Source organism: Catellatospora methionotrophica, from assembly GCF_011297335.1.
In the GTDB taxonomy this organism is placed as follows: Bacteria; Actinomycetota; Actinomycetes; order Mycobacteriales; family Micromonosporaceae; genus Catellatospora; species Catellatospora methionotrophica.
This window is the reverse complement of the sequence record NZ_JAAOTJ010000008.1, coordinates 1-230,686: the sequence shown is the minus strand read 5'-3', so window position 1 is coordinate 230,686 and position 230,686 is coordinate 1. Positions and strand designations below refer to the sequence as shown.

The following is a 230,686-nucleotide window of genomic DNA, read 5'->3' as shown; positions in this document are numbered from 1 at the left end:
TTACCGGACCGCCTGTGGATAACTCACCGGACGTACAGCGGATCAGCCCTGGCCCAGCGCCTCTGCCCGCCCAAGCTCCCGCGCCTCCGCAGTGCCCAGCGAGAACAGGTCATGTTCCGCGTCCCGCACCAGCGTCGGCACGACCCCGTTGCTGTCCCGCGTGGACGTGAGCAGACCGCGTACGACCGCGACCGGCACCCGGTCGACCTTCCCCTTCACCAGCTCAGCAGCCGCCGCCAGCTCGTCCACGACGGCCATCTGCGTGATCTGCAGCTCGTTGCCGTACGGGTCCGTTTCCCCCCGGTGGTCCCGCAACGGCTCGATCCCCGCACACCCCAGGGCGACATCGGTCAGCCCGTTGCGCCACGGCCGCCCCATGGTGTCGCTGACGACGACGGCCACGTCAAGCCCGTACTGCTCCCGCAGGGCGTCTCGCAGTGCACGCGCGGACGCGTCCGGGTCCACCGGTAGCAGCACGAGCTGTGACCGGTCGACGTTCGAGTTGTCGATCCCGGCCGACGCCATCACGAACCCGTGGTGGGTCTGCACGATCCGGGTGTGCCCACGCGTCGCCACCGGCCGCGCGGTCTGCGAGCGCAGCACCTGCTCACGGGCTGCTTCCCGCTCCGGCCCCCCGACGGGCACCGATGCCAGTGCACCCTCCGACTTCGACACGATCTTGCTGGTCACGACCACGATGTCCCCGTCGGCCAGCCACGGAGCCGCCCCGACGATGAGTTTGGCCAGGTCGTCGCCTGGCTGCACGTCCGGGATGCCGCGTACCGCGTGCACGCTGTAGCCGTCGATCATGCGAGTCCTCCGAGTTGCAGCGCCGCGCGGACCATGGCGGCCGTGGTGTCGTCGTCGGTCATCCACAGTGGCACGGCGGCGACGCGTACGCCGGGAACGTCGGTCGCGGCGTCGGCGGTCTCGTCGACGAGCCAGCCGTCGAGCACGCCGCCGTCGGCGCGGGGGCCGTAGAGGCGGCCGACGCCCTGGGCGGAGCAGGGGACGTCGACGGCGGACAGGCATTTGTCGGCCATGCCGCGTACGGGGCTGCCGCCGATGATGGGGGAGACGCCGACGACGGGGGCGGAGCCGGTCACGAGGGCGTCGCGCAGGGCGCTGACGGCCAGCACGGGTGCGATGGACACGATCGGGTTGCTCGGGGCGAGCAGCACGATGTCGGCGGCCCGGAGCGCGTCGAGCACGCCTGCCGCGGGTTTGGCGGTGTCGGCGCCGACGAAGCGGAACTGTTTGGCGGGCAGGGCGGCGCGGTGGCGTACCCACCATTCCTGGAAGTGGATCGCCTGGTCGCCGGTGCCGTCCTCGGCCGTGACCACGACGTGGGTTTCGAGGCGGTCGTCGGTGGCGGGCAGCATCGTGATGCCGGGCTGCCAGCGGTCGCAGAGCGCGGCGACGACGGCGGACAGCGGGTAGCCGGCGTTGAGCATGCGGGTGCGGACGAGGTGGGTGGCGATGTCGCGGTCGCCGAGGCCGAACCAGGTGGGCTCGGCGCCGTACTTGGCGAGTTCCTCCTTGACGGTCCAGGTCTCGCCCTCGCGGCCCCAGCCGCGTTCGGGGTCGATGCCGCCGCCCAGGGTGTACATGACCGAGTCGAGGTCGGGGGTGATGCGCAGCCCGTGCATCCACACGTCGTCGCCCACGTTGACGACGGCGGTCACCTCGTCGCCGGTGGTGCGGGCGTGGGCCCGCACTCCGGCCAGGAAACGCGCGCCGCCGATGCCACCTGCCAGCACCACGATCCGCATGTCGACATCCTCCCGCACCGCGGCCGGGCGGCGGGGCCAGGGTCGTAGGCTGGCGACCATGTCCAGCGAGGTCGTTGCCCAGCCGGTGGTCGGTTCCGCGGAGATCGGCCGTGCGCTCAGGCGTGCTGCGGCCGGGAAGGCGCTGGATGCGGCGGAGGCGACTGCCCTGCTCAGCGCGTCGGGAGCGGCGTTCGACGAGCTTCTGGGACTGGCTTCGGGCGTACGCGATGCGGGGTTGCGCGACGCCGGGCGGCCGGGGGTGATCACGTTCTCGAAGAAGGTGTTCATTCCGCTGACGCGGCTGTGCCGTGACCGATGCCACTACTGCACGTTCGCGACGGTGCCGCACCGGCTGCCCGCGGCGTACCTGGACCGCGACGAGGTGCTGGCGATCGCCCGGCAGGGCGCGGCGCTGGGCTGCAAGGAGGCGCTGTTCACGCTGGGGGACCGGCCGGAGGAGCGGTGGCCTGCGGCGCAGCAGTGGCTGACCGAGCGGGGGTACGGGTCGACGATCGACTACCTGCGGTCAGTGGCGATCGCGGTGCTGGAGGAGACGGGGCTGCTGCCGCACCTGAACCCGGGTGTCCTGAGCTGGGCGGATCTGCAGCGGCTGCGGCCGGTGGCGCCGAGCATGGGCATGATGCTGGAGACGACCGCGACGCGGCTGTGGTCGGAGCCGGGCGGCCCGCACTACGGCTCGCCGGACAAGGAGCCTGCGGTGCGGCTGCGGGTGCTGGCCGACGCGGGCCGGGTCGGTGTGCCGTTCACCACGGGGGTCCTGATCGGCATCGGCGAGACGCACGCCGAGCGGGTCGACGCGATCTTCGAGATGCGCCGCAGCGCCCGCGAGTACGGGCACCTGCAGGAGATCATCGTGCAGAACTTCCGGGCCAAGCCGGACACGGCGATGCGCTCCACTCCCGACGCCTCGGTGCGCGACCTGGCGGCCACGGTCGCGGTGACGCGGTTGCTGATGGGGCCGGGTATGCGCATCCAGGCTCCGCCGAACCTGATCGACGCGTCGTTCGAGCTGCTGGTCAAGGCCGGGATCGACGACTGGGGCGGGGTTTCGCCGCTGACGCCGGACCACGTGAACCCGGAGCGGCCCTGGCCGCACCTGGACGAACTGGCGGAACTGACGAAGGCCGCCGGGTTCGAGCTGCGTGAGCGCCTGACGGTGTATCCGAACTACGTGCGCGGCGGGGACCGCTGGCTCGATCCGCGCCTGCAGCCGCATGTGCGGGCACTGGCCGACGAGTCCGGCATGGCCGTGGCAGACGCGCCGGTCGTGGGCCGCCCGTGGCAGGAGCCCGAGGTCGAGGGCGGGGTCGGTCGTGTCGACCTGCACCGCGAGATCGACGCCGAGGGGCGCACCGGCGACCGCAGGGGCGACTTCGACACGGTGTACGGCGACTGGGCGGCCGTCGGAGCGGCGGTCGGCGGGGCGGGGCCCGCGGTCAGCGTGGGGGCGCTCGCGGCGGGGCTGCGGATCGCGCGGGAGAACCCGGCGGCGCTGCTGGAGCCGGTGCACGAGGAGGCGGCGCTCGCGCTGCTGCACGCCGACGGTGCGGCGCTGGACGAGCTGTGCCGGATCGCGGACGACGTACGCCGGGACACCGTCGGGGACGACGTCACCTATGTGGTCAATCGGAACATCAACTTCTCGAACGTGTGTTACGTGGGCTGCCGGTTCTGCGCGTTCGCGCAGCGTGAACGGGATGCCGACGCGTACCGGCTGAGTGTCGAGCAGGTCGCCGACCGGGCCGAGGAGGCCTGGAACGACGGCGCGACCGAGATCTGCGTGCAGGGCGGCATCGACCCGCAGCTGCCCGTATCGGTGTACCCGGACCTGGTCCGCGCGGTGAAGGCGCGGGTGCCGGGTATGCACGTGCACGCGTTCTCGCCGATGGAGATCGTCACCGCCGCCGCCAAGGCGGGGGTGTCGGTCGAGGACTGGCTGACCCGGCTGCGCGACGCGGGGCTGGACACGATTCCGGGCACCGCCGCCGAGATCCTCGACGACGAGGTGCGCTGGGTGCTGACCAAGGGCAAGCTGCCCACCTCGGCCTGGGTGGAGACCGTCGAGACGGCACACCGGCTGGGCATCCGGTCCAGTTCCACGATGATGTACGGCCACGTCGACCACCCCCGGCACTGGCTGGGCCACTTCCGGGTGCTGGCGGGGCTGCAGGACCGCACCGGCGGCTTCACCGAGTTCGTGGCCCTGCCGTTCGTGCACACCAACGCCCCGATCTACCTGGCCGGGATCTCGCGGGCGGGGGCGACCTGGCGCGAGAACCGGGTGGTGCACGCGATGGCCCGGCTCCTGCTGCACGGGCGGATCCGCAACATCCAGTGCTCCTGGGTGAAACTCGGCGACGAGGGCACCGTGGCGATGCTGAACGGCGGATGCAACGACCTCGGGGGCACTCTTATGGAGGAGACGATTTCCCGAATGGCCGGTTCGGCGCACGGCTCGGCCCGTACGGTGGAACAGCTGCAAGCCATCGCCGCGGCCGCCGGTCGGCCCGCCCGCCAGCGCACGACGAGTTACGTGCGCTAGCAGCTCACTCCTGTCCGAAGGTCGTCAGCACCCTGCCGTCAAGTTCGACACGCCAGCAGAATTTCGCCACGACACGCCCGGCATGCCGTCACCGGTTTCGGGTCTGAATCGATAGGGCAGTGGCGGGACGGTGTAAACCGAACCGAACGGCCCTGCCGGGCGTGTACCAGAGTGAGCTTGACGGTGCACGTAGGACACGCGTGTAATTTTGCGTGGGGCTGGAGGTAGCGGCATCCACAAAACCGCCTATGTGGACAAACGCTCTCCAGGTGGGGGGTAGCGCCGGTCGCGAGCCGGCGCGCAATAAGGAGGCAGCGGAGATGGACGGTCGCCCCGTCGTGGCGGATCTGCTGGGCAACGCGCCCGAGTGGCAGGAGCACGCGCTGTGCTCCCAGACTGACCCGGAGGCGTTCTTCCCTGAGAAGGGTGGTTCTACCCGCGAGGCCAAGCGCATCTGCTCGCGCTGCGAGGTCAAGTCCGAGTGCCTGGAGTACGCGCTGTCGCATGACGAGCGCTTCGGCATCTGGGGCGGGCTGTCCGAGCGCGAGCGGCGCAAGCTCAAGCGCCGCGCGATCTGAGACTTTCGGCCGCTGCCGGGCCCGTGGGGGCGGGTCCGGCAGCGTTCCGGCATTTCGGCTTAAGCGAGATCGTCGGGGTTCAGGCCCAGCAGGTTGGCGACCTGCTCCACGATCACGTCACGTACCAGCTCGCCCAGGTCGTCACGATCTGAGGCGCGGAACTCCAGCGGTCGCCGGTAGACCACGATCCGAGGCGGCACCCCGTGCCGTCCCGGCCGTCCCGGCAGCAGCCGCGCCAGCGGCACCCGCCCGTCCTCCAGCACGTCGGAGTCGTAGACGTTGAGGTCCGGCGGCACGTCCTCGACCGCGAACTCCACCCCGGCCAGCTCGGTCGCGAAACGCGCCTCGAGCGACTCCACCGTGTCCAGCACCAGCTCGTCGAAGACCTCGGCCTTCGTCCTGGCCAGGGGCACGCTGGCCGGCACCAGCCGACCCCGCATGCCCCGCCCGTGGCGGTCGCGGCGGCGGCGGGCGGCGGTGGGGCGGCGTCGGGCGGGACTGGTCACCCGGCAAATGTATCCCCGCGCGCCAGCACCGGGACCCGGTACGGGGCCGTGATCCTTCCCTCGGCGTGTCGCGGCGCAACCGGCGTGCCGGTGCGCGGCGGGGCGCTAACGTCACACGCCGTGAGGTCTCCACGGCGTTGCTCGCGTAACGGCTGCCCCCGGCAGGCGGTCGCAACGCTGACCTATGTCTACGCGGAGTCGACCGCGGTGGTCGGCCCGCTCGCCGCGTACCAGGAGCCGCACACGTACGACCTGTGCGAACCGCACGCGCTGAGCCTCACCGCCCCGCGCGGCTGGGAGCTGGTCCGCCACGACGGCGAGTTCGAGCCGCCGCCGCCGACCACCGACGACCTCGTCGCCCTGGCCGAAGCGGTCCGCGAGGCAGCCCGCCCCGCTCCCCGCCAGCCGAGCCCTGAGCCGCCCGCCGGGCCGCCGACCCCCGGCCGCCGCGGCCACCTCCGCGTCATCCCGCCGGCCTGACGCGTCGAGCGCGGCCGTCGAGCGCGTGCCGCACCGCGAAGATCACTGTCTCGTGCCAATATCTGCGGTCTGACCACGTGTTCCGACACGAAACAGCGATCAAGGCCCGATCCCGTTAAGAAGGTGCCCTTCCTTCCCAGCGGTCGAGGGCGGCGACGGCGCGCAGGGCGGTGTTGATGCCGAGCCAGCGGAGGGGTTCGGGTTCCCAGCGCGGGGAGCGGTGGTTGACCCAGGGGAGGGCCGTCAGCGGGGACTCCGTCCCGGTGATCAGGTCGGCGAGGGTGCGTCCGGCGAGGTTGGTGGCGGCGACGCCGTCGCCCACGTAGCCGCCCGCCCAGGCCAGGCCCGTGGCGCGGTCGAGGCCGACGGACGGGTGCCAGTCCCGGGCGATGCCGAGCGGGCCACCCCAGGCGTGGGTGAGCCTCGTGTCGGCGAGGGCGGGGAAGAGGTCCACCAGCGTGTTCCGGAGGGCCAGGTGGACCGAGGGCACGCTGTCGAAGGTGGGGCGCACCGCGGAGCCGTAGTGGTAGGGCGCGCCCCGCCCGCCGAAGGCGAGCCGGTCGTCGGCGGTGCGCTGACCGTAGATGACCAGCCGCCGGTGGTCGGTGAACGTCTCCCGCCGAGCCAGGCCGACGGTGTCCCAGAAGGACGGCGGCAGCGGCTCCGTGGCGATCATCAGCGAGTAGACCGGCACCACGTCCCGCCGATGACCGGGCAGACCCGCCGTATAACCCTCAGTGGCCCGGACGACCACCTCAGCACGTACCGTCCCGTGCGCGGTGCGAACGGCGGCACCGTGCCTACCGGCTGCGCCACCGCCAGCGGCACCACGCATACCAGCACCGGCGCCCTGCGTACCGGCACCGGCGCCGTGCGTACCGGCACCGGCGCCGTGGCTACCGGTCATGGTGCGAGCAGTGCCCGGCATGATCTCCAGCACTCGGGTCTGTTCGTAGATAGGGACGCCCAGCCGCTCGACGGCGGAGGCTAGCCCGTGTACCAGCCGCAGTGGGTGCACCGCAGCGCAGTGCGGCGACCAGGTCGCCCCGCGCACCTCTGTCGCCCCGCAGCGCTCCAGCGCCTCGCGCCGGTCGAGCAGCCGCAGCTCGAACCCGTACGACGCGACCAGTCCCGCCTCCGCCCGCGCCCCGCGCCACTGCGCATCGGACCGGGCCAGCCCGAGTGTGCCGCCCTTGTCCCAGTGGCAGTCGATGCCCTCGGCGGCGACCACCCGGCCGACCTCGTCCACCGTGTCGATCATCGCCTGCTGGAACGCGACCGCCGCCGCCCGCCCGTGCAGCTTCGCGAGCTGCGGCAGCGGCGTCGGAAGCAGCCCGGAGCACCAGCCGCCGTTGCGCCCGGACGCCCCGAACCCGGCGTGCTCGGCCTCGACGATCGCGATCCGCAGGGCCGGGTCGGCCCGGCGCAGGTAGTACGCCGTCCACAGGCCGGTGTAGCCAGCGCCAACGATCGCCACGTCGACGTCGAGGTCGCCGGGCAGGGGCGGGCGGGGCGCGACGGCCCCGCCCGCGGTGTCGGACCACAGCGAGGTCACAGCAGTGACGAGGCCCGGGTCAGCACGTCGCGCAGGATCTGCTCGATCTCGTCGAACTGCTGCTGGGTCGCGGTCAGCGCCGGGGACAGCTGGATGACGGGGTCGCCCCGGTCGTCGGCGCGGCAGTACAACCCGGCCTCGAACAGCGCCCCGGACAGGAAGCCCCGGATCAGCCGCTCGGACTCCTCGGCGTTGAACGTCTCCCGGGTCGTCCGGTCCTTGACCAGCTCGATGCCGTAGAAGTACCCCTCGCCGCGGACGTCGCCGACGATCGGCAGGTCGTACAGCTTCTCCAGGGTGGCCCGGAACGCGGGCGCGTTGTCGCGTACGTGGCCGACCAGGTCCTCGCGCTCGAACAGGTCGAGGTTGGCCAGGCCGACCGCGCAGCTGACCGGGTGCCCGCCGAACGTGACGCCGTGGGCGAACATCTGCCCGTCGGCCAGGAACGGCCCGATCAGCCGGTCACTGGCGATCATCGCGCCGAGCGGCGAGTATCCCGAGGTCATGCCCTTGGCGGTGGTGATGATGTCGGGCTGGTAGCCGTAGTACTGGGCACCGAAGTACTCGCCGAGCCGCCCCCACGAGCAGATGACCTCGTCGGACACGAGCAGCACGCCGTAGCGGTCGCAGATGTCGCGTACCCGCTGGAAGTAGCCGGGCGGGGCGGGGAAGCAGCCGCCCGCGTTCTGCACAGGCTCCAGGAACACGGCGGCCACCGTCTCGGGGCCTTCGCGCTCGATGGCGCGGGCGATCTCCTCGGCGGCCCATACGCCGAAGGCCTCGTAGTCGTCGCCGTGTTCGGGGGCGCGGTAGAAGTTGGTGTTCGGCACCTTGATGCCGCCGGGCACCAGCGGCTCGAACTCGGCGCGGAACGCGGGGACGCCGGTGATGGACAGCGCGCCCATCGACGTGCCGTGGTAGGCGAGGTAGCGGCTGACGACCTTGTGCCGTAGCGGCTGGCCGACCTTCTTGAAGTAGGCGCGGGCCAGCTTCCAGGCGCTCTCCACGGCCTCGGAGCCGCCGGTGGTGAAGAAGACGCGGTTCAGGTCGCCGGGGGTGAGCGCCGCGATGCGGTCGGCGAGCTCGATGGCCTTCGGGTGGGCGTACGACCAGAGGGGGAAGTAGGCCAGTTCGTGCGCCTGCTTGGCGGCCGCTTCGGCCAGCTCGGCGCGGCCGTGGCCCGCGTTGACGGTGAACAGGCCGGCGAGGCCGTCGAGGTACCGCTTGCCGAAGCTGTCCCAGACGTAGGTGCCCTCGCCGCGCACGATCGTCGGCACGTCGCCGTCGCGGTAGGCGCCCATGCGGGTGAAGTGCATCCAGAGGTGGTCGGTTTCCTTGCCCATCGCGAGGCCTCACTCATCGGTACGTTGCGGCGTTGCCTACGGTTATCGCATACGTCGCCGAGATACAGCAACCCTCTCCGTAGTATTTTCGCATGACGGCTACGGATTTCGTAGTACGTCGGCAACCTGGGCGACATGGTCGGGCGGTTTGTGAACTGCCGCACCTCAGCGGGCAGGCAGTAGGGCGATTTGGGCACAATTGCTGGTCAGCCGATACCCCTCCAGGCTCTCAGCCTGCCCAGCGATAGGTGCCTCGATTGCGCGCTCGTCCTCTGTCGGCCCCGGCCCGCGCCCTGCTCGCGGCCACCACCGCGACCCCCTCACGGCGGCGCGTGCTGCGCGGCGCGCTCGGCGGCGGCGCGCTCGCCGCGACCGGCGGCATCCTGGCCGCGTGCAGCCCGAAGGGCCTGGAGCCGCAGACCGGCGCGTCCACCCGGGCGGCGTGCACCGCCGCGGACCTTTCCGCGAGCGAGCGCGCGGTGTCGTTCGGCAACTGGGTGCAGTACCTGGACGTGGACGACAGCGACGCGACCCGCCACCCGACGCTGGCCGCGTTCAAGGCCAGGACCGGCATCGACGTGTCCTACACCGAGGACATCAACGACAACAACGAGTACTACGGCAAGATCCGGGCGCAGCTCGCGGCCTGCCAGCCGGTCGACCGCGACATCGTGGTGTTCTCCGACTGGATGGTCAACAAGTTCCTGCGCAACGGCTTCGCGCAGGAACTCGACCCGGCGAAGACACCCAACTACCGCCGCAACCTGCTGCCCTCGCTGAAGGCCCGGCCGTACGACACCGAGCTGCGCTATGCCGTGCCGTGGCAGTCCGGGCTGACCGGGTTCGCGGTCAACACGCGGGTCGCCAAGGAGGTGCGCACCGTCGACGAGCTGCTCACCCGCCCCGACCTCAAGGGCCGGGTGACCGTGTCGATGGAGATGCCGGACACGATGGGCCTGCTCATCGCGTCGCTGGGCAGGGACCCGGCGGCGTTCACGCCCGAGGACTTCGACGCCGCGCTGGAAAAGCTGCGCCAGGCCGTCGAGTCCGGCCAGATCCGCCGCTTCACCGGCAACGAGTACGTCCAGGACCTGGCCAAGGGCGACGTCGCGGCCGCCATCGCCTGGTCCGGCGACGCCCTGCAACTCAACATCGAAGACAGCAAGATCAAGTTTGTATCGCCCGACGAAGGCCTGCTGATCTGGTCGGACGCGGCCGTCATCCCGGTCACCGCGACCCACGCGAGCAACGCGATGGCCCTGCTCGACCACTACTACGACCCGAAGATCGCCGCCGAGGTGGCCGCCTGGGTCAACTACGTCTGCCCCGTTGCGGGCGCGCAGGACGAGATGGTCAAGATCGACCCCGACCTGGCCGAGAACAAGCTGATCTTCCCTGACGAGGCCATGCTCGCCGGCGTGAAGGCGTTCGCCCCCCTCGGCGAGTCCGAAGAGCGCGACTACCACGCCAAGTTCTCCGCCGTCATGGGCGTCTGACCGCCCCGCCCACCCCGCTTCTCATAGACGCTGGCCTATTACATCGAGTATTTGTAGATCGAACTCGACGTAATGGGCCAGCGTCGATCGAAAGCGCGGCGCGGCATCGCCCCTCGAATAGACGTTGGCCTATCTGGATGAGTTCGATCACGAATTTTTCATCCAGATAGGCCAACGTCTATGAAAAACGGGTCAGGCGGCAGCGCCGGTGCCCCAGGAGTAGGTCTGTTTGCGGAGTTTGAGGTAGACGAAGACCTCGGCCCCGATCACGCCGTCGACGGCGCGCACCTCGTGCAGGATCTCCAGCAGGTGGTCGTCGTTGCGGCAGACGGCCTCCAGGAGCAGGTCATAGGACCCGGCGGTGATGACCACGTAGTCGACCTCCTCGATCGCGGAGATCCGGTCGGCGATGCCGTCGAGGTCACCCGTGGTCTTCACGCCGATCATCGCCTGGCGGCCCAGTCCCAGTTGGAGCGGGTCGGTGACGGCCACGATCTGCATCACGCCCGCGTCGATGAGTCGCTGCACGCGCTGTCGCACCGCCGCCTCGCTCAAGCCGACCGCGCGGCCGATGGTCGCGTACGGTCTGCGGCCGTCCTCCTGCAACTGCTCGATGATCTGCTTCGCGATGTCGTCGAGGAGCGCATGGTTGGCGTGGTTGAGTTGAGGGTGGCGGCGGATGACCCCGCGGGATGTGGCGGAGTCGGCGGGCGTCGGCAATGAGGCCTCCTGGGGCGTACGCAAAGGGGGAGTGCGTGTTGGTCCAGCCCGCGCATCGTATCGCTACGAGGCAGACGATTCCGGCACTTAGCGGCCACCCCCGTAACGGAAACGTCATCAAGTCGCGATATCGGATGCCGGAATCCGTAGTCGCACTCCAGATTCGCCACGGAATCCCTTGTCATGTGGCGCACGTCATGTCACGATCGTCGCGCCGCGGGTTGTTGAACATCTGACAAGTGGGAGGCGATATGACCGGCTTTTCGCCGAACGTGATAGGTGACCGGATCGCGGACGGCACGTCGGGTGAGCGCTTCGCCGTGGTCAACCCCGCCGACGGTAGCACCGTCGCGGAGTACGGGCTGGCTGGTCAGGAAGATGTGGAAGCGGCCGTGGCGGCCGCGCGGGCGGCTTTCCCCGGCTGGTCGGGCGCGACCCCGGGCGAGCGCTCCGCAGCGCTGCACCGCCTCGCCGCGTTGCTGGCCGAGCGGGCCCCGGAGTTCGTCGCCGCCGAGGTGGCGCAGACCGGCAAGCCGGTGCGCCTGGCGACCGAGTTCGACGTGCCGGGCACGATCGACAACACCGCGTTCTTCGCCGGTGCGGCCCGTGACCTGCAGGGCAAGGCGGCGGGGGAGTACTCCGCCGACCACACCAGCTACGTGCGGCGCGAGGCGATCGGCGTGGTCGGCTCGATCTCGCCGTGGAACTACCCGCTGCAGATGGCGGCCTGGAAGATCCTGCCCGCGGTCGCGGCGGGCAACACCATCGTGCTCAAGCCCGCCGAGCTGACCCCGCTGACCAGCGTGATGTTCGCGCGGGCCTGCCTGGACGCGGGCATCCCGGCAGGGGTCGTCAACGTGGTCACCGGGCGCGGCCCGGTCGCCGGGGCGGCGCTGGTCGCCCACCCGGACGTGGACATGGTCAGCTTCACCGGTTCGACCGCCGTCGGCCGGGGCATCGGCGCGGCGGCCGCGGGCGCGGTCAAGCGGGTGCACCTGGAACTGGGCGGCAAGGCCCCGTTCCTGGTCTTCGACGACGCGGACGTGGAGGCCGCGGCGCAGGGCGCGGTGGCCGGGTCGCTGATCAACTCTGGTCAGGACTGCACCGCCGCCACGCGTGCGTACGTGCAGCGCCCGCTCTACGAGCGGTTCGTGGCGCGTGTCGCCGAGCTGTTCGAGGGCGTACGCGCCGGGGACCCGCTGGACCCGGCGACCGACATCGGTCCGCTGATCAGCCTTGCCCAGCGCGACCGGGTGGCGGGCTTCGTCGACCGGGCCCGCGCGGCGGGTGCCAAGATCGTTGCCGGTGGCCGGGTGCCGGCGGGTCTGTCACACGGGGCCTACTACGCGCCCACCCTGATTGTCGACGCCGCCCAGGACAGCGAGGTCGTCCAGCACGAGGTGTTCGGCCCGGTGCTGGTCGTGCTGCCGTTCGACGCCGATGATGAAGGGGTGGTGCTGGCCAACGACACGCCGTACGGCCTGGCGGCGAGTGTGTGGACGCGGGACGTCCACCGGTCGCTGCGGGGCACGCGCGAGCTGCGCGCCGGATGTGTGTGGGTCAACGACCACATCCCGATCATCAGCGAGATGCCACACGGGGGTTACCGTCGCTCCGGCTTCGGAAAGGACATGTCCACGTACTCGTTCGACGAGTACACCCAGATCAAGCACGTCATGTACGACACCACCGCGGTCGCCGCGAAGCCCTGGCACCGCACCGTCTTCAGTCAGTAAGTGATATCTGCGCCTGTACACCCCTCTGGCAGTGAAGGAACGTTCGATGGCTCGTCGCATACCTCTCTCCCCGCAGGCTCAGGCGGTGCTGGCGGCCATGCCGTCGCGCCGGACGCTGCTGCGCGGGGCTCTCGCCGGTGGGGCGTTCGCGGTGACCGGCGGTGCGCTGGCCGCCTGTGGCACCAAGGGCACCGGCAACGGCACCGCCGGCCCGTCGGCCGGCCCGCTCTGCACCGTCGCCGACGTGTCGGCCGCCGAGCGCAAGGTCGCCTTCTCGAACTGGCTCGGTTACCTGGACGAGGATGAGAAGAACGCCGAGGTCCACCCGACGCTGGTCGCCTTCAAGGCGAAGACCGGCATCGACGTGTCCTACACCGCCGACATCAACGACAACAGCGAGTTCTACGGCAAGATCCGCACGCAGCTGGCCGCCTGCCAGCCGATCGACCGGGACCTTGTGGTCTTCACCGACTGGATGGCGACGACGTTCATCCGCAACGGCTTCGCGGCCAAGTTCAACCCGGACAAGGTCGCCACGTTCCTGAAGAACCTGTCGCCGGCGCTGCGCAGCCGCCAGTTCGACCCGAACATGGAGTACGCGGCGCCGTGGCAGTCGGGCCTGACCGGCATCGGCGTGAACACCGGGGTGGCCAAGGAGGTGCGCACCGTCGACGAGCTGCTGACCCGCCCCGACCTGAAGGGCAAGGTCACCTGTCTCACCGAGATGCGCGACACGATGGGCTTCATGCTCATGTCCGGCGGCAAGGACCCCGGCAACTTCACCACGGCCGACTTCGACACCGCGCTGGAGAAGCTGAAGGCCGCCGTGGCGTCGGGCCAGATCCGCCGCTTCACCGGCAACGACTACGTGCAGGAGCTGGCCAAGGGCGACATCGCCGCGTGCATCGCGTGGTCCGGCGACGTGATCCAGCTCGGCTTCGAGAACGACAAGATCAAGCTGATCACGCCGGACGAGGGCATGATGCTCTGGTCGGACAACGCGCTGATCCCGGTGACCTCGCCGCACGCCAGCAACGCCATGGCGGTGATCGACTACTACTACGACCCGAAGGTGGCCGCCGAGGTGGCCGCGTTCGTGAACTACGTCTGCCCGGTGGCCGGCGCGCAGGAGGAGATGACCAAGATCGATCCTGATCTCGCGCAGAACCCTCTCGTCTTCCCCGACGCCGCGATGCAGGCGAAGATCAAGATCTTCAAGCCGCTGACCGAGGCGGAGGAGAAGGAATACACGGCCAAGTTCCAGGCAGCGATCGGGGCGTGACAGGTTGAAGGTGACCGACCAGGACCTCTGCATCGAGAACGTCACCAAGACGTTCGGCGGGTTCACCGCCGTCGACGACCTCACCCTGACCATCCCGGACGGCTCGTTCTTCGCGCTGCTGGGGGCGTCGGGCTGCGGCAAGACCACCACGCTGCGCATGGTCGCCGGACTGGAGGAGCCGACCGCCGGGCGGATCACGCTCGGCGGGCTGGACATCACCCGGATGCGCCCCTACAAGCGGCCGGTCAACACGGTCTTCCAGAGCTACGCGCTGTTCCCGCACATGAGCGTCGCGGACAACGTGGCGTTCGGGCTGCGCCGCAAGGGCGAGAACAGGGCGGACACCCGCCGCAAGGTCGCCGAGATGCTCGACCTGGTCCAGCTCGGCCAGTACGGGTCGCGCCGCCCGGCGCAGCTGTCCGGCGGCCAGCAGCAGCGGGTGGCGCTGGCCCGTGCCCTGGTCAACCAGCCCGAGGTGCTGCTGCTCGACGAGCCGCTCGGCGCGCTCGACCTCAAGCTGCGCCGCCAGATGCAGATCGAGCTCAAGCGCATCCAGACCGAGGTCGGCATCACCTTCGTGCACGTCACGCACGACCAGGAGGAGGCCATGACGATGGCCGACACGGTCGCCGTGATGCAGGCCGGGCGGATCGAGCAGCTCGGCGCCCCGGCGGAGATGTACGAGTTCCCGGCCTCGGCGTTCGTGGCCAACTTCCTCGGGCAGTCCAATCTGATCAAGGCTGAGGTCACCGGGCAGGCCGACGGGCACGTCACGGTCGACGCGCACGGCAACCGGCTGGCGGTGCCGTCGGCCCGGTGCCGGGTCACGTCGGGCACGGCCCTGCTGGGCGTACGCCCGGAGAAGCTGCACCTGGCCGACGGCCTGGCCGCGGTGCCCTCGGGCCACGCTGCGGTGCAGGGCGTCGTCACCGACGCGTCCTTCACCGGCGTCTCCACGCAGTACCTGGTGCGCGCCCCGTGGGGCAGCGAGCTGACGGTGTTCGTGCCCAACTCCGGCATCGCCGCACCGGCGCTGCCCGGGGCGCAGGTGGCGGTGCACTGGTCACCCGCGCACTCGTTCCTCGTGGGGAGCTGACGTGGCCGCTCTGCTACCCACGGCGTCGACGGGAACACCGGTCGCCACCGACATCCCGGTCGAACCACCGGCCGGGATGCGGCGGCGGCGCTGGGTCCCGTACGCCCTGCTCGCCCCCGGCCTGGCGTGGCTGGCGGTGTTCTTCGTCTACCCGGTGTTCCAGCTGGCGATGGCGAGCCTCTGGGACCCGAGCGGCTCTGTCGAGACCGGGTACTCGTTCGCCTGGGCGTTCTCGAACTACAGCACCGCCTGGGAGCTGTTCAACGAGCAGTTCGTCCGGTCGCTGTGGTACGCGCTGCTCACCACCGTGATCTGCGTGCTGCTGGGCTACCCGCTGGCGTACGCGATCGCGGTCAAGGGCGGGCGCTGGAAGAACCTGATGCTGGTCGGCGTGATCGCCCCGTTCTTCACCAGCTACCTGGTGCGCACCTACTCGTGGAAGGCGATCCTGTCCGACAGCGGGCCGGTGGTCGAGTTCCTCAGGTGGACGCACCTGCTGGGCCCGGACGGGCGGCTGCTGGCGACCGAGTTCGCGGTGATCGCGGGCCTGGTCTACAACTTCCTGCCGTTCATGGTGCTGCCGCTGTACGCCAGCCTGGAGCGGCTGGACCTGCGGCTGCTGGAGGCGGCCCGGGACCTGTACCACGGGCCGGTGCGCAGCTTCCTGCGGGTGACGCTGCCGCTGTCCCTGCCGGGCGTGCTCGCGGGCACGCTGCTGACGTTCATCCCGGCCGCCGGTGACTACGTCAACGCACAGCTGCTGGGCGGGCCGAAGACCCAGATGATCGGCAGCGTGATCTATTCGCGGTTCCTGGTGGTCAACGACTACCCGATCGCCTCGGCGCTGTCGATGATGCTGATGCTGACGATCCTCGTGCTCGTGATGATCTATCTGAAGCTGTTCGGCACGGAGGAGGTGGTCTGATGCGCGGGTTCTGGCGCTGGATCGCCGAGAAGTGGGTGCTGCTGCTCGGCTTCGTGCTGCTGGCGTACCTGTTCGTGCCGATCGCCGTGGTCATGCTGCTGTCGTTCAACCAGCCCGCCAGCCGCAACACGACGTACGTGCTGGACCTGAGCACGTTCGACTTCACCTGGCACAACTGGACGGACATCTGCGGCGCGGCCGGGCTGTGCGACTCGCTGATGCGCAGCATCTATGTCGGGTTGTCGGCGACGCTCATCGCCACCATCCTGGGCACTTTGATCTCTTTTGCGCTGGTTCGCTACCGTTTCTGGGGGCGCGGATCGACCAATACGCTGATCTTCCTGCCCATGGCCACGCCCGAGATCGTCATGGGCACCTCGCTGTTGACCCTGTTCCTGGGCCTGCAGATCCCGATGGGCTTCTTGACGATCCTGATCGCGCATGTCATGTTCTGCATATCGTTTGTAGTGGTGACCGTGAAAGCGCGACTGGCCGGGCTTGACCCGAGGCTGCAGGAGGCGGCGATGGACCTCTACGCGACGCCGTGGCAGGCGTTCCGTCTGGTCATCCTGCCGCTCGTGCTGCCCGGCATCGTGGCCGCCGCTTTGCTGGCGTTCTCGCTGAGCTTCGACGACTTCATCATCACCAACTTCGTCACCGGCACCAGCGACTACACCACGTTCCCCATGTTCATCTGGGGCTCCAACCTGCGCGGCATCCCGCCGCAGGTCAACGCGATCGCCACCGCGATGTTCCTGATCTCGTTCGCGTTCGTCATCGCGGGCCAGCTGCGCACCCGTCGCCGCTCCGCCCGCCGCGCCGCGACGTCCTAGCAAGCCTGACGGCCGCCGACCGGCCCCACTGATTCGTGGGGAGCCGGCTCGGCGGCCGTTTGGTATTCCCAGACATTTCGTTTGTCTGGGCATTTATAGGGAAAAGGAGCCGCAAACCCGGCTCCCGGGTAGTAGAAGGAGGAGATCGGCTCATGCGGGCCAAAGGATCAAAACTGTGGGCGTCGGCGCTGTCAGATGCGTCGCCGACGCCGTACTGGACGGACCGGCCCTCCCGGCCGGCACCCGTTCCCCCGCTGACCAGCGCGACCACCGCGCAGCTGGCAGTCATCGGGGGCGGCTACAGCGGCCTGTGGACGGCGCTGCTGGCCAAGGAACGCGACCCGTCGACCGACGTGGTCGTGCTGGAGTCCGGGGTGTGCGGCCACGCCGCTTCCGGGCGCAACGGCGGATTCTGCTCCGCGAGCCTCACGCACGGGCTCGCCAACGGGGTGGACCGCTTCCCGGACGAGATCACCGAGCTGGAACGGCTCGGCCGGGAGAACCTCGACCAGATCGAGGACACGCTGGGCCGGTACGGCATCGACTGCGACTTCGAGCGCACCGGTGAGCTGGAGGTGGCCACCTCCGCGTACCAGCTGGACTGGCTGCGCGAGTCGGCGGAGCTGACCCGGTCGATGGGTTACCGCGCCGAGGTGTTCGACCGCGACCAGGTGCGGGCCGAGGTCGACTCGCCCACGTACCTGGGCGGCTGGTGGGACCGCGACCGGGTGGCCATGGTCGACCCGGCGAAACTGGCCTGGGGCCTGCGGCAGGCCTGCCTGACCCTGGGCGTGCGCATCTACGAGGGCACTCCGGTGCTCGGCGTGAGCAGCGGCCGTGGCGGCCTGCTGCTGCGTACCCCGCACGGTGAGGTGCGGGCGGCCCGGGTCGCGCTGGCCACCAGCGCCTTCGGGCCGCTGGTGCGCAAGCTCAAGCGCTACCTGATCCCGGTGTACGACTACGCCCTGATGACCGAGCCGCTCACCGACGAGCAGCTGGGTGCCCTGGGCTGGCGGCACCGGCAGGGGCTGGGCGATTCGGCGAACCAGTTCCACTACTACCGGCTCACCGCGGACAACCGGATCCTGTTCGGCGGCTACGACGCGATCTACCACTTCGGCAACCGGATCGCGCCGACCCTCGAACAGCGCCAGGACACCTTCACCCGGCTGGCCGAGCACTTCGCCACCACGTTCCCGCAGCTGGAAGGGGTCCGTTTCAGCCACAGCTGGGGCGGGGTGATCGACACCTGCACCCGCTTCTGCGCCTTCTTCGGCACCGCCTTCGGCGGTCGGCTGGCCTACGCGGCCGGCTACACCGGGCTGGGCGTGGGCGCGACGCGCTTCGGCGCGCAGGTGATGCTCGACCACCTCGAAGGCGCGTCCACGGAACGCACCAGGCTGGACTTCGTACGGTCCAAGCCCTGGCCGCTGCCGCCGGAACCGCTGCGTTCGCTCGGCATCCAGCTGACCCGCTGGTCACTGGCCCGCGCCGACGAGCACCAGGGACGCCGCAACCTGTGGCTGCGCACGCTCGACCACGCCGGCCTCGGTTTCGACTCCTGACGCTTCCGTCCCCGACCCGGGGATCCGGGAACACACTTGAAGCAAGTCGTCTCGTGGCATCCGTTGCCACGTGTTGAAGGGACTTTTATGCGCATCCTGCTGGTCGGCGCTGGTGGCGTCGGCAGTGCAGCAGCCGCCATCGCCGCTCGCCGTGACTTCTTCCAGCTCATGGTGGTGGCCGACTACTCCCTGGAACGCGCCGAACGGGCCGTCTCCGGGCTCGGCGACCGGTTCGTCGCGGCGAGGCTCGACGCCTCGCAGGCCGACGACGTCGCCCGGTTGTGCCGCGAGCACGGCATCACCCACGTGCTCAACGCGGTCGACCCGCGCTTCGTCATGCCGATCTTCGACGGGGCCTACCACGCCGGCGCGGACTACCTCGACATGGCCATGTCGCTGTCCCTGCCGCACCCGACCGACCCGTACACCAAGACCGGCGTCATGCTCGGCGAGCAGCAGTTCGGCAAGGCCGTGGCCTGGGAGGCCGCCGACCGGCTGGCCCTGGTCGGCATCGGCGTCGAACCCGGCCTGTCCGACATCTTCGCCCGGTACGCCGCCGACCACCTGTTCTCCGAGATCGACGAGATCGGCGTACGGGACGGGTCCAACATCACCGTCGAGGGCTTCGACTTCGCCCCGTCGTTCTCCATCTGGACCACCATCGAGGAGTGCCTCAACCCGCCGATCATCTGGGAACGCGAGCGCGGCTGGTTCACCACGGCCCCGTTCAGCGAACCCGAGGTGTTCGACTTCCCCGAGGGCATCGGGCCGGTCGAGTGCGTCAACGTGGAGCACGAAGAGGTGCTGCTGATCCCGCGCTGGGTCGACGCGAAGCGGGTCACCTTCAAGTACGGCCTCGGCACCGAGTTCATCGAGATCCTGAAGACCGTGCACAAGCTCGGCCTCGACTCCACCCGGCCGATCGCCATCGGCGGCGGCAAGTCGGCGGTCATGGTCTCGCCGCGCGACGTGCTCGCCGCGCAGCTGCCCGACCCCGCCACGCTGGGCTCCCGGATGAAGGGCAAGACCTGCGCGGGCACCTGGGTCAAGGGCAAGGGCCTCGACGGCCGCCCCAGGGAGATGTACCTCTACCACGTCGTCGACAACGAGTGGTCCATGCGCGAATACGGCCACCAGGCGGTGGTGTGGCAGACCGCGGTGAACCCCGTCGTCGCGCTGGAACTGCTGGCCCAGGGCGTGTGGAAGGGCGCCGGGGTGCTCGGCCCCGAGGCACTGGACCCGGTGCCGTTCCTGGACCTGCTGACGGCGTACGGATCGCCGTGGGGCATGCGCGACCAGCAGCCCTTTCGGGCGGTGACCCAGGCGGCCCGCGAGGAGATCGCCGCCTGAGCCGCCGTTCGGTGCTCCCTCGGGCATGTCCGCGCGGACGCGGGATGTGCCCGAGGGAGCACACGGCTGTCGCGGAACCCCGTTGCCTCGCGGTGGACGGGCCGCTACGGTCGTCAGCACGTCTCCCGGTGCGCAGGCAGCGGCTACTTCGGGATCTGCGGGTCGCGGGTTCGAGTCCCGTCCGGGCCTTCGGGGTCCGGTAGCTCAGCTGGATAGAGCAGCAGACTGTGCCGCCGCCGACTTCTGATCTCGGGAGACGTCCACAAGGCGCGCCCGGTGCGCCGGTGACGGATACACCATTGGCCGCTGGTGCGGCCTGTGCTCCCGGAGACGGGACTCCGTCGCCCCCTCGATCTCGGGCCGCGCCGCGGTGCGGCAAAATCCGTTGCCCCGCCGCACGGGCAGATCTAGGTTGGACTCACGTCTTCCGGTGCGCAGGCAGCGGATACTTCCAATCCATCGGCCGCGGGTTCGACTCCCGCTCGGAGCTTCGGCTCCGGTAGCTCAGCTGGCAGAGCAATGGCTCACGCCGCCGCCGACTTCGATCTCGGAAGACGAACCCGGCACGCCCGGTGCGCAGGTTACGGCTACTCCGCTGATAACGGGGAGGTCGCGGGTTCGAATCCCGCTCGCCGTCCGTCAGGACGGCGGTAGCTCAGCGGCCAGAGCGCCAGGTCCCGGCGACGGGACCACCACGCCGTCACCGACTCGATCTCGGGCGTGCCGCGTTCCTCCTCTCCCGCTCACGGGGCAGTGGAAAGGGCTCCGCGACGGACAGCGGCGCGCCGAGCGCCGCAGCGGTGTGGCAGGCGACGCCGAGTAGCACGTTTCCGTGCCGCCACGCGGCGACCGCCATGGTCGCCAGGTCAGGCACCGTCGTCGTCAGGGTCGAGGGCGGGGGCAGTGGCATGCGGCGCCGCAGGCCGCCGCCGCGCAGGCCGGTGCCGAGCGCCTTGCCGACGGCCTCCTTCAGCGTCCACAGCGGCAGAAAGTCGTCGGGGTGGGCGGCGACCCAGTCGGCCTCCGGTCCGGAGAACCAGCGCGCGGCCAGCTCGGGTGCGGGCAGGGGGCGGATCGGCTCGACGTCGACGCCCAGCGGGCCGAGTGCGGTGACGGCCACGACCGCCAGGTCCGGGGTATGCCCGACGGACAGGTGCAGGCCGGTCGTGCCGACCACGAAGGGCCTGCCGGACGGCTCGCGGCCGAGTGCGACCCGTGCGGGGTCCACGCCGAGCACCTCACCGACGGCGTGCCGCGCCAGGTCGACGGCGGCGACGGCCGGGGCCAGCCAGATCCCGATGCCCGACATGGGACCACGATGGCACGGGGACGGTCGCTGACAAACCCTTTGCCCGCCAGGGGAACGCGCGCCTACATTGATCTCCGCACCTCCCGGTGCGATGGCAGCGGTTACTTCTCTGGGTGAAGCCGGTTCGAAACCGGCAAGACCGCCGCCGGTCCGATCTCGGGAGGCGCGTCTCCCTTCCCGTACACCTGGGTGGGTTTCGCGCGCCCGAAAACCCTGGAGGAGGGGACCTCATGGCCAAGTTCAACCTCTCGACGATCATGAAGCGCCCGGCCGGGGTGACCGCCGAGGGCGCGCCCGGCTACGCCCGCGAGCCCAAGCTGGAACTGTTCCTGCTGGCCGTGGCCAACATGGTCGGCGAGCAGACCTTCTACGAGCGCGCCGACGCGCGCGACGACCGGTTCCGTGCGCTGGTGGCGAAGGTCGCCGTGGCGGATCCGGAGTGGTTCGCGCGCTTCGTGCCGTGGCTGCGCCTGGGCGCCAACCTGCGCAGCGCCTCGGTCGTGGCCGCGCTGGAGGGCGCGAAGGCACAGGTCGCAGCCGGTATCCCCGGTTCGCGCGCGATCGTCGGCGCGGCGCTGCAGCGGGCCGACGAGCCCGGCGAGGCCCTGGCGTACTGGCTGTCGGTGTACGGCCGGGCGCTGCCCAAGCCGGTCAAGCGCGGTGTCGCCGACGCGGCGGTGCGGCTCTACCACGAGCGCAGCCTGCTCAAGTACGACTCGGACAGCCACGCGCTGCGGTTCGCCGACGTGCTGGAGCTGACTCACCCGAGCCCGCGCGACGCGGCCCAGGGCGAGCTGTTCCAGCACGCGCTGGACCGTCGCCACCAGCGGGACAACCCGATCCCGGAGACGCTGTCCGTGCTGCGCGCCCGCGCCGAGCTGATGGCGCTGCCCGTCGAGCAGCGGGCCGGAGTGCTCGACGCGCAGGTGCTGGGTGCGGCCGGGATGACCTGGGAGGCGCTCGCGGGCTGGCGGCAGGGTCCGCTGGACGCGGCGGCGTGGTCGGCGGTGATCCCGTCTATGGGATACCTGGCGCTGCTGCGCAACCTGCGCAACTTCGACCAGGCCGGGGTGAGCGACGAGGTCGCGGCCGTGGTGGCGGCGAAGCTGTCCGACCCGGACGAGGTGGACCGGTCGCGGGTGCTGCCGATGCGCTTCCTGTCGGCGTACAACGCGGCCCCCAGCCTGCGCTGGGCGTACCCGCTGGAGAAGGCGCTGCAGTTCGCGCTGGGCAACGTGCCCCGGCTCGGCGGGCGCACGCTGGTCCTCGTCGACACCTCGGGGTCGATGAACAGCGTCTTCAGCCGGGACGGCTCGCTGCGCTGCTGGGACGCCGCGACCATGTTCGGCCTGGCGCTGGCGGCACGGGCGGCCGATCCGACGGTCGTGTCGTTCTCCAACGACACGAAGGTCTTCGACCTGCGTCCGGGTGAGTCGGTGCTCAAGGCCGTGCAGCGGTTCAAGAACGACGGCTGGTTCTTCGGCGGGGGCACGTCGACCGAGTACGCGGTCCGCAAGCACTACGCGGGCCACGACCGGGTCGTCATCCTCACCGACGAGCAGGCCCACTGGCACGGCAGCGCCGACGTGGCAGCGGCGGTGCCCGCCACGGTGCCCGTCTACACCTGGAACCTGGCGGGCTACCGCCTTGGCCACACGCCGTCGGTACCCAACCGCCATGCCTTCGGCGGCCTCACCGACGCGGCGTTCTCGATGATCGGCCTGATCGAGTCCGGCGAGTCGGCCGCCTGGCCGTTCTAAGGCCGCCGCGAGGCCGTCCTGACGATGGGAAGGGCACCTTCCACACCGCTCAAGCGGTGTGGAAGGTGCCCTTCCCATCGCTCGCCGACCGTGAAGATCGCTGTTTCCGGTCAAAACCTGTGGTCAGAACGCAGGTTTTGACCGGAAACAGCGATCTTCACGGTCGGCGAGCCGGGGCCGGAGCCGGAGCCGGAGGGCCGGAGCCGGGGCCGGAGCCGGAGCCGGGAGCCGGAGCCGGGCGGGTGGTCAGGTGGTGGTGGCGAAGGCCTGGTCGAGGATGGTGAGGCCGCGGTCCAGGTCGGTGTCGGAGATGACCAGGGGTGGGAGGAAGCGGAAGACGTTTCCCCAGGTGCCGCAGGTCAGGGTGAGGAGGCCGGCGGCGTGGCAGGCCTTGTTCACGGCTCCGGTGAGGATCGGGTCGGGGTCGAGGGTGCCGGGTTTGACCAGCTCGATGGCGATCATCGCGCCTCGGCCGCGTACCTCGGCGATCTGTGGGTATTTGTCGGCCAGGGTGGCGAGGCGGTCGGTCAGGGTCGCGCCGATGCGGCGGGCGGCGGCGTTGAGGTCCAGGTCGCGCATGGTCTGGATGGAGGCGAGGGCGGCGGCGCAGGCGAGCGGGTTGCCGCCGTACGTGCCACCGAGACCGCCGGCGTGCACCGCGTCCATGATCTCCGCACGGCCGGTGACGGCGGCCAGCGGGAGGCCGCCCGCGATGCCCTTCGCCGTCGTGATCAGATCGGGGACGACCTGCTCGTGCGTGGAGGCGAACCAGTCGCCGGTGCGGCAGAAGCCGGTCTGGATCTCGTCGGCGACGTACAGCGCGCCGTTCGCGGAGGCCCAGGACGCCAGCGCGGGCAGGAAACCGGGCGCGGGCACCACGAAGCCGCCCTCGCCCTGGATCGGCTCGATCACGATCGCGGCCACGTTCTGCGCCCCGACCTGCGTGGTGATCACGTCGATGGCGCGGGCGGCGGCCTGCTCGCCGGTGAGGCCGTCGCGCAGCGGGTACGACATCGGCGCGCGGTAGACCTCCGGCGCGAACGGGCCGAAGCCGTGCTTGTACGGCATGTTCTTCGCGGTCAGGGCCATGGTCAGGTTCGTCCGGCCGTGGTAGCCGTGCTCGAACACGATCACCGCGGACCGCCCGGTGGCGTACCGGGCGATCTTCACCGCGTTCTCGACCGCCTCGGCACCGGAGTTGAACAGCGCCGAGCGTTTCGCGAAGTCGCCGGGCGTCAGCGCGTTGAGCTGCTCGCACACCGCGACGTACGACTCGTACGGGGTGACCATGAAGCAGGTGTGGGTGAACCGCTCGACCTGCTCGCGTACCGCCGCGACCACGGCGGGGGCGCTGTTGCCGACGTTGGTGACGGCGATGCCGGCCGCGAAGTCGATCCACTCGCGCCCGTCGACGTCGGTCAGCGTGCCGCCGCCGGCGTGGTCCACGTAGGAGGACAGCACCGAGCCGACGCCGCGGGCCACCGCGTCCACGCGCCGGGCGTGGATCTCCGAGGAACTGCTCACGATCATTCTCCGATGTTGTGCATGACGTGCTTGACCCGGGTGTAGTCCTCCAGGCCGTACGCGGACAGGTCCTTGCCGTACCCCGACTGCTTGAAACCGCCGTGCGGCATCTCCGCGACCAGCGGGATGTGGGTGTTGATCCACACGCAGCCGAAGTCGAGCCGACGGCTCAACCGCATCGCCCGCCCGTGGTCGGCGGTCCACACGCTGGAGGCCAGCCCGTAGCGGCAGTCGTTGGCGTAGCGCAGCGCCTCGGCCTCGTCGGTGACCTTCTGCACGGTGATGACCGGGCCGAACACCTCGTCGGTGACGATCTCGTCAGCCTGGACCAGGTCGGCGACCACGGTCGGGGCGAAGAAGAATCCGCGCTCGCCGACGCGCTCGCCGCCCGCGGTGACCCGGGCGTGCGCGGGCAGCCGCTCGATGAAGCCGGTGACCTTGGCGAGCTGGTTGGCGTTGTTGAGCGGGCCGTAGAGCACGTCGGAGTCGTCCGGCGCGCCGGTCTTGAGGCTGCGGGCCTGCTCGGTGAGGGCCTCGACGAACGCGTCGTACGCGCCCTCGGTGACCAGCACCCGGGTGGCCGCGGTGCAGTCCTGGCCCGCGTTGAAGAACCCGGCGATCGCGATGCCCTCGGCGGCCGCCGCGATGTCGGCGTCGTCGAACACCATGACCGGGGCCTTGCCGCCCAGCTCCAGGTGGGTGCGCTTGAGCGCGGGCGCGGCCGACGCGGCGACCTCGGAGCCCGCGCGGGTGGAGCCGGTGATGGAGACCATCGCCGGGGTCGGATGCGCGACCAGGGCGCGGCCGGTGTCGCGGTCGCCGCAGACGACGTTGAGCACGCCCGGCGGCAGGAACTCGGCCGCGATCTCGGCCAGCAGCAGCGTCGACATCGGCGTGGTGTCCGACGGCTTGAGCACCACGGTGTTGCCCGCGGCGATGGCGGGCGCGAACTTCCACACCGCCATCATCAGCGGGTAGTTCCAGGGCGTGACCTGCGCGCAGACGCCGATCGGCTCGCGGCGCACGTAACTGGTCATGTTGGCCATGTACTCGCCGGCCGAGCGGCCCTCCAGCAGCCGGGCCGCCCCCGCGAAGAAGCGGATCTGGTCGATCGCGGGCGGCAGCTCCTCGCTCGCGGTCAGGTGCAGCGGCTTGCCGGTGTTGCGGCTCTCCAGGGCGACCAGCTCGTCGGCGCGCGCCTCGACGGCGTCAGCGATCTTGAGCAGGGCCTTCTGGCGCTCGCTGGGCGTGGTGTCGCGCCAGGTCTCGAACGCGGCCGCCGCAGCGGCCATCGCGTCCTCGACGTCCTGCTTCCCGGAGACCGGCGTCTGGGCGAGAATCTCCCCGGTGCACGGGTCGATGAGATCGGCGTAGCCGCCGTCCACGGGAGCAACGTGCTTGCCGTTGATAAAGTTCGACAATTTCTCTGTCATCGGTGGCATACGGCTATCTTCGCGACGAAATCCGTGTCGAGCAAGGGTCTTGAGCAACTGTTTCCGTGCGTTAGGGTGGGCATATGGCCGATCGGACCCCGTACTGGATCGCCGGTTCCCCGGAGACCAGTGATGATCTCGTTGATGTACACAACCCCTACGACGGGCGCGTGGTCGGTCAGACCGCCAACGCTACGCCTGAGCAGGTCGAAAACGCCGTAGCAGCCGCTGCTGCGGTAGCCGCCGACGCCGCCCGGCTCCCCGCCGCCGCCCGCGCCGCCGCGCTCGACCACGTGAGCCGGCGGCTGGCCGAACGGGGCGACGAGGTCGCCGCGCTCATCAGCGCCGAGAACGGCAAACCGCTCATGTGGGCCAAGGCCGAACTGGGCCGCGCCGTCTCCACGTTCCGCTGGGCCGCCGAGGAGGCGCGCCGGTTCTCGGGTGAGCTGATGCGCCTGGACACCGACCCGGCCGCCGCCGGGCGGATGGCCGTCGTACGCCGCTTCCCCAAGGGCCCGGTGCTGGGCATCAGCCCGTTCAACTTCCCGCTGAACCTGGTCGCGCACAAGGTCGCCCCGGCGATCGCGGTCGGCGCGCCGATCATCGTCAAGCCCGCCCCGGCGACGCCGCTGTCCGCGCTGCTGCTCGGCGAGCTGCTGGCCGAGACCGAGCTGCCCGCGGGCATGTTCTCCGTGGTGCCGATCCCCAACGAGCGGGCCGCCGCGCTGGTCGCCGACCCGCGGCTGCCGGTGGTGTCGTTCACCGGGTCCGGGCCGGTCGGCGCGTCGATCCAGGCCGCCGTGCCGCACAAGCACGTGACCCTGGAACTGGGCGGCAACGCCGCCGCCGTGGTCTGCGGCGACTACGGCGACCTGGACTGGGCGGCCCAGCGCATCGCGCTTTTCAGCAACTACCAGGCCGGGCAGAGCTGCATCGCGGTGCAGCGCGTGATCGTGCACCGCGACCAGGCGGCGGCGTTCGTGCCGAAGCTGGTCGCCGCGGTGCAGGCCCTCAAGAGCGGCGACCCGGCGGCGGCCGATACGCAGGTCGGCCCGATGATCAGCGTGGCGGCGGCGGAACGGGTCGAGAGCTGGGTGGCCGAGGCCGTCGCGGCCGGTGCCCGCGTGCTGGCGGGCGGGACGCGCGACGGCGCGACCTACGCGCCGACCGTGCTGTCCGACGTGCCCGCTGACGCGAAGGTCGCCTGCGACGAGGTGTTCGGGCCGGTGCTGGTGGTCTCCACGGTGGACTCCGACGAGGCCGCGTTCGCGGCGGTCAACGACTCGGCGTTCGGGCTGCAGGCGGGTGTGTTCACGGGCAACCTGCAGACGGCGTTCACCGCGCACGCGACGTTGCAGGTCGGGGGCGTGATCGTCGGCGACGTGCCGTCGTTCCGGGCCGACCAGATGCCGTACGGCGGCGTGAAGGGCTCCGGCACCGGCCGCGAGGGCCTGCGCAGCGCCATGGACGACTACACCGACCCTCGCGTCCTCGTCCTCACCGGATTGCAACTCTGACGATCGCGCCACACCCGACAGTGCTCCCGAACGCGCCCCGGCGGCCACGGCCCCGGGGCGCGGCCGTGCGTCCGGTGCGGCTCGTCGATCGTTCGACTTGCCAGGCACCTGTGCGAATCGTTGTTCACAGTACGCACGGGTGCCAGGCAAGTCGGACGATCTTGGTGGGGCGGGGCGCGGTGATACGCGCGCGCCCGAGCGGGGTACGTGACGTGCGGTGGTTAGGGTGAAGCAGATAGTTGAGGCTTAAGGAGATGTTGTGTCTGACCTGTCCCAGATCGTCAAGGCGTACGACGTTCGCGGCACCGTGCCCGAGCAGCTGAACGAGCCGGTGGCCGGGGCGCTGGGCCGGGCGTTCGCGCAGACGCTGCGGGCGCTGGGGGAGGACCGGGGCACCATCGTGGTCGCGCACGACATGCGCGACTCCGGGCCGTCGCTGGTCAAGGCGTTCACCGACGGCGTACGCGCCGAGGGCGTCAACGTGATCAACGCCGGTCTCGGCTCGACCGACCTGCTGTACTACGCCTCCGGCATCCTGGGCCTGCCCGGTGCCATGTTCACCGCCAGCCACAACCCGGCCCAGTACAACGGCATCAAGCTGTGCTTCGCGGGGGCCAAGCCGGTCGGCCAGGCCAGCGGGCTGGCCGCGATCCGCGAGCGCGCGCAGGAGCTGCTGGACACGCGCGCGGAGATGCCCGCCCCGTCCGGTGACATCGAGACCCGCGAGATGCTGGCCGACTACGCGGCGCACCTGCGCACGCTGGTGGACCTGAGCGGGATCCGGCCGCTGAAGGTCGTCGTCGACGCCGGTAACGGCATGGGCGGGTACACCGTCCCGGCGGTGCTCGGCGACGCCGTGCTGCCCGCGCTGCCGCTGGACATCGTGCCGCTGTACTTCGAGCTGGACGGCTCGTTCCCGAACCACGAGGCCAACCCGCTGGAGCCGGCGAACCTGGTGGACCTGCAGGCGGCGGTGCGGGAGCACGGGGCCGACCTGGGACTGGCCTTCGACGGCGACGCCGACCGCTGCTTCGTGGTCGACGCCGAGGGCGCTCCGGTTTCCCCGTCCGCGGTGACCGCGCTGGTCGCGACCCGTGAGCTGGCCAAGCACCCCGGTGCGACGATCATCCACAACCTGATCACGTCGGCGGCCGTCCCGGAGATCGTGCGCGAGCACGGCGGCATCCCGGTGCGTACCCGGGTCGGCCACTCCTTCATCAAGGCGGAGATGGCGACGACCGGCGCGGTCTTCGGCGGCGAGCACTCGGCGCACTACTACTTCCGCGACTTCTGGGGTGCCGACACCGGCATGCTGGCCGCGATGCACGTGCTGGCGGCGCTGGGCGAGCAGGACGGCCCGCTGTCGGTGCTGGGCGCGCAGTTCGAGCGGTACACCTCGTCCGGTGAGATCAACTCGGTGGTCGCGGACCAGGGCGCGAAGCTGTCGCAGGTGCGGGCGCACTTCGCGGGCGAGCAGCAGGACGAGCTGGACGGCCTGACCGTGGCCTTCGGCGACGGCAGCTGGGTGAACCTGCGCGCCTCCAACACCGAGCCGCTGCTGCGCCTCAACGTCGAGGCCCCGACGCCGGAGCGGATGTCGGAGCTGCGCGACGAGGTGCTGAAGCTGGTCCGTGGGTAGGCTGCTTCGCGGAACGTGGTGAGCGCGCGGCGCGCCCCGGTGGGGCGTGCCGCGGCACGCCGCGTTCGTCAGCTCAGCCGGCGATCTCTGAAGGAGCCCGACGTGTCGCTCGCCCCGCAACTGCTCGAAGTCCTCGCCTGCCCGGCCGAGGATCACGGGTCGCTGACCCACGACCCCGAGGCGCAGACGCTGACCTGCACCTCCTGCAGCCGGGTCTACCCGGTGCGGGACGGGCTGCCGGTGCTGCTGCTCGACGAGGTGCTCACCGCCCCGGCGGGTGAGTGATGGCGACCAGCCCGCTCGACGGCGCCGCGGGTGTGCGCGGCAACCGCTTCTTCGACGAGGCGCTGCTGGACAACGCACCGGCGCTGGCCGCGCGTGACCCCGGGGGCATGCTCCGGGCCATCGCGTCGGCCGGTGCGCAGGTGCGTGAGGCGACCACGCTGGCCGCCGAGACCGACCTGAGCCACCTCGCCGACGAGGGCCGCCCCCGGGCGGTCGTGGTGGTCGGTGCGGGCACCGCCGCGCGCACCGGTGACATCCTGGCGACCATCGCCGGGCCGCGCTGCCTGGTGCCGGTGCTGACCCACCGCAGCGTGGAGGTGCCGGGCTGGATCGGCGCGGCCGACGTGGTGATCGCGGTGTCGGCGTCGGGCCGCTCGCCGGAGGCGCTGGCGGTGGCCGAGATGGCGGGCCGCCGCGGCGCCCGCCTGGTCGGCATCGGCGCGCCGGGTTCGCCGCTGCAGTCGGTGGCCGAGCGCTACCGGGCCCCGTTCATCCCGGTGCCGCGCCGTGGCGCGGCGCGGGCGAACATGTGGGGTCTGACGGTGCCGGTGCTGATGGCGGCGCGTGCGCTGGGCCTGGTCAAGGTCAACGAGGCTGACCTGGCCGAGACGGCGGTGCGCCTGGACCAGGACGCCGACCGCTGCCGGCCGACCGCCGAGACGTTCGTCAACATCTCCAAGACGCTGGCCCTGAACATGGCCGGCTCGGTCCCGGTCATCTGGGGCGACTCACCGCTGGCAGCGGTCGCCGCGGTGCGCTACGGCGACATGCTGTCCGCGAACGCCCGTTACCCGGTCGTCACCGACGCGCTGGGTGAGGCCGGGCGTGGGCGGGTGGGTCTGCTGGACGGTGTGTTCGGGGCGCTGGCCGCCTCGGAGCGGGACATCTTCGCTGATCCCGATCTCGACGACGTGACGGGCGACCCCCCGCGTCTGCGGGTGGTGCTGCTGTGCGACGGTGGGCTCGCCGACGAGAACAGTGCGGCGCAGACGACGGACCGGCGAGCCGAGGTGGTGCAGGACATCGCGGCGAGGCGCGGGATCGAGGTGGACGTGCTCACCGCCGAAGGCGGATCGGCGCTGGAGCGGTTCGCCTCACTGGTCGCGGCGACTGACTTCGCCTCGGTCTATCTCGGCCTCGGGCATGGCCTGGATCCGATGGCGGTGCCGGCCGTCACGGAGCTGAAGGAGCAGTTGCGCAAGTGAGCGAGCGAAGCGGGCTCAACAACTACATGCATGGGGTACGGGCGTGAGCGCGGGCGGTGGCACCAAGGCCATCGTCGCGGCGCTGCTGGCGAACGTGGGCATCGCGATCACCAAGTTCATCGCGTGGGCCCTGTCCGGGTCGTCGTCGATGCTGGCGGAGGCGATCCACTCGGTCGCCGACTCGGGCAACCAGGTGCTGCTGCTGCTCGGTGGCCGCCGTGCCCAACGGAAGGCGACGCCGCTGCACCCGTTCGGCTTCGGCCGGGAGCGGTACATCTACGCGTTCATCGTGTCGATCGTCCTGTTCAGCGTGGGTGGCCTGTTCGCCCTGTATGAGGGGTATCACAAGTACCACGAGGCCACGACCAACGCGGACCGCGGCGCGATCACCAGCTGGCAATGGCTGCCGGTCACGGTGCTGCTCGTCGCGATCGTCCTGGAGTCGTTCTCCTTCCGCACCGCGATCGTCGAGTCGAACGCGGTGCGCGGCAGCGCCTCCTGGAAGGACTTCATCCGGCGGGCCAAGGCGCCGGAGCTGCCGGTGATCCTCCTGGAGGACCTCGGCGCGCTGGTGGGCCTGGTGCTGGCCCTGTTCGGCGTCTCCATGACGCTGATCACCGGCAATGGTGTCTGGGATGCCGCCGGCACTACCATGATCGGTCTCCTGCTCGTCGTCATCGCCGTGGTGCTGGCGGTCGAGACCAAGAGCCTGCTGCTCGGCGAGTCGGCCACCGACGAGCACGTCAAGGCGATCGCCGTGGCGATCGAGAACGGTCCCGAGGTGGAGCGCCTGATCCACATGCGCACCATGCACCTCGGTCCGGAGGAGCTGCTCGTCGCTGCCAAGATCGCGGTCCGGCACGACGAGACGGCCGACGACGTGGCCAGGGGCATCGACGCCACCGAGCGGCGGATCCGCGAGGCGGTCCCGATCGCTAAGCTGATCTACCTAGAGCCGGACATCTACCACCAGAAGGGCTGAGCGAGTGCGCCTTCTCCACAACCGCATCCGGCCCTACGCGTGGGGCTCGCACGAGGTCATCGCGCGGGTGCAGGGCCGGGCCGTGCCCAGTGACGGGCCCGAGGCCGAGCTGTGGGTCGGCGCACATCCCGACTGCTCCTCCCTGGTGGACGACGTTCCGCTGGTCGACGTGATCGCGTCGGCGCCGGGCGATCTGCTCGGCGCCGACGCGCTCGACCGCTTCGGCGTACGACTGCCGTACCTGCTCAAGCTGCTGGCGGCGGAGCGTTCGCTGTCCCTGCAGGCGCATCCCGACGCGCGGCAGGCGGCTGACGGCTACGCGGCCGAGGACGCGGCCGGGGTGCCGCGCGGGGCCGCGCACCGCAGCTACGTCGACAGCAATCACAAGCCCGAACTGCTGGTGGCGTACACCGAGTTCGAGGCGCTCTGCGGGTTCCGGCCGGTGGCCGAGTCGGCCGAGCTGGTCGACGCGCTCGGGATCACGGCGCTCAAGCCGGTGGTCGGCGCGCTGGCCGTGGGCGACCTGCGCGAGGGCGTACGCGCGCTGCTCAGCTGGCCCGCGTACACCCGCGCGGAGCTGGTCGAGCAGGCGGTGGCGGTGTCCGGGAACCTGCCGGACGGCCCGGCGGGCGGCGGTCCGCGCGGCCTGGTGCGGCTGCTGGCGCACGACTACCCGGGTGACGTCGGGGTGCTGGTCGCGCTGCTGCTCAACCACGTGGTACTGGCTCCCGGGCAGGGTATCTGGATGCCCGCGGGCAACCTGCACGGCTACCTGCGCGGGGCCGGGGTCGAGATCATGGCGGCCAGCGACAACGTGCTGCGCGGGGGGCTGACGCCCAAGCACGTGAACGTGCCCGAGCTGCTGCGCGTGCTGCGCTTCGAGCCGCTGCACCAGCCGGTGCGGGACCCGGAGCCGGTCGCGGCGGGCGTGGACACCTGGTCGGTGCCGGTGGACGACTTCCGGCTGCACCGCATCCGGCTGGACGGCGGCGAGGCGGCGCTGGACCCGGCGGGTCCGCGTACCGCGCTGTGCCTGGCGGGGGCGGTGACGGTCGGCGACGCCTCCGGGGCGGCGCGGCTGGGCGGCGGCGAGGCCGCGTTCGGCGCGGCGGACGGCGGCAAGATGATCTTCTCGGGCACCGGAGAGGTGTACCTCGGCTCGCTCTGAGCCGCTTGTCTCCACAACGGACGCTGGCCTGCCCGGTTGAAAATGAACCCCATTTCTCAGCCGGGCAGGCCTTTTCGCGTACCCGCTGACCGCCGCGACACGGTGGCGGGCATGACTCGCCGGTTCTGCTTGACACCGGAAGAGCGGAGTGTAGCCTTTTACTCACGCAGCGTTATCGGGATCATTCAGACCGAGCCACGCGCGGGGGAACCAAACCGGGGGGAGTGTGGCCCGGTCTTCGAGGCGGAGGGTCCGTCCGGGGGCCGGGCCACACGTATGACCCCACCGACCCTCCGGCGGAGCCGGTTCTCGGACCCTGGGACGCGGAGAAGTAGGCTGTACCTCGCACTGGTCAGCCGACCGATTGGGAGTTCATCTATGGCCCGCACCCTTGCCCCCGGCGACTTCAAGGTCGCCGATCTTTCCCTCGCGGCGTTCGGCCGCAAGGAGATCCAGCTCGCCGAGCACGAGATGCCCGGCCTGATGGCGGTACGCCGTGAGTTCGCCGCCGCCCAGCCGCTGGCGGGGGCACGCATCGCCGGCTCGCTGCACATGACCGTGCAGACCGCGGTGCTGATCGAGACGCTGGTCGACCTGGGCGCCGACGTGCGCTGGGCCAGCTGCAACATCTTCTCCACGCAGGACCACGCCGCCGCCGCGATCGCGGTCGGCCGCCAGGGCACCGTCGACGCGCCCGCGGGCGTGCCGGTCTTCGCCTGGAAGGGCGAGACGCTCGAGGAGTACTGGTGGTGCACCGAGCAGATCCTGCAGTGGCCGGGCGGCGAGGGCCCGAACATGATCCTCGACGACGGCGGTGACGCCACCCTGCTCGTACACAAGGGCGTGGAGTTCGAGGCGGCCGGCGCGGTGCCGTCGCCCGAGACCGCCGACTCCGAGGAGTACGCGATCATCCTCGGCGTGCTGCAGCGCTCGCTGGTCGCCGACGCCAAGCGCTGGACCACCATCGCGGCCGGCATCAAGGGCGTGACCGAGGAGACCACCACCGGCGTGCACCGCCTCTACGAGATGCAGCAGACCGGCTCGCTGCTCTTCCCGGCGATCAACGTCAACGACTCGGTCACCAAGAGCAAGTTCGACAACAAGTACGGTTGCCGCCACTCGCTGATCGACGGCATCAACCGGGCCACCGACGTGCTGATCGGCGGCAAGGTCGCGGTCGTGGCCGGGTACGGCGACGTGGGCAAGGGCTGCGCGGAGTCGCTGCGCGGCCAGGGCGCCCGGGTCATCGTCACCGAGATCGACCCGATCTGCGCGCTGCAGGCGGCGATGGACGGCTACCAGGTCGCCACCCTGGAGGACGTGGTCGCCACGGCGGACATCTTCATCACCGCCACCGGCTGCAAGGACGTCATCACCGGCGAGCAGATGAGCCGGATGAAGCACCAGGCCATCGTCGGCAACATCGGCCACTTCGACAACGAGATCGACATGGCCGGGCTGGCGAAGACCACGGGCGTCGAGCGGATCAACATCAAGCCGCAGGTGGACGAGTGGCGCTTCGCCGACGGCCACTCGATCATCGTGCTGTCCGAGGGCCGGCTGCTGAACCTGGGCAACGCCACGGGTCACCCGTCGTTCGTGATGAGCAACAGCTTCACCAACCAGGTCCTGGCGCAGATCGAGCTGTTCACCAAGCTCGACCAGTACCCGATCGGCGTCTACACGCTGTCCAAGGAACTCGACGAGAAGGTGGCCCGGCTGCACCTGGACGCCCTCGGCGTCCGGCTGACCGAGCTCACCAAGCCGCAGGCCGAATACCTGGGCATCCCGGTCGAGGGTCCGTACAAGTCGGACCACTACCGGTACTGATCCTGGGCTGCCGCGAGATCGCCGTTTCGTGCCGAGACCTGTGCTTCAACCGCAGGCTTCGACACGAAACGGCGATCTTTCGCGTTGACGCCCCGTCAGACGGGGGTGGCGGGCCGCAGTGACCGCGGGTCGACGGCCGGGGCGGCCTGTGCGATCTGACCGGGGATGAGCGGCGCGGGGCCGCCGGGGAAGGGCGCGCTGGGGAAGGTTCCCTGGGGGGCTGCTCCGGCGAGTGCCGGGGCGGGCATGGGCGGGAAGAGTTCCGGCCAGAGCAGGGCGTGGCTGGCCCGGTCGCGGGCCAGGCGCTGAGCCGCCCGGCGGTGCCGTTCGCCGATCACCGCGGCCAGGTAGGCCCAGCCGGGGGTGTCGGCCGGGGCAGCCGGGGTGACGCTGGCGGCGATGTCGCTGGCCAGCGCGTGCCCCAGCCGGGTGCGGTAGGGCTCGCGGAGCCCGCGGCTGCGGGCCAGGAAGTGCCGCGCCGCCAGCGCCAGCTCGTCGTCGAGGCCGGTCAGGTCGAGGGTCGATGCCCAGCGCGCCAGTGGCGCGGGGGTCGTCGGCACCCAGCCCCAGCCCTCGGGGCTGCGGTCGTGGATCACGATGGTGCCCGCGACGACGTCGGCCAGGCGCTTGCCGCGCGGCGAGCCGGTCAGCACGACCAGGCTCACCGCCCAGTTGACGATCAGGAGCATGCCCGGCCACTCCAGGGTCGCTCCGACCAGGGCGCGGGTGAACGACTGGCGCAGCGTGATCGGGCCGCCGTCGTCGCGTACCACGCGCAGGCCCATCGCGAGTTTGCCCAGGGAACGGCCCCGGGTGAGCACCAGCATCAGGGTCGGATAGCCCACCGTGGTCAGGACCAGGGCGATGATGTACGACGCCTGCGAGCTGGCCGCGTCGCCGAGGCGGGTGATGCCGAAGAACGCCAGCAGGAGCAGCACCAGCACGAAGAAGACCATGAGCTGCGCGACGATGTCGATCATCAGCGCGGGCACCCGCGACCCCGCACGGGCGAGCCGGACCTCCAGGTGCACGGCCTCGCCGCTGACCAGCCCCGCCGTGCTCTCCGCCGAATCCCGCCCCTGCCGCATCGGCACAGTGAATCACAGGCCCGCGCCACGCGACTGCCCCCGCTAGGCTGCCGTCGGACAACCGGGGGAGAGGACGATCGAGTGGACCTGGACGCGTACGTGGCCGAGCACCGCGGCGAGTGGCGGCGTCTGGAGGTGCTGAGCCGTCGGCGCAAGCCCACCGCGGCCGAGGCCGACGAGATGGTGCTGCTCTACCAGCGGGTGGCCACCCACCTGTCCGTGGTGCGCAGCCGCACCCCGGACCCGGCCCTGGTGGCCGAACTGTCCCGGCTGGTGCTGTCGGCCCGCGCGGCGATCACGGGGGCGCAGCCGGTGGACTGGGCGCGGCTGCCCCGGTTCTTCGTGCACGACCTGCCACTGGCCATCTACCAGGCACGCCGCTGGTGGATCAGCGCCGCCGTGTGCTTCCTGCTGGTGGCGGCGGCGGTCGCGACCTGGGTCATCAACGACCCCACGCTGCCGCAGGCCCTCGGGATGAGCGAAGCCGACATCGAGAGCCTGGTCGAGCACGACTTCGAGGCGTACTACAGCGAGTACTTCGCGCCCAACTTCGGGCTGCTGGTCTGGACCAACAACGCCTGGATCGCGGCGCAGAGCCTGGTCGCCGGGGTGCTGCTGCTGCCCGTCGCGTACGTCCTGTGGCAGAACGCGCTCAGCATCGGGGCGACCGCGGGCCTGATGATCGCCAACGGCCGGGCGGACGTCTTCTTCGGGCTGATCGCCCCGCACGGCCTGCTGGAGCTGACCGCGATCTTCGTGGCGGCCGGGATCGGCCTGCGGGTGGGCTGGTCCTGGGTGGTGCCGGGCCCGGTGCTGACCCGGGGGCAGTCGCTGGCCGCCGCCGCGCGGCAGGGCATCACCGGCGCGGTCGGGCTGGTCGGCGTGCTCGCCGTGGCCGGGCTGCTGGAGGCGTTCGTGACGCCGTCGATCCTGCCCGTGCTGGTGCGCGACGCGATCGGCGTGCTGGTGTGGACCGCCTTCCTGGTGTACGTGTTCGTGCTGGGCCGCCGCGCCGAGCGCGCCGAGGCACCCGATCAGAGCCTGCCGGTGGCCTTCAAGGCGAGGTAGGCGTCGGTGACCTGGCTGGCGAACGTGTCGGCCGGGAAGTCCAGCACGCCCACGCCGTAGCGGGCCAGCGCGCCGCTCAGCTTCTCCCGTTCGGCCAGCGCGCGGGTGCCCGCCGCGGCGGCGTAGACGTCGTTCGGGCCGTGCAGGGCGGTGGCGGCCAGCGCGGCCAGGGCCGGGTCGTGTACGGCGGCGATGAGCACCCGGTGCCGGGAGGCCAGCCGCGGCAGCACCGGCAGCAGGCCCTCGCCGAGCGCGCCGGGCTCCAGCGCGGTGAAGATCACCACCAGCGAGCGCTTGCGCTCCCGGCGCAGCACCTCGCTGGTGATCAGCTCGAAGTCGGTCTCCACCATCGCGGGCTGCAGCGGGGCCACCGCGTTGATCAGGCGCGGCAGGGTGGACCGGCCGTGCGACCCGGCCACCACGGAGCGCACCCGGTGGTCGGCCGCGATCAGGTCGACCTGGTCGCCGGCCTCCTGCGCGACCGCGGCCAGCAGCAGCGCGGCGTCCATCGCGGCGTCCAGGCGGGGCTCGTCGCCGACCCGGACCGCACTGGTGCGGCCGGTGTCCAGCACGCACACGATGCGCCGGGACCGCTCGGGCCGCCAGGTGCGCACGATCACGTCACGCCGCCGGGCGGTGGCCCGCCAGTCGATCGAGCGCACGTCGTCGCCGGGCACGTACTCGCGCAGCACGTCGAACTCGGTGCCCTGGCCACGGCCCCGGATCGCGGTCGCGCCCTCGACGGTGCGCAGCCGCGCCAGCTTCTCCGGCAGGTGCTTGCGCGACGTGAACCGGGGCAGCACCCGCAGGTTCCACGGCGGCCGGTGGTCGCTCTGCCGCACGGCCAGCCCGAGCGGGCCGTGGGTGCGTACGGTGACCTGCTCGGCGGTGCGGTCGCCGCGCCGGGTCGGGGTCAGCGTGGTGGTCAGCGTCGCGGCCTCGCCGGGGGCCAGAGCGACCCGGTGGGCGTACGGGCGTGCCCCGGCCGAGGGCACCCAGGCGTCGCGTACCAGCAGCTTGACGTCGGCGTCCGCGTGGTTCGCCACGGTCAGCGCGACCTCGACGTCCTCGCCGAGCCGCACCACGGCACCCGTCGTCGCGCGCCGGACGGCGATCCGGCGCGGGTCGGCAGTCAGCGCCCAGTCGGCGAGCACCGCCGCCGCGACCAGCGCCAGCAGCACTCCGGCGAGCGCCCACGGCGGGACGGCGGACAGCGCCGAGGCCACGCCGACGATCGGCGCGCACAGCGCGGCCAGCAGGGCGGCACGAGCGGTGGGCACGCCGCCCTACCGCGGGGTCGGCACGGAGGCGAGCACGGCGTCCAGGACCGACTCGGCGGTGACGCCTTCCAGCTCCGCCTCGGGCGTCAGCCGCAGCCGGTGCCGCAGCGTCGGCCGCGCCATGACCTTGACGTCGTCCGGGGTCACGTGGTCGCGCCCGCCCAGCCAGGCCCACGCCTTCGACGTGGCCAGCAGCGAGGTCGCGCCGCGCGGCGACGCGCCCAGCTCCACCGACGGGGTGGACCGGGTGGCCCGGCAGACGTCCACGATGTATCCCAGCACCGGCTCGGTCACGGTGACCCGGCCGACCGCCTCCCGCGCCGCGGCGAGCTCGACCGGCCCGGCGACCGCCTTGATGCCGACCGCGCCCAGGTCGCGCGGGTCGAACCCGCCGTGGTGCGCGCGCAGCACGCCCAGCTCCTCCTCGCGGGCGGGCAGCGGCACGGTCAGCTTCAGCAGGAAGCGGTCCACCTGCGCCTCGGGCAGCGGGTAGGTGCCCTCGTGCTCGATCGGGTTCTGCGTCGCGGCGACCAGGAACGGCTCGGGCAGCGGCCGGGTCACCCCGTCCGCGGACACCTGGCGCTCCTCCATGACCTCCAGCAGCGACGACTGGGTCTTCGGCGGCGTCCGGTTGATCTCGTCGGCGAGCAGCAGGTTGGTGAAGACCGGGCCGGGGCGGAACTGGAACTCGGCGCTGCGCGGGTCGTAGATCACCGAGCCGGTGACGTCGCCGGGCATCAGGTCGGGGGTGAACTGGATGCGCTTCATCTCCAGGTCCAGGGCCGCGCCGAGACTGCGTACGAGCAGGGTCTTGGCCACCCCGGGCGGGCCCTCCAGCAGCACGTGCCCGCGGCACAGCAGCGCGATGACCAGCCCGGCGACGACGCCGTCCTGGCCGACCACCGCCTTGGCCACCTCGGCGCGCAGCCGGCCGAGCGCCTCGCGGGCGGGTTCGGCGGTCTCGGTAGTCGACGGCTGGGTCACCGGTGCTCTCCTTCATCAACAGGTCGTGCGGTCACGCATTCGACCAGCTGCCGCAGCTCCACGGCGCCGGTGTGCAGTTGCTCGTCGGTCTGCGGCGGCGGCCCGTAGAGGATCGCGCCCAGCCGGTGCGGGTCGTCGCCGGTGCGCGCCTGCAGCGCCGGCAGCAGCGTCTCGGGGCCCGCGGTCGGGGGCAGGCCCAGCGCCGCGGCCAGGCGGCGACGGGCGGCGGCGCGCAGCGTCTCCAGCGCCGGGCCGCGTGCCCGGACCCGCCGGTAGAGCCGGCCGCGTCCGGCCGCGGTCTCCGCGCCGGGCACGTCGACCGGCAGCGCCTCCGGGACCGGCGGGCCCAGCCGGCGGCCCCGCGCGAGCACGATCGCCAGCGTCGCGACCAGCAGCGTCACGACCACCCAGAACAGCCAGTCCGGGAACGGGCTGGGCCCGTCGGCGGGAGCGGCCGCGGGTGAGTGCGACGGGCGGGCGGTGCGCTCGGGGATGTCGATCCGGGGCCTGGGTGGCGGCGTCTCGCGCTCGTGCAGATCGAGCCAGATCACGGTGCTCCTGGCGCTGAGCAGGTCCAGGGCGAGCTCGGCGTTGCCGTGCTCGGCGGCCCGCTCCGCCCGGAACGGGTCGGCGCTGCCGACCAGCACGAACTCCACGCCGTCCTCGACCACCCGGACGAGGCCGCCGTCGTAGCAGCTCTCCAGCGGAACGTCGGCGTACTCCAGCAGCCCGTACCGGGTCCGTACGACGGCGGCGGGCCCGGCGTCGGTCAGCCGGCAGCCCGCGCCACGGGCGGCGACGCGTGTAGCCCAGCGCCGTTCGGTCGCGCCCAGCGCGTCCGTCGCCTGCCGGACCTGGTCGTCGTCGGGCTCCACCAGCACCACACGGGTGCGGTCGGGCAGCAGGTACAGGCGGCGGAGCTGATCGCGGTACGGGAACTGCGGGGTGGGGACGAACAGCGTCGCGTCACCACCGGCCGCCCTCGCCGCCGTCAGTGCCTCGTCGCTGCCGGTGACGTAGCGGATCGTCACGCCCCGGGCGCGCAGTCGCGCGGCCAGCCCGGCCGCCCCGTCGGGGCCGTCTCCGGTGGGGGACAGGTAGGCCGGGTCCGAGGCCGACGGCTCCTCGACCAGATGCGCGGTCACCGAGACCACGATCAGGGCCAGCACCGGCAGCATCGGCAGCACCAGCCGCCAACGGCGGCGGCGTTGCGCCGTGGCCGTCATCGCCCACCTCGCACCAGCTCGTGCACGGTGGCCAGATGGCCCCGCATCAGTTCGTCGTCCCCGGCGGTCGCCGGGCGCTGGGCATACCAGATGCCGGAGAAGATCCTGGTCGCGCCGTCCAGGGCGGGGCCCAGCTCGGGCCGGGTTCCACCGGCGGCGCGGGCGAGTTCGGTCACCGTCCAGCCGGGCACGTGCTCGACCACACCCCGGTCGACGAGCTCGCGCACCATCGCGCGCAGCCGCTCCCGGACCGCCTCGGCCCAGCGGCCCTCGGCGGCGTAGCGGTCGGCCTGGGAGAGGTAGACCTCCGGGGCCAGCGGCGGCAGCTCGTCGACCTCGGGCTGGTCCTCGTCCACGGCGGACCGGTCGGCCTTCTCGATACGCAGGTCCGGTTCGCGCCCACGCTTCCGGGAGCCCAGCCGCCAGCGGCCGGGCAGCCAGGCCGGGAACGTGTGCCAGAGCACCCCGACGATGGCCGCCAGCAGCAGCGACAGGGGGGCGGCCAGCCCGAACGGGATGACGTCGTCGAAGATCGCGACCGTCTCGTTCCACCATCGCATCAGCGGGCCGCCAGCATCTCGGGGTCGGGTTCACGGTGCCGGGCGGCTCCGGTGAGCCACAGGTCCAGGCCCTCCAGCCGCACCCGCGACTCGATCAGCAGCGCGGCGTCGAGGGCGGCCAGGCTGGCGTACGCCAGCGCGTTGGCGGCGACGACCATCCCCACCATCAGCCACTCCGCCGCGACGTCCGGCAGCGGCAGCAGTTCCAGCCCGGCGAGCAGGCCCAGGTAGAAGGCGAAGCGGATGAGCAGCCAGGAGAAGTAGCCGACGACCCGCACGGCGGCACCGCGCATGCCGCCACGGAAGGCCAGCCCGGTCGCCCGCCTCAGCGCCCCCAGCGGACCGCGCCGCTCGATCGTCACCGCGACCGCGGCCAGCCCGAACAGCGGATACCCGAGCAGCCACACCGGGCCGAGGAACGCCCCGAGCGCCGCGGGCACCGCCGCGACCACGCCCACCAGCGCGGTGGCCACACCGGCGCGCATCCGGGCGCGGGGTGGGGCCTTGCCGGTCACGGCCTCGACGGCCGCCCCGCCCGCCGCGGGCCCGAGCCAGACGATGATCAGGGCTTCGAGGCCCGCACCGGCCGCCAGCAGCAGCCAGTAGCCGCCCGACAGGCCGGCCGGGCCGTCGCTGAGGCGGATGTCGAGGCTGAGCCGCCACGGCACGAGCACCGCCTGCTCCAGCAGCGCGAGCACCGCGGCGGCCGCCAGCAGCACGACGGCACGGCGGCGTACCAGCTCCGAAGCGGTGTCCAGCAGCTCGCCCAGGGTGAGCGGGCGCAGTGGCAGCGCTTCGTCACGCGGCAGCCGGCGCGCGGCCGATGACGCGGCGCGTTCCAATCGTCGCTCCGAGGGGTGTCGGTGGTGGGGCGGCCCACGACGCGGCGGACCAGCGGTGTTCCGGGGGTGGCGGAGACCGCCGTCATCCTGGCACGGCGTGGCCACATACGTGGTCCCCACCCTGGCCGATCGGACGAGATCGGTGAAGCGGGTTCGTGTCTCGGCGGGTGGGATGGGATATTGGACGACATGAGCGAGCCGATGACACCGAGGTTTACCGCATGAGGGCGCGTGTCCTGGTGGTGGACGACGATCCCGCGCTCGCCGAGATGCTCGGCATCGTGCTGCGTAGTGAGGGTTTCGTGCCCGCCTTCGTGGCCGACGGGGAGCGGGCGCTGGCCGCCTTCCGCGAGGCGCGTCCCGACGTGGTGCTGCTGGACCTGATGCTGCCCGGGATGAGCGGGCTGGACGTGTGCCGCGCGATCCGGGCCGAGTCCGGCGTGCCGATCGTGATGCTGACCGCCAAGAGCGACACCGTCGACGTGGTGCTGGGCCTGGAGTCCGGCGCCGACGACTACGTGGTCAAGCCGTTCAAGCCCAAGGAGCTGGTGGCCCGGGTGCGGGCACGGCTGCGCCGCGGCGAGGACGTGACCCCGGAGCTGCTGACCATCGGGCCGCCGGACAACCAGATCATCATCGACGTGCCCGCGCACACGGTGACCCGCAACGGGGCCGAGGTGAAGCTGACCCCGCTGGAGTTCGACCTGCTGGTCGCGCTGGCCCGCAAGCCGCGCCAGGTGTTCACCCGCGAGGTGCTTCTGGAGCAGGTCTGGGGCTACCGCCACTCGGCGGACACCCGGCTGGTGAACGTGCACGTGCAACGTCTGCGCGCCAAGATCGAACCGGACCCCGAGCGTCCGGAGATCATCTTGACCGTGCGCGGCGTGGGCTACAAGGCCGGCACCAGCTAACCTGGACCGACCGTGACCACCCCCACCCCCACCCCTGTTGAGCTGCCCAAACCCCGCGAGGCGGGGCACGACGGGCAGCCCGTGAGCGTGCCCGGCCTCCCCGCGCGGGCGGGCGCCGCGCTCAAGCAACTGGTGAAGCGGACCGCCCGGGTGCCCGCCCTGCGCCCCACGGCGCGGCGGCTGGCCCCCGGGGTGCGCCAGGCACGCCGGATGTGGCGGCGCTCGCTGCAGCTGCGCATGGTCACCATCACCCTGCTCTGCTCCAGCGTGCTGGTCGGCGGCTTCGGCTACCTGATCGCCGAGACCAGCACGGAGAGCTTGCTCACGGGTGCTGAGCAGGACGCGCGAAAGCAGGTCATCAGCGGAGTGAAGATCGCCGAGCAGCAGCTGAGCGCGATCCCGAACCCGGAGAGCCCGGACACCCCCGCACAGGTGATCAGGCTGCTCAGCTCGCTGACCGGAGGCCAGGACGGCGTCGTCGTCACGATGCGCTTCACCCAGGTGACCGCCGCATCGGCACTGAGCAGCACAGGGTCAGCCTGGCCGCAGGGCCTCGATCTGCGACCCGCGATCTCCCGTGAACTCGAGAGCGCCGTCATCGGCCGGGAGCGGTCGTTCCAGTACGTCAGTGCCGATCTGGGAGACGGCACGCACACCTACCTCGTCTGGGGTTCGAACGTGCCCACCCCGCGCTGGCGCGGCGGTTCGGTCGAGCTCTACTACCTCTTCCCCGTCGACACCGAGGTCGAGGTGGCCAAGGACATCACGTCGACGGTCAGCTTCGTCGGTGTCGCGCTGGTGCTGCTGCTCGGCATGGTCACCGCGCTGGTCACGCGGGCCACGGTCAGCCCTGTCCGGGTCGCTGCCCGGACGGCGCAGCGCCTGTCCGCCGGACTGCTCGATCAGCGCATGGTCGTCAACGGCGAGGACGAGATGGCGCTGCTCGCCGACGCCTTCAACCAGATGGCGGCCAACCTCCAGCGCCAGATCGTGCGGCTGGAGGAGATGTCCCGGCTGCAGCGCCGCTTCACCTCGGACGTGTCGCACGAGTTGCGTACCCCGCTGACCACGGTGCGGATGGCGGCCGACCTGCTCTACTCCCAGCGCGAGGACTTCGATCCCGCGTCGGCGCGCAGCGCGGAACTGCTGCAGGCCGAGCTGGACCGATTCGAGGAACTGCTCACCGACCTGCTGGAGATCAGCCGCTTCGACGCCGGCTTCGCCATGCTCGACTCCGAGCCGACCGACCTGGTGACAGTGGTGCGCCGGGTGACCGAGCGGCTGGAGTCGGTGGCCGACCGGGTCGGCATCAATCTGGAACTGGTCTCACCCGATCCGCCGGTCATCGCGGAGATCGATCCGCGCCGCGTCGAGCGGATCCTGCGCAACCTGGTGGGCAACGCCGTCGACCACGGCGAAGGCCGACCGGTCACGGTCACCCTGGGTATCGACCCGCGGGCCATCGCGATCACCGTGCGCGACCACGGCGTGGGCCTGAAGCCGGGCGAGGAGAAGCTGGTGTTCAACCGGTTCTGGCGGGCTGACCCCTCCCGCGCCCGGCAGACCGGTGGCACCGGACTCGGCCTGTCGATCAGCCTGGAGGACGCCCGGCTGCACGGCGGCTGGCTGGAGGCCTGGGGGGCACCCGGGAAGGGCGCACAGTTCCGGCTCACGCTGCCGGTGCGGGCCGGGGGCAGGCTGACCGGTTCGCCGCTGCCGCTGATTCCGGCCGAGGTGGCCGTCGCACGCCAGCGCCAGGGCTCCGCGGAGGTGGCGGCATGAGGCGGGCCGCGAGCGCGCTGCTCGCCGGGGCGGCCGCGCTGGCCCTGGCCGGTTGCGGCATCGGGGTGCGCGACGACGTGGTGCGCGACGGGCCGGGCCCGTCCGCCGGTCCCGGGCTGACCTCGTCCAGCAGCGTCAAGCCACCGCCGTGGCGCAAGGACGAGACCGATCCGGCCGAGGTGGTCAAAGACTTCCTGCAGGCGGCCGCGGGTGATCACGGCACTGCCCATGAGTCGATCATGGCCGCGGCGGGGCAGTACATCGCCGCCGACCAGCAGGCCGAGTGGAACCCCGGTGCCAACGTGGTGCTGGTCGACGTCGGACAGATGACGGTGTCGGGGGACACCGTCGAGGTGGACATGCGGCGCCTCGGCGTCCTGACGCCCGATGGCCAGGTACTGCCGTACGAGGGCAAGGAGCGGGAGCCGAAGCCCGACGAGTTCAGGTTCGCCCAGCTGCCCGGCGGAGGGCTGGTGCTGACGAATCCCCGGCAGGAACTGCTGCTGGACGTGGACAAGCTGGAGACCTACTACCAGCGGCTGCCCATCTACTTCTGGAACACCGACAACACCTCACTGGTGCCGGACCTGCGCTATCTGCCCAAGGCGGTGCCGGACGAGCAGGTTGACAACCGGTTGTTCGACTGGCTGCTGAAGGGCCCGTCCGCTTGGCTCTCCGGCGCGGTGCTGGGCCTGCCGGACGGCACCCGCCGGTTGGGCAGCATCGTGAAGGACGCCAGCCAGGTCACGGTCAACCTGGGCGCCATCGCCGACGCGGCGGTGCGCGACCGTCTGGCGGCCCAACTGCACTGGACGCTGTGGCCCGGTGATGACCGCAAGCTCCAGTTGCAATTGGAAGGGCGCGACGTCGCGACGGACTACCGCTTCCCCGACAAGAACCTCGCCGCGTCGCTGACCAGTGGGCGTGATCCGAACCGGTACGCGGTGGTGAACGGAGTCCTCACCCGGCTGGCCCGGCAGGGGGAGACGCATCCACCGTTACAGGATGCGCTGTCCTCGACCATCAACAACGACGTCGTCTCCGCGGCCGTGGCCAAGGACGAGACCGCGTTCGCCCTCGTACGTGCCACCGGCAACGGCAAACAGCAGCTGTACATCGGTCCGCGCAGCGACCTGCGGGACAAGTCGACCGCCAACGACACCGTGGCCAAGCCGACGATCCACAGCACCGGGCTGATCGCCACGTCGATCTCCCGGCCGATCTGGCTGGACCGGGCGGGCACCGCCGCCCTGGTGCTGGCCGACCGGCAGCTCTGGGCGGTGCCCGTGCACGGCACGGCCGCGATCCCGGTCGACGACTCGCTGGCCACCGCGCACGGAAAGATCACCGGAGTGAGCGTCGCGCCGGACGGGCGCCGGATGGCACTGGTCATCAACGGCCAGCTCTACGTCGCCCCGCTGCTGCGAGCCAGTGCCAAGCTCAACGCCTTCAAGGTCGGCAAGCCGCGCAAGGTGCCGAGCAGCCTGGCCGGTCGGCTGCGCGAGGTGGCCTTCCTGCGCGAGGACATGGTGGTGGTCAGCACGGTCGGCGATGTGGCCGAGCTGGCGCACGTGACCATCGACGGCGCGATCGAGCGCACCTTCCCGACCGGACGCAAAGCCGTCATCAAGAACCTCACGGCGTACGTCGGCAACGCCGGGCGCACCGAGACCAGCGGTGACGTCCTGCTTGACGTCGACGGCCGCGCGAACGAGGTGTTCACCGGAACCCTGTCGCCGGTGCGCAAGGAGTTCCTGTTGATCCCATCGCCGCTGACTCCGTCGCCCACACCGGACCCATCCTCGTCCTCGTCGCCGCAACCGCCGGTGGAACCGACCGTCACGGCCGCCTCCTTCGAGGGCTGAGCCGTGCCGGTAGGGGCGCTCTGGCAGGCACTGGCCGATCTCGTGCTGCCCGCGCCGTGTGCCGGTTGCGGGCGGTCCGAGCAGGCGCTGCGCCACGAGGTCTGTGCGACCTGCGCGCGTGCCGTCGAGGCGCTGCGCGCGAGTCCGACCCGCCCCGATCCGGCCCCGGACGGCCTGCCCGCGTGCGTGGCGCTGGGGGCGTACGACGGTGCGCTGCGCGAGCTGATCCTGGCGTTCAAGGAGCGCGGGCGGCACCGGCTGGCCCGGCCCCTCGGGGCGCTGCTGGCCGAGGCGGTCGCCGCGACGGCGGGACCGGGGCGGCCGGTGCTGCTGCTCTACGTGCCCGACACTGCCGCGGCGGCCAGGGCCCGGCAGGGCGACCACATGCGGCAGTTGGCCCGCGGCGCGGCCGACCGGCTGCGCGAGGCCGGGCGGCAGGCCGCCGTCGCTGCCCCGCTGCGCGCGCTGCCGAAGGCGGATTCGGCGCACCTGACGTCGGCACAGCGGGCCGTGGCCGCCGCCGGTGCCTTCGTGGTCCGGCGCGGGGCCGTGGAGCAGACTCGCCGCGCCGCGCCCGGGTCCGTGACGGTGTTGCTGGACGACATCGTGACCACCGGGTCGACCCTGGCGGCGGCGTCTTGCCTGCTGGCGGAGGCGGGGATACATGTCGATGCGTGTGTGACGCTGGCCGCGACACGCCGATACCCTGCGCAGCGCGCAATATGGCCGTAATCTTCGGATAATGGCTGGATCGATGCTGGGTGACGGCTCCGTGACGCGCGGTACCGAAAGGGCGAATCTCGTCAAAACAGTCTTGGTACAAGGGATGACGAGTGGCTGACAAGGGGCTAGCGTCAGAAGCCAACCACCTGATGGAAGTCACCGTGCAAGAGGTGACGAGAGCGTCGGAAGGGGCATAGAGAGAAGTGCGCCCCGGACACCAGTTGCCGGGGTGTTCCGCACTCGGACAGACCGTGGGAGGTCAGGCGTGGACATCGAGGTCAAGGGTCGTAACGTTGAAGTTCCGGATCACTTCCGGGTTCATGTGGCCGACAAGCTGCAGAAAGTCGAACGTTATGACCAGAAGATCATTGAATTCGACGTCGAGCTAATCCACGAGCGCAACCCGCGCCAAGCCGATTCCTGCCAGCACATCGAGATCACCTGCGTCACCCGCGGCCCGGTCATCCGCGCCACCGGTGCCGCCAGCGACTTCTACTCCGCACTCGACGAGGCCGTAGATCGGCTCGACCGTCGGCTGCGCAAGGCCGCCGACCGCCGCCGGGTGCACCGCGGCCGTCGCGCCCCGGTCTCCGTCGCCGAGGCCACCGCGAACCTGGCCCTGTTCGAACCCCCCACGGGCGGCACGGCCACCGCCACGCTCGCGCGCTCCGCCAATGGCGCGGGCGGACCGATGGACGCCCTGGAGGACCAGGACCAGCCGTGGCACATCGTGCGGGAGAAGGAGTTCTCCGGCGAGCCGATGACGGTCGACGACGCGCTGTACCAGATGGAACTGGTCGGGCACGACTTCTACCTGTTCCACGACAAGGACAGCGGACGGCCGTGCGTCGTCTACCGCCGCAAGGCGTACGACTACGGCCTGCTGACGCTGGCCTGGTGACTCGATAGGCAGGCTTCGGCCTGCCCCGTCCTCGGACGGGGCAGGCCGATTCTCATGTCAGCGGTGTTTCTCGGCGATCCGTACGAACTGGATGTCGTCCGTGCGGGTGCCGTCGTTCGCGGGCAGCCGTGCCTTCAACGTGCCTTCGAGCTCGAATCCGGCCCGCCCCAGCACCCGCCGCGACGCCTCGTTGTACGGGAACGTCCCCGCGACCACGCGCACGACGCCCGCCTGCTCCATCGCCCAGTCGCTGAGCAGCCGCGCGGCGCGGGTGGCCATGCCCTGGCCACGGAACTCCGGGCGCAGCGCATACCCGAGGACGGCCTGCTGCAGGAAGCGCTCCTGGTAGTACAGGCCGATCTCACCGGCGAACGCGCCGCTTCCGGCGTCCAGGATGACGCAGGTGGCGCGGATGCCCTCGAGCCAGTCCGACTCGGCGCGAGCGCAGCGCTCGCGCACCCCGTCCAGGGTGGTCGGGCCGCCCACGTTGCTGCGGGCCACCTCGGGCAGCTCGGCCAGCGTGAAGTAGTCCTCGGCGTCGGCCGGGGTGATCCGGCGCAGCCGCACCTGCCCGTCGGTCAGCTCGCCGCCGGGGAAGTCGGGCAGGCCGGGCGGCACCGGGCCGGGCGGGTCGCTCGGCAGCCGGACGAACACGGCGTAGTCGCCCGGCGAGCCGTCGCGGCGGGTCGCCGCGCCACGGCGTACCCCCTCGCGGGTGAAGCCCGCCGCCAGTGCGACCCGCTGGCTGGCCGCGTTCGACGGCACCGTCAGCAACTCCATGCGGGTCACGCCCAGCGTGCCGAACGCCCAGTCGGTGATGGTGCGGGCTACCGCGGTGGCGACGCCCCGGCGGCGGGCCCACGGCGCGACCCAGTAGCCGACCTCGGCCTGGCGGCGGTCCTCCTGCAGGTGGTCCAGCCCGGCCCCGCCCAGCACCTCGTCGGTAACCGGATCGACCACCGCCCAGGTCGCCTCGCCCTGCTGCCAGGTCGCCGGCGAACCCTCGGCGATCCACCACCGGGCATCGGCCATCGTGTAAGGCGCGGGCATCTGCGCCATGAAGTGTGCCGTCACCGGGTCGTCGCAGGCCGCCTGCAGCTGCTCGGCATCACGGATGCGCCACGGCCGCAGGCGCACCGTGCCGCCGTCGAGCGTCATCGGCTCGCGGGGGCCGGTCATGCCGTGGCCCCGGCGGTCAGGTCCGCGCGGACCAGGGCGGCGACCCAGGCGTCGCGGCGCTCGCCGCGGTACGCGCAGCCGCTGCGCTGGATGCCCTCGTAGGTGAAGCCCGCCCGCTCGGCGACCCGGCGCGAGCCGTCGTTGCCGACGAACGCCTTCCACTCGACCCGCTCCAGGCCGAGTTCGCGGATGCCCCACTCGGCGACGGCGCGCAGCGCGGCGCTCATGTAGCCGTGTCCGCGGGCGTGCGGCGCGGTGAGGAAGCCGACGTCGGCGACCTGCGGGTCGGCGGAGACGCGCAGGTCGATCTGGCCGACGTAGGCGTCGTCGGCGTCGGCGAGCACGAACGCGGCACCCTGGCGGCGTTCCCACCAGCCGGGGGCGTAGCCGGTCACGAAGTCGACGGCCTTCTCGTGGTCGTATGCGAGCGGCACGGTCGTCCAGCGCAGGGTCTCCGGGTCGAGGCAGGCGGCCAGGACACCGGGCGCGTCGCCGAGCTGGGCGGGTCGCAGGGTGAGCTTCGCGCCCCGGTCGGTGGCGGTGTGCAGGACCGGTTGGGGGCTGTCGTACAGGTCGGTCATGGCCCCCACCCTGGCACATGATCGCGCGGGCGGGCACGCCGATTAGGCCGCGCGCGGAATGCGCCGTACGGCCGAGCTTGCGGCCTGGAGGTTTGTGACTTCGTGACCGATTCTGCCGGATCACTTCCCCGGGGGTGACGATTCGCGCTCCGATGCGCCTACGATGGGTCGGCAGACTGTCTAGGGAGCGTTGAACACCCGTGTCGATTTTCGAGAAGATCCTCCGTGCCGGTGAGGGGCGGATGCTCCGTCGGCTCAAGGCCATCGCCGACGCCGTCAACTCCATCGAGGAGAACTACGTCGACCTCAGCGATGCCGAGCTGCGGGCGCTGACTGACCAGTACCGCGAGCGTCTCGCCGACGGGGAGACCCTGGACGACCTGCTCCCCGAGGCGTTCGCCACGGTGCGCGAGGCCGCCAAGCGGGTGCTGCACAAGCGGCACTACGACGTGCAGCTGATGGGCGGCGCGGCCCTGCACTTCGGCAACATCGCCGAGATGAAGACCGGTGAGGGCAAGACCCTCGTGTCCACCCTGCCGGCCTACCTCAACGCTCTGGCCGGCAAGGGCGTGCACGTCATCACCGTCAACGACTATCTGGCCCAGCGTGACGCCGAGTGGATGGGGCGGGTGCACCGCTTCCTCGGCCTGACCGTCGGCGTGGTGCTGCCCAACCGGCCCTCCGACGAGCACCGCGCGGCCTACGAGTGCGACATCACGTACGGCACGAACAACGAGTTCGGCTTCGACTACCTGCGCGACAACATGGCCTGGTCCGCCGCGGACATGGTGCAGCGCGGCCACGGCTTCGCGATCGTCGACGAGGTCGACTCGATCCTCATCGACGAGGCCCGTACGCCGCTGATCATCTCCGGTCCGGCCGAGCAGTCGCAGCGGTGGTACGGCGAGTTCTCAGCGGTGGTGGCCCGGCTGGAGCGCGGCAAGGACGGCGCGGGCGACTACGAGGTCGACGAGGGCAAGCGCACCATCGCGGTCACCGAGCGCGGCGTGTCCCGGGTCGAGGACCGCCTGGGCATCGACAACCTCTACGAGTCGGTGAACACCCCGCTGGTCGGCTACCTGAACAACGCCATCAAGGCCAAGGAGCTGTTCAAGCGGGACAAGGACTACATCGTCTCCGACGGCGAGGTCCTGATCGTCGACGAGTTCACCGGCCGCATCCTGCACGGCCGCCGCTACAACGAGGGCATGCACCAGGCGATCGAGGCCAAGGAAGGCGTCGAGATCAAGCAGGAGAACCAGACCCTGGCCACGGTCACCCTGCAGAACTACTTCCGCCTGTACGAGAAGCTGTCCGGCATGACCGGCACCGCGCAGACCGAGGCGGGCGAGTTCAACAAGGTCTACAACGTCGGCGTGGTGAGCATCCCGACGCACCGCCCGATGGTCCGCATGGACAAGTCGGACGTCATCTACAAGACCGAGAAGGCGAAGTTCCAGGCGGTCGTCGAGGACATCGCTGAGCGCCACGCCACCGGCCAGCCGGTGCTGGTCGGCACGGTCTCCGTGGAGAACTCCGAGATCCTGTCGCAGCTGCTGCGCCGCAAGGGCATCCCGCACGCGGTCCTCAACGCGAAGTACCACGCCCGCGAGGCGGAGATCATCGCGCAGGCGGGCCGCAAGGGCGGCGTCACGGTGGCCACCAACATGGCCGGCCGCGGCACCGACATCCTGCTCGGCGGCAATCCCGAGTTCCTGGCCGCGGCGGAGCTGCGCCAGCGCGGGATCACCGAGGAGGAGCACGGCGACGACTATCACAAGGCGCTCGACGAGGCCATGCCCACCTGGGAGGAGGCCTGCGCGGCCGAGGCCGAGGAGGTCCAGGCCGCCGGTGGTCTGTACGTGCTGGGCACCGAGCGCCACGAGTCCCGCCGGATCGACAACCAGCTGCGCGGACGCGCGGGCCGCCAGGGTGACCCGGGCGAGTCGCGGTTCTACCTGTCGCTGCAGGACGACCTGATGCGGCGCTTCCGCTCCGGCGCGGTCGAGGCGGTCATGGACCGCTTCAACATCCCGGACGACGTGCCGATCGAGTCGAAGATGGTGACCCGGCAGATCCGCAGCGCGCAGACGCAGATCGAGGCGCAGAACGCCGAGATCCGCAAGAACGTGCTCAAGTACGACGAGGTCATGAACAAGCAGCGCCAGGTGGTCTACGCCGAGCGCAAGCGCGTGCTGGACGGCGAGGACCTGCACGACCAGGTCGACAGCATGATCGACGACGTGGTCGCGGCGTACGTCAGCGGCGGCACCGTCGGCACCGGCAAGGAGTACGCCGAGGACTGGGACCTGGACCAGCTGTGGACCAACCTCAAGCAGCTCTACCCGGTCACCATCACGATCGAGGAGCTGGAGGAGGAGGCGGGCGCCGAGCGTTCCACCTTCGACCACGAGTTCCTCGTGCAGCGCATGACGCAGGACGCGCACGACGCGTACAACCGGCGCGAGGAGCAGCTCGGCACGGAGGCGATGCGCGAGCTGGAGCGCCAGGTGCTGCTGGCCGTCATCGACCGCAAGTGGCGCGAGCACCTCTACGAGATGGACTACCTCCAGGAGGGTGTCGGCCTGCGCGCTTACGCCCAGCGCGACCCGCTGGTCGAGTACCAGCGCGAGGGCTTCGACATGTTCGCCCAGATGATGGAGGGCATCAAGGAGGAGGCCGTCGGCTTCCTGTTCAACCTGGAGGTCCAGGTCGAGCAGGCTCCCGCCGAGCCGTCGAGCCCCGGTGTGCCGCTGCCCGACGGCGAGTCGCACGTCGAGGTCCGGGCCAAGGGCCTGGGTCAGCGCCAGCAGCCGCAGCGGGTGCAGTACACCTCGCCGACGATCGACGGCGCGGCCGGTGCGGGCGCTCCGCAGGTGCAGCAGGCTCCGGCGCTGGGCATCGGCAACGCCAACGGCGACGGCGCCCGCAAGCCGTCCCCGCGCAGCGGTGGCCGCGGCGCGGTGGCCGCTCCGGCCTCCCGCAACAGCCCCTGCCCCTGTGGCTCGGGCAAGAAGTACAAGCGCTGCCACGGCGCCGCATGACGCTCTGAGACGATCTCAGCGAAGAAGGACCGGCCGATCGGCCGGTCCTTCTTTCGTCGTGGTGCCCAGCATGGCCGGTGCGGTGTGGGCGCGGCCGTCCCCCCGGGGTCAGAGCAGGACTGTGAGGGCGGTGCAGCGCCAGCTCGCGGTGTCGCGTTCCAGGCGGTAGGCCACGGACCAGGTGGCACGGCCGTCGCTGAGCACGGCGGCGACCTCGGCGACGCCGGGACGGGGCTCGCAGGTGCGCAGCTGACGGCGGCGCACGGGGCGGCGCGGGGTGCCCGCGGGCGCGGACTGGCGGAGCACGGCCAGCCGCCGCAGCCCGCGCGCCAGCTCGTCGAGCACGTCGTTGGCCTGCGGGACGCGCACCAGCGGGCGCAGCTGTCCGGGGGAGCGGAAGCCGTTGAACAGCTCCAGGCACAGGTTCAGGAAGCGCAGGGCGGCGGTGTGGCACTCGGGGGAGGCTCCGGCGACGGCCCCGGGCGGGATGAGCTCGCGGGGTTCGGGGCGGGCCGGTTGGTAGGCGACGGGGCGCAGCTCGTCGTCGAACGGCGGGTCGAGCGGGGGCGCGCGATGGATGCGGACGGATCCGGCAGCAACGGCGAGCACCGTCATCGGGACCACCACCTTCGATCTTGAGTTTGCTTGAGTTTGCCTCCGTTTGACATTTGTAGCTTGCTCATGAGGGATCGGTCAATGCCAATCTCACCGATCTTGGTGCGACCCGGGTCCGGGCCAGGGCGTCAGTCCTCGCCGCCGGACAGCGGATTGTCCTTCACGTACTGCTGGGCCTCGTCGTAGAGCTGGGCGATGAACTCCTCCAGCCGGGCCCGCTCCACCCGCCACTGTCCCCGGCCGCCCAGCCGGATGGCAGGCAGCTCGCCCCGCCGGACCAGCGCGTAGATCTGGGCCGTGGAGGTGCTGAGCTCCTCGGCGACCTGCTCCAGGGTGAGGAAGCGGGGCAACGGCTGAGTCATGTCGGCGGATCTCCTGAAGAGGGGCTGATTCGTGCGGTTGCTTCAGTTTGCCATCGGATGGTGTGGCGTGGGGAGTCCGGTGTCGCCGTGCGAGACTGTGCGCAGGCTAACGGGGACGGAGGGATCCGACGTGGCGAACGATCTCGTGAGGGTGTACCTGCCCGCGACGGTGCCGCTGGTCGCGGCGCTGCGCGACGGCGACGAGCTGCCGGGTCTGGCCGCGCACGCGGTGACCCCGGCCCTGCGCGAGTGGTATGCCGAGGGCGACGAGGAGGAGCTGGAGTACGTCGCCTTCATGCGCGCCGCCCAGGACGCGCTGCGCCTGCTGCGCGACGATCCGGCGGCTCCCCGGCGGCGGGTGGTGGTCTCCGCCGACGTGCCCGCCAGCCAGGTGAGCGTCGAGAACCGTGACCTGGGCACGAGCGCGGTCCGGCTGAACAGCGCCGTGCGCCGCGCCGCGATCGCGGCGTTCCACGTGGACGAGGCCGACGCGGAGCCGGTGGTGGCCGATGCCGCCGAGGTCGTCGAGCGGGCCGCGGGCGGCGACCCGGACGCGCAGTTCACCGTGGACTCGGCCGAGGACCTGGACCTGCTCTGGTACGCACCGGAGGAGCTCGACGAACTCCTCCGGTGAACCGGAGTCAGTCCCGGACGGCCTTGGGCAGCGTCCGGCCGTACGCGATGGTCGTGGTGATCGCGCCGACGAACAGCACGACCAGTCCGGTGTTCAGGCGCGACGCCGCGATGAAGGACAGGATCTCGGTGTCGGCGGAGATGTCCTTCTCGGCCAGCGACAGCAGCTGGGCGACGCCGAGCCGGGTGCAGAACTCGGCGATGATCAGCAGCAGCCCGGCGGACGCGCCCGCGGCCAGGAAGATCGGCCACTTCGGGGTGTCCCCGCTGCGCGCGGCGGCACGCCGGATGCGCCAGTACGCGGCGAGCCCGGCGACCAGCCCGGCGATGACCGCGGTGGTGCCCGCCAGCAGCCCGTTCGCGGAGTAGCGCTCGGCCGCGGTGTCGCCGCTGCCGAACGCGTCGAGCAGCGACGTCGAGAACAGCGCCACCACGTTGAGGAAGACCAGCACCGCCAGCGCGGCGGACAGGCCCGCGGCGAGGATGCGGGCCGGGCGGATCGCCCCGAGCGCCCCGCCCAGCGCCCCGGCCACCCCGACGGCCACGGCGACCACGCCGACCGCGCGCGCCGACATGCCGTACGCCAGCAGGATGGCCCCGCTGGCCAGCGTGCCCGTCAGCAGCCCGGCGGCGGTGCCCACGGCCCAGCGGCCGGGGCCCTGCTCGGCCCACGGCTTGCGGCGGCCCAGCGCGAGCGTCGACCACAGCCCGACCGCCGCCCCCGCGAGCAGGTTGGCCTGGATCACCAGCGGCAGCAGCACCGCCGCCAGCACCAGCTTGTAGTCGCCGTCGTCTCCGGCGAACGCGGTGCGGTAGAACAGCAGCGCCACCACGAGCCAGCCCAGGGCCAGGAAGGCCAGCCAGCCGGTCGTGGACGGCGTACGCGGCTCCTCGGGCGCGGCGGGCGGCAGCGCCGCGGCCTTGCGCTGCTGAGGTTGGGCGGACGTGGCGATCGCGGGCTCGGTCATCGTGGTCTCCTGTTGGGCGACAGTGGGCCTGCCGACGGCGCCGAGCAGGGTTGCATGCTCCGGCGACCTAGCCTAGCCAGGCCTGAGGGGTGGGTAGGCTGGAGCGGTAGGGCAGGCCCGGTGACCTGGGCTGGATCACGGCCGACCCGATCGCCGTCGGGCCGGTCATGGTCGAACGGATCACATGTCTGCCGCCGGGCCGGGTCCTGGCGGTACTTTGCGTGCAAGTATGCAAAGAACGCCGACGAACCTTCCGACCGGAGGAGCCATCGATGGACGCCGTATCCGTGGTGCCCGAGCCGCACAACGAGCCGGTGCACACCTACGCACCGGGCAGCGCTGAGCGATCGCGGCTGCACAAACGCCTCGGCGAGCTCGCCTCGGAGCAGCTCGAACTGACGATGACCATCGATGGACAGCAGCGTAGGGGTGGCGGCGACGCGATCCGCGTCGTCCAGCCGCACAAGCACTCGCATGTGCTGGGAGTCACCCACAATGCGACCAACGCCGATGCGGTGGCGGCGGTGACGGCCGCCAAGAAAGCCGCCCCTCTTTGGCGTGATATGTCCTTCGACGACCGCGCCGCGATCTTCCTGAAGGCCGCCGACCTGCTCTCCGGCCCGTGGCGCGACACCCTCAACGGCGCGACCATGCTCGGCCAGTCGAAGACCGTGCAGCAGGCGGAGATCGACTCGGCCTGCGAGCTGATCGACTTCCTGCGCTTCAACGTCTCCTTCGGCCGCAAGCTGCTGGCCGAGCAGCCGGTCTCCTCGGCCGGGGTGTGGAACCGGTTCGACCACCGCCCGCTGGAGGGCTTCGTCTACGCGGTCACCCCGTTCAACTTCACCGCCATCGCGGGCAACCTGCCGGCGACCCCGGCGCTGATGGGCAACACCGTGCTCTGGAAGCCGGCGCACACCCAGCAGTTCTCCGCGCACTTCCTGATGCGGCTGTTCGAGGAGGCGGGCCTGCCCCCGGGCGTCATCAACATGGTCACCGGCGACGGCCTGGCCGTCTCCGAGGTCGCGCTGGCCGACCCGGACCTGGCGGGCATCCACTTCACCGGCTCCACCCGCGTCTTCCAGCACCTGTGGAAGCAGATCGGCGACAACATCGCCGGGTACCGCTCCTACCCGCGCATCGTCGGCGAGACCGGCGGCAAGGACTTCATCGTCGCGCACCCGTCGGCCGACCCGGCCGCGCTGGTCACCGCGATGGTCCGGGGCGCGTTCGAGTACCAGGGCCAGAAGTGCTCCGCCGCGTCGCGGGCGTACATCCCCCGGTCGCTGTGGGAGTCGGGCGTCCGCGACCAGCTCGTCGCCGACACCGAGTCGCTGACCTACGGCGACGTCACCGACTTCCGCAACTTCGGCGGCGCCGTGATCGACGACCGGGCCTTCGCCCGGCACGCGGCCGCCCTGGAGAAGGCCAAGGCGTCGGAGTCGTGCCAGATCATCGCCGGTGGCGAGGTGGACGACAGCGTCGGCTACTTCGTGCAGCCGACCGTGATCGTCTGCACCGACCCGGCCAACGAGGTCTTCACCACCGAGTACTTCGGGCCGATCCTGGCCGTGCACGTCTACGACGACGGCGACCTGGCCGCGGTCGTCAAGCAGATGGAGAACGTCGCCCCGTACGCGCTGACCGGCGCGATCTTCGCGCAGGACCGGCGGGCGCTGGAGTGGATGTCGCACGAGCTGCGCTTCGCGGCGGGCAACTTCTACCTCAACGACAAGCCGACCGGCGCGGTCGTCGGCCAGCAGCCCTTCGGCGGCGGCCGGGCCTCGGGCACCAACGACAAGGCGGGCTCCTGGCACAACCTGGTCCGCTGGATGTCCCCGCGGACCATCAAGGAGACTTTCGTCCCGCCGACGGACCACCGCTACCCGCACATGGACACCGACCACCCGCGTCCGTGATCCGCTGACGGTTAGGGGTGGTATCGCTTCGTGCGATACCACCCCTTCTTTCGTATATGTCTGAGTTACCGTGACACCGTGCACAGCTTCGGGGAGCAGGGCGGCCGCCTCACCTACGGCAACTACCTGCGCGTGCCCGAGCTGCTGGCCCAGCAGGTGCCCCAGTCCACCCCCGAGGCCCACGACGAGCTGCTGTTCATCACCATCCACCAGGCGTACGAGCTGTGGTTCAAGCTGCTGCTGCACGAGCTGGCCGACGCCCGTGACCGGATGCTGGTCGGGGAGAGCTACCTGCCCCGGGTCCGCCTGGAGCGCTGCCACGCGGTCGAGGTGCTGCTGGTGCAGCAGGTCGACGTCATCGACACGATGACCCCGCAGGACTTCCTCGCCTTCCGCACCCTGCTCGCGCCCGCCTCCGGGTTCCAGTCCGCCCAGTTCCGCGAGATCGAGTTCATCTCCGGGCTCAAGGACCCCGGCTTCGTCGACCGGCTGCGCGGCCTGGCCCCCGCCGAGGATGAGCGGCTGCGTCGGCGGCTGGCCGAGCCGACCCTGTGGGACGGCTACCTGGCGCTGCTGGCCGCGCACGGGTTCGCGACAGCGTCCGAGGACGAGGTGCTGGCCTCCCTCGTGGCCATCGCGCGTGATCGCGAGCGGCACGGTGCGCTCTGGGACCTGGCCGAGGCGCTGATCTCGCACGACCAGGCCTGGTCGCTGTGGCGGGCCCGGCACGTGCTGATGGCCGAACGCCAGATCGGCGCCAAACCCGGCACCGGCGGCTCCGCAGGCAGCCCCTACCTCCGCTCCCGCCTGGACACCCGGTTCTACCCCGCGCTCTGGTCACTCCGCGCGGCTCTCTGATCCCGCCGCGGCCGCCTTCGCGCTCCGGCGCGCTCCTCTTCCGGCCCGCGCCGCGCCCGCTCCACACTGGGCCCGTGCCCGCCCGTCTCCGCGACTGCTCGGCTACGCACCGTGGCCGCTCCGCCACCCCGCGCCTGCCCTGTCGGCTGGCGCGCCGCGACCGGTGTCGCAGGGCTCGTGTCCGATGTCGGCGCATGATCGCCGTTTCGTGTCGATAGCTCGGGTGACACTCAGTGATCTGACACGAAATCGTGATCTTCGAGGGGAGGGTGTGGACGGACCTGTGGATATGTCGGTTTTGGGGTGATCTTTGGGCGGTGAGTGGGAGGGTGGGGAGGGGGGCGAATGGGGCGACACGCCGGGGAGAGAGATATCGGGCGGTTTGTGTTATCCCGTCAGGCGTGACCTTCGAGGCAGGAAACGGACATATTCCTGTCTGATCAGACAGTCGGCAAGGGACTGTCCGGCGCGGAATGTGCACTGTGGATGGGCCGATATCCTGGACAGAAGGCTGTGAAAGTGGCAGCGTTGAGTCATGGCAGAGGTAGGAATCAACGCTACTGCGGCGGCCGTGCTCGGCCTGCTGCACGACGGCCCCATGACCGGTGGCCAGCTGATGGCGGCGGCCGAACGCCGGCTCAGCCCGTACTGGTCGATGACCCGGTCCCAGGTCTACCGTGAACTGCCGGTCCTCGCCGAGCTCGGCTACGTCAAGCTCGGCAAGCCCGGCCCGCGGGCGAGCCAGCCCTACGCGATCACCGCGTCCGGCAAGCGTGCCTTCGCCCGCTGGCTGAACGAGGAGCCCGGCCGCGAGCTGGTGCGCAACCCGTATGCACTGCGTGTCGCGTTCGGATCCACGCACGCGACCAACCAGTTCGACTCGCTGCTCAACAGCGCCAACTCGCACCACACCGAGGCGCTCGCGGAAGCCCGCGAGCAGGCCAAGGAGGCCAAGAAGGAAGGCGACGACTTCACTGCCGCAGGGCTGGAGTTCGCCGTCGCCTACCACAAGGCCGCGCTGAACTGGCTGAAGACCGCCATCGCCAAGTAGCGCCTCAGCGCTGGTCGAGGGGGCGCGCCTCCTCCAGCGCGGAACGCAACGCGGCAGCGGCGGCAGGCGCCGCACCCAGCGCGTCCAGTGCGAAAAGGCCCGCTCCTACCACCGGTGGCTGTGCGAGCACGGTCAACCGGGCCTTCGACGAGTGGGCCTTCACCCCCGCGGCAACGGCGTCCTGCAGCAACGGATGCCGGGCGCGAAGCACGCCACCGCCCAGGACCACGGCATACGGTTCCTCCCTCAGCCCGAGCCGGTCCGCGGCAACCGTGACCAATGACGTGATCTCGGTCGCCTGGCGCGCCACCACGCGCCGGGCGACCGCGTCACCCTGTCCGGCGGCGGCGAACAGCACCTCGCTCAGCCCGATCATGCGGTCCTGGCCGAGGCTGCCCAGGTGCAGGCCGGTGATCACATCGTTGACGGTGGCCTGCCCGAAGTGCGCGGCCACCGCCCCGGCCAGCGCCGTGGCGGGCCCGCGCCCGTCCTCGGCGCGCGCCGCGTGCCACATCACCAGCGAGGCCAGGTGCAGCCCGCCACCCCAGTCGCCGGAGATCGGGCCCAGCGCCGGGAACCGGGCGGTGCGCCCGTCGGCGCTGCGCCCGACGCAGTTGATCCCGGCCCCGCAGACCACCGCGATCGCGTCCGGGCTGTCCGTGCCCGCCCGCATCAGCGCGAACGTGTCGTTGTCCAGCCGGTATGACCGCGCCCAGCCGGTCGGCGCGACCGCCTTGGCCGCCGCCTCGACCTCCTCGGGCAGGTCGAGACCGGACAGGTAGACCTCGGCGCGGGCGATCGGCACGGACGGGGGCATCTCGGCTGCCCGCAGCGCCGCGCCGATCAGCCGGTCCAGCAGCGCCACCGCCGTGTCCAGCCCGATCACCTGCGGGCACGACCCCGGCCCGCGTACGTATCCGTGCACGCGCCCGTCCGAGTCGGCGAGCACCACGTCGGTTTTGGAGTTGCCGCCGTCGACGGCGAGGAACAGCTCGGCGGGGCTCATCCGCGCGCCCCGTCCCGGCCCGGCACCCCGGCGCTCATCGCGCCCAGGCCAGGTGTGCGGCGTTGGCGGCGAGCAGGCGCTGGGTCAGGCCCTCGGCGTACTCGTGCTGGCCGACCAGCGGGTGCGCGAGCAGCGCGGCGTAGACGCGGTCGCGGCCGCCGTGCACCGCGGCGCGTACGGCCAGCTCCTCGTACGCGGCGACGGCGGAGATCAGGCCGGACAGTTCGGGGCCGACCGGTGGGGCCGCCACGGCTGTCGCGCCGTCGCGGTCCACCCGGGCGCTGACCTCGATCACCGACTCGTCGGGCAGGAACGGCAGGTGGCCGCCGTTGCGCAGGTTCACCGCGTGGACCGCGCCGTCGCCGCTGAGCAGCGACGTGATCAGGCCGACGGCCGCCTCGGAGTAGAACGCCCCGCCGCGCTTGGACAGCAGGTCCGGTTTGGTGGTCAGGGCCGGGTCGGCGTACATCCGCAGCAGTTCGGTCTCCATCTCGGCGACCTTCTGCCCGCGGGTGGGGGCGTCGCGCTCCTCGCGGACGACCTCGTCGTGGGCGTAGAAGTAGCGCAGGTAGTACGACGGCACGTTGCCGAGCAGGCGGAGCAGCGACGGCGGCAGCTGCACGGGCCGGGCCAGCTCGTCCAGGTGCCCGGCCAGCAGCTCTGGCAGACGGTCGACGCCGTCGACGTAGGCGGCGCGCTCCCAGGTGAGGTGGTTCAGGCCGACGTGGTCGAGGGTGACCGCGCCCGGCTCGACGCCGAGCAGCTTGGCGAAGCGCCGCTGGAAGCCGATGGCCACATTGCACAGGCCGACCGCCTTGTGTCCGGCATCGAGCAGGGCCCGGGTGACGATGCCGACCGGGTTGGTGAAGTCGACGATCCACGCGCCCGGGGCGGCCAGCCGCGCCGCCCGCTCGGCCACGTCGAGCACGACCGGCACCGTGCGCAGCGCCTTGGCCAGGCCGCCCGCACCGGTGGTCTCCTGCCCGACGCAGCCGCATTCGAGGGGGAAGGTCTCGTCACTGATCCGGGCGGTCTGCCCGCCGACGCGCAGCTGCACGACGACCACGGCGGCGTCGGTCAGCCCGGCGTCCAGGTCGGTGGTCCAGGTCAGCGTGCCGGGGTGGCCATGGTGGGCCATCAGCCGGCGGGCGTACGGCCCGATGACGTCCAGCCGCGAACCGGCCGGGTCGATCAGGCACAGCTCGGTGACGTCGAGGCTGCCGGCCAGCCGGGCGAACCCGTCGACCAGCTCGGGGGTGTAGGTGGAGCCTCCACCCACGACTGCGATCTTCATACTGCTCTCTCTGTCCTGCGGAGGGTGGTTCAGGCGGCGCGTGGCGTGGTGGTCGGGATCGGTCGGGCGTTCAGGGACTCGACCAGGGATTCGCGTACCGAGCGCAGGCCCGCGTCCATGGCGCCGAGCAGGACCGCGTCGTCGGTGAGCGCGGTGACCTCGACCGGGGTCCGCAGCGGGGTGTTGCGGTGGAACGCGTCGGTCACCAGGTCTCGCAGCCGCGCGCCACCGGCCTGGGCGACCTCGCCGGCCAGCACCACCAGCGGCGGGTCGAGCAGTGAGGCGACCACGGCCAGCACGACGGCGATCCGGTCGGCCAGTGCGGCGAGGAAGGCGTCCGCCTCGGCGGAGTCCGTGCGGGCGACGGCGTCGGCGACCATCTCCTCCGGGGTGGCCCCGGTGAAGCCGTGCGCCGCGCCGAGCGCCGCCACCGCCGGGCCGCCCGCCAGGCTCTGCAGGTCGCGGGGCTGACCGGGGGCGGCCAGGCCGAGCGGCACGTAGCCGATCTCACCGGCCCCGCCGGTGGCCCCGCGCAGCAGCGACGCGCCCAGGTCGATCGCGCAGCCCAGGCCCGCGCCCAGCCAGAGCAGGGCGAAGCTGCCGCTGCCCGCGGCCGCGCCACGGTGGCGTTCGGCGATCGCGGCCAGGTTCACGTCGTTGTCGGCCTCGACGGTCAGGTCCAGTTCGGCGGCCAGCGCGGGGACCACGCCGGGCCGTCCCCAGCCGGTGACGTCGATGTGCCGGATGGCCCCGGTCCCGGGGTCGTACGAGCCGGGCACGCCCAGGTGCAGGTGCGTGACGCGCTCGCGACCGGCGCGGGCGCACAGGTCGGCGGCGATGGCGCGCACCGTGCCCACCGGATCGCCGTCGGCCGGGTCGCTGGGGTACGCCGCGCGGGCGAGCACCGCCCCGCTGAGATCGCACAGGGCCGCCTCGAACGGGGCGTGTAACGTCTCGCTCACGTCCCGTACCGAGATCGCCAGCACCGTCGCGGCGGCCGGGTTGACCGCGTACACCTCGGCGTTGGGGCCGGGACCCCCGCTGGTGTGGCCCACGACCACGGCCAGGCCCGCCTCGGTCAGCGTGCGCAGCACGTCGGACGTGGTCGGCTTGGACAGGCCGGTCAACTCCCGCAGCTCGCCGCGGGTGAGCGTGCCCCGATCGATGAGCAGCGCCATCGTGGCGCTCTCGTTCATCGCCCGGAGCAGCTTGGACGAACCGGCGAGCCGTGCCACGGGCCCTCCTCGCATAATAGGAAAGTAGATTTACTATTGCGGTGACGTGCGCCCCTGTCAAGTCGCGGGTGCGCCCCGGAAAACCGTGCGGCGGGTGGCACTAGTCTTGTCTGCGTGACAGCCGACTACGCCGATCAGCTCAAGACCCTTGACGCGACCATGCGCAACATCGAGTCCGTGCTCGACATCTCCCGCCTGCGCCGGGACAAGGAGCGGCTGGAGGAGGCGGCCTCGGCCCCGGACCTGTGGGACGACCAGGCCAAGGCGCAGGAGGTCACCTCCCAGCTGGCGTACGCCACCGGCGAGATCAACCGGCTGACGAAACTGCGCGGGCGCATCGACGACGTCGCCGTGCTGATGGAGCTGGCCGAGGCCGAGGACGACGCGGCCTCGATGGCCGAGGCGGGCGCGGAGCTGGTCTCCCTGGCCAAGGCGGTCGAGGAGTTGGAGGTGCGCACCCTGCTCTCCGGTGAGTACGACTCCCGTGAGGCGCTGGTCGCCATCCGGGCGGGCGCGGGCGGCGTGGACGCCGCCGACTTCGCCGAGATGCTGCTGCGCATGTACCTGCGCTGGGCCGAGCGCCACGGTTACCAGACCGAGGTCTACGACACCTCCTACGCGGAGGAGGCCGGGCTGAAGTCGGCCACGTTCGCCGTGAAGGCGCCGTACGCGTACGGCACGCTGTCGGTCGAGTCGGGCACCCACCGCCTGGTGCGCATCAGCCCGTTCGACAACCAGGGCCGCCGCCAGACCAGCTTCGCCGGGGTCGAGGTGCTGCCCGTGGTGGAGCAGACCGACCACATCGACATCCCCGAGAACGAGATGAAGGTCGACGTCTACCGCTCCAGCGGTCCGGGCGGCCAGAGCGTCAACACCACCGACTCGGCGGTGCGCATCACGCACATCCCGACCGGCATCGTGGTGACCTGCCAGAACGAGAAGTCCCAACTGCAGAACAAGGCCTCGGCGATGCGCGTTCTGCAGGCCCGGCTGCTGGAGCGCAAGCGTCAGGAGGAGCGGGCCAAGATGGAGGGCCTGAAGACCGACGCGGCCGGTTCCTGGGGCGACCAGATGCGGTCGTACGTGCTGCACCCGTACCAGATGGTCAAGGATCTGCGCACCGAGTTCGAGACGGGCAACCCGTCGGCGGTCTTCGACGGCGAGATCGACAGCTTCGTCGAGGCCGGCATCCGCTGGCGCAAGCAGAACGAACTGGAAGCCGCCGCCTGATCGGCTGAGTGAACCTCCCTCCGCCCGGCTGTTCTCGCAGCCGGGCGGAGTTTCTTTCATGTATGGACATCGCTGCGCTATCGCCCGGCCGGGTGAAGTGACTACTGTCGGTGACAGTTGATCACGAGAAGATCACGGATTTTTCTGTGAATATTCACGGCAATACCGGCATCTCAACCCCTGCGGGCTTGGCGAAACGGCGACACCGCGTAGACTCTCCGCCGTGATTCGACTTGAGCACGTGACCAAGACCTACCCGAAGGCGTCCCGGCCCTCACTGGACGACGTGTCGGTCTCGATCGAGAAGGGCGACTTCGTCTTCTTCATCGGTCCGTCCGGCTCCGGTAAGTCAAGCATCGTCAAACTCATGCTGCACGAGATCAAGCCCAACAAGGGCAAGGTCATCGTGAACGGCAAGGAGATCAGCTCGATGCGCGGCTGGAAGATCCCCAGCTTCCGCCGCTCGATCGGCTGCGTCTTCCAGGACTTCCGGCTGCTGCCGAACAAGACGGCCTACGAGAACGTCGCGTTCGCCCTGGAGGTCATCGGCAAGTCGAAGGCGGTCGCCCGCCGCGTGGTGCCTGAGGTGCTGGAGCTGGTCGGCCTCGGCGGCAAGGAGCACCGCTACCCGCACGAGCTCTCCGGTGGTGAGCAGCAGCGTGTCGCCGTGGCCCGCGCGTTCGTGAACCGGCCGCTGATCCTGCTGGCCGACGAGCCCACCGGTAACCTCGACCCGGACACCTCGATCGAGATCATGCGTCTGCTGGACCGGATCAACCGGACCGGCACGACCGTGGTCATGGTCACCCACGACTCGAACATCGTCAACCAGATGCGCCGTCGCGTCATCGAGATCGAGGGCGGTCGGATCGTCCGCGACCAGGCCCGTGGTGTGTACGGCTGAGCCGTCGCCTCACTGAGCCCCTGTCCCTGACGTCCTGATCGTCTCCCCCGGAGGATTTCCCCCGATGCGTGCGAAGTATGTCCTGGCCGAAATGCTGGTCGGGCTGTGGCGCAACGTCACGATGACCATCGCCATGATCATCACGATGATCGTGTCACTCTCCATGCTCGGCGCCAGCCTGCTGATGTACATGCAGGTCGACGAGATGAAGGGTCACTACTACGAGCAGGTCGAGGTCTCCATCTACCTGGAGAAGTCGATCGGCGACGCGGAGCGGTCGGCGATCAAGTCCCAGCTCGACGCGGACCCGCTGGTCAAGAACGTCATCTGGGAAACCAAGGAGATGGCGTACGAGAACTTCAAGGAGCAGTTCCGCGACGCCCCCGACCTGGTCAACGCCATCGGCGCGGACGAGCTGCCGGAGTCCTTCCGGGTCGCGCTGGAGAACCCGCAGGAGTTCGACAAGATCAACGCCGCCTACGCCGGTCTGCCGGGTGTGGACACGGTCGTGGACCAGCAGAAGCTGCTCCAGAAGATCTTCGACATCCTCGGCTCCATCCAGAACCTCTCCCTGGTCGTCGCCGGTGCCATGGGTATCGCCGCGCTGCTGCTGGTCGCCAACACCATCCAGGTCGCCGCGTACAGCAAGCGCCGCGAGGTCGCGGTCATGAAGCTGGTCGGGGCGTCGAACTGGTTCATCCAGGCGCCCTTCGTGCTGGAGGCGGTCTTCGCCGCGGTGCTGGGCTCCATCCTGGCCTGGGTGATGCTCGTCGTCGGCAAGATCGTGCTGATCGACGGCAAACTGGCCGCGCTGACCGACCTTCTGTTGCCGGTGAGCTGGGGCAACATCAACCTGATGCTGCCGATCCTGGCCGGCATCGGCGCGGTGGTCAGCGCCGTCACCGCCTGGGTCACCCTGCGCTTCTACATCCGCGTCTAGTCGCGGCATCGCACGACGACGGCCCGTCCCCGCCGGGGGCGGGCCGTCACCTTTTCTACGCCACTCCTGTTGAATGTCGGTTTTGCCAGGTTATAGGGCATATGTCGGCAGTAGGGTGACCGGGACAGGCGAGGAGGTCCCGTGCGCTGGCGACTCGTACAGGTGGTGTTCGCCCTGCTGACCGCGGTCGCGGTAGGCATCCCGGCACACGCCGCCCCCGATGACGATCTCAAGCAGGACAAGAAGCGCGCCGACGCCGAACTGGCCAGGACCGGCGCGCTGCTGGAGGCGCTGTCCGCCAAGGCGCGCACCGCCGCGAACGAGCTCGCCGAGGCCAATGCGGCTATGCCCGCGGCCCAGGAGCGGATCGCCAAGACCCGGGCCGCCGCCGTGGTGGCCGAGACCAAGGCGGCCACCGCCCAGCGGCGCGCCGACCAGGCCACCGCCGCCTGGGCCGTGACCGACCAGTCGTACCAGGCCTCGGTCCGGCAGGTGCAGGAAGGCCGGGACCGGTTCGCCCGGTTCGCCGTGGCCACCCTGCACGGCTCCAACCTCACCGAGTTCAACGTGCTCATGGCCGCGACCCGGCCGCAGGAGTTCCTGGACCGCGGCAACTACATCGACCAGATCGCCCGCATCCGGCGCGACGCGATCGACGGCTTCGTCGCCGCCCGCCGGTCCGCCAAGCAGATCACCAGCGAGGCCGAGCTCAAGCGCCGTGAGGCCGCCGACGCCGCCCGCATCGCCCGCGCGGCCCAGCTGTCGGCCGAGAAGGCACGCCAGGACGCCGAGCAGGCCCGCCGCGACCTCGACGCGCTGGCCGGCCGCCAGGAGAAGGCGGTGGAGGCGGCCAAGGCCGAGAAGGCCGAGGTGCAGCGGCACTACGAGGAGGTCAAGGAGCAGAGCGAGCGCATCGCCGACGAGCTGCGTACCTGGGAGGGCCAGTACGGCAAGCTCGTGCCGATCCTGCGGCCCGGGGCGAAGTTCCTCATGCCGACGAAGGGCTGGAAGTCCAGCGACTTCGGCAACCGCTACGACCCGTACTACGGCGTCTGGCAGCTGCACGCCGGGGTCGACATCGCCGCGGGCGGCGGCCAGCCCATCTTCGCGGCGGCGGGCGGCACGGTCAGCAGCGCGGGCTGGCTCGGCGGCTACGGCAACTACACCTGCCTCACCCACGGCAAGTCCAACGGCAAGACCATCTCGACCTGCTACGCCCACCAGTCCAAGATCCTGGTCAAGGTCGGCGACAAGATCCGCGGCGGCCAGCTCATCGGCAAGGTCGGCACCACCGGCGCCTCCACCGGCTACCACCTCCACTTCGAGGTCCGCCAAAACGGCACCCCCACCCAACCCCTAACCTGGCTCCCCGGCTGCCTCTGCTAACCCCCCCCCACCCCCACCGGCCTGCCCTCTTCCCGCAACTCTTAAAAAGTCGCGGCCTCCGGCACTGCCGGAGGCCGCGACTTTTTAAGAGTTGCGCCAGGGTGGGGCTGCCGCGCGGCGGCCGGGTGGGGCTGCCGCGCGGCGGCTCGGTGGCTGCCGCGTGGGGTGGGCGGGTGGGTGGTGGGTTATTGCGTTGCGGTGGCGGCGGCGTTTTGGATGATTTTGGCGACCTGGTCGGGGTGGGAGATCATCACGACGTGGGAGGCGCCGTCGACGGCGACGGTCTCCTTGGATCCGGCTCGCTGCGCCATGAAGGCGTGCGCCTGCGGCGGGATGTTCTTGTCGGCGGTCCCGTAGATGAACCAGGACGGGATGTTCTTCCAGGCGGCGTTCGCCGACGGGTCGTTCAGCGCCGCCTCGGTGATCGGGCGCTGGCCCACCGCCATCAGCGCCGCCTGCGCGGCGGGCACGTCGGCGGCGAACTGGTCATGGAACTTGGCCTGGTCGATGAACAGGTCGTTGCCGCCGCCCGGCAGCGCCACCGGCTTGGCCAGCGCGGGCCCGAGCGTGCTGCCGGGGAACTTCGCCGACAGCGCCGCCGCCGACTCGCCGGCCTCCGGCGCGAACGCCGAGACGTACACCAGCGCCTTGACGTTCGGGTTGCCCTCGGCCGCGTTCGAGATCACGCTGCCGCCGTAGGAGTGCCCGACCAGCACGATCGGACCGGTGATGCTCTTGAGCGCGGCGGCGACCTCGGCCGCGTCGCCCTTCACGCTGCGCAGTTCGTTCGGCACGGCCACCACCGGATAGCCCTGCGCCTGCAGCATCGGGATGACGCCGTTCCAGCTCGACGAGTCAGCGAACGCGCCGTGTACCAGTACGATCGTGGGTTTTGTCTGTTTCTGCGCCGCTACGGCCGGTGTGGCCACGACCGCGAGCGCCGTGGCGGCGGACAGGGCGAGTACGCCCAGGAACCTGCTGCGACCCGACATGGTCGACTCCTCCCATTCCGGTTGACGGTCCGGGGGTCGACCACGAACCAACCTACGCCAGCCCGGTGCCGCCTAGGCGGACTTCGGTGAGACCGCCCGCTCGATCACCGGCGACGCAGTCGCTATGGTTGCCGGGTGTTCAAGGCCCTCGTCTGCTTCATGCTGCTCTTCATCGCCATCGGGGCGATCGGGATGTGGCTCGCCACCAAGCGCCGCCAATCATGATCTACAGCACCCCCGTGCCGGCCCGTGGACGCCGGTAGCCTCAGCCTGCTGCTGACCGCCGCCACCGCCGCCGGGTGGGTGGACGCCGTCGTCGGCGGAGGTGGCCTGCTCCTGCTCCCGGCGTTGCTCATCGGCCTGCCGCAGGTGCCGCTGGCGACCGCCCTGGGCACCAACAAGATGACCGCCATCGCCGGGACCACCAGCGCCGCGATCACGTTCGCCCGGCGTACCCGCATCGACTGGCGGGTGGCCGGTCCCGCCGGGGCCATCGCCGTGGTCGTCTCCGGCATCGGCGCGTGGCTGGCCATCGCGCTGACCCCGAACAAGGACGTCTACCGGCCGGTGGTGCTGGGCATCCTGGTCGCCGTCGCGCTGTTCATCACGTTCCGCCCGAACACCGGCATCTACGCCCACCCCGAGCGCCGCACCCGCGAACGGGCCGCGCTCGCCGTCGCGCTCGCGGGCGGCCTCATCGCCCTGTACGACGGCATGATCGGCCCCGGCACCGGCACCTTCCTGGTGCTCACCTTCACCACCGTCATCGGCGCGGACTTCCTGCACGGCTCCGCCATGGCGAAGATCGTCAACGCGGGCACCAACCTGGGTGCGCTCGTCGTGTTCGCCTGGGGCGGGCACGTGTGGTGGCAGCTCGGCGCGGCCATGGCCGTGTGCAACATCATCGGCGCGCAGATCGGCGCACGGATGGCCATCAAGCGCGGCTCCGGCTTCGTCCGGATCGTGCTACTCGTGGTCGTGCTGGCCCTGATCGCCCGGCTGTCCTACGACCAGTGGCTGGCCTGAGCGCCACCGCTCCGCCAGCGCGTGCGCGGCGACCCGCTCGATGACCAGGCTCACCGCGGGCCAGTGCTCCCGGCCCGGCCTGGTGATCGAGAACATGCGCCGCCGCACCGGCACCCCCGGCATCGGCACGAACCGCACCCCCGGATGCGCGGGCAGGTGACCGGGCACCAGTGCCACCCCCAGATCCGCCGACACCAGGTCCAGCACCAGATCCATGCTGTCCGCCCGATGTTCGATCATCGGCTGGTACGCCGCCAGCGCGCACACCCGCACCGCCAGCTCGTCATCGGCGGGCCCGCGCGAGTTGACCACCCACGACTGCCCCGCCAGCGCGTGCAACCGCCCCGGCTCGTCGACCACGTCCAGTAGCGTCCGCCCCGACGGCACCGCCAGCACCATCGGCGTCTCGCACAGCTGCCGCACCGCGTAGCCGTCCCAGCCGCGCGGCACCAGGTCGTAGTCGTACACGAACCCCAGGTCGACCCGGTCCTCCTCCAGCAGGCGCAGCACCTCCGGCGGCTCCTGCTCCTGCAGCAGCAGCTGCAGCCCCGGATGCGACACCGCCAGCTGCCGCACCACCGGGATTAGATCCCCCGACAGCACCGACGCGTACGCCGCCACGTGCACCGCCCCGCCCGGCTCCCCGCCCCCGGCCAGCGCCGCACGGGCCGCGTCGACCGCCGCCAGGATCGGCCGCGCGTGCGTCACCAGCCGCCGCCCTGCCGGAGTCAGCCGAACCGTCCGCCCCGTGCGCTCGACCAGCGGCGCGCCGACCTCCCGGGTCAGCGTCGCCAGCTGCTGCGAGACGGCAGACGTGCCGTACCCGGTGGCCTCGGCGACCGCGCGCAGCGTGCCCCGGTCGGACAGCTCGACGAGTACGCGCAGCAGCCTGGTGTCCACGCCTCCCATCATCCGCGATCCGCGGACGGTCAGTCCGCAGACCCGTGGTGGACGGGGTGATCTTCATCCGGTGACATGGAGTGGTGACCGCAGTCGACATCGCCACCAGCACCTCCCGCCGCCAGAGCACCGCACCCGCGATCGGGCTGATCATGGGCTCGATGCTCTCCGTGCAGGTCGGCGCAGCCGCCTCCACCCGGCTGTTCGACGACATCGGCCCGGCGGGCACCGCGTGGCTGCGCGGCTGCTGGGCGGCGCTGGCCTTCGTGCTCATCGCCCGACCGTCACCGCGCTGGCTGCGCGCCCAGTCCCGGCACGACCTGCTCGGCGCGGTCGGGCTCGGCGTCGTCAGCGCCGCGATGAGCATCGCCTTCTTCGAGTCCATCGCCCGTATCCCGCTGGCCACCGCCGTCGCCCTGGAGTTCCTGGGCCCGCTGTCGCTGGCCGTGCTGCGCCGTACCGGCCGCTGGGGCCTGCTCTGGCCCGCCCTCGCCCTGGCCGGGGTGCTCGCGCTGACCCGGCCGTGGCGCGGTGACATCGACCTCACCGGTGTCGTGCTGGCGCTGGTCGCCGCCGCGGGCTGGGCCGGGTACATCCTGCTCACCCAGCGGGTCGGCGACAGCTTCAGCGGCGTCAAAGGGCTGGCCATCGCGATGCCCGTCTCCGCCGTCGCCGCCGCCCTGATCGGCGCACCCCAGGCCGTGCCGAACCTGACCTGGGGCATCGTCGCCCAGGCCGCCTGGCTGGCGATGCTGCTCCCGGTACTCCCGTTCGCCCTGGAACTGCTGGCGCTGCGCCGCCTCACCGTCGCCGCCTTCGGCACCCTGATGTGCCTCGAACCCGCTTTCGCCCTGGCCGTCGGCGCGACCGTCCTCCACCAGACCCCGCACCCGCTCCAGGTCGCCGGAGTCGCCTTCGTCATAGCCGCCGGCCTCGGCGCCCAGCGCTCCGGCCGACGCTGAGGGTTCACCCCTGTCGGCAAGGGTGGCGGGTGCCACCGTCGCTGGCGAGTCCTAGGACGCTAGGGTGAGATGGGCAGTGGCAGGCGGTGGGTGGGGTGGTCCACACTGGATCTCTGCCGAGCCGTCGGACGAGGGAGTGACCATCAACAGCGTGCCGAGCGTGAGCGGGACACTGCCCGGGGCCCGCGCCGCGATCCTCGCCCGGCTGTGGGGCGCGCTGGTCCGCGAGCCGCTGCCGGGTGTCGTCGACCGGCAGGTGTACGGCGGTGACGTCCGGGTCACCCTGGCCGGTGGCCGCCGCGTGATCGGTTCGGCCGCGCTGGCGGAGCTGTTCGCCGTGCCGCCCGAGGGCCTGCGCATCGTCACCGACGTGGGCGCGTTCGACGACCCGGTGGAGCTGCTGCGCGCGCTGGACCTGCCCGGCGACTCCGCGCGGCTGACCGCCGAGGTCGCCGACAGTGTCGCGGGGCTGGCCCTGGCGCGGGCCAACCAGCCGTACCGGCCCGGCGGCGAGCCGACGCTGACCGTGCTGGCCGGGCGCGCCGACGGGCTGGCGCGGCTGGAGCAGTCCGTGGTGGACGGCCACCCGCTGCACCCGTGCTGCCGTACCAGGATCGGCATGTCGCAGGCCGAGGTGCTGCGGTTCGCGCCCGAGCACCGGCCCACGGTGGAGCTGGAGGTGTTCACCGTTCCGGCCAAGCGCTGGCTGACCACCGGCGCGGGGCTCGCGCCGCGGCTGCCCGTACACCCGTGGCAGCGCGAGCACGTGCTCTCGGCGTACCCCTTCCTCAAGCCCGACGGCGCACGGATCGCGACCATGCCGCTGATGTCGCTGCGCACCCTGGCCGCGGTCGCCGACCCGACGCGGCACTACAAGACCGCGGTCGGCGTGCAGATGACCAGCGCGGTGCGCATCGTGTCCCCTGCCGCGGTGCGCAACGGGCCGGTCGTGTCGAAGCTGCTGGCCGTCGTCGCCGCCGACCTGGGCCTGCGGGTGTGGCCGGAACTGGCCGCCGGTGCGGTGCTGGACACCGACGGGACGCCGCTGCGCAGCCTGGCCGTGGTCGTCCGGCGGTCTCCCAAACCCGGCCCGAACGAGGTGATCGTGCCGGTCGCGGCGCTGGCCGCGCCGTCCCCGGCGGACGGCAGGCCGCTGATCCGCGAGGCGGTGCTGCTCGGCTACGGCGGCCACCCCGCCGGGTTCCTGGCCGACCTCGCCGCGCTGATCGTGCCGGTGCTGCTGACGCTGCTGCACCGGGGCGTGGCGCTGGAGGCGCACGGGCAGAACCTGCTGGTCACGCTCACCCACGGGCGGCCGACCGGGTTGCACTACCGCGATGTCGGCGGGGTGCGGCTCAGCCCGGAGCGGCTGCGCCGCCACGGCGTCGACGCCCCGGCCCTGCACGGTGACCTGGCCAGCGACGACCCGGCACAGTTGCGTGCGAAGGCGCTGGGCTCGGGCCTGGCCGTGGCGCTCGGCGAGCCGATCGCGGTGCTGTCGCGCGAGTACGGCATCGAGCCGCAGCAGCTGTGGCGGCTGGTCCGGGACCGGGTCGAGCAGGCGTACGACGGTCTGCCGCCGTCGGCCGCCGCCGATGCGCGGTCGGTGCTCGGCGATCCGCTGCCGCTGAAGGCGACGACCGCGATGCGGCTGGCCGACGACCCGCTCGACGACGTCTGGGCGCAGCTGCCCAACCCGCTGGCCGCGTGATGCGCCCGCTCACCGACCCGATCGCCGCCGAGCTGGCGGACCTGGCCCCGCAGCTGCTCGACGGCTACTTCGACGCGCTGCCACGGGCCCGGGTCACCGTCGCGACCCGGCTGGCCGAGGCGCTGTGGCGCGAGGACATCGACGACGCCCGGACCCGCTTCCGGGGCGAGCTACACGGCTTCGACCGGGTGCTGCTGCCGCCGGTCGACGTGGACCCGACCAGCCTGGTGACGCACGAGGGGCTGCGGGCCGAGCTGGACAGCGCGGTCAACGGCCTGGCTCTGGCGTACGCCCGGCGGGCCGTCATCGATCCCGGGCACCGTGCCGCCGCCGCGGTCGCCGCAGCACCCGACCTGCTCGCGCTGCTCGACCGCACCGCCCCCGACGAGCGCACCGCGCGGCTGGAGCAGCTCGCGGTCGAGGGGCACAACCTGCACCCCTGCGGGCGTACGCGGCTCGGCTGGCACACCGGCGACCTGATCGCGCACGACCTGGAGAGCGAGTCGACCGCGATCGGCTTCGTGTCCGTGCTGCCGGAGCTGGCGCTGGGCGACGACCTGTCGCAGCGGCTGGGTGTCACGGCCCCCGGCGGGCGGCGGCTGCTGCCGGTGCACATCTGGCAGCTGCGGCACCTGACCCGGCGGCACCCGGAGCTGTTCGCCGACGGCACGCTGCGCGTCCTCGACGACGTGCTCCCGGCCCGGCCGACCGCCGCGCTGCGGACCGTGCTGCCGCAGGGCTCGACGTACCTGAAGCTGTCGCTGGACATCCAGGTCACCTCGACGCGGCGCAGCATCTCCATCGCGTCGACCCGCAACGGGCCGGCGCTCAGCGAGGTGCTGTCGTCGCTGCTGGAGCTGGTGCCGGGCGGTGACCGGGTGCTGCTGATGGCCGAACCGGCGGGCGTCGCCGGGCTGCTGGAGGACGGCCGCCAGCTCAGCACCATCGTGCGCGACGGGCTCGGCGGGCGGCTGGCCCCCGGCGAGCACCCGGTCCCGGCGAGCTCGCTGGCCGCGACCGACCCGGTCAGCGGCCGTACGCTGCTGGCCGGGCTGGTGGACCGCTACGCGTCGGCCCGCGCCCTGACCGTGCCGCGCACGGCGGCGGCGGGTTTCCTGCGGGAGTACGCCGCGCTGCTGCTCCCGCCGGTGCTGGCGCTGGCCGCCCGGCACGGCATCGGGCTGGAGGCGCACCTGCAGAACTGCGTGCCGACCTTCGTCGACGGGGTGCCGCACCGGCTGGCCCTGCGGGACCTGGCGGGCCTGCGCGTACACCATCCCCGCCTGGCGGCGTCCGGCGCGAGGCTGCAGCTGTGGCCCGGTTCGGTGATCGGCACCGAGGACGAGGCGGTGCTGCTGTCGAAGGTGGCGTACACCGCGTTCCAGGCGCACCTGGGCGAGCTGGTGCTGCGGCTGGGCCACTCGCACAGCCTGCCCGCCGACGCCGCGTGGCGGATCGTGCGGGAGTTCGTCGACGGGAGCCTGCGCGGCCACCCCGACCACGCCTTCTATACGGCCGCGACGGTGCCCCACAAGGCGCTGACCCGGATGCGCCTGGCCGGTGCGGGCGACCTCTACGTCCCGGTGCAGAATCCGCTTTATGGCCTCTGAGCAGCACATCCCTGATCGGGTCGCGACGGCCCTGCGGGGACTCGACGGGCCGGTGTGCGCCTACGTGTACGACCCTGGCGTGCTGGCCGCGCGGGTCGCCGAGCTGCGGCGGGCGCTGCCGGGGGCGGCGATCTGCTACGCGGTGAAGGCCAACGGGCATCCGGCGATCGTCGGCGCGGCGGCGCAGGCATGCGACGGCCTGGAGGTCGCCTCGGGCGGTGAGCTGGCCCTGGCCGAGGCCGCCGGGGCGCGGCGGATCGTGTTCGGCGGCCCGGCCAAGACCGAGGCGGAGCTGGCGTACGCGGTGCGGCTGGGTGCGACCGTCAACGTGGAGAGCACCCTCGAACTGCGGCGGCTCAGCCTGGCCGCCGAGCGCGCGGGCGCGACCGTGACGATCACGCTGCGGGTCAACCGGGCCGACGCCGGGCTGCCCGGCACCCATGCGATGACCGGCACCGCCACCCCGTTCGGCGTCGACGAGGCGCAGCTGCCCGAGGCGGTGGCGCTGGCCCGGTCGCTGCCGGGGCTGGACCTGGCCGGGTGGCACCTGCACGCGGTCTCCAACAACCTGGACGCGGCCGCGCACTCGGCCTTCCTCGCCGAGGCCCTGCGCTGGTCGGCGGACACGTCGCGGCGGCTCGGCGTGCCGCTGCGCACCGTCAACGCGGGCGGCGGGTTCGGCGTGGACTACGCCGGGGACGCGGTGTTCGCGCTGGACGAGCTGCGGGCGCGCGTGCCGGACGGGGTCGAGCTGGTCGTCGAGCCCGGCCGGTGGCTGGCCGCCGACACGGGCTGGTACGCCGCCGAGGTGCTGGACCTCAAGCGCACGCACGGGCGCTGGTTCGCGGTGCTGCGCGGCGGCACGCACCACTTCCGGCTGCCCGCGGCGTGGGGATACGACCACCCGTTCACGGTGCTGCCGGTGGACCGGTGGGATCACCCGTGGCCCCGGCCCGAGGTCGCCGGGGTGGCCGTGGACGCGGTCGGCGAGCTGTGCACGCCGCGCGACGTGCTCTGCCGGGGGCAGCGCGTGGACCGGCTGCGGGTCGGCGACGTGCTGGTGTTCGGGCGTACGGGGGCGTACGGCTGGGACATCTCCCACCACACCTTCCTGCGCCACCCGGAACCGGACTTCCTCGTGCTCTGAACGCGCAGCGTGATCTCCTGCTCTACCCAGCGAATCGGATGATCACGAGATGGTCCGCCCTGTTCGACCTGGCTTGACAACGTCCTAGACTGTGCCGGTCCCACCACGAGATGTGGTGCGTAACACCCCCCTTTCACCCCCTCGACACCCCTCGAAAGCGGAGGCCCCGATGCCGAACGGCCGTAACTCCACGGTCCGATCGCACCGGCGCGGTGGTGGCCGTCGCCGCAGCATCGCACCGTGGATCGTCATCCCGACGGCGCTGGTGCTGATCGGCTCCGGCGCGACCATCGGCTACGTGTACGTCATCAAGGACGCGTGCAGCGGCACCACCCAGGCCACCGTGGTGGCCGCGCCGGGCACCGCGAGCCTGCTGCGCTCGCTGGCCGGCAAGTGGGCCGAGACCAACCCGTCCGTCGACGGCGTCTGCGCCTCGGTGCTGATCGGCGAGCAGGACACCGCGGCGACCGTACGCGCGCTGGCCCACGAGTGGGACACGGCCGTCTCCGGCCCCGCCCCCGACGTGTGGGTCCCGCCGTCCAGCGCCTGGGTCAAGGCCGCCGCCGCCACCAGCGAGACCGCCGACCGGATCCTGCCCGACCTGCTGCCCAGCGTGGCGCGTACGCCCGTCGTCATCGCCATGCCGAAGGCCGCCGCCGAGAAGCTCGGCTGGCCCGACGCGAAGCTGGACTGGAAGGACCTGCTCGACAAGCTGGCCCAGGACCCCACGGTCAAGGTCGGCATGAGCAACCCGGAGACCTCCACCGCCGGTCTGCTGTCCCTGTCGGCGATCATCGACGCCGACGACAACACCGAGGTCGACGCGACCGAACTCGGCCGCGTCTTCGCCCTCGAACAGCGCATGGCGCTGTACCGCAACACCACCGAGGAGCTGTTCGCCGACTTCGTCAGCGGCGGCGGCAAGACGGTCAACGCCTTCCCGGCGCTGGAGCAGGACGTGGTCAAGCACAACGCCGACCACCCCGAGCTGCCCCTGGTCGCCGTCTACCCGCAGAACGCCACCACCGAGGCCGACAACCCGTACCTGGTGCTCAAGAACGCCGGCTGGACCAACCCGCAGCGCACCGCCGCGGCCGAGGCGTTCCTGGGCTACCTGCGCGGCGACGCCGCCCGCAGCGAGGTGCAGAAGCTGGGCTACCGCGACTCCAACCGCCAGCCCGGCCCGCAGCTGTCCCCCGCCAACGGCGTGGTCAGCAAGCTCACCGCGCTGCCCGGCGGGGTGCTGCTCACCGAGTCGATCACGAAGACGACGGAGACGTGGACGGCCCTGGCCCGCCCCACCAACATGCTGCTGGTGCTCGACGTGTCGGGCTCCATGGGCGGCGTGGTGCGGGGCACCGGCGGCCAGACCAAGCTCGACCTCACCAAGGCGGGCGCGCAGGAAGCCATCAACATGTTCGGCGACGACGCGCAGGTCGGCCTGTGGAGCTTCTCCTCCAAGCAGTCCGGCAACAAGGCGTACCGCGAGGTCGTCCCGCTGGGCAAGCTCACCGACGAGGTCTCCGGCAAGCCGCGGCGTGACCAGCTCACGTCCAAGCTCAAGGGCCTGGAGCCGGGCGGCAACACCGGTATGTACGACACGGTGTGGGCGGCGTACCAGACCATGCAGAAGAACTACGTGGCCGGTGCGACGAACATGATCGTGCTGCTGTCCGACGGCGCCGACGACGACCAGCTGCAGGGCCTCAAGCTCGACCAGCTCGTCGAGAAGATCAAGGGTGCGGACAGCCAGCGGCCGGTCAAGGTCGTCACGATCGCGCTGGGCAAGCCGTCCAACAGCGGCGCCCTGGCCAAGATCTCGGCGGCTACGGGTGTGAGCACGTACAGCTCCGAGCGGTCGTACGACATCGGCAACGTTCTGCGGGCTGCCATCTTCGACTTCCAGTGAGCCGGTGGCCGTCCCGGCCCCTTTTTTGAATAGACGCTGGCCTATTACATCGAGTTTGATCTCGCCTGAGTCGATGTAATAGGCCAGCGTCTATGAGAAGCGGTGGTGCGGGCGGGGCGGGCGGTCAGATGAGGCCGTGGAGGGCGGCGCGGACGGGGGCGGCTTTGGCGGCGGCTTCGGCCACCTCGGCAGCGGGGTCGGAGTCGATGGTGATGCCGCCGCCCGCCCAGACGTGTACGTCGTGGCCGTCGGCGACGACGGTGCGGATGGTCAGGCCGAGGTCGATGCCGTCGGGGCCGATCCAGCCCAGTGCGCCCATGCTCGCGCCGCGGCCGACGGGTTCGAGGGCGGCGATCTCGCGCAGGGCGGCGTACTTGGGTGCGCCGGTGACCGAGCCGCCGGGGCAGATCGCGCGGAGCAGTTCGGCCAGGCCGGTGCCGGGGCGCAGGCGGGCGGTCACCTCCGACTCGGCCTGCCACAGGTCGGCCCAGCGGCGTACGGCGAACAGCTCGGGCACCCGCACCGTGCCGGTGACCGCGACGTGGGACAGGTCGTTGCGCTGCAGGTCGACGATCATGATGTGCTCGGCGCGCTCCTTGGGCGAGGCGAGCAGGTCTTCACGGCCCACGGCGGTGGCGGGGGCGGTGCCTTTGATGGGACGGGTCGCCGCGTGGCCGCCGCGCACCTCCAGCAGGGTCTCCGGGGAGGCGCAGCCGATGGCCCAGCCGTCGCCGCGCAGGATCCCGGCGTAGCGGGCGCCGGGCAGCCGGGCCACCCGGCGCAGGGCGGGCAGCGGGTCGCCGTGGTACGCCGCAGCGACGTGGCCGACCATGTTGACCTGGTAAACGTCGCCGCGGGCGATGGCCTCACGGACCGACTGCACCGCCTCGGCATGGCGCGAAGGGGTCCAGGAGGGCCGCCACGGGCCGAGCCGCCACGCGCCGGCCGTTCGGGCGAGCACGCCACCCAACGGCCCCTGGGGGCGTACGGTTGCCGTGTGTTCGTATACCACGACGACCACGTCAGGCACGGCCGGCGCGGGGCTGGGCGCCCCGGGGCAGCCGTCGATCATGGCGGCGCCGCCCGCGGCGGAGACGAACAGCGCCGCCCCGCAGACCTCGTGGGCCAGCCCCGCCAGGGACGGCCCGGAGAGGTCGGCGACCGGCAGACCGTGCCGGGCCAGGAAGTTCTCGATCAGCGTGGCCGGATCGCCCGGGTCGCCCACACGCCACTCCAGCCGGGAGCGTTCCCACGCCTGGTCACGACATGTCTCCGGTATGCCAGGAATATCCCTGGCCATCCCGTGGGTAGGGGCTAGGCTAACTGGCTTCATTCCGCTCGTCCGAAAGGTTGATATCTAGAAAGGCCCAGCGTTACCTGCTCGTAAAAGGCTCGTTCGGCTTGGTAGCGTGCGTCACTGTTGTGATCGACAGCACACCGGCGACGGACGGTCTCAGATCGAGCTTCCAACGCCACCACCCCTAACCGAATCGCGGAGAACCCCGATGTTGTGCCAGCACCAACCGGTCTGCCCCTCAGCCGACGCGATCGACCACGACGCCGCCAAGGTCGTCGCATCCTTCCCTGAGCAGGGCTGGAGCCTGCTCTGCAACGGCGTCATCGTCTTCGAGGACACCGGCGAACTGCTCCCCGACGGGTCGAGCATCGCCCCGCACCGCGGTCCCGCGGTGCACGCCATGGCCTGACCCACCAGAGGCCTTCACCCCAGGGGCGCGACGCAGCGCCCCGAAGATCGATCTCATTGTCACACCCGCCGAGCCGGCCCGAAGTCCGCGTCGTAGGACGCCTCCCCGGGCCGGCGGCAGCAGACCTCAGGCGAACGCCTCCGGCGGCGGGCACGAGCAGACCAGGTTCCGGTCTCCGAACGCGCCGTCGATGCGCCGGACCGGCGGCCAGTACTTTCCAGCGCGCTCGGTCGCGCTCCCCAGCCCCGGATACGCGGCAACCGACCGCGGGTAGGCGTGCTCCCAGGAGTCCCCGGTCACCATCGACGCCGTGTGCGGCGCGTTGACCAGCGGGTTGTCATCGGCCGGCCACTCACCCGCGCCCACCTTGTCGATCTCCCGGCGAATCGCGATCATCGCGGTCACGAACCGGTCGAGCTCGCCCAGGTCCTCGCTCTCGGTCGGCTCCACCATCAGGGTGCCGGCGACCGGGAACGACATCGTCGGAGCGTGGAAGCCGTAGTCGATCAGCCGCTTGGCCACGTCGTCCACGGTCACGCCGGTGGCCTTGGTGATCGGCCGCAGGTCGAGGATGCACTCGTGGGCGACCAGGCCCTTGTTGCCGCTGTACAGCACCGGGTAGTGCGCACGCAGCCGGGCCGCGACGTAGTTGGCCGCCAGCACCGCGGTGCCGGTCGCGGCCGCCAGACCGTCCGGGCCCATCAAACGCAGGTACGCCCACGGGATGGGCAGGATGCCGGCGCTGCCGTGCGGGGCCGCGCTGATCGCCGACACGTCGGCGGTGCCCGGCAGGAACGGGGCCAGGTGCGAGCGCACCGCCACCGGGCCGACGCCGGGGCCGCCGCCGCCGTGCGGGATGCAGAACGTCTTGTGCAGGTTCAGGTGCGACACGTCCGCGCCGAACTTGCCCGGCTTGGCGAAGCCGACCAGCGCGTTGAGGTTCGCGCCGTCGACGTACACCTGGCCGCCCGCCTCGTGCACCTTGGCGCACAGCGAGGCGATGCCGGTCTCGTACACGCCGTGGGTCGACGGGTAGGTCACCATGATCGCGGCGAGCGCGTCGCGGTGCTTCTCGATCGCCCGGTCCAGGTCGACCAGGTCCACGTTGCCGGAGTCGTCGCAGGCCACCACGACCACGCGCATCCCGGCCATGACGGCGCTGGCCGCGTTGGTGCCGTGCGCGCTGGACGGGATCAGGCACACGTCGCGGTGGGCCTCGCCGTTGGCCCGGTGGAAGGCCCGGATCGCCAGCAGCCCGGCCAGCTCGCCCTGCGAACCGGCGTTCGGCTGCACGCTGACCGCGTCGTAGCCGGTGAGCTCGGCCAGCCAGGCCTCCAGCTGCGCGATCATGTCGCGGTAGCCGGCCGTCTGGTGCTCCGGGGCGAAGGGGTGCAGCTGCCCGAACTCGGGCCAGGTGACCGCCTCCATCTCGGTGGTGGCGTTGAGCTTCATGGTGCACGAGCCCAGCGGGATCATGCCCCGGTCCAGCGCGTAGTCGAGGTCCGACAGGCGGCGCAGGTAGCGCAGCATGGCCGTCTCGCTGTGGTGGCTGGAGAACACCTCGTGGGTCAGGAACGCGGTGTCGCGGGCCAGCGCGGCCGGGATCGCGCTCGCCTCACGCGGCTCGGCCAGCTCCACCCCGAACGCGGCGCAGACCGCGCTCAGGTGCGCGACCGTGGTGGTCTCGTCGCACGCGACGCTGACCCGGTCGGCGTCGACCAGGCGCAGGTTGACGCCCTCGCGCTCGGCGGCGTCGACCACGGCCCGCGCGCGGCCCGGCACGACCGCGGTGACGGTGTCGAAGAACGCGGTGTGCGCGACCTCGACGCCGCCGGTGAGCAGGCTGACCGCGAGGCGATTGGCGCTGTCGTGGGCGTGCCGGGCGATCTGCCGCAGCCCGTCGGGGCCGTGGTAGACGGCGTACATGCTGGCCATGACGGCGAGCAGGACCTGCGCGGTGCAGATGTTGCTGGTCGCCTTCTCGCGGCGGATGTGCTGCTCGCGGGTCTGCAGGGCGAGCCGGTAGGCGCGGGTGCCGTCGGCGTCCTTGGACACCCCGACCAGGCGGCCGGGCAGCGAGCGCTCCAGTCCGGCGCGTACGGCCAGGTAGCCGGCGTGCGGGCCGCCGAAGCCCATCGGCACGCCGAAGCGCTGGGCGCTGCCGCAGGCGATGTCCGCGCCGATGCTGCCCGGCGCGCGGACCAGCGTCAGCGCCAGCAGGTCGGCGGCCACCGAGACCAGGGCCTGGCGGGCGTGCGCGGTCTCGATCAGGGCGGCGTGGTCGCGCAGCGCGCCGGACGCGCCCGGGTACTGCAGCTGCAGGCCGAAGAACTGCTCGGGCAGCTCCTCGGTGTCCAGGTCGAGCACCCGCACCTCGATGCCCAGCGGCTCCGCCCGGGTGGCGATCACGGCGATGGTCTGCGGCAGCGTGTCCGCGTCGACGACGAACACGTTGCTCTTGCTCTTCGACGAGCGGCGGGCCAGCGTCATCGCCTCGGCGGCGGCGGTGCCCTCGTCGAGCATGGAGGCGTTGGCGGTGGCCAGGCCGGTGAGGTCGGTGACCACGGTCTGGAAGTTGAGCAGGGCCTCCAGGCGGCCCTGGCTGATCTCCGGCTGGTACGGCGTGTAGGCCGTGTACCAGGCCGGGCTCTCCAGCACGTTGCGCTTGATCACGCCGGGGGTGTGCGTGCCGTAGTAGCCCAGGCCGATCATGGAGGTGGCCACGGTGTTGCGAGCCGCGAAGGCGCGCAGCTCGGCGATGGTCTCGGCCTCGGTGGCGGCGGCGGGCAGGTCCAGCGCGCCGTGCCAGCGGATCACCTCGGGGATGGCCGCGTCCATCAGCTCCTCGACCGAGGAGTAGCCGATGGCGTCGAGCATGCGCTCGGTCTGCTCGGAACCGGGACCGATGTGACGGTCTACGAAGGCGCTCATTGTGAGACTCCGGGGTCGAGGACTATGGAAGTCCTCCCCCTCTGTCACGGACGACGCCCATAGGCCTCGCCAGGGCGGACGCGCCGCTCCAGAGTCGCCATGCCCGTAGTGGTCCGGGTGCCTGAGAGGTTCCGGGGAGGAATTGCCCCTTCGGCGCCGCTTTACGCGGACTCTCCCACACGGGTGTGCCGGCACCCCCCACGCTACCAGCACGTGTGTTTCGGCACCGTAACCCACGCCACTCACCCACCGTCCCATCAATCCCCCCAGCCCACCCCCACCCCCGTCCCCGCAACTCTTAAAAAGTCGCGGTCACCGGGGCACCCCTTGGGCGCGACTCTTTAAGAGTTGCGGTGGGGGTGGGGGTGGGGGTTAGAGGACGCCGGGGCGGCGGGGGGCCAGGGCGACGATGGACGAGGCGATCAGGCCGACCACTACGGCGATCATCGCGCCGAGGTAGGCGTCGGCCTGGTCGGTGAGGGCGCGGGAGAGGCCGGGGCCGCCGATGACGTACGCCATCGCGACCGGCAGCGGGCCGACCGCCCCGGACAGCGCGATCAGCAGCCGCGACCGCCCCGCGTGCCGGGCGACCAGGGCACAGGCCAGCGCCACCAGCAGCGCGATCACCGGCATCGAGAACGAGGCCCGGGGGATCGGCTGCAGCCCGCTGATGTCGAGCACGCCCAGCCGCATCGGGTCGTAGTACTCGCCCATCGCGTCGCGATTGCGGCCGAACCCGGTGGTGTCCAGGTAGGACACGATCGCCAGCAGCCACACCAGGCCGGTGCAGACCCACAGGTCGGCGGCCAGCGGGCTGCGGCCCACCGCCAGCAGGGCGACGAACAGGCCCGCGACCACCCCGGCGGCCACCGCGATGGCGGCGGTCAGCTCCGGGTCGAGGGTCGCGCTGAGCCTGGCGTACTGCGCCGACTGCAGGGTCAGCGGGAACGCGACCGCGGCCGCCCCCAGCGTCGCGGCCAGGGCGGTCACGACGCGCACCGCCGCGCCGATGCGGCGGCGGTCGCGCAGGGCCAGCCCGGCGGCGAAGGTGGCGCCACCGGCGACGGCGACGATGGTGAACCACACCACCCAGGTGAGCTGCAGGTTCCAGTCGTTGTCGGTGCCCGCGACGAACTCCCGGTCCAGCCGCAGCACATCGAGTCCATAAACGACGCCGAACTGGGCGGCCCCGACCAGCGCCGCCATACCGAACGCCGCTGCCAGCAGCCGTCCCCAGAAACGCATCACGCGGGGACCATACGTCCGTTGGCGGTTTCAGTCCACCGGCAGCCGGTAGCCTCGTTTGACCACCGTCTGGACGAATGCGGGATCGCCCAGACCGGCCCGCAGCCGGGCCACGGCCATCTCGACGGCGTGCTCGTCGGCCCCGCGCGGCAGCGCGGGCAGCAGCGAGGCACGCGAGCGCACCTTGCCCGGCATCGCGGCCAGCGCGCGCAGCACCGCCATCGGGGCCGGGGCCAGCGGGCGCAGCTCACCGTCGACCATCGCGGCGTGGCCGCGCAGGGTCAGCTGGTGCTCGGCGACCTGCAGGGTCACCGCCCGGCGGGGTAGCTCGTCGGCGATCGCGCGGACCATGGCGCCGAGCCGGGCCCGCGCCGGGGCGATGACCGGGATGCCGTGCCGGATCAGCGGGGCGGCGGTGACCGGCCCGACGCAGGCGGCGATCACGTCGCCGCGCAGCGCCTCCAGCACCGCGTCCCCACCCGGCCCGGCGGCCGCCAGCAGCGCGCCGACGGCCGGGGCCGAGGTGAAGGTGATGGCGTCGACGAGGCGGTTCGACACGAGGTCGACGAGCCGGTGCAGGGGAGCGGAGTCCAGCGGCGGCGCCCAGCGGTAGACCGGCACCTCGATGACCTCGGCCCCGGCGGCCCGCAGCGCGGCGCAGAACTCCGGTTGCTGGTCGCCGTGCAGCTGCACGGCGACCGTCTGCCCGCCGACACCCCGCCGGAGCAGGTGCGCCAGGCACTCGTCGCAGCTCTCCGAGTCCGGCGACCACTGGTCGTGCAGGCCCGCCGCGCGCACCGCGCCACGGGCCTTCGGGCCACGGGCCACGATGTACGCCTCGGCCAGCACCGTACGCAGCGGGTCGGCCAGGCCCCAGCCCTCGGCGGCCTCCAGCCACCCGCGCATGCCGATGCCGGTGTTGGCGACGACGATGTCCGGCGGCGTGTCCAGGCAGCGCCGGGTCGCCTCACGCAGCTGGGAGTCGTCGTGCAGCGGCACGATGCGCAGCGCGGGGGCGATGACGACCCGCGCGCCGCGCCGCTCCAGCAGCGCGGCGAGCTCGTCGCGCCGCCGGTCGGCGGTGACCCCGACGGTGAAACCCGCGAGTTCGGTCATGACCGGACCTTCCCGGCGAGCCCGTCACGGCCGGGCTCGCCGCCGCCCTCGCTGCGCTCGGTCATCGTTTATCCACAGCCACTTCGACCGTGTCGCCGATGCGCCGGATGGCGTACGTCGGCACGGCCACCCCCGCCACGTCCAGGCACTCGCCGGTACGCAGGTCGTAGACCTGCTTGTGCAGCGGGGACGCCACGGTCGGCGCGCTGCCCCGGGTGCCGACGATGCCCCGCGACATCACCTGCGCACCCGCGATCGGGTCGCGGTTGCCGATGGCGAACAGCTCGCCGGAGAAGGTACGGAAGACCGCGAGCTGGACGCCGTCGACGAGTGCGGCCACGCCGCGCTCTGCCTCCAGCCGGGCGTACGAGCAGATCGCCGTCCAGGTGACGGTCATGGTCGCCGTGGTCATCGGGCACCTCCCAGGGTTACCGGCACCGGACCCCGGACTGGGATCTTCTGCCCGCGCTCGACCTCGAAGCTGATGTCGGGGTCGGGCGTGCCCGGTGCGTTGACGAACGAGACGAAGCGCGACAGGCGCTCCGGGTCCTGCAGCGTGGCGTGCCACTCGTCGGCGTACGACCCGACGTGGCGGGCCATCTGCGCGTCGAGTTCCGCGCAGAGCCCCAGCGCGTCGTCGACGATGACGGCGCGCAGGTGGTCCAGGCCGCCCTCCATCGCCTCCAGCCAGGCAGCGGTGCGCTGCAGCCGGTCGGCGGTGCGGACGTAGTACATGAGGAAACGGTCGATGGTGCGGATCAGCTCCTCGGTGCTGGCGTCGGTGAGGAACAGGTCCGCGTGCCGGGGCCGGAACCCGCCGTTGCCGGCGACGTAGAGGTTCCAGCCCCTCTCCGTGGCGATGATGCCGAAGTCCTTGCTGCGTGCCTCGGCGCACTCGCGGGCGCAGCCGCTGACCGCCGACTTGAGCTTGTGCGGGGCGCGCAGGCCCCGGTAGCGCAGCTCCAGCTCGATGGCCAGGCCGACGGAGTCCTGCACGCCGTACCGGCACCAGGTCTCGCCGACGCAGCTCTTCACGGTGCGCAGCGCTTTGCCGTACGCGTGCCCGGACTCGAAGCCCGCGTCGACGAGCCGGTGCCAGATCTGCGGCAGCTGCTCCACCCGCGCCCCGAACAGGTCGATGCGCTGCCCACCCGTGATCTTCGTGTACAGCCCGAAGTCCCGGGCGACCTCGCCGATCACGATCAGCTTCTCCGGGGTGATCTCGCCACCGGGGATGCGCGGCACCACCGAGTACGTGCCGTCGCGCTGGATGTTGGCCAGGAAGTGGTCGTTGGTGTCCTGCAGCGCGGCTTCCTCGCCGTCGAGGATGTAGCCGTTGTTGACCGCGGCCAGGATCGAGGCGACCGTCGGCTTGCAGATGTCGCAGCCCCGGCCGGTGCCGTGCGCGCTCACCAGCTCCGTGAACGAGCGGATGTTGCGCACCCGGATGACGTCGAACAGCTCCTGCCGCGAGTACGTGAAGTGCTCGCACAGCGCCTTGGACTGGACCACCCCGCCCGCGGCCAGCAACTGCTTGAGCAGCGGGATGCACGAACCGCAGCCGGTGCCCGCCTTGGTGCACACCTTCAGGCCCGGCACGTCGGTGCAGCCGCCCGCGATGGCGTCGGTGACGTGGTCCTTGGTCACCGCATGGCAGGAGCACACCTGCGCGGTGCCCGGCAGCTCTGCCTTCGGAGACCCGTCCCCGGCCGGGGCGAGCAGCGCCAGCGGCGGCGCGGGCAGCGGCCCGCCGAGTGAGGCACGCAGCGTCGGGTACGCGCTCGCGTCGCCGACCAGGATGCCGCCGAGCAGGGTCTTCGCATCGTCGGTGAGCAGCAGCTTGGCGTACACGCCGGTTACCTGGTCGGTGACGACCACGTCGAGCCCGTCGGCGAACGGCGCACCGAAGCTGGCCACGTCGACGCCGAGCAGCTTGAGCTTGGTGGAGGTGTCGGGGCGGGCCATCGTCGCCTCGCCGCCGGTCAGCCGGTCCGCGACCACCTCGGCCATCGCGTAGCCGGGCGCGACCAGGCCGTAGCAGACGCCGTCGCCGGAGTCGACCGACAGCGCGGCGCACTCGCCGATCGCCCATACGGCCGGGTCGGCGGTCGCGCACGTGGCGTCGACCGTGAAACCGCCGCGCGGGCCGCGCACCAGCCCGGCGGGCTCGGCCAGTTCGTCGCGGGGCCGGATGCCCGCCGCGACGACGACCACGTCGACGTCGAGCGAGCCGCCGTCGTTGAAGAGCATCTGCTGTACGCCGTCCGCGTCACCGGTGAGGCCCGCGCAGCCGCGGCCGGTGTGCACGGTGACGCCCAGCGCCTCGATGTGCCGCTTGAGCACCGCGCCGCCGCCCTCGTCCACCTGCAGCGGCATCAGCCGGGGCGCGAACTCGACGACGTGCGTGGTGATGCCGAGCAGCTTGAGAGCGTTCGCGGCCTCCAGGCCGAGCAGCCCGCCGCCGAGCACCGCGCCGACCCGCCGCCCGCCCGCGGTCGCCCAGTCCTTGAGCGCCGCGAGGTCGTCGAGGGTGCGGTAGACGAACACGCCGGGCAGGTCAGCGCCCGCGATCGGCGGCACGAACGCCCGCGAGCCGGTGGCCAGCACCAGCGCGTCGTACGGCGTCTCGCCGGACGCGCTGTGCACGACCCTGCGGTCCCGGTCGATCCCGGTGACGGCCTCGTTCAGCCGCACCGCGACCCCGTCGGGCGCGCCGCCCAGGTGCAGCGCCCCGGCGTCGTAGTCGTCGAACCACGCGGACAGGCGCACCCGGTCGTAGGCGGGCCGGTCCTCCTCGGCCAGCACGGTCACCGACCAGCCGTCGGCTTCCCGCTCCGCGAACGCCTCCAGGAAGCGCTGCGCGACCATGCCGTATCCGGCGACCACAAGTCTCTTCGTCATGCCTTCACCTCGATGGGGGCGCGTAGGGGCGACGACGTCGTCGAATGAGCGGGAGCCGGCCGGGCCGTGCCCGGGGCCGGTCACGGCGCCAGGAGGGTGTGCTTCGAAGAGCCGCGGCGGGCCTGCCCGGTCCACCGGGGGTACGGCCGGAGCACGCCGTTCTCGGCGTCCACCCGCTCCCACGTGACGCCTGCGTGCTCGGCCACCCCACCGGCGGTGGCACGCCGCGGCTCCTCGAAGACGGCGCGCGGGCCGGCGGGAGAACCGCCTGACCGCTCGCCACCGGCGACGGAGCGACCGTCTCCGGTTCGGCCGAACCGGGAGGCCGGTTCGGCCATCACCGCCAGATCCGTCCCTGTCCCTGGCGGTGGCTCAGTCCCCGCGGCCGTACGCGCGGACCCGCGCACCGGTGATCCGGTGACGCGAGTGGCGGCTGGGGCCGAGGGGGTCATAGGAGAAATCGTGCAGGCTGGGAGTTTCGCTGGGACGTCCCCCATGTTTCCAACCTGCTAAGAGCAGCGCACGTTCAGCACGAAAGCGCTGTTGGTGACGTTCTGCGCGCCGAAGGGTCTGCCGGGGGAGGCGTTTTACGGGGTCAGCCGTCCAGTGACGGCGATGATCGTCCGAATGGTTGATTATCCCATCCGGGCGCTTACGGTTACGATGACGTCACAGTGCGTAAAAGGGTTCAGAACGGGCAATCTTCACTCACGCAACTGGCATGAAGAACGGGATGACTCGTGGTCACACCGGGCGTAATCTAATCGGCATGACTGCCAAAGTGACGCTGTCCTTCACGGACGAGACGATTGAGGAAGCGCGCCGGTACGCCGAGCGCGACGGGCTGTCGCTGTCGGCCTGGATGGACCAGGCCGCGCGGGAGAAGGCCCTCCGGGAGCTGTTCACGGCGCACGCCGACGTGGTGCGCCGGGCCGGCGTCGACCGGCTGGAGAAGAACGCGCTGGACGATGAGCGCGAAGTCGAATTGGTACGCCTGGAACTGTCAGGACGGGGGCGGCGTGCTGCGTAGAGGCGAGATCTGGCGTATCGACGGGGCCCGGGAAAGGCTCGGCCTGGTCATCAGCTCGGATGTGTACAACAGCACGGATGTGCCGATCGTCATCGTCGCGGAGGTCGTCGAGGAGGACGAGCTCCGCGACTCGCCGCTGGCGGTGCCGATGGGCGAGCTGATCATCATGCCCGACCGGGTGTCGTCACCCATGAAGAAGTGGTTCACCGACATGGTGGACGTCGTCGACACCGACACGATGCGCAAGGTCGGCCGGGCCTTGCGCATCATCCAGGACCTCTAGCATTCGGGCTCCTCCTTGGGGCACTGCGCCCGCATCGAGGTGTGCAGCGGGGTGAACAGCTCGGTCAGCTGTGCCTGCTGCTGCGGGGTCAGCCGGTCGATGAAGATCGCGCGCACCAGCTCGACGTGGTGCGGCGCGACCCGCTGGATCGTCTCCCACCCCTCGTCGGTGAGCACGGCGAACTGCCCCCGCCGGTCGGACGGGCAGCTCTGCCGGCGCACCAGCCCCGCCCGCTCCATCCGGGTGATCTGGTGTGACAGCCGGCTCTTCTCCAGCAGCATCGTCTGAGCCAGCTCCGACATGCGCATCCGCCGGTCGGGTGCCTCGGACAGGCTCACCAGCACGCCGTAGTCCGTGCCGGAGAGGTCGTGCTGGGTCATTCCCCGTTCGAGTTCGGCCAGCACCAGCTTGGCCGTGGTGATGAAACTGCGCCATGCCGCCTGCTCCGGCTCGGTCAGCCAGGGGACGGCCGTCGTCTGGGTTGCGGTGGTCGCCATGAATCACACCCTAGAGGGGTGGGGACAGCTGTCCCCACCCCTCATAGTCTTGGTCAGGCCGTCTTTACGACATCGTCGTAGTCGAGCCGGGGGTTGCGGTCGAACCAGGCGCCCTCGCCCGGCTTGCCGATGTTCACCACGGCCAGCACCCGGTGCTGCCCGTCGGTGAAGAACTCCTTCTCGATGCCGGTCGCGTCGAACCCGGTCATCGGGCCGGCAGCGAGCCCGGCCGCGCGCACGCCGAGGATGAAGTAGCCCACCTGCAGCGCGGCGTTGAACGACGCCGTGTTGGCGCGGGCGGCGTCGTCGCCGGTGAACCAGTCGCGGATGCCGGGGGCGTGCGGGAACAGGTCGGGCAGCCGGTCGTGGAAGTTCGTGTCCGCGGCGAGGATCGCCACCAGCGGAGCCTTGCCGGTCTTCGCCTTGTTGCCGTCGGCCATCTGCTCGACCAGGCGCTCGCGGGCCTGCTCGGAGCGCACCAGCACGACCCGCAGCGGCTGCATGTTGAGCGAGGTCGGCGCGTACTTGACCAGCTCGTAGATCGCGCGCACCTGCTCGTCGGTCACCGGCTCGTCGGTGAACGTGTTGGCGGTGCGGGCGCTACGGAACAGCAGCTCCTGCGCGTGGTTGTCGAGAACGAGCGACATTTTGTGTTTCCTCCGAAGTCGGTCTGGCCAGTGTCAGCCACCTGTCACCAACTTTGGTGAAACTTCAACTATTTCGCAAGCGCCGCCACTGTGTCCTACCCGACACTCCCACCCCCTGACCTGCGCCAACCCCACCCGCCCCGCGCCGCCCTCCACCCACCGCGCGCCGACCGGGCCCACCCCGCGCCGACCCCGGCCCGCCCCGCGCCGGCCCGCCCTGCGCCGGCCCGCCCTGCGCCGGCCTCGCCCACCCTGCGCCAACTCTTTAAGAGTTGCGACAGGAGAGGGCGGGGAGGGCTAGACGCCGGCGTGGGCGAGGCTGGGGGAGTGGGTGGCGAGGACGCGGCGGCGGAGGTAGCACCACCAGGTGACGGCGAGGCAGGTGGCGTACATCACGGCGAACCAGCCGAAGGCGGTGCCGATGCCGCCGGTCGCGTTGATGGAGTCGCTGATGGCGCGGGGGAGGTAGAAGCCGCCCAGCGCGCCGACCGCACCGGCGATGCCCAGCGTGGCCGCCGACTCCCGCTTGGCGGTAGCCAGGTCCGGCGAGGTGGCAGCGAAGATCGCCGGAATCATGCGGTACGTCGACCCGTTGCCCGCCCCGGCCGCGGTGAACAGCACCAGGAATGCGCACAGGAAGCCGGCCATGCTCCCGGCCTGGACCGCAACGATCACGCCGTACGAGCCGACGCCCATGATCATGAAGCTGGCCGCGGTGACCCGGGCCCCGCCGATCCGGTCCGACAGCCAGCCGCCGAACGGGCGGGCCAGCGAGCCGACCAGCGGCCCGGTGAAGGCCAGGGTGATCGTCGCCGCGCCCAGGTGCGCGGTCGGGGCCTGCGGGAACTGCAGCTTGAGCACCAGCGGGAAGGCGGCGGAGTAGCCCAGGAACGAGCCGAAGGTGCCGATGTAGAGGAACGACATGATCCAGGTGTGCGCCCGCTTGACCGTGGCGAACTGTGCCCTCAGCGGCGACTTCGCCACCTCCAGGTTGTTCATGAACAGGCGGGCGCAGAGCGCGGCGGCCAGCACCAGTGGCAGCCATATCAGCCCGCCGTACACCAGCCCGAAGGACAGCGCGATCGGCACCACCAGCTGCATCACGCTGATGCCGAGGTTGCCGCCCGCGGCGTTCAGGCCGAGCGCGGTGCCCTTCTCCTTCTCCGGGTAGAAGAAGGAGATGTTCGTCATCGAGGACGCGAAGTTGCCGCCGCCCAGGCCCGCGGTCGCCGCGACGAGCAGCACCGCCCAGTACGGCGGTTTGGCCGTGACCGCGAACACCATGCCGGTGATCGGGATCAGCAGCAGCAGTGCGCTGATCATGGTCCAGGTGCGGCCGCCGAAGCGGGTCACCGCGAAGGTGTACGGGATGCGCATCACCGCACCGATCAGGTTCGGCAGCGCGACCAGCCAGAACTTCTGGTCCACGGTGAACGGGAAGGCGGCGGCCGGCATCGCCACCACCACGACGCTCCAGAGCGTCCACACCGAGAAGCCCAGGTGCTCGGCGAAGATGGAGAAGACCAGGTTCCGCCGGGCGACGCGGCGGCCGGTGGAGGCCCAGAACTGCGGGTCCTCGGGGTCCCAGGTGCTGATCGCGGCGGGCTTCGTTGCCGGCGGCGCAGGCGCGTTGGCGGTCATGGCCAACAGATTACGAACGTGTGATTGCCGCGTTGTTCCGCCGCCCTTACCCGGGATGTGAACCCCGCCGCACCGTGCGGCCTTGATCGCTGTGAGCGGGAGCCGTGAAAACGGACATCGAACGGCATACCACAGGGCAGGTAGGCCGTTTTGACCTCGCCGCAGGGCACCGGGTATCGTTAGCGGCTGTTGTGCGAGAGGTGGCGTCGAGCCGGTAGTCCTGATGCTCAGGTAGGCTTGTCGTTCGCGCGCCGGTCCGTTTGCGACCGGCCGGCATCGCAGAATCCGTTGATCGTGGGCAGGTTCGCCTGCGGTCACACAGACCTACGACGAGACAAGGTAGACCTGTGCGTACGTACAGCCCGAAGCCGGGTGAGATCGAGCGTCAGTGGCACGTTATCGACGCTTCTGACGTCGTGCTGGGCCGGCTCGCCACCCACACCGCCAACCTTCTGCGCGGCAAGCACAAGCCGACTTTCGCGCCGCACGTCGACACCGGCGACTTTGTGGTCATCATCAACGCCGGCAAGGTTGCCCTGACGGGTAACAAGCGCGCGACCAAGATTGCTTACCGGCACTCCGGTTACCCGGGTGGTCTGAAGCAGATCGGTTACGACGAGCTGCTCACCAAGCGCCCCGAGAAGGCGATCGAGCTGGCCGTCAAGGGAATGATCCCCCACAACCGGTTGGGCCGTCAGATCATGTCCAAGCTGAAGGTCTACGCTGGCGCGGAGCACCCGCACGCGGCCCAGCAGCCGGTGCCGTTCGAGATCAAGCAGATCGCGCAGTGAGCGCGGACGAAGGAATCACCATGACCGACGACACTTCCGTGCCGACCCAGGCCGTGGTCGAGGCTGAGGCTGAGGCCTCGGTCGCCACCGCCGTCGCCGTCAAGCCGGCCACCCCGAAGTTCAAGGGCGACCGCCCGATCCAGACCGTTGGCCGCCGCAAGCAGGCCATCGTCCGGGTCCGCCTGATCCCGGGCACCGGCAAGATCACCTGCAACGGCCAGGACCTGGAGAAGTACTTCCCCAGCAAGGTCGCGCAGCAGTCGGTCCGGGACCCGCTGGTCATCGCGGAGAAGACCGAGGGCCTCGACATCATCGCCAACCTGCACGGCGGTGGCATCAGCGGCCAGGCCGGCGCGCTCCGTCTGGCCATCGCGCGGGCGCTGTGCGAGCTCGACATCGACGACCGCCCGGCGCTGAAGAAGGCCGGCTTCCTCACTCGTGACGCCCGCGTCACCGAGAGCAAGAAGTACGGTCTCAAGAAGGCCCGTAAGGCTCCGCAGTACTCCAAGCGTTGATCGCTGTCTACTGATCGGCCGGGCACGCTCCTGCTTCACGGCGGGATGGCGTGCCCGGCCTTTCGACTTTGGCCCCCACCCGCGGGCCGGGTCGGCTTGAACCCCTCCTTTCGCACCCCACAGAAAGGGCCACCGGATGGCACGCCTTTTCGGCACCGACGGCGTACGCGGCCTGGCCAACGCAGATCTCAGCCCCGAGCTCGCCCTGTCCCTGGCAGTGGCCGCGGCGCACACGCTGCCCGACCCCGCTCGGGAGCAGCAGCCCCTGGTCGTGGTCGGCCGTGATCCCCGCGCCAGCGGCGAGATGCTGGAGGCCGCCGTGGTGGCGGGCCTGGCCAGCGCGGGAGCCAACGTGGTGCGGGTCGGCGTGCTGCCGACGCCCGGTGTGGCCTACCTGACCGCCGAGGTGCGGGCCGACTTCGGCGTGATGATCTCCGCCAGTCACAACCCGATGCCGGACAACGGCATCAAGTTCTTCGCCGCCGGTGGGCACAAGCTCACCGACGAACAGGAGGACGCGATCGAGGCGGCGCTCGGCGCGACCTGGACGCGTCCCACCGGCGCGCTGGTCGGACGGGTCCACGACCTGCTCGACGGTGCCGAGCACTACACCACGCACCTGGTCGAGGCGACCGGTCACCCGCTCGCCGGGATCAAGGTCGTGGTCGACTGCGCCCACGGCGCCGCCAGCGACGTGGCCCCCGACGCGTTCCGGGGGGCGGGGGCCGAGGTCGTCGCCATCAACGCCGAGCCCGACGGGCTCAACATCAACGACGAGTGCGGCGCGACCCACCTGGAGCCGCTGAAGGCCGCCGTGGTCGAGCACGGCGCGCACCTGGGCATCGCTGTCGACGGCGACGCCGACCGGTGCCTGGCGGTCGACGCGTCCGGCACCGAGGTCGACGGCGACCAGATCATGGCGATCCTCGCGCTGGCCATGCGCGACGCGGGCGCGCTGGTGAACGACACCCTGGTCGCGACGGTCATGAGCAACCTCGGACTGCGCATCGCCATGCGCGAGGCGGGCATCACCCTGGTCGAGGCCAAGGTCGGTGACCGGTACGTGCTGGAGGAGCTGCGCGCGGGCGGGTTCAGCCTGGGCGGCGAGCAGAGCGGCCACGTCGTGTTCACCGAGCACGCGACCACGGGCGACGGCGTGCTGACCGGCCTGCGGCTGCTGGCCCGGGTCGCGCAGACCGGCAAGTCCCTGGCCGAGCTGGCCTCCGTGGTGAACCGGCTGCCGCAGGTGCTGATCAACGTACGGGTGGCCGACAAGGCCGTCGCCCGCGCTCCGGAGATCCTCGCCGCGGTGGCCGCGGCCGAGGCCCAGCTCAGCGGGACCGGCCGGGTGCTGCTGCGCCCGTCGGGCACCGAGCAGCTGGTCCGGGTGATGGTCGAGGCGTCCGGCGAGGACATCGCCCAGAAGATCGCCGAGGACATCGCCGCCGACGTACGGGCGGCCAGCCCGGCGGTGTGAAGCCCGCAGAACATGAATCAGGGCGTCTCCGCAGTAGCGGGGACGCCCTGATGCGTATGCCTGGTGTCAGCCGGCCACGAACACGCTGATGCAGGTCGCCGACGTGCCCGTGCCGTCACGCTTCTGGCGCTCGGTGCCGTCGACGGAGATGGAGCATCCGGTCAGGTTCGCGTCGCTGCCCGGCGAGCGGAACGCGATGATCGACAGGCCGAACGAGTCCGAGTCCAGCGTGAAGTTCTTGGTCCACGGCAGGGTGACGGTCTCGCTCTGCGTGTTGCCCGGCCCCTGCGAGTACGTGATCAGCGCCTGACCGGTGCCCTCGACCGCGTAGCGCACCGAGTGCGAGCCGGTGGCGTCGCCGGTCGCCACCCCGACGCTGGGGATCATGTCCGGCAGCTCGTCGATCGCCTCGCCGGCCTTGTAGAACAGGTAGTAGGCGCCGCCGCCGCAGACCACGCACAGCAGCAGCACGACGCCGAGGATGATGCCCACGATCAGGCCGGTCTTGCTCTTCTTCGGCGGCTGGACCGGCGTGCCGTAGGCCGGGGTGCCGTAGGCGGGCGTGCCGTAGGCCGGCGGCTGGTTCGGCTGCCATGCGGGCGGGGGCGGCTGGTTCGGGTCGTACGCGGGCGGCTGTGCCTGGTTCGGGTCGTACGGAGGGGGGTAGCTCATGCGTTCTTCTCCTGGCTGCGGATCGTCGGCGGGGTGGCGGCGCGTCGGGCCGACGGGCACCCGCTCCGCTCGCTCACCCGCGGATGGTAGGCCCCCCGCGCTCACCGGCGGCAGGCGGTGGCAGCAATCCGTCACTAATCGGGCAGGCCGAGGTCCGTCGGCCTTGCAAGCAAATCGTGTGCGTGATTGACCAGGTTCCGAACATGCAAGATGAGCGAAACTCCGCTAAGGTAACGGGCATGTGCGGGATCGTGGGATACGTGGGCGGCCAGCAGGCGCTCGGAGTGGTGTTGGACGGGCTCCGGCGACTGGAATACCGGGGTTACGACTCCGCCGGCGTCGCCGTGCTGGCGAACAGCCGGCTGCTGCTGGCCAAGAAGGCCGGCAAGCTGTCGAATCTGGAGAAGATGCTGGCCGAGGCCGCCGAGGCGGACCTGCGCGCGGGAACCACGGGCATCGGTCACACCCGCTGGGCCACCCACGGCGGTCCCACCGATCGCAACGCCCACCCGCACCTGTCGGCCGACGGCCGCATCGCGGTCATCCACAACGGCATTATCGAGAACTTCGCCAAGCTGCGGGCCGAGTTGCAGGCAGAAGGCATCGAGTTCGCCAGCGACACCGACACCGAGTGCGTCGCGCACCTGCTGGCCGCCGAGCTCGCCGGGATCGACGGCAGCCCGCACGCGCTCGCCGACGCGATGCGCCGGGTCTGCGGCCGCCTGGAGGGCGCGTTCACCCTGCTGGCCGTCGACGCCCAGGCGCCCGGTGCGGTGGTCGGCGCGCGGCGTAACTCCCCGCTCGTGGTCGGCCGCGGCAACGGCGAGAACTTCCTGGCCAGCGACGTCAGCGCGTTCATCGAGCACACGCGCGAGGCGGTCGAGCTGGGTCAGGACCAGATCGTGCTGATCACCGCCGACACCATCGAGATCACCGACTTCGCGGGCAACCCCGCCGAGGGCCTCGACTACCACGTGGACTGGGACGCGCGCGCTGCCGAGAAGGACGGGCACGCCTGGTTCATGCTCAAGGAGATCGCCGAGCAGCCGCAGGCCGTGGCCGACACCCTGCGCGGGCGCATCGGCGAGACCGGCGAGATCATGCTCGACGAGGTCCGCCTGACCGACCAGGACCTGCGCGACGTCGACAAGGTCTTCATCGTCTCCTGCGGCACCTCCTACCACGCGGGCCTGGTCGCCAAGTACGCCATCGAGCACTGGACGCGGATTCCGTGCGAGGTCGAGCTGGCCAGCGAGTTCCGCTACCGCGACCCGGTCCTCGACCGGTCCACGCTGGTCGTGGTCATCTCGCAGTCCGGCGAGACCATGGACACCCTGATGGCGCTGCGGCACGCCAAGGAGCAGAAGGCCCGCGTGCTGGCCATCTGCAACACCAACGGCTCGACCATCCCGCGCGAGTCCGACGCCGTGCTCTACACCCACGGCGGCCCCGAGATCGCCGTCGCCTCCACCAAGGCGTTCCTGACCCAGCTCGCCGCCTGCTTCCTGGTCGGCCTGCACCTGGCCCAGGTGCGCGGTGTGAAGTACGCCGACGAGGTCGCCGCGGTCGTCGCGCAGCTGCAGGAGATGCCCGCGAAGATCGAGAAGGTGCTGGCGGGCATGGACGCCGTCCGTGAGCTGGGCCGCGAACTGGCCGACAACAAGGCGTCCACGGTGCTGTTCATCGGCCGCCACGTCGGCTACCCGGTGGCCCTGGAAGGCGCGCTCAAGCTCAAGGAGCTGGCGTACATGCACGCCGAGGGCTTCGCCGCCGGTGAACTCAAGCACGGCCCGATCGCTTTGATCGGTGGTCCCTCCGACGACGAGGCGGGCAACCCCGTCGGCCACGGCACGCCCGTGATCTGCATCGTGCCGTCCCCGGCCGGGCGCGGCCTGCTGCACGACAAGATCGTGAGCAACATCCAGGAGGTGCGGGCCCGTGGCGCGCACACCATCGTCATCGCCGAGGAGGGCGACGACGCGGTCATCCCGTACGCCGACGTGCTCGTGCGGGTGCCGCGTACGCCGACGCTGCTGGCCCCGTTCGTGACCACCGTGCCGCTGCAGGTGCTCGCCGCGGCGATCGCCGACGCCCGTGGACACGACGTCGACCAGCCCCGCAACCTGGCCAAGTCGGTCACCGTCGAGTAACGCGCACGATCCGCCCGGCCCCGGCGGCCTGCCTGTCACGGCAGCCCGCCGGGGCCGGTTCGTGTCCCCGTCGCTGGTCACCCGCCGGGGTCGGTCCCCGGCCGCTGGTCACGGGCCGGTTTCGCCGGTCACGATCTCGGCGAGGCTCTGCAGGGCCGGGTTGCGCTCGGCGAAGTAGACGCCGTGCGCGTCGAGCGGATCGGTGCCCGGGGTCGCGGTGAAGACCCGCGCGCCGAACTGCTCCGAGGATGGGTCGACGCCGTGCCACAGATCGGCGTTGCCGCGCAGCACGGCGTCGGTGGCCGCACCGGCGAACACGTACGCGGGCCCGCCGAGGGCGTCCAGCGCCAGCTCGCCCTTCGAGGACGCGAACAGCACGATGTCGTTGTCGGCGGTGGACGCCCACACGTGTCCGGGCCGCCCCAGCTCGGCCGCGCTGGCCACGCCCATGCCGGGGCTGCCCAGGGCGACGATCTCGTCCGCGATCACGCCACCGTCCCGCTCGGCGACCCCGACCGCGAGGCTGCCGTAGGAGTGGCCGATCAGGCTCAGGTGCGCCCGATCGCCCTCGTGCGCGGCGACCAGCCCGGACTGGAACGCGCCCAGGTCGGCGCGGGCGTCCAGCGCGGCGCGTTGACTCGCCGCGTCGATGCCGTCGGGCGGGTCGTAACCGAGCCACATCACCGTCGCCGTCGTCTCGCCCGGAGCCGTGGCCGCGGCCCGCGCCTGCACGGCTGCCGCCCGGTCGACCTCACCGGCGAACCGGTCCAGCGACGTGCCCACCCCCGGCACGTACGTGGCGACGTTGTCGCTGGTGTCGGGGTCACCGAAGGCCACCACGACCCGTCCGTCACCGCTCGGGTCCAGCCGCAGCAGGTAGGCCCGCACCGGGCCGTGGTCGAGCCGCTCGGCCAGCCCGGTCAGCGCGGTCAGCCGCTGCCGCGCGCCCGGCTCCGGCGGATGCGCGGCAGCGGCCTCGCGCAGCCGGTCCAGCTCCCGGTCGAGCAGTTCCCGGTTGGCGCGGTCGCGCACCGCCGCCGGCAGCCCGTCGAGCCTGCCCAGCTCCTTCGGCTCGTTGGCCACCAGCCAGGCGCGCTCGGACGCGGTCAGCCCGGCCCACCAGCGGGCCACGTCCGCGGGCGTGCCCGCCTTGGGCAGCGTCACCGCGGTGCCCGACCACGCCTGCGCGGCAGCCTTGGCCAGCGCGAGCAGACGGCGGGAGACCTCCTCGTCGCTGGCCTGCGCCTCGCGCAACACGGCGTCGATCTCGGCGGAGACCCGCACCGCCAGCGCCACCTCGGACGCCCCGGGAGCCGGACCGAACGGCACGCCTCCCTGCGCCCCACCCCTCGACGCGGCGAGCCGGCTGCCGTATCCGCCCTGACCATCGATCCCGGCCGGTCCGAGGGGAACGGCGCGCTGGCCGCCGGACGTCCGCGACGGGCCGCCTCCGGGCGGGTCCGGCAGCAGCACACTGACCTGGCCGTCCGGGGACACCTGCACGGCGGTGCCGCGTACCGCGTCGAGGGCCAAAGCGAGCCGCCGCTGCAGCAGCCGGATCCGGTCGGCGTGCCGCCACAGCAGCTGGTCGGCCTCCAGCAGTGCCGGAGGTGCGGTCGCGAGCCGCCGGGCCAGGGCCATTCCGGCCTCGCGGGCCGCGCTCGCGGCGACACCGCCGTGCCAGGCCTGCTGCTGCCGGGCGAGCTGGCGCGCCAGGTCGTCGTGGTGGTCGTCGAGCTCCCGGCTCAGCCGTCGCCAGGCGGCGGCGCTGTCGGCCCAGCGGGCGGGATCGGCGGCCAGCAGCATCGCGTACGAGACGGTCACCGCCGCACCCCCGCCGCCGTGATCGCACGAGCCAGACCCGAGTCGCGGTCGGCATAACTCAGCCCGGCGACGCACAGCCGTTCCCCGAACGAGGCCAGGTCGTCGGAGAAGGCGGCCAGGTATGCGCCCACCTCGTGCGCCAGGCGAAGCTGGGCCCCGGTCACGGCCCAGCCGGACGGGCCGCGGGTGAGGTTGACGGCGCTGGGCACCTCGCCCGCGACCGCCTCGGCCAGCCGGGCCAGCCCGCCGCCCAGTCTGATCAGCTCGTCCGGCTCGACGCGCAACGGCTCGGGCACGGCTCCGGAAAGGTTCTCGGCATCCATGCCGCAGATGTTTCCGGCCCCACCCCGGCCCCGGCCAGCCCTGTGGATAACTCGGCGGCCGGTTGCCCACAGGTTGTCCACAGCCCTTGTCCACAGGTTCCGGCGCTGGTAGAAGCCCTGTGGACAACGGTGGTCAGCCGCCGTGCACCAGCCGCCCGGCCACCCAGGTCAGCTCGGCGCGCGCGGCCCCGATCTCGTCCGGCGGACCCGCGAACGGGTCCCGGTCGAGCACGCACAGGTCCGCGCGCAGGCCCGGCGCGATCCGCCCGGCGTCGTCGCAGTGGTTCACGTACGCCGACCCGGCCGTGTAGGCCGCCAGCGCCGTGTCCAGGTCGATCGCCTGGTCGGGGCCGAGCGGCGGCTCGTCGAACCGGTAGCCGACCCGGTTCACCGCCACGTGGATCGCGCGCATCGGATCGGGGTCGGACACCGGCCAGTCGCTGCCCGCGGCCAGCCTGCCCCCATGAGCCCGGACCGCGCCGAAGGGGTACTGCCAGCTCGCGCGCTCCGCCCCGAGGAACGGGATGGTCAGCTCGTCCATCGCCGGTTCGTGCGCGGCCCACAGCGCCTGCATGGTGACGGTCAGCCCGAGCTGGGCGAACCGTGGCACGTCGGCGGGGTGCACCACCTGCACGTGGGCGACGTGGTGGCGCAGCCGCGACCCGGCCACCGGCCGCACCGCGTCGAGCACCTCGCGAGTGGCGCGGTCGCCGATGGCGTGGAAGTGGACCTGGAAACCGGCCGTGTCCAGCGCCGACACCACCTCGGCGAGGTGCGCCGGGTCGACGCGCGAGATGCCCCGGCGGTCGGTGGCGCAGCCGCAGCCGTCGAGGTACGGCTCGATCATCGCGGCGGTGAAGTTCTCCGCCACCCCGTCCTGCATGATCTTCGCGGTCTCGGCGCGGAAGTTGGGCCCGCCCGCGGTCCGCGCCCGCTCCCGGCGCGCCCGCAGCTCGTCGAGCTGGTCGAGGCCGCGCGACGGCTCCCACCACAGCGCGCCGCGTACCCGCGCGGTGAGCAGCCCCGCCGCGTCGGCCGCCAGGTATGCCTCGAACGCGTCCGGCCAGCCGCCGTAGTCGCCGAGGATCGCGTCCTGCCAGGCGGTCACACCCAGCGCGTGCAGCCGCGACTGGGCCAGCAGCAGGGCGCGCCGGATCTCGGCCGCGTCCGGTCGCGGGGCGACCTCGCTGACCAGTTCCATCGCGCTCTCGTGCAGTACGCCGGTCGGCTCGCCGCCGGTGTCGCGCTCGATCCGGCCGCCCTCGGGATCGGGCGTGTGCCGGTCGATCCCGGCCAGCGCCAGCGCACGGGAGTTGCACCAGGCACTGTGCGCATCGCGTACCGCGAGGTAGACGGGCCGGTCGGTGACGACCCGGTCGAGCATGGCCCGGTCGGGCTGGTCACCGCCGAACGCGTCGTACGACCAGCCCGCGCCCATCACCCAGGCCAGCTCGGGATGCGCGTGGGCATACCGCGCCACCTCGCCCAGGTATCCGGCCGGGTCGTGCTGCTCGGTCAGCTCGCAGCGCAGCAGGTTCAGCCCGGCGAAGACCGGGTGCACGTGCGCGTCCTGGAAGCCGGGCAGCAGCAGCCGACCGGCCAGATCGACCACCTCGGTGCGCCCGGTGACCAGTCCGTTCACCGCGTCGTCGGAGCCGACCGCGACGATCACGCCACGGTCCACCGCCACGGCGGTCGCGCCCGGCGACCCGTACACGTTCCCGGAGCGAAGTACCAGATCCACACCTGAGACCTTAAGGTCAACACGTGATTGTCTCGGTGGGCAACGACGTCGTCCTGGTCGACCGCTTCGCCCAGGCGCTGCGGCGCACCCCGCACCTCGCCGAGCGGCTGTTCACCGAGGCCGAGCGCACCACCCGCACCGGCCACCCGCGCTCGCCGGAGTCGCTGGCCGCCCGGTTCGCGGCCAAGGAGGCCGTGGCCAAGGCGCTCGGCGCACCGGCCGGGATGCAGTGGCACGACTGCGAGATCGTCGTCGACGACGCGGGCCGTCCCTGGCTGACGGTGACCGGCACCGTCGCCGCGGTCGCCGCTGAACGCGGCGTGCAGCGCTGGCATCTGTCCCTGTCCCACGACGGCGGCATCGCCTCGGCCGTGGTCATCGCCGAGGCGGGCCTGTGAAACCGCCTCCGCTGTACGGGCCCGGCAGGCGACACTCAGGCGCAGACGAGCGGAACGGAGTCCCCGTATGAGGTCGGTCTACCGGGTGGCACAGGTGCGGTCCGCCGAGTCCGCGCTGATGGCGACGTTGCCCGCGGGCACGCTGATGCAGCGCGCGGCCGCGGGGCTCGCCCGCCGCTGCGCGGTCACCCTGCGTGGGCAGGGCGGGGTGTACGCCTCCCGCGTGGTGCTCCTGGTCGGCCCCGGCGACAACGGCGGCGACGCGCTGTTCGCCGGAGCGATGCTGGCGCGGCAGGGAGTCCAGGTCGGCGCACTGCTCGGCGATCCCGACCGGGCCCACGCGGAAGGGCTGGCCGCACTGCGCGGCGCGGGCGGCCGGGTGCTGGCCGACTGGCCGAAACGCATCGACCTGGTCGTCGACGGGCTGCTCGGCATCGGCGCCACCGGCGCGTTGCGCGGCACCGCCCTCACGCTGGCCGAGCAGCTCGCCGAACGCACCCCGCGCCCGGTCGTGATCGCCGTCGACGTGCCGTCCGGGGTCGGCGTCGACACCGGCGACGTGCCCGGCACCGCGATCCACGCCGACGTCACCGTCGCGTTCGGCTGCCTCAAACCCGCGCACGTGGTCGGCCCGGCCGCCGTGCTCGCCGGGCAGGTCGAACTCGTCGACATCGGCATCGTCCCGCACCTGGTCGGCGACCCCGCGCTGCGGGTGGCCGACACCGCCGACATCGCCGCCTGGTGGCCGCACCCGGGCCCGGTCTCGGACAAGTACACCCGCGGCGTCGTCGGTGTCGCGACCGGCTCGGCGGGCTACCCCGGCGCCGCGCTGCTGTCGCTGTCCGGTGCGCTCGCCGGACCCGCCGGGCTGGTCCGCTACGCCGGGTCGGCGCACGAGATCGTGGTGCCCGCGCACCCCAGCGTCATCGCCGCACCCCGGATGGCCGAGGCCGGCCGCGTCCAGGCCTGGGTCTGCGGCAGCGGCCTGGGCACCGACGATCGGGCCGCCGCCGAGGTACGCGGTGTGCTCGCCGCCCCGGTGCCCGCCCTGCTCGACGCCGACGCCATCACGCTGCTCGTCGACGGCTCCATGTCCAGCGAACTGCGCAGCCGGGACGCGCCGACGGTGCTCACCCCGCACGACCGGGAGTACGCCCGCCTCGCCGGTGCGGACCCCGGCGCGGACCGGGTCGCCGCCGCCCAGAAGCTGGCCTCGTGGACCCGCTCGGTGGTGCTGCTCAAGGGCGACCGCACCGTCGTGGCCGGACCCTCCGGCGAGGCCTGGGTCAACCCGACCGGCACCCCCGCCCTGGCCACCGGCGGCACCGGCGACGTCCTGTCCGGCCTGCTCGGCTCCCTGCTCGCGGCCGGTCTCCCCGCGATCCGCGCCGCCGTCGTCGCGGCCTACATCCACGGCCTCGCCGGCCGCATCGCCGCCACCTCCGGCCCGGTCACCGCCGTCGACGTCGCCGCAGCGCTCCGCCCCGCCATCGCCTCCCTGACCCGCACCCCCACCGGCACCGCCCCTGTCCGGCCCACCTGACCGATCGCAGGGGCGTTGTTCAGGCGTGGTCGGCGGGGGCTTCGGTGAGGTTCGTGATGCGGGTGGGCCAGTCGCCGTGGTGGGGGATGAGGTCGATGGTGCGGGAGTCGTCGTCGCGGCGGTCGATGCGGACTTCGAGGTAGGCGTCGGCGAGCTGCTCGACCATGCCCTCGCCCCACTCGACCAGGGTCACCGAGTCCTCGACCGAGGCGTCCAGGTCGAGGTCGTCGACCTGCGCGCGGGGGTCGCTGACGTTGCCGAGCCGGTACGCGTCGACGTGCACCATCGCGACCGTGCCGCCCGCCGCCGCGTTCGGGCGGTGTACCCGGGCGATGACGAACGTCGGGGAGGTGACGTCGCCGAGGACCCGCAGCCCGCGCCCGATGCCCTGGGCCAGCGCGGTCTTGCCCGCGCCGAGCGGGCCGGACAGCACGAGCAGGTCACCGGCGCGCAGCACGGCGGCCAGGCGCACACCGAAGTCGCGGGTGTCGTCGACGGTCGTGAGGATCACAGCAGCTCCAGCTCGTCCAGGAAGGTGACGAGGGCCTGGTTGACCTCGTCGGCGTGCTCCAGCATCACCACGTGTCCGCTGTCGGGGATGAGCACCAGTTTGGCGTGCGGCAGCAGCCGGCAGATCTCCTCGGAGTGGGCCACCGGGGTGATCAGGTCGGCGTCGCCGACGACGACCATGACGGGCACCTGGTTCAGGGCGCGCAGGGCCGGGTAGCGGGCGTGGCTGTTGATGGTGCGCAGGTAGCGGGCGACGGTCTCGGTGGTGGTGCGCGAGTTCATCTGCTCCACGTACGACACGAGGGCGGCGCTGGGCTTGTCGCCGCCGAAGCCGTACCGCCGGGTGAGCAGCCAGGCGAGGTCGGTGCTGGCCTGCCGGGCCTTGTCGATCATCGGGCCGGTGAACCGGGCCGCGCCGGTGAGCAGGGCGAGCAGCGGGCCGCTGGTGCGGTTGAGGATGTCGGGCAGGTTGCCGTAGCTGACGCCGTCGAGCTGGCCGCCGGACGTGGAGATGAGCACGGCCCCGGCGACGCGGTCGGCGAACATTTCGGGGTGCTGCTCGGCGCAGGCCATGATGGCCATGCCGCCCATCGAGTGGCCGACCAGCACGATCGGGCCGACCGGGGTGGTGGCCTTGATGACGTCGTAGAGGGCCTCGCCGAGCGCCGGCAGTTCGTACTCGCCCTCGGTCAGCGCGCTGGACAGGCCGTGGCCGGGCTGGTCGTAGAAGACCATCCGGTGCTCGCCGAGGGCGTCCAGGGCTTTGCGCTGGAAGTGGTAGGTGCCCTGGTCGAGGCAGAATCCGTGGACGAAGATGATGGTCGGCTCGGCCTTGCCGGGCTTGCCGAACTCGACGGCGATCCCGTCGACCGGTTCGACGATCTCCACGTGCAGCTGTACGCCGTCGTCGGTGGTGACGGTCAGCGTCTCGTCGTAGGGCAGTCGGCCGAAGGGCTCGTCGGCGAACGGGTCGGTGTCCTGGCGGCGGGTGCGCTTGACGACCAGGCGCTCGACCGCGACGCCCGCGGCGACACCGGCCGCCGCGACGCCGATGACCGCGCCGATCAGCCCGGCCCGGCGGCGCGTACCGGCCGCGGGTTTGTCCTTGGAGACGGCCTTCTCCTCGGTCACCGTGTCGCTCACGAGCTCACCCCGTCGCTGTGCCTGCCGTGTCCGGCCGGGTGCTGGTTCACGCGGCATCACCGCGGTAGACCCGCGGCACCCGGGTGCTGCCGAAACGGGTCACGATCTCGTAGTTGATGGTGCCGGCGGCCTGCGCCCAGTCGTCGGCGGTCGGTTCGCCGCCGTCACCGGGCCCGAACAGCACGACCTCGTCGCCCTCGGCGACCTCGGCGTCGCCGACGTCGATCACGAACTGGTCCATGCAGACCCGCCCGGCGACGGTGTACCGGGCGCCGTTGAGCTGCACCGGCCCGGCGCTGGAGGCGTGCCGGGGCACCCCGTCGCCGTAGCCGAGCGGCACCAGCGCGACGGTGGACTCCCGCTGCGTGACGTAGGTGTGCCCGTAGGAGACGCCCTGCCCGGCGGGCACGCGCTTGGACAGCAGGACCCGGGCGTGGGCGGTCATCGCCGGGCGCAGCGTGGCGCGCACGGCGGGGTCGTCCAGCGGCGACAGGCCGTACGTGGCGATGCCGGGGCGGACCAGGTCGAAGTGGGTGTCGGGCCGGGTGAGCGTGGCCGCGGAGTTGGCCAGGTGGCGCAGCTGGGGCTCGACACCGAGCCGCTTGGCGACGTCGAGCGCGTCGGTGAACCCGGCGAGCTGGCGGTCGACGGTCTCGTGTCCTGGGGCGTCGGCGCAGGCGAAGTGGCTCCACACGCCGATGACCTCGACGTATCCGTCGGCCTGCGCCTTGCCGGCGGACTCGGCGAGCTGCGGCCACTCCGGGGCGACCGCGCCGCCACGGGACAGCCCGGTGTCGATCTTGAGGTGGATCCGGGCGGCCCGCCCGGCTTCGCGCGCCCCGGCGATGACCGCCGCGAGCTGCGACAACCCGGCCACGCTGAGATCGACGTCACATCCGATCGCCCGGCCGACCGGCTGTCCGGGCAGCCACAGCCAGGCCAGCACCGGCGCGGTCAGGCCCGCGTCACGCAGCCCCAGCGCCTCGTCCAGGGTGCACACACCGAGCCAGGTCGCGCCGCCGGAAAGCGCGGCCCGCGCCGCCGGGACCATGCCGTGCCCGTAGCCGTCTGCCTTGACCACGGCCATCACCTGGGCGGGTGTGCTCGACCGCAGCGTGCGCACGTTGGCACGGATCGCGTCGAGGTCCACCACGACCTGGGACTGAGCGTCGGCCTGCCACATGAGTCCCAGCCTACCCAGCAGTACGCGGCGGATCCCCGAGGGCCGCGCCCGGTCTCACGTGATGCCGCCCGGACCGATCATGGAGCCGGGTCCGGGACGCGCCGCCCGGTCCCGCCACACGCTCATGATCATCAAGGCGGGCGGGGCGGCACAGTAAGGTGGGGAGCGTGTTGGTGCTGGTGTTGGATACCGCTACGCCTGCGGTGACGGCGGCGCTGGCCGAGATCCACCCGTCCGGGCACGCCGTGCTGGCGCAGCGGGCGACGGTGGACGGCCGCGCGCATGGCGAACTGCTCGCTCCGCAGATCGACGAGCTGCTGGCCGAGGCCGGGGTCAAACCCCGGGACCTCGCCGCGGTGGTCGCCGGGGTCGGGCCGGGCCCGTTCACCGGCCTGCGCGTCGGCCTGGTCACGGCCGCGTCGTTCACCATGGCCCTGAACATTCCGGCGTACGGCGTCGGCACGCTGGACGCGCTGGGTCTGCGCACCGCGGGCCGGGCCCTGGTGGCCACCGACGCCCGACGGCGCGAGGTCTACTGGGCGGTGTACGCCGACGGCAGCCCGCTGACCGGCCCCGCCGTGGACAAGCCCGCCGACGTCGCGCCGCGGCTGGCCGGGTTCGCGGTGATCACGGCCGTCGGCGAGGGCGCGGCGAAGTACGCCGACGTGCTCGGCCTGCCCGCCGGTGACCTGCGTTACCCGGACCCGTCGGCGATCGTCGAGCTGGCCGCCCAGCGGGTGCGCGACGGCGCGCCGAGCGAGCCGCTGACGCCGCTCTACCTGCGCCGCCCCGACGCGGTCGAGCCGTCCGCCCGCAAACCGGCGCTGTCCGCGAGCGAACGATGAAGATCGAGCGCCTGCGCTGGTGGCAGATCGAGGATCTGCTGCCGATGGAGGCCGACCTGTTCGGCGCCGAGGCGTGGACCGCGGCGATGTTCTGGAACGAGCTGGCCAACGGCCACCACTACCTGATCGCCACCGAGGACGACGGCACCGTGCTCGGCTACGCCGGGCTGGCCGTCGGCCAGGGCGAGGGCTGGGTCAACAACATCGCGGTGCGCCGCGACGCCCAGCGGCGCGGCATCGGCCGGGCACTGCTGGAGGCGCTGCTCGCCGAGGGCCGCCGTCACCAGGTCAAGCAGGTGCTGCTGGAGGTCGCCGCCGACAACGCGGCCGCGCAGCGGCTGTATGCCGCGTACGGCTTCGAGGTCGTCGGCATCCGCAAGGGTTACTACCAGCCCAGCAACACCGACGCGCTGGTGATGCGAAGGGAAGAGCCGTGAGCGGCCCGACCGCGGACCGGCGTGGCGGGCACATGTCAACGGGTGAGCGCAGCGAGGAGAGAGCGTGAGCACCAGCGAGCCCCTGGTCCTGGGGATCGAGAGCAGCTGCGACGAGACCGGCGTCGGCATCGTGCGGGGGCACACCCTGCTGGCCGACGCGCTGGCGTCCAGCGTCGACGAGCACGCCCGCTTCGGCGGCGTGGTGCCCGAGGTGGCCAGCCGCGCGCACCTGCAGGCGCTGGTGCCGACCCTGCACCGGGCACTGGACGAGGCCGGGGTGACCCTGGCCGACATCGACGCCATCGCCGTCACCGCCGGTCCCGGCCTGGCCGGTGCGCTGCTGGTCGGCGTCGCCGGGGCCAAGGGCCTGGCGCTGGCCACCGAGAAGCCGATCTACGGCGTGAACCACCTCGCGGCCCACGTCGCGGTGGACACGCTGGAGCACGGCCCGCTGCCGGCGCCCGCGATCGCGCTGCTGGTCTCGGGCGGGCACTCGTCGCTGCTGCGGGTCGACGACCTGACCCGTGGGGTGACCCCGCTCGGCGCGACCATCGACGACGCGGCCGGCGAGGCCTTCGACAAGGTCGCTCGGCTGCTGGGCATGCCGTTCCCCGGCGGCCCCCCGATCGACCGGGCGGCCCGCGACGGCGACCCGCTGGCGATCACCTTCCCGCGTGGCCTGACCGGGCCGAAGGACCTGGTCGAGCACCGCTTCGACTTCTCGTTCTCCGGGCTGAAGACCGCGGTCGCGCGCTGGGTCGAGGCGCGGGAGCGGGCGGGCGAGCCGGTGCCGGTCAACGACGTGGCGGCGAGCTTCCAGCACGCGGTCTGCGACGTGCTGGTCCGCAAGGCGATCGACGCCTGCCGGACCCAGGGCATCGACACCCTGGTCATCGGCGGCGGTGTGGCGGCGAACTCGCGGCTCAAGGCGATGGCGGCCGAGCGCGCGGCCGAGTACGGCATCACCGTGCGGGTGCCGCGGCCCAAGCTGTGCACCGACAACGGGGCCATGGTGGCCGCTCTCGGGTCGCATCTGGTCGCCGCCGGGATCACACCGTCCAAGCTGGACTTCGCGGCGGACTCCGCGATGCCGCTCACGCTCGTCGGGGTGTAACTTTGCCCGGTGCTGAGGGCGACGACGTGATCGTGCGTATGTGGGAGGTGCGCGCCTATCCGCGTACCTTCACGGATCTGCTGGCGTGGGTGTGCGACGAGGCGGTGCCACGGCTGGAGGTGGAGCCGCTGCACATCGCGAGTGAGGTGTTCTCCTCCACCGACCTGCGCGTCGTGGTGATCTCGCGCTGGCGCGGCGAGCCCCGCCCGCTGGCCGACCCACCCGACGGCCTCGCGGCCCGCTCGCCCCACGTCTGGGACTTCGCCCCCGTCGATCGCTGACCCCGGCGTCGCGGTTCGCCTGGTGATCGTCGTTTCGTGTCAAGATCTGCGGTCCCACCTCACCTTCTGACCTGAAACAGCGATCTTGCCCAGAGGCTGGCGTGCCATCGGCTGCGGCGTGGCGTCGTCGCGGCGGGGGCGGTGGGCAGCGACGATGAGAGCCACCCCCTGGTCAGGTGGGGTGCGTATGGTTTCTCGGCGGGGTGTGCTGGTCGGCGGCGCTGTGGTCGTGGCCGGGTTGTTCGGGCGGCCGGCCAGTGCCGAGGGGCCCGCGGTCGATCCGTTCACGCTGGGGATCGCCTCGGGTGATCCGACGCCGGACGGGTTCGTGATCTGGACCCGGCTGGCGGTGTCGCCGATGGCCGAGGACGGGCTCGGGGGCATGGCCGACCGGGCGTACGAGGTCTGGTGGCAGGTCGCCCACGACGAGCACTTCACCCGCCTCGCCGCGTCCGGCATGTCCTGGGCGGAGCCGTCCTGGGCGCACAGCGTGCACGTCGAGCCCCGGGGCCTGGAACCCGGCCGCGAGTACTTCTACCGCTTCGGCGTCGACCGCTGGACCTCACCCACCGGGCGCACCCGCACCGCGCCGTCGCGCGCCACCCTGCCGACGTCCCTGGAGCTGGCGTTCCTGTCCTGCGCGCAGTACGAGCACGGCTTCTTCACCGGCTACCGCCGGATCGCGGAGTCCGAACCGGAGCTGATCGTGCACCTGGGCGACTACGTGTACGAGTACGCGGCCGGGGTCTACAACGCGCCGAGCGGCAACGTACGCGACCACGCGGGCCCGGAGACGCAGACGCTGGCCGACTACCGGCAGCGCTTCGCGCAGTACAAGCTCGACCCGGATCTGCAGGCGGCGCACGCGGTCGCGCCGTGGGCGGTGGTGTTCGACGACCACGAGGTGGACAACAACTGGGCAGGCCCGGTGCCGGAGCGGCCGAACCCGCGTTTCGAGCGGCGGCGCACCGCGGCGATGCGGGCGTACTGGGAGAACATGCCGCTGCGCAACGCCCGGCAGCCGCGCGGCACGGTGCTGCCGCTGCACCGCCGGGTGCGCTGGGGACAGCTGGCCACCTTCCACCTGCTCGACACCCGGCAGTACCGCGACGACCAGGGCTGCGGCGACGGCTACCGGGACTGCCCGGCGGCGAGCGACCCGGCCCGTTCGATCCTCGGCGCGGCGCAGGAGAAGTGGCTGCTGGAGGGCCTCCGGCGTAGCGGCGCGACCTGGGACGTGCTCGCCCAGCAGGTGTTCTTCGCACAGCGCGACCGTGATCCCGGTCCGGTGCTGAGCACGAGCCAGGACGCCTGGGACGGGTACGCGGCCTCGCGGCGGCGCGTCGTGCAGGGCTGGCTCGACGCGAAGGTCCGCAACGCGGTGGTGCTCACCGGGGACGTACACGCGCACTGGGCGGCCGACGTGAAACTCGACTTCGCCGACCCGCACGCGCCGGTGGTCGGCTCGGAGCTGATCTGCACCTCGCTGACCACGGGCGGCGACGGCGCCGACTCGGACCCGGCGACGCACCCGTTCCTGGGCCACAACAAGCACCTGCGCTTCTACAACGGCCAGCGCGGCTACGTGCGGGCCACGGTCACGCCCGCCGAACTGTCCGCGGACTTCATGACCCTGCCGTACGTGCACCGCGCCGGAGCGCCCGCGCAGCGCAAGGCGGGCTTCGTGATCGCCGACGGGGTGCCCGGCCTGCAGCGCCGCTACCTGCGCCCGTTCGCCGGGCCGCAGAGCCTGTCGCCGCAGGACCAGGCGGACCATACGGTGTGGGCGGAGACGGAACGTCCGTGACGCGATATGGGGCCGAGCGGAGGTGCCGCGAGCGTCCCACCCTCCGGTAACCTCTGCGCGTGCTGGACATCCGGAGGGCGCGTCGGCGGGGCGCGATCCTGTTCGACCTCTACGAAACGCTGATCCCGGATCGGACACCGGCGCAGCGCGACGAGGTCAGCCGACGCATGGCCACGGCGCTGGGCGTGGACCCGGCCCGGTTCGCCACCCTGTTCCGGGGCACCATGCAGGCCCGGATGCGCGGCGAGTTCGGCACGCTCGGCGAGACGATCCGCACGCTGGCATACCGGCTGGGCGGCGAGCCGACGGACCCGGCCGTGCGCTTCGCGGAGGTGGCCCGGCTGCGGTTCACCCGCGAGCTGCTGTGGCCCTCGGCGGCGGTGCTGTCGGTGCTGGACACGCTGCGTGCGGCGGGCCACCCGCTGGGGCTGGTCACCAACTGCTCGACGGAGACGGTGACGCTGTGGCGGGAGCAGCCGCTCGCGCCGCGCTTCGACGTCGCGGGTTTCTCCTGCCTGCTCGGCGTGACCAAGCCCGACCCGGTGCTGTTCCTCAAGGTCTGCGGCGACCTGGGCGTGCCGCCGCAGGAGTGCGTCTACGTCGGCGACGGGCACGGAGGCGAGCTGGCCGCCGCCGCGGCGCTGGGCATGCGGGTGGTGCGCACCGTCGAGCACGCCGACAGCGATCCGGGCTGGCAAGGGGAGACCATCACCCGTCTGGGCGACCTGCCGGGGCTGCTGGCTGCCTGAATGCCGGGAAAACCGGTGGCGTTCGGCAGGGCCGCCTAGTAAGTTCGGCTCCGCTATGCGTTCCTTACCTCTGGCCGATCCCGGCACCCCCGACAGCAGGTCAGCCACCCGGTATCTGTGGTGGCTGGCCCGAAGCCAGTTCCGGACCATCGCGTTCGGCATGTTCTTCGGCATCACCTGGATGCTGGTGGGCGCGCTGATACCCATGGTCATCGGTAAGGCCATCGATGCCGGCATCACCACCAAGGACACCTCCGCCCTGGCCCGCTGGGCCGGGGCGTTCCTCGTGCTGGGGCTGATCCAGGCGGGCAGCGGCATCATGCGCCACCGCAACGCGGTCTTCAACTGGATGTCGGCGAACTTCCGCACCGTGCAGGCCGTGGTCCGGCACGCCAACCGGCTCGGCGCGACCCTGCCCCGGCGGATGGCCACCGGCGAGGTCGTCGCCATCGGCGCCGCCGACACCAGCCACATCGGCAACGCGCTCGACATCACCGCGCGCGGCTCCGCCGCGATCGTCAGCCTGATCACGGTCACCGTCATCCTGCTGACCGCGTCGGTCAAGCTCGGCCTGGTGGTGCTGCTCGGCGTGCCGGTGCAGATGGCGGTGGTGAGCCTGCTCATCAAACCGCTGCACCGCCGCCAGCAGGCGTATCGCGACCAGCAGGGCGCGCTGACCGGCCGGGCCGTCGACATCGTCGCCGGGCTGCGCGTGCTGCGCGGCATCGGCGGCGAGCAGGTCTTCGCCGAGCGCTACCGGGTCCAGTCGCAGCAGCTGCGCGAGGCCGGGGTGCGCGCGGCGCGCATCGACTCGCTGCTGGAGTCGATCCAGGTGCTGATGCCCGGACTGTTCCTGGCCCTGGTCACCTGGCTCGGCGCGCGCCTGGCGGTCGGCGGCGAGATCCAGCCCGGCGAGCTGGCCAGCTTCTACGGGTACGCCGCGTTCCTGGTGATGCCGCTGCGCACACTCGCGGAGATGCTGGAGAAGATGACGCGCGGCCACGTCTCGGCGGGCCGGGTGCTCAAGGTGCTGCGGCTCGCACCGGAGATCACCGCCCCGGCGTCGCCCCGGCCGCTGCCCGAGCACGGCGCGCTGGTGGACGTGAAGTCCGGCCTGTCGGTGCGGCCCGGCGTGCTGACCGTGCTGGTCGCGGACCGGCCCGAGGACGCCATCGAGATCGCCGACCGGCTCGGCCGGTACACCGAGGGCGAGGTGACCCTGGGCGGGGTGCCGCTGTCCGCCGCGACCCGCGACGAGGTGCGTGCCCGCATCCTGGTCGCCGACAACAACGCCCGGCTGTTCAGCGGGCCGCTGCGCGAGGAACTGGACCCCACCGGCGCGGCCGGCAACGAGCAGATCCTGGCGGCGCTGCGTACGGCCAGCGCCGAGGAGGTCCTGGACGCGCTGCCCGACGGGCTCGCCTCGTTCGTCGCCGAGCGCGGGCGGGAGTTCTCCGGCGGTCAGCAGCAGAGGTTGCGACTGGCCCGCGCCCTGCTCGCCGACGCGCCGATCCTGATCATGGTCGAGCCGACCAGCGCCGTCGACGCGCACACCGAGGCCCGGATCGCGCGCCGCGTCGGCCCCGCCCGCCAGGGCCGGACCACGCTGCTCGCGGCCACCAGCCCGCTCCTGCTGGACCAGGCCGACCACGTCGTGTTCGTCGACGACGGCAAGGTCATCGCCGAGGGCACCCACCGCGAGCTGCTGGCCGCCGAACCCCGCTACCGCGCCGTGGTGACCCGCAGCGTCGACGAGGAGACAGCATGAGCAGGGTGCAGTTGCCGGTCGCGGACGCGGCCGCGGTGCGCCGGTATGCCCGGCAGCTGGTACGACGGCACACCGGGGCGCTCGCCCGCGTCGTGGTGCTGCACGGCTTCGCCGCGCTGTCCGGCCTCGTCACGCCGTACCTGCTCGGGCGGCTGATCGGCGGCATCGGCAACGGGATGACGCTGTCGACCGTCGACGGCATCGCCCTCGCGCTGGTGACGTTCGTGCTGGTGCAGGCCGTGCTGACGCGGTTCGCCGCGTTCGCGTCGGCGACGCTGGGCGAACGGGTGCTGGCCGAGCTGCGCGAGGAGTTCGTCGACCGGGTGCTGGCCATCCCGCTGTCCACCGTCGAGCGGGCGGGCACCGGCGACCTCGTCACGCGTACCAGCCGGGATGTCGCACAGCTGTCGCACAGCATGCGCCGCGGCGTACCGGAGACGCTGATCGCCCTGGTCACGCTCGTCCTGACGGGCGCGGCACTGGTCTGGCTGTCGCCGCTGCTGGCGCTGCCGTGCCTGGTCGGCGCGCCCATCATCGTCGGCGGCGCGCGCTGGTACCTGCGCCGAGCGCCCAAGGCCTACCTGCGCGAGAACGCCGCCTCATCCGAGGTCATCGACGGGCTCACGGAGACCTTCGACGGCGCGCGCACCACCGAGGCGCTGCGCACCGGCGGCCGCCGCATCGCCCGCACCGACCACGACCTGCGCGAGCAGTACCACGCCGAGCGGGGCACACTGCGGCTGCGCACATTCTTCTGGCCGGTCGTCGACCTCGGCTTCACCCTGCCCGTGGCGGCGACGCTGCTGCTGGGCGGCTGGTTCTACATCAAGGGCTGGGTGCCGCTGGCGCTGGTCGTCACGGCCGTGTTCTACGTGCAGCAGCTCATCGAGCCGATCGACCGGCTCCTCGGCTGGGCCGACGAGCTGCAGGTCGGCGCGACGTCGCTGGCCCGGCTGCTCGGCGTGGCCGAGATCGCCGACGACCGCCAGGCCACCGGCGTACGCCCCGACTCCGAGCGGCTGACCGCGACCGACGTGCGGTACGCGTACACCGCGGGCCGCGACGTGCTGCACGGCGTCGACCTGTCCATCGCGCCCGGCGAGCGGCTGGCCATGGTCGGCCCGTCCGGAGCGGGCAAGTCGACGCTGGGCCGGCTGCTGGCCGGGATCGACGGGCCCCGGACGGGCTCCGTCGCCGTCGGCGGCGCGCCGCTGGTCGAACTGCCCCTGGAGGAGCTGCGCGGGCACGTCGCGCTCGTCACCCAGGAGCATCACGTCTTCGTCGGCACGCTGCGCGACAACCTGGCCCTGGCCCGGCCGGACGCGTCCGAGGAGCGGCTGCGTGAGGCGCTGGCCGCGGTCGACGCGCTGGACTGGGTGGACGAGCTGCCCGAGGGGCTGTCCACCGAGGTCGGTGGGGGAAGACACGAGGTGTCGCCCGCGCAGGCGCAGCAGCTCGCGCTGGCCCGGCTCGTGCTGGCCGACCCGCACACCCTCGTACTGGACGAGGCGACGTCGCTGATCGACCCGCGCGCGGCCCGGCACCTCGAACGCTCGCTGGCCGCCGTGCTGGACGGGCGAACCGTGATCGCGATCGCGCACCGGCTGTTCTCCGCGCACGATGCGGACCGGGTGGCCGTGGTCGAGGACGGCCGCATCGCCGAACTCGGCTCGCACGACGAACTGGTGGCCGCCGACGGCTCCTACGCCGCCCTCTGGCGCTCCTGGCAGAGCTGAGCCGGGGCCGTTGTCGCGCCTGTTTGCCATAGACGCTGGCCTATTACATCGAATATGATCTACGTTTTTTCGATGTAATAGGCCAGCGTCTATTCGAGGCGGGGGGTGCCAGCGGCTGGCGCGGCACGGGGCTCGGTGACCGGGGCGGTCAGCGACTCGTGGACGGCGGCGGGGCCGCCGAGGCGGGTGGCCAGGGCGGGGGAGAGGTAGAGGGACTCGACGGTGCGGGTGTGGCGGCCGTTGAGGGTGGCCTGGGAGGACGTGCCCGCGTCGAGGTGCAGGTGGAGCAGGCCCAGGTCGGTGGGGAGCGGGTCGCCGTAGGTGCGCTCGGCGGCGTCGCCGTCGCGGGACAGCCCGTCGTACGACAGCAGGAACGACGTCCCCCGGGTGACCGCCTCGCGCAGCCGCGCCACGAACGCCTCCCGCGGCATCCCGGCCATGTACCGGTGGTCGCGCGCCTGACTCACGCCCTGGTACGGCGGGTCGAGGTAAACCACGTCATCAGGGCATGCCCGGCTCAGCACGTCGGCGTAGTCGGCGGTGTACGCGCGGCAGCCGGTCAGCACGCGGGCGGTCGCGGTCAGCCGGAGCCGCATCGCGTCGGGGCGCGCGCCCAGCCGCCGCCGGTCGGGGCCCTGGTTGAAGCCGCCCTCGCGGTTGTAGCGCACCGCCGCCTTGACGCAGCGGGCGAGCAGGTAGAGCAGGCAGTGCGGCTCGTGGGTCTCGTTGAAACGGGTGCGCACCGCGTCGTAGTACGCCTTCGGGTCGGTCAGCTGCTCGTGCCACAGCCGCTCGTAGTCGGCGGCCAGCGCCAGCGGCTCGGCCAGCACCCGCTGCCACAGCCGCATCAGCGGCTCGTTCACGTCGCTGATCTCGGCGGTCTCGCCGATGCGCAGGTGCCGGGCGGCGATGGCGACGGCGGCCGACCCGGCGAACGGCTCCAGCAGCCGTGCGGTGTCGGGCGGGAGCAGCGGCACGATCGCGTGCGCGAGCCGGCGCTTGCTGCCCTGGTACGGGATCGCGTGGGGCGCGTCGGCGAGGCCGGGCAGGCGGCGGGGTGGGAGAGTGACCGGCACGACCATCCATTGTGCTGGATGGCTCGGGCTACCGGCCGGTATTCACCCGAGCGGGTCGGCCAGCAACTGCTCGAAGGCGAGTTCCGCCGCGCCCAGCAGCGCGGCGTCCCCGCCCAGCTTGGGTGTGCGCAGCCGGACGTGCTCGCGGGTGGCGGGCAGGCCGATGCTGTTCAGGCGGCTGCGCACCTGCGCCGCGGCGGCCAGGTACACGTCGCGCAGGGTGCCGCCGAAGATGACCAGCTCCGGGTTGAAGATGTTGACCAGGTTCGCCACGCCGAAGCCGAGCCAGTCGCCGACCTGGCGCACCGCCATCTGCGCGGTCGCGTCGCCACGGGCGGCGGCCTCGACCACGGCCAGCACGGCCGCGTTGCCCAGGGCGGTGTCGCGGCCCGCGGCGTGCAGCAGCGCGTGCTCGCCGATCTCGGTCTCCCAGCAGCCCCGGGAGCCGCAGCCGCAGGGGCGGCCGTGCGGGTTGACGACCATGTGGCCGACCTCGCCGCCGTAGCCGCCGTGCCCGGTGACCCGGCGACCGCCCGCGATGATGCCCGCGCCGACGCCGACGTCGCCGTACATGTAGATGATGTTGTCGCAGCCCACCGCGACACCGCGGGTGTGCTCGGCCAGCGCGCACAGGTCCGCCACGTTGCCGACGGCGACCTGCGGTAGCAGGTCGGGCAGCCGGTCCTGCAGCGCGTGCCCGAGCGGCTCGTCCAGCCAGCCCAGATGCGGCCCGAGGCGGACCAGGCCGTCCTCGCGGCGGACCAGCCCGCACACGGCGATACCGGCCCCGATGCAGCGGGCCTGCGGCTTGACGTTCTCGGCCATCTGCGCGACGAACTCGGCGACCGGGCGTACCGCCTCGATGGCCTCGCCGCGCGGGCGCGGCGCCTCCCGCTGATCGAGGATGACGCCGCCCAGCCCGACCCGCGCCACCCGGACCCGGTCCACCTCCACGCTCGCGGCGTAGGCGTAGACCAGTTCCGAGGACGGGCGCACCACCAGCGACGGGCGGCCGGCGCGGCCGGTCTCCCGCGGCGCCTCCTCGCTGACCAGGCCGACAGCGGCCAGGTCAGCGGTGAGGGCGCCGATGGTGGAGCGGTTGAGACCGAGTTCCGAGGTGAGCTCGGCGCGGGAGATGGAGCCGCGTACGTGCACGAACCGCAGCAACGCGCCGAGGTTCTGCCGCCGGATCTCCTCCTGGCTCGGTCCCGCTCGCATGATTCTCCCGTTGACAGGCGTACGTCGGTCAGCTGCTCGCGGCCGCACGGCGCCGCGAGAAGGCGTCGACGCTCGCCGCCAGCAGGAGCACGATGCCGGTGGCAACGTACTTGTACGCCGAGCTCCAGCCGACCAGGCCCATGCCGTTGATGATCATCGTGATCACCAGGCCGCCCAGCACGGCGTCGAGCACACGGCCCTTGCCGCCGAAGAGGCTGGTGCCGCCGATGACGGCCGCGGCGACCGCGTACAGCAGCACGTTCGAGCCGCCGGTGTTCGGGTCGACGGAGCGCGCCATGCTGGCCGCCAGGATGCCGCCGACCGCCGCCATCGCCGAGCAGATGACGAACGCGGAGATGCGGATGCGGTCCACCGCGATACCGGCGCGGCGGGCCGCCTCACGGTTGCCGCCGACGGCGTAGATGTGGCGGCCGAACGCGGTGCGGCGCAGTACGAACGTCCACAGCAGCAGGAGCACGCCGACGACGGGCACCACGATCGGCACGCCCTTGAGCGAGAACAGCGCGTTGCGGCTGCGCTCCTCGTTCAGCACCGCGACCGCGATGCCGACCAGCACCGCGAGGCCCACCACACGGAACGCGACGACCTGCCACAGCAGCACGGGCAGCCCACGGCGGCGGCGGTTGCGCTGCTGGATCAGCTGCGTGGCGGCGAAGCCGAGCACCATCAGCGCGGCCAGGGCCCAGCCGACCAGCGGCGGCATGTACTCGTTCTCCAGCGAGATGATGACGTCGTTGCGGACCGAGATGTTGGTGCCCTCGTCGAGCAGCCACAGCACCACGCCCTGGAAACCCAGGAACGCGGCCAGGGTGACCACGAAGGAGGGGATGCCGACCTTGGCCACCAGGAAGCCCAGCAGCAGGCCGATCACGACACCCGTGACGATCGCCGCGGCCACCCCGACGTACCAGGGGTAGCCGTGCGTGGTCAGCAGGATCGCGAGCACCGCGGCGCAGACGCCGGAGGCGAAGCCCGCGCTCAGGTCGATCTCCCCGAGCAGCAGTACGAAGACCAGGCCCATGCCGATGACGACGATCGGACCGGCCTGGGTGAGCAGGTTGGCGAAGTTCGCCGGGGTGAAGAAGGACGGCCGGGCCACCGAGAAGATGATCGACAGCACGATCAGGCCGAGCACCGCGGGCAGGGCGCCCATGTCGCCGCCGCGTACCCGCTGTCCGTAGTTGCGCAGGTAGCCCCAGAGGCCGCCGTCGTCCTTGGCGGGAACGGCGATCTTCTGCCCCGTCTTGAAGGGGTTCGTGGTGGTCGCGCTCACGCTGCGGCTCCTTCCTCGGCGAGACCCAGCGTGCCGCTGCGGCCAGAGGTGATCAGCTCGACCACCTGCGAGTGGGTGACGTCCGACGTCTTCACCTGGGCTGCCATCCGGCCCAGGTAGAGCATCGCGATCCGGTCGGAGACAGCGAACACGTCGTTCATGTTGTGGGAGATCAGTACAACGGCCAGACCGTTGTCAGCCAGGCGGCGGACCAGCTCCAGCACCTGCTGGGTCTGCGCCACGCCCAGGGCCGCGGTGGGCTCGTCGAGGATGACCAGCTTGCTGTTCCAGAGCACGGCCTTGGCGATGGCCACGGTCTGCCGCTGGCCGCCGGACAGGCTCGACACCTGCTGGCGCACCGATTTGACGGTACGCACGGACAGGCTGGCCAGCGTCTGCTGGGCGAGCTGCTCCATCGTCGGCTCGTCGAGGATCATGCCGCTCTTCTTCTCGCGGCCCAGGAACATGTTCTGGACGATGTCCAGGTTGTCGCAGAGAGCGAGGTCCTGGTAGACGATCTCGACGCCGTGGCTCGCGGCGTCGCGGGGGTTGTGCACGTGGACGGGCTTACCCTCCATCAGGTATTCGCCCGAGTCGCTGGGGTAGATCCCGCCGATGCACTTGACCAGCGTTGACTTGCCGGCGCCGTTGTCGCCGACGAGTGCGGTTACCTCGCCTGGGTGGACCTGGAAGGCGACGTCCCGCAGCACCTGCACCGGGCCGAAGCTCTTGTTGATCCCACGCAGTTCGAGTAGAGGGGTTCCCATCCGGGCGCTCCGTTCGAGGGGTTACTGCCTGTTCCACAGACGTGGTCCCCGGGGTGCCTTGCGACCCCCAGGGACCACATTCTGGTTGAGCACGCAGGTCAGCTGATGCCGGCCTCGGTGCACTTGGCCGCGAAGTCGGCGGTGCACAGCTCCGCCTTGGTGACGTAGCCGTCGGTGACGACGTCCTTCACGTTGTTGAAGTAGATCGCCTGCGGCTCCAGCAGGACCGAGGGAACGTCCTTGCCGGTCTCCGAGTCCTTGGTGGTCTGCGAGACGGTCTTGGTCTCACCCTTGGCCAGGGCGATCGCCAGCTCGGCGGTCGCGTCGGCCTCCTTCTTGACGGCCTTGTACACGGTCATGCACTGGTCGCCGAGGAGGATGTTCTGCAGGCCCTGCACGGTGGCGTCCTGGCCGGTGACCGGGACCTTGCCGTTGAGCTTGTTCTTCTTCAGCACGGAGATCGCCGCGTTGCCGAGGCCGTCGTTCGCCGCGAGCACGCCGTCGATCTTGCCGTTCGCCTGGGTCAGCATCTGCTCGAAGATCACGCCGCCCTGCGCGTTGTCCCAGCCCGGCACGGGCTGGTCGGCAGCCAGGGTGTACTCCTTGGCGTCGTACTTCGGCTTCAGCACCGACACGCCGCCCTCCTTGAAGAGGGTCGCGTTGTTGTCCGTCGGCGAGCCGTTCAGCTGCGCGATGGCCGGGGTCTTGGCGCCCTTCTCGGTGAGGCACTTGACCAGGCCCTCACCCTGCAGGCGACCGACCGCGACGTTGTCGAAGGACACGTAGTACTTCGCGTTGCCGCCCAGCGTGAGCCGGTCGTAGTCGATCGTCGGAATGCCCTGCGCCGCAGCCTTGTCCAGCACGGCCTTGCCGGTGCCGGAGTCGAGGTTGACGATGACCAGGACGGTGACGCCCTTGGTGATCATCTGGTCCGCGATGCTCTGGAACGCGGTCTTGTCGTCCTGGGCGTTCTGGATGTCGTACTTGACACCCGCCTTCTCGAACGCCTCCTTCAGGTACTTGCGGTCCGCGGTCTCCCAGCGGGCCGAGGACTTGCTGTCCGGCAGGATGACGCCGATGAACGGCGTCTTCGCGTCGCCGGGCTCGGTGTCTTCCGCACAGGCGGCCAAGCCGCTGACGGCCATCAGGCCGGTCATGGCTACAGCCAGGATCCCTTTGCGCATCGTTGCTCAAATCCTCTCGGATTCAGGGGTATGAGTATTCAGGTGGTGCGGGCGGCCCCGCCGGGTTCCGGTTCCAGGCGAGTCCAACAGCGTTCATCAGTGCGTGAGGCCGGTCACACGGGGTTTTGTTGTGTGCGACAACGTATGCGCAACAAATGCAAACGCGCAAGCCCAAGGTTTGTTGTTGGCAATAACAATTCAGCAACGTCCCCGTAACCCGCCCGCTCGCTGCCCTTTCCCGAAGCGCCGATCTTGCGCAAATCACGGGCACGACACACCCAATCCCGGCAATTGGACAACCGCCCCACAAGATCAACGTGATCCAGCCGACAGTCCCCAACCCGCCTCGCCGCTCCGAGCCCGACGCGGCCCGTCCCCCTGTCGCAACTCTTAAGGAGTTGCGCCTTCAGGCTGCCCTGGTAGCCGCTACTTGTAACGGAATGTGACGGAGACGGCGGGGTCGGCCGAAGGGCGGTCGGGTCGAGATCGCTGTTTCGGGTCAGGGAGATCGCTGTTTCGGGTCAAAAAGTCTGGCTCCACCGCAGGTTTCGGCACGAAACGGCGATCTTCGACAGGAGCGGCGATCTTCGACGAAGGCGAGCGCCGCGCTAAGCCGCGCACGGTGGGGCAGCGCTAGCCGCGCACGGCGAGGGCAGCGCTAGCCGCGCACGGCGAGGGCCGCGCTAGCCGCGCACGCGGGTGCGGTGATGGGGCGCGCGCGGGGAGGGGCTGGGAGTCGCGGCGGGGGTGGCGGGGTTAGGGGCGGGCTATGGGGGCGAGGGTGGCTGAGGTGAGGCGGACCAGGTCGGCGGGGGCGAGGCGGAGTTGGAGGCCGCGCTTGCCTGCGGAGACGTAGATCAGGTCGCCGTCGAGGGCCGACTGGTCGATCACCGTGGGGAGGCGTTTGCGCTGGCCGAGTGGGCTGATGCCGCCGCGGACGTATCCGGTGGTCTTCTCGGCCAGGTCGCGGTCGGCCATCGCCGCTTTCTTGCCGCCCGCCGCCGCGGCGAGGGCCTTCAGGTCGATCTCGCCGGTCACCGGCACCACGGCGACGGTCAGCGCGCCGTCGACCTCGGTGACCAGTGTCTTGAACACCCGTGCCGGGTCGGCCCCGATCGCGTCGGCGACCAGCGCGCCGTAGTTGGGGGAGTCGGGCGAGACCTCGTACGAGTGCAGCGTGTGCTTCACCTTCTGCTTCGTGAGCAGTGCTGTCGCGGGAGTCCCCTGGCTGGCCACGCCGCGATGCTACCGCCCCGCCGATCGACGGGGCGGGCCGCGCCGACAGCGGCGCGGGGCGCTCCGGTGATCACGGTGCCGGGGTAGGGACACGCCGTCGAACACGTCCATAAGTTCATGATCAACCCGGTGGCGGGACCGGGGTGGCGAGGATGGCGAGGGGGGCGGCGGCGGTGCGGGTGAGGAGGAGGGAGGCGGGGTGGGGGCCGGAGAGGCGCAGGTCGCGGCGGAGTTGTTCGACGTCGAGGGCGCTGCCGCGTTTGAGGATCTCGAGGCGGCCGACTTGTCGGTCGCGGAGGGTGGCGCGCAGGCGCTTGAGGGAGAACGGGAGTAGTTCGTCGACGGCGAAGCAGCGGCCGAACGGGGAGACGATGGGCGTGTCGGACCAGATGTAGGCGATGTGGGAGTCGGCGAGCCAGCCGCCGTGGGTCGCGGCGAACTCGGCGACCAGGTGGGCGCGGACGACCGCGCCGTCGGGATCGGTGACGTAGCGGCCGGGCGGGGCGACCGGGGCAGTCTGCTCACCGGTGCCGGTGAGTTCGTGCGGTACGCCGTCGCGGAACACCGTCGCCCGGCGCGGCGTGGTCGCCAGGGGGCCGCACCAGGCCGCAGCCTCGACCACGTCGCCGTCGACGGAGACCAGTTCCAGCTCGCAGCCGGGGGGCAGCAGCGCCTGGTCGATGCCGGGGGCGAGTTTGAGCACCGTGTGCGGCACGCGCTGGGGCAGGGAGACGACCCAGTCCCAGGGCGGCGAGTAGTCCTCGGGGCGGAACACGCGCCGGCCGCCGCTGCGGCGGGCCGGGTCGCAGAACACGGCGTCGACCTGGCTCAGGTCGAATTCCTGAGCGTCGCCGCAGGTCACGGTCGCGTCGGGGGCGTTGAGGGCGGCGCAGGCGGCGGTCAGCGGGTCGGCTTCGACGCCGTACGCCCGGATGCCTGTGGCGGCGACGGCGCGCAGGTCGGAGCCGAGGCCGCAGCCGAGGTCGGCCAGGGCCGTCGACCCTGCGGCGCGTAGCCGGGCCGCGCGGCGGGTCGCGACGATCTCGCGGGTGGCCTGCTCCAGCCCGGCGCGGGTGAGGAAGACGCGCCCGGCGTCCGCGCCGAACTTGGCGGCGGCCCGGCCGCGCAGCGCGATCTGGGTCAGGGCGGCGGCGGCCAGGTCGGGCGGCACGCCGCGAGCCCGCAGCGCCGAGGCGGCGGCGAGCTCGTCGCTCCCAGCCAACTCGCCTGCCAGGTCCAGCGCCGCGACCCCCTCGGGGGTACGCAGCCGCGCCAGCTGATCGAGATCCACGGCCCCATTCTGGCAGCGCCCCCGACCCTGCCCCGACCACGTCCCGCCCCCGCTCCGGTCCGTCGGCGCCGCCCGCAGCGGTGAGCTCTGTGCCCGGGCGCTCCGGGACGGGCAAGATCGCTGTTTGCGGTCAATTTCCGCGGTCAGGCCGCAGGTTCTGACCCGAAACAGTGATCTTCCGTGGGTGTGCGTGGTCGGCGGGCACTTGTGGCAGCCGCTGAGGGCGCTCGGAGGGTGGGGTCGGGTCGGTGATGTCACAGCGACACGCGCCCTCGTTGGGGGTCGGACACCTGGTGAATCGGATAATTCACCTAGTGGCGGCTGGCACTCTCCTTGACTGAGTGCTAGACGCGGCATAATGTTCGGAGTTAGCACCCTGCCATGCTGAGTGCTAACGCATGACCCGCCCGGCGACGCCGACACCCGCGACGACGGCTGCGTTCGGGCGAAGACTTGACCAGAAGACAACACCCGGGGCTCGTGCCGCGAGAACCCGGGGCTATACCCCAGGAGGGTATGCTCGTGACTACCGCGACGAAGGTTGCGATCAAGCCGCTCGAGGACCGGATCCTGGTCCAGGCGAACGAGGCTGAGACCACCACCGCGTCGGGCCTCGTGATCCCCGACACCGCCAAGGAGAAGCCGCAGGAGGGCACCGTCCTCGCTGTCGGCCCCGGCCGCGTCGACGACAAGGGCACCCGCATCCCGGTGGACGTCAAGGTGGGTGACAAGGTCATCTACTCGAAGTACGGCGGCACCGAGGTCAAGTACGCCGGCGAGGAGTACCTGCTGCTCTCCGCCCGCGACGTCCTCGCGGTCGTCGAGAAGTGATCCGTGCGATGCCCCGGCCCGCCCGCGAGGGTGAGCCGGGGCATCGTGACGTTTAAGGGAGACGATTGATGCCTAAGATCCTTAGCTTCTCCGACGACGCGCGGCACCTGCTGGAGCACGGTGTCAACGCACTCGCCGACACTGTCAAGGTCACGCTCGGCCCCAAGGGCCGCAACGTGGTGCTCGACAAGAAGTTCGGCGCACCGACGATCACCAACGACGGTGTCACCATCGCCAAAGAGATCGAGCTGACGAACCCGTACGAGAACCTGGGCGCGCAGCTGGTCAAGGAGGTGGCGACGAAGACCAACGACGTCGCCGGTGACGGCACCACCACGGCCACCGTGCTGGCCCAGGCGATGGTCCGCGAGGGCCTGCGCAACGTGACCGCGGGCACCAACCCTGCGGGCATCAAGCGCGGCATCGACGCGGCCGTCGCCAAGATCAGCGACGCGCTGCTGGCGAAGGCCAGCCCGGTCGCTGACAAGTCCGACATCGCGCAGGTCGCGACGATCTCGGCGCAGGACTCCACCATCGGTGAGCTGATCGCCGAGGCGATGGACAAGGTCGGCCGGGACGGTGTCATCACCGTCGAAGAGGGCTCGACCATGACCACCGAGCTCGACATCACCGAGGGTATGCAGTTCGACAAGGGCTTCATCTCGCCGCACTTCGTCACCGACCCCGAGTCGGGCGAGGCCGTGCTGGACGACCCGTACATCCTCATCACCACCAGCAAGATCTCCTCGATCGAGGAGCTGCTGCCGCTGCTGGAGAAGGTTCTCCAGACCAGCAAGCCGCTGCTGATCGTGGCCGAGGACGTCGACGGCCAGGCGCTGAGCACGCTGGTGGTGAACTCGATCCGCAAAACCGTCAAGGTCGCCGCGGTGAAGGCCCCCGGCTTCGGCGACCGCCGCAAGGCGATGCTGCAGGACCTCGCCGTGCTCACCGGCGGCGAGCTGATCGCCACCGAGCTGGGCTACAAGCTCGACGGCGTGACCCTGGAGCAGCTCGGCTCGGCGCGCCGCGCCGTCATCACCAAGGACACCACCACGATCGTTGACGGTGGCGGTTCGCAGCACGAGGTCGACTCGCGCGTCTCGCAGATCCGCAAGGAGATCGAGGCCTCGGACTCCGACTGGGACAAGGAGAAGCTGGGCGAGCGCCTGGCCAAGCTGTCCGGCGGCATCGCCGTCATCAAGGTCGGCGCTGCGACCGAGGTCGAGATGAAGGAGCGCAAGCACCGCATCGAGGACGCCATCGCGGCCACCCGCGCGGCGGTCGAAGAGGGCATCGTCCCCGGTGGCGGCGCTGCGCTCGCGCAGATCGTCAGCGTGCTCGACGACGACCTGGGCTTCACCGGCGAGGAGAAGGTCGGTGTCTCGATCGTGCGCAAGGCGCTCGTCGAGCCGCTGCGCTGGATCGCGCAGAACGCCGGTCACGACGGCTACGTCATCGTGCAGAAGGTCCAGGCCAGCGAGTGGGGCACCGGCCTCGACGCGGCCAAGGGCGAGTTCGTCGACCTGGTCAAGTCCGGCATCGTCGACCCGGTGAAGGTGACCCGCAACGCGGCCATCAACGCCGCGTCGATCGCCGGTCTGCTGCTCACCACCGAGTCGCTGATCGTCGAGAAGCCGGCCAAGGCAGAGCCCGCGGGCAACGGCGGGGGTCACGGCCACGGCCACGGCCACTCGCACGGTCCGGGCTTCTGAGCCTGAACAGCTGACGACAGCGGGTCCCGGCTCCGGCCGGGGCCCGCTGTCGCCTTTCCGTCCTTGGGGCTGCGTATCCGTCGAACTCGGGCCGGGACGTCTGCCGGGCGGGTGCATCGGTAAGGCATCGGTAAGGGGTTGGGTGATGGTCGTGGTGCGGGGGTGGGGGGAGACTGGCAGGCGTGGTGAGTCGTGGGCGGGCGATGGTGGCGGGCGTGGCCTCGGCGGCGGTGGCCGTGGGGCTGGGCGAACTGGTCGCGGTGTGGACGGGGCCGCGCAGCGCGCCGCTGATCGCGGTCGGCGGCGCGGTGATCGACCTGGTGCCGGAGCCGGTCAAGGCCGCGGCGATCAGCGTCTTCGGGGTGTACGACAAGGTTGCCCTGCTGGTCGGCACGACGCTGCTGCTCACGGTCTTCGCGGCGCTGGTGGGGCTGGCCGCGCGGCGTGACTTCCGCTGGGGACTGGCCGGGATCGGGTTGTTCGGGCTGATCGGGGCCGCTGCGGCGCTGAGCCGCCCGAATGCGGGCGCTCTGGCGTTCCTGCCCGCCGCGGTCGGCGCGGCTGCCGCGGTGGGGGTGCTGGGCGCGCTGCTGGACGTGGCCGCCCGTGTCGAGGAGCTGCCTGACAGCCCGGCCACCGCCACCTCCCGTGCGGCGGGGCGGCGGCGTTTCCTGCGGCTGAGCGTGGCCGGGTTCGGCGTGGCACTGGTCTCCGGTTACGTCGGGCGGGCGCTGGCCTCCCGTAAGGACGTGCAGCAGGCTCGCGAGGCGATCACGCTGCCGCGGCCCGCGAGCCCCGCGCCCGCGCTGCCGGGCACGGTCGACCCGCCGGTGGCGGGCCTGGCGGAGTACGTGACGCCGAACGGCGACTTCTACCGCATCGACACGGCGCTGGTCGTGCCGCAGGTCGATCCGGCGACCTGGCAGTTGCGCATCCACGGCCGGGTGGCCCGGCCCATCACGCTGAACTTCGAGCAGTTGCTGGCCCGTCCCATGATCGAGCGGTACGTGACGCTGGCCTGTGTCTCCAACGAGGTCGGCGGCGACCTCATCGGCAACGCCCGCTGGCTCGGCGTACCGCTGAAGGACCTGCTGGACGAGGCGGGGCCGCTGGACGGCGCGGACCAGGTGGTCAGCCGTTCGGTGGACGGCTGGACCTGCGGCACGCCCACCGCGGCGCTGCGCGACGGCCGCGACGCGATGCTGGCGGTGGCGATGAACGGCGAGCCGCTGCCGGTCGAGCACGGCTTCCCGGTACGCATGGTCGTGCCCGGCCTGTACGGCTACGTCAGCGCCACCAAGTGGGTCACCGAACTGGAGCTGAGCGCCTTCGCCGACTTCGACGCGTACTGGGTGCGCCGGGGCTGGTCGGCGCAGGGGCCGATCAAGACCGAGTCGCGGATCGACACGCCGCGCGAGGGCGGTGCGGTCACCGCGGGCGCGGTCACCGTGGCCGGGGTCGCGTGGGCCCAGCACCGTGGGGTTACCGCGGTGGAGGTACGCGTCGACGACGGCCCGTGGCAGCCCGCCGACCTGGCCGGAACCGTGTCACCGGACACCTGGCGGCAGTGGAGTTTCCGCTGGGACGCCGCGCCGGGCGAGCACACGCTCGCCGTGCGCGCGGCGGACACCACCGGTCAGGTGCAGACGGAGGATCGTGCCGATCCGGTTCCGGACGGGGCGACGGGCTGGCACACGATCAGCGTGCAGGCGCGCTGACGTCGTCGGACAGGCGAGCTTCGAGCCGCTGCACGTCGACGCGGTCACCGCGCCGGTCGGCGCATTCGCGCCAGCCCAGTTGCAACAACTGGTGTCTTTCGTTCTCCGTGAACCCGCCCCATACGCCGTATGGCTCGCGGGTGGTGAGCGCATGCGCGGCGCATTCGGATCGCACCGGACAGCGGCCGCACACCTGTTTCGCCGCGTTCTCGCGACGGCCCCTAGATGAGCCTCTTTCACCATCGGGGTGGAAGAACTGCAGGCTGTCACGGCCTTTGCACGCGCCGTGATGCTGCCAGTCCCAAACGTCGGCTATCGGACCGGGAAGTCTGCGGAAGTGAGCCATCTGACCTCCTAGGGGATGGGAGGCTTGAGTTCAAGCGAAGAGATTTAGGCAACGTCAGCACGTTACTCCGCGTACGTCCGCTTGTCGCCATCCAGTGGATGATCAGGTAGTGCTGGACCGAGATTTCGACGGAATCCCCGGAAAGTGCGTAATGATCTGGGTGTCTCGTGGTCTTCTTCGCAGGAGAGAGGGGGATCACCGTGCAGACCGTTCTCGTATGCGTCCGCACCGCCGCGGCGGCCGCGACCATCGCCTCGTGTGCCGAGCGACTGGGGGTGGCCGCGGGAGTGCGTACCGTGACCAGCGCCGCCGAAGCGATAGCGCAGCTCGCCGCGTTCCCGGCCGGGATCGTGCTGGCCGACACCGCGCTCACTCGGCCCGATACCGTGGGATTCACCCGAAAGGTGATGACCGCGGTGCCACACGCCCAGCTGGTGCTGTTCGGCCCGGAGGAGCCCGCCGCCGCGCAGGCCGCCATCCGGGCCGGTGCCAGAGGGCTCATCGGCGGCACCGATCCTGATCCGGTCAGCACCGCCGCCAAGGCGCTGCTGCTGGTCAGCAGGCCCGCCACCCGTACCGCCGACGCGATCCGCCCGGCCGTGACCGGGGTGATGGCAGGCGCGGCGCGGGGCGCACCGGCAGGCCGGGCGATGCCTCCCGCCGGACCGGGCATGTCGGTGCCGTACGCCAACCGCAGCCCCGGCTCCGTGCCGTCGGCGGTGGTGCCCGCCCAGCGTGGTGACCTGCCGGGGGAGGCGCAGCCCGGTGGCGTGGTGCGCCCGGCCCGATCGGTCACCCTGACCGAACGGGAGCTGCAGGTGCTGCGCGGCATGGCCGACGGGCAGAGCAACGCCGAGATCGGCCGCGACCTGTTCGTCTCCGAGGACACCGTGAAGACCCACGCCCGGCGGCTGTTCCGCAAGCTCGGCGCGCGTGACCGGGCCCACGCGGTCGCCGCGGGATTCCGCGCCGGACTGGTCTTCTGACCCCCTACCGCACTCCCACCCCAGACACGACGAGGCCGCGCCCGGCAATCCGGGCGCGGCCTCGTGCACGTCAGGCGGCCTACTCCTCGACCATGTCGTCCACGGCGTCGGCGTAGCCGCGGGCGTACTCCCAGGTCACGTAGTGGTCCGGGTCGGGATCGTAGGCGGGCTCGTGGACCCGGGGGCGGCCGGAGTCGAGCAGGTGGCGCAGGTTGCCCCGGAGCAGGTCCCAGTCGAAGTAGTGCGGCTCACGACAGTCCTCGCAGTCCACCACGAGGCCGCGGATGCCCTTGGGGGAGAGCAGCACCTGGTAGACCTCGAGCTCGGCGAGGTCGGCGAGCAGGTCGGCGCGCTCGGAGGTCGAGAGCTCGCCGTACGCGTCGCCCTCGGGGTCGTCCAGACCCGCCGTGGGGTCGGTCGGGTCCCCGTGGAAGGGATCAATGGGCTCGTCGTGCTGCACCCCTTCACGTTAGACCCCTGAGCGCGGCAGCGGGGGCATGAGTCCCCCCGCGCGTCAGCGACAGCGCTCCATGAGGTGGGCCACCCCACCCATGGGCGAATTCGGGACAGCTCACGCGCTGGGTACGATTCATTGGAGCCCGACCACACCACATCACGCTGGTGGGGAGTCGTCGGCGCGCGCTGTTCGGGCGGCGCCGGGACGAGCCAGACAGCGCAGCGCTCCGGACCCAGGGGGACAAAAAGATGGACGCCGCCCGCGAGATTCCACTAGGCCTCACCTTCGACGACGTCCTGCTGGTGCCCGGCGAGTCGGACCTGATCCCCAGCCAGGTGACCACCCAGACCCGGCTGACCCGGAACGTCACCCTGCAGATCCCGCTGGTCTCCAGCGCCATGGACACCGTGACCGAGGCCCGGATGGCGATCGCGATGGCCCGCCAGGGCGGCATCGGCGTGCTGCACCGCAACCTCTCGGTCGAGGACCAGGCGGCCCAGGTCGACCTGGTGAAGCGGTCCGAGTCCGGCATGATCACCAACCCGGTCACCTGCTCGCCCGACGACACGCTGCGCGACGTGGACGCCACGTGCGCGCGCTACCGCATCTCCGGCCTGCCGGTCACCGACGCCGACGGCACCCTGGTCGGCATCGTCACCAACCGCGACATGCGCTTCGTGACCGACATGTCGGCGAGGGTGCGCGAGGTGATGACCCCGATGCCGCTGGTCACCGCGCCGGTCGGGGCGTCCAAGGAGCAGGCGCTGGCGCTGCTGCGCTCGCACAAGGTGGAGAAGCTGCCGCTGATCGACGAGAGCGGCCGGCTGCGCGGGCTCATCACCGTCAAGGACTTCGTCAAGACCGAGCAGTTCCCGCTGGCCACCAAGGACGGCGCGGGCCGCCTGCGGGTCGCCGCCGCGGTGGGCGTCGGTGAGGACGGCTACAAGCGGGCCCGCGCGCTGATCGACGCGGGCGTCGACGTGGTCATGGTCGACACCGCGCACGGCCACAACCGGGCCGTGCTGGAGCTGGTCGCGCTGCTCAAGAAGGAGACCGAGGTCGACATCGTCGGCGGCAACGTGGCAACCTACGCCGGTGCCAAGGCGCTGGTCGAGGCGGGCGCGGACGCGGTCAAGGTCGGCGTCGGGCCGGGCGCGATCTGCACCACCCGGATCGTGGCGGGTGTGGGCGTACCGCAGATCACCGCGATCATGGAGGCCGCCCGGGCGTGCGCCCCCGCGGGCGTGCCGGTGATCGGTGACGGCGGCATCCAGTACTCCGGCGACATCGCCAAGGCCATCGTGGCCGGTGCCGAGACCGTCATGCTCGGGCAGGCGCTGGCCGGGTGCGAGGAGAGCCCCGGCGACCTGGTCTTCATGAACGGCAAGCAGTTCAAGGCGTATCGCGGCATGGGCTCGCTCGGCGCGATGCTGGCCCGAGGCCCGGCCGCGCAGTCCTACTCCAAGGACCGCTACTTCCAGGCAGACGTCACCCAGGCCGACAAGCTCATCCCCGAGGGCGTCGAGGGCCAGGTGCCCTACCGCGGCACCCTGGCCACGGTCGCCCACCAGCTCGTCGGCGGCCTGCGCCAGGCCCAGTTCTACTGCGGCGCGGCCGACATCGCGCAGATGCGCGAGCGCGGCCAGCTGGTGCGCATCACCGCGGCGGGGCTCAAGGAGTCCCACCCGCACGACATCCAGATGACCGTGGAAGCGCCGAACTACCACTCGCGGTAGCGTCTGCGATGCTGAAGAGAACCGCGGAGAGGATCCACTGTGCGTGACATCGTCGAGATCGGCATGGGCAAGACCGCCCAGCGCGGGTACCACCTGGATGACATCGCGATCGTGCCCACCCGGCGTACCCGCGATGTGGACGACGTCTCGACGAACTGGCAGCTCGACGCGTACAAGTTCGGCATCCCCTGCGTGGCGCACCCGTCCGACGCGATCATGAGCCCGGCCAGCGCCGTCGCGCTGGGCCGGCTCGGCGGGCTGGGCGTGCTCAACGTCGAGGGCCTGTGGACCCGCTACGAGGACCCGCGCAAGCAGCTCGAAGCGCTGGCCGAGGCCGGTGACGAGGAGAACCTGACCGCCCGGCTGCAGCAGCTGTACGCCGCCGAGCCGATCAAGCCCGAACTGATCGCCGAGCGGGTACGCGAGATGCGCGCCCTTGCGGGCGACGGCAACGTCACCGTGGCGGTGCGGGTGTCCCCGCAGCACACCCTCGCGCTGGCCCCGGTCATCCTCGACTCCGGCGTGGACCTGCTGGTCATCCAGGGCACCATCGTGTCGGCGGAGCACGTCTCCACGGTGGACGAGCCGCTGAACCTCAAGGAGTTCATCGCCGACCTGGACCTGCCGGTCATCGTCGGCGGCTGCACCAACTACCAGACGGCGCTGCACCTGATGCGCACCGGCGCGGCGGGCGTCATCGTCGGCATCGGCGCGGACCACCTGACCACCAGCGACGCCGTGCTCGGCATCCGGGTGCCGATGGCCAGCGCGATCGCCGACGCGGCCGCCGCCCGCCGGGACTACCTCGACGAGACCGGCGGCCGGTACGTGCACCTGATCGCCGACGGCGACGTGCACACCTCCGGCGACATCGCCAAGGCGCTGGGCTGCGGCGCGGACGCGGTCATGCTCGGCGCGCCGCTGTCGCTGGCCGAGGGCATGCCCGGCAACGGCCTGTGGTGGCACCCGTCGGCCAGCCACCCGAAGCTGCCGCGCGGCTCGATCGGGCTGACCGCCGAGCCGCTCGGCTCGCTGGAGCAGCTGCTGTACGGCCCGGCGACCGACCCCGACGGCCTGCTGAACCTGTTCGGCGGCCTCAAGCGGGCGATGGCCAAGTGCGGCTACCGCGACCTGAAGGAGTTCCAGAAGGTCGGCCTGCTGCTCGACAACTGAGCCCTCGTCGGTTCACCCGAAGCCCCGCCGCTGCCGTTCGTGCAGCCAGGCGGGGCTTCGTGCTGCTTGAGTGCCGAGTCGCCGTCGAGGGTCGGCGGTGCCCGTTAGGGTGGAGGCTCTACGGCGGGAGGTCGCATGGTCAGGCGTACGTGGGTCGCGGCGGCGGTGGTGACGGCCACGCTGCTGGCCGGCTGCTCGGGACCGACCCGTCCCCTGTTCACCGGTGCGCAGGACCGGTTCCCCGAACCGGTGGCCGCGCCGGTCAACCTCGCCGGGGCCGGGGATCCTTACTTTCCGGGCTACGGCAACGGCGGTTACGACGTCTCCGCGTACGACCTGAAGATCAAATATGATCCGGCGACCGACAAGCTCGCGGGCGTCGCGACGGTGACCGCCACCGCCACCACCGACCTGTCGAAGTTCCATCTGGACCTGCACGGCCTCGTCGTCGACAAGATCACCGTCGAGGGCGCGGCGGCCACCTCGACCCGGCAGGGCGACGAGCTGATCATCACGCCGGTCGCCCCGATCGCGTCCGGCAAGCAGTTCGTCACCGTGGTCAGCTACGGCGGCGTGCCCACGGCGATCACCGCGCCCGACCTCGGCGTCACCGGCTTCCTGACCACTCCCGACGGCGCGTTCACCATCGGCGAGCCCGAGTCGGCGACCACCTGGTTCCCGGTCAACGACCACCCCAAGGACAAGGCGCTGTACGCCATCGAGCTGACCGTGCCCGGTGACCTCGACGCCATCAGCAACGGCCTGCTCGACGGCAAGTCCACCGCGAACGGCTGGACCAGCTGGCGCTGGAAGGTCACCTCGCCGATGGCCCCCTACCTGGCCACCTTCGTGATCGGCGACTACCGCACCGTCGAAGGCGTGCACAAGGGCAAGCCGGTGCTGACCGCGGTCGCCAACACGCTGCCCAAGGGCGATGTCGACGAGGCCATGGCGCAGACCACCACGATCACCGACTTCCTGGAGCAGTACTTCGGGCCGTACCCGTTCGACGCGTACGGCGGCATCGTCATCGACGACGAGCGGGTGCGCTACGCCCTGGAGACGCAGACCCGGCCGGTCTACTCCGACGCCTTCTGGAGCCGTGGCCAGAACACCGTCGTGGTCGCGCACGAGCTGGCCCACCAGTGGTTCGGTGACAGCGTGTCGGTGGACCGCTGGGAGCACATCTGGCTCAACGAGGGCTTCGCGACGTACGCCCAGTGGATGTGGGGCGAGAAGATCGGCGTGTCGACGATCCAGGAGGAGTTCGACTCCCGCTACCGCAACCCCGGCGACCGGATCTGGGACATCGCCCCCGGCTCGCCCGGCGCGGACAACATCTTCTCCGGCAGCGTCTACGACCGCGGCGGCATGACCCTGCACGCGCTGCGCAAACTCGTCGGTGACGACAAGTTCTTCACCATCCTGAAGACCTGGGCCGCCGAGCAGCGCGACGGCAACGCCAACACCGCCGAGTTCATCGCCCTCGCCGAACGCATCAGCGCCCAGCCTCTCACCGACTTCTTCCAGAAGTGGCTCTACGAAACCGGCCGCCCGGCCCAGTGACCCTGCGCGCCGTGGGGCGCGGGCAAGATCGCTGTCTCTGGTCGAAACCTCAGGTCTGACCCCAGGTTTCGACCAGAGACAGCGATCTTTCGGTGTCAGAGGGCGGGTGGGACGGGCGCGGGTGGGATCCGGGGTGCGAGCCATGGGCGCCACCCGCGCCCGGGTCTCAACCGGGGGTATGGCGACGAGCGCCGCCCCAATCCTGGTAGTGGACGACGAGCCGCCCGCCGTGCACGCGCCGGTCGCAGGGGTGAGGGCGACCGCACGATGTGCAGCAGCCCGTCCCGTCGCGACGATGCACCCCGAGCAGGTAGTGCCCGTAGGCGGCCTGGGCCTCGGCATTCCTGAGGAACTCCGTTTCAGCCAGCGGGGTGTCCATGCGAGCACGGTATGGCGGGCCGGATGCGTCACGCGGCGTCCGTGGGGGCGTCGATCCGATGACATGTAGGGCGTCATTTCGGCGTCTTCGGCGTATCGTGTCGGCATGACCGCTCCTAACGCGACACTGCGTGCCGTGCGCATGGGCATGCTCATGAGCCAGGACGACTTCGCACGCGCGATCCGTGACGCGGGGCAGCGCGCCGGGGTGCCCAACGACGCCAACAAGCGGCTGGTCCAGCGCTGGGAGGCGGGGGTGATCGTCACGCCCCGGCCGACGTACGCCCGCGCACTGGAGGTGGTGACCGGGCTTCCGATCAGTGCCCTGGGCTTCTCCCTCGCCGTGCCGAACCCGCTCGTCGCCGACGGCGCCGCGGGCGACGTGGCGACGGGTGCCACGATCCCGGCGCAGGCCTTGCCAAACCTGCCGCGCGCATCGGCGGCGTCCGGGGCGAACCACTCCGGCATCTGGCTCAGCCGGTATGAGTACCACTCCAGTGGTCGCGACGGCACCTTCACCGGACTTCACCACGTGGTGGTGTTGCAGCACGGCGACCGGCTCACGGTGCGCAGCCTGCCGGGGTCGTCGGACTCCCCGTTGACCATGGACCTCACGGTGGACGGCAACGTGGTCACCGGAACCTGGGTGGAGCAGACGGCGGCCGACGGCTACTACTGCGGGGCCCGCTACCACGGCGCGATCCAGCTGCTCGTCGAGCCGACGGGGCGGCGGATGGCGGGCAGGTGGGTCGGTTTCGGTAAGGAGATGGACGTCAACACCGGTCCCTGGGAACTGGTCTTCCAGGAGGCCTCCACCAACAAGGCTGCCATGGACCGCCACAACCGCCCCCCAGCCACCTGACAGCCCCCGCCGCGCCGTGGAGATCGCCGTTTGAGGTCAGAAACTTGGGTCTAACCGCAGGTTCTGACCGCAAACGGCGATCTTGCGCAGGCGGGACAGGGACGGGGGAGCGGGCCGGTGGCGGGTGGGGCGGGGTGAGGGCTTTCCGGAAGTTAACTGGCCGGTAATAATCTCGGCATGCGGTTCGACGTGGTGGTGATCGGCTCCGGGTTCGGTGGGAGTGTGGCGGCGCTGCGGCTGGCCGAGAAGGGTTACTCGGTGGCCGTGCTGGAGGCGGGGCGCCGGTTCGCCGACGCCGACTTCCCGAAGACGAGCTGGCGGGTGCGGCGTTTCCTGTGGGCTCCGGCGCTGGGCTGCTACGGCATTCAGCGGATCACCCTGCTGCGGCCGGACAGGGGCCACGACGGCGCGGGCGTGCTGGTGCTGTCCGGGGCGGGTGTCGGCGGCGGCTCGCTGGTGTACGCGAACACCCTGTACCGCCCCCTGGACGCGTTCTACCGCGACCCGCAGTGGCGCGACATCGCCGACTGGAAGGCCGAGCTGGCCCCGCACTACGACACGGCGGAGCGGATGCTCGGCGTGACCGTCTACGACCGCACGACGCCCGCCGACGAGGCGATGCGCAAGGTCGCCGAGCGAATGGGCGTCGCCGACACGTTCCACCCCACCCCGGTCGGCGTCTTCCTCGGCATGCCCGGCCAGTCCGTGCCCGACCCGTACTTCGACGGCGAAGGCCCCGAGCGGGCGGGCTGCCTGCACTGCGGCGAGTGCATGACCGGCTGCCGCCACAACGCGAAGAACACCCTGGTCAAGAACTACCTGTGGCTGGCCGAGCGGGCCGGGGCGCAGATCCTGCCGATGTCGACGGTCACCGCGGTGAAGCCGGTCGAGGGCGGCGGCTACCGGGTCGAGCTGGCCCGGACCGGGGCGCGGTTCGGGCGGCGGCGCAGGGCGGCGGGCGGCGGGGTGATCGAGGCCGGGCAGGTGGTGTTCGCGGCGGGGGCGCTGGGCACGCAGCGGCTGCTGCACGCCATGAAGGCCTCCGGCGACCTGCCGCACCTGTCGGACCGGGTCGGGGCGCTGACCCGGACCAACTCCGAGTCGCTGGTCGGCGCTACCGTGCTGCCGGGGCAGGCCCGCAGGCAGGGGCTGCGGTACACCGAGGGCGTGGCGATCACGAGTTCGTTCCACCCGGACGAGCGGACCCACATCGAGCCGGTGCGCTACGGCAGGGGCTCGAACGCCATGGGGCTGCTGCAGTCGGCGCTGACCGACGGCGGGCCGGGGCGGGGGCGGCGCTGGGCGAAGGCGATGTTCCGGTGGCCGTTCGCGTACGTGCGGGCGATGTCGGTGCGGGACTGGTCCAACCGGACCATCATCGCGCTGGTCATGCAGTCGGCGGACAACTCGCTGACGGTGCGGCTGCGGCGTGGCGGGCTGCGTTCGACGCAGGGCCACGGTGCGCCGAATCCGACCTGGATCCCGGCGGGCAACGAGGCGGTACGGCTGCTGGCGGAGGAGATCGGCGGGCTGCCCGGCGGGGCGCTGCCGGAGGTGCTGGACATCCCGCTGACCGCGCACATCCTCGGCGGGGCGGTGATCGGCGCGGACGCCGAGCACGGGGTCGTCGACCCGTACCAGCGGGTGTTCGGGCATCCGGGGCTGCATGTCGCCGACGGCGCGGCGGTCGCGGCGAACCTGGGCGTGAACCCGTCGCTGACGATCACCGCGCAGGCCGAGCGGGCCTTCGCGGCGTGGCCGGTGAAGGGGCAGCGGGATCTCCGGCCGGCGCTCGGCGAGCCGTACCGCAAAATCACCGAGGCGTGACCACGGGGACCGCCCGCCCGCATAAGGTGATCGCCATGGGGAGGATCTTCGCCGCTCGTATGACGACGGTCGCGGTGCTGGCACTGGCGCTGACCGGGTGTGGCACCACCGAGCAGCCCGAACAGCCCGCGTTCCATGAGGCCGCGTCGCCGCGGCCGATGGCGTCGGCGGAGCCGTCGGTCGAGCCGTCGCCGTCCCCGTCGCAGGGGCCGTCGCCGAAGCCGACGAAGAACGCCACCGTGCTGGAGCGTGGCGAGGGCACCTTCACCACTGCCGGGGGCAGCTCGCCGGTGGTCGGCGACGCCGGCAGCCTGCGGCGATACCAGGTGCAGGTGGAGGAGGGCATCACGGCGTTCGACGCGGACGGGTTCGCGGCCGTGGTCGAGCAGGTGCTGTCCGACGAGCACAGCTGGATCGCGTCGGGAAAGTGGCGTTTCCAGCGGGTCGCTTCGGGAGCGTCGGCGCACTTCAAGATCATGCTGTCCACGCCGGGCACCACGGACCGGCTCTGCGCCAAGGCGGGGCTGCAGACCAACGGCATCTTCTCCTGCCGGTACGGCGACAACGTCGTGATCAACCTGCGGCGCTGGGCGAACGGCGCGGACGGGTTCACCGACATGGACGTGTACCGCAACATGGTCATCAACCATGAGGTCGGTCACTTCCTCGGGCACGGGCACGTCAACTGCCCCGGCAAGGGCAGGCTCGCCCCGGTGATGCAGCAGCAGACCAAGGAGCTGCAGGGCTGCAAGCCCAACCCGTACCCGTACCCGGACGGGGTCCACTACGTGGGGTGACCTGCGTCGCACCCTAAGATTGACGTCATGACGACGCCTCGCCCCGTCCTGGTGGTTGACTACGGTGCCCAGTACGCCCAGCTCATCGCACGACGGGTACGGGAGGCGCGGGTCTACTCCGAGATCGTGCCGCACTCGATGCCGGTCGAGGAGATGATGCGCAAGAACCCGGCCGCGATCATCCTGTCCGGCGGGCCGTCCAGCGTGTACGAGCAGGGCGCTCCGCAGGTCGACGCCACCCTGTTCGAGCAGGGCGTGCCGGTGTTCGGCATCTGCTACGGCTTCCAGGCGATGGCCGCCGCCCTGGGCGGCACGGTCAGCCACACCGGCCAGCGCGAGTTCGGCGGCACCGTGGTCGACGCGCAGCCCGACGCGGGCGTGCTGTTCACCGGGCTGCCCGCGCAGCAGGACGTGTGGATGAGCCACGGCGACTGCGTGAGCGCCGCCCCGGCCGGGTTCACCGTGACCGCCGCCTCGGCGGGCGCGCCGGTGGCCGCGTTCGAGGACGTCAGCCGCGGTTTCGCCGGGGTGCAGTTCCACCCCGAGGTCGCGCACACCCCGTACGGCCAGCGCCTGCTGGAGAAGTTCCTGCACGAGGTGGCCGGGATCGAGCCGGCCTGGACCATGGGCAACGTCATCGACGACCAGGTGGCCGCGATCCGCGCCCAGGTCGGCGATGCCGAGGTGATATGCGGCCTGTCCGGCGGCGTCGACTCGGCGGTGGCCGCGGCGCTCGTGCACAAGGCCGTCGGCGACCAGCTGACCTGTGTCTTCGTCGACCACGGCCTGCTGCGTGCGGGTGAGGCGGAGCAGGTGGAGCGCGACTACGTCGCCGCGACCGGCATCAAGCTCAAGGTCGTCGACGCGACCGAGCGCTTCCTGGGCGCGCTGGCCGGGGTCACCGACCCGGAGGCCAAGCGCAAGATCATCGGCCGGGAGTTCATCCGGGTCTTCGAGGCGGCGGCCCGTGAGATCGCCACCGCGGGCGACGTGCGCTTCCTGGTGCAGGGCACGCTCTACCCGGACGTGGTGGAGTCCGGCGGCGGCACCGGCACGGCCAACATCAAGAGCCACCACAACGTGGGCGGCCTGCCCGACGACCTCAAGTTCGACCTGGTCGAGCCGCTGCGCATGCTGTTCAAGGACGAGGTGCGGGCGCTGGGCGCGAGCCTGGGCCTGCCCGAGGAGATGGTCTGGCGGCACCCGTTCCCGGGTCCGGGCCTGGCCATCCGCATCATCGGCGAGGTCAACCAGCACAACCTGGACATCCTGCGGGCGGCCGACCTGATCGCCCGCCAGGAGCTGACCGCGTCGGGGCTGGACCGCGACGTGTGGCAGTTCCCGGTGGTGCTGCTGGCCGACGTGCGCTCGGTCGGCGTGCAGGGCGACGGCCGCACGTACGGCCACCCGGTGGTGCTGCGCCCGGTCTCCAGCGAGGACGCGATGACCGCCGACTGGTCGCGCCTGCCGTACGACCTCATCGCCCGGATCTCGACCCGGATCACCAACGAGGTGCGGGAGATCAACCGGGTGACGCTGGACGTGACGAGCAAGCCGCCGGGCACCATCGAATGGGAGTGAATCCCGCTATCGGCTGATCGAGGCCCCACCCTCACCGGGTGGGGCCTTTGATCACTTCTGGGGTAGGCCGAACGGCTGGTTCAAACCATTTCATTTCGGTGGAAACATGATCGTAAAATCGGACATCTTGTCGTGATCTTCTTGCCGGGGGAGAATGGTTACTCGTGACCACCGCGCTGGAGCCGTTGCGGCGGATCGCCGCCTACGCCGTCATCACCAACGAGGCCGACCAGGTGCTTCTGGTCCGCGCCTCCATGAGGTCCGGTACGCCGGGCGTATGGTCCCTGCCTGGCGGGGCAGTGGACCACGGCGAGCATCCCAATGACACCGTCGTCAGGGAGACCGCCGCAGAGACCGGGTTGAGCGTGGCCGTGACCGGCCTGCGCGACGTCCTGGCCGACATGCGGGCGCTGCCGCACCGCGGCGTCACCATCCACACCGACCGGGTGATCTACGCGGCCCGGGTCCGCGGCGGCGCGCTGCGCGAGCGCGTCGACCAGCCCACCGACCTGGTGCGCTGGCTCAGTCCCGACGAGGCGGCGAAGCTGCCGCTGCGGCCCTTCACGGCGGGCGCGCTGGGCATCACGGAGGCGGCGATCGACCTGCTGCCCGACGAGGTGCCCGACTTCCCGTCCTTCTTCGCCGCGCCGGGCCCGGACGGGCTGCACCGCGCGCAGCGCTTCGCGGCGTACGCCGTGGTCACCGACCGGCTGCAGCGGGTGCTGCTGACCCGGATCGCGGCCAACTATCCCGGCGCGGGCAAGTGGCACCTGCCCGGCGGCGGCACCGACTACGGCGAGCAGCCCGGCGTCGCCCTGATCCGCGAACTGGTCGAGGAGACCGGCCAGCGCGGGCGGCTCGGCGAACTGCTCGGGGTGGCCAGCCACCGTGACCCGGCCTCGCTGGGCCCGGAGGGCTACCCCATCGACTGGCACGGCGTGCGGGCCTTCTACCGGGTCCGCGTCGACCGGGCCACCCAGCCCAAGGTGTACGACGTCGGCGGCTCCACCGCCGAGGCCCGCTGGGTCACCAAGGACGAACTGGTCGGGCTCGGTCCCGAGGACGTCACCGAGGTCACCGCCGAAGCCCTGAAGGCGGCCCTGTTGACGGAGCCGCCTGCCTGACCGCCGGAGGGCGGCCGGGTCACGGCCGCCCGATAGCCTGTCGTGGTGAGCGGGCGGGGCGAGCGGTTCACGGTGCTCGTGCCCCCCGCCGCAGCGAGGAGCGGGCATGGAGAAGCGGCGGCGTATCGGGGCCTACGGCATAGCGCACGACGAGCAGGGCCGGCTGCTGCTGGTCCGCTCGTCGGCCCGGTCCAACTTCCCGGGCGTGTGGTTCCTGCCCGGCGGCGGCCTGGAGCACGGTGAGGACCCGGCGGCGGCCGTGGTCCGCGAGTTCCGTGAGGAGACCGGGCTGACCGCCCGGATCGCGGGCCTGCGCGAGGTCAGCTCCGATCTCGTCGAGTTCCCGTGGCGCGGGGTGCTGCTGCACCACGACCGGATCATCTACGACATGACGATCACCGGCGGCGAACTGACCGTCGAGGCCGACGGCACCTCCGACCTGCCCGCCTGGGTCGAGCCGTCGCGCCTGGACACGCTGGAGCTGATCCCGTTCGCGGCCCGCACGCTCGGCCTGGACGCCACCGGCCCGGCCAGCGGGCAGCGCCCCGCCCGGCCCGACGAGGCGGGGGAGATGGGCCCGGACGGCCGCGACCTGGGCGGCGCGCGCAAGGTCGCCCGCTTCGGGGCGTACGGCGTGGTCACCGACCCGGCCGGTCGGGTGCTGCTGTCGCTGATCGCGCCGAACTACCCCGGCGCGGGCCGGTGGCACCTGCCCGGCGGCGGCACCGACTTCGGCGAGACCCCGTCGATCGGCCTGGTCCGCGAGGTCTTCGAGGAGTCGGGCCAGGTCGGCGAGGTGACCGAGCTGATCCGGGTCAACTCGACCCACAACCCCGCCGCGATGGGCCCCGAGGGCGAGCCCTACGACTGGCACGTGGTCCGCGCCGTGTACCGGGTGGTGGTGCCGGAGCCCACAGTGCCGTCCGTCACCGAGGCGGTAGGCGGGTCGACCGCGCAGGCGCGCTGGTTCACCCGCGCTGAGCTGGCCGGAATTCCCCTGACGGAGTCGGCTAACCGAGAATTGCGACATATTTCCTGATTGCCGCTGTCGGGTAGACTCAGACGCTGACAAGACGAACAGCCCCCGGAGCGCTCATGCCCTCCGAAGGGCCGATTGCCCCCGTCAGCAGGGACGGCGCGCGAAGATCGCGTCGGGTATCGCCAAGGCACGCGGACGTGTGCGATGGTGTAGGCCGCAAAAGCCGGTCGGTCCGCTGAGGCGGCGGAAAGGAACCGAAACCGGTATGGAGGGACGACACGTGCCGAGAGCCTTATGGCGTCGGCGTCGCTTGACGGACAGCCCGCGACCTGCGGGCCGCCTGACCGGCCGCTTGCGTGCCGGTGGCTCCTTCGCCCGGCAGATGCTGCTGGTGCCGGTGGGCCGCCTGCGTAAGGCTGATCACTCCGTTGCGACGAGCACCGCGCTGCCTGGCCTTGACCCGGTCGAACTGCGCGCCATCGAGAAGGCCGCCACGGCCGAGCCGGTGGAGCAGACGACCCCGACCACGATCCCGCTGCTGCCGGGCGAGCGCACGCTCGACCGCCGCATCAAGTTCGCCCTCGTACAGGCCTGCACCCTGAGCAGCCTGCTGCTCGGCATGACCGCGATCTTCCTCGCGATCCTCGGCCGCCCCGACGGCCGTGCCCCCATGTACGGGGCACTGTGCCTGCTGGCCTGCATCACCTTCGACGGCCTCGACGGCGCCCTGGCCCGCAAGTTCGGCGTGGCCAGCCCGTTCGGCGTGCAGATGGACTCGCTGGGCGACATGACGTCGTTCGGCATCGCCGCTCCCGTCGTCGTGTTCGCCACGCTGCAGGGCACGGTGCCGACACCGGTGCTGATCGTGGCCTGCGCCATGGTCGCGTGCTGCGCGGCGGTCCGGCTGGCCCGGTTCAACGTCTCGCCGAAGGACGGCCGCTTCTTCTGCGGCGTGCCGACCACCATGGCGGCGACCGTGCTGGCGGTGACCGTGCTGCTGAAGACCACGATGGGCAGCGCGCTGCCGGCCGGTGCGATGGTGTTCGGGGTGGTGCTGCTGGCCATCGCGATGGTCTCCAGCTTCCCGTACGCCAAGCTCGCGAAGGTGGTCAAGCTGCCGCCGACGCTGTTCCTGCTGCCGCTGGTCGGCCTGGTCTGGAACACGCAGATCACCTTCGGCCTGCTGGTGCTGGTCTACCTGCTCAGCGGCCCGGTCATCTGGGCCCGCCAGCGCAAGACGGCCGCCCGCATCGCCTGACGTCTCAGATCCACACAGAGCGCCGCCCCGGTCCAGTGGACCGGGGCGGCGCTCTGTGTGCGGGTGCTTCCCGCCGGCCTTCGCCCGGCCGTGCTGCACCCGCTCGGCCGTGCCGGACCACGCTCGGCCGTGCCGCACCCCGCTCGCCATAGACGCTGGCCTATTACATCGAGTTTGATCTACGTACAGTCGATGTAATAGGCCAGCGTCTATGAAAAACGGACCGGGGCCGCGCCGCGTGGTGCGGCTGGCCCCGGTCCGGGGAGACAGGTGAGGTCAGCGCAGGCGGGCGATGACCGTGGAGCCGCCGGAGACGCGGTCGCCGGGGGCGACCAGGGCCTCGGCCTTGTCGGCGGGCAGGTAGACGTCGGTGCGGGAGCCGAAGCGGATCAGGCCGAACCGCTCGCCCTTGGCCAGCAGCGCGCCGATCGGGGCCCGCTGCACGATGCGGCGGGCGATCAGGCCGGTGCGCTGGGCGACCACGACCCGGTTGCGGTCCGGCGTCTCCAGTACGGTGTACGCCGCCACGTTGTGCTCGGCCTCGGGCTTCATCGCGTTGGCGTACCCGCCGTCCTCGACGAAGTAGTCGACGACCTTGCCGGCCACCGGGGCCCGGTTGACGTGCACGTCGAGCACGGACAGGAACACCGCGATGCGCAGGAACTCCTCGTCGGCGAAGCGCTCGTCGTAGATGTGCTCCACGCTGAGGACCCGGCCGTCGGCCGAGGCGACGACCGCGGTCGGGTCGGCGGGCACCTCGCGCTCGGGGTCGCGGAAGAACGCGGCCACCGGGGCGGCGAGCAGCGCGGGCAGCACCCACGCCTTCGACTTCGGGCGGGTGGCCTTGAGGAACGCGGCCGCGCCGAGCGCGATACCGGCCGCCGCGACGCCGTTGGAGTCGATGTTCATCGTGCCGTAGAGCGGCACGCTGGACGGGCGGAACGCGGGGCCGAGCTTGCCGGCCACGGCCGGGTCGACGTCGGTGAAGCGCAGGCGGTGTACGCGTACCGGCGGGGTGTTGCGCAGCACCAGGTCGGAGCCGACGCCCTGGCGGGCGGCGATGCGGTCGAGCTCGTCGGTGGCCCCGCCGGACAGGCCGGGCAGCGCGACCGCCGCGATGATCAGCAGGCCGCCCTCGGCGACGTACTTGCTCAGCTGCTCGACGGTGTTGCGGGCCTCCTCGCCGGAGCCGACCACCGGCTCGGCGACGATGACCAGCTCGGCGGCCTCGGCGGCGGCGAGGTCGTCGACGACCTTGACCCGCTCGGCGAGGAAGCTGCCCAGGGTGGCCAGGTGACCCGCGACGGTCGCGTCGGCCGCGACCACGGTGAGCTGGTCACCGGGCAGCAGCGCGTCCAGCGCCTCGGCCAGCACCAGCGAGTCCGCCGATGCGCCGACCAGCAGGGCCGTCTTGGGACCGGCGTGGCGGGCCAGCTCGGTGGTCAGGGTGCGGGCGGCGCGGTCGCCGATGCGGATCTGGCCGAGCGGGCCCAGCGCCGGGGTGCCGGGACGATCGGTCGGGTGGTGGCTCATCTGAGGTTGCTCCTCGTCGTCGTCGACCGGTGGTTCACCGGTCAGCATAGAGCGCCCCCCACCGCGGGCTCGCGCGGTGAGGGGCGCTCGGGGTGAGTCGACGCTCAGTCGACCCGCTCAGGCTCGGCTTCGACAATGGTTTCGGCCTTCTCCGGGGCGGGCTCGACCGGGGCCGGGTCGCCGGAGCGCCGGGGCGACAGCGCCCCGAGCACGGCCAGCACGCCCAGGATGATCAGTCCACCGGCGATGAACCAGCCCAGCGGGGGCAGGTCCACGTTGATCACGCGCCGGGCCAGGAAGGCACCCGCCACCAGCAGGAAGATGAGACCGAAGAACAACGAGACCGAGTCGGTGCGGTGGTTCTTCACCGGATTACCTCCGCGTGACCGAGGTTGACGTCGAGGATGAGGTGGAGCTTGCCGGGGCCCGCCTTGCCGTCGTCGCCGAGGCTGATCTGGGTGTCATTCCGGCCAGCCCCGCTGATGTTGCGGCCGAAGACGTCGGCGTCGGCGAGGTTGACCTCCGTGTCGACCGTGACGTCGACGTTCGGCGGCACGATGATCGTGAACTGGCCGCCGGTGATCTGCGCGGTCACCTGCACGTCCTGTCCGGTCAGGTCGAGGCCGGTCAGGTCGAGGGTGGCCTCGCCGAAGCGGTGCTCGTACCGGTCGTGCAGTTCCTCCAGCGAGGTCGGCAGCCAGGTCACGCTGCCGGCCTGGGTGCGCTCGCGGCTCCAGTCGCCGCTCGCGGCCGCCATCGGCAGCGCCAGGGCGAGTACGAGGCCGATGAGGATCCAGCCGCGGGCCCGGCCGAACCAGGCGCCGATGACCAGGCCGAGGCCCACGACGGCCAGCGCGGCGGCGACGTAGGTACTGCCGGGCACGGATACGCCCGTCATGTCGATCATCGCCACGCCGCCGAGCACGACCATGGTCAGCCCGAAGATCAGGCGGCCGAGCCGGGACGGCTCCCGCTTCGGCTTGGGGGCCTTGAGCGGGGGCGGCGGGGGCGGCGGCGGGGTCGCCGGGACGAACGGCCCGTGGGGGGCGAACGGCGGCCGGTAGCCGGTGGACTCGACCGGCGGGACAGGCATGGTCACCGTCGACGGTGCCGGTGCGGCGGCCGGGACCGACGAGTAGGCGGCCGGGACCGCGGAGTAGGCCGGAGTCGGCTGGCCGGGGTGCGGCGCGGCGTAGTCCGGGGGCAGGTAGGTCGCGCCGGGCCTGCTGCGCGGCAGGTGGCCGGTGCCGCCCGCGGTGTTGCGGCTCACCACCAGGGCGGCGATGACCAGCCCGATGGCGGCGATCACGGCGACCTCGAAGCTGTTGGTCACCGCCCCGATCAGGATCACCGTGAGTACGCCGATGACCAGCGTCAGCGTGGACGAGGTGCCCGAGTAGCCGCGGCCGAACAGCGCCTCGACCGGCGAGGAGCTGTCGCCCTCAGCCGGGGTGAGCAGCCACGCCGCCAGGTAGATGACGACGCCCACGCCGAACACGGACAGCACGCCGATCAGCACCCGCCACAGCAGCGGGTCGGTCTTGGTGGCGCGGCCCAGCGCGCCGCACACGCCGGCCAGGTAACGGCCGTGGCGCGGCCGGATCAGGCCGTACGGCGCCGCCCAGGAGACATAGGGGGAGGCGGGCTCGCCCTGGGGTGGGGGTGGAGCCTGCGCCGCGGGCGGGGCCTGCCCGGAGGGCGCCGCGCCGCCAGGCGTCGGGGTCTCATCGCTCATGCTGTCGATATTCCCGCTGAGCAGGCCTTACCTGCCTCAGGCGGCGACCCTGAGCGGACCCTGAGAATGTGCGGCGGCCCATCTCCGGGGCCTCACCCGTGGGCGACGGCCCCCACCTCGTGAAACCATCGACCCTGTGCAGCCCTCCGTGCCCGAGTTCCCCCGCCTGACCCGCTCCCGCTCCGACCGCCTGGTCGCCGGGGTGGCCGGGGGCATCGCCGCGAACGTACGGCTGTCACCGACGCTGATCCGGATCGCCTTCGTGCTGCTGCTGCCGATCAACGGGCTGGGCGCGCTGCTGTACGCCGCCTTCTGGGCCGTGCTGCCCGCCGGGCCGGGCGAGGTGCGGCCCCGCTCGCTGCTGCGGCTGGCCCCGTTCGTGCTGGCCGGGCTGGCGCTGATGACGGTCAGCACCTTGATCAACCGCAACGGCGGGATCGGGATGACCGTCGGCTGGCTGGTCGCCCTGGTCGCGGTCGGCGCGGGCATCATCTGGCACCAGAGCGACCCGGACCGCCGCCAGCGCTGGTCCGACGAGTCGCCGTCGGCGCCCTGGCTGGCCGCCATCTCCGACGGGGACCGCCGGATCTACCTGCTGCGCTTCCTGGCCGGTGGGGTGCTGGTCGCGGTCGGCATCCTCGGGCTGGTCTTCCTCTATTCCCCGGTCGCCAACGTCTCCTGGGCCGACATGTGGCGGGCGATCGCGTTCGCGCTGGTGGCGCTCGCCGGGGTGGGCCTGGTGGCGGCGCCGGTGCTGTGGCGGACGCTGACCGCGCTGCGCGCCGAGCGCGAGGGCCGCATCCGCGAGCAGGAGCGCGCCGAGCTCGCCGCGATGGTGCACGACCAGGTGCTGCACACGCTGGCGCTGATCCAGCGCAACGCCGCCGACCCGGTCGCGGTGCAGCGCATCGCCCGGGGCCAGGAACGCAGCCTGCGCACCTGGCTCTACCAGCCGACCGGTTCGCCGACCGAGCACTTCGCGGCGGCGCTCCAGCAGGCCGCCGCCGAGGTGGAGGACACCTACGGCATCGCGGTGGAGGCGGTGGTGGTCGGTGACCGCACGGTCGACGACAAGGTGGCGGCCATCGTCGCGGCGGCCCGCGAGGCCCTGGTCAACGCGGCCCGCCACGCCAAGGTCAAGACCGTGTCGTTGTACGCCGAGGCGGAGCCGACGATGCTGAGCGTGTTCGTCCGCGACCGTGGTGCCGGGTTCGACCTGAACACGGTCGAGGAGCGCCGGCACGGTGTCCGTGGTTCGATCATCGGGCGCATGTCGCGGCACGGCGGCCACGCGGAGATCCGCAGCGAGGTCGGCGAGGGCACCGAGGTGAGGCTGACCATGACGGTCACCTCGCCGAAGGAGCCGAAGGAGACGCCGGCGTGAGCGCGGTGACGGGTATGGGCAGCGAGGAGCGGGCATGAGCGAGCGCAGCGAGGGAATCATGTGGCACGGGGCGGCTCAGGCACGTGACGAGCGAAGCGAGGAGCGGGCATGAGCGAGCAGCGGTTGCGGGTGTTCCTGGTCGACGACCACGGGATGTTCCGGGCGGGCGTGCGGGCCGAACTGGGGGCGCACGTCGACGTGGTCGGCGAGGCGGCGACGGTGGCCCAGGCGATCTCGATGATCGGCTCGGTGGTCCCGGACGTGGTGCTGCTGGACGTGCACATGCCCGACGGCGGTGGCCGCGCGGTGCTCGACGCCGTACGCAAGACCCAGCCGCAGGTGCGTTTCCTGGCGCTGTCGGTCTCCGACGCCGCCGAGGACGTGATCGGCCTGATCCGGGCGGGCGCCCGCGGCTACGTCACGAAGACGATCTCCCCGGACGATCTGGTGGACGCGATCCGGCGGGTGGCCGACGGCGACGCCGTCTTCTCACCCCGGCTGGCCGGTTTCGTGCTGGACGCCTTCGCCGCGCGCCCGGACGCCCCGGTGGCCGACCCCGAACTGGATCAGCTGACCAACCGGGAGCGCGAGGTCCTGCGGCTGCTGGCCCGGGGGTACGCGTACAAGGAGATCGCCAAGGAGCTGTTCATCTCCATCAAGACGGTGGAGACCCACGTGTCCAATGTGCTGCGTAAGCTGCAGATGTCCAACAGGTATGAATTGTCGCGTTGGGCCGCAGATAGACGCCTCGTGTAACTCTCGGTATCGCCCATAGGCTGGGATGCCAGTTACCATCGTGTTTCGTTCCTCGATCAACTAGCCCGCTGACCAGCACTAAATCCGCAGGTCAAAAAGCTACGCCGAGATGTGAAAGATTTCTTGACGGGATATCGGCGTCGTCCCGTATCGGTAACGGGTTGGTATCAGGCCCTTCCGGCGCGTGCTCGCGAGGTGCGAAAGTGTGGCCACCTCACACCCCCTCGTGAGCGCCTGAGGAGGCACACGCATGCGTGGGAACACCCCATGGAAGGTGGCAGTCGGTCTGACCGCTGTCGCCCTGGCCGCGGCCGGCTGCACCAGCGAGCCCGCTCCGCCCGCCACCCCGACTGACGGTTCGTTCATCATGAGCTGGACCGAGCCGCAGAACAAGCTGATCCCGGCGGCGACGTCGGAGACCGGCGGCGGCGTGGTCATCGACGCCCTGTTCACGGGTCTGACGAACTACGCTGCGACGGACGCCAAGACCGAGATGGCCAACGCCGACTCGATCACCTCCGCTGACGGTGGCACCACCTGGACCGTCAAGCTCAAGTCGGGCTGGAAGTGGCACGACGGCACCCCGGTCACCGCGAAGAACTACGTGGACGCGTGGAACTACGCCGCCTACACGCCGAACGGCATGATCAACGGCACCTTCTTCGGTGACATCAAGGGTTACGGCGACGTCACCAGCGTCGACCCGGACGAGGATGGCCCGAAGGAGGCCCCGAAGCCGGCCAAGGACAAGATGGACGGCCTCAAGGTCGTCGACGACACCACGTTCGAGGTGACCCTGAGCGGCCCGTCGAACCTGTGGCCGATCAAGGTCGGTTACTCGGCGTTCATGCCGCTGCCGGACGTGTTCTTCACGAACCCCGACGCCTTCGGTGCGAACCCGATCGGCAACGGCCCGTTCAAGATGAACGGCTGGACCAAGAACACCGAGCTCAAGGTCACCCGTTTCGACGAGTACCAGGGCGCGGACAAGCCGAAGGTCAAGGACGTCACGTTCCGCGTCTACTCCGACGACGCCGCGTCCTACGAGGACGTCAAGAACGGCACGATCGACTTCCAGCAGCAGATCCCGCAGGCGAAGATCATCGGTGACCTGTACAAGGCGGACTTCCCGTCGGCGAACAGCAACAAGCCGGTGTCGTCGTCCTCCTTCCTCGCGATGCCGACCTGGCTGCCGGGTTACAACGACCCGAAGGTCCGCCAGGCGATCTCGATGGCGATCGACCGCAAGCTGATCGTCGAGAAGATCTTCAACAACACGCGCATCCCGATGAACGGCTGGGTCAACCCGAACATGGCCGGCTACAAGGACGGCTCGTGTGGCGAGTACTGCACCTTCGACGCCGCCAAGGCCAAGGCCCTGTTCGACTCGGCGACCACCAAGCCGGCCGAGCTCTCCATCGCCTACAACGGTGACGCCTCGCACAAGCCGTGGGTCGACGCCGTCTGCAACAGCATCCAGACCGCTCTGGGTGTGCCGTGTGTGGGCAAGCCGTTCCCGACCTTCGGTGAGTTCCGCACCCTGGTCACCACCCAGAAGATGACGGGCATGTCCCGCGCCGGCTGGCAGGCTGACTACCCGCACATCGAGAACTGGCTGAACCCGCTGCTCAAGACGGGTGCGTCGTCCAACGACGGCAAGTTCTCCGACGCCGCCTTCGACGCCAAGCTGAAGGAGGCCGACGGCACCGCCGACCTCCAGGCCGCGCAGAAGCTGTACCAGGACGCGGAGGCGATGCTGCCGGCGCTCATGCCGACCATCCCGCTGTGGCACGGTTCGCAGCAGACGGTGTGGTCCGCGAAGCTGCAGACCGTCACCATCAACACCTTCGGCGAGCTGGACCTGGCCACCGTCACGGTCAAGTGAGCTAGGCACCGGATATGAACCGGCGTGCCGGGCCCTCGCGGGCGCGGCACGCCGGTGGTCCGACCCCCATGCCACGGCGGTGACGTCGTGGCGTGCGGGGTCGGCCCTATCTCGGCGAGGCTCAGTGAGGAGTAGTCATGGGGCGATATGCCCTCCGCCGGTTGCTGCAGGCGATCCCTGTGTTCATCGGCACCACCTTTCTCATCTGGTTCCTGGTGTGGGGACTACCAGGTGACCCGTTCGCAGGCCGCTGTGGCGAGAAGGCCTGTCCGCCGGCTTACGTCAACTACATGACGGAGAAGTTCGGTCTCAACGACCCGCTTCCGTTGCAGTACCTGAACTACCTGAAGAACCTCGCCACCGGGAACTTCGGCCAGACGTTCAACGGGCTGGAGATCGGCGACCTGCTCGCGCAGGCGTTCCCGATCTCGATGAAGCTGGCAGTGGTCGCCGTCCTGGCGGAAGCCCTGATCGGCATCACCGCGGGTGTGCTCACCGGTCTTCGCCGGGGCAGCTTCCTCGACAACCTGGTGCTGGTCTCGACCCTGGTCCTCATCGCCGTCCCGATCTTCGTGATCGGCATCGTCGCCCGCTACGCGTTCGGCCTCGCCTCGGTGTCGCCGGAGGCGCCCTGGACCGAGCTGATCATCCCGGGACTCATCCTGGGCAGCGGATCGCTGGCGTACATCACGCGACTGACCCGAGTGAACATCGTCGAGAACCGCCGCGCGGACTACGTCCGGACCGCGGTCGCCAAGGGCCTCGCGCCCGGTCGCGTGACCGGCGTGCACCTGCTGCGCAACTCGATGATCCCCGTGGTCACCTGGCTGGGCCTCGACCTCGGCGCCCTGATGGGCGGCGCGATCGTCACCGAGGGCATCTTCAACATCCGCGGCATCGGCGGCCTGCTGTTCGGGGCCATCGCCCGGCGGGAGTCGGGCATCGTCGTCTCGATCGTGGCGATCCTGGTGCTCGTCTACCTCATCGTCAACCTGCTAGTCGACCTTCTGTACGGGGTCCTGGACCCGAGGATCCGCTATGAGTAGCCCGGAAGTGGCCACCGCCACGGCCGAGGCCGCCGTGCTGCCGACGACCCCGGCAGCCGCCGAGCCTCCGCGCAAGGACAAGCCCCGCAGTCTGTGGACTGACGCGTGGTACGAGCTGCGGCGCAAGCCCCTGTTCGTGATCTCCGCGATCATGATCACGATCTTCGTGCTGATGGCCGCGTTCCCCTCGCTGTTCAGTTCGGTGAGCCCGAACGCGGCGGACCTGAACAAGAGCCTGACGCCGCCCGACTTCGGGGCGTGGTTCCAGTTCGGCAAGGGCGGGCAGTTCGGATACGACCTGCAGGGCGCGGACATCTACTCCCGCACGATCTACGGCGCCCGCGCCTCGATCGTGGTCGGCCTGTCCGCGGTGCTCGGCAACATGCTGCTCGGCGGGTTCTTCGGCATCCTGAGCGGCTACCTGGGCGGCTGGACGGACTCGCTGCTGGCGCGGTTCGGCGACATCTTCCTGGGTCTGCCGTTCGTGCTCGGCGCGCTGGTCATCCTGTCGACCTTCGCCCCGGTGCAGAGCAGCCCGAGCGCCGTCCGCATCACCACCCTCGTGATCGTCACGTTCATCATGCTCGGCTGGCCGTCGTTCGCCCGCATCATGCGAGCGGCCGTGCTGTCGACCAAGCAGCTGGACTTCGTGCACGCCGCACAGGCGCTGGGCGCCCGGCCGGGCCGGATCATCTTCCGGCACGTGCTGCCCAACGCCGTCGCGCCGATGGTGGTGGTCGGCACGATCACGCTGGGCGCGTACATCGGCGCCGAGGCGACCCTGTCCTTCCTCGGTGTCGGCCTGCGTCAGCCGGTCGTCTCCTGGGGCATCATGATCGGCGACAGCCGGCAGTACATGGAGGCCGCGCCGTACATGATGGCCTTCCCTGCCGCTTTCCTCGCCATCGCGGTGCTCAGCTTCGTCATGCTCGGTGATGCCGTGCGCGACGCCCTCGACCCGAAGCTGCGTTAGGAGGCGACGTGAGCGACATCAAGGTGAAAACGGCGCCCGTGCTGGGCGTCGACGGCCGCTCCGCCGGCCATCTGCTCGAAGTGGACAACCTGCACGTCGAGTTCCGCACCCGGGACGGCATCGCCAAGGTCATCAACGGCGTGTCGTACCACGTGGACGCCGGTGAGACGCTGGCCGTGCTCGGCGAGTCCGGGTCCGGCAAGAGCGTCACGGCGCAGACCATCATGGGCATCCTCGACACCCCGCCGGGCTTCGTCACGGACGGCGCGATCCGCTTCCGTGGCAAGGACCTGCTCACCATGGGCAAGGACGAGCGACGGCTGGTCCGCGGCGAGGGCATCGCGATGGTGTTCCAGGACGCGCTCTCGGCCCTGAACCCGGTCTTCACGGTCGGGTTCCAGATCGCCGAGCTGTTCCGCAAGCGGCGGGGCATGAGCCGGGCCGACGGGTACAAGCGCGCCGCGGAGCTGCTGGACCTGGTCAAGATCCCGGCGGCGAGTGCTCGCCTGCGGGACTACCCGCACCAGTTCTCCGGCGGCATGCGCCAGCGCGTCATGATCGCCATGGCGCTGGCGCTGGACCCCGAGGTGCTGATCGCGGACGAGCCCACCACGGCGCTCGACGTGACGGTGCAGGCCCAGATCATGGACCTGCTGGCGGAGATCCGCCGCGACCGGAACATGGGCATGATCCTGATCACCCACGACCTCGGCGTGGTCGCCGACGTCGCGGACCGGATCGCGGTCATGTACGCGGGCCGGATCGTGGAGCAGGCCGACGTGCACGCGCTGTACGGCAAGCCCTGCCACCCGTACACGCTGGCCCTGCTGGACTCGCTGCCGCGCCTGGACCTCAAGGGCCAGGAGCTCAACACCATCAAGGGCCTGCCGCCCAACCTGCTGCGCATCCCCTCGGGCTGCGCGTTCCACCCGCGGTGCACGATGGCGCGCGACATCTGCTTGACCCAGCGCCCGGCGCTGGTCGAGCTCGGCGGCGTCCGGTCCAGCGCCTGTCACTTCGCAGAGGAGCTGTACGGCCGTGAGTGAAGTGATCCTCGAAGTACGTGACCTGGTCAAGCACTTCCCGATCCGCCAGGGCATCCTCTTCAAGCGCACCATCGGGCAGATCAAGGCGGTCGACGGCGTATCGCTCGACCTGCACAAGGGCGAGACCCTGGGCATCGTCGGCGAGTCGGGCTGCGGCAAGTCGACGCTGGCCAAGCTGCTGATGAACCTGGAGAAGCCCACCTCGGGCGAGGTGCGCTACCAGGGGCGGGACGTGCTGCGGCTCAACCCGGCCGATCAGCGCCGGCTGCGCCGCAACATCCAGCTCGTCATGCAGGACCCGTACACCTCGCTCAACCCGCGGATGACCGTGGGCGACATCGTCGGGGAGCCGTACGAGATCCACCCCGAGGTCGCGCCCAAGGGCGAGCGGCGGCGCAAGGTGCAGGAACTGCTCGACGTGGTCGGTCTCAACCCCGAGCACATCAACCGGTACCCGCACCAGTTCTCCGGCGGCCAGCGCCAGCGCATCGGCATCGCCCGCGCGCTGGCTCTCAAGCCCGAGGTCATCGTCTGCGACGAGCCCGTGTCGGCACTCGACGTGTCGATCCAGGCTCAGGTGATGAACCTGCTCGACCAGCTGCAGACCGATTTCAACCTGTCGTACATCTTCATCGCCCACGACCTGTCGGTGGTGCGCCACATCGCCGACCGCGTCGGCGTGATGTACCTCGGGAAGATGGTCGAGGTCGGTACCGACGACGACATCTACGTCCGGCCGACGCACCCGTACACGCAGGCTCTGCTGTCCGCGGTGCCGGTGCCGGACCCCACGGCGCGGCAGCGCAAGGCGGTCATCCGGCTGGAGGGCGACGTCCCGTCGCCGGCCAACCCGCCGTCGGGCTGCCGTTTCCGCACCCGGTGCTGGAAGGCACAGGAGATCTGCTCGGTGGAGGAGCCGCTGCTGCAGATCCGTCCCACCTCGGGACACCCGAGCGCATGCCACTTCGCGCAGGAGCGGGACGTGGTGCACGCGGCAGGGTAGGAGTGTCTCCCGGTGGCGAACGGTCAGGTGGGGTTGAGCCTCCGGCCGGACCGCCCGCCACCGGGTCAACATAGAGCAGGGCACCGTCCGCATAGCGGGCGGTGCCCTGTGCATGTGCCCCCTCCTGCCCCGCCCGCCCCCGCCGCCCGTCCGGCCAGCCCCCCCACCTGCCGCAACTCTTAAAGAGTCGCGGTCATCCGGGCTTGCTGAAGGCGCGACTCTTTAAGAGTTGCGGCACGGGTGGGGTGGGTGGGCTGGGTGGGTCAGAGGGGGCCGCGGCCGGCGCGGAGGATGAGCAGGGCGAGTTGGGTGCCGTCGGGGCCGAGTTCGGCGCGGAAGCGGTCCATGATCTCGCGCTCGCGGCTGAGCACCAGGCGGGTGCCGCCGGACGCGACACGGGTCTTGCCGACCTGCTGCGAGATCGCGGCACGCTCCTTCCACAGTGCGATCAGTGCGGCGTCGATCTGGTCTATGCGCTCACGCATGGACGTGATCTCCGTGGCCGCCTCGGGCGTCGTACTGCCGGTCTCGTGGGCGATGGCGCTCATGTGGGACTCCTCAGTGGGATTGTCGCTCACCAGTGGCCGGGACAAAGGCGAAAGCCCCGGGCTCTGGGAGCCCGGGGCTTTCGTGAGGTCTCTGTGCTCAGGCACGACCTACGACTGCCGGGTTCCCGGTGCCATAGGTAAAGTAGAACGCCTGGTTGATCACGTTGCCAAGTATGCCATGGATACCTCGCGGTGCAAGCACGTCGACCATCATGTGAGACCTCGATCTATCGGTGCGGTGGGTCAGCCGAGCTTGGTGATGCGGTTGGCCGGTCCCGGGGTGATCGGGCCGGTGGCCAGGTGCGCCACCAGGGCGTCGACGTCGAACCCGGGGGCGTAGACCCGGCCCGTGCCCGCGGTCAGCGCCGTGAAGTTGTCGCCGCCGTTGGCCAGGAAGTCGTTCGTCGTCACCTTGTACGAAGCCGCCGGGTCGATCGGCGTGCCGTTGAGCTTCAGGTCGGAGACCCGGCTGCCCAGCGGCAGGGTGCTGTCGTACGAGTAGGTGAAGCCCGCCGAGACCTGGAGGATCTTGGTGGTGTTCTGCCCGGCGTGGCCGGCGAACTGCTGCTCCAGCACCGCGTCGAGCTGCGCGCCGGTCAGCGACGCGGTCACCACCAGGTTGTTGAACGGCTGGACGGTGAACGCCTCGCCGTAGGTCACCTGGCCCGGCGCCTCGCCGCCGGGGGAGTTGGCGTACGTGATCGCGGCGCGGATGCCGCCCGGGTTCATCAGCGCGAGCTGTGCCCCGGCCGAGGCGGTCCAGGCCAGCTGGGCGTCGGCGATGACGTCGCCGAGCGGGCTCTCCCCGCTGGGCTGGGCGTCGCGCACGATGTCGGCGGTGACACTGCCGACGACCCGGTTGGCCAGCGGCGCCACGGCGGTGCGGTACTTGTCCGCGATCGCCTTGGCGGCCGGGTCGGCCAGCGCGGGGTTGCGCACGAACACGCCCGGTGCGGTGGTCTGCCAGGTGCCGTCGGCGTTGCGTACGCCGTTCTCGACGACGACGTTGTGCGCCTCGATCGAGGTGAAGGTGCGGCTGCGGCGGTCCATGTTCAGCGTGATGTCGGTGACCAGCTGGCCATTGGTGCCGGCGCTGGTGACCACGACGGGCTTGCCCGACTTGTTGGGCAGCGAGCACGAGTAGAAGCGGTGGGTGTGGCCGGAGACCACGACGCCGATCTCGTCGCGCAGCCCGGCCACGATCGGGGAGATCACGCCGGTGAAGCCGTCACAGGTGGAGATGTTGCCGGTGGCGCCCTGCTGGCCGCCCTCGTGCAGCAGCAGCACCTGCGCCTTGACGCCGAGCAGGCGGAGCAGGCTGCTCCACAGGTTCGCCGTCTCGACCTCGTCGCGGAAGTCGACCGTGGTGATGCCCGCCGGGTTGACGATGCCGGGGGTGCCCTCCAGCGTCATGCCGATGAAACCGACCGGCACGCCGTCGATGATCTTCACGTCGACCGGCGGCAGGATGGGCAGCTTGGTGCGCTTGTCGGTGACGTTCGCGGCGAGATACTGGAACGCCGCGCCGTCGAAGCCGTCGCCGGCGAAGCAGCCGTCGACCGGGTGGCAGCCGCCGTGCTGCATCCGCTTGAGCTCGGTGACGCCCTCGTCGAACTCGTGGTTGCCGACCGAGGTGACGTCCAGGCCCAGCTCGCTGAGCAGCTCGATGGTGGGCTCGTCGTGGAACGCCGCGCTGACCAGTGGCGTCGCGCCGATCATGTCGCCCGCGCCGACGGTGACGACGTCCTGTCCGGCCGCCTCGCCCTCGGCACGCAGCTTCTTGACCCAGTGCGCCAGGTATTCGACACCGCCCGCGGGGGTGCCCAGCACCGCCGCGCCGCTGCCGGTCGGCGCGTCGATCGCGCCGTGGAAGTCGTTGAACGCGAGCAGGTTGCCGTACGCCGCGTGGCCGGCCGGAGCCGCCGCGGCCATGTTGACCGACACCGGCGAGAGGGGTGTCCACGCCGGGGCCGAGGATGCGCTCGAACCGCTGCTCAACGGGATCGTCGCGACGACGGCCAGGGCCAGCGCCGGTAGCGCCAGGTGCCGCACCTTGCCTGCCCAGCCCCGAGAACGGGGGTGATTCATGGGGGGCCTCCAGAGTCGGCATCGCGCGGGGGTGCGCGATGATTTTATGAAGGCATCCTTGCGTATGCGTTTCCGCCGCGCCACCGCCCATCGGTGACACCTGCACGACCTTCTCGCTACGGTCCGGTTTCACGCTCACCGGTGGCGGGCTGGGTCGATGTCGGAGGGGGCGCATAGACTCTCCAGACGATGCAATCGCTCTTCGATCTCCCCGAGATGACGCCGTCCGAGACGACGCCCGGGGGCAGGCCCGCCACCGCGAAACCGCCCGCCGAGAAGGCCTCCGGCGGCTCCTGGGCGTCCCCGGGTGACCGTGCCCCCACCGAGTCCGGCCCGCGCGTGGCGGCGCTCCTGGAGGGCCTCAACGAGCCCCAGCGGGCGGCGGTGACCCACGAGGGCTCGCCCCTGCTGATCGTCGCGGGCGCGGGCTCCGGCAAGACCCGGGTGCTGACCCAGCGCATCGCCTACCTGCTGGCCGCCCGCGGGGTGCACCCCGGCGAGGTGCTGGCCATCACGTTCACCAACAAGGCCGCCGGTGAGCTGCGGGAACGGGTCGCCCATCAGGTCGGCAACCGGGCCCGGATGATGTGGGTTTCCACGTTCCACTCCGCCTGCCTGCGCATTCTGCGAGCCGAGCACGAGCACGCGGGCCTCAAGTCGACCTTCTCGATCTACGACGCGGACGATTCGCGCCGGCTGATGCAGCTGGTCTCGCGCGAGCTCGACCTGGATCCCAAACGATACCCGCCGCGCAGCCTGGCCGCGCAGGTGTCGAACCTGAAGAACGAGCTGGTCGACCCCGAGGCGTTCAGCCCGCACGGGCCCGCCGAGCGGGTGCTGGGCGAGGCGTACACGCTCTACCAGCAGCGCCTGCAGCAGGCACACGCGCTCGACTTCGACGACATCATCATGCGCACGGTGCATCTGCTGCAGGCCAAGCCCGAGGTGACGGAGAAGTACCGGCGCCGCTTCCGGCACGTCCTGGTCGACGAGTACCAGGACACCAACCACGCGCAGTACACGCTGGTCAAGGAGCTGGTCGGCGATACGGGCGAGCTGTGCGTGGTCGGTGACGCCGACCAGTCGATCTACGCGTTCCGCGGTGCGACGATCCGCAACATCCTGGAGTTCGAGCGCGACTACCCGCAGGCGCGCACCATCCTGCTGGAGCAGAACTACCGCTCCACGCAGACCATCCTGTCCGCCGCGAACGCGGTCATCGACCGCAACAGCGACCGCAAGCCCAAGCGGCTGTGGAGCGACCAGGGCGCGGGCGAGCAGATCGTCGGCTACGTCGCCGACAACGAGCACAACGAGGCCGACTGGGTGGCCCGTGAGATCGACCGGCTCACCGACGCCGAGTCCGCCCGGCCCGGCGACGTGGCGGTGTTCTACCGCACCAACGCCCAGTCCCGGGTGTTCGAGGACATCTTCATCCGGCTCGGCCTGCCCTACAAGGTCGTCGGCGGGGTGCGCTTCTACGAACGCAAGGAGGTCCGCGACGCGCTGGCCTACCTGCGGGCGGTGTCCAACGAGGACGACACCGTCAGCATGCGCCGGATCATCAACACGCCCAAGCGGGGTCTCGGCGACCGTGCCGAGGCCGTGGTGGAGGCGCTGGCCGCACGCGACCGCGTCTCGTTCGGGGCGGCGCTGCGGCGGGCCGCGGAGGCGCCGGGCATCTCGTCCCGGGCCGTCAACGCGATCGGCGAGTTCGTGACCATGATGGACTCCGCGCGCGAGCTGGCCCGCACCGCGCCGCCGGAGCAGGTGCTGGAGCTGCTGCTCACCGAGTCCGGGCTGCTCTCGGAGCTGGAGGAGAGCCTGGACCCGCAGGACGAGGGCCGGGTCGAGAACCTGCAGGAACTCGTCAGCGTGGCCAGGGAGTACGCCGAGCGCACCGCCGCGGCCGACGAGACGCCGACGCTGGCCGGTTTCCTGGAGCAGGTCGCACTGGTGGCCGACGCCGACCAGGTGCCCTCCGACGACCCGGAGCACCAGGGCGTGGTCACCCTGATGACCCTGCACACCGCCAAGGGCCTGGAGTTCCCGGTCGTCTTCCTCACCGGCCTGGAGGACGGGATCTTCCCGCACCTGCGCTCGCTGGGCGACGTCAAGGAGCTGGAGGAGGAGCGGCGGCTGGCCTACGTCGGCATCACCCGTGCCCGCCGGCGGCTCTACCTGTCGCGGGCGGTGACCCGCTCGGCGTGGGGGCAGCCGCAGTACAACCCGGCGTCGCGCTTCCTGGAGGAGCTGCCGCCGGAGCTGCTCGACTGGCAGCGCACCGAGGGGGCGTACACCTCCTGGGGTTCGCGCGGCGGCGGCATCGGCGGCCGCGAGCGGGCGCAGGAGCGGGGGAGCGGCACCTTCGTCGGCAACACCGCCCGGGCGGCGGCGCTGGCCAGCAAGATCGGCATCGACCCGAGCAAGCTGGCCACGGCGAGCGACCTGGCCGGGGCCCCGTCGCTGTCGGCCGGTGACCGGGTCAACCACCAGCGCTACGGCCTCGGCCGCGTGCTGGCCGTGCAGGGCGCGGGAGCGCGGGCCCAGGTCCAGGTCGACTTCGGCGACCAGGTGCTCTGGCTGGTCCTGCGCCATGCGCCGCTGGAGAAGATCTGACCGCCGCTTGATCGCTGTTTCGGGTCAGAAAGTGCGGTTCAACCCGACTTCTCGACCCGAAACGGCGATCATCCCCGTGAGCGAACTGCGCTCATCACCGCGAGCGGACGGCTGGTCAGCGCCGTGAGCGGATACAGACGTGGCCCGGATCCGAGGATCCGGGCCATCCGTCTTGAGGTGGGTCAGCAGCTGATCGGGACGCCGCGGGCCTTGAGCCACGCGCTGGGCTCGATCTGGTTCCACATGCCCTTGTGCACCTCGAAGTGCAGGTGGGGGCCGGTGGAGTCACCGGTGGAGCCTTCGTAGCCGAGCAGGTCGCCGGCCTTCACCTTCTGGCCGACCTTGACCGCGTCGCGGCTCATGTGGGCGTAGTGGGTGAAGTAGCCGTCGCCGTGGTCGACGACCACGGAGATGCCGTAGCCGCTGTAGGCCCAGCCACTGCTGAACACGGTGCCGGGACCGACCGCGCGGATCGGGGTGCCGGCGGGCTCGGCGAGGTCGACGCCGGCGTGCAGGACGCCCCAGCGCTGACCGAAGCAGGAGGTGACCTGCGCGCCCGGCATGGGGCTGCCCCAGGTGGGGCGGACCTTGACCGGCGCGGCGGCCTTCGGCGCGGCCTTGGGCACCGAGGTGCCGGCCTTCGCCTTGCTCTGCGCGGGCTGGGCCGCCTTCGGCGCGACGGCCTTGGCCTTCGGCGCCGCCTTGGGTACGGCGACCTGGGTCTTCGCCGTGGTGCGGGCCGAGCGGTCGGCGCGTTCGGCGGCCGCCTCCCGGCTGACCGTGGACGTCGCCGCCACGGGGGTGACCTCGGTGGGTCCGTTGTCGATGTTGGCTGCGACCAGGCCTACAGACGCGATGCCGGCCAGAGCCGCGACGGCCACGACATGACGCGAGCGGCCGCGGAGGCCGCTTCGGATCTTGTCACTGACGACGTCGTACTTGGCGCGGGCTGCCTTGAGGAGTTCGGTACTGCTGCCTTGCATGAGGTGGGAACCTCCGGGTCTACGTTGACACGGGCTCGAGCTATGTTGCCTGGTCAAAGCAGGTATGGCCAGCCCGGCTCCGCGCCGGAACGGACACCCGGGCAGGTAGCACGCCGGAGTTATGTCCCCTTTACGTACCTAGGCCTACCCTGAGTCCTGTCAGGGTCGGGTGACCTGTGCCACCCGAATCCGGTGACCGGGGCCACCCCTACGAGCTCCCGAATACGACAAAGCCGCCCTGGTCTGGTGAGACCGGGCGGCTTCGCGAAGGAAATCAGCTCACCGAGCCGTCGTAGGCCTGTTCGATCTCCAATTCGAGGTCGACGCCGTGCGTCTTGAACCACGCGATGGGGTTCACCGCGATGTCGTTGACGTGGATCTCGAGGTGGATGTGCGGGCCGGTGGAGTGGCCGGTGCTGCCGGAGATGGCGATGATGTCGCCCGCCTTGACCCGGGTGCCCTCTTTGAGCAGCAGGCGGCTGTTGTGGCCGTAGACGGTCTTGAGGTTGTTGCCGTGATCGATGACCACCTCGTAGCCGTAGCCGCCGTTGTAGCGCGACAGCACCACGACGCCCTCGTGCATCGCGGCGACGGGCGTGCCCTCGGGCACCGCGATGTCGACGCCCTTGTGTGCCTTGCCCCAGCGCTGACCGAACAGGGAGGTCAGGCGGTAGTCGTGGGCCGGCAGGACCCAGGCGTTCGGGGACTGCGCGATCGAGGTGGACAGCGAGCGGTCCTCGCCGCGGCCGGCCCGGTCGGCGGCCTCGAGGCGGGCGCTGCTGAGCTCGGAGGTCGCGGTGTCGCCGACGAGTGCGTCGGTCTTCGCGTCGTGGATGCCGGCTCCGGCACCGAAGGCGACGACTCCTGCGCCTACGAAAGCGGTCGTGACTACGGCGAGGTATCTGCTCCGGGGCGGGGCGGGAGCCCGTCGGCGGCCGCGGTAGCGGTCACCCTCCCGTAACAGTGTTGGCCTGTATTGCACGTACAGCCTCCGTCATCGGTGGCGCCGCGGCTTGCTGCGACGCTCTGTCACCCACTTTTGGATGGCACAGATTTCGTTGTTTCTGGTTGGCGCTGGCACAACTTAACCAACCCGTAGGGGTAGGCACAAGCTCCTGAACCGCATCTCTTCGCTATGAGTGCGACTGTCCGGCCCGAGTTGCCCGATAGCGCCGTTATTTGTCCATAAATGCGATACCTACGGAGCGTAGCGACGCGCGGGGCAGCGCGTATATATAGGTGTCGCAGACTGAGACCGCTGGACCGCTGGCGGTGACCACCCGCCGGTGGGTTACCGTTCGTTCAGGTCAGTACGGCGGAGAGGTGAGCACTGATGGGCACTCGTATTCGCGTGGTCGTCGCCAAGCCTGGGCTCGACGGGCACGACCGCGGCGCGAAGGTGGTGGCCAGAGCCCTGCGCGACGCGGGTATGGAGGTCATCTACACCGGCCTGCACCAGACCGCGGAGCAGATCGTGGAGACCGCGATCCAGGAGGACGCCGACGCGGTCGGCCTGTCCGTGCTGTCCGGCGCGCACATGACCCTGTTCCCCCGGGTGGTCGAACTGCTGCGCGAGCGCGGCGCGGGCGACATGGTGGTGTTCGGCGGCGGCATCATCCCCGACGCGGACATCCCGGAGCTGGAGCGGCTGGGAGTGGCCAAGGTGTTCACGCCGGGCGCGACCACGCACGCGATCGTGGACTGGGTGCGGGCCAATGTGGCCACCGCACAGCCTGCCTGACCTCATACCCCCGAATACCTTCGCACCCCCGCGCCGGACCGGCTCGGGGGTGCGTTCTTCTGTGTATACGCAAAAAGGGAGGAGCCGGACGCACCCCTCACACGTCCGGCTCCTCTATGCACGATGCCCCGCCGCCACCCCTCGACCGACAGGGCATCGGCCGTTTGTGTCTTCCTGCCTCAGCCGTTCCGGCCTCAGCTCTCTGACATCAGACTCAACGAGGCCCCGCGGCCGGGGTTACGGCCTCTCGCCGGGTCACCGAAAAGAGTGACGGGTTCCTGAGTGGTGTGCAGTTGGGCACACCGGGCGGTCGTGCCGATACGTTGCGCTGACCGACCGTTAGGCTGCGCGGAAGGCCCAGCCAGCGGAGGATGGGCAGTGGTCCCTACGCGTCGCAGCGGGCGTCCAGCCCGCGACGCCATGGGCTGGACACGAAGAGGTATCGGTGGACCTGTACGAGTACCAGGGGCGCGATGTCTTCGAAAAGCACGGTCTGCCCGTGCTCGCCGGTGGCGTCGCCGAGACCCCGGAGGAGGCCCGCGCGATCGCCGAGCGGCTGGGCGGCCGGGTCGTCGTCAAGGCGCAGGTTAAGGTCGGCGGCCGCGGCAAGGCCGGTGGCGTGAAGCTCGCCGCCGACGCGACCGAGGCGTACGACCGCGCGAACGACATCCTCGGCATGGACATCAAGGGCCACACGGTCCACAAGGTGATGCTGGCCGAGACCGCCGACATCGTCGAGGAGTACTACTTCTCCTACCTGCTGGACCGGGCGAACCGCACCTTCCTGTGCATCGCCAGCGTCGCCGGCGGCATGGAGATCGAGACCGTGGCCGAGACGGACCCGGAGAAGGTCGCGAAGATCGCGATCGACGCCAACCGTGGCGTCGACGAGGCGCTGGCCCGCGAGATCGTCACCGCCGGGCACTTCCCGGCCGAGGTCGCCGACCAGGTCGTGGACATCGCCATCAAGCTGTGGCAGACCTTCCGGGCCGAGGACGCGACCCTGGTCGAGGTCAACCCGCTCGCGAAGATCAGCTCCGGCAAGGTGCTGTGCCTGGACGCGAAGGTGACGCTGGACGAGAATGCCGGCTTCCGCCACGCCGACCACGAGGCGCTCGAGGACAAGGCCGCGGTCGACCCGCTGGAGCAGGCCGCCAAGGCCAAGGACCTCAACTACGTCAAGCTCGACGGCGAGGTCGGCATCATCGGCAACGGCGCGGGCCTGGTCATGTCCACCCTGGACGTGGTCGCGTACGCCGGTGAGCAGTTCGGCGGGGTCAAGCCCGCGAACTTCCTCGACATCGGCGGCGGCGCGTCCGCGGAGGTCATGGCGAACGGTCTGGAGATCGTGCTGTCGGACCCGGCCGTGAAGAGCGTGTTCGTCAACGTCTTCGGCGGCATCACCGCGTGCGACGCGGTCGCCAACGGCATCGTGCAGGCCCTGGCCATGCTGGAGGGTCGCGGCGAGACCGTGACCAAGCCCCTGGTCGTACGCCTCGACGGCAACAACGCCGAGGCCGGTCGCGCGATCCTCGACAGCGCGAACAACCCGCTCGTGCAGCGGGTGGACACCATGGACGGCGCCGCCGAGCGCGCCGCCGAGCTCGCTGCGGCTGGGAAGTGATCTGACAATGGCTATCTGGCTCACCAAGGACTCCAAGGTCATCGTTCAGGGCATGACCGGCTCAGAGGGCTCCAAGCACACCCGGCGCATGCTGGCCGCGGGCACCCAGATCGTGGGCGGCGTCAACCCGCGCAAGGCGGGCACCTCGGTCGACTTCGACGGCACTGAGGTGCCGGTGTTCGGCTCGGTCGCCGACGCGATGAAGGAGACCGGCGCTGACGTCACGGTCATCTTCGTGCCGCCGGCGTACACCAAGGACGCCGTCGTCGAGGCGATCGACGCGGGCATCGGCCTGGCCGTCGTGATCACCGAGGGCGTGCCGGTGCACGACACCGCCGCCTTCTGGGCCCACGCGGTGGAGACGGGCAACAAGACCCGGATCATCGGGCCGAACTGCCCCGGCGTCGCGTCCCCCGGCGCGAGCAACGCGGGCATCATCCCCGCCGACATCGCCGGCTCGGGCCGCATCGGCCTGGTGTCGAAGTCCGGCACACTGACCTACCAGCTCATGTACGAGCTGCGCGACATCGGCTTCTCGACCGCCGTGGGCATCGGCGGCGACCCGATCATCGGCACCACCCACATCGACGCGCTCGCGGCCTTCCAGGACGACCCGGAGACCGAGGCCATCGTGATGATCGGTGAGATCGGCGGCGACGCCGAGGAGCGCGCGGCCGAGTTCATCAAGGCCCACGTGACCAAGCCGGTCGTCGGCTACATCGCCGGCTTCACCGCCCCGCCCGGCAAGACCATGGGCCACGCGGGCGCGATCATCTCGGGCTCGTCCGGCACCGCCGACGCCAAGAAGGCGGCGCTGGAGGCGGCCGGGGTCAAGGTCGGCAAGACGCCGTCGGAGACCGCGCGGCTGATGCGCGAGGTCATGTCCGGCCGCTGAGTCGTACGCGTACGAAACGGTGGGCGTTTCTCCCGGCTCGGGAGGGACGCCCACCGTCGTCTGCGGTTCAGTAGCCGCGGTGGTTGGACATGCTGCCGCTGAACGCGCCCGCGGCGCAGGCCAGGATCACGCCGATCACCTGCAGCGCGGTGAACACGATGCCGAGCCAGAAGGCGACCTTGCCCAGCGTCTGGTCGCCGCCGCGCTCGCGCGCCTCCTTCATGGACAGCCAGCCGAACAGGATGCCCAGCGGCGCGCAGCAAGCCACGGCGGTGACGATGCCGATGATGCCGTAGATCAGCACCAGGTCCTTGCCGCCGCTCGGGCCGGGCACCGCGCCGTACGGCGGCGGTGGGGGCGGTGGCGGCGGTGGCGGGTTGAGCGGCGGCGGTGACGGTGGCGGCGTCACCGGTGGCGGCTCGTACGGCGGCAACGGGTCGTTCGTCATGGGTTTCCCCTATCCCGACTAGTTCAGTTGAACTTCATCCCGCCGCTGGCGTAGCGGATGCCGTAGATGACGTTCCAGATGATGCCGATGACGCCGAGGGCCATCGCGATGTAACCGAGTGTCGGCTTCTTGCCGACCTTCTTCGCCTCCTGAACCGACAGCCAGCCCAGGATCAGGCCGATGAGGCCGCAGCAGCAGATACCCAGCACGATGCCGAGCACGCCGTACAGCGTCACCTTGTCGCCGCCGCGCGCCGGCATGCCCGACGGCGATCCGTAGGGCGGCGGTCCCGGCGGCGGTGGCGGCACCGGTGGCGGTGGTGGCGGGGGCGGCACTGAGGGCGGTGGCGGGTTGTAGGTCACGGCAAGCCTCCTCGATGAACGACCTTGTTCGCAGCGTATCCCTCCTAAGTCGCATATCGGGTCGAAATGGCCACGGGGTAGGGTTCATAGTCAACCCGGCTCGTTTGTGGTTAGGTAGCGCCTGATGACGGAGCAAGGTGAGTCCCTCGGCGTGCAGCCTGAGCTGCGGCGCGCTGCGCCCGGCGAGGGTCCGGACGCGTATTCGCGGTCGTCGGTGGACGCCGCGCGGCCGGCCGCGCCGGAGCCCCGCGCAGCCGGCCCGGATCCGTCCGAACACGAAGCCGCCACGCCGGACACGGCCCGCGACACGCCGGACGCCGATGCCGAAACGGACACCGCCGTCGCCCCGGACAGGCGCCGCGGCCACGATGCCGACGGCGACACGCAGCGCGGTGCCGCCGATGCCGACCCGGACACGCGCGGCGGCCACGATGCCGACGGCGACCCGCGGCGCGGTGCTGACGAGGCCGACCCGGACTCGCGTGGCAGCGGCGAGGCTGGCGCGGACGCCGGTGGACTCGCGGATGACGCGGCGCTGGCCACCCGCGACACCGTCAAGATCGATCTGACGCAGCTGGCGGCGCGGGAGACCGTGAAGATCGACCTGGCGCAGCTGGCGGCACGGGAGACGGTCAAGATCGACGTGACCCGGCCCGTGCCGCGGGAGCCGCTGGACGACGATATCGCCACCATGGACACCGTGCTGCTGCCGCGCGGACGCCCGGCCGGCTCGCTGCGGCCGCGCGGCGCGCCGCTGCCGGTGGCGGCCCTGGTCAACACGAGCTGGGCGACGCTGCTGGTGCTCGGCCCGCTGATGCTGCTGACCGTGGCCGCGCGGGCCGCCGAGGGAGCCGTCGACTGGGGACTGTCGCTGCGCCTGGTGCTGGCCGGCTGGCTGCTCGGGCACGGCGTGCCCGTCACGGTGGGAGTCAACGGGCAGCTCGGCACGATGGAACTGGCCCCGCTGGCGCTCACCGCCTTCGCGCTGTGGCGGATCAACCGCGCCGGGGTGCACACGACCCGGGCGATGGGGGCGCAGGGCAGCGGCTCGATCCGGCACGCGGTGCTGGGCACGCTGGCCGTGGCACTGGTGTACGGCTGCTTCGGCGTGCTCGCCGCAGTGCTCGCCGACGGGCCGGGACTGTTCGTGACCCCGTGGCGGGCCGGGCTGCACCTGCTGGCGCTGGGCGCGGTCGGCGCGGCGGTCGGGGTGCTGCGCAGCGGCGGGGTGCTGCGCCGGCTGGCCCGGCACACGCCGGTGCTGCTGCGTGACGGTATCCGGGCCGGTGTGGTCGCGGTGCTGCTGGTGCTGGCGGTCGGCGCGGGCGCGGTGGGCCTCGCGGTGGCGATGAACGGCACGCGAGCCACCCACGACCTCGCCGGGTTCTCCACCGGGGTCCTCGGCCAGGCCGGGCTGGTCCTGCTGAGCCTGGTGTACGGGCCGAACTTCGCCATCTGGGCGGCGTCCTACCTGCTGGGTCCCGGATTCGCCGCGGGCACCCTGCCGATGACCGGCCTGCCGGTGTTCGCCGGGGTGCCGACCGGCCCGCTGCAGGGCCTGGGCTGGCTGCTCACGGTGCTGCCGCTGCTCGGCGGCGTGGCGGCGGCGGTGCTGATGGCACGGCGGCGGCTGCGTCCACGCCGGACCCGGCTCGGTGACGTGCTCACCCCTGAGCCGCGGTGGCTGCGCCTGAGCGGCTCGGCGCTGACCGCGGGAGTGGTGGCCGGTGTGCTGCTGGCCGTCGCGGCGTACGCGTCGGGCGGAGCGCTGCCGGTGACCGGACCGGTGCGTACCGGACCGGTGGTGTGGCAGGTCGCGGCGATGGCGGCGCTGGTGGTGTCGCTGGGCGGCCTGCTCGGGGTGGCCGGGTTCTGGGCGGTGCGGGGAGTGCGGAAAGAGACCGACGGGCGGCCCGCCGTGCGGACCGCCCGTCAGCTGGTGCAGTAACGGCTGATCACATGCCCGCGGCGCCGTTGGCGCTGAACACGAACACCTGCAGAACGCAGCAGACGCAGCTGAGTGCCCAGGCGACGCCGCCGATGATGAGGGCGAGCTTCGACCACTTCTTGGACTCGGCCGCGGCGGCCTGGGCGCCCGCGTAGTCGCCCGACTGCAGCAGCGGGTTGACCTTGTTGGCGTTGATGATGGCCGGGATGGCCAGCGGCCAGAACAGGAAGATCGAGACGATCGACATCGTCAGGTTGTTGTCGATCTGCGGCTGCGGCTGCTGGGAACCGTAGGTCATGCCAGACTCCAGGGGTGTTGGGGTGGTGGCTCGGAGTGAGCCGTTGCCAAACGTGCGGAGTCTAATAGCAAGTTGTGACGGATGTGACTGGTGGGACAGCTGATATCAGCTGTCCCACCAGTCGGCTTTAGTGCTCAGTTGAACTGCTGGTACTGGTCGTAGATACGGTCCTGCCAGCCGGTCGCGATACCGCAGATCGCGGCGATCATGGCGATGACGCCGAGCGCGATGGCGACCCAGCCGACCCACGACATGGACGCCGCGCCCTTCTTCACCTTGTTGAGGTGCATCGCGCCGAGGATGACCGCCGGAATCCCGCCGATGAACGGGGCGCCGTTGAGCCAGGGGCAGCAGCAGCACCCGGTGCCGATGATGCCGAAGGCCAGTCCGATCCAGCCGAGCAGATTGTTCTGCCCGCCCGCCCGCTGGTACACGGTGCCCTGCGCGGGACCCAGCGGCGGAGGAGGCGGCGGCGGACCGCCGATCGGCGGAGGCGGCGGCGGTGGCGGCAGCGCGGTGCCGCCCGAGGTGTAGACGGTGCCGCCGCCCGAGCCGTAGGGATCGGGCATGGGCGGTGGCGCGACCGGCGGGGGAGGCGGTGCCGCCGCCGGGTACGACTGCTCCGAGGGCTCGGGCCAGCCCGGCGGCGTGGGGGTGCTCGTCCCCGGCAGCGGGCCGGACGGTGGGGTCGGCAGCGGTGGCGGTGTCGCCGGTTCGCTGACCACGACCGGCGGGAACTCCGGCGCGGGTGGCGGGTTGAACGGGTTGTCCACACTGCTCGGCGGCTCCGGGCTGCTCGGCGGCGCGGGCCAGACGCCGCCCGCGGTGCCGGGGGCGGCCGGGGGCGCGACAGGCTCGGTCGGCGGCTCCGGCAGGCTGGATGCTTCCGGGAGGGTGGCCGGTTCCGGCAGGCTGGGGGGCTCGGGCGCGCTGGGCGGTTCCGGCAGGGCGGCCTTTTCCGCGACGGTGGGCGGCTCGTCGGCGGGGGACACCGGCTCGGGGTGCCAGCCGGTGCCCTCGGGAGGCGAGGGGACCGGTTCGCTGGGCGGCGGCGGCACATCCGGCGAGGGCGGCGCGGACGGCTGGTCCTCGCGCGACGGCGGCTTCGGCGGCCAGGACGGCGGCTCCTCCGGCGTCTCCGGTGGCGTAGGCGGTTGCGTCAAGATCGGCTCCTCGCGTTCGGCAGAGCGTGCTGGGTGAACGGCACCCGGCTGGCCGGGTGGGTCGGCACGTTCTGGAATGCAGTTCTTCGCCCAATATCTACTTTATTTGCGAGTTTGTCGGGCAAAACGCCGTAAGTACGCGTCGTACCCGGCGCGAGCAGCGCGTGGCCTGCCCGATAGGGTGCAGTGGTGACCGCTCGCCTCGTCGTCCTGGTCTCCGGTTCCGGTACCAACCTCCAAGCCCTGCTCGATGCCTGCGCCGACCCCGCATACGGGGCGACCGTCGTCGGCGTCGGCGCGGACCGCCACGGCATCGCGGGTCTGGCCCGTGCCGAGGCTGCGGGAGTGCCCACCTTCGTCGCCCGGGTCCCGGACTTCGCTACCCGGCAGGAGTGGGACGAAACGTTCACCGACCTGACCGCGGCGCAGCGTCCCGACCTGGTGATCGGCGCGGGCTTCCTCAAGCTGGTGGGTAAGACGTTCCTGGACCGGTTCGGCGGACGCTATGTCAACACCCACAACGCGCTGCTGCCCGCCTTCCCCGGCATGCACGGCCCCCGCGACGCCGTCGCGTACGGCGTGAAGCTCGCCGGAGCGACCCTGCACTTCGTCGACGGCGGGGTGGACACCGGGCCGATCATCGCGCAGGTCGCGGTGCCGGTGCTCGACGACGACACCGAGGACACCCTCTCCGAGCGCATCAAGGACGCCGAGCGCGGACAGCTCGTGGACTACGTCGGCCGGATGGCCCGCCACGGCTGGACCGTCGACGGCAGAAGAGTGATCGTCGGCTGAACGGCCGCCTCCCGCGCCGCCACGGCCGGGACGGCGGGACCGAGTACGACGAGCCGACCACGGGGCCGGCGGCTCAGGCCGGCCCTGAACGTAGCGAGGAGAGGCATGGGCGAGCCTGGCGCGTGCGCCAGCGACTCATGCCGCCCGAGCGGAGCGAGGAGAAGGCATGACCACGGATGAGCGCAAGCCCATTCGACGCGCGCTGATCAGCGTGTGGGACAAGACCGGGCTGGAGGCCCTCGCCGCGACGCTGCGGCGGCACGGGGTCGAGATCGTCTCGACCGGCAGCACGGCGCACCAGATCGAGGTCACCGGCTCGCCGGTCACCCGGGTCGAGGAGCTCACCGGCTTCCCGGAGACGCTGGACGGGCGCGTCAAGACCCTGCACCCGCGGGTACACGCGGGACTGCTGGCCGACGTGCGCCTGGACACGCACCGTGCGCAGCTCACCGAGCTGGACATCGAGCCGTTCGACCTGCTGGTGTCGAACCTCTACCCGTTCACCGAGACGGTGGCCTCGGGCGCGTCCATGGACGAGTGCATCGAGAAGATCGACATCGGCGGCCCGGCGATGGTGCGCGCGGCGGCCAAGAACCACGCCAACGTCGCGGTGGTCACCTCGCCCGCCGACTACCACCTGATCGCCGCTGCCCTGGAGTCGGGCGGCTTCTCGCTGGGCGAGCGCCGCGCGCTGGCGGCCCGCGCCTTCGCCGACATCGCCGACTACGACGTCGCGGTGGCCAACTGGTGCGCTCAGGAGCTGGCACCGGCCCCGGCCGAGGGCTTCGCGTGGCCGGAGTACACCGGACTCGGCCTGTGGCGCGGCAACGTGCTGCGCTACGGGGAGAACCCGCACCAGGCGGCGGCGCTGTACATCGACCCCGTCGCCGCGCCCGGCCTGGCTCGCGCGCAGCAGCTCGGCGGCAAGGAGATGTCGTACAACAACTACATCGACGCCGACGCCGCCTGGCGCACCGTGCACGACTTCGAGGGCGTGCACGCCGCCGCGGTGATCAAGCATGCCAACCCGTGCGGCATCGCGATCTCGTCGGTGTCCATCGCCGACGCCCATGCCAAGGCGCACGCGTGTGACCCGATGTCGGCATACGGCGGCATCATCGCGGTCAACAGCGAGGTGACTGCGGAGCTGGCCAAGCAGATCGCGGAGATCTTCACCGAGGTCGTGGTGGCCCCCGCGTACGCGCCGGAGGCCGTCGAGATCCTGACCGCGAAGAAGAACCTGCGTGTGCTGCTCGCCCCCGCGTTCCGGCCGAACAGGGTCGAGCTGCGGCAGGTGTCCGGCGGCATGCTGGTGCAGACCCGCGACGACTTCGGGGCCGAGGGCGACGACGCGGCGAACTGGCGGTTGGCCACCGGCGAGCTGGCCTCCGAGGAACTGCTGCGCGATCTGGAGTTCGCCTGGGGCGCGATCCGGGCCGTCAAGTCCAACGCGATCCTGCTGGCCAAGGACGGGGCCAGCGTGGGCATCGGCATGGGGCAGGTCAACCGGGTCGACTCGTGCCGCCTGGCGATCTCGCGGGCCGGTGACCGGGCCGCTGGTGCGGTGGCCGCCTCGGACGCGTACTTCCCGTTCGCCGACGGCCTGCAGCTCCTGCTGGACGCGGGCGTGACCGCCGTCGTCCAGCCCGGCGGCTCGATCCGCGACGAAGAGGTCATCGCCGCCGCCAAGGCGGCAGGTATCACCCTCTACCTGACGGGCTCCCGCCACTTCGCGCACTGACCACGACGAAGGAGGGGCACCTTCTTAACGGACGTCCGTTAAGAAGGTGCCCCTCCTTCGCTTTCGACCTCGCGCCACGGTCGAGGGCTACGCGACTACCTGCCGCAGCTCAGCGAAGTGGCAAGCGCTCGGGTGCGGCTCCACACCACGCCGGATCAGCAGCGGCTCCTCGACCGAGCAGCGCTCCTGCGCCTTCCAGCACCGGGTCCGGAACCGGCAGCCCGACGGCGGGTTGGCCGGGGACGGCACGTCGCCGACGAGCCGGATCACGTCGCGGTGGGTGCGGGCGTCCGGGTCCGGCACGGGCACCGCCGACAGCAGAGCCTGGGTGTACGGGTGCGTCGGCCGCTCGTAGATCTCCGCGTCGCTGCCGACCTCGACCATCTTGCCGAGGTACATGACGCCGACCCGGTCGGAGATGTGGCGCACCACGGACAGGTCGTGCGCGATGAAGATGTAGGACAGGTCCAGCTCGCCCTGCAGCTTCTCCAGCAGGTTGATGACCTGGGCCTGGATCGACACGTCCAGCGCGGACACCGGCTCGTCGCAGACGATGATCTCGGGCTTGAGGGCCAGCGCGCGGGCGATGCCGATGCGCTGGCGCTGTCCGCCGGAGAACTGGTGCGGGTAGCGGTTGATGTGCTCGGGGTTGAGGCCCACGAGCTCCAGCAGTTCCTGCACCCGGCGCTGGCGGTCGCCCTTCGGGGCCACCTCGGTGTGGATCTCGTACGGCTCGCCGATGATGTCGCCGACGGTCATCCGCGGGTTCAGCGAGGTGTACGGGTCCTGCATCACCATCTGGATGTTGCGCCGCATGCGGCGCAGCTCGGAGCCGGACACCTTGAAGATGTCCTTGCCCTTGAGCATGGCCCGGCCCGCGGTCGGCGTCTCCAGCCGCATCAGCAGCTTGGCCAGCGTCGACTTGCCGCAACCCGACTCGCCGACGATGCCCAGCGTCTCGCCGCGGTGCAGCTCGAAGCTGACCCCGTCGACGGCCTTGACCGCGCCGACCTTCTTCTTGAAGAGGATGCCCTGGGTGATCGGGAAGTGCTTGACCAGGTTCTCGACCCGCAGCAGCGGCTCGCCGGCGGGCCGGGAACCCGCGACGTTGTCAGCGGAGTGTGCCATCGAGCATCTCCTTCGCGAAGTGGCACGCGCTGGTCCGGCCGTGGCCGAGGTCCAGCGAGCGGGGTGTCTCGGTGGTGCAGACCGCCTTGGCGTACTTGCAGCGCGGGTGGAACGCGCAGCCCGTCGGCGGGCGCATCAGGTTCGGCGGCAGGCCCTTGATGGTCGCCAGCTCGGTGCCCTTGGAGTCCAGCCGTGGGATCGAGTCGAGCAGACCCTCGGTGTACGGGTGCGCCGGGTGCTTGTAGACGTTGCGCACGTCGGCGTGCTCGACGATGCGGCCCGCGTACATGACCGCGATGCGGTCCGCGACGTCGGCGACCACGCCCAGGTCGTGCGTGATCAGGATCAGGCCCATGTTCATGTCGCGGCGCAGGTCACCGAGCAGGTCCATGATCTGGGCCTGCACGGTCACGTCGAGCGCGGTGGTCGGCTCGTCCGCGATGAGGACCTTGGGCTCCATGGCCAGCGACATCGCGATCATGACGCGCTGGCGCATACCGCCGGAGAACTGGTGGGGGTAGTCCCTGACCCGGGCCTTGGCGGCCGGGATCTTGACCAGGTCCATCAGCTCGACGACCCGCTTGAGCCCTTCCTTGCGGGACATGCCGGCGCGGGTGCGCAGCGTCTCGGAGATCTGCCAGCCGACCGGGAAGACCGGGTTCAGGGCCGACAGCGCATCCTGGAAGATCATCGAGATCTCCTTGCCGCGCACCTGACGGCGCTTCTCCTCCGACATGGCGAGCAGGTTCTCGCCCTTGTAGAGGATCTGCCCGCTCGGGATCTTGGCCGGGGGCATGTCCAGGATGCCCATGATCGCCTGCGCGGTCACCGACTTGCCGGAACCCGACTCGCCCAGCACGGCCAGGGTCTCGCCTGGGTCCAGGTGGTACGAGACGCCGTTGATCACGCGGGCGACGCCGTCGCGGGTGTGGAACTCGACGTAGAGGTCCTTCACCTCGAGCAGGTGACGGCTCCCGCCGGTGGGTCCGGCCTTGCCGGAAGTGACGTGGATGTCAGTCATGTCGGGTCACCGCAGCTTCGGGTCGAAGGCTTCGCGGATCGCGTCGCCCAGGATGATGAAGGCGAGCACGGTCAGCGCCAGGAACGTCGACGGCACGATCAGCGGGATGGCGTTCTCCCGCATGTAGAGCCGCGCGGTCGCGATTTCGATGCCCCAGGACTGGGCCGGCGGCCGCAGGCCGATACCCAGGAAGGACAGCGTGGCCTCGGCGGCGATGAACGAGCCCAGCGCCATCGTGATGATCACGATGAACGGCGCCAGCGAGTTCGGCAGGATGTGCCGCCACATGATGCGGCCGCTGCCCGCGCCCAGCATCTTCGCGGCGTGTACGTAGTCCTGCTGCTTGGCGGTGATCACGGAGGAGCGGATGACGCGGGCCGCGGTGGTCCAGCCGAGCAGGCCGAGGATGGCGATCAGCGCGAGCAGGATGGCGGTCTGGCCGCCACCGGCGTTGGTGACCCGCTTCATGAACACGATGCCGGCCAGCAGCAGCGGCAGGCCCAGCACGATGTCGATGATCCGGGAGACGACCCCGTCCCACCAGCCGCCGAAGTAGCCGGACGTGATGCCCAGCGCCATGCCGAGGATCCCGGCCAGCAGCGCGGCACCCGTGCCGACCAGCAGCGAGTTCTTGGTGCCGTAGATGGCCTTGGCGAACACGTCGCAGCCCTGCACGTCGTACCCGAAGATGGCCGCTCCGGCCGGGGCGCCCATGCGGTTGCGCAGCGCGCACGTGGTCGGGTCGGCCGAGGTGAACAGCGACGGGAAGGCGGCGATCAGCAGGATCAGCCCGACGATCACCAGCGCGATCCAGAACAGCGGCCGTCGGCGCAGCTCGCGCCAGGCGTCCGCGCTGGCGCTGCGGGGCTTGGACACCTCAAGGGTGTGCGGCTGGCCGGGCGCGTTCGGATCGCCGGCCGGTCCGGGGGTGGCCGTGTGCAGCTCGGTCGCGGCCACGGACTCGAAGTCGGTCATGTCAGGAACCTCTTACTCGTACCGGATGCGCGGGTCGAGCACCGCGTAGAGCAGGTCGACGATCAGGTTGGCCACCAGGAAGACGATCACCAGCACGCTGACGATGCCGATGACCAGCGGGGTGTCCTCGGTCTTCAGACCGCGGGCCAGCTGGAAGCCGACGCCGGGGACGTTGAAGACGCTCTCGGTGACGATCGCGCCCGCCATCAGGCTGCCGAGCTCGACGCCGAGGAAGGTCACGATGGGGATCAGCGAGTTGCGCAGCACGTGGATGCCGATCACGCGGCGGCCGGGCATGCCCTTGGAGCGGGCGGTGCGCACGAAGTCGGCCCGCAGGTTCTCGCTGACCGAGGCGCGGGTCAGCCGCATCGCGGTGGCGACCGACAGCGAACCGAGCACGATGCCGGGCAGCACCAGCTCGTACCAGGTCGGGTCACCACTGGCGGTGGTGGGGAAGAGCTTCCACTGGATGGTGAAGAGGTACTGCGCCAGCGGTGCGAGCACGACCGACGGGATGCCGATCACGATCAGCGTCAGCACGAGGGTCGCGTTGTCGAAGATGCTGCCGCGCCGGATGCCGGCGATGACACCGGCGGTGACGCCGAAGATGATCGTGACCAGGATGGCGATGAGCGCCAGCTGCATGGTGACCGGCCAGGCGTCAAGCAGGATGTCCTTGATGGGACGTCCGGTCAGCGTGGTGCCGAAGTCGAGGTGCAGCAGATCGGTCAGGTAGTTCCAGTACCGGACCAGGAACGGCTGGTCCAGTCCGTACTTCACGGTCAGCTGGGCGCGCTGCAGGTCGGTGACCGGCTTCTCGCCAGCCAGTGCCTGGATGGGGTCGCCTCCGGTGAGGTACATCAGCGAGTACACGATGAGTGTGGTCGCGATGAACACCATGATCATCTGGAGGAAGCGCCGCACAAGGTAGCGGAACATCGTCGATTTCTTCTCTCACCAGGCAGCCCGATTGGCACGAAATATCCGTGTTCTTCGTACCATGGGGCCGCGGTCGACGTGGTGGTGGTGCGCCTGGTCCGGTCGGGGTTGCCGGGGCGAAGGGGTCTTGGCGCGGTGGTGGTGCCGGCCCGAAAGGACCGGCACCACCACCGTCAGTCGACCGTCAGACGTCAGCTGACAATCTGGATCTTGTTGAGGTCGACCCGGTTGAACAGGTCGATGTGCACGTCCTTGACCTTGGTCGAGGAACCGAACACGTTCTGGCCGAAGCGCAGCGGAAGAACCGGCATCTCCTGGGCGAGGATGTCCTCGGCCTGCTGGTACTTCTTGATCGCCTCTTCCTGGGTCGGCGCCGCCGAACCCTCCTTCAGCAGGTTGTCGAAGGTGGGGTTGCTGTAGCCGTAGTAGTTCGAGGAACCACCGGTGGAGTACAGCGGGCCGAGGTAGTTCTCCATGGACGGGTAGTCCATGACCCAGCCCATGCGGAACATGCCGATTTCCTTCTTCGCCTTGGCCTTGGTCAGCAGGTCGGCGAACTTGGCCTCGGGGGTGCCCACGCACTCGACGCCCAGGTTGGCCTTGAGCTGGTTGCAGGTCGCGTCGACCCACTCCTGGTGGCCGCCGTCGGCGTTGTACGTGATGTTGATCGACTTCGGGCCGTCGTTCGCGTCGTAGAGCTTCTTGGCCTCGGTCGCGTTGAACTCGCACGCCGCGCCACAGGTCTTGTCGCGGTAACCCGCGACGACCGGCGAGACGAAGGAGTAGGCGGCCTTCTGCGAACCCTGGAAGACCTTGTTCGCGATCTCCTCACGGTCGATCGCCATGGAGATCGCCTTGCGGACCTCGGCCTTCGCGAAACGCTTGTCGAAGGTCGGGAAGGCGAGCACCTGCAGGGTCGACGCCGGGCTGGTCTGGTACCGCTCACCCAGGTCGCCCTGGGCGGTGGACAGCGCGGCGGTCGGGATCTGCTTCACCACGTCCAGGTTGTTGGCCTGGAGGTCGGCGTACTCGGCGTCGCTGTTCTGGTAGATCTTGAACAGGGCGCCGCCGATGCTCGGCTTGGTGCCGGCGAAGCCGTCGTACTTCTCGACCTCGACCTGGGCGTCGTGCTGCCAGGTGCCCTTGATCTTGAACGGGCCGTTGCCGACGGGGGCGTCCTCGTAGGCCTTGGCGATCACCAGCGGCGAGGCCGTGGCGCTCTCGAACGCCGAGTTCGGCAGCGGGTAGTACGCGGTGTAGCCCAGCTGCGACTTGAACTCGCTGAACGGCGCGCTCAGGGTCACGGTGAAGGTCTTGTCGTCGACCTTCTTGAGCCCGGAGAGGGTGGTCGCCGTGGGGGTGGCCTTCGCGTCGGCGGGGTTGAGGTCCTTGTAACCCTCGACCTTGTCGAAGAAGTAGTTGTTGTCCTGGGCGTTCGGGCCGTAGGCCGCGTAGTTCCAGGCGTTGATGTAGCTGTCGGCGGTGACCGGCTCGCCGTTGTGGAACGTCCAGCCGTCCTTCAGCTTGATCGTCCAGGTCTTGTTGTCGGTGGTGCTGATCTCCTGCGCGGCCACCTCGTAAGGCTTGTTGGCCTCGTCGAAGTCGACCAGGGGGGCGAACAGCGCGGCCAGCACCTGGGAGCCACTGGTCTCCGAGGTGTTGGACGGGATCAGGTGCTTCGGTTCGGCGATGCCGATGGAAACCACACCATTGGGGTTGGCGCCACCCGAGTCGCTGCCACCGCTCTTGCCACAGGCCGACAGGCCGAGAGTGACAGCAAGCGGGAGAGCAGCCCAGGCTGCGAGCCTACGGACCTGCATTGAGCCTCCTCATCTCCTACGTCGCACCTCACAACGGCAGGCTGACCAGCCGTTGTCACGCAGTGCAACGTCCGGCAAAGGTAGGACGAAGCGCGGCCCGGCACCAAACCCATGGGTTGCAGATTCACAACAGTCTACGGGGCAAGTACTTGCGGACTCTGTCCCAACTCTGGTATTAGAGAGCCGCCTGCCATATGGGCGGAACTAAGTAATTATGCCCGATTCACAGGGTGACCCAGGCAATAGTCGCCGGTCACATAGTGGGACTGTCGAGTGCCCGATTTGGTCCCAAATGGCGTCCCGGATGCTGGAAGATCCTGCAACCAAGGCCACGCGGTGATCTATCCCACTGTTACCCACAGTTAGTTCCGCAGCTAAAGGGCCAAATGATCGACGCCGGTCATCGCGGGCGCTAGCCCCCAGTGCGCCATGATCCACGAATTTGCCTGGCAAACGGGCTTATCGCCGCGACGCATACGCCCCATCGGACGGCAAGTCGGACGATCATCGTGGGCTTCCTGAGGGCCGTACGCCGATGCGGCGGCGACGGATGTCCTGGTTTCGGGCGATCGAAGCGGTGATGGCAGGATCAACGGTATGACGGCGACAATCCTCAACGGCACCGAGACCGCGGCCGCGATCAAAGCGGATCTGCGGATCCGGGTGGCCGCGCTGAACGCCCGCGGGATCACCCCCGGCCTGGGGACCGTGCTGGTCGGCGACGACCCCGGCTCCCGCTGGTACGTCAACGGCAAGCACCGCGACTGCGCCGAGGTCGGCATCGCCTCGCTGCGCCGCGACCTGCCCGCCGATGCCAGCCAGGCCGATGTGGAGCGTGCCGTCGCCGAGCTCAACGCCGACCCCGCGTGCACCGGATACATCGTCCAGTTGCCGCTGCCCAAGGGCCTGAACGAGCAGCGGGTGCTGGAGCTGATCGACCCCGACAAGGACGCCGACGGGCTGCACCCGATCAACCTCGGCCGCCTGGTGCTGGGCGAGCCCGCGCCGCTGCCGTGCACCCCGCGCGGCATCGTCGAACTGCTGCGCCGCTACCAGGTGCCGATCGCGGGCGCCGAGGTCTGCGTCGTCGGGCGCGGCGTCACCGTGGGCCGCCCGCTGGGGCTGCTGCTGACCCGGCGTACCGAGAACGCCACGGTGACCCTCTGCCATACCGGCACCAAGGACCTGGCCGCGCACACCCGCCGGGCCGACATCGTCGTGGCCGCGGCCGGGGTGCCCGGCATCATCACCGCGGACCTGGTCCGGCCCGGCGCGGCCGTGCTCGACGTCGGCGTGTCGCGGGTGGAGGGCGCGGACGGGAAGAAGCACATCGTCGGGGACGTACACACGGACGTCTTCGACGTGGCCGGGTTCGTGTCGCCGAATCCGGGCGGCGTGGGGCCGATGACCCGGGCGATGCTGCTCACCAACGTGGTCGAGAAAGCCGAGTCGGCGCTCTAGCCCACATCCGCCGCACCCGACAGGCCGTCGATAGACGGTGCGGACTATGGTGCGGATCGTTACACCTTCGTCACAGGACTGTGCTGGTTACCGCCAGACATCCGCCAGCAGGGAGTATGTGCCAATGGGCAAGAAGGTCACCGTCGTCGGCGCCGGTTTCTACGGCTCGACCACCGCGCAGCGGCTCGCCGAGTACGACGTCTTCGAGACCGTCGTGCTGACCGACATCGTCGAGGGCAAGCCGGAAGGCCTGGCTCTGGACCTCAACCAGTCCCGCTCCATCGAGGGCTTCGAGACCAAGGTCGTCGGTGCCACCACGGGCCTCGACGGCTCGGGCTACGAGGCCATCGCCGGCTCCGACATCGTCGTGATCACGGCCGGCCTGCCGCGCAAGCCGGGCATGAGCCGCATGGACCTGCTGGGCGTCAACGCCAAGATCGTGCGTGGGGTGGCCGAGCAGATCGCCACGCACGCGCCCGACGCCGTCGTCATCGTGGTGTCCAACCCGCTGGACGAGATGACCGCGCTGGCCCAGCTCGCCACCAAGTTCCCGAAGAACCGGGTCATCGGCCAGGCCGGCATGCTGGACACGGCCCGCTTCACGCACTTCGTCGCCGAGGAGCTGAACGTCCCGGTCGGCTCGGTGAAGACGCTGACCCTGGGCTCGCACGGCGACACCATGGTGCCGGTGCCCTCGCGCTGCACCGTCAACGGCAAGCCGCTGTCCGAGCTGCTGTCCGCTGACAAGATCGACGAGCTGGTCACCCGCACCCGCAACGGTGGCGCCGAGGTCGTGGCGCTGCTGAAGACCGGCTCGGCGTACTACGCCCCGTCGGCCGCCGCCGCCCGCATGGCCAAGGCCGTGGCGGAGGACTCCGGCGAGGTCATGCCGGTCTGCGCGTGGGTCGACGGCGAGTACGGCATCTCCGGCGTCTACCTGGGCGTCGAGGCCGAGATCGGCGCCACCGGCGCGCGCAAGGTCGTCATCACCGACCTCACCGAGTCGGAGCTGGCCGGCCTCAACGAGGCCGCCGAGGCCGTCCGCGCCAAGCAGTCCGACGTAGCCGACCTCTGACCAGAACACAGGAAGGGCACCTTCTTGACGCTCCGCGTCATGGAAGGTGCCCTTCCTAACGTCTGGTGGCTGCTGAGCTGGGGTTGTGTGGGCCGGAGTGAGGGTCGAGGCGCGGTCCGCGAGGGCCGCGGGCTTGCGTGCGTGGGTGTCGGATGTGGGCGTTAAGGTGTCCGGCATGGCATTGGACCTGCTCGAACTGCTGCCCGCTGAGTGGCGCGACGTGATGAAGCCGCATCTGGACCTCGACGCCACGGCGAAGCTGTCCTCCTTCGTGGAGGCCGAATACGCCGCCGGCCCGGTCTTCCCGCCGCAGGATGACCTGTTCACGGCGTTCCGGCTCACCTCGCCCGCGCACACCCGGGTGCTCATCCTGGGGCAGGACCCCTACTTCAAGCCCGGCCAGGCACACGGCCTGAGCTTCAGCGTGCGCCCCGGCGTGACCGTGCCGCCGAGCCTGCGCAACGTGTACAAGGAGCTCAAGGACGACCTCGGTGTCAACCCGCCGAGCAACGGCGACCTGACCGGCTGGGCAGCCCAGGGCGTGCTGATGCTCAACGCCGTTCTCACGGTGCGCTCGGGCACCCCCAACAGCCACGCCAACCAGGGCTGGGAGGCGTTCACCGACGCCGCCATCAAGGCCGTCAACGACTCGCCGTACCGCGTGGTCTTCGTGCTGTGGGGGTCGTACGCCCGCAAGAAGGCCGCGCTGGTGCGCAACCCGCAGCACGTCGTGCTGGAGGCCGGGCACCCGAGCCCGATGAACCCGAAGGGTTTCCTGGGCAGCAAGCCGTTCTCGCAGATCAGGGCGGCACTGCAGGACGCCGGTCGCGGCGAGATCACCTGGGGCTGAGCCCGTTTCCGGCTACAAGATCGCCGTTTCGGGTCAGGAACCGCGCTGGGACCGCGGTTTCTGACCCGAAACGGCGATCTTCGTTTGGCGGCGGGGGACGGTGACAAGGGGCACGGCACCCTGGCGGTTGCGGCAGGTCGATCTGGCAGTACGCTCGTACTGCTAGACGAGACCGCCGCCCGGCCTTCCGCGCCGGACGCCGAAGGTTTTAAGGAGCGCCCTCGCGATGGCGAAGATCAAGGTAAACAACCCGGTCGTCGAGCTCGACGGCGACGAGATGACCCGGATCATCTGGAAGCAGATCCGGGAGCAGCTGATCCTGCCCTACCTCGACGTGGAGCTGGAGTACTACGACCTGGGCATGGAGCACCGCGACGCCACCGACGACCAGGTGACGATCGACTCCGCCAACGCGATCAAGCGGCACGGCGTCGGCGTCAAGTGCGCCACCATCACCCCCGACGAGGCCCGCGTCGAGGAATTCGGCCTCAAGAAGATGTGGAAGTCGCCGAACGGCACCATCCGCAACATCCTCGGCGGCGTCGTGTTCCGTGAGCCGATCATCATGAGCAACGTGCCGCGCCTGGTGCCGGGCTGGACCAAGCCGATCGTCATCGGCCGTCACGCCCACGGCGACCAGTACAAGGCCACCGACTTCGTGGTCCCCGGCCCCGGCAAGGTCACCATCACGTACCAGCCCGCCGACGGCTCGGCGCCGATGGAGCTGACCGTCGCCGACTTCGCCGACGGCGGCGTCGCGATGGGCATGTACAACTTCGACGAGTCGATCCGCGACTTCGCGCGCGCCTCGCTGCGCTACGGCCTGGCCCGCAACTACCCGGTCTACCTGTCGACCAAGAACACCATCCTCAAGGCGTACGACGGCCGGTTCAAGGACATCTTCGCCGAGGTCTTCGAGGCCGAGTTCAAGGCCGACTTCGAGGCCGCGGGCATCTCCTACGAGCACCGCCTCATCGACGACATGGTCGCCGCGGCCATGAAGTGGGAGGGCGGCTTCGTCTGGGCCTGCAAGAACTACGACGGTGACGTGCAGTCCGACACCGTGGCGCAGGGCTTCGGCTCGCTGGGCCTGATGACCTCCGTGCTGATGACGCCCGACGGCAGGACCGTCGAGGCCGAGGCCGCGCACGGCACGGTCACCCGGCACTACCGCCAGTGGCAGAAGGGCGAGAAGACGTCGACCAACCCGATCGCGTCGATCTTCGCCTGGACCCGGGGCCTCGCGCACCGCGGCAAGCTGGACGGCACCCCCGAGGTGACCGCGTTCGCCGACACGCTGGAGCAGGTCATCATCGAGACCGTCGAAGGCGGCGCGATGACCAAGGACCTCGCCCTGCTGATCTCGCGCGACGCGCCGTGGCAGACCACCGAGGAGTTCATGAACACCCTCGACACCAACCTGGCCCGCCGCCTCGCCGCCTGAGTCCTGCCGGGGTATGGCGCCGAGCCGTCTCCTGACTCACCTGCGATCGTTTGACCAGGTGAAACAGCAGAAGCATCCCGCCTGAAAGTCCCTTCCCGAACAGTGCCGACCCGCAGTCCGCGGGTCGGCACTGTTTATTGCGCCGACGGTATCCGCCTCTGCATCGCCCCTTGCTTGATCACTGTTTCGGGTCAAAAGGTGGAGCCGGACCCCACTTTCTGACCCGAAACGCCGATCAAGACGGTCCCGCAGCGGGCAGTGGCGGGCGGCGGCGGGGGGTCCGGGCAGGGGCGGGGTCAGGGAGTGTGGAGCCAGACGGGGCCGTCGGGGGTGTCGCGCAGTGCGATGGAGGCAGCGCCCAGGGCGTCGCGGACGCGGTCGGCTGCGGCCCAGTCACGCTGCTCGCGGGCCTGCTCGCGGAGGCCGATCAGTGCCTCCACCAGCGGGGTGAGCAGCGGGGTCGGGTCGGCACGGCCGGCCAGCGCGCCGAGTCGCACGATCATGCCCCGGAGCAGTCCGTGCGCGTGCTCACCGGAGTCGGAAGTGAGCGTGTCGGCGCCCCAGTCGGTGATCGCCTGCTCCAGTTCCAGCACGGCGGCGACGCAGCCGTCCACGTCCCGCTCGGCAAGCGCTGCGGAGAAGCGGGCCTCGGCCTCGTCGGCCGCCTCCCGCAGCGTGGCCGCGACGGCCACGCCGCCGCTGCCGCCAACGATGTCTGCGCCCCGCTCTCCACCGCCGACCGTGCCAGCGCCGCCGTCGGTTCCGGCTGCTCCGCGAGCGTGGGGTACGCCGCCCCTGCCCAACACGTCCCCGGTGTTAGGAAGGTGCCCTTCCTTCATCTCCTCGGCGAAGAAGGTGCCCTTCCTTTCTGCGGTGGGGAGGGCGAGGACGGTGCCGGTGGGGTAGACGGTGCTGCGGCCCTGGCGGCGCAGGGTGAGGGTGCCGTTGCCGAGCACGGTGGCGGTACGGGCGTCGAGGTCGCAGACCAGGGCGGTGTGCTCGTCGATACCGATGATCACGGTGTCGGCGGGGAGTTCCCGTTCGAGCTGGGCCAGACGGGGTTCGCCGAGGTAGCAGAAGCGGGTGTCATGGTGCCCGCCTTCGGCGTTGTCGTAGTGCGGGATGACCACGGCAGGAACCCCAGTGAGCTGCTCGAACAGGTTGAGGCCGGGTTCCCACCGTGGATCGGCGCCCGCCTTGTAGATCTCGTACACGGGGATGGTGTGCGAGCCGAGGGTGAGGGCGGCGGCGCTGGCGAAGACGAGCACGTCGGTCTGGACGAGCAGCGCCGGCAGTTCGGTGTCGCGCCACTGGCGCAGGGCGTACGTCGGCGAGCCCGGACCCGCGAAGATCCAGCTCGCGCCGCGCAGGGCGGCCAGCGCGCGCTCGCGGTCGAGGCCGGGCGCGGGGGCGCGCCGCCAGGAGACCACGTCGACGGTCCGCCCGACGCTCTGCGCGAAGTAGCCCGCCGCCCGCGCGCTGATCTCGTCCGCGTTGAGCTGGAACCCGTATGGCGTGTCCAGCAGGACCGCGCGGGCGTCGTCGGGCAGTGCGGCGAGGACCTGCCGGTGCGGCTTGATCATGGTGGGGGTGGTCTCGCCGGACCCCATGATCACGAGCAGCTTCGTCACGCCGTCTCCTTCCGTCGGCCGTCGCGGCCGGGGCGGCTCACCGCGCGACCAGGGTGAGCAGGTCGGCGGCGATCATGTCGGGGTGCTGGGCGTGCAAGTCGTGGTCGCCGCCGGGATACCAGCGCACGGTCGCGTCGGGCAGCGCCGCCGCGGCCCGGCGCACCGGGTCGGCGCGGTCGTCCTGCGGGCCGAGGGCGGGCAGCAGCAGCGCGGGCACGGCGACCAGCGGCAGGTCGGGGCCGGGCGGGCCGTCCCACATCGAGCGCAGGATCTCCAGGTGGTGCGGGATGGTGAGCCGCCGCTCGACGGTGTCGTCGGCGCGGATACGCATGTTGGCCAGGGTCGCCTCGCGGGCGGTGTCCGACCAGTCGGGGTGGCCCGAGGCCAGCCACTGCCGCATGGCGGCGGCCGGTCGGCCGTCGATGTCCTGCGGGCGTAGCGCGCGCTCGCAGGACTCCCAGTCGGGGAAGGCGGCGTGCAGGTCGATCCAGCCGCCGTCGACCAGGCCGATCGCGCCGGGCAGCTCCGGGTGTTTGGCGGCGAGCCGGACGACGACGTTGCCGCCCCACGACTGGCCGGCCACCACCGGCCTGTGCAGGCCCAGCGCAGTGATGACGGCGGCCAGGTCGGCGGCGGCGGTGCCGGTGTCGTACCCCGACTCCGGCGCGTCGGACTCACCGTGCCCGCGCAGGTCAACCGCCCAACTCGGGTGGCCCGCCGCGGCGAGCGCCCCGGCCACCTCGTCCCACAGCCGCGCGTTCGACGACAACCCATGGACCAGCAAAAACGGCGTCGAGCCGGATCGGCTCGCGGCGCGGTGGCGCAGGTGCAGGCGGACGCCGGGTTCGACCTCGACCTCGACTTCGCGGACCTCGGTGTCGTTCACATGTACGAACTTAGAGGGAAACCGCCCTCAGCGCAGCAGCAGCCTGCTCCGGCGCGACGTCGTTCACCCACGCGCCCATCGCCGACTCCGACCCGGCCAGGTACTTCAGTTTGCCCGGCGCGCGCCGGGAGCTGATCAGGCGCAGGTGCAGGTAGCCCAGGTCGCGGTCGGTGTGCACGGGGGCCTGGTGCCAGCCCGCGATGTACGGCATGGCCAGGTCGAACAGCCCGTCGAGCCGCCGGGTGATCTCCGACCACAGGGGCGCGCACGCGTCCAGTTCCGCCTCGGTGAGCGCGGCCAGGTCAGGGACCTGACGGTGCGGGGCGAGGTGGATCTCGTACGGCCAGCGGGCCGCGTACGGCACGAAGGCGGTCCACCGCTCGTTGGACGCCACGATGCGGGAGCCGTCCGCGCGCTCGCGGGCCAGCAGGTCGCCGTAGAGGTTGCCGCCGTGCTCGTCGCGGAACTTGCGGGCCGCCTCCAGGTAGCGGCGGGTGACCGGGGTGACGTACGGGTAGGCGTAGATCTGCCCGTGCGGGTGGTGCAGCGTGACACCGATCTCGACGCCCCGGTTCTCGAAGCAGAACACCTGCTCGACGCCCGGCTGGGCGGACAGTTCGGCGGTGCGGTCAGCCATCGCGCCCAGCACGGTGCGCACCCGCGACACCGGCAGTTCCTTGAACGACGCGTCGTGCTGCGGCGAGAAGACGACGACTTCGCAGCGCCCGGCGTCGCCGGAGAACGAGGGGAACCGGTTCTCGAAGACGACCACGTCGTAGTCGTCGGCGGGCACCTCGGTGAGGAACGCGCCCTTGGTCGGGCAGAGCGGGCACTCGGCGGTGGGCGGCAGGAAGGTGCGGGTCTGCCGGTGCGCGGCGACGGCCACCCAGTCCTCGGTGAGCGGGTCGAAGCGCAGCTGCGCGGGCGGGGGAGGCGGGGGCAGCTCGCGGCTGTCGACCATGGCGCGTACGGCGTCGTCGTGCTCGTCGAAGTAGATCAGTTCACGGCCGTCGGCCATGGTGGTGCTGGTGCGCTTCATCCGGTCATCTCCACAACGGTGAGCTCGCTGACGTCCACCGGCGGCTCGGCGTCGGTTATCAGCAGGTCGACGGCGTGCAGCGGGACGATCGACGCGATGCCGAGCGTCTCCCACTTGGTGTGGTCGGCGAGCACGACCAGGCGGCGGGTGGCCGCGATCAGGGCCCGGTTGGTGTCGGCTTCGAGCAGGTTCGGCGTGGTCAGCCCGGCCTCGACGCTGAGCCCGTGTACGCCGAGGAAGAGCTGGTCGACGTGCAGGTCGCGCAGTGACGCGACGGCGATCGGGCCGACCAGGGCGTCGGACGGGGTGCGGGTGCCGCCGGTGAGCACGACCGTCTGGTCGGGGCGGCCGGAGCGGTAGAAGACGTCGGCGACCGGGATGGAGTTGGTCACCACGGTCAGGCCGGGGATCTCGACCAGGCGCTGGGCCAGCCGCACGGTGGTGGTGCCCGCCGAGAGCGCGATGGCGCTGCCGGGGGCCACGTGGGCGGCGGCGGCCTCGGCGAGCTTGGCCTTCTCCGTACGCTGGCGTTCTGCTTTGGCGGCGAAGCCGGGTTCGTCGGCGACGCCGGACGGGGGCGCGGTGGCACCGCCGTGGACCTTGAGGACGAGGCCGCGCTCGGCGAGCACTTCGAGGTCGCGGCGGATGGTCATGTCGGAGACGCCGAGTTCGGCGACGAGGTCGGCCACCCGTACGCCGCCGGAGAGGCGCACCTGGGCGAGGATCGCCTGCTGGCGTTGCGGGGCGAGCATCCCATCTCCTCACCTGCGGGCCCGGTCGGGCCTTAAATCACCGAAATCCAACAAGGTTCAACACCATATCGTACGCGGACGCGCACGGGCAACGGTGGAACGTGGTGATCGGTGCAGGTGTGATGGGTGAACGTGTTCAGATGCCGTGACCGCGCCGGTGCAGCGCGGTCAGCACCGTCTCGACCTTGACCGCCCCGGTCAGCGCCGCCAGCGCGATCGCGGCCCGCGGCTCGCGCCAGTTGTGGCGCACCGTCTCGCGGGTCCAGCGCCAGGCCTGCCGCTTGTCCCCGGCCGCCGCCGACCAGCAGGCGAGCTGGCCGTAGACGCGGGCCGCACCGGGCCGGCAGCCGGAGATCTCCGGGTGGCGGGCCATCATCCAGCGCAGCGAAGAGATCTTGGTGGAGTACTCGTACGCGTAGAAGCTGCTGCGGCCCCAGAGCACCCGGACCAGCGGTTCGTCGACGTGCACGATCGGGTGCCGCCGGGCGGCCCGCAGCAGCAGGTCCCAGTCCTCGTTCTGGCTGCCCGGCGCGTCCTCGGAGACCGGGCCGATGACGCCGGACTCCAGCAGTGTCTCGCGGCGGGCCAGGAAACCCGACGAGTGCAGCATCGACATCCGGGAGCGGGCCAGGTGCTCGACGGTCACCGCGTCGGTGCCCGCGAGCCGGGGGTGGGCGACCCCCTCGAACTCCACCTCGACCGCACACGTCGCGAACTCCGCGTCCGGGGTGCGGAGCAGGGCGTCGACCTGGCGGCGCAGCTTGCTCGGGTGCCACAGGTCGTCGTCGTCGCAGAACGCCACCAGCTCGGTGTCCAGGGCGGTGATGCCCGTGTTGCGGGCTCCGGCCAGGCCGGGCTGCCGCTGGTTGGCCAGCACCAGCACCGGGCGGTGGTCGTCGGTGGCCAGTTCCAGGTCAGGCTCGGCCTGGTCGAAGACCACGATGAGGCGCAGCGGACCGGGGTAGTCCTGCGCGCGTACCGCGTCGAGGGTCTTGCGCAGCAGCTCCGGGCGGTTGCGGGTCGGGATGACCACACCCACGGCGGGCCAGTCGCGACCATCCGCCGGGACGGACTCCCCGGCCGCGACCGGCCGCTCTGCCTGCGTGCCGCCGACCGGCGTGCCGTCGGCCGGGGCAGGGACGGCCACCGGGCGGGCGCCACGGGTGCCGTCGAACCGGCCGGTGTTGACCTTGTCTTTCATCGGTGTGCTCCCACGATCTCGGCGGTACTGCTCAGCGGGTACCCGTACGCCCGCAGCAGCGGTGCGCAGACGGCCCCGACCAGGGCGCGCTGGCGGGGCGGCAGGTGCCGCCGCCAGGCGTCGTCGCGGCGCAACTCGATGCGCCCGACCGTGAACCGCATCGGGTTGCCCGCGGCGCTGTGGCCGACGGACAGCTCGACGGCGTCGTCGTCGACGAAGCCCAGGTCCATCACGGACGGGTCCAGCCCCATGAACGCGGCGATACGCAGCACGCTGTTGCGGGGCCGGGCCAGGAACTCCTCATACCGCACCCGGCGTACGGCGACGCCCCGGCGGCGCAGCAGCCCGAAGGCCGCGTTGTGCGCGTTCCACAGCAGCGCGCTGCGGGTCGGGGCGTAACGCGTCATCTCCTCCGTGCCGTCGGTCTCGGGCCGCGCCACGGTCTTGGTCCACGAGTACGCCACCCCGCGGGCGTCGCGCACCACGTGCAGCACCCGCAGGTCCACCGCCTCCGACCAGCGCAGGCAGTGCGCGAGAGCGCTGTGCTTGGACGAGTCGATGACGACGCTCGCGCCGGAGACCTCGGCGGCCGCGGCGTAGATGCGCCCGTAGTAGTCGGCGTACTCGGTGACCAGCGTGGTGAAGTCCCTGGCCAGGCGGCTCGACCCGGCCAGCCGGGGGATGTGCCGGGTGCGCTCGACCAGGTCGCGCAGCGCCAGGATGCGGTGCACGTCCACCCGGTGCCAGCCGCCGAACGCGACCACGCCGACGCGCTGCCAGAAGTCGCAGCCGCTGAACCGCTCACCGCAGCCGCAGCGCTCGTCGTCGCGCAGATCGCGCTGCCACAGATGGACGATCTCGCCCAGGGCGCACACGCCGGGCAGTTCGCCCAGCACGCGCTCGATCAGCGTCGTGCCGCTACGGCCGAGCCCACCGACGAAAAGAACCCTGGTCGTCATACATCCCCCACTGCGGCGTGCCGGTCCGCGACGCGCTCATGCGGTATAACGACCGAACAGTGTTGTTGGTCTGTATTGTCTGAATTCATGGCTTTTACGGGGACTGTTTATGGCCGAAAGGTCCACCTCGCCGGCACCTGGTTCGACGCCGTCACCGAGGAGGCCGTGGCCGACAGAGTGATCACCGCGCTGGAGCGCGGCGACGGGGGACGCATCCTCACCCCGAACGTCGACATCATGCGGCTGGCCTCCGGCCGCGGTGCGCGCGCGGCTGAGGTACGCGGCTTCCTGGAGGACGCGACGCTCGTCGTCGCCGACGGCATGCCGCTGGTCTGGGCCAGCAAACTGTCCCGCACCCCGCTACCCGAACGGGTGACCGGATCCGGTCTCATCTGGAGCCTGTCCGCCGCCCTCGGCCGCGCCGGGCGCTCGGTCTACCTGCTCGGCGGCACGCCCCCCGACGAGACCGGCACGGACGGCGCGGTCAAGGCCGCGTCCGTGCTCGCCGCCGGATGCCCCGGACTGCGCATCGCCGGGCAGGTCGCCCCGCCGTTCGGCTTCGACCTCGACCCCGACACCTGCGCGCAGGTGTACACCGACGTCATCGAGGCCAAACCCGACTTCGTCTTCGTCGGCCTGGGCTTCCCGAAGCAGGAGCGGGTCATCTCCGACCTGCGCGCCGAACTGCCGTTCACCTGGTTCATCGGCTGCGGGGCGGCCATCGGCTTCGTCGCGGGCGAACTGCACCGCGCCCCGATCTGGATGCAGCGCAGCGGCCTCGAATGGGCCCACCGCCTCGCCCAGGAACCCGGCCGCCTCGCCGGCCGCTACCTCGTCCACGACCTCCCCTACGCCGCCCGCCTCCTAGCCACCTCCGCCCTCCGCCGCCGCTGACCCCCACCTGACCGCTGTCCCCGCTACTCCGCACCGCCACGCCGCCGTGCCCACACCGCCACGCCCGCGCAGCCGTGCCCCGTACCGCCGCGCCGCCGTGGCCCCGCGCCGCCGTACCCCCGCGCCTGCGCGCCTGCGCGAAGGAAGGGCACCTTCCCATCGCCATGCGTAAAGGAAGGTGCCCTTCCTAACGGCACTCGGCAGGACTGCCCGCGAAGATCACTGTTTGTGGTCAGAATCTGTGGTTGGACCGCACTTTTTGACCGCAAACAGCGATCTTCGCGGGCGGCGGTCTTCGGCTCCCGGGTCATTCGCGCGAGCGAGGGCGGGTAGGGCCTTGTGGCCGAGCCGTTCCGGGGTGCGCCCGCCCGGCTCGGCTCCCTCGTTCGTCAACTACGGGCTGTGCCCAGACGATCTCCACCTCGCAGAACATGCTGAAGCGCCGACGGGCGCTGCGGGCGGAGTCGAACGTGCCCCAGGTCCGGCCGGTGCTCCAGCGCACCAGGGTCCAGTTCCTGCATTCCATGCCCGCAGCAAGGATGCCCAGGCAGGAGTCGTCCGGATCTTCGGGATCGTGCACCTCCACGCACCGCAGCAGGAAGGCGCGAGGCATATCGAGAGCGTCGATGTCTTCAAGCATGAGGCTAGATTGCATCATTCACTTTAAGAAGGCAAGAAGTTGATCGATGCGAAGTATGGACATTCGCCGTCGCCCTCGTAATGCTTGGCTCGTGGCGATTCCGGCGAAGGTCAACGCGAACGTACGCGGTCGGAAGGTGGGCTTGGCGCTGCGCGCGTTGCGCGAGCAGAAGGGTTACACCGCCGACTTCGTCGCCGAACAGCTCGGCTGCTCGCAGGGCAAAGTCAGCCGGATCGAGCTGGCGCAGTCCAACGTCGGTAAGGGCGACCTGTTCCTGCTGCTCGACCTCTACGGCGTGACCGAACTGGCGGAGCGGGAACGCATGTGGGAGCTGGCGAGGGAGGCTCGTCGGCCGGGTTGGTGGGAGCGCGTGGCCCCGGATGAGAGGTTGGCGACCTACGTGGCCTTCGAACACGAGGCTGCCGAGATCGCCGCCTGGAACGCCAACGTCGTACACGGACTGCTGCAGATCGAGCAATACGCGCGGGCGCTGTTCCTCGTCGCCCCGATAGATCGAAGTGCTGAGGAGCTGGAGCGAGTCATCCAGGTTCGGATGACGAGGCAGCGCCGGATCCAGGATGGTTCGCTGAAGCTGTGGTGGATTCTTCACGAGTCGGTCCTGGAGCGTCCCTATGGGGGTCCGGAGGTATTCGCTCAGCAGCTCAGCCATCTCGTTGCAATGCGCAACAAGGTCACGATCCAGGTGTTGCGCAAGGACACCGCTCGGCACTTCAACCTGGGGGCGTACACGATCATGCAATTTGCGGAAGCGCCGACTGTGACCTTCCTGGAGACCGTGGTGGGCGAACTGCCACTGGACGATCCCAGCCACATCCCTGCATACCAGGAAAACTACAATCGCTTGCGGGCGGAGGCGCTCAACCCGTCGGAATCCATCGAGTTCATTGAGCAGGTTCGGACGAGGTTGTAGGTCTACCCTGTGTGAATGAATCGCACTGGGGCGAGCTGGTTCAAGAGCAGTCGCAGCGACGCCGGAAACGGGAGCTGTGTCGAGATCGCGTTCATGGCGGATGCTGTCGGCGTACGTGACTCCAAGGATCAGCCGGGAGGCCCGGTCCTGCCGTTCTCGCCCGCATCGTGGCGTTCGTTCATCGCCGGTGTGAAGGCGGGCGAGTTCAACCGCTGAACCGGACTTCCAAGATCGCTGTTTCGGGTCAGAACCTGTGGTCTGAACCGAGGTTCTGACCGCAAACAGCGATCATGCCCCGGACCCGGCGCGCCGGGCCCGGGGCTGGTCAGCGGGTGAAGTGGGGGTCTAGGGCGGTTTCGCGGAAGGCGGTGAGGGGGGCGCGGTCGGGGCGGAGGGCGAACTCGCCGGCGGGGGTGCGGTTGTCGGGGTTGGACTCGAAGTAGAGGACGGCCTTGATCTGGGTGTTGCGGCGGAAGACGGTGGTCGCGTCGCGTAGCCAGGAGGCGCGCTGGGCGGCGGTCCAGGCGCGGGAGACGCCGTACTCGCCGATCATGATGGGGTGGGGGCGGGCGGCGGCCCAGCGGAGGAAGGGTTCGAGCAGGTCGCCCAGCGGGGTCAGCTCGGAACCGGCGTACACGTCGACGCAGGTCCAGTCGACGTGCTCGTCGCCGGGGTAGAAGTCCTGGGCGCGGCCGGAGGTGAAGCCCTCCTCGGTCGGGCACCATACCCAGGACACGTTGTCGGCGCCCTCGGCGGCGAACAGGGCGCGGGTGTGCCGCCAGGCGGCGACGTACTCCTCGGGCGAGCCGACCTCGGCCAGCAGGTTGGGCCGGTCCATCTCCCAGCGCAGCCGTAGCAGCACCGGCACGTCCAGGTCACGGGCCTGCTGGGCGTGCTCGCGGATCTCGTCGTCGTGGTCGCCGAGGACGACCTCGGCGCTCGGCCCGCCGGTCCAGCTGAACATCAGCGTCGCCCCGGACTGCAGGAACATCCGGTCGGAGCTGGTGCCGAACTCCTCGCGCAGGCGGCGGTACGTGTTGACGACGTCGAGCCGCCGCCCCAGGTCGGCTTCGAACGCGGCGACGCCGGTGACCCGCCCGGCCTGGGTGAGGCTGTCGGGGCGCACCCACGCGCCGAGCAGCGCGCCGGTCGCGGGGGCGGCGACCGGCCCGCCCGCCGCGGCGGGCGCGACGGGGGAGCCGGGTGGCGGGGACACCGCGATGCCACGGTCGGCCGGGGGCGGGGAGCCGCACGTGGCCATCGTGGCCACGGCGGCTACCCCGGTCAGGATCCGCAGCAGGCGGGACATGTCAGTCGCCGGTCCGGGTGCGGCGGGCGACGTACAGCACGTTCACGGCCCAGGTGCCGCCCCAGCCGGTGCGGGCGACGAAGTCGTCGACGAGCCTGGCCAGGGTGCGCAGGCCGCGGCGGCCGTACCAGCCCTGCGTGAACAGGGCGAAGCCGCGCTGCTCGACGATGGTGAAGCCGTGCCGGTCGAGCAGTTCGGCGACCTCGGTGTGGTCGAGTTCGGCGAACCAGGGCGAGCCGGTGTGCCGGGCGTGGCGCAGGTGGCGCAGCGAGTGCCGGTTGCCGTGGTTCTCGACGACGAGCAGGCCCGCGTCGTAGTTGGGCAGCACCTTCGCGGAGAACGCGATGGCCCGCTCGCGTACGTCGTTGTCGACGTTGAGCAGCAGCCGGAAGATGGTGACCAGGGCCGGGATCTCGGTCGGCGCGGGATCGGGCACCTCGCCCTCGGCGGCGACGTGGTGCAGCTCGGCGTACGCGCCGACCTCCTCGGCCTTGGCGAGCATCGCCGCCGACGTGTCGTAGCCGTGCGCCCCGCGGACCAGCCCGTGCAGGATCCGGATGGCCCGGCCGGTGCCGCAGGCGAAGTCGTGCTGCACGGGGCGGCGGTAGGGGAACGCCCGTTTCGCCAGCCGCCGCAGGTAGGCGCGTTGGCGTCGATTTATCGCCGAGGCGTAGCTGTCCGGGGCGTATACGACGTGCTCGTATTTCTCGACCGTCGCCTCGTCCTGGAAGATCTCGGTGTAGTCGGCGCGCATGCGGTTCGTGTTCCTTTTCTTCTTGAGCGGTGCTGTCCTTGCTTCCGCTCCGCTATCCCTGCGAAGCGGCCTTGACGGTGTTGCGGCGGCCGGGTCGGGCCGCCGCGAGCAGGGCCGGCAGGCCCAGCCGATCCTGGAAGCGGCGCAACCCGCCGATGTAGACCCCGGTGGCCAGCACCAGTGCGGCGCCCGTGCCCAGCGGCTGGCTCGGCACCACCAGGCGCACCAGCCAGGGCAGCACGCCGAAGCTCCCGGCGGCCAGCGCCATCGCGGTGCGGGTGCCGGAGCCGAACGGGTGCAGGTGCAGCGAGGTGGCCAGCTGGGCCAGCGGCAGCAGGTTGTTCACCGCGACGGCGGCGGCCAGGCCGATGGCGGCCCCGACCACGCCGAGCCGGGGGATCGCGACCAGGTCGATGGCGACCATGGTGACCAGCGCCAGCAGCACGTTCATCAGGTTCCAGGTGGTGCGCCCGGCCATCGACAGCACCATGTCGACCATCCCGCAGCCGGTGCTGATCAGCATCGCGGCGGCCAGCACCCGCACCGCGGTCGCGGCCGAGGTGTACGACGCCCCGAACAGCCCCAGGTACAGGTCGGCGTAGCAGGCGACGACCAGGTGCAGCGGCCAGCTGATCATCACGAGCCAGGCGGTGGCCGTCTGGTAGAGCCGCAGCGCGCCCGCGTGGTCGCCGACCGACAGGGTCTCGGCCAGCCGTGGCTGCACGACCTGCGCGATGGAGCCGTTGGCGAGCTGCCCGAGCACGACGAAGCGGCCCGCGACGGCGTACGCGGCGGCGGGGGCGAGACCGGCCAGCCCGGCGACCATGAGCACGTCGACCCGCTGCAGGGCGGTCTGCGCCGCGTTGGCCAGCGCGCGGGGCGCGGTGTAGCGCCAGAACGCGGCACCGACGGTGCGGCCCTCGATCCGGGCGGCCAGCCGGTCGCCACGGGTCAGCGTCGGCTCGTGGTGCCAGCGCCGCCACACCAGGAACCCGGCGATGGCGGCTCCCGGCACGTACGGCAGCACCCAGGCCAGCGCCCAGGTCGACGGCGGCGAGATGATGTCGGACAGGGCCAGCACGGCCAGCGAGCCCACGCACAGCAGCTGCGTGGCGGGGCGCATGATCTTCTCGAGCAGCACGGTGGGGCGCATCATGCGGTAACCGCGGGTCGCCGCGAGCAGCGCCTCGGACAGGGCCGCGACCGGCAGGAACAGGGCCAGCATGGTGAGCGGGGCGGCGTACTCGGGCACGAAGCGCCCGGCGGTCAGCCATACCGCGACACCCAGCAGCACGCCGAGCACCGCGACCGGGACCAGCCCGCTGCGCAGGCACGGCCCGATCAGCTCGGGCCGCCCCTGGGCCCGCAGCCGGGCCGGCCAGTAGACCAGCGCGGTGGTGGTGCCCAGCCGGGCGATGCCGCCGACCAGCACGAACGCGGCCGTGGCGGCGAAGAACGAGCCCGCCGCGTCCGGGCCGAGCCCGCGCGCGACCAGCCAGGTCACACCGACCCCGGCCACCGCCGCCAGGGCCGCCCCGGCGAGGTTCGCCACTCCGCCCCGGGCGAACCCGGACATCTCGGTAGCCGCACCGTCCGGCGGGGCGGCGGGTGCGGTGCGCTGCGGTGCCGTCTGGCGGGGTGTGTTGGCGCCCGGTGGTGCGCTGAGCCGACCGGTCATGCGCGCCAGCTCGGGGTGTGGCCCAGCCAGCCGGCCAGTTCGGCGTCGTGCGGGGCGTAGTGCGCGGTCAGCGCGGCGCGCAGCCGGGCGGGCATCGGCGCGCTGCGCGGCCGGGCGTTGTGCTGCTCGAACTGGGGGTAGCTGAGCTGGGGTAGGTCCAGGAACGACAGGACCTCGTCGTACACCGGGCGGGGCTGGGCGAAGAAGCGCTCGCTCTCCACCACCAGGATCCGGTCACGCCCCACGTGCTCGGCCAGCCGCCGCAGGTAGACGGCGTACTCGCCGCGCGCGCGGTAGCCGTGGTGCTGGTGGGAGAAGGAGTACGCGTGTTGGTCGGCGAGCAGGCGTTCACGCTGCCCGCGCAGCCGGGCCGGTTCCAGGTCCAGCGCCTGCTCGAAGTCGGTGACGGTCTCGAAGCCGCGCGCGACCTCGTGCGCGTGCTGCGAGTAGGCGCGCTCGACCGGGTCGCGGACCAGCACGATCAGCTTGACGCCGGGCAGGTCGCGGCCGATGCGCGCGCCCGCGTGCGGGTGGTAGAGGTAGTACGGGCTGGACTCGAACGTCTGCGGCGGCACGCCGAGTTCCCGCTCCAGGCGGGCGGCGGTGCGGCGCAGCGGGAAGTGCCCCTGATACCAGGCCCGGCCCCGGTGGTAGCTGGTGTCGAAGTAGTGCACTCCCTTGTGCAGCACCGCCTTGAGCACGGCGGGATGCGCGGCGAGCGCGCGGTACAGCGACGTGGTCCCGCAGCGCTGGCCACCGCAGATCAGGAACGACGGCAGCATGCGCGCACCCGAGGTCATCCAGCCGACCGAACGGGAGCCGAGGTGGACCACCCGCTTGACCGACTCGGGCACGTTCGACGTCTTCACTGGATCTCCATCGGCGGGTCGGTGCGGGGCGTGCGCCGGCTCCCGCGCGGCCGCGCCGGAGCCGGAACCGGATACATCTAGAGGGACCGGACCTTGCGGATCAGCACCGGCAGCAGCCAGGTGCCGGTGACGCCCAGGCGGGCCCCGGCCTCGGCCTGGCGGTCGCTGAGGTATCGCGTGGCGAGGTCCACCAGGTACAGCAGCGCGACGATCTCGGCGCTGCCGGGCGCGACGTCGAACGGCGCGAGCAGCGCCGGGGCCTGCCGCACCGTGGACTCGACGGCGGTCTGCGCGTCGACGCCGTCCTGGATCTGCCGCTGCAGGTCGTAGTGCACGGCGTCGAAGCCGAGCGGCACGCCGGGGGTGAACCGTTCCCAGTCCCAGATCAGCAGCGACCCGGCGACGTTGGCCATGTTCCACGGGGCCCAGTCGCCGTGCCACGCGCCGTAGCGCAGGTTCAGCTCGGCGGCGTGCTCGACCAGCGTGCGCGCGGCCTCGAACAGCTGCCCGACCTCGGTCGCGGCCCGGCCCGAGCCCTCCGGGGTGTCGGCGACGAGCTGGCACAGCCGGTTGCGCAGGTCGGCCCAGTACGGGCTGGTCGCGAGCCAGCCCATGGTCAGCCCGCACGCGCCCGCGACCTCGGCCATGGCGCGCTGGAGCCGGGTGGCCGACAGCGGCACCCGCGGCTCCCACACCGGTAGCGCGGACTGCACCAGCACCTGCATGCCGCGCCACTGCCCGGCGTGCAGGATGCTCGGCACCACGATGTCGGGCAGCCGCACGTGCGACAGCGCGGACAGGGCCGCTGTCTCGGCGCGGACCAGCCGCCGGGTCAGCGGCCCGACGCCGAACTTGGCGAAGCCGATGGTGGCCCCGCGCGGGTCGAGCAGCTGCAGGACCGGCTTGCGGTTCGCCCGAGCGGGTCCGATATGGATGCTGACCTGCAGCGGGGTGCCCAGTGCCGTGGACAGGAAGTGGTCGACGGTGTCGGTCGCGCCGTGCGGGGAGGTCAGCCGGACCCGGTCGCGGATCAGCGTGGACCACGCGCCCGAGCGCAGGGCCATGGCGACGGCGTCGCGCTTGAGCCGGCCGAGCCTGCCCTGCGGCTCGGAGAACCGGCGCACCGCCGCGGCGGCGACCCGGCGCGATCCGGCGGGCACCAGCAGCTTGCACCGCCGCGCGTCCGGGATCGCGAGGTACTCGACCACGCGGCGTCCCTCGGTCGCGGTCGAGCAACCCGGGTAGAGCAGGTCCAGCACCTCGCGCAGGTACTGCCCGCGCAGCTGGGCGTCACCGCCGGCGACCTGCTCGGCGGCCGTGCCGACCGCGGTCACGCGACGCCGCCGCGACGGCCGCCGCCGGTCGGGGCGGTCCGCTCGCTCGCCGCGCCCCGGAATACCCGCTCGCTGCTTCGCACGTCAGCTCCTCGCCTGGTGTCCGTTATGTCCCACGGACTCAACGGAGCTGGACGCGATCTGGAAGCGGGAGTTGCGCCACAGCACCGCATATCCGAGGAACGTGAAGGCCAGCGGAGTGACGAGCGAGTTGTACCAGAGCGCCGCGACGAAGGACCCCGCGATCGCGGCCGAGGCGGCCAGCCCGAGCGCGGAGCGGTCGCGCCGGAAGCGCCACAGGGCGTATCCGAAGAAGCCGAAGTAGGTCAGCGTGCCCGCAAGACCGTGCGCGTACAGCAGCTGCCACAGCTGGCCGTTGCCGCCAACGGTGAAGTTGCCGCAGCGCTCACACGCCGCCGACTCGCCGACCGCGATCGACTGCCGCCCGCCCTGGGTGCTGCGCGTCGAGCCGAAGCCGAGCACCGGCGAGTCGGCCACGCCCTCGACGGCCCGCTCGGTGAGGAACATGCGCACCCCGTTGGACTTGCCGTTGTCGAGGCGGCGCTCGATGACCCCGCCCAGCGGCGTGGTCGCCAGCGCGACGGCCAGCCCGGCCAGCACCACGCCGAGGGCGACCAGCGCGCGCAGCCGCCCGGCCAGCGCCTGGCGCACCGCGATGAACACCGCGGTCGCGCCCAGGCCGATCCACAGGCCACGGTTCAGGGAGTGCACCACCGGCACGATCGACACGGCGAGCAGTCCGACGGCCAGCAGCCGGGTGCGCGGCTTGCTCGGGTACGCGAACACGGCCGCCACGAACCACACTACGAGCAGGCAGAAGTTGTTGCCCCAGGTGTTGGTGTAGCCCCAGGGCGCGGCGGGGCGGGGCAGCGGGTCGCCGACCAGGTCCATGATCTGCGCGGCGTACGGGTGGACCAGCGACTTCACGAAGCCCTTGCTTCGCACCCCGTCGGGCAGCAGCAGCTCCACCGGCGAGGTGAACTCGAAGTGCCCGGCGAACGTACCCAGCAGGCCGCCCGCCACGGTCACCGCGAACATCCAGGCCAGCAGGTTCACCAGCCGCCGCTGCGGCAGGGCCGCCGCGGACAGGTTGCCCGCGTAGACCAGCAGCACCGTCAGCGCCAGGTGCTGGACGAGTTTGTAGATGGGCGCGGTGATGCGTTCGGCGAAGGTCGCGCTGATCGTGCCCGCCGGGTCCACGTCGAGCACCCCGAAGCCGACCACCGTGACCGTGCAGAACGCCAGCCAGATCCAGAACGCGGGCGGCAGGCGGACGGGCAGGCCCCGGGCGTGCCGCCGGTAGAGCTGCCAGGCCATCGGCACCGCCATCAGCGGGAAGATCAGTACGCCCAGCCCGAGTGCCCACCACAGCGGATAGAGCGCCAGCAGCGAGGTCAGCGGCCAGGCGGGCCCGAACAGCAGCCGGAGGCCGGCCGGTGCCCGCGTCGGCGTGACCACGCCGTCCGGGGCACCGGCCCGCAGCGTGAGGCTCATTGCCGGTGAGCCTCGTCCAGCTCGGTCAGGGCCGAGGCGTCCAGCGGTGCCAGCATGATGGTCTGCTCGTCGGCGTGCGGCTTGTGCCCGTTGGTGGCCGGGTCCAGCGGCTCGTCGTCGTCGGCGAGCAGCGGCCGCCCGGCCGGTTCGACGGGCGCGGCCTCGTTCTCGGCGCCGTTGCGGCGCGCCTTGTGCGGCAGCCGCGGCATCATCACACCGCCCAGCAGGGGAGTGCCGACCCGGCGCAGCTGCTCGGCGGCGTCGGCGACCTCGGGGCGGCTGGTGCGCCGGGTCTCCACCGCGAGGATCGCGGCGTCGGCGAGGCTGGCCAGGCTCTGCGCGTCGGCGCTGGCCGATGTCGAGGGGGCCTCGACCACCAGGTAGTCGGCGTGCGCGCGCAGCGTGGTGATGATGTCGCGAAGCGCGTGCGACTGCAGCATGCCTGCCGCGGTGGCGGTGCCGCCGGTGGTGATGACGTGCAGCGAGGGCGTACGCGCCGCGCGCTGGGTCGACTCGGCCAGGCTCACCCGGCCCGCCAGCACCTCGGACAGTCCCGGGGTCGGCGCGACGCCGACGAGCCGGGCCAGCGGGGCGGCCTCGGTCAGCGAGTCGGGCAGCTGCGCGCCGATCAGCACGACCTCCGCGCCGGTGCGCGACAGCGCCGCGGCGAGGTTCGCGGCGACCAGCGTCGCGGCCGGGCCGCGGCTGGCCCCGGTGACCACGACGACCTGCTCGCCGGGGCGGAACGCGGCGACGACCTCGTTGCGCAGCCGGTTGAAGGCCCGCCCGCCGGGGCTGAACGGGGTGAAGATCTCCGTGCAGCCGGTGCCCTTGCCGGGGACCGCGCCGAGCACCGCCACGCCGCTGCGGACCAGGTCGCGCCCGGCCCGTACGCGCTTGTCCAGGCGCTCGCGCAGGGCGGCGACGCCCAGGCCGCCGAGTAGCCCGAGCAGCGCGCCCGCGGCGTAGTTGACCGCCGCGGTCGGCTTGACCGGCCGGCTGGGCACGCGGGCCTCGCGGATCACGGTGCCCGCGCTGACCGTCTCGGTGGCGAGCTGGTTCACCTTGTTGTTGAGCTGGTTGATCTGGGTGACCGTGGTGTCGCGCTGGCTGTCCAGGGTGGCGTAGTTGGAGCTCTTCGGGCTCGCGTCGGAGAGCTTTCCGTTGATCTTCGCGAGGGCCTCGGTGAGGTCCTTGATCTTGTCGCGCAGGGCCGCGGCCTGGAGCTCCAGTTCGGCCTTGGCGTTGCCTTCGCGGTTGGCCAGGTAGGACTGCGCGAAAGCCTTCGCCCCGGCCTGCGCCTGCTCGGGCTCCGGGGCGGCGTACTTGATCTGCAGCACGGCGGTGTTCGGCGGCACCTCGACCGAGACCGCGCCCGCGAGCACGTCGACGTCGTCGCGGCCGAGCACCTTGGCCGCCCCGGCGACCACGGCGGTGGAGCGCATGAGCTGCGCCTCGGTGTCCAGGTTGATCTCGTCGCGGGTGCGGCCGCCGGACACGTTGGCGTCCAGTCCGGCCGGTCGCACCAGCACCGATGCCGTGGAGACGTACTCGCGCGGCAGCGATTCGTTGTACGCGGCGCCTCCGGCGGTGCCCGCCAGGGTCAGCAGTACGGCGATCCACCAGTGACGGGCGATCAAGCCCAGGTAGTCGCTCATGTCGTACGACGAGGGGGGTGGCCCGGCGTATGTCGCGTCCACGGCGTGTGGCCCTTCTCCGGCGTTGTTGCGTCCGGTGAGGTCAACGGTCCGGCGGTAACGACGTAACTAGGCATATCGCCCGATACAACCGCGAACTACTGTTGTTGCAGGTGGGAGGCCCTGTGGTTAGTAACCGTCAGTTAGCGCGTTCTTTGGCGAAAAGCTCGCAAACAAGACACAACGGTTATGATGCCCATAAGGGTACGCGGAAACGCACAGAATTCTGAGTGCCTGCTTTCGGGGGAAGGGGCGACCTGATGAACAGGACGCGTATCGGCATCGCGGTCACCGTCACCATGTCCACGCTGGCTTCGGCCGTGCTGCTGGGACTGGTCGCAGGTCGGCTGTCCGCGCCACCGACGCGGGTCACCGTGTCCGAGGACTCGTACACGATGAGCACCGAACCCGGGGCCACCGCGGGCAGCCGGCTCACCCTCACCGCGGGTGGGGTGGGCGGCGGCGCGGCGGTCAGCTATCTCAAGTTCGACGTCAAGCTGCCCGTCGGCCGCCAGCCGAAGAAGGTCTGGCTGTGGCTCGGCCGCCAGGGCGGCCCGCTGCCGGGGCTGGTCGAGCTGACCAGCGTGCCGGACACCCGCTGGCGGGAGGGCACCCTGACCGCCGCGACCGCACCCCGGCTGGGCAACGTGGTGTCCAGCGTCGCGCCGGGCCGGTTCGACCGCGCGGTCGCCTTCGACGTCACCAAGGTCGTCCGCCGGACCGGCCGGTACGCCTTCGCGATCACCGCGCCGAGCAGCAACCAGGTCGCCCAGTTCGTGGCGGGCGAGGCGAGCGGGCAGCACACCGAGACCGGGCCGCCGACCATCACCTTCGAGTGGAACGAGCCGGTCGGGCCGAGCCTGCCGCCACCGGTGGACCAGCCCACGACCGCGCCCAGCCCGCCCGGGACGCCGGGGCCGGAGCCTACCGTGACGCCCTGGCCGGGCACCTCGTTCGAACCGAGCGCGACGCCCACGCCGGCCACCCTGCCCGGACCGTCGTTCCCGGCCGACCCGGCGACCGACCCCAGCCCGGTCCCGACCGGCACCTACGCCACCGACCCGGTGTACGAACCCGGCCCCCAGCCGAGCGTGCCGTATCCGGGCGACACACCGGCCATGCCGGGCGATCCCGCCCCGTCGACCGCACCGGGCCCCGGTCCCGAGCCGGTCCCGAGCAACGATCCCGGCCAGCAGCCCAGCCCCGACCCGGCCACCGAACCGAGCCCCGATCCGGGCACGCAGCCCGGCGACCCCGGCACGGAACCCGGCCCCGGCACCCCGCCGAGCCCCAGCACCGAGCCCGGTCCTGCGCCCGGCCCCGGCCAGCCTGATCCCGGCACCGATCCGGGTCCGGACCCGACCCCCGGCGTACCGCCGGTCGTCGAGCCGAGCGACCCGCCCGTGACCGAGCCGAGCCCCGGCATTCCGCCGGTGGTCGAGCCCAGCGTTCCGCCCGTGACCGAACCGAGTCCCGGTGTCCCGCCGGTCGTCGACCCGAGCATTCCGCCCGTGACCGAGCCCAGCCCCGGTGTCCCGCCGGTCGTCGACCCGAGCGTGCCGCCCTCGACCGACCCGAGCGTGCCGCCTGTGGTGGACCCGAGCCAGGGCACGGACCCGAGCGTGCCGCCGACCACGGACCCGAGCGGGGCGCCCGCCTCACCGTCGCCGTCGGTCGATCCGAACCAGCCGGTGGAGTGCGTGATCGGGCAGGCTCTGGTGCCGACCTGCGGGGCGCTGTGGGGCGTCGCGCCCGGCGCGCACACCTCGCAGAACCGCATCCAGGCGCTGTACGAGTTCGAGCGGCGCACCAACCGCCAGCAGGTCGTGTACCACGCGTACCACCGGGGCACCTCGCTGTTCCCCACGCCGGACGAGCTGTCGCTGACCAGGGACCCGGCGCACAAACGGGTGCTGTTCCTCAACTGGAAGCCGCAGGGCGTCAGCTGGGCCGGGATCGCCCGCGGCGACGCGCGCACCGAGGCCTACCTGGACCGGCTGGCCGAGCACATCCGGGGTTCCCTGCGTGACCAGTTCTTCTTCACGATGAACCACGAGCCGGAGAACGACGTCGTCCCGCGACCGGGGTCGGGCATGACCGCGCAGGACTACGCCGCCGCCTACCGGCACGTGGTCACCGGGCTGCGCGAACGCGGGGTGACCAACCTGGTCTCGGTGATGTGCTACATGGCCTTCGTGCCGTGGAACGTCAAGAGCTGGTTCGAGGACCTGTACCCCGGCGACGACGTGGTGGACTGGGTCGCCTGGGACACCTACGCCTACAGCGACCCGGGCTACGGCTACGGCGACTTCGCGGAGATGATGAACCGCAAGTCGGGCAGCCGCAAGGACTGGCCGGGCTTCTACAACTGGGCCGCGACGTCGTTCCCGGACAAGCCGCTGATGCTCGGCGAGTGGGGCGTGTGGCACTCCCGGAACAACCCGCAGCACCAGTCGAAATTCTTCGACTCGGCCCGGTTGCAGCTGGAGCTGTTCCCGCGACTGAAGGCGCTGGTCTACTTCGAGTCGCCGAACGCCGAGGAGGGCCGCAGCTCGATGATCGACATGACGACGACCGGGCTGAACTCGTTCCAGCAGTTCAGCAAGCACCCGGCCTTCGACATCGTGACCGGCCCGGCCTACTGAACACCGAAACGCGACGGCCCGCCCGTGAGGGCGGGCCGTCGCGCTGTTCAGCTGCGGGGGTTGATCCAGCCCTCTTCGCCCAGGAACACCAGCACGGTGTCGACGGCGTCGTCGATGGAGCCCTCCGAGGTGTCGAGCACCAGCTCGGCGTCGGTCGGCACCTCGTACGGGTCGTCGATGCCGGTCATTCCGGTGATCTGACCGGCGCGGGCGCGGGCGTACAGGCCCTTGCGGTCGCGCTGCTCGCAGACCTCGATCGGGGTCGACACGTGGACCAGCACGAAGTCGGCCCCGGCGGCGGTGGCCATGGCGCGGGCGTTGGCGCGGGCGCTGGCGTACGGCGCGATCGGGCAGCAGATGGCCATGCCGCCGTGGCGGGCCGTCTCCGCGGCGACCCAGCCGATGCGGCGGATGTTGAGGTCGCGGTCGGCCTTGCTGAAGCCGAGCCCGGCGCTCAGCTCGCGGCGCACCACGTCGCCGTCGAGCACGGTCAGGCTGCGCTCGCCGGTCTCCAGCAGGGCGTCGGCGACCCCCCGGGCCACCGTCGACTTGCCGGAGCCGCTGAAGCCGGTGAAGAACAGCACCACGCCGCGCTGGCGGCGGGGCGGGCGGGCCTTGGACAGCTCGCGGGCCACCGCGGGCGGGGTGTGCCACTCGGGCAGCGGCAGGCCGTCGTCGAGCAGCCCGGCGATCTCCTCGTCGGTGAGCGCGATGCGCTCGAACCGCTCGGGGACCTCGTCGCGGTCGCGCCACTGGCCGTCGCGGCTGTCGTAGACGAGTTCACGGGGCACCAGCACGCGCGGCCCGCCACCGGACATGGTGTTGGCCGTGCCGAGCAGGTGCGTCGCGCCGTACGCGGCGGCGACCCGCGCCCGGACCAGGGTGTCGGTGACCTCGTCGCCGCGGTTGGTCAGCGGGATGGCCACGATCACGGGCTCGTTCATCCGGTCGCGCGCGGCGAGCACGCAGCGCACCAGCGACTCCGAGGTCAGCCCGTCGGGGCCGGGGTGGCCGACCGGCACCAGCACCACGAGCTGCGCGTTGAGCTGACGGGCGGCGTGGTTGAGCTGGGCGAGCTGCGGGCGGTGCAGCGGCCGGTCGGCGAAGTAGCCGAGCACCCGCTGCGCGGTGAGCTGCTCGCGGACGTGCTCGGTGGGCACCCGCAGCCGGTCGAACGGGGCACGCCCGCCGTCGCCGTACGCGGTGACCGGCCCGGCGACACCGCACCAGCCCTCGCGGGTCGGCCACACCTCGGCGACGTCGAGCCGCGCGATCGGCGCGCCCTCGGCGTCGGTCAGCACCAGCGGTGGGGCCTCGGCGACGTCGATGCCGTCCAGCATCCCGGCCGGCACCTCCAGCTTGACCTGCAGCGGCCAGGGGCGACCGTCGACGAGCCGGGAGGTGGCGGCCACCGACCGCAGGTCGTCACGGCCCAGGAAACCGCCGAGCGGCGCGTACGCCCCGGCCAGCAGCAACTCCAGGTCGGACAACTCGGTCGGGTTGGGGGTCCACGTGGGGGCACCACGCAAGGCCTCGTCGCCGATCACCCGTTCGCTCCGCTCGCTCACGTCTGCTCCTGCCTCCCCAGCGCCGGCACCGCATCGGCGACGCTCCGCTATTGCCCATCACGGACAGGTGACAAGTGTGGCAGCAGCGCGCACCGCGGTCGAGTGCATCACGCCCATGATGAGATCGTGCCGCGGTTTCGGCGAAGTAACGCCCACCGATATGTCCGGTAGGCGCAACTTCGCCGAAACATTCCGTCCGTTCAGCCTGTGTTGCGCATCCCGGCGGCGATGCCGTTGACGGTGGTGAGCAGCGCCCGCTCCAGCGTCGGGTCGGTGGTCGGCGCGCGGCGGCTGCCCGGCGCGGTGACCCCCGCCCGGCCGACCAGCCCGGCGTCGCGGTACTGCCGCAGCAGCGCCACCTGCAGGTGGTGCAGCGGCTCCAGGTAGGAGTCGCGGACCCCGAGCGTACGGTGCAGCACCGGCTGCGACTCCAGCAGCGCGGACTCGCCCGTGATCGCGAGCACCTCGGCCACGCTGCGCTCGTACTCGTCGGAGATCGTGTCGAAGATCGGCAGCAGCGGGTCCGGCACCAGCGCCTGCACGTAGCCGCGGGCGATGGTGAGGTCCGTCTTGGCCAGCATCATCTCCACGTTGGACAGGAACGTCCCGAAGAAGTGCCAGCGCTCGAACATCTCCCGCAGGTCGTCACCGAGGCCCGCCTCGCGGGCGGCGCGCAGGCCGGTGCCGACGCCGAACCAGCCCGGCACGATCTGCCGCGACTGGGTCCAGCCGAACACCCACGGGATGGCGCGCAGGCCGCCCAGGCCAGCGCCGGAGTCGGGCCGCTTGGCCGGGCGCGAGCCGATGTTCAGCGCGCCCAGCAGCTCGGTCGGCGTCGCCGCCCAGAAGTACTCCGGCAGCTGCGGGTTCTCCACCAGCTCGCGGTACTTCACGAAGGCCGCGTCGGAGACGACGGTCATCGAGCTGTCCCACTTGGCCAGCTCCTCCTCGGGCTGGCGCGGCGTGGTGTGCAGCAGCGTCGCCTGCAGCACCGCGGCCACGGTCAGCTCCAGGTTCTCCCTGGCCAGCGCGGGCAGCGTGTACTTGTCGGAGATGACCTCACCCTGCTCGGTCACCTTGATCGCGCCGTCGAGGGTGCCGTACGGCTGGGCCAGGATCGCCTCGTGGGTGGGGCCGCCGCCCCGGCCGACGGTGCCGCCCCGGCCGTGGAACAGCCGCAGCCGCACGCCGTGCTTGGCGGCCACGTCACGCAGCGAGCGCTGCGCCTTGTGGATGGCCCACTGGCTGGTGGTGATGCCCGCCTCCTTGTTGGAGTCGGAGTAGCCCAGCATGACCTCCTGCACGTCGCCGCGCGCCCGCACCAGCGCCCGGTACGGGGCCAGGCTCAGCAGCTCGTCCAGGATCTCGCCGCCCGCCCGCAGCTCGGCGATCGTCTCCAGCAGCGGCACGAAGCCGATCGAGGCCCGCGGGGCGTGCGGGTCGACGAGCCCGGCCTCGCGCGCCAGCACGGCCGCGGCCAGCACGTCGTCCACCCCGCGCGTCATCGAGACGATGTACGACTCGACGACGTCCTCGCCGAAGCGCTCCTGCGCGGTGCGGATGGTGCCGAACACGTCATAGGTCTTGCGGGCCGCGTCGGTCAGCGGGCTGTCGGCGCTCGACAGCGGCCGCCGCCCGGTCAGCTCCTTGGCCAGCAGCGCGATGCGCTCCGCCCGGCTCAGCGAGGCGTAGTTGGTGACCTCGCCGACCTGCGTGAACAGCTGTGCCAGCACCGCGTGGTGCGCGTCGGCGTGCTCGCGCACGTCCATCGTCGCCAGGTGCAGGCCGAACGCGCTGACCGTACGGATCACCGAGGCGAGCCGGCCGACCGCGGTGAGCTGCCCGGCGTTGCGGGCCAACGAGGCCCGCATCAGCTCCAGGTCGGCGACCAGGTCGCGGGTGCCCCGGTAGTCGCGGCCGGGCACGTGCTCGGTGCCCTTGGCCAGCCGAGTGCGGGTGTTGGCGAGCTTCGCCCGGATGCAGCGGGCCTTGAGCCGGTACGGCTCCTCGGCGTTGACGCGACGGAAGCGCTCGTCGACCTCGCCCAGCGCGTCGAGGTCCTTGGCCAGGCTCGCGGACAGGTCCAGCGACACCCCGCGCAGCCGGCGCGACACCGAGACCTCCAGGATCAGGTCCTCCAGCGCCGCCTCGACTGCGCGGATGCCGTGCTCGTGCTGCAGCAGCAGCACGTCGCGGGTGACCGTCGGGGTGACGTACGGGTTGCCGTCGCGGTCACCGCCGATCCAGGTGCCGAACGTCAGCGGGCGGGTCGTCGGCGCGGTCTCCACGCCCAGGCGCTTGAGGGTCTCGGCGAGATCGTCGAGCACCTGCGGGGCCGCGTCGTCGTAGAGGTCGCGCAGGTAGTAGACGGCGTTGCGGGCCTCGTCGGTCGGGTCCGGCCGGTCCAGCCGCAGCTCGTCGGTCTGCCACAGCAGGTCCAGCAGCTCCGACAGGCGGCGGTCGTTGAGCGCGGTCTCGCCGTACAGGGCGGCCGCGGCGAACTCGCCGTCGAGCTGGTCGGCGACGCCGCGCAGCTTGGTCAGGATCGAGCGGCGGGCCGCCTCGGTGGGGTGCGCGGTGAACACCGGCCGGATCGCCAGCCGCCGGGCGGCCGCCGCGATCTCGCTGGCGGGCACGTTGCGCTCGGCGATCAGCTTCGCGGTGGCGTCCAGCCAGCCGCCGTGCAGGGCGCGGCGGCGGCGCAGCTCGCGCGCCCGGTGCACCTGCTCGGTGATGTTGGCCAGGTGGAAGTAGGTGGAGAAGGCCCGTGCCAGCAGCGTCGCCGTGGACACGTCGAGGCCGCCGAGCTTGACCGCGGCGGTCTCGGCGTCGCTGCGTACCAGCGCGCGTACCTCCTCGACCAGGTCGAGCAGTCCGCGGCCCTCCTGGCGGGCCAGTGTCTGGCCGAGCAGTCCGCCGAGGCGTCGGATGTCCGCCCGCAGCGCGGCGTCGGCCCCGTCCGGGTCGCCGGAAGCACCGTCGACGTCGGGGTGATAGGTCAGCTCGCTCACCGCGCTGTTCCTTCCGTTGGTACGAAGGACGGCGCTGTCCTGCGGTGGATGCTACTGCCCTGCTGGCCGATGCGGCGCTGTGACGCAGGCCATCCCGGTCCCCGCGTTCCCCCGCCGTCCCCCTTCATGATCGCCCGACTTGCCGGGCACCTGTGCGTATCTTGCGCACACTTTCGCCCATGTGCCGGGCAAGTCGGGCGATCATCGGCGATGGGCGTGTCCGGAGGGTGGGAAGTGGGCGTCGATCAGGCGACGTGGATGCCCCAGCCGCCGGCGGAGTCGACGATCTGGCCGGTGATCCACTCGGCGTCGGGGGAGCAGAGCCAGCTGACGAGTTTCGCGGTGTCGGCGGGGGTGCCCCAGCGTTTGGTGGGGAAGCGGTCCCGCACCCAGGCGTGGGTCTCCGGGTCGGCCCAGCCGGTGTCGTTCGGGCCCGGGTTGACCGCGTTCACGGTGACGCCACGCCCGGCCAGCAGCACGGAGAAGTCCCGGGTCAGATACTCGATCGCGGCCTTGCTCGCCGCGTACGCCAGCTCTCCGGTCATCGGCCCGAGCCGCTGCCCCGAGGTGAACAGCACGACCCGGCCCGGCCGCGCGTCGTCATGCGCGGCGGCGTACGCCTGCACCAGCAGCATGTTGGCGCGCACGTTCACGGCCAGGTGCCGGTCGATCGCGGCCGCCTCCAGCTCGCCCAGCGCCGTCGGCGTCGAGTAGGCGTGGCAGGACACCAGCGTGTCGATCCCGCCGAACCGCTCGACCACGGCCGCGACCAGCCCCTCCGGCCCACCGGGCGCGGTCAGGTCGAACGGCTGCCAGTGCGCGCCCAGTTCGGCGGCCAGCGCGGCCGGATCACCCCCGCTCAGCCCCTGCTCGGCGTCGTACGACGGATGCCCGGTGATCATCACGCGATACCCGTCGGCCACCAGCCCGCGCGCCACCGCCGCCCCGATGTTGACACTCCGCCCCACCCCCGTGACCAGCGCAACCGGTCGATATACAAGATCACTGCTCACCGAACGAACGATAGATGCGCCCCAACCCCGAGGCAACGCCATTCACCCGCCTCCGCCCAGGAAGATCGCTGTTTCAGGTCGGAAACTAAGGCTGGACGCAAGGTTTTGACCCCAAACGGCGATCATGGCGGCGCGGCGGGTGTGCGTCAGGCGCGTAAAGCGGTCGGCGGGCGGGAGTAGGCTCGGGATGGAACCCCGTACCTGCCTGGTTGCGGGGGTTTTGGCGTGGCGTGGCCACGGCCCCGTGCCTACCGGGCGGGAAGGCGCTTACCCGTGAACCTCACCGGACTCCTCCAAGCGGCGTCGGCCGATCCCGCGCTGGCCCGGGTCACCGAACTGGCCCGCACCGAACCCCAACTCGATCTGACCGCCCCCGCCTCGGCGCGCCCGTTCCTGGTGGCCAGCGCCGCCCGGCAGCGCCCGGTGCTGGTGGTGACCGCGACCAGCCGCGAGGGCGAGGACCTGGCCGAGGCGCTGGGCGAATTCCTCGACCCGTCGACCGTGGCCGTCTACCCGGCCTGGGAGACGCTGCCGCACGAGCGGCTGTCGCCGCGCTCGGACACCGTCGGGCGGCGGCTGGCCGTGCTGCGCCAGCTCGCCCACCCCGAGGGCCGCCCGCTGCGGGTGGTCGTCGCGCCGGTGCGCAGCATGCTGCAACCCCAGCTCAAGGGCCTCGGCGACCTGGAACCGATCGACCTGCGCCAGGGCACGGTGGTGCTGCTGGACGAGCTGACGCACACACTGCACGACCTGGCGTACGCCCGGGTGGATCTTGTCACCAAGCGTGGCGAGTTCGCGGTGCGCGGCGGCATCCTGGACATCTTCCCGCCGACCGACGAGCACCCGTCGCGGGTCGAGTTCTGGGGCGACGAGGTCGAGGACATCCGCACCTTCGCCGTAGCCGACCAGCGCACCATCGCCAAGGTCGACCGGCTGTGGGCCCCGCCCTGCCGCGAGCTGCTGCTCACCCCGGACGTGCGGGAGCGGGCCGCGTTGCTCGCCGCCGAGCATCCGGCGCTGGAGGAGATGCTGACCAAGCTCGCCGAGGGCATCCCGGTCGAGGGCATGGAGTCGCTGGCCCCGGCCCTGCACCAGGGCCGCGACTCGATGCAGCTGCTGCTGGACTGCGTGCCGGACGACACGCTGGTGCTGCTGGCCGACCCGGAGCGCATCCGCACCCGCGCCCACGACCTGTTCCGCACCTCGGAGGAGTTCCTGGAGGCGAGCTGGGCCGCCGCCGCCGAGGTGACCGGGGTGAAGGCCCCGATCGACCTCGGCGCGGCGACGTTCAAGACCCTGGCCGAGGTACGCCGGCACGCCGCGCAGCTGGACATGCCGTGGTGGACGGTGGCCCCGTTCGGCCTGGTCGCCACCGAGAAGCCCGCCGACGAGCCGTGGCTCGACGTGCCCGAAGTGCACGTAGCCCCGGACACCGGAGCCGTGCTGACCTGGGCGGCGACCCAGCCGCCGGCGTACCACGGGGACACCGCGAAGGTGATCGCCGATGTGAAGGGCTGGCTGGCCGAGGGCTGGCGGGTCGCGCTGATCTTCGAGGGACACGGACCGGCGCAGCGCTCGGTCGAGGTGCTGCGCGACGCGGGCGTCGGCGCGGTGCTCGCCGACGAGATCGCCGAGCTGCCCGAGCCGGGCCAGGTCGTGGTGAGCTGTGGGCGGCTGCGGCTGGGCCTGCTCGACGAGGCCGCGAAGTTCGCCGTGCTGACCGGGGCGGAGATCTCCGGCGGGCGCGGCACGGCCAACCGCGAGCTGGGGCGGATGCCGTCCCGGCGGCGCAACACCATCGACCCCCTCGAACTGCGCGCGGGCGACTTCGTGGTGCACGAGGCGCACGGCATCGGCAAGTACGTCGAGCTGGTCCAGCGCAAGGTCAACGGCGCGGACCGGGAGTACCTGGTCATCGAGTACGCCGCCAGCAAGCGCGGCCAGCCCGGCGACCGGCTGTTCGTGCCGACCGACGCGCTAGACCAGCTGTCCCGCTACGTCGGCGGCGAGCAGCCGACCCTGCACAAGATGGGCGGCGCGGACTGGCAGAAGGCCAAGGCGCGCGCCCGCAAGGCGGTCCGTGAGATCGCCGCGCAGCTGATCCAGCTGTACGCCGCCCGGCAGGCCGCGCCCGGCCACGCGTTCGGCCCGGACACCCCCTGGCAGCGCGAGCTGGAGGACGCCTTCCCCTACCAGGAGACGCCCGACCAGCTGTCCGCGATCGAGGAGGTCAAGTACGACATGGAGAAGCCGGTTCCGATGGACCGGCTGATCGCGGGCGACGTCGGCTACGGCAAGACCGAGATCGCGGTGCGGGCGGCGTTCAAGGCGGTGCAGGACGGCAAGCAGGTCGCCGTGCTCGTGCCGACGACGCTGCTGGCCCAGCAGCACTACAACACGTTCTCCGAGCGGATGGCGCAGTTCCCGGTGGTGCTGCGGCAGCTGTCGCGGTTCGCGACCCCGAAGGAGGCCGAGGAGACGCTGAGCATGGCCGCCGAGGGCCGCGCCGACATCATCATCGGCACCCACCGGCTGATCCAGAAGAACACCCGCTTCAACAAGCTCGGCCTGGTCATCGTCGACGAGGAGCAGCGCTTCGGCGTCGAGCACAAGGAGCGCCTCAAGGAGATGCGCACCAACGTCGACATGCTGAGCATGTCCGCGACGCCGATCCCGCGCACCCTGGAGATGTCGATCACCGGCATCCGGGAGATGTCCCAGATCACCACGCCGCCGGAGGAGCGCCACCCGGTGCTCACCTACGTCGGGGCGTACGACGACAAGCAGGTCGCCGCCGCGATCCACCGCGAGCTGCTGCGCGACGGGCAGGTGTTCTACCTGCACAACCGGGTCGAGACGATCGACAAGGCGGTCCGGCGTATCCGCGAGCTGGTGCCCGAGGCACGGGTGGTTGCCGCGCACGGGCAGATGGGCGAGGACGCGCTGGAGAAGGTGATGGTCGGCTTCTGGGAGAAGGAGTACGACGTCCTGGTCGCCACCACGATCATCGAGTCCGGCATCGACATCCCGAACGCGAACACGCTCATCCTGGAGCGGGCCGACCTGCTCGGCCTGGCCCAGCTGCACCAGATCCGGGGCCGGGTGGGCCGTGGCCGCGAGCGCGCGTACGCGTACTTCCTCTACCCGCCGGAGAAGCCGCTCACCGAGCAGGCCCACGAGCGGCTGGCCACCATCGCCCAGCACACCGAGCTCGGCGCGGGCATGTACGTGGCGATGAAGGACCTGGAGATCCGCGGCGCGGGCAACCTGCTCGGCGGCGAGCAGTCCGGGCACATCGAGGGCGTCGGCTTCGACCTGTACGTGCGCATGGTCGGCGAGGCGGTGTCCCAGTTCAAGGGCGGCGGCGCGGCGGCCGAGGAGGCGCCCGAGGTCAAGATCGATCTGCCGATCGACGCGCACCTGCCGCACGACTACATCGACTCCGAGCGGCTGCGCCTGGAGATCTACCGCAAGCTGGCCTCTGCCCGCGACGAGGCGGCGCTGCAGGAGGTCGTCGCCGAGCTGACCGACCGCTACGGCGAGCCGCCCGCCCCGGTGGCGAACCTGGTCGCGGTCGCCAAACTGCGGATGACCGCCAGGGCGTACGGCCTGACGGAGATCTCGCTGCAGGGCAAGCACGTGCGGTTCGGCCCGCTGGAGCTGGCCGACTCCAAGCAGCTGCGGCTCAAGCGCTACCACCCCGACTCGGTCTACAAGACGGCGAATTCGCAGGTCAGCGTCCCGACGCCGATGACCCGGCGGGTCGGCGGCGAGCCGCTGCGCGACCAGGCCCTGCTCGACTGGTGCGCCCAGCTGCTCAAGGACGTGCTCGGGTCATGACCGTGCGCTGGACCGTGGTGGACACCCCGATCGGGCCGCTGAGCTGCGCTGTCGACGACATCGGGCTGTGCGCGCTGCAGTTCGGCGCGCTGGACGTCGCGCAGGAGGCGGATCCGCTGCTCGCCGACGTCGCCGGGCAGCTGACCGCGTACTTCGCGGGCGAGCTGGTCGCGTTCACCATGCCCGTCTCGGTGCGCCGGGGCAGCGACTTCGAACGGGCGGTCTGGGCCGAGCTGTCCCGCATCCCGTACGGCGAGACGCACACCTACGGCGAGGTGGCCCGCGCGGTCGGCGACCCCGACGCGGCCCGCGCCGTCGGCGTGGCCTGCAACCGCAACCCGGTCGCCGTGGTCGTCCCCTGCCACCGTGTGGTCGGCGCGAACGGCAAACTCGTCGGCTTCGGCGGCGGCCTCCCCCGCAAACGCCAACTCCTCGAACTAGAAGCCCGAGTCCGCATGCAACAAGACTGGCTCGCCTGACCCCCCCGCCCGCCCCTTCTGCCGCAACTCTTAAAGACTTGCGGCCTCCCGATTCCGGGAGGCCGCAAGTCTTTAAGAGTTGTCGAGGGGTGCCGGTCAGGTGCGCTGGCGGTGGGTGACGGTGGTGATGGTGGCCCAGCCGAGGGCGAGGACGGCGAAGCCGTACGCGAAGGCGGGGTAGTCGATCGGCGGGGCGCCGATGAAGAAGGCCTGGACCCAGGTCGCGCCCGCGGTGGCGGCGGTGGCGACGGCCGCGCCGAAGACGGCGGCGACCAGCGCGAGGGCGAGTCCGGTCGGGGCCTTCGCGGCGGTGACGCGCTCCGGGCCGACCTGCGCCGGGATCATGGACTTGCGTGCGCGGGATCCGGCGAAGGCGAGGAAGACCAGGTCGATGGCGACTGCCCCGGCGAGCAGCAGCAGCGGCGGGATGGACTTCGGGAAGCCCGTCCCGGCCAGCAGACCCCAGACGACCAGCCGGTACGCCAGATACGTGCCCGCGATGAGGGTGGCCGTGAAGCGCGCGCCGACGAAGGCACGGGCCGCGACCAGGGTCAGCAACGCCGCGCCGGTGATCCAGGCCGGGTAGACCCACGCGTCGACCGGCAGCGCGAAGCCCTGCACCGCGATGTCGTCGACGGGGCGGCCGATCTGGTCGGCGGCGAACTTCAGCAGGATCGGCTCGGCGGTGGGGGTCCCGGCCCGCCATGACTCCAGCGAGAGCACGCCGTACTCCTGGTGCTGGCTGGGGAACAGGACGTTCTCCAGGAAGAAGCCCCAGATGAAGGCGCTGACCACGGTGCGGGTGCGGCTCGGCGGGGTGGAGATCCAGTAGCCGCGGGCGACGCCGAGCAGCATGAACGCGGTGCCGATGTACAGCAGGGCGTGGCTGGCGCTCCAGGCGGTGATGTCCAGGCCGTTGATCCGGTGGTTCAGGATGTCGATGGGGATGGCGATGAGGAACGTGGCCGTGCCGCCCACCATCAGGCGCTTGGCGGCCCTGTCCACGCCCACGTTGTGATAGGCCTGGAACAGCACCAGGGCCACCACGATGACCGTGCCCGCGGTGTTCAGCAGGTGCGGCGGGGCGGCGTCGTCGCGCAGCCACTTGAAGTGCCACGACATGTCCCAGGTCGAGCCCAGCATCTTCAGCGCGAAGGCGAGCAGCCAGAGCCGGTAGACGGCGGCGACCACCGCGGGGCCCTGAGCAGCGTCGGGCCCGGTGCGGGCCAGGCCCACCCAGCCCGAGGTGGTACGAGGAAGCGTCTGCGTCGTCACGGGCGGAATTCTGCCGTGTCGAAGGGGGTCTACGCGCCCTCCGAACACCTGAATCCACCCTGAGATCTCCCGGAGTCGCCGTTCGTGAGAGAGTGGCGGCGTAAGCGCCTGTCACTGGAGGATTCCGTGCGCCGTCTGACCGCCGCGGCCGGCATCGCCGTCGCCCTGCTGGCCCTGACCGCCTGCCGGTCGAATCCGAGCGTCGCCGCGTACGTCGGCGACCAGTCGTTCACCGAGGACAAGGTCACCACGCTCACCGAGCAGGCCGCGAAGGTCCAGGAGACGGCGCAGCCCGGTGACGACGCCGCCATCCGCACGCACGTCGTCCAGCTGCTCATCTACAACACCCTGTGCAAGCGGATCGCGGCGGAGAAGGGTGTCAAGCTCCCTGCCGCCGAGGCCCGGCCGAGCGAGTACGAGACGCTCAGCCAGGAGACGCAGGCATGCGTCCAGGCGCTGCCGCTCGACCAGATGAAGCCGTCGGACGAGGACCTGCGCAAGGTCTACGACAACGGCGTGAAGGCGGGTGTGCTCGACGGCAAGCAGCCGTTCGAGCAGACCAAGGCCGAGCTGGCGGGCAACCCGCAGGTCGCCGGCGCGATCGCGGTGTACCGGGTGCTGACCGAGGCGGCCAAGGCCGCCGACGTGACCGTGAACCCGCGTTACCGCCCGCTGGACCTGCCGGTGCTGACCGCCGGAGAGCGCGGGCCGGTGCTCAGCGCCCCGTTCGGCATCCAGGACTCGGCCGTGTCCGACAGCGTCCAAGAACCGGCCGTCTCCAGCAGCTGACGTGACCCGCCGGATCGTTCTGCTCGTCACCTCGCCCCGCATGCCCGCGGGGCTGCTCACCGCCGCCGCCTGGGATCTGGTGCGGGCTCACCCCGTGCTGACCGGGGCGGACGGCGATCAGATCACCGCCCTGCGCGCCGCGGGCGCCACGGTCACCGTGGTGCCCGAGGCGACCGCGGCGACCCTGCTCGACGCCGCGCAGCCGGTCGTCGTGTGGCTGGCCGGGCCGGGTGGCGACGAGTTCCTGGCCCGCGAGCTCGGCCTGAAACTGGCCCGCGAACCCGGCCTGGCCGAACTGGAGCTGCTGTACGGCTCCTGGGACCCGCCGGGCGCGCGGCTGCTCGACGCGGTGGCGGTCACCGACCGGCTGCAGAGCAGCGACCCGTGGCGACGTGAGCAGACCCACCGCACCCTGGCGAAGTACCTGCTGGAGGAGGCGTACGAGGCCTACGACGCGATCGTCGCCGGAGACCATGCGGCGATGCGCGACGAGATGGGCGACGTGCTGCTGCAGGTGCTGTTCCACGCCCAGCTCGCCCAGGAACTGCCCGAGGACGAGCGCTGGAACGTCGACGACGTCGCCGGGGACTTCGTGGCGAAGATGATCCGCCGCAATCCGCACGTCTTCGCGGACACCCCGGCCGAGGACATCGACGAGATCATCGCCACCTGGGAACGGGTCAAGGCCGAGGAGAAGGGTGCCGCGCGCTCGCCGCTGGACGGCGTGACCTGGTCCCTGCCGTCGCTGACGCTCGCCGCCAAGCTGCTCGCCCGCGCCCGCCGCCACGGCCTGCCCGAGCCCGAACCCGCCGACACGCTGGGCGGCCGCCTGCTGACCCTGGTCGCGCAGGCGGGCGAGGACGCCGACGCCGAGGCCGCCCTGCGCGAGGAGCTGCGCCGCTACGCCGAGGCCGTAGCCGACCAGGCCTGACCGTCCACCGGGGCGGCGGGTACGTTGAGCCGATGGAGTTCGCACCGCTGGCGGAGCACATCGCCGACGCCCTGCTGGAGTCGTCGCCCGAGCTGGCCGCGTCGGCCGGTGACCACCGCTTCGACGACCGTCTGCCGGACCTGTCGCCCGACGGCACGACCGCCGACGTCGCCATGCTGCGCGACGCGGCCGGGGCGCTGTCGCAGGTCGACGCCGACCTGCTGGACGACGAGGAGCGGGTCGACCACGCCATCCTCAGTTCGCTGGTCGAGCGGCAGCTGTTCGAGCTGACCGAGGTGCGCTCGCACCAGTGGGACCCGCTGCGGCACAACCCGGGCGCGCTGCTGCACGCGCTGATGGCGCGGCCGTTCGCGCCGGTCGAGCAGCGCCTGCACGCGCTGGCGGGCCGGTTGCTGCAGGTGCCCGACGCGCTGGCCACGGCGCGTACGGTGCTGCGCGACGCGCCCCGCATCCACCTGGAGACCGCGGCGGGTCAGTTCGCCGGGACCGCCGCGCTGGTGCGCGAGGAGCTGCCCCGGCTGCTGGTGCAGGAGCCGGGCCTGGCCGATCAGATGCAGCTGGTCGCCGCGAACGCGGTGCTGGCGCTCGACGACTTCGCCGCCTGGTGCGCCGCTGAGACCGAGCGGGGCGACGGCCGCGATCCGCGGCTGGGCCGCCGCCTCTGGGAGGCCAAGCTCTGGCACACCCTGGACACCGAGCTCGGCGCGGCCGAGGTGCTCAAGCGGGCGCAGGACAACATCGAGCGGGTCACCGCCGAGCTGCGCGAGGTCGCCGTCGAGCTGGTCGGCGGCAAGGCCGACGACGAGACGGTGCGCCGGGCGCTGGACCTGATCGCCGCCGAGCATCCCGACGACGCGTCGATCGTGGGCCTGGCTCATCACGCGGTCGAGGAGACGACGGCGTTCGTCCGCGAGCACGATCTGGTCAGCCTGATCGACGACCCGCTGGTCATCGAGGAGATGCCGGAGTTCGCCCGTGGCGTGGCGGTGGCCTACTGCGACCCGCCGGGCGCGCTGGAGACCGCCGTCGTGCCGACGTTCTACTGCATCGCGCCGACCCCGGCGGGCTGGCCCGCGGACCGGGTCGCCTCGTTCTACCGCGAGTACAACGACCACGCCATCCGCAACCTGACCGTACACGAGGCCATGCCGGGGCACTTCCTGCAGCTGGCGCACGCCCGCCGCTACCGGGGCAGCACGCGGGTGCGCGCGCTGGGCCACTCCGGGCCGTTCGTGGAGGGCTGGGCCGTCTACGCCGAGCAGGCGATGGTCGAGCACGGCTACGGCGGCCTGCCGGTGCGCGCGACCCAGCTGAAGATGCAGCTGCGTACCAGCATCAACGCGGTCCTCGACCAGCTCGTGCACTGCGAGGAACTGAGTGAGGCCGACGGCATGGCGCTCATGCGCGACCGCGGCTTCCAGGAGGTGGGCGAGGCGGCCGGCAAGTGGCGGCGCGCGCTGCTGTCCTCGGCGCAGCTGTCGACGTACTTCGTGGGCTGGGCCGAGGTGGCCGAGATCGCCCGGCTGCGACCGTCCGGGGTCACCGTGCGCCAGTGGCACGACCGGATGCTGTCCTACGGTTCGCCCGCACCGCGCCACCTGCGCACACTGCTCGGACTGTGAGGGTTTGCGCGGCAGCGGGGCGATGGGGGAGGCTGTCGCCCATGCGAAATACGGCTCGTCCCGGCACGCCGCGTGCCCCGCGACCCTCCGTATTCCGCCACCTCGTGCTCGCTCCGCTGCTGGGTGCGCTGCTTGTGCTCACCGGCTGCCAGGCCATCACCGACGACGGCGTCGCGCCCGACCGCGCGCGGCTGCTGGCGGACATGGCGGCGCAGCTGCAACGGGCCTCGCAGCGGCCGTACCACGCGCAGTATCTGCTGGCCGACGGGGTTCGCGGCGAGATCTCGCAGCAGGCCGCACCGGCGCGCTCGGTCTACTCCTACCCCGGCGGGCGACTCATGGTCGACGCGGAGGGGCAGACCTCGTGCGTCACCGCGGTGCGCCCGGCACGCTGCCAGATCCGGCCGCTGCCCGGCCCCGGCCCGGCCGCGCTCACCGGATACCACGAGGTGACCAGGCACGGCCTGGTCACCGCACCGATCGTCACCGACCTGCTGCAGGCGGCCCAGTTGCAGTCGCAGGCCGAGGTGGAGGCGCACGACGTCACCCTGGCCGGACAGCAGGCGACCTGTCTGGACGTGTCGGGCCTGACCGACGCCGAGGCGGGCGGCTTCACCGTCTGCGTCACCGCCGCGGGCGTGCTGGCCAGTTTCACCGGCGTCGTCGGCGGCGTGGTCGTCGACCAGGCGCTGACCCGGATCTCGGCGTCGCCGCCGGCGGCGGTCTTCGCCCTGCCCGAGGGGGCGCGGGTGGTGGACCACCGGCCGAAGACCCCGGCGCCGTGACGGGTCGATAGGCTGGCTCGGTACGCACCGGCCGCTCCGGCCAGGGGATGTCATTGCCGACGACCACGCCAGTGAGCGCACATGAACGAGGGAGCACACGTGGCCACCATTGAAGGCTTCGTAGCCCGGGAGATCCTCGACTCCCGCGGCAATCCGACCGTCGAGGTCGAGGTCGGTCTCGACGACGGCACCATCGCCCGCGCCGCGGTGCCCTCCGGCGCCTCCACCGGCGCCTACGAGGCGCTGGAGCTGCGCGACGGCGACAAGAGCCGCTACCTGGGCAAGGGCGTCGAGAAGGCCGTCGCCAACATCGAAGACCAGATCATCGACCAGCTCATCGGGTACGAGGCCAGCGAGCAGCGCCTCATCGACCAGAAGATGCTGGAGCTGGACGGCACCCCCGACAAGTCGGTGCTGGGCGCGAACGCGATCCTGGGCGTCTCGCTCGCGATCGCGAAGGCGGCCGCCAAGAGCGCTGAGCTGAGCCTGTTCCGCTACCTGGGCGGCCCGAACGCGCACCTGCTGCCGGTGCCGATGATGAACATCATGAACGGCGGCGCGCACGCCGACTCCAACGTGGACATCCAGGAGTTCATGATCGCGCCGATCGGCGCGCCGAACTTCCGCGAGGCGCTGCGCTCCGGCGCGGAGGTCTACCACGCGCTCAAGAGCGTGCTGAAGAAGAAGGGCCTGTCCACGGGCCTGGGCGACGAGGGCGGCTTCGCGCCGAGCCTGCCGACCAACGCCGCGGCGCTGGACCTGATCGCCGAGGCCGTCCAGGCCGCCGGTTACTCCCTGGGCAGCGACATCGTGCTGGCCCTGGACGTGGCCGCGACCGAGTTCTTCGACAACGACGTGTACACCTTCGAGGGTGCCGCGAAGTCGCGCGAGGACATGATCGCGTACTACGCCAAGCTGGCCGAGTCGTACCCGATCGTGTCGATCGAGGACCCGCTGGCCGAGGACGACTGGGCGGGCTGGAGCGCGATGACCGCCCAGCTCGGCGGCAAGATCCAGATCGTCGGCGACGACCTGTTCGTCACCAACCCGACCCGCATCGCCCGCGGCATCGCCGAGAGCGCGGCCAACGCGGTGCTGGTCAAGGTGAACCAGATCGGCTCGCTGACCGAGACGTTCGACGCCGTCGAGCTGGCCCACCGCAGCGGTTTCCGGACCATGATGAGCCACCGCTCGGGCGAGACCGAGGACACCACGATCGCCGACCTCGCCGTCGCGATGGGCTGTGGCCAGATCAAGACCGGCGCGCCGGCCCGTTCGGACCGTGTCGCCAAGTACAACCAGCTGCTGCGCATCGAGGAGGAGCTGGCCGACGCGGCCCGCTACGCCGGCGCGGCCGCGTTCCCGCGGTTCACCGCGGGAAAGTGACACTGCCCCGGTTCACCGCGGGAAGGTAACCAGCAAGCCGGAAAACAGGCGACAGCGCGGGTTCGTGACGGTGTCACACCGCAGGGCCTAGCATGTGATCGAAGCTCCTTTCATGCCACACGTACGACGTGGAAGGAGCTTCGGTCATCGCGCAGGGGGGAGGGGTGATGCAGCGGCAGAAGCCTGGCGGACAGGGGCCGGTGCGACGCCCCCAGGGCGGCACCCGGGGCGGCGCGCGCGGCACCGCCTCGGTGCGCACCCGGGAGGGTGAGCGCTCGCAGAGCCGCCCCGCCGCCGCCCGCCGCGCCGCCGCCGCCGGAGCCGCCAAGCGCACCAGCGCCCCGAACCCGCACGGCCTCACCGGCCGGGCCACCGCGCTGCTGGTGATCCTCGCGGCGCTGGCGCTGGGCTACGCCTACCCGGTGCGCGTCTACCTCACCCAGCTTGCCGAGATCGACGCGATGCGGCAGTCGCAGCTGGAGCAGCAGGAGCGGATCGCCGGGCTGGAGCGCCAGGCCGAGAAGTGGAAGGACGACGAGTACATCAAGGCTCAGGTCCGCCGCCGCTTCTTCTGGGTCTCGCCCGGACAGACGCCGCTGATCCCGATCTGGGACCCGGACGGCCGGACCGACCAGGACCAGACCCCGAAACCACCGCCGGCCGCTGAACCCGACAGCTGGTACGGCAAGCTCTGGACCCGACTGGACCCGGAGCCGGAGAAGAAGAACTAGGAGTTCCGATGGATCGCGACCTCGTGCCCGCGCCGACGCGGCAGGAGGCGACCGAATCCGATCTCGCCGCGGTCCGTGCCCAGCTCGGCCGGCCCACGCGCGGCACCCGGGCGGTGGCGCACCGCTGCCCGTGCGGCAAGCCCGACGTGGTGGAGACGGTGCCCCGGCTGCCCGACGGCACTCCCTTCCCGACGCTGTTCTACCTGACCTGCCCGCGGGCGACCGCGGAGTGCAGCCGGCTGGAGTCGTCCGGGCTGATGAGGGAGATGAACGAGCGGCTGCGCACCGACCCGGAACTGCGCGCGGCGTACCTGAAGGCGCACGAGGACTTCCTGACGCGCCGGGAGGCGATCGGTCACGTGCCCGAGATCGAGAACGTCTCCGCGGGCGGCATGCCCGACCGGGTCAAGTGCCTGCACGTGCACCTGGGCCACGCGCTGGCCGCGGGTCCGGGGGTCAACCCGTTCGGCGACGAGGTCATCGCGCTGCTGGAGCCCTGGTGGACGGCGGGTCCCTGCGTTGAGTGAGCTGACCGTACGCAAGGCCCGCACCGCCGACGTGCGCGGCATCCGCCGCCTGATCGACACCTACAGCGGTGAGCGCCGCCTGCTCAGCAAGGCGACCGTCGCGATATACGAGGACGTGCCCGAGTTCCGGGTGGCCGTGGGCGACGACGGGGCGGTCGCGGGCTGCGGTGCGCTGCACGTGCTGTGGGAGGACCTGGCCGAGATCCGCACCGTCGCGGTGGACGCGGCCTGGCGTGGCCGCCGCGTCGGCCACCAGATCGTCGAGTCCCTCCTCGACGACGCCCGTGAGCTGGGCGTACGCCGCGTCTTCGTGCTCACCTTCGAGACCCGCTTCTTCGCCTCCTTCGGCTTCGCCGAGATCGACGGTGCGCCCGTCCCGCCACCCGTCTACGAGCAGCTCCTGCGCTCCTACGACGAGGGCGTGGCCGAGTTCCTAGGCCTGGAACGCGTAAAACCCAACACCTTGGGCAACACCCGCATGCTCCTCCACCTGTAGAAGGAAGGGCACCTTCCCATCGCTATCGGTAGAGGAAGGGCACCTTCTTAACGCCTGTAGGGTGACGGCGTGGGAGAAGCCGTCGCCGCGATCGACTGTGGCACCAACTCGATCCGCCTGCTGATCACCGAGGACGGCCGCGACGTCGAGCGCCTGATGCGCATCGTGCGCCTGGGCGCGGGGGTGGACCGCACGGGCCGCCTGGACCCGGCGGCGATCGAGCGCACCCGCGCCGTGCTGGCCGCCTACCGCGACCTCATCGCGTCGCACGGGGTGAGCCGTATTCGCATGGTCGCCACCAGCGCGACGCGCGACGCGGCGAACGCGGCCGACTTCCACGACATGGTGCGGGCCACGCTGGGGCAGCCCGCCGAGGTGATCACCGGCACCGAGGAGGCCGCGCTGTCCTTCGGCGGCGCGGTGACCGGGCTGGACGGCACCGGCCCCTACCTGGTGGTGGACATCGGCGGCGGCTCGACAGAGTTCGTCCGGGGCCACCGCACGGTGGACAGTGCGATCAGCATGGACATCGGCTGCGTACGCATGACCGAACGCCACCTGCCCGACGACCCGCCGACGGCCGCCCAGCTCGCCGCGACCGTGGCCGACGTCGACGCCGCGGTGGCCCGCGCCCTGGCCCACGTCGGCACCGGCCCGGCCACGCTGGTCGGGGTCGCGGGCACGGTGACCACGCTGGCGGGCATCGCGCTGGCCCTGGACCACTACGACCCCGCCCGGATCCATCACGCGGTGCTGTCGGCGGGGACGATCGAGGAGCTGGCTGCCGAGCTGTCCGCGATGGACCACGACACGCGGGCCGCGATCCCGGTGATGCATCCCGGCCGGGTCGACGTCATCATCGCGGGCGCGCTGATCCTGCGGGAGATCATGCGGCAGACCGGCTTCGTCGAGATCACCGTCTCGGAGCACGACATCCTCGACGGCATCGCCGCATCCATCCAGGACTGACCAGCAGGTTACGCGACGCGTGGTAGCGTGCTGCTTGCAGTACTTCGCATCGCACACTACTGTGCTGAGCGTGGATACCACCCAACTGCTCAAAGGGGTGCTCGACCTGGCCGTGCTCGCCGTGCTCCGCGAGGACGACGGCTACGGATACGACATCCTCCGCCGGTTGCGCACCGCCGGGCTGACCGAGATCGGCGACGCCTCGGTCTACGGCACGCTGCGCCGCCTGTTCGCGGCCGGCTACCTCACCACCTACGTGGTGCCCTCCGAGGAGGGCCCGCACCGCAAGTACTACGCGCTCAACCCGGCCGGCCGCACCCAGCTCAAGCAGGGCGGCGACGTGTGGAACGGGTTCGCCTCCACGATGAACACCCTGCTGAGGGAGTCGGCATGAACGTCGAGATCGCACAGTACGCGGCGCAGGTCGGCGCGGCCCTGTCCGACCTGCCCGAGCAGGCCCGCGACGACCTGCTCGAAGACCTGCCGGCGCACCTGGCCGAGGTGGCGGCGGAGGTCGAGGCCGAGGGCGGCGGCGCGACGCTGACCGAGCGGCTGGGGCCGCCCAGCGCGTACGCCGCGGAACTGCGTGCCACGCTGGGCCACACGGGGGGTCCCAGCCGGACGGCCGCGTGGGCGGGTCGGGCCGTGTCGCGGGCGCGGACGCGCTGGTCCGTGCTGGACCGGCGGCTCGGCCCGCTGATCGGCTACGAGCGCCTCGGCGAGTTCCTGGCGCTGTTGCGCCCGGCCTGGTGGGTGCTGCGCGGCTGGCTGGCCGCGATGCTGGTGGCACAGCTGTGGCCGGACAGCGGCGGCATCGGGCTGCTGCCGCGGTTCGAGGGCAGCACCGTGCTGGGGCTGCTGGCGCTCGCCGGGTTCGTGGTCGGCTCGATCTGGCTGGGCCGCCGTACGGCCGCCGCCCCGCCCGCCCGCCGCCGGACGCGGCTGGCGCTGGGCGTGGCGACCGCGGTGGTGGTGGTGTTCGGCGTCAGCCTGTGGGTCACGGCGGACGACCGGTTGACGGGCACCTACTGGCACGACGTGACCCAGGCGTCCTCGCCGAGCAGCCCGTACGAGCAGGTCGCCGACATCTTCGTACTGGGCCCGGACGGGCAGATCATCCCGGGTGCGCGGCTGGTCGACCAGGGCGGCAACCCGATCGTGCTCGGCTACTGCGCACAGCGGTTCGGCTGGGAGGGCCCGAGCGGGGGCGACCGGGGCTGGGAGTGGCGCGTGGTGTACCCGTCCTGTCCCGACGTCAGCGCACCGGCGCTGCCGTGGGTGCCGGCCTCCCCCGAAGCGCTTCCGTGGGGCACGTTGTCGCCGTCGGCGGGTCCGTCGCCATCGGCCGGTCCGTCGGCCTCGACGACCCCGGCGGCGTCGCCGTCCGCCACCCCGTGACGTCGTAGGCCGCTCGCGCGGAGTCGGGTCGCCCGTCAGACCACTGAACGGGCGACCCGGCGCGGTCTGAAGCGGTCGGCATTTCCGGCCGTCCGGATGGCATGCCCGCGGTACTTGTCAACGGGGTCGCGAAGATTCACAGCAAACGCTAAGGTGACGCGGTCTCGCGACAGCACGCGAGATTTTCCCGCCCCGGCCGCGACCCGATCCGGACGAGGGCACCCCTCGGAAGGAAATGCAATGAGCGAGCAGGAAGCCGCTGCGGGTTCGCAGTTCACCCCCACCCCCGCCGCACCGGAGGCCACCGAGCCGCCGAAGAAGTCGGGCGGAGCGATCAAGAAGATCCTCGGTGTGGTGGTCGTCATCATCGTCGTCATCGCGGTCAAGTTCGCCGTGGGCGCCGGGCTGGGCGAGCTGTGGGACAACATCACCGGCAGCGTGACCACGGCGAGCGTCGGCGACTGTGTCAACGAGTTCCAGGACGTGGACGACGCCAAGGTCGTCGACTGCGCCGACCCGGAGGCGAAGAACAAGGTCGTCGGCCTGGTCGAGGACAAGTTCACCAAGGCGGCGTTCAGCGCGCAGATGGCCGCGGGCAACCCCTGCAGCGCGTTCCCGACCGCCATCGCCGCCATCTGGTACGGCACCGGCACCGGCACCGGCGACGTCTGGTGCCTGGCTGCCAAGTGAGCTGAGCTCGCTCCGCTATAGCACCCTCGCGGCGGCGTGGTGAGTTACGACCATAAGTCGTAACTTTCGCCACGCCGCCGTCGTCTTCCCCGGTACCGTCCGGTGTGGTTGGCTACCCGGAACGCCACGACTGTGCGACCAGCCAATGACGACTGACCGTCAGGAGGACGACCGATGGGTGAAATGGTGGACTACCCCAGCAACGGGGGGACCAGTGAGGGCTACCTCGCGCTGCCCAAGAGCGGCAGTGGACCTGCGGTCATCGTGATCCAGGAGTGGTGGGGGCTCGTGCCGCACATCATCTCGCTGGCCGACCGATTCGCCGAGGCCGGGTTCGTGGCGCTCGCGCCCGACCTGTACCACGGCGCGCACACCACCGAGCCCGACGAGGCCGGCAAGCTGATGATGGGCCTGGCCATGGACCAGGCCGCCAAGGACATCGCGGGCGCGGCGTCATACCTGGCCGGACGCCCGGAGACCACCGGCGGCGTGGGTGCGGTGGGCTTCTGCATGGGCGGCAGCCTGGCGCTGTGGTCCGCCACGGTCAGCGACGAGATCACCGCCGCGGTCGGCTTCTACCCGGCGCTGCCGTGGGAGCGCATGGCCCCGCAGTGGTCGAACTACCAGGGCAAGACCGCGATGATCCACTGCAGCGAGGAGGACGGCACCTCAGCGGCCCCCGGCATCAAGATCGCCCGTGCTGCCATCGAGGAGGCCGGCGGCACCTGCATCGTGCACGACTACCCCGGCACCCACCACGCGTTCGTCAACGACGACCGCCCCGAGGTCTACAACGCCACGGCGGCGGCCAGCGCCTGGGCGCGCACCGTGGAACTGCTGCGCACCACGCTGTGACCTCTGCCGACGGCGCGTCCCGGCGGCCCGCCGGGACAGCCGGCCCGGCGGCGTCGAGCGCGGCCGAGCTGGCCGCGCTCGACGAGGAGATCTCCGGCTGCCGCCGGTGCCCCCGGCTGGTGGCCTGGCGGGAGGAGATCGCCGCGACCAAGCGGGCGGCGTTCCGCGACGAGGTGTACTGGGGACGTCCGGTCCCCGGCTTCGGCGCGCCCGACGCCCGCATCCTGATCCTCGGGCTCGCCCCGGCGGCGCACGGCGGCAACCGCACCGGGCGCATCTTCACCGGCGACCGCAGCGGCGACGTGCTGTTCGCCGCGCTGCACCGGGCGGGCCTGGCCAACCAGCCCACCAGCGTGTCCCGTGACGACGGGCTGCACCTGAGCGACGTGCGCATCGCGTCGGCGGTGCGCTGCGCGCCCCCGGACAACAAACCGACGCCGGTCGAGCGCGACACCTGTGCGCCGTGGCTGCATCGCGAGGTCACGCTGCTGCGGCCAACCCTGCGGGTGGTGATCGCGCTCGGCGCGTTCGCGTGGGCGGCGTGGTGGCCTACGCTGTCCACGGTGTACGGCGTCAAGCCGCCGGTGCCGCGTCCGAAGTTCGGGCACGGGGCAGTCTTCCTCCCGGAGGGCGGCCCCGGCAGTCCGCAACCTGGACCGGCGCTGCTCGGCTCGTACCACGTCAGCCAGCAGAACACCTTTACCGGGCGGCTCACACCCGCCATGCTGGACGACGTGCTGAGCCAGGCCCGGCACCTCGCCGGCCTCGGCTGAGCCGATCCGGTGCGGATCGGACCCGACCGGGCCGGGGACCTGACGCCGCTGGTGGAAGCGATATTCGGAGCGGGGATCCATGGGAGCGTTGCGTCGCTGGTGGCCGTTGCTGGCCGTGGCCGCGCTGCTGATGCTCGCGGCCGCGACGGCCTCGGTCTCGGTGCTGCCGATCGGCCGGGCCGCGCCGGAGCAGTCCGCGTCGGCCAACCCCACCCCGACCGCCTCGGCCTCGCCGTCCCCGCGGTCGCCGTCCCCGTCGCCGTCGGCGGCCCCCGAGGACACCGCCGACTCCGGCTGGCTGGGCGTGGTCGGCCTCGGCATGCTGCTGGCCATCGGGGCGGCCGTACTGATCGTGCTGCTCAAGGCCGCTGCCAAGTCGACCACGAAGTTCCGCCGCCGGGCCATCCGGGAGAAGCCGCCGACCCGCATCGCGCAGCTCACCGACGAGGAGGAGGTCGTCGCGGCGCTCGACGCCGGCCTGCTCGACCTCGACGACGACGCCGCTGATCCGCGTACCGCCGTCATCGCCTGCTGGGTGCGCCTGGAGCAGGCCGCCGCGGCGGCGGGCGTGCCGCGCCTGCCCGACGACACCGCCACCGACCTGGTCGTACGCATGCTCCACCGCCGCCGCCTCGACGCCGGGGTGCTCAACGGCTTCGCCGACGTGTACCGCCGCGCCCGCTACGCCACCCACCGTGTCGACGACGACATGCGCCTGCAGGCCAGGGCCTCCCTGAACCGCCTGCGCGACGAGCTGACCGCGGGAACCCGCAGCGGGGTGGCCTCATGAACGAGCGCAGCGAGCACGACGACTTCGTGGACGGCGACGTCGACGAGGGCGCGAGCCTGGGCGACCTGCTCGGCGGGTTCAGCCGTCCGGAGGGGCCGGTCGCGGCGCGCCCGCCCCGGCCGAAGGCGACCCGCTGGCTGAGCCTGCTCGGATTCACCATCGCCTGGACCGCGGCCGGCTGGATCACGCTCCAGGTGTTCAGCCTCAGCATGCCGTTGCCGCTGGTCTTCGCGGTGGCGCTGACCGTGGTCGGGGTGTGGCGGATGGCCCGCTCGCTGCGGGCCCCGCTGCCGCCGCGCAGGGCCGGACGGGCCGTCGCCGCCGACCAGTCCGAGGTCACCGACGGCCTGCGGCTTGCCGTGGCCCGCTGGGAGACCATCCTGGAGTGGAGCCACACCGACGCGGCCCGCTTCCAGCGGCGGGTGCAGCCGCGCCTGGCCGAGGTCGTCGACGAGCGGCTGCGCCAGCGCCACGGCGTCAACCGCGCGACCGAGCCCGAACGCGCGCGTAGGCTGCTCGGTGATCCGCTCTGGACGCTCCTCACGGTGCCGGCCAAGCGCCCGCCCAGCCCTCGCGAACTCGATGTGATCGTCAATGCCTTGGAGAAACTGTGAGCATGCAACCGATCCCCGCCGCTGAGGTCGGCCGTCTCGCCCAGCAGGTGCTCGACCGGGTCGGCACCGTGATGGTGGGCAAGCGGGACTCCCTGGAACTGGTGCTGGCGGGCATCCTCGCCGGTGGCCACGTGCTGCTGGAGGACCTGCCCGGACTGGGCAAGACGCTGACCGCGCGCACCTTCGCCCAGGTGCTGGGCCTGGACTTCCGCCGCCTGCAGTTCACCCCTGACCTGCTGCCCGCGGACGTGACCGGCTCGTTCCTGTACGACCAGCGCACCCACGACTTCACCTTCCGGGCCGGTCCGGTCTTCACGAACCTGCTGCTCGCCGACGAGATCAACCGCACGCCGCCGAAGACGCAGGCGGCGCTGCTGGAGGCGATGCAGGAGAAGCAGGTCTCCGTCGAGGGCGTGACCTACCGCCTGGAGGCCCCGTTCCACGTGCTGGCCACGGCCAACCCGATCGAGTACGAGGGCACCTACCCGCTGCCCGAGGCGCAGCTCGACCGCTTCATGCTGCGCGTGTCGTTCGGCTACCCGGAGGCCGACGAGGAACTGAACGTGCTCCGCCGCCGCATGGTCCGCCGCCAGGAGGAGTCCGAGGTCGAGCCGGTCGTCGACGCGCCGACCCTGCTGCGCATGCAGGCCGGGCTGGAGCAGATCGAGGTCGAGGACTCCGTCTGCCGTTACATCGTGTCGCTGGCCGCGGCTACCCGCGAGCACCCGGCGGTGCTGGTCGGCTCGTCGCCGCGCGGCTCGCTGGCCCTGCTGCTGCTGTCGCGGGCCCGCGCCGCGCTGGCCGGGCGCGACTACGTCATCCCCGAGGACGTGAAGGGGGTCGCGCTGCCCGCGCTGGCGCACCGGATCACGCTGCGGCCGGAGATGTGGCTCAAGCGCATCGACCCGGTGTCGGTGGTGGCCGAGGTGCTGGCCGCGACGCCCGCTCCGGTCAGCGGCGCGCTGCCCAGCCACGCCGCGTCCCCCGGCCAGCGGCCGACGCCGTCGCGGCGGCTGACCGAGTTAGAGGACGAGCTGCTGGACCCGCCGTACCGGTCGACCGGGCTGCGGGGCTGACGTGTCCCAGGGAGCCTCCCCCGAGGGCGACCTGGAGCCCGTCGCGGCCGCCGACACCGGCGAGAACTGGTCGCCCACCCGGGCACTGGGCCGGGCCGTGCTGGTGGCGGGCCTGCTGCTGGTCGCCGCCGTGCTGCTGGGCCGTACGGACCTGGTGATCCTCGCCGCGCCGCTGGCCCTGAGCGTGGCTTTCGCGCTGGGCAAACGTCCCCGCGCGCTGCCGGGGCTGCGGCTGTCCACGGTCGAGTCGTTCCCGGTCGAGGGCGGTGACCTCGGCGCGACCGTCGAGGTCGAGAACCGCGACGTCACCGGGTACGACCTGACGGTGGTGCACCTGCAGCACTCGCCCTGGCTGCGGCTGGAGGGCGGGTCAGTCGACGCGGGCCCGTCCCGCCGCGGCGGCAACCGCCCCTACGTGACCCTGGTGCCGCGCGGCGTGGCCACCGCCGTCGAGCTGGCCGGACCGGCCGTGCGCTGGGGACGGCACTGGCTGGGCCCGGCGTCGGCGCACGCGGTCGCCGCGGACGGGCTGCTGGTCAGCCGGGCCGTGGTCACCGGCGCGCTGGGCGTGAAGGTGTACCCGCTGACCGACCCGTTCAAGGCCGACGAGGCGATGCCCCGGGCGGCCGGCCTGGTCGGCCAGCACCGCTCGCGGCGGCCCGGCGAGGGCGGCGAGCTGGCGGGCGTACGCCAGTTCGGCCCCGGTGACCGGCTGCGCCGCGTCGACTGGCGGGTGTCCCTGCGCACCGAGCGCCTGCACGTGGCGGCGACGCTGTCCGACCGTGACGCCGAGGTGGTGGTCCTGCTCGACCTGCTGGCCGACGCGGGCCGCTCCGGCGGCATCGGCGGCGCGTCGTCGGTGCTGGACCGGTCCGTGCGCGCGGCCGCCGCGATCGCCGAGCACTACCTGCACCGCGGCGACCGCGTCTCAGTGCTGGAGTACGGCGCGCAGGCCCGCCGCCTGCGCCCCGCCAGTGGCCGCAGGCAGTACCTGACGGTGCTGGAGTGGCTGCTGGACGCCCACCCGAGCCCGACCGCGCAGGAGCGGGGCGGCGCGCAGCTGGCCGCGGGCATCTCCGCCGCGGCGCTGGTCGTGGTGCTGACCCCACTGCTGGACGCCCGCTCGGCGGCGATGCTGGCCGGGCTGGCCCGGTCGGGGCGCTTCGTGGTCGCCGTGGACACGCTGCCCACGGACCTGACCTCGCCACCCGTGAACACCTGGAGCGACGTGTCGTACCGGCTCTGGAAGGCCGAACGGGAGAACACCATGGGCCAGCTCGGCGAGCACGGGGTGCCGGTGGTCGCCTGGGCAGGCGCGGGCAGCCTGGACGCCGTGCTGCGCGACGTGTCGCGGCTGGCCGCCGCGCCCAAGGCGGTGCTGCGGTGAAGCAACTGCTGGCACAGGTGCGCGACCTCGGGCGGATCACCGGCGGCCCGCTGCTGGTGCGCGGGGTCGTCTTCGTGGCCGCCTTCACCGGCCTGCTGCTGGCCGCGCCGGGGGAGCTGCCCGCGCGGCTGATGCTCGGCTTCCTCGTGCTCGCCGTCATCCCGGCGATCGCGCCCGGCGGGATCGCGGTGACCCTGGTGATGCTGACCATGGTCGCGATGTGGCTCGCCGACACGCTGCTGTTCGGTGCCCAGCCGTCGACCGGGCGGCTGCTGGCCACGGCCGCGGCGCTCTACCTGCTGCACAACGCGGCCGCGCTGGCGGCGGTGCTGCCCTACGACGCGATCGTCGACAACCAGGTCCTGCTGCGCTGGGCGGTGCGCTCGGCGCTGGTGCTCGGTGCGGCCGGGGTGCTGGCGATCCTGCTGGCGACGGTGCTGCCGGGCATGTACATCACCACACCGACGGTGGCGCTGGTGGTCGGCCTGGTCGTGGTCGCGGCGGCCGTGGCGCTGCTCACTCGGCTGGGCAGGCGGCCCTGATCAGGGCGGCGTGACGGGCGTCGCTGTCCGGGATCACAGGCATCGGCGCTGATCAGGGCGAGGGTGCGGCGGTAGCGTGAATGTGTGAAGCCAGTACGGATCCTGGTGGTGGGTGCCGGCCACGTCGGCCTCTACGCCGCCCTGCGCCTGTCCAGCAAGTTGCGCTCGACCGAGGCTGAGGTCACGGTCGTCGACCCGCAGCCGCACATGACGTACCAGCCGTTCCTTCCCGAGGCGGCGGCGGGCAACATCTCCCCCCGGCACACCGTGGTGCCGCTGCGCCGGGAGTTGCGCGATTGCAAGATCGTTCACGGCGCGGTGACGAAGGTCGAGCACTCCCGCAAGGTCGCCACGGTGCAGCCGGTGGTCGGCCCGTCCCGGGAGATCCCGTACGACCACATCATCGTCGCGCCCGGCAGCGTCTCCCGTACGCTGCCGATCCCCGGTCTGCGCGAGCACGCGGTCGGCTTCAAGACCATCGGTGAGGCCATCTGGCTGCGCAACCACGTGCTGGAGTGCCTGGACATCGCGGCCGCCACCACCGACCCGCAGACCCGCCAGCGCGCGCTGACCTTCGTGGTCGTCGGCGCGGGCTTCGCCGGGGTCGAGGCGCTGGGCGAGATGGAGGACATGGCCCGCGACGCGCTGCGCTACTACCCGGAGCTCAAGGCCGACGACATGCACTGGGTGCTGGTCGAGGCCACGCAGCGGGTGCTGCCCGAGGTCGGGCCGCAGATGGGGGCGTACACCGTCGAGGCGCTGCTCAAGCGCAACATGGACCTGCGCCTGGGCACCCGCCTGGACTCCTGCGTCGACGGCGTGGTGAAGCTGTCCGACGGCGGCGAGTTCGCCGCGGACACCATCGTGTGGACCGCCGGCGTCAAGGCGCACCCGATGATCGCCGCCACCGACCTGCCCCGCACCGCCCAGGGCAAGCTCACCTGCAACCCGACGCTGCGGGTCGTCGACGGCGACGCGGTCGTCGAGGGTGCGTGGAGCGCGGGCGACTGCGCCGCGGTGCCCGACCTGACCGCCGCCGCGGGCGAGATGTGCTCGCCGAGCGCGCAGCACGCCGTACGGCAGGCGCGCCTGCTGGCCGACAACCTCGTCGCCACCGTACGTGGCAAGGGCATCCGCGAGTACCGGCACAAGCACGTCGGCTCGGTCGCCAGCCTCGGCCTGCACAAGGGCGTCGCCCACGTGTACGGCTTCAAGGCCAAGGGCTGGCCCGCCTGGTTCATGCACCGCACGTACCACATGAGCCGCATCCCGTCGCTGAACCGCAAGGTCCGCGTGATCGCCGACTGGACCCTGGCCCTCTTCCTCAAACGCGAAGTCGTCTCCCTCGGCGCCCTCCACCAGCCCATGGACCCCTTCGCCCAGGTCACCCAACCCACCCAACAACCCTGACCCAGCCCGGCCAGCCGGGCCCGTTCTGTTTCGCAACTCTTAAAGACTTGCGGCCTCCAGGTCACCTGGAGGCCGCAAGTCTTTAAGAGTTGTGGCGGG

Annotated in this window: 199 protein-coding genes, 1 pseudogene and 1 riboswitch; of the genes and pseudogenes, 115 read left to right on the top strand and 85 right to left on the bottom strand. The window is 71.4% G+C overall.

Annotation, left to right across the window (positions count from 1 at the left end):
* Positions 1-57: 57 nt before the first annotated feature.
* Together HAV40_RS20315 and cofD are read right to left on the bottom strand one after the other, a co-directional pair.
* Positions 58-810 (bottom strand): annotated as a pseudogene (locus HAV40_RS20315) (coenzyme F420-0:L-glutamate ligase); the annotation flags it as partial.
* Positions 807-1,772 carry a 2-phospho-L-lactate transferase gene (cofD, locus tag HAV40_RS20310; protein WP_166383556.1) on the bottom strand — a complete coding sequence of 322 codons (966 nt, stop codon included), beginning with the start codon at positions 1,770-1,772 and terminating at the stop codon, positions 807-809. The pseudogene HAV40_RS20315 and the gene cofD, both read right to left, overlap by 4 nt.
* Before the next feature lie 58 nt (positions 1,773-1,830).
* On the opposite strand from cofD, the gene HAV40_RS20305 reads away from it, so the two are divergent.
* Together HAV40_RS20305 and HAV40_RS20300 are read left to right on the top strand one after the other, a co-directional pair.
* Positions 1,831-4,335, top strand: a complete 2,505-nt coding sequence (locus tag HAV40_RS20305) for a bifunctional FO biosynthesis protein CofGH (protein WP_166383554.1) — start codon at positions 1,831-1,833, stop codon at positions 4,333-4,335.
* A 320-nt stretch (positions 4,336-4,655) separates the two neighbouring features.
* Positions 4,656-4,913 (top strand): WhiB family transcriptional regulator, encoded by a 258-nt coding sequence (locus HAV40_RS20300; protein ID WP_120316911.1) that lies wholly within the window; start codon positions 4,656-4,658, stop codon positions 4,911-4,913.
* Positions 4,914-4,972: 59 nt separating this feature from the next.
* Here the strand turns inward: HAV40_RS20300 and HAV40_RS20295 are convergent, their stop codons facing one another.
* Complete coding sequence (locus HAV40_RS20295) at positions 4,973-5,419, bottom strand: metallopeptidase family protein (protein ID WP_120316910.1); 447 nt, start codon at positions 5,417-5,419, stop codon at positions 4,973-4,975.
* Positions 5,420-5,539: 120 nt separating this feature from the next.
* On the opposite strand from HAV40_RS20295, the gene HAV40_RS20290 reads away from it, so the two are divergent.
* Complete coding sequence (locus HAV40_RS20290; RefSeq protein WP_166383552.1) at positions 5,540-5,899, top strand: DUF3499 domain-containing protein; 360 nt, start codon at positions 5,540-5,542, stop codon at positions 5,897-5,899.
* 115 nt (positions 5,900-6,014) lie between these two features.
* Here the strand turns inward: HAV40_RS20290 and HAV40_RS20285 are convergent, their stop codons facing one another.
* Both HAV40_RS20285 and HAV40_RS20280 read right to left on the bottom strand, forming a co-directional pair.
* On the bottom strand, positions 6,015-7,454 hold the full coding sequence (locus HAV40_RS20285) for an NAD(P)/FAD-dependent oxidoreductase (RefSeq protein ID WP_166383550.1): 1,440 nt from the start codon (positions 7,452-7,454) through the stop codon (positions 6,015-6,017).
* Positions 7,451-8,797 carry an aspartate aminotransferase family protein gene (locus tag HAV40_RS20280; protein ID WP_166383548.1) on the bottom strand — a complete coding sequence of 449 codons (1,347 nt, stop codon included), beginning with the start codon at positions 8,795-8,797 and terminating at the stop codon, positions 7,451-7,453. The genes HAV40_RS20285 and HAV40_RS20280 overlap by 4 nt, the downstream gene beginning before the upstream one ends.
* A 257-nt stretch (positions 8,798-9,054) precedes the next feature.
* On the opposite strand from HAV40_RS20280, the gene HAV40_RS20275 reads away from it, so the two are divergent.
* Entirely contained in the window at positions 9,055-10,293 is a 1,239-nt protein-coding gene (locus tag HAV40_RS20275; protein ID WP_239085959.1) for an ABC transporter substrate-binding protein, read from the top strand.
* Between the two features lie 192 nt (positions 10,294-10,485).
* Here the strand turns inward: HAV40_RS20275 and HAV40_RS20270 are convergent, their stop codons facing one another.
* Positions 10,486-10,974 (bottom strand): Lrp/AsnC family transcriptional regulator, encoded by a 489-nt coding sequence (locus tag HAV40_RS20270; protein WP_166383701.1) that lies wholly within the window; start codon positions 10,972-10,974, stop codon positions 10,486-10,488.
* A gap of 290 nt (positions 10,975-11,264) precedes the next feature.
* Here HAV40_RS20270 and HAV40_RS20265 point away from each other — a divergent pair, with 290 nt between their 5' ends.
* The 7 genes from HAV40_RS20265 to HAV40_RS20235 all read left to right on the top strand — a co-directional run bounded on the left by HAV40_RS20265 (position 11,265) and on the right by HAV40_RS20235 (position 19,800).
* Complete coding sequence (locus HAV40_RS20265; protein WP_166383546.1) at positions 11,265-12,749, top strand: gamma-aminobutyraldehyde dehydrogenase; 1,485 nt, start codon at positions 11,265-11,267, stop codon at positions 12,747-12,749.
* A gap of 46 nt (positions 12,750-12,795) precedes the next feature.
* Positions 12,796-14,031 carry an ABC transporter substrate-binding protein gene (locus HAV40_RS20260; protein ID WP_166383544.1) on the top strand — a complete coding sequence of 412 codons (1,236 nt, stop codon included), beginning with the start codon at positions 12,796-12,798 and terminating at the stop codon, positions 14,029-14,031.
* A gap of 10 nt (positions 14,032-14,041) precedes the next feature.
* The gene (locus HAV40_RS20255; protein WP_239085960.1) at positions 14,042-15,127 is read left to right on the top strand and encodes an ABC transporter ATP-binding protein; all 1,086 of its coding nucleotides are present in this window, start codon (positions 14,042-14,044) and stop codon (positions 15,125-15,127) included.
* Between the two features lies 1 nt (position 15,128).
* Positions 15,129-16,052, top strand: coding sequence for an ABC transporter permease (locus HAV40_RS20250; RefSeq protein ID WP_239085961.1), 924 nt, complete (start codon positions 15,129-15,131; stop codon positions 16,050-16,052).
* Entirely contained in the window at positions 16,052-16,885 is an 834-nt protein-coding gene (locus HAV40_RS20245) for an ABC transporter permease (protein ID WP_166383540.1), read from the top strand. Before HAV40_RS20250 ends, HAV40_RS20245 begins: the two co-directional genes overlap by 1 nt.
* Before the next feature lie 152 nt (positions 16,886-17,037).
* Positions 17,038-18,450, top strand: a complete 1,413-nt coding sequence (locus HAV40_RS20240; protein ID WP_166383538.1) for an NAD(P)/FAD-dependent oxidoreductase — start codon at positions 17,038-17,040, stop codon at positions 18,448-18,450.
* An 87-nt stretch (positions 18,451-18,537) separates the two neighbouring features.
* On the top strand, positions 18,538-19,800 hold the full coding sequence (locus tag HAV40_RS20235) for a saccharopine dehydrogenase family protein (protein ID WP_166383536.1): 1,263 nt from the start codon (positions 18,538-18,540) through the stop codon (positions 19,798-19,800).
* 700 nt (positions 19,801-20,500) lie between these two features.
* On the opposite strand, the gene HAV40_RS20230 is transcribed toward HAV40_RS20235, so the two are convergent.
* Positions 20,501-21,109, bottom strand: a complete 609-nt coding sequence (locus tag HAV40_RS20230; protein ID WP_166383534.1) for a 4'-phosphopantetheinyl transferase family protein — start codon at positions 21,107-21,109, stop codon at positions 20,501-20,503.
* Positions 21,110-21,339: 230 nt separating this feature from the next.
* Here HAV40_RS20230 and HAV40_RS20225 point away from each other — a divergent pair, with 230 nt between their 5' ends.
* Positions 21,340-22,869 carry a vWA domain-containing protein gene (locus tag HAV40_RS20225; protein WP_166383532.1) on the top strand — a complete coding sequence of 510 codons (1,530 nt, stop codon included), beginning with the start codon at positions 21,340-21,342 and terminating at the stop codon, positions 22,867-22,869.
* A 246-nt stretch (positions 22,870-23,115) separates the two neighbouring features.
* Here HAV40_RS20225 and gabT read toward each other — a convergent pair whose 3' ends face one another.
* Both gabT and HAV40_RS20215 read right to left on the bottom strand, forming a co-directional pair.
* The gene (gabT, locus tag HAV40_RS20220; RefSeq protein WP_409364936.1) at positions 23,116-24,399 is read right to left on the bottom strand and encodes a 4-aminobutyrate--2-oxoglutarate transaminase; all 1,284 of its coding nucleotides are present in this window, start codon (positions 24,397-24,399) and stop codon (positions 23,116-23,118) included.
* The gene (locus tag HAV40_RS20215; protein ID WP_166383528.1) at positions 24,396-25,826 is read right to left on the bottom strand and encodes a gamma-aminobutyraldehyde dehydrogenase; all 1,431 of its coding nucleotides are present in this window, start codon (positions 25,824-25,826) and stop codon (positions 24,396-24,398) included. Before HAV40_RS20215 ends, gabT begins: the two co-directional genes overlap by 4 nt.
* A gap of 83 nt (positions 25,827-25,909) precedes the next feature.
* On the opposite strand from HAV40_RS20215, the gene HAV40_RS20210 reads away from it, so the two are divergent.
* From HAV40_RS20210 to ahcY, 7 genes are all read left to right on the top strand, one after another.
* On the top strand, positions 25,910-27,343 hold the full coding sequence (locus tag HAV40_RS20210; protein WP_166383526.1) for an aldehyde dehydrogenase family protein: 1,434 nt from the start codon (positions 25,910-25,912) through the stop codon (positions 27,341-27,343).
* 259 nt (positions 27,344-27,602) lie between these two features.
* On the top strand, positions 27,603-28,982 hold the full coding sequence (locus tag HAV40_RS20205) for a phosphomannomutase/phosphoglucomutase (protein WP_166383524.1): 1,380 nt from the start codon (positions 27,603-27,605) through the stop codon (positions 28,980-28,982).
* A gap of 102 nt (positions 28,983-29,084) precedes the next feature.
* Positions 29,085-29,267, top strand: a complete 183-nt coding sequence (locus HAV40_RS20200; RefSeq protein WP_166383522.1) for a Trm112 family protein — start codon at positions 29,085-29,087, stop codon at positions 29,265-29,267.
* A complete protein-coding gene (locus HAV40_RS20195; protein ID WP_166383520.1) occupies positions 29,267-30,472 on the top strand; it encodes an SIS domain-containing protein in 1,206 nt (401 codons plus the stop codon). The genes HAV40_RS20200 and HAV40_RS20195 overlap by 1 nt, the downstream gene beginning before the upstream one ends.
* 43 nt (positions 30,473-30,515) lie before the next feature.
* The gene (locus tag HAV40_RS20190; protein WP_166383518.1) at positions 30,516-31,454 is read left to right on the top strand and encodes a cation diffusion facilitator family transporter; all 939 of its coding nucleotides are present in this window, start codon (positions 30,516-30,518) and stop codon (positions 31,452-31,454) included.
* A gap of 4 nt (positions 31,455-31,458) precedes the next feature.
* On the top strand, positions 31,459-32,622 hold the full coding sequence (manA, locus tag HAV40_RS20185; protein WP_166383516.1) for a mannose-6-phosphate isomerase, class I: 1,164 nt from the start codon (positions 31,459-31,461) through the stop codon (positions 32,620-32,622).
* 378 nt (positions 32,623-33,000) lie between these two features.
* The gene (gene ahcY, locus HAV40_RS20180) at positions 33,001-34,452 is read left to right on the top strand and encodes an adenosylhomocysteinase (RefSeq protein WP_166383514.1); all 1,452 of its coding nucleotides are present in this window, start codon (positions 33,001-33,003) and stop codon (positions 34,450-34,452) included.
* 95 nt (positions 34,453-34,547) lie between these two features.
* Here ahcY and HAV40_RS20175 read toward each other — a convergent pair whose 3' ends face one another.
* Positions 34,548-35,540, bottom strand: a complete 993-nt coding sequence (locus HAV40_RS20175) for an RDD family protein (RefSeq protein ID WP_166383512.1) — start codon at positions 35,538-35,540, stop codon at positions 34,548-34,550.
* A gap of 81 nt (positions 35,541-35,621) precedes the next feature.
* Between HAV40_RS20175 and HAV40_RS20170 the strand changes: the two genes are divergently transcribed.
* Positions 35,622-36,608 (top strand): stage II sporulation protein M, encoded by a 987-nt coding sequence (locus tag HAV40_RS20170; protein ID WP_166383510.1) that lies wholly within the window; start codon positions 35,622-35,624, stop codon positions 36,606-36,608.
* Here HAV40_RS20170 and HAV40_RS20165 read toward each other — a convergent pair.
* The 5 genes from HAV40_RS20165 to HAV40_RS20145 are packed head-to-tail and all read right to left on the bottom strand — an operon-like array spanning position 36,575 to position 41,500.
* Entirely contained in the window at positions 36,575-37,888 is a 1,314-nt protein-coding gene (locus HAV40_RS20165) for a DUF58 domain-containing protein (RefSeq protein WP_166383508.1), read from the bottom strand. The two genes, HAV40_RS20170 and HAV40_RS20165, sit on opposite strands and share 34 nt — an antisense overlap.
* Positions 37,889-37,894: 6 nt before the next feature.
* Entirely contained in the window at positions 37,895-38,872 is a 978-nt protein-coding gene (locus tag HAV40_RS20160) for an AAA family ATPase (RefSeq protein ID WP_166383506.1), read from the bottom strand.
* Positions 38,869-40,098, bottom strand: coding sequence for a DUF4350 domain-containing protein (locus tag HAV40_RS20155; RefSeq protein WP_166383504.1), 1,230 nt, complete (start codon positions 40,096-40,098; stop codon positions 38,869-38,871). The genes HAV40_RS20160 and HAV40_RS20155 overlap by 4 nt, the downstream gene beginning before the upstream one ends.
* Positions 40,095-40,658 (bottom strand): DUF4129 domain-containing protein, encoded by a 564-nt coding sequence (locus HAV40_RS20150; protein ID WP_239085962.1) that lies wholly within the window; start codon positions 40,656-40,658, stop codon positions 40,095-40,097. The genes HAV40_RS20155 and HAV40_RS20150 overlap by 4 nt, the downstream gene beginning before the upstream one ends.
* Positions 40,658-41,500: a hypothetical protein gene (locus tag HAV40_RS20145; RefSeq protein ID WP_166383503.1), complete on the bottom strand. Its 843-nt coding sequence runs from the start codon at positions 41,498-41,500 to the stop codon at positions 40,658-40,660. Before HAV40_RS20145 ends, HAV40_RS20150 begins: the two co-directional genes overlap by 1 nt.
* A 221-nt stretch (positions 41,501-41,721) precedes the next feature.
* Here HAV40_RS20145 and mtrA point away from each other — a divergent pair, with 221 nt between their 5' ends.
* The 5 genes from mtrA to hpf all read left to right on the top strand — a co-directional run bounded on the left by mtrA (position 41,722) and on the right by hpf (position 47,682).
* Positions 41,722-42,411, top strand: a complete 690-nt coding sequence (mtrA, locus tag HAV40_RS20140; RefSeq protein ID WP_120316862.1) for an MtrAB system response regulator MtrA — start codon at positions 41,722-41,724, stop codon at positions 42,409-42,411.
* 210 nt (positions 42,412-42,621) lie between these two features.
* Positions 42,622-44,193 carry an MtrAB system histidine kinase MtrB gene (mtrB, locus tag HAV40_RS20135; protein WP_166383695.1) on the top strand — a complete coding sequence of 524 codons (1,572 nt, stop codon included), beginning with the start codon at positions 42,622-42,624 and terminating at the stop codon, positions 44,191-44,193.
* A complete protein-coding gene (locus tag HAV40_RS20130) occupies positions 44,190-46,058 on the top strand; it encodes an LpqB family beta-propeller domain-containing protein (RefSeq protein WP_166383501.1) in 1,869 nt (622 codons plus the stop codon). Before mtrB ends, HAV40_RS20130 begins: the two co-directional genes overlap by 4 nt.
* 3 nt (positions 46,059-46,061) lie before the next feature.
* A complete protein-coding gene (locus HAV40_RS20125) occupies positions 46,062-46,790 on the top strand; it encodes a ComF family protein (protein ID WP_166383499.1) in 729 nt (242 codons plus the stop codon).
* A gap of 256 nt (positions 46,791-47,046) precedes the next feature.
* On the top strand, positions 47,047-47,682 hold the full coding sequence (gene hpf / locus HAV40_RS20120; RefSeq protein WP_166383497.1) for a ribosome hibernation-promoting factor, HPF/YfiA family: 636 nt from the start codon (positions 47,047-47,049) through the stop codon (positions 47,680-47,682).
* A gap of 57 nt (positions 47,683-47,739) precedes the next feature.
* Here hpf and HAV40_RS20115 read toward each other — a convergent pair whose 3' ends face one another.
* Positions 47,740-48,861 carry a GNAT family N-acetyltransferase gene (locus HAV40_RS20115; RefSeq protein WP_166383495.1) on the bottom strand — a complete coding sequence of 374 codons (1,122 nt, stop codon included), beginning with the start codon at positions 48,859-48,861 and terminating at the stop codon, positions 47,740-47,742.
* Positions 48,858-49,442, bottom strand: coding sequence for a GNAT family N-acetyltransferase (locus HAV40_RS20110; RefSeq protein ID WP_166383493.1), 585 nt, complete (start codon positions 49,440-49,442; stop codon positions 48,858-48,860). Before HAV40_RS20110 ends, HAV40_RS20115 begins: the two co-directional genes overlap by 4 nt.
* Before the next feature lie 200 nt (positions 49,443-49,642).
* On the opposite strand from HAV40_RS20110, the gene secA reads away from it, so the two are divergent.
* Positions 49,643-52,486, top strand: a complete 2,844-nt coding sequence (secA, locus tag HAV40_RS20105; protein WP_166383491.1) for a preprotein translocase subunit SecA — start codon at positions 49,643-49,645, stop codon at positions 52,484-52,486.
* Positions 52,487-52,594: 108 nt separating this feature from the next.
* On the opposite strand, the gene HAV40_RS20100 is transcribed toward secA, so the two are convergent.
* Together HAV40_RS20100 and HAV40_RS20095 are read right to left on the bottom strand one after the other, a co-directional pair.
* Positions 52,595-53,101, bottom strand: coding sequence for an Rv3235 family protein (locus HAV40_RS20100; protein WP_166383489.1), 507 nt, complete (start codon positions 53,099-53,101; stop codon positions 52,595-52,597).
* Between the two features lie 128 nt (positions 53,102-53,229).
* On the bottom strand, positions 53,230-53,463 hold the full coding sequence (locus tag HAV40_RS20095; protein ID WP_120316854.1) for a helix-turn-helix transcriptional regulator: 234 nt from the start codon (positions 53,461-53,463) through the stop codon (positions 53,230-53,232).
* 130 nt (positions 53,464-53,593) lie between these two features.
* On the opposite strand from HAV40_RS20095, the gene HAV40_RS20090 reads away from it, so the two are divergent.
* A complete protein-coding gene (locus HAV40_RS20090; protein WP_166383487.1) occupies positions 53,594-54,097 on the top strand; it encodes a DUF6912 family protein in 504 nt (167 codons plus the stop codon).
* A 7-nt stretch (positions 54,098-54,104) separates the two neighbouring features.
* Here HAV40_RS20090 and HAV40_RS20085 read toward each other — a convergent pair whose 3' ends face one another.
* Positions 54,105-55,064, bottom strand: a complete 960-nt coding sequence (locus HAV40_RS20085; RefSeq protein ID WP_166383485.1) for a hypothetical protein — start codon at positions 55,062-55,064, stop codon at positions 54,105-54,107.
* Positions 55,065-55,336: 272 nt separating this feature from the next.
* Here HAV40_RS20085 and pruA point away from each other — a divergent pair, with 272 nt between their 5' ends.
* The 3 genes from pruA to HAV40_RS20070 all read left to right on the top strand — a co-directional run bounded on the left by pruA (position 55,337) and on the right by HAV40_RS20070 (position 58,892).
* Positions 55,337-56,983, top strand: coding sequence for an L-glutamate gamma-semialdehyde dehydrogenase (gene pruA, locus HAV40_RS20080; protein WP_166383483.1), 1,647 nt, complete (start codon positions 55,337-55,339; stop codon positions 56,981-56,983).
* A 78-nt stretch (positions 56,984-57,061) separates the two neighbouring features.
* Positions 57,062-57,841 carry a tryptophan 2,3-dioxygenase gene (locus HAV40_RS20075; RefSeq protein WP_239085963.1) on the top strand — a complete coding sequence of 260 codons (780 nt, stop codon included), beginning with the start codon at positions 57,062-57,064 and terminating at the stop codon, positions 57,839-57,841.
* A 535-nt stretch (positions 57,842-58,376) separates the two neighbouring features.
* Positions 58,377-58,892: a PadR family transcriptional regulator gene (locus HAV40_RS20070; RefSeq protein ID WP_120316849.1), complete on the top strand. Its 516-nt coding sequence runs from the start codon at positions 58,377-58,379 to the stop codon at positions 58,890-58,892.
* A gap of 4 nt (positions 58,893-58,896) precedes the next feature.
* On the opposite strand, the gene HAV40_RS20065 is transcribed toward HAV40_RS20070, so the two are convergent.
* From HAV40_RS20065 to HAV40_RS20055, 3 genes are read right to left on the bottom strand one after another with little or no spacing between them, the layout of a single operon-like run.
* Positions 58,897-59,898: an N-acetylglucosamine kinase gene (locus HAV40_RS20065; RefSeq protein WP_166383481.1), complete on the bottom strand. Its 1,002-nt coding sequence runs from the start codon at positions 59,896-59,898 to the stop codon at positions 58,897-58,899.
* 34 nt (positions 59,899-59,932) lie between these two features.
* Positions 59,933-61,192 (bottom strand): 6-phospho-beta-glucosidase, encoded by a 1,260-nt coding sequence (locus HAV40_RS20060; protein WP_166383479.1) that lies wholly within the window; start codon positions 61,190-61,192, stop codon positions 59,933-59,935.
* A gap of 29 nt (positions 61,193-61,221) precedes the next feature.
* Positions 61,222-62,427 carry an ROK family transcriptional regulator gene (locus HAV40_RS20055; RefSeq protein ID WP_166383477.1) on the bottom strand — a complete coding sequence of 402 codons (1,206 nt, stop codon included), beginning with the start codon at positions 62,425-62,427 and terminating at the stop codon, positions 61,222-61,224.
* 114 nt (positions 62,428-62,541) lie between these two features.
* On the opposite strand from HAV40_RS20055, the gene prfB reads away from it, so the two are divergent.
* The 4 genes from prfB (at position 62,542) to HAV40_RS20035 (ending at position 66,887) form a co-directional block, all read left to right on the top strand.
* Entirely contained in the window at positions 62,542-63,657 is a 1,116-nt protein-coding gene (gene prfB, locus HAV40_RS20050; RefSeq protein ID WP_275413453.1) for a peptide chain release factor 2, read from the top strand.
* 223 nt (positions 63,658-63,880) lie between these two features.
* On the top strand, positions 63,881-64,561 hold the full coding sequence (gene ftsE / locus HAV40_RS20045) for a cell division ATP-binding protein FtsE (protein ID WP_155390808.1): 681 nt from the start codon (positions 63,881-63,883) through the stop codon (positions 64,559-64,561).
* Between the two features lie 64 nt (positions 64,562-64,625).
* On the top strand, positions 64,626-65,501 hold the full coding sequence (gene ftsX, locus HAV40_RS20040) for a permease-like cell division protein FtsX (RefSeq protein ID WP_166383475.1): 876 nt from the start codon (positions 64,626-64,628) through the stop codon (positions 65,499-65,501).
* Between the two features lie 141 nt (positions 65,502-65,642).
* Entirely contained in the window at positions 65,643-66,887 is a 1,245-nt protein-coding gene (locus tag HAV40_RS20035) for a M23 family metallopeptidase (protein ID WP_166383473.1), read from the top strand.
* Between the two features lie 185 nt (positions 66,888-67,072).
* Here HAV40_RS20035 and HAV40_RS20030 read toward each other — a convergent pair whose 3' ends face one another.
* Positions 67,073-67,879, bottom strand: a complete 807-nt coding sequence (locus HAV40_RS20030; protein WP_166383471.1) for an alpha/beta fold hydrolase — start codon at positions 67,877-67,879, stop codon at positions 67,073-67,075.
* A gap of 249 nt (positions 67,880-68,128) precedes the next feature.
* Here HAV40_RS20030 and HAV40_RS20025 point away from each other — a divergent pair, with 249 nt between their 5' ends.
* Positions 68,129-68,905: a sulfite exporter TauE/SafE family protein gene (locus tag HAV40_RS20025; protein WP_166383469.1), complete on the top strand. Its 777-nt coding sequence runs from the start codon at positions 68,129-68,131 to the stop codon at positions 68,903-68,905.
* Here the strand turns inward: HAV40_RS20025 and HAV40_RS20020 are convergent.
* Entirely contained in the window at positions 68,846-69,805 is a 960-nt protein-coding gene (locus HAV40_RS20020) for a LysR family transcriptional regulator (protein WP_166383467.1), read from the bottom strand. The genes HAV40_RS20025 and HAV40_RS20020 overlap by 60 nt on opposite strands.
* A gap of 83 nt (positions 69,806-69,888) precedes the next feature.
* Between HAV40_RS20020 and HAV40_RS20015 the strand changes: the two genes are divergently transcribed.
* From HAV40_RS20015 to HAV40_RS19995, 5 genes are all read left to right on the top strand, one after another.
* Positions 69,889-70,767, top strand: coding sequence for an EamA family transporter (locus HAV40_RS20015; RefSeq protein ID WP_239087041.1), 879 nt, complete (start codon positions 69,889-69,891; stop codon positions 70,765-70,767).
* 160 nt (positions 70,768-70,927) lie between these two features.
* On the top strand, positions 70,928-72,478 hold the full coding sequence (locus HAV40_RS20010) for an IucA/IucC family protein (protein ID WP_166383465.1): 1,551 nt from the start codon (positions 70,928-70,930) through the stop codon (positions 72,476-72,478).
* The gene (locus tag HAV40_RS20005; protein WP_166383687.1) at positions 72,478-74,088 is read left to right on the top strand and encodes an IucA/IucC family protein; all 1,611 of its coding nucleotides are present in this window, start codon (positions 72,478-72,480) and stop codon (positions 74,086-74,088) included. Before HAV40_RS20010 ends, HAV40_RS20005 begins: the two co-directional genes overlap by 1 nt.
* Complete coding sequence (locus tag HAV40_RS20000; protein WP_166383463.1) at positions 74,078-75,235, top strand: alanine racemase; 1,158 nt, start codon at positions 74,078-74,080, stop codon at positions 75,233-75,235. The genes HAV40_RS20005 and HAV40_RS20000 overlap by 11 nt, the downstream gene beginning before the upstream one ends.
* A gap of 169 nt (positions 75,236-75,404) precedes the next feature.
* Entirely contained in the window at positions 75,405-77,144 is a 1,740-nt protein-coding gene (locus tag HAV40_RS19995; protein WP_166383461.1) for a substrate-binding and VWA domain-containing protein, read from the top strand.
* 124 nt (positions 77,145-77,268) lie between these two features.
* Here the strand turns inward: HAV40_RS19995 and HAV40_RS19990 are convergent, their stop codons facing one another.
* A complete protein-coding gene (locus tag HAV40_RS19990) occupies positions 77,269-78,477 on the bottom strand; it encodes a chorismate-binding protein (protein WP_409365022.1) in 1,209 nt (402 codons plus the stop codon).
* 175 nt (positions 78,478-78,652) lie between these two features.
* Between HAV40_RS19990 and HAV40_RS19985 the strand changes: the two genes are divergently transcribed.
* Positions 78,653-78,850 (top strand): DUF5999 family protein, encoded by a 198-nt coding sequence (locus HAV40_RS19985; protein ID WP_120321268.1) that lies wholly within the window; start codon positions 78,653-78,655, stop codon positions 78,848-78,850.
* 126 nt (positions 78,851-78,976) lie between these two features.
* On the opposite strand, the gene gcvP is transcribed toward HAV40_RS19985, so the two are convergent.
* From gcvP to nirB, 5 genes are all read right to left on the bottom strand, one after another.
* Complete coding sequence (gcvP, locus tag HAV40_RS19980; RefSeq protein ID WP_166383457.1) at positions 78,977-81,781, bottom strand: aminomethyl-transferring glycine dehydrogenase; 2,805 nt, start codon at positions 81,779-81,781, stop codon at positions 78,977-78,979.
* A gap of 98 nt (positions 81,782-81,879) precedes the next feature.
* Positions 81,880-81,969, bottom strand: a riboswitch (glycine riboswitch).
* Positions 81,970-82,153: 184 nt separating this feature from the next.
* On the bottom strand, positions 82,154-83,029 hold the full coding sequence (locus tag HAV40_RS19975) for a hypothetical protein (protein ID WP_166383455.1): 876 nt from the start codon (positions 83,027-83,029) through the stop codon (positions 82,154-82,156).
* Positions 83,030-83,056: 27 nt separating this feature from the next.
* The gene (locus HAV40_RS19970) at positions 83,057-84,142 is read right to left on the bottom strand and encodes a uroporphyrinogen-III synthase (protein WP_166383453.1); all 1,086 of its coding nucleotides are present in this window, start codon (positions 84,140-84,142) and stop codon (positions 83,057-83,059) included.
* A 61-nt stretch (positions 84,143-84,203) separates the two neighbouring features.
* Positions 84,204-84,554: a nitrite reductase small subunit NirD gene (gene nirD, locus HAV40_RS19965; protein ID WP_166383451.1), complete on the bottom strand. Its 351-nt coding sequence runs from the start codon at positions 84,552-84,554 to the stop codon at positions 84,204-84,206.
* Positions 84,551-87,043 (bottom strand): nitrite reductase large subunit NirB, encoded by a 2,493-nt coding sequence (gene nirB, locus HAV40_RS19960; protein ID WP_166383449.1) that lies wholly within the window; start codon positions 87,041-87,043, stop codon positions 84,551-84,553. The genes nirD and nirB overlap by 4 nt, the downstream gene beginning before the upstream one ends.
* A gap of 769 nt (positions 87,044-87,812) precedes the next feature.
* Here nirB and HAV40_RS19955 point away from each other — a divergent pair.
* Both HAV40_RS19955 and HAV40_RS19950 read left to right on the top strand, forming a co-directional pair.
* Positions 87,813-88,073 (top strand): DUF6364 family protein, encoded by a 261-nt coding sequence (locus tag HAV40_RS19955; protein WP_155374111.1) that lies wholly within the window; start codon positions 87,813-87,815, stop codon positions 88,071-88,073.
* Complete coding sequence (locus tag HAV40_RS19950) at positions 88,063-88,356, top strand: type II toxin-antitoxin system PemK/MazF family toxin (protein WP_144121783.1); 294 nt, start codon at positions 88,063-88,065, stop codon at positions 88,354-88,356. The genes HAV40_RS19955 and HAV40_RS19950 overlap by 11 nt, the downstream gene beginning before the upstream one ends.
* Here HAV40_RS19950 and HAV40_RS19945 read toward each other — a convergent pair.
* The 3 genes from HAV40_RS19945 to HAV40_RS19935 form a co-directional block, all read right to left on the bottom strand.
* On the bottom strand, positions 88,353-88,853 hold the full coding sequence (locus HAV40_RS19945; protein WP_166383447.1) for a MarR family winged helix-turn-helix transcriptional regulator: 501 nt from the start codon (positions 88,851-88,853) through the stop codon (positions 88,353-88,355). The genes HAV40_RS19950 and HAV40_RS19945 overlap by 4 nt on opposite strands.
* Before the next feature lie 53 nt (positions 88,854-88,906).
* The gene (locus HAV40_RS19940; protein WP_166383445.1) at positions 88,907-89,500 is read right to left on the bottom strand and encodes a malonic semialdehyde reductase; all 594 of its coding nucleotides are present in this window, start codon (positions 89,498-89,500) and stop codon (positions 88,907-88,909) included.
* A gap of 297 nt (positions 89,501-89,797) precedes the next feature.
* The gene (locus HAV40_RS19935) at positions 89,798-91,141 is read right to left on the bottom strand and encodes an MFS transporter (protein ID WP_166383442.1); all 1,344 of its coding nucleotides are present in this window, start codon (positions 91,139-91,141) and stop codon (positions 89,798-89,800) included.
* A gap of 347 nt (positions 91,142-91,488) precedes the next feature.
* Between HAV40_RS19935 and rplM the strand changes: the two genes are divergently transcribed.
* The 3 genes from rplM to glmM all read left to right on the top strand — a co-directional run bounded on the left by rplM (position 91,489) and on the right by glmM (position 93,924).
* On the top strand, positions 91,489-91,932 hold the full coding sequence (gene rplM / locus HAV40_RS19930) for a 50S ribosomal protein L13 (protein ID WP_166383440.1): 444 nt from the start codon (positions 91,489-91,491) through the stop codon (positions 91,930-91,932).
* A gap of 20 nt (positions 91,933-91,952) precedes the next feature.
* Complete coding sequence (gene rpsI / locus HAV40_RS19925; protein ID WP_166383438.1) at positions 91,953-92,447, top strand: 30S ribosomal protein S9; 495 nt, start codon at positions 91,953-91,955, stop codon at positions 92,445-92,447.
* Between the two features lie 136 nt (positions 92,448-92,583).
* On the top strand, positions 92,584-93,924 hold the full coding sequence (gene glmM / locus HAV40_RS19920) for a phosphoglucosamine mutase (RefSeq protein ID WP_166383436.1): 1,341 nt from the start codon (positions 92,584-92,586) through the stop codon (positions 93,922-93,924).
* Positions 93,925-93,990: 66 nt separating this feature from the next.
* Here glmM and HAV40_RS19915 read toward each other — a convergent pair whose 3' ends face one another.
* Positions 93,991-94,596 carry a hypothetical protein gene (locus HAV40_RS19915; RefSeq protein WP_166383434.1) on the bottom strand — a complete coding sequence of 202 codons (606 nt, stop codon included), beginning with the start codon at positions 94,594-94,596 and terminating at the stop codon, positions 93,991-93,993.
* A 239-nt stretch (positions 94,597-94,835) separates the two neighbouring features.
* Here HAV40_RS19915 and glmS point away from each other — a divergent pair, with 239 nt between their 5' ends.
* Entirely contained in the window at positions 94,836-96,746 is a 1,911-nt protein-coding gene (gene glmS / locus HAV40_RS19910; protein WP_166383432.1) for a glutamine--fructose-6-phosphate transaminase (isomerizing), read from the top strand.
* Positions 96,747-96,854: 108 nt separating this feature from the next.
* On the opposite strand, the gene HAV40_RS19905 is transcribed toward glmS, so the two are convergent.
* The 3 genes from HAV40_RS19905 to HAV40_RS19895 form a co-directional block, all read right to left on the bottom strand.
* Entirely contained in the window at positions 96,855-98,570 is a 1,716-nt protein-coding gene (locus tag HAV40_RS19905; protein ID WP_166383430.1) for an alpha/beta hydrolase, read from the bottom strand.
* Entirely contained in the window at positions 98,567-98,893 is a 327-nt protein-coding gene (locus HAV40_RS19900; RefSeq protein WP_166383428.1) for a hypothetical protein, read from the bottom strand. The genes HAV40_RS19905 and HAV40_RS19900 overlap by 4 nt, the downstream gene beginning before the upstream one ends.
* 133 nt (positions 98,894-99,026) lie before the next feature.
* Entirely contained in the window at positions 99,027-100,637 is a 1,611-nt protein-coding gene (locus HAV40_RS19895; RefSeq protein ID WP_166383426.1) for an amidohydrolase, read from the bottom strand.
* Between the two features lie 23 nt (positions 100,638-100,660).
* On the opposite strand from HAV40_RS19895, the gene HAV40_RS19890 reads away from it, so the two are divergent.
* Both HAV40_RS19890 and HAV40_RS19885 read left to right on the top strand, forming a co-directional pair.
* Entirely contained in the window at positions 100,661-101,035 is a 375-nt protein-coding gene (locus tag HAV40_RS19890; protein WP_166383424.1) for a holo-ACP synthase, read from the top strand.
* A 67-nt stretch (positions 101,036-101,102) separates the two neighbouring features.
* The gene (locus tag HAV40_RS19885) at positions 101,103-102,578 is read left to right on the top strand and encodes an NAD(P)H-hydrate dehydratase (RefSeq protein WP_166383422.1); all 1,476 of its coding nucleotides are present in this window, start codon (positions 101,103-101,105) and stop codon (positions 102,576-102,578) included.
* A 19-nt stretch (positions 102,579-102,597) separates the two neighbouring features.
* Here the strand turns inward: HAV40_RS19885 and tsaE are convergent, their stop codons facing one another.
* Genes tsaE through alr form a run of 3 tightly spaced genes read right to left on the bottom strand, consistent with a single transcriptional unit; the run spans position 102,598 to position 105,414 of the window.
* Positions 102,598-103,089, bottom strand: coding sequence for a tRNA (adenosine(37)-N6)-threonylcarbamoyltransferase complex ATPase subunit type 1 TsaE (gene tsaE / locus HAV40_RS19880; protein WP_166383420.1), 492 nt, complete (start codon positions 103,087-103,089; stop codon positions 102,598-102,600).
* Entirely contained in the window at positions 103,086-104,231 is a 1,146-nt protein-coding gene (locus tag HAV40_RS19875; protein WP_409364933.1) for an alpha/beta fold hydrolase, read from the bottom strand. The genes tsaE and HAV40_RS19875 overlap by 4 nt, the downstream gene beginning before the upstream one ends.
* A 46-nt stretch (positions 104,232-104,277) precedes the next feature.
* Entirely contained in the window at positions 104,278-105,414 is a 1,137-nt protein-coding gene (gene alr, locus HAV40_RS19870; RefSeq protein ID WP_166383416.1) for an alanine racemase, read from the bottom strand.
* 167 nt (positions 105,415-105,581) lie between these two features.
* Between alr and tsaB the strand changes: the two genes are divergently transcribed.
* The 8 genes from tsaB (at position 105,582) to HAV40_RS19830 (ending at position 114,151) form a co-directional block, all read left to right on the top strand.
* Positions 105,582-106,259: a tRNA (adenosine(37)-N6)-threonylcarbamoyltransferase complex dimerization subunit type 1 TsaB gene (tsaB, locus tag HAV40_RS19865; protein WP_166383414.1), complete on the top strand. Its 678-nt coding sequence runs from the start codon at positions 105,582-105,584 to the stop codon at positions 106,257-106,259.
* Positions 106,256-106,696: a ribosomal protein S18-alanine N-acetyltransferase gene (rimI, locus tag HAV40_RS19860; RefSeq protein ID WP_166383412.1), complete on the top strand. Its 441-nt coding sequence runs from the start codon at positions 106,256-106,258 to the stop codon at positions 106,694-106,696. The genes tsaB and rimI overlap by 4 nt, the downstream gene beginning before the upstream one ends.
* 64 nt (positions 106,697-106,760) lie before the next feature.
* A complete protein-coding gene (tsaD, locus tag HAV40_RS19855; RefSeq protein WP_166383410.1) occupies positions 106,761-107,810 on the top strand; it encodes a tRNA (adenosine(37)-N6)-threonylcarbamoyltransferase complex transferase subunit TsaD in 1,050 nt (349 codons plus the stop codon).
* A gap of 26 nt (positions 107,811-107,836) precedes the next feature.
* Positions 107,837-108,091 carry a hypothetical protein gene (locus HAV40_RS19850; protein ID WP_166383408.1) on the top strand — a complete coding sequence of 85 codons (255 nt, stop codon included), beginning with the start codon at positions 107,837-107,839 and terminating at the stop codon, positions 108,089-108,091.
* A gap of 187 nt (positions 108,092-108,278) precedes the next feature.
* Positions 108,279-109,898, top strand: a complete 1,620-nt coding sequence (locus tag HAV40_RS19845; protein WP_166383406.1) for an alkaline phosphatase D family protein — start codon at positions 108,279-108,281, stop codon at positions 109,896-109,898.
* 59 nt (positions 109,899-109,957) lie between these two features.
* Positions 109,958-110,647, top strand: coding sequence for an HAD family hydrolase (locus tag HAV40_RS19840; protein ID WP_166383404.1), 690 nt, complete (start codon positions 109,958-109,960; stop codon positions 110,645-110,647).
* A 55-nt stretch (positions 110,648-110,702) separates the two neighbouring features.
* Positions 110,703-112,415: an ABC transporter ATP-binding protein gene (locus tag HAV40_RS19835; protein ID WP_166383402.1), complete on the top strand. Its 1,713-nt coding sequence runs from the start codon at positions 110,703-110,705 to the stop codon at positions 112,413-112,415.
* Entirely contained in the window at positions 112,412-114,151 is a 1,740-nt protein-coding gene (locus HAV40_RS19830; protein ID WP_166383400.1) for an ABC transporter ATP-binding protein, read from the top strand. Before HAV40_RS19835 ends, HAV40_RS19830 begins: the two co-directional genes overlap by 4 nt.
* A gap of 89 nt (positions 114,152-114,240) precedes the next feature.
* Here the strand turns inward: HAV40_RS19830 and HAV40_RS19825 are convergent, their stop codons facing one another.
* The 7 genes from HAV40_RS19825 to HAV40_RS19795 form a co-directional block, all read right to left on the bottom strand.
* Complete coding sequence (locus HAV40_RS19825) at positions 114,241-115,227, bottom strand: DNA adenine methylase (protein ID WP_166383398.1); 987 nt, start codon at positions 115,225-115,227, stop codon at positions 114,241-114,243.
* A gap of 42 nt (positions 115,228-115,269) precedes the next feature.
* Positions 115,270-116,445, bottom strand: coding sequence for an ROK family transcriptional regulator (locus HAV40_RS19820; RefSeq protein WP_166383396.1), 1,176 nt, complete (start codon positions 116,443-116,445; stop codon positions 115,270-115,272).
* A 28-nt stretch (positions 116,446-116,473) separates the two neighbouring features.
* The gene (locus tag HAV40_RS19815) at positions 116,474-117,619 is read right to left on the bottom strand and encodes a sugar ABC transporter permease (RefSeq protein WP_166383685.1); all 1,146 of its coding nucleotides are present in this window, start codon (positions 117,617-117,619) and stop codon (positions 116,474-116,476) included.
* Between the two features lie 116 nt (positions 117,620-117,735).
* The gene (locus tag HAV40_RS19810) at positions 117,736-118,506 is read right to left on the bottom strand and encodes an ATP-binding cassette domain-containing protein (RefSeq protein WP_166383394.1); all 771 of its coding nucleotides are present in this window, start codon (positions 118,504-118,506) and stop codon (positions 117,736-117,738) included.
* A 98-nt stretch (positions 118,507-118,604) separates the two neighbouring features.
* Positions 118,605-119,690, bottom strand: coding sequence for a sugar ABC transporter substrate-binding protein (locus HAV40_RS19805; protein WP_166383392.1), 1,086 nt, complete (start codon positions 119,688-119,690; stop codon positions 118,605-118,607).
* Between the two features lie 756 nt (positions 119,691-120,446).
* A complete protein-coding gene (gene ybaK / locus HAV40_RS19800) occupies positions 120,447-120,926 on the bottom strand; it encodes a Cys-tRNA(Pro) deacylase (RefSeq protein WP_166383390.1) in 480 nt (159 codons plus the stop codon).
* Positions 120,927-121,047: 121 nt separating this feature from the next.
* A complete protein-coding gene (locus HAV40_RS19795; protein WP_166383388.1) occupies positions 121,048-122,217 on the bottom strand; it encodes a class I SAM-dependent methyltransferase in 1,170 nt (389 codons plus the stop codon).
* A 516-nt stretch (positions 122,218-122,733) separates the two neighbouring features.
* Here HAV40_RS19795 and groES point away from each other — a divergent pair.
* The 3 genes from groES (at position 122,734) to HAV40_RS19780 (ending at position 126,478) form a co-directional block, all read left to right on the top strand.
* On the top strand, positions 122,734-123,048 hold the full coding sequence (gene groES / locus HAV40_RS19790) for a co-chaperone GroES (protein ID WP_186315790.1): 315 nt from the start codon (positions 122,734-122,736) through the stop codon (positions 123,046-123,048).
* A 68-nt stretch (positions 123,049-123,116) separates the two neighbouring features.
* Positions 123,117-124,760 carry a chaperonin GroEL gene (gene groL, locus HAV40_RS19785; protein WP_166383386.1) on the top strand — a complete coding sequence of 548 codons (1,644 nt, stop codon included), beginning with the start codon at positions 123,117-123,119 and terminating at the stop codon, positions 124,758-124,760.
* A gap of 203 nt (positions 124,761-124,963) precedes the next feature.
* Positions 124,964-126,478, top strand: a complete 1,515-nt coding sequence (locus HAV40_RS19780; protein WP_166383683.1) for a molybdopterin-dependent oxidoreductase — start codon at positions 124,964-124,966, stop codon at positions 126,476-126,478.
* On the opposite strand, the gene HAV40_RS19775 is transcribed toward HAV40_RS19780, so the two are convergent.
* Positions 126,459-126,824 carry a WhiB family transcriptional regulator gene (locus HAV40_RS19775; protein ID WP_166383384.1) on the bottom strand — a complete coding sequence of 122 codons (366 nt, stop codon included), beginning with the start codon at positions 126,822-126,824 and terminating at the stop codon, positions 126,459-126,461. The genes HAV40_RS19780 and HAV40_RS19775 overlap by 20 nt on opposite strands.
* 200 nt (positions 126,825-127,024) lie before the next feature.
* On the opposite strand from HAV40_RS19775, the gene HAV40_RS19770 reads away from it, so the two are divergent.
* Positions 127,025-127,810 (top strand): response regulator transcription factor, encoded by a 786-nt coding sequence (locus HAV40_RS19770; protein ID WP_166383382.1) that lies wholly within the window; start codon positions 127,025-127,027, stop codon positions 127,808-127,810.
* Positions 127,811-127,889: 79 nt separating this feature from the next.
* Here the strand turns inward: HAV40_RS19770 and HAV40_RS19765 are convergent, their stop codons facing one another.
* A complete protein-coding gene (locus HAV40_RS19765; protein ID WP_166383380.1) occupies positions 127,890-128,270 on the bottom strand; it encodes a DUF5319 domain-containing protein in 381 nt (126 codons plus the stop codon).
* A 245-nt stretch (positions 128,271-128,515) separates the two neighbouring features.
* Here HAV40_RS19765 and guaB point away from each other — a divergent pair, with 245 nt between their 5' ends.
* From guaB to HAV40_RS19750, 3 genes are all read left to right on the top strand, one after another.
* On the top strand, positions 128,516-130,003 hold the full coding sequence (gene guaB / locus HAV40_RS19760) for an IMP dehydrogenase (RefSeq protein ID WP_166383377.1): 1,488 nt from the start codon (positions 128,516-128,518) through the stop codon (positions 130,001-130,003).
* 39 nt (positions 130,004-130,042) lie between these two features.
* The gene (locus HAV40_RS19755; RefSeq protein WP_166383375.1) at positions 130,043-131,176 is read left to right on the top strand and encodes a GuaB3 family IMP dehydrogenase-related protein; all 1,134 of its coding nucleotides are present in this window, start codon (positions 130,043-130,045) and stop codon (positions 131,174-131,176) included.
* 135 nt (positions 131,177-131,311) lie between these two features.
* Entirely contained in the window at positions 131,312-132,742 is a 1,431-nt protein-coding gene (locus HAV40_RS19750; RefSeq protein ID WP_166383373.1) for a M1 family metallopeptidase, read from the top strand.
* A gap of 166 nt (positions 132,743-132,908) precedes the next feature.
* Here the strand turns inward: HAV40_RS19750 and HAV40_RS19745 are convergent, their stop codons facing one another.
* Positions 132,909-133,121, bottom strand: coding sequence for a hypothetical protein (locus HAV40_RS19745; protein WP_166383371.1), 213 nt, complete (start codon positions 133,119-133,121; stop codon positions 132,909-132,911).
* A 105-nt stretch (positions 133,122-133,226) separates the two neighbouring features.
* Between HAV40_RS19745 and HAV40_RS19740 the strand changes: the two genes are divergently transcribed.
* The 7 genes from HAV40_RS19740 (at position 133,227) to HAV40_RS19710 (ending at position 141,548) form a co-directional block, all read left to right on the top strand.
* Positions 133,227-133,982, top strand: coding sequence for a helix-turn-helix domain-containing protein (locus tag HAV40_RS19740; RefSeq protein WP_166383369.1), 756 nt, complete (start codon positions 133,227-133,229; stop codon positions 133,980-133,982).
* 177 nt (positions 133,983-134,159) lie between these two features.
* Positions 134,160-135,809 carry an FAD-dependent oxidoreductase gene (locus HAV40_RS19735; RefSeq protein ID WP_166383367.1) on the top strand — a complete coding sequence of 550 codons (1,650 nt, stop codon included), beginning with the start codon at positions 134,160-134,162 and terminating at the stop codon, positions 135,807-135,809.
* A 35-nt stretch (positions 135,810-135,844) separates the two neighbouring features.
* Positions 135,845-136,606: a DUF3152 domain-containing protein gene (locus tag HAV40_RS19730; protein WP_166383365.1), complete on the top strand. Its 762-nt coding sequence runs from the start codon at positions 135,845-135,847 to the stop codon at positions 136,604-136,606.
* A gap of 27 nt (positions 136,607-136,633) precedes the next feature.
* Positions 136,634-138,187, top strand: coding sequence for a glutamine-hydrolyzing GMP synthase (guaA, locus tag HAV40_RS19725; RefSeq protein ID WP_166383363.1), 1,554 nt, complete (start codon positions 136,634-136,636; stop codon positions 138,185-138,187).
* Between the two features lie 164 nt (positions 138,188-138,351).
* A complete protein-coding gene (locus HAV40_RS19720) occupies positions 138,352-139,311 on the top strand; it encodes an NUDIX hydrolase (RefSeq protein ID WP_166383361.1) in 960 nt (319 codons plus the stop codon).
* Positions 139,312-139,417: 106 nt separating this feature from the next.
* Positions 139,418-140,350 (top strand): NUDIX domain-containing protein, encoded by a 933-nt coding sequence (locus HAV40_RS19715; RefSeq protein WP_166383359.1) that lies wholly within the window; start codon positions 139,418-139,420, stop codon positions 140,348-140,350.
* Between the two features lie 292 nt (positions 140,351-140,642).
* Complete coding sequence (locus HAV40_RS19710; RefSeq protein WP_203671110.1) at positions 140,643-141,548, top strand: CDP-alcohol phosphatidyltransferase family protein; 906 nt, start codon at positions 140,643-140,645, stop codon at positions 141,546-141,548.
* 276 nt (positions 141,549-141,824) lie between these two features.
* On the opposite strand, the gene HAV40_RS19705 is transcribed toward HAV40_RS19710, so the two are convergent.
* The 3 genes from HAV40_RS19705 to HAV40_RS19695 form a co-directional block, all read right to left on the bottom strand.
* Positions 141,825-143,081, bottom strand: a complete 1,257-nt coding sequence (locus HAV40_RS19705; protein ID WP_166383355.1) for a phosphatidylserine decarboxylase — start codon at positions 143,079-143,081, stop codon at positions 141,825-141,827.
* Between the two features lie 104 nt (positions 143,082-143,185).
* Complete coding sequence (locus HAV40_RS19700; RefSeq protein ID WP_166383353.1) at positions 143,186-143,449, bottom strand: hypothetical protein; 264 nt, start codon at positions 143,447-143,449, stop codon at positions 143,186-143,188.
* Positions 143,446-144,816, bottom strand: a complete 1,371-nt coding sequence (locus HAV40_RS19695) for a PspC domain-containing protein (protein ID WP_166383351.1) — start codon at positions 144,814-144,816, stop codon at positions 143,446-143,448. The genes HAV40_RS19700 and HAV40_RS19695 overlap by 4 nt, the downstream gene beginning before the upstream one ends.
* A gap of 136 nt (positions 144,817-144,952) precedes the next feature.
* On the opposite strand from HAV40_RS19695, the gene HAV40_RS19690 reads away from it, so the two are divergent.
* From HAV40_RS19690 to HAV40_RS19660, 7 genes are all read left to right on the top strand, one after another.
* Positions 144,953-146,200 carry an ATP-binding protein gene (locus HAV40_RS19690; protein ID WP_409364934.1) on the top strand — a complete coding sequence of 416 codons (1,248 nt, stop codon included), beginning with the start codon at positions 144,953-144,955 and terminating at the stop codon, positions 146,198-146,200.
* A 108-nt stretch (positions 146,201-146,308) separates the two neighbouring features.
* Positions 146,309-146,956, top strand: a complete 648-nt coding sequence (locus HAV40_RS19685) for a response regulator (protein ID WP_166383349.1) — start codon at positions 146,309-146,311, stop codon at positions 146,954-146,956.
* Positions 146,957-147,230: 274 nt separating this feature from the next.
* Positions 147,231-148,841 carry a peptide ABC transporter substrate-binding protein gene (locus HAV40_RS19680; RefSeq protein WP_166383347.1) on the top strand — a complete coding sequence of 537 codons (1,611 nt, stop codon included), beginning with the start codon at positions 147,231-147,233 and terminating at the stop codon, positions 148,839-148,841.
* Between the two features lie 137 nt (positions 148,842-148,978).
* Positions 148,979-149,887: an ABC transporter permease gene (locus HAV40_RS19675; protein ID WP_166383345.1), complete on the top strand. Its 909-nt coding sequence runs from the start codon at positions 148,979-148,981 to the stop codon at positions 149,885-149,887.
* Positions 149,880-150,860, top strand: coding sequence for an ABC transporter permease (locus tag HAV40_RS19670; RefSeq protein ID WP_166383343.1), 981 nt, complete (start codon positions 149,880-149,882; stop codon positions 150,858-150,860). The genes HAV40_RS19675 and HAV40_RS19670 overlap by 8 nt, the downstream gene beginning before the upstream one ends.
* A gap of 8 nt (positions 150,861-150,868) precedes the next feature.
* Positions 150,869-151,906 (top strand): ABC transporter ATP-binding protein, encoded by a 1,038-nt coding sequence (locus tag HAV40_RS19665; RefSeq protein WP_166383341.1) that lies wholly within the window; start codon positions 150,869-150,871, stop codon positions 151,904-151,906.
* Positions 151,899-152,909 (top strand): ABC transporter ATP-binding protein, encoded by a 1,011-nt coding sequence (locus tag HAV40_RS19660; protein ID WP_166383339.1) that lies wholly within the window; start codon positions 151,899-151,901, stop codon positions 152,907-152,909. Before HAV40_RS19665 ends, HAV40_RS19660 begins: the two co-directional genes overlap by 8 nt.
* Positions 152,910-153,172: 263 nt before the next feature.
* On the opposite strand, the gene HAV40_RS19655 is transcribed toward HAV40_RS19660, so the two are convergent.
* Together HAV40_RS19655 and HAV40_RS19650 are read right to left on the bottom strand one after the other, a co-directional pair.
* Positions 153,173-153,490, bottom strand: coding sequence for a chorismate mutase (locus tag HAV40_RS19655; RefSeq protein WP_275413452.1), 318 nt, complete (start codon positions 153,488-153,490; stop codon positions 153,173-153,175).
* A gap of 210 nt (positions 153,491-153,700) precedes the next feature.
* Positions 153,701-155,545 carry a bifunctional metallophosphatase/5'-nucleotidase gene (locus tag HAV40_RS19650; protein WP_166383335.1) on the bottom strand — a complete coding sequence of 615 codons (1,845 nt, stop codon included), beginning with the start codon at positions 155,543-155,545 and terminating at the stop codon, positions 153,701-153,703.
* Between the two features lie 189 nt (positions 155,546-155,734).
* Here HAV40_RS19650 and pcrA point away from each other — a divergent pair, with 189 nt between their 5' ends.
* Positions 155,735-158,164 carry a DNA helicase PcrA gene (gene pcrA, locus HAV40_RS19645; RefSeq protein WP_239085921.1) on the top strand — a complete coding sequence of 810 codons (2,430 nt, stop codon included), beginning with the start codon at positions 155,735-155,737 and terminating at the stop codon, positions 158,162-158,164.
* Positions 158,165-158,346: 182 nt separating this feature from the next.
* On the opposite strand, the gene HAV40_RS38920 is transcribed toward pcrA, so the two are convergent.
* Together HAV40_RS38920 and HAV40_RS19635 are read right to left on the bottom strand one after the other, a co-directional pair.
* Positions 158,347-159,147 (bottom strand): M23 family metallopeptidase, encoded by an 801-nt coding sequence (locus HAV40_RS38920; protein ID WP_166383333.1) that lies wholly within the window; start codon positions 159,145-159,147, stop codon positions 158,347-158,349.
* Positions 159,148-159,421: 274 nt separating this feature from the next.
* Positions 159,422-160,129 carry a M23 family metallopeptidase gene (locus HAV40_RS19635; RefSeq protein WP_239085926.1) on the bottom strand — a complete coding sequence of 236 codons (708 nt, stop codon included), beginning with the start codon at positions 160,127-160,129 and terminating at the stop codon, positions 159,422-159,424.
* A gap of 351 nt (positions 160,130-160,480) precedes the next feature.
* Here HAV40_RS19635 and HAV40_RS19630 point away from each other — a divergent pair, with 351 nt between their 5' ends.
* The 3 genes from HAV40_RS19630 (at position 160,481) to sucD (ending at position 163,407) form a co-directional block, all read left to right on the top strand.
* A complete protein-coding gene (locus HAV40_RS19630; protein ID WP_120317046.1) occupies positions 160,481-160,888 on the top strand; it encodes a coenzyme B12-dependent isobutyryl CoA mutase small subunit in 408 nt (135 codons plus the stop codon).
* Positions 160,889-161,333: 445 nt separating this feature from the next.
* Positions 161,334-162,512, top strand: coding sequence for an ADP-forming succinate--CoA ligase subunit beta (gene sucC, locus HAV40_RS19625; protein ID WP_166383331.1), 1,179 nt, complete (start codon positions 161,334-161,336; stop codon positions 162,510-162,512).
* A gap of 7 nt (positions 162,513-162,519) precedes the next feature.
* On the top strand, positions 162,520-163,407 hold the full coding sequence (gene sucD / locus HAV40_RS19620; protein WP_166383329.1) for a succinate--CoA ligase subunit alpha: 888 nt from the start codon (positions 162,520-162,522) through the stop codon (positions 163,405-163,407).
* A gap of 67 nt (positions 163,408-163,474) precedes the next feature.
* Here the strand turns inward: sucD and HAV40_RS38030 are convergent, their stop codons facing one another.
* On the bottom strand, positions 163,475-163,855 hold the full coding sequence (locus tag HAV40_RS38030; RefSeq protein ID WP_203671104.1) for a hypothetical protein: 381 nt from the start codon (positions 163,853-163,855) through the stop codon (positions 163,475-163,477).
* Positions 163,856-163,878: 23 nt separating this feature from the next.
* Entirely contained in the window at positions 163,879-164,217 is a 339-nt protein-coding gene (locus HAV40_RS19610; RefSeq protein ID WP_239085927.1) for a DUF4190 domain-containing protein, read from the bottom strand.
* 124 nt (positions 164,218-164,341) lie between these two features.
* Here HAV40_RS19610 and HAV40_RS19605 point away from each other — a divergent pair, with 124 nt between their 5' ends.
* Entirely contained in the window at positions 164,342-166,165 is a 1,824-nt protein-coding gene (locus HAV40_RS19605; protein WP_166383327.1) for a cell division protein PerM, read from the top strand.
* 7 nt (positions 166,166-166,172) lie between these two features.
* On the opposite strand, the gene HAV40_RS19600 is transcribed toward HAV40_RS19605, so the two are convergent.
* Positions 166,173-166,463, bottom strand: a complete 291-nt coding sequence (locus HAV40_RS19600) for a CD225/dispanin family protein (RefSeq protein ID WP_166383325.1) — start codon at positions 166,461-166,463, stop codon at positions 166,173-166,175.
* 134 nt (positions 166,464-166,597) lie between these two features.
* Positions 166,598-167,626: a DUF4064 domain-containing protein gene (locus HAV40_RS38915; protein ID WP_166383323.1), complete on the bottom strand. Its 1,029-nt coding sequence runs from the start codon at positions 167,624-167,626 to the stop codon at positions 166,598-166,600.
* 186 nt (positions 167,627-167,812) lie between these two features.
* Between HAV40_RS38915 and purN the strand changes: the two genes are divergently transcribed.
* Together purN and purH are read left to right on the top strand one after the other, a co-directional pair.
* On the top strand, positions 167,813-168,421 hold the full coding sequence (purN, locus tag HAV40_RS19590; RefSeq protein WP_203671106.1) for a phosphoribosylglycinamide formyltransferase: 609 nt from the start codon (positions 167,813-167,815) through the stop codon (positions 168,419-168,421).
* Positions 168,422-168,587: 166 nt separating this feature from the next.
* Positions 168,588-170,162 (top strand): bifunctional phosphoribosylaminoimidazolecarboxamide formyltransferase/IMP cyclohydrolase, encoded by a 1,575-nt coding sequence (gene purH / locus HAV40_RS19585; protein WP_166383319.1) that lies wholly within the window; start codon positions 168,588-168,590, stop codon positions 170,160-170,162.
* An 87-nt stretch (positions 170,163-170,249) separates the two neighbouring features.
* Here purH and HAV40_RS19580 read toward each other — a convergent pair whose 3' ends face one another.
* From HAV40_RS19580 to HAV40_RS19560, 5 genes are all read right to left on the bottom strand, one after another.
* On the bottom strand, positions 170,250-171,290 hold the full coding sequence (locus tag HAV40_RS19580; RefSeq protein WP_166383317.1) for an ABC transporter ATP-binding protein: 1,041 nt from the start codon (positions 171,288-171,290) through the stop codon (positions 170,250-170,252).
* Entirely contained in the window at positions 171,274-172,311 is a 1,038-nt protein-coding gene (locus HAV40_RS19575; protein WP_166383315.1) for an ABC transporter ATP-binding protein, read from the bottom strand. Before HAV40_RS19575 ends, HAV40_RS19580 begins: the two co-directional genes overlap by 17 nt.
* Before the next feature lie 6 nt (positions 172,312-172,317).
* Positions 172,318-173,286 carry an ABC transporter permease gene (locus tag HAV40_RS19570; protein WP_166383313.1) on the bottom strand — a complete coding sequence of 323 codons (969 nt, stop codon included), beginning with the start codon at positions 173,284-173,286 and terminating at the stop codon, positions 172,318-172,320.
* Between the two features lie 12 nt (positions 173,287-173,298).
* Positions 173,299-174,225 (bottom strand): ABC transporter permease, encoded by a 927-nt coding sequence (locus tag HAV40_RS19565; protein ID WP_166383310.1) that lies wholly within the window; start codon positions 174,223-174,225, stop codon positions 173,299-173,301.
* A gap of 191 nt (positions 174,226-174,416) precedes the next feature.
* The gene (locus HAV40_RS19560) at positions 174,417-176,045 is read right to left on the bottom strand and encodes a peptide ABC transporter substrate-binding protein (protein ID WP_166383308.1); all 1,629 of its coding nucleotides are present in this window, start codon (positions 176,043-176,045) and stop codon (positions 174,417-174,419) included.
* A 597-nt stretch (positions 176,046-176,642) separates the two neighbouring features.
* On the opposite strand from HAV40_RS19560, the gene HAV40_RS19555 reads away from it, so the two are divergent.
* The 4 genes from HAV40_RS19555 to HAV40_RS19540 all read left to right on the top strand — a co-directional run bounded on the left by HAV40_RS19555 (position 176,643) and on the right by HAV40_RS19540 (position 180,875).
* Positions 176,643-177,506 carry a bifunctional methylenetetrahydrofolate dehydrogenase/methenyltetrahydrofolate cyclohydrolase gene (locus HAV40_RS19555; protein WP_166383306.1) on the top strand — a complete coding sequence of 288 codons (864 nt, stop codon included), beginning with the start codon at positions 176,643-176,645 and terminating at the stop codon, positions 177,504-177,506.
* A 124-nt stretch (positions 177,507-177,630) separates the two neighbouring features.
* Positions 177,631-178,581 (top strand): malate dehydrogenase, encoded by a 951-nt coding sequence (mdh, locus tag HAV40_RS19550; RefSeq protein ID WP_166383304.1) that lies wholly within the window; start codon positions 177,631-177,633, stop codon positions 178,579-178,581.
* 175 nt (positions 178,582-178,756) lie between these two features.
* Complete coding sequence (locus tag HAV40_RS19545; RefSeq protein WP_166383302.1) at positions 178,757-179,431, top strand: uracil-DNA glycosylase; 675 nt, start codon at positions 178,757-178,759, stop codon at positions 179,429-179,431.
* Positions 179,432-179,657: 226 nt separating this feature from the next.
* Positions 179,658-180,875 carry an NADP-dependent isocitrate dehydrogenase gene (locus HAV40_RS19540; RefSeq protein ID WP_166383300.1) on the top strand — a complete coding sequence of 406 codons (1,218 nt, stop codon included), beginning with the start codon at positions 179,658-179,660 and terminating at the stop codon, positions 180,873-180,875.
* A gap of 296 nt (positions 180,876-181,171) precedes the next feature.
* Here the strand turns inward: HAV40_RS19540 and HAV40_RS19535 are convergent, their stop codons facing one another.
* From HAV40_RS19535 to HAV40_RS19510, 6 genes are all read right to left on the bottom strand, one after another.
* Positions 181,172-182,506 (bottom strand): CysS/YqeB C-terminal domain-containing protein, encoded by a 1,335-nt coding sequence (locus HAV40_RS19535; RefSeq protein ID WP_166383298.1) that lies wholly within the window; start codon positions 182,504-182,506, stop codon positions 181,172-181,174.
* 37 nt (positions 182,507-182,543) lie between these two features.
* Positions 182,544-183,392, bottom strand: coding sequence for an alpha/beta fold hydrolase (locus HAV40_RS19530; protein WP_166383296.1), 849 nt, complete (start codon positions 183,390-183,392; stop codon positions 182,544-182,546).
* 10 nt (positions 183,393-183,402) lie between these two features.
* Complete coding sequence (galT, locus tag HAV40_RS19525) at positions 183,403-184,431, bottom strand: galactose-1-phosphate uridylyltransferase (RefSeq protein ID WP_166383294.1); 1,029 nt, start codon at positions 184,429-184,431, stop codon at positions 183,403-183,405.
* Positions 184,428-185,183: a DeoR/GlpR family DNA-binding transcription regulator gene (locus HAV40_RS19520; RefSeq protein WP_166383292.1), complete on the bottom strand. Its 756-nt coding sequence runs from the start codon at positions 185,181-185,183 to the stop codon at positions 184,428-184,430. Before HAV40_RS19520 ends, galT begins: the two co-directional genes overlap by 4 nt.
* A gap of 136 nt (positions 185,184-185,319) precedes the next feature.
* Positions 185,320-186,384 (bottom strand): glycosyltransferase family A protein, encoded by a 1,065-nt coding sequence (locus HAV40_RS19515; RefSeq protein ID WP_166383290.1) that lies wholly within the window; start codon positions 186,382-186,384, stop codon positions 185,320-185,322.
* Positions 186,381-187,343: a sulfotransferase domain-containing protein gene (locus HAV40_RS19510; protein WP_166383288.1), complete on the bottom strand. Its 963-nt coding sequence runs from the start codon at positions 187,341-187,343 to the stop codon at positions 186,381-186,383. Before HAV40_RS19510 ends, HAV40_RS19515 begins: the two co-directional genes overlap by 4 nt.
* A gap of 87 nt (positions 187,344-187,430) precedes the next feature.
* On the opposite strand from HAV40_RS19510, the gene HAV40_RS19505 reads away from it, so the two are divergent.
* Positions 187,431-188,237, top strand: a complete 807-nt coding sequence (locus tag HAV40_RS19505) for a WecB/TagA/CpsF family glycosyltransferase (protein ID WP_166383286.1) — start codon at positions 187,431-187,433, stop codon at positions 188,235-188,237.
* Between the two features lie 307 nt (positions 188,238-188,544).
* Here the strand turns inward: HAV40_RS19505 and HAV40_RS19500 are convergent, their stop codons facing one another.
* The gene (locus tag HAV40_RS19500) at positions 188,545-188,877 is read right to left on the bottom strand and encodes a hypothetical protein (RefSeq protein WP_166383284.1); all 333 of its coding nucleotides are present in this window, start codon (positions 188,875-188,877) and stop codon (positions 188,545-188,547) included.
* A 91-nt stretch (positions 188,878-188,968) separates the two neighbouring features.
* On the opposite strand from HAV40_RS19500, the gene HAV40_RS19495 reads away from it, so the two are divergent.
* Both HAV40_RS19495 and HAV40_RS19490 read left to right on the top strand, forming a co-directional pair.
* Positions 188,969-189,808, top strand: a complete 840-nt coding sequence (locus HAV40_RS19495) for a helix-turn-helix domain-containing protein (RefSeq protein ID WP_166383282.1) — start codon at positions 188,969-188,971, stop codon at positions 189,806-189,808.
* A gap of 15 nt (positions 189,809-189,823) precedes the next feature.
* Entirely contained in the window at positions 189,824-190,024 is a 201-nt protein-coding gene (locus HAV40_RS19490) for a DUF397 domain-containing protein (RefSeq protein WP_166383280.1), read from the top strand.
* 109 nt (positions 190,025-190,133) lie between these two features.
* On the opposite strand, the gene HAV40_RS19485 is transcribed toward HAV40_RS19490, so the two are convergent.
* The 7 genes from HAV40_RS19485 to HAV40_RS19455 form a co-directional block, all read right to left on the bottom strand.
* On the bottom strand, positions 190,134-191,117 hold the full coding sequence (locus HAV40_RS19485) for a glycoside hydrolase family 26 protein (RefSeq protein ID WP_166383278.1): 984 nt from the start codon (positions 191,115-191,117) through the stop codon (positions 190,134-190,136).
* A 1-nt stretch (position 191,118) separates the two neighbouring features.
* The gene (locus HAV40_RS19480; RefSeq protein WP_166383276.1) at positions 191,119-191,871 is read right to left on the bottom strand and encodes a class I SAM-dependent methyltransferase; all 753 of its coding nucleotides are present in this window, start codon (positions 191,869-191,871) and stop codon (positions 191,119-191,121) included.
* A gap of 52 nt (positions 191,872-191,923) precedes the next feature.
* Positions 191,924-193,549: a lipopolysaccharide biosynthesis protein gene (locus HAV40_RS19475; protein ID WP_239085928.1), complete on the bottom strand. Its 1,626-nt coding sequence runs from the start codon at positions 193,547-193,549 to the stop codon at positions 191,924-191,926.
* Positions 193,546-194,418, bottom strand: coding sequence for a sulfotransferase domain-containing protein (locus HAV40_RS19470; RefSeq protein ID WP_239085930.1), 873 nt, complete (start codon positions 194,416-194,418; stop codon positions 193,546-193,548). Before HAV40_RS19470 ends, HAV40_RS19475 begins: the two co-directional genes overlap by 4 nt.
* Before the next feature lie 77 nt (positions 194,419-194,495).
* Complete coding sequence (locus HAV40_RS19465; RefSeq protein ID WP_166383274.1) at positions 194,496-195,752, bottom strand: hypothetical protein; 1,257 nt, start codon at positions 195,750-195,752, stop codon at positions 194,496-194,498.
* Positions 195,753-195,836: 84 nt separating this feature from the next.
* Positions 195,837-197,267, bottom strand: coding sequence for an O-antigen ligase family protein (locus HAV40_RS19460; protein ID WP_203671108.1), 1,431 nt, complete (start codon positions 197,265-197,267; stop codon positions 195,837-195,839).
* Complete coding sequence (locus HAV40_RS19455) at positions 197,264-198,967, bottom strand: lipopolysaccharide biosynthesis protein (RefSeq protein ID WP_239085932.1); 1,704 nt, start codon at positions 198,965-198,967, stop codon at positions 197,264-197,266. The genes HAV40_RS19460 and HAV40_RS19455 overlap by 4 nt, the downstream gene beginning before the upstream one ends.
* Before the next feature lie 257 nt (positions 198,968-199,224).
* On the opposite strand from HAV40_RS19455, the gene HAV40_RS19450 reads away from it, so the two are divergent.
* Positions 199,225-201,609: a CBM96 family carbohydrate-binding protein gene (locus tag HAV40_RS19450; RefSeq protein WP_166383272.1), complete on the top strand. Its 2,385-nt coding sequence runs from the start codon at positions 199,225-199,227 to the stop codon at positions 201,607-201,609.
* Positions 201,610-201,656: 47 nt separating this feature from the next.
* On the opposite strand, the gene cysC is transcribed toward HAV40_RS19450, so the two are convergent.
* The 3 genes from cysC to HAV40_RS19435 form a co-directional block, all read right to left on the bottom strand.
* Positions 201,657-203,177: an adenylyl-sulfate kinase gene (gene cysC, locus HAV40_RS19445; protein WP_166383270.1), complete on the bottom strand. Its 1,521-nt coding sequence runs from the start codon at positions 203,175-203,177 to the stop codon at positions 201,657-201,659.
* Positions 203,178-203,377: 200 nt separating this feature from the next.
* Positions 203,378-206,188: a phosphoenolpyruvate carboxylase gene (ppc, locus tag HAV40_RS19440; protein ID WP_409364935.1), complete on the bottom strand. Its 2,811-nt coding sequence runs from the start codon at positions 206,186-206,188 to the stop codon at positions 203,378-203,380.
* A 245-nt stretch (positions 206,189-206,433) separates the two neighbouring features.
* Positions 206,434-207,201 carry an SDR family oxidoreductase gene (locus HAV40_RS19435; RefSeq protein WP_239085937.1) on the bottom strand — a complete coding sequence of 256 codons (768 nt, stop codon included), beginning with the start codon at positions 207,199-207,201 and terminating at the stop codon, positions 206,434-206,436.
* 273 nt (positions 207,202-207,474) lie between these two features.
* Between HAV40_RS19435 and mfd the strand changes: the two genes are divergently transcribed.
* Together mfd and HAV40_RS19425 are read left to right on the top strand one after the other, a co-directional pair.
* A complete protein-coding gene (gene mfd, locus HAV40_RS19430; RefSeq protein ID WP_166383266.1) occupies positions 207,475-211,041 on the top strand; it encodes a transcription-repair coupling factor in 3,567 nt (1,188 codons plus the stop codon).
* 2 nt (positions 211,042-211,043) lie between these two features.
* On the top strand, positions 211,044-211,520 hold the full coding sequence (locus HAV40_RS19425; RefSeq protein ID WP_239085954.1) for a methylated-DNA--[protein]-cysteine S-methyltransferase: 477 nt from the start codon (positions 211,044-211,046) through the stop codon (positions 211,518-211,520).
* Between the two features lie 96 nt (positions 211,521-211,616).
* Here the strand turns inward: HAV40_RS19425 and HAV40_RS19420 are convergent, their stop codons facing one another.
* A complete protein-coding gene (locus HAV40_RS19420) occupies positions 211,617-212,795 on the bottom strand; it encodes a hypothetical protein (RefSeq protein WP_166383262.1) in 1,179 nt (392 codons plus the stop codon).
* A 126-nt stretch (positions 212,796-212,921) separates the two neighbouring features.
* Here HAV40_RS19420 and HAV40_RS19415 point away from each other — a divergent pair, with 126 nt between their 5' ends.
* From HAV40_RS19415 to HAV40_RS19320, 20 genes are all read left to right on the top strand, one after another.
* Positions 212,922-213,584: a hypothetical protein gene (locus HAV40_RS19415; protein ID WP_166383259.1), complete on the top strand. Its 663-nt coding sequence runs from the start codon at positions 212,922-212,924 to the stop codon at positions 213,582-213,584.
* A gap of 1 nt (position 213,585) precedes the next feature.
* The gene (locus tag HAV40_RS19410) at positions 213,586-214,515 is read left to right on the top strand and encodes a nucleoside triphosphate pyrophosphohydrolase (protein WP_166383258.1); all 930 of its coding nucleotides are present in this window, start codon (positions 213,586-213,588) and stop codon (positions 214,513-214,515) included.
* A gap of 32 nt (positions 214,516-214,547) precedes the next feature.
* Positions 214,548-216,158, top strand: coding sequence for a DUF885 domain-containing protein (locus HAV40_RS19405; RefSeq protein ID WP_166383257.1), 1,611 nt, complete (start codon positions 214,548-214,550; stop codon positions 216,156-216,158).
* Between the two features lie 104 nt (positions 216,159-216,262).
* A complete protein-coding gene (locus tag HAV40_RS19400; protein WP_166383255.1) occupies positions 216,263-216,943 on the top strand; it encodes a hypothetical protein in 681 nt (226 codons plus the stop codon).
* 99 nt (positions 216,944-217,042) lie between these two features.
* The gene (eno, locus tag HAV40_RS19395) at positions 217,043-218,329 is read left to right on the top strand and encodes a phosphopyruvate hydratase (protein WP_166383253.1); all 1,287 of its coding nucleotides are present in this window, start codon (positions 217,043-217,045) and stop codon (positions 218,327-218,329) included.
* Between the two features lie 167 nt (positions 218,330-218,496).
* A complete protein-coding gene (locus HAV40_RS19390; protein ID WP_166383251.1) occupies positions 218,497-219,060 on the top strand; it encodes an FtsB family cell division protein in 564 nt (187 codons plus the stop codon).
* 8 nt (positions 219,061-219,068) lie between these two features.
* Positions 219,069-219,587: a DUF501 domain-containing protein gene (locus tag HAV40_RS19385; protein WP_166383250.1), complete on the top strand. Its 519-nt coding sequence runs from the start codon at positions 219,069-219,071 to the stop codon at positions 219,585-219,587.
* Positions 219,580-220,083 (top strand): amino-acid N-acetyltransferase, encoded by a 504-nt coding sequence (locus tag HAV40_RS19380; protein WP_166383248.1) that lies wholly within the window; start codon positions 219,580-219,582, stop codon positions 220,081-220,083. Before HAV40_RS19385 ends, HAV40_RS19380 begins: the two co-directional genes overlap by 8 nt.
* A gap of 69 nt (positions 220,084-220,152) precedes the next feature.
* Entirely contained in the window at positions 220,153-221,052 is a 900-nt protein-coding gene (locus tag HAV40_RS19375) for a Ppx/GppA phosphatase family protein (RefSeq protein WP_239085939.1), read from the top strand.
* Positions 221,053-221,122: 70 nt separating this feature from the next.
* Positions 221,123-221,446, top strand: a complete 324-nt coding sequence (locus tag HAV40_RS19370; protein ID WP_166383246.1) for a PadR family transcriptional regulator — start codon at positions 221,123-221,125, stop codon at positions 221,444-221,446.
* Positions 221,443-222,450 (top strand): HAAS signaling domain-containing protein, encoded by a 1,008-nt coding sequence (locus HAV40_RS19365; protein ID WP_166383243.1) that lies wholly within the window; start codon positions 221,443-221,445, stop codon positions 222,448-222,450. The genes HAV40_RS19370 and HAV40_RS19365 overlap by 4 nt, the downstream gene beginning before the upstream one ends.
* Positions 222,451-222,690: 240 nt before the next feature.
* A complete protein-coding gene (locus tag HAV40_RS19360; protein WP_166383241.1) occupies positions 222,691-223,140 on the top strand; it encodes an LppU/SCO3897 family protein in 450 nt (149 codons plus the stop codon).
* Positions 223,141-223,314: 174 nt separating this feature from the next.
* The gene (locus HAV40_RS19355) at positions 223,315-223,995 is read left to right on the top strand and encodes a dienelactone hydrolase family protein (RefSeq protein ID WP_166383239.1); all 681 of its coding nucleotides are present in this window, start codon (positions 223,315-223,317) and stop codon (positions 223,993-223,995) included.
* Positions 223,992-224,768, top strand: a complete 777-nt coding sequence (locus tag HAV40_RS19350; protein ID WP_166383237.1) for a uracil-DNA glycosylase — start codon at positions 223,992-223,994, stop codon at positions 224,766-224,768. Before HAV40_RS19355 ends, HAV40_RS19350 begins: the two co-directional genes overlap by 4 nt.
* A gap of 79 nt (positions 224,769-224,847) precedes the next feature.
* Complete coding sequence (locus HAV40_RS19345; protein WP_166383235.1) at positions 224,848-225,558, top strand: DUF4129 domain-containing protein; 711 nt, start codon at positions 224,848-224,850, stop codon at positions 225,556-225,558.
* Positions 225,555-226,172 (top strand): hypothetical protein, encoded by a 618-nt coding sequence (locus tag HAV40_RS19340; protein ID WP_166383233.1) that lies wholly within the window; start codon positions 225,555-225,557, stop codon positions 226,170-226,172. The genes HAV40_RS19345 and HAV40_RS19340 overlap by 4 nt, the downstream gene beginning before the upstream one ends.
* Positions 226,173-226,174: 2 nt before the next feature.
* Positions 226,175-227,248, top strand: coding sequence for an AAA family ATPase (locus HAV40_RS19335; protein ID WP_166383231.1), 1,074 nt, complete (start codon positions 226,175-226,177; stop codon positions 227,246-227,248).
* A gap of 31 nt (positions 227,249-227,279) precedes the next feature.
* Positions 227,280-228,635 (top strand): DUF58 domain-containing protein, encoded by a 1,356-nt coding sequence (locus HAV40_RS19330; protein WP_166383662.1) that lies wholly within the window; start codon positions 227,280-227,282, stop codon positions 228,633-228,635.
* A complete protein-coding gene (locus HAV40_RS19325; protein WP_166383229.1) occupies positions 228,632-229,177 on the top strand; it encodes a hypothetical protein in 546 nt (181 codons plus the stop codon). Before HAV40_RS19330 ends, HAV40_RS19325 begins: the two co-directional genes overlap by 4 nt.
* An 84-nt stretch (positions 229,178-229,261) precedes the next feature.
* Positions 229,262-230,587 (top strand): NAD(P)/FAD-dependent oxidoreductase, encoded by a 1,326-nt coding sequence (locus HAV40_RS19320; protein ID WP_166383227.1) that lies wholly within the window; start codon positions 229,262-229,264, stop codon positions 230,585-230,587.
* Positions 230,588-230,686 lie beyond the last annotated feature (99 nt).

What these genes read in the sequence shown, in the direction of transcription:
- cofD (WP_166383556.1), bottom strand. Translation starts at nt 1,772, where the DNA reads ATGCGGATCGTGGTGCTGGCAGGTGGCATCGGCGGCGCGCGTTTCCTG.
- HAV40_RS20305 (WP_166383554.1), top strand. Translation starts at nt 1,831, where the DNA reads ATGTCCAGCGAGGTCGTTGCCCAGCCGGTGGTCGGTTCCGCGGAGATC.
- HAV40_RS20300 (WP_120316911.1), top strand. Translation starts at nt 4,656, where the DNA reads ATGGACGGTCGCCCCGTCGTGGCGGATCTGCTGGGCAACGCGCCCGAG.
- HAV40_RS20280 (WP_166383548.1), bottom strand. Translation starts at nt 8,797, where the DNA reads ATGGGCAAGGAAACCGACCACCTCTGGATGCACTTCACCCGCATGGGC.
- HAV40_RS20265 (WP_166383546.1), top strand. Translation starts at nt 11,265, where the DNA reads ATGACCGGCTTTTCGCCGAACGTGATAGGTGACCGGATCGCGGACGGC.
- HAV40_RS20260 (WP_166383544.1), top strand. Translation starts at nt 12,796, where the DNA reads ATGGCTCGTCGCATACCTCTCTCCCCGCAGGCTCAGGCGGTGCTGGCG.
- HAV40_RS20245 (WP_166383540.1), top strand. Translation starts at nt 16,052, where the DNA reads ATGCGCGGGTTCTGGCGCTGGATCGCCGAGAAGTGGGTGCTGCTGCTC.
- HAV40_RS20240 (WP_166383538.1), top strand. Translation starts at nt 17,038, where the DNA reads ATGCGGGCCAAAGGATCAAAACTGTGGGCGTCGGCGCTGTCAGATGCG.
- HAV40_RS20235 (WP_166383536.1), top strand. Translation starts at nt 18,538, where the DNA reads ATGCGCATCCTGCTGGTCGGCGCTGGTGGCGTCGGCAGTGCAGCAGCC.
- HAV40_RS20230 (WP_166383534.1), bottom strand. Translation starts at nt 21,109, where the DNA reads ATGTCGGGCATCGGGATCTGGCTGGCCCCGGCCGTCGCCGCCGTCGAC.
- HAV40_RS20225 (WP_166383532.1), top strand. Translation starts at nt 21,340, where the DNA reads ATGGCCAAGTTCAACCTCTCGACGATCATGAAGCGCCCGGCCGGGGTG.
- gabT (WP_409364936.1), bottom strand. Translation starts at nt 24,399, where the DNA reads ATGATCGTGAGCAGTTCCTCGGAGATCCACGCCCGGCGCGTGGACGCG.
- HAV40_RS20215 (WP_166383528.1), bottom strand. Translation starts at nt 25,826, where the DNA reads ATGACAGAGAAATTGTCGAACTTTATCAACGGCAAGCACGTTGCTCCC.
- HAV40_RS20210 (WP_166383526.1), top strand. Translation starts at nt 25,910, where the DNA reads ATGGCCGATCGGACCCCGTACTGGATCGCCGGTTCCCCGGAGACCAGT.
- HAV40_RS20195 (WP_166383520.1), top strand. Translation starts at nt 29,267, where the DNA reads ATGGCGACCAGCCCGCTCGACGGCGCCGCGGGTGTGCGCGGCAACCGC.
- ahcY (WP_166383514.1), top strand. Translation starts at nt 33,001, where the DNA reads ATGGCCCGCACCCTTGCCCCCGGCGACTTCAAGGTCGCCGATCTTTCC.
- HAV40_RS20175 (WP_166383512.1), bottom strand. Translation starts at nt 35,540, where the DNA reads ATGCGGCAGGGGCGGGATTCGGCGGAGAGCACGGCGGGGCTGGTCAGC.
- HAV40_RS20155 (WP_166383504.1), bottom strand. Translation starts at nt 40,098, where the DNA reads ATGACGGCCACGGCGCAACGCCGCCGCCGTTGGCGGCTGGTGCTGCCG.
- HAV40_RS20150 (WP_239085962.1), bottom strand. Translation starts at nt 40,658, where the DNA reads ATGCGATGGTGGAACGAGACGGTCGCGATCTTCGACGACGTCATCCCG.
- mtrA (WP_120316862.1), top strand. Translation starts at nt 41,722, where the DNA reads ATGAGGGCGCGTGTCCTGGTGGTGGACGACGATCCCGCGCTCGCCGAG.
- mtrB (WP_166383695.1), top strand. Translation starts at nt 42,622, where the DNA reads ATGTGGCGGCGCTCGCTGCAGCTGCGCATGGTCACCATCACCCTGCTC.
- HAV40_RS20130 (WP_166383501.1), top strand. Translation starts at nt 44,190, where the DNA reads ATGAGGCGGGCCGCGAGCGCGCTGCTCGCCGGGGCGGCCGCGCTGGCC.
- HAV40_RS20115 (WP_166383495.1), bottom strand. Translation starts at nt 48,861, where the DNA reads ATGACCGGCCCCCGCGAGCCGATGACGCTCGACGGCGGCACGGTGCGC.
- HAV40_RS20110 (WP_166383493.1), bottom strand. Translation starts at nt 49,442, where the DNA reads ATGACCGACCTGTACGACAGCCCCCAACCGGTCCTGCACACCGCCACC.
- HAV40_RS20100 (WP_166383489.1), bottom strand. Translation starts at nt 53,101, where the DNA reads ATGACGGTGCTCGCCGTTGCTGCCGGATCCGTCCGCATCCATCGCGCG.
- HAV40_RS20095 (WP_120316854.1), bottom strand. Translation starts at nt 53,463, where the DNA reads ATGACTCAGCCGTTGCCCCGCTTCCTCACCCTGGAGCAGGTCGCCGAG.
- HAV40_RS20085 (WP_166383485.1), bottom strand. Translation starts at nt 55,064, where the DNA reads ATGACCGAGCCCGCGATCGCCACGTCCGCCCAACCTCAGCAGCGCAAG.
- pruA (WP_166383483.1), top strand. Translation starts at nt 55,337, where the DNA reads ATGGACGCCGTATCCGTGGTGCCCGAGCCGCACAACGAGCCGGTGCAC.
- HAV40_RS20070 (WP_120316849.1), top strand. Translation starts at nt 58,377, where the DNA reads ATGGCAGAGGTAGGAATCAACGCTACTGCGGCGGCCGTGCTCGGCCTG.
- HAV40_RS20065 (WP_166383481.1), bottom strand. Translation starts at nt 59,898, where the DNA reads ATGAGCCCCGCCGAGCTGTTCCTCGCCGTCGACGGCGGCAACTCCAAA.
- HAV40_RS20060 (WP_166383479.1), bottom strand. Translation starts at nt 61,192, where the DNA reads ATGAAGATCGCAGTCGTGGGTGGAGGCTCCACCTACACCCCCGAGCTG.
- ftsX (WP_166383475.1), top strand. Translation starts at nt 64,626, where the DNA reads ATGCGTGCGAAGTATGTCCTGGCCGAAATGCTGGTCGGGCTGTGGCGC.
- HAV40_RS20030 (WP_166383471.1), bottom strand. Translation starts at nt 67,879, where the DNA reads ATGTCGGGTCGCAGCAGGTTCCTGGGCGTACTCGCCCTGTCCGCCGCC.
- HAV40_RS20005 (WP_166383687.1), top strand. Translation starts at nt 72,478, where the DNA reads ATGCGCCCGCTCACCGACCCGATCGCCGCCGAGCTGGCGGACCTGGCC.
- HAV40_RS20000 (WP_166383463.1), top strand. Translation starts at nt 74,078, where the DNA reads ATGGCCTCTGAGCAGCACATCCCTGATCGGGTCGCGACGGCCCTGCGG.
- HAV40_RS19995 (WP_166383461.1), top strand. Translation starts at nt 75,405, where the DNA reads ATGCCGAACGGCCGTAACTCCACGGTCCGATCGCACCGGCGCGGTGGT.
- HAV40_RS19990 (WP_409365022.1), bottom strand. Translation starts at nt 78,477, where the DNA reads ATGAAGCCAGTTAGCCTAGCCCCTACCCACGGGATGGCCAGGGATATT.
- gcvP (WP_166383457.1), bottom strand. Translation starts at nt 81,781, where the DNA reads ATGAGCGCCTTCGTAGACCGTCACATCGGTCCCGGTTCCGAGCAGACC.
- HAV40_RS19970 (WP_166383453.1), bottom strand. Translation starts at nt 84,142, where the DNA reads ATGACCGAACTCGCGGGTTTCACCGTCGGGGTCACCGCCGACCGGCGG.
- nirD (WP_166383451.1), bottom strand. Translation starts at nt 84,554, where the DNA reads ATGACCACGGCGACCATGACCGTCACCTGGACGGCGATCTGCTCGTAC.
- nirB (WP_166383449.1), bottom strand. Translation starts at nt 87,043, where the DNA reads ATGACGAAGAGACTTGTGGTCGCCGGATACGGCATGGTCGCGCAGCGC.
- HAV40_RS19955 (WP_155374111.1), top strand. Translation starts at nt 87,813, where the DNA reads ATGACTGCCAAAGTGACGCTGTCCTTCACGGACGAGACGATTGAGGAA.
- HAV40_RS19945 (WP_166383447.1), bottom strand. Translation starts at nt 88,853, where the DNA reads ATGGCGACCACCGCAACCCAGACGACGGCCGTCCCCTGGCTGACCGAG.
- HAV40_RS19940 (WP_166383445.1), bottom strand. Translation starts at nt 89,500, where the DNA reads ATGTCGCTCGTTCTCGACAACCACGCGCAGGAGCTGCTGTTCCGTAGC.
- HAV40_RS19935 (WP_166383442.1), bottom strand. Translation starts at nt 91,141, where the DNA reads ATGACCGCCAACGCGCCTGCGCCGCCGGCAACGAAGCCCGCCGCGATC.
- rpsI (WP_166383438.1), top strand. Translation starts at nt 91,953, where the DNA reads ATGACCGACGACACTTCCGTGCCGACCCAGGCCGTGGTCGAGGCTGAG.
- glmM (WP_166383436.1), top strand. Translation starts at nt 92,584, where the DNA reads ATGGCACGCCTTTTCGGCACCGACGGCGTACGCGGCCTGGCCAACGCA.
- HAV40_RS19915 (WP_166383434.1), bottom strand. Translation starts at nt 94,596, where the DNA reads ATGAGCTACCCCCCTCCGTACGACCCGAACCAGGCACAGCCGCCCGCG.
- glmS (WP_166383432.1), top strand. Translation starts at nt 94,836, where the DNA reads ATGTGCGGGATCGTGGGATACGTGGGCGGCCAGCAGGCGCTCGGAGTG.
- HAV40_RS19900 (WP_166383428.1), bottom strand. Translation starts at nt 98,893, where the DNA reads ATGGATGCCGAGAACCTTTCCGGAGCCGTGCCCGAGCCGTTGCGCGTC.
- HAV40_RS19885 (WP_166383422.1), top strand. Translation starts at nt 101,103, where the DNA reads ATGAGGTCGGTCTACCGGGTGGCACAGGTGCGGTCCGCCGAGTCCGCG.
- alr (WP_166383416.1), bottom strand. Translation starts at nt 105,414, where the DNA reads ATGTGGCAGGCCGACGCTCAGTCCCAGGTCGTGGTGGACCTCGACGCG.
- rimI (WP_166383412.1), top strand. Translation starts at nt 106,256, where the DNA reads ATGAAGATCGAGCGCCTGCGCTGGTGGCAGATCGAGGATCTGCTGCCG.
- HAV40_RS19845 (WP_166383406.1), top strand. Translation starts at nt 108,279, where the DNA reads ATGGTTTCTCGGCGGGGTGTGCTGGTCGGCGGCGCTGTGGTCGTGGCC.
- HAV40_RS19835 (WP_166383402.1), top strand. Translation starts at nt 110,703, where the DNA reads ATGCGTTCCTTACCTCTGGCCGATCCCGGCACCCCCGACAGCAGGTCA.
- HAV40_RS19830 (WP_166383400.1), top strand. Translation starts at nt 112,412, where the DNA reads ATGAGCAGGGTGCAGTTGCCGGTCGCGGACGCGGCCGCGGTGCGCCGG.
- HAV40_RS19820 (WP_166383396.1), bottom strand. Translation starts at nt 116,445, where the DNA reads ATGCGAGCGGGACCGAGCCAGGAGGAGATCCGGCGGCAGAACCTCGGC.
- HAV40_RS19815 (WP_166383685.1), bottom strand. Translation starts at nt 117,619, where the DNA reads ATGGGCGCCCTGCCCGCGGTGCTCGGCCTGATCGTGCTGTCGATCATC.
- HAV40_RS19810 (WP_166383394.1), bottom strand. Translation starts at nt 118,506, where the DNA reads ATGGGAACCCCTCTACTCGAACTGCGTGGGATCAACAAGAGCTTCGGC.
- HAV40_RS19805 (WP_166383392.1), bottom strand. Translation starts at nt 119,690, where the DNA reads ATGCGCAAAGGGATCCTGGCTGTAGCCATGACCGGCCTGATGGCCGTC.
- groES (WP_186315790.1), top strand. Translation starts at nt 122,734, where the DNA reads ATGCTCGTGACTACCGCGACGAAGGTTGCGATCAAGCCGCTCGAGGAC.
- groL (WP_166383386.1), top strand. Translation starts at nt 123,117, where the DNA reads ATGCCTAAGATCCTTAGCTTCTCCGACGACGCGCGGCACCTGCTGGAG.
- HAV40_RS19780 (WP_166383683.1), top strand. Translation starts at nt 124,964, where the DNA reads ATGGTGGCGGGCGTGGCCTCGGCGGCGGTGGCCGTGGGGCTGGGCGAA.
- HAV40_RS19775 (WP_166383384.1), bottom strand. Translation starts at nt 126,824, where the DNA reads ATGGCTCACTTCCGCAGACTTCCCGGTCCGATAGCCGACGTTTGGGAC.
- guaB (WP_166383377.1), top strand. Translation starts at nt 128,516, where the DNA reads ATGGACGCCGCCCGCGAGATTCCACTAGGCCTCACCTTCGACGACGTC.
- HAV40_RS19750 (WP_166383373.1), top strand. Translation starts at nt 131,312, where the DNA reads ATGGTCAGGCGTACGTGGGTCGCGGCGGCGGTGGTGACGGCCACGCTG.
- HAV40_RS19745 (WP_166383371.1), bottom strand. Translation starts at nt 133,121, where the DNA reads ATGGACACCCCGCTGGCTGAAACGGAGTTCCTCAGGAATGCCGAGGCC.
- HAV40_RS19740 (WP_166383369.1), top strand. Translation starts at nt 133,227, where the DNA reads ATGACCGCTCCTAACGCGACACTGCGTGCCGTGCGCATGGGCATGCTC.
- HAV40_RS19735 (WP_166383367.1), top strand. Translation starts at nt 134,160, where the DNA reads ATGCGGTTCGACGTGGTGGTGATCGGCTCCGGGTTCGGTGGGAGTGTG.
- HAV40_RS19730 (WP_166383365.1), top strand. Translation starts at nt 135,845, where the DNA reads ATGGGGAGGATCTTCGCCGCTCGTATGACGACGGTCGCGGTGCTGGCA.
- guaA (WP_166383363.1), top strand. Translation starts at nt 136,634, where the DNA reads ATGACGACGCCTCGCCCCGTCCTGGTGGTTGACTACGGTGCCCAGTAC.
- HAV40_RS19715 (WP_166383359.1), top strand. Translation starts at nt 139,418, where the DNA reads ATGGAGAAGCGGCGGCGTATCGGGGCCTACGGCATAGCGCACGACGAG.
- HAV40_RS19705 (WP_166383355.1), bottom strand. Translation starts at nt 143,081, where the DNA reads ATGAGCCACCACCCGACCGATCGTCCCGGCACCCCGGCGCTGGGCCCG.
- HAV40_RS19695 (WP_166383351.1), bottom strand. Translation starts at nt 144,816, where the DNA reads ATGAGCGATGAGACCCCGACGCCTGGCGGCGCGGCGCCCTCCGGGCAG.
- HAV40_RS19685 (WP_166383349.1), top strand. Translation starts at nt 146,309, where the DNA reads ATGAGCGAGCAGCGGTTGCGGGTGTTCCTGGTCGACGACCACGGGATG.
- HAV40_RS19675 (WP_166383345.1), top strand. Translation starts at nt 148,979, where the DNA reads ATGGGGCGATATGCCCTCCGCCGGTTGCTGCAGGCGATCCCTGTGTTC.
- HAV40_RS19670 (WP_166383343.1), top strand. Translation starts at nt 149,880, where the DNA reads ATGAGTAGCCCGGAAGTGGCCACCGCCACGGCCGAGGCCGCCGTGCTG.
- HAV40_RS19650 (WP_166383335.1), bottom strand. Translation starts at nt 155,545, where the DNA reads ATGAATCACCCCCGTTCTCGGGGCTGGGCAGGCAAGGTGCGGCACCTG.
- pcrA (WP_239085921.1), top strand. Translation starts at nt 155,735, where the DNA reads ATGCAATCGCTCTTCGATCTCCCCGAGATGACGCCGTCCGAGACGACG.
- HAV40_RS38920 (WP_166383333.1), bottom strand. Translation starts at nt 159,147, where the DNA reads ATGCAAGGCAGCAGTACCGAACTCCTCAAGGCAGCCCGCGCCAAGTAC.
- HAV40_RS19630 (WP_120317046.1), top strand. Translation starts at nt 160,481, where the DNA reads ATGGGCACTCGTATTCGCGTGGTCGTCGCCAAGCCTGGGCTCGACGGG.
- sucD (WP_166383329.1), top strand. Translation starts at nt 162,520, where the DNA reads ATGGCTATCTGGCTCACCAAGGACTCCAAGGTCATCGTTCAGGGCATG.
- HAV40_RS38030 (WP_203671104.1), bottom strand. Translation starts at nt 163,855, where the DNA reads ATGACGAACGACCCGTTGCCGCCGTACGAGCCGCCACCGGTGACGCCG.
- HAV40_RS19605 (WP_166383327.1), top strand. Translation starts at nt 164,342, where the DNA reads ATGACGGAGCAAGGTGAGTCCCTCGGCGTGCAGCCTGAGCTGCGGCGC.
- HAV40_RS19600 (WP_166383325.1), bottom strand. Translation starts at nt 166,463, where the DNA reads ATGACCTACGGTTCCCAGCAGCCGCAGCCGCAGATCGACAACAACCTG.
- purH (WP_166383319.1), top strand. Translation starts at nt 168,588, where the DNA reads ATGACCACGGATGAGCGCAAGCCCATTCGACGCGCGCTGATCAGCGTG.
- HAV40_RS19580 (WP_166383317.1), bottom strand. Translation starts at nt 171,290, where the DNA reads ATGGCACACTCCGCTGACAACGTCGCGGGTTCCCGGCCCGCCGGCGAG.
- HAV40_RS19575 (WP_166383315.1), bottom strand. Translation starts at nt 172,311, where the DNA reads ATGACTGACATCCACGTCACTTCCGGCAAGGCCGGACCCACCGGCGGG.
- HAV40_RS19570 (WP_166383313.1), bottom strand. Translation starts at nt 173,286, where the DNA reads ATGACCGACTTCGAGTCCGTGGCCGCGACCGAGCTGCACACGGCCACC.
- HAV40_RS19565 (WP_166383310.1), bottom strand. Translation starts at nt 174,225, where the DNA reads ATGTTCCGCTACCTTGTGCGGCGCTTCCTCCAGATGATCATGGTGTTC.
- HAV40_RS19560 (WP_166383308.1), bottom strand. Translation starts at nt 176,045, where the DNA reads ATGCAGGTCCGTAGGCTCGCAGCCTGGGCTGCTCTCCCGCTTGCTGTC.
- HAV40_RS19555 (WP_166383306.1), top strand. Translation starts at nt 176,643, where the DNA reads ATGACGGCGACAATCCTCAACGGCACCGAGACCGCGGCCGCGATCAAA.
- mdh (WP_166383304.1), top strand. Translation starts at nt 177,631, where the DNA reads ATGGGCAAGAAGGTCACCGTCGTCGGCGCCGGTTTCTACGGCTCGACC.
- HAV40_RS19545 (WP_166383302.1), top strand. Translation starts at nt 178,757, where the DNA reads ATGGCATTGGACCTGCTCGAACTGCTGCCCGCTGAGTGGCGCGACGTG.
- HAV40_RS19540 (WP_166383300.1), top strand. Translation starts at nt 179,658, where the DNA reads ATGGCGAAGATCAAGGTAAACAACCCGGTCGTCGAGCTCGACGGCGAC.
- galT (WP_166383294.1), bottom strand. Translation starts at nt 184,431, where the DNA reads ATGAAGCGCACCAGCACCACCATGGCCGACGGCCGTGAACTGATCTAC.
- HAV40_RS19520 (WP_166383292.1), bottom strand. Translation starts at nt 185,183, where the DNA reads ATGCTCGCCCCGCAACGCCAGCAGGCGATCCTCGCCCAGGTGCGCCTC.
- HAV40_RS19515 (WP_166383290.1), bottom strand. Translation starts at nt 186,384, where the DNA reads ATGAAAGACAAGGTCAACACCGGCCGGTTCGACGGCACCCGTGGCGCC.
- HAV40_RS19510 (WP_166383288.1), bottom strand. Translation starts at nt 187,343, where the DNA reads ATGACGACCAGGGTTCTTTTCGTCGGTGGGCTCGGCCGTAGCGGCACG.
- HAV40_RS19505 (WP_166383286.1), top strand. Translation starts at nt 187,431, where the DNA reads ATGGCTTTTACGGGGACTGTTTATGGCCGAAAGGTCCACCTCGCCGGC.
- HAV40_RS19500 (WP_166383284.1), bottom strand. Translation starts at nt 188,877, where the DNA reads ATGCTTGAAGACATCGACGCTCTCGATATGCCTCGCGCCTTCCTGCTG.
- HAV40_RS19490 (WP_166383280.1), top strand. Translation starts at nt 189,824, where the DNA reads ATGAATCGCACTGGGGCGAGCTGGTTCAAGAGCAGTCGCAGCGACGCC.
- HAV40_RS19485 (WP_166383278.1), bottom strand. Translation starts at nt 191,117, where the DNA reads ATGTCCCGCCTGCTGCGGATCCTGACCGGGGTAGCCGCCGTGGCCACG.
- HAV40_RS19480 (WP_166383276.1), bottom strand. Translation starts at nt 191,871, where the DNA reads ATGCGCGCCGACTACACCGAGATCTTCCAGGACGAGGCGACGGTCGAG.
- HAV40_RS19475 (WP_239085928.1), bottom strand. Translation starts at nt 193,549, where the DNA reads ATGACCGGTCGGCTCAGCGCACCACCGGGCGCCAACACACCCCGCCAG.
- HAV40_RS19460 (WP_203671108.1), bottom strand. Translation starts at nt 197,267, where the DNA reads ATGAGCCTCACGCTGCGGGCCGGTGCCCCGGACGGCGTGGTCACGCCG.
- HAV40_RS19450 (WP_166383272.1), top strand. Translation starts at nt 199,225, where the DNA reads ATGAACAGGACGCGTATCGGCATCGCGGTCACCGTCACCATGTCCACG.
- HAV40_RS19405 (WP_166383257.1), top strand. Translation starts at nt 214,548, where the DNA reads ATGGAGTTCGCACCGCTGGCGGAGCACATCGCCGACGCCCTGCTGGAG.
- HAV40_RS19390 (WP_166383251.1), top strand. Translation starts at nt 218,497, where the DNA reads ATGCAGCGGCAGAAGCCTGGCGGACAGGGGCCGGTGCGACGCCCCCAG.
- HAV40_RS19385 (WP_166383250.1), top strand. Translation starts at nt 219,069, where the DNA reads ATGGATCGCGACCTCGTGCCCGCGCCGACGCGGCAGGAGGCGACCGAA.
- HAV40_RS19365 (WP_166383243.1), top strand. Translation starts at nt 221,443, where the DNA reads ATGAACGTCGAGATCGCACAGTACGCGGCGCAGGTCGGCGCGGCCCTG.
- HAV40_RS19360 (WP_166383241.1), top strand. Translation starts at nt 222,691, where the DNA reads ATGAGCGAGCAGGAAGCCGCTGCGGGTTCGCAGTTCACCCCCACCCCC.
- HAV40_RS19355 (WP_166383239.1), top strand. Translation starts at nt 223,315, where the DNA reads ATGGGTGAAATGGTGGACTACCCCAGCAACGGGGGGACCAGTGAGGGC.
- HAV40_RS19345 (WP_166383235.1), top strand. Translation starts at nt 224,848, where the DNA reads ATGGGAGCGTTGCGTCGCTGGTGGCCGTTGCTGGCCGTGGCCGCGCTG.
- HAV40_RS19340 (WP_166383233.1), top strand. Translation starts at nt 225,555, where the DNA reads ATGAACGAGCGCAGCGAGCACGACGACTTCGTGGACGGCGACGTCGAC.
- HAV40_RS19335 (WP_166383231.1), top strand. Translation starts at nt 226,175, where the DNA reads ATGCAACCGATCCCCGCCGCTGAGGTCGGCCGTCTCGCCCAGCAGGTG.